We start from the raw sequence: 225411 nt of genomic DNA on the forward strand, positions 1-225411 counted from the left end.
ATGGCGTCGTCAGCATCAGGCCGTAGCCAGGCGTTGCCATTACAAGCGCAGAGGCGTGCTGCTGGCATGAATTACAACTGTAGTATTAGGGCTGGGCTTCGAGCAGTACCTGGAGGTAGTTGCGGTGCGGGTGGCGGTGCTGCACGCTGCGGCCGGGACGCTCGTTCCGCTGTTCATGGTGTGCATGCTGACCGGGTTCTTCGGGCGCAACCGCAGCTTCGGCGAGGGGCTCGGGGTTTGGAAGTTCGCGTTGTTCGCCGCCTTCGCGATGACCATCCCGTACGTTACGGTGGCCGCGCTTCTGGGGCCCGAGTTCCCCTCGCTCCTGGGCGGCCTGATCGGGCTGATCATAGTGGTGTTCGCCGCTCAGCGCGGCTTTCTCGTCCCGCGCGAACCGTGGGACTTCGGGCCGCGCTCTGAGTGGGAAGAGGACTGGATGGGCAACGTGGACCCCGAGGAGGAGCTGGCCATCGACCGGCCCAACATGGGGCTCCTGCGGGCCTGGACGCCCTACCTGCTGGTGGCGCTCATCCTGGTCCTGACCCGTGTGCCGCAGCTCCCGCTGCAGGAGTTCCTCTCCGGCATAGCCATCGAGTGGAACAACATCTTCGGGACCGAGATCTCCGAAGGACTTCAGCCCTTCTACCTGCCGGGCTTCGTGTTTCTGGTGGTCATAGTCTCCACATACTTTATCCACCGCATGACCCGCCAGCAGATAGCCGCCTCCTGGCGGATAGCCGGGGGCCAGATCCTGGGCGCCGGCATAGCGCTCTTGTTCGCGCTGCCGCTGGTGCGGGTCTTTATCAACTCGGGACCGGAGTTCAACACCACCGGCCTGGAGAGCATGCCGATCACGCTCGCCGAAGGAGCCGCAGCGCTCGCCGGCAACGAGTGGCCGTTCTTCGCGCCCTGGATCGGGGCTCTGGGAGCCTTCATCGCCGGGAGCAACACCGTAAGCAACCTCACCTTCGCCCTCTTCCAGTTCGCCACGGCCGAGCGCATAGGAGCCATACCCGAGATAGTAGTGGCCGTGCAGGCCGTCGGCGGGGCAGCGGGGAACATGATCACGGTACACAACGTCGTGGCCGCCTCCGCGACCGTGGGGCTTCTGGGACGCGAGGGCGCCCTGCTGCGCAAGACGATCATCCCCATGACCTATTACTGCCTGATCTCGGGCTCCCTGGCATACATCTGGGTCAACGGCATCGGCCTCAACCTCGGCACGATAGCCTTCCTGCTGCTGGCCGCCGTGCTCGTCGTCGCGGTGCTCGCCATCCGCCGCTCCGCAGCCCGCGCCCCGGCCCCGGAATCCGAGACCACCCGGTAAGTCGACCTCGACGGAGCCCCCGGCCGGGGGCTCCGTCAGCTCTCCCCGTTGAGATCCAGGGCCGCCAGCTCCCGCCAGTAGTCGTCCTCCCGGAGCGCCGCCGCCCGCGCCCAGCGGCCGCACTCCTCGTGACACGGCGGATGTACCGCCCGCCCCCTCACCGAAAGCTCCGCCAGCTCCCGGAAGACCTCCCCGTAATCCGCTCCGCACCGGCAGGGCTCCGCAGAACCGGTGAAGACCCGCCGCTCCCCGCAATCGCACTCGATCACAACGCTCCCCGGACGCCACCGGTAGACCGTCCCGTGAGGCACCCTGTACACCTCATAGCGCCCCTCGATGCGTTCCAGAATCCGCACCATCCCCCGACCTCCTTCCCCGCAACAAAAGTCGCAAACCCCCGGGGACTACAGGATAACTCTGACGGGCGCGGGAGTCCATGCCGCCGGCGCTCTGCCGGGTTTTCTTAAAGATTCTTAAACCGGGGAGAGGGGTGTGTTCGCTCCCGGCTACCGGGCGGCGCCGGGGGTGGGCGTGTGTTAGTTTTATGAGGCTATGGATAACGTCAGAGTTAGGTATGCTCCGAGTCCCACGGGGCGGTTGCACGTCGGAGGGGTGCGCACGGCGCTCTTCAACTGGTTGTTCGCCCGCAAGCACGGAGGGGTCTTCGTACTGCGCATAGAGGACACGGACCTGGAGCGCTCGACCGAGGAGTCGGTGGAGCAGCTCAAGAGCTCTCTGCGCTGGATCGGCCTGGAGTGGGACGAGGGGCCGGAGGTCGGCGGGCCGCACGCCCCCTACCGCCAGACCGAGCGGCTGGATTTGTACCGGGAGGCCGCGCGGAGGCTAGTGGACTCCGGCGCGGCCTACTACGACTTCGCAACTCCGGAGGAGCTTGCGGCCTTCCGCGAGCGGGAACGGGCCGCGAAGCGGCAGCCGGTCTACCGCGGTGGGGAGTACCGGGAGATGCCACCGGAGGAGGCGCGCGAGCGGGTGGAGGCCGGCGAGCCCTACACGGTCCGCTTCAGGACCCCGCGCGGGGGAGAGACGGTGTTCGAGGACATGATCCGGGGCCCGGTCAGGTTCGACAACGCCAGCATCGAGGACTTCGTGCTCATGAAGTCCTCCGGCACGCCGACCTACAACTTCGCGGCCGCGGTGGACGACGCGGAGATGGAGATCTCGCACGTCATCCGGGGCGACGACCACATCTCGAACACTCCGCGCCAGATCCTCATCTACGAGGCTCTGGGGTATGAGCTTCCGGCGTTCGCCCACGTACCGCAGGTGCTCGGGCCGGACAGGAAGAAGCTCTCCAAGCGCCACGGAGCCGCGAGCGTCGAGGAGTTCGCCGCGCAGGGCTATCTGCCGGAGGCGCTCTTCAACTACCTGGCGCTGCTCGGGGCCGGGTACGCGGCGGATGAGGAGATCTTCACCCCCGAGGAGCTTGCCGCTCGTTTCCGCATCGAGAAGGTCAGCGGCAACCCGGCGGTCTTCGACCTGCAGAAGCTCACGGCCATAAACCAGGTCTACATCCGCAAGAAGAGCCCGGAGGAGCTGGCCATGATCGCCGCTCCCATGCTGGTCGAGTCCGGGGTGGCGAGCCGGGACGAGATAGAGGGCGGCATGCCGCGCCTCACGAAGATCATGGCGCTGATGCGGGAGCGCATCAGCCGCCTCACCGAGATCCCAGCCGCCATCGGCTACTTCTACGGCGGCGCGCTGGAGTACGACCCGCAGGAGTTCGAGAAGCAGTTCGGCAAGGAGTTCGTGCGCGAGGCCTTCCCCGAGCTGGTCGAGCGGCTCAAGCAGCTGCCGGAGTGGACGGAGGAGTCCACCGAGCGGTGCATCCGGGGTCTGGCCGCCGAGAAGGAGAAGGGCGCGCGGCATCTGATCCACCCCACCCGCTTCGCGACCACCGGGCGCACGGTGAGCGCCGGGCTCTTCGAGACGCTGGAGCTCCTGGGCCGGGAGCGCTGCATCGAGCGCCTGGAGCGGGCCGTCGAGAGGATGCGGCGGCTCTGATCTGCGTGCCGTGGCACATCCGGACGGGTAAGAAGCGGGTATGCACACCGGGACGAGAGGGCGGATACATAAGCGGGAGGGTGTGGTGTGAACCGGATCCCCGGGCTGAGACTCTTGAGAAGGGCGGAACGCAGGGGCAACGAGATCGGGGTGCCGATGACCCGGGGCCTCGGGATCGTGGACCTGCTGAAGCAGTCTTTCCGGCAGGCGGGCCGGGACCACCTCGACGCGTTCGCCGGGAACCTCACGTACAAGGGGCTCTTCGCCATATTCCCGTTCCTGGTCTTCCTGCTCTCGCTGCTCGGGCTCTTCGGAGCCGCCGGCCTGGTGGAGACGCTGCTGGAGCAGGCCCGGACCGCGATGCCGCAGGAGGCCGTGGTCCTGATCGAGGACCAGATCCTGGGGCTGGTCGAGGCCCGGGCAACCGGGGCCTTCACGGTGGGTGCGATCGTCGCGATCCTCGCCGCCCTCTGGGGCGTCTCGGGTGCCTTCCGGGCCATAATGGAGGCGATGAACGTCATGTACGGAGTCGAGGAGGGACGCCCGCTCTGGAAGAGGTATCTGATCTCGATCCTCCTCTCGCTCGGCGTCACCGCCCTGCTGCTCGCCGCGCTCGTGCTGGTGGTCTTCGGGCCTTCGATCGGCGGCGCGGTAGCGGACCTCGCCGGGCTCGGAGCCGTCTTCCAGTGGGTGTGGAACATCCTGCAGTGGCCGGTGCTGGCCGCCTTCGTCCTCTTCTCCTTCGCGCTCATCTACTACTTCGCACCCGACGCGGAGCAGAGCTTCCGCTGGATCAGCCCCGGCTCGGTCTTCGCCTTCACGCTGTGGCTGGTGTTCTCGCTGCTCTTCTCGTTCTACGTCAACAACTTCGCCACCTACAACGCAACCTACGGAGCGCTGGCCGGCGTCGCGATCCTCATGCTCTACATCTACTACTCCGCCTACATCCTGCTGTTCGGGGCCGAGATGAACCAGGTCATAGAGGAGCACATCCCCGGGGGTAAGGACCCGGGCGAGAAGGCGCCCGATACGGGATAGCAGCCGCCGCGCACTTTGACGGAGCAGGAGTTATACGCTAAACTATGCTCCCGACTCGGCCCCATCGTCTAGCGGCCTAGGACATCGCCCTCTCACGGCGAAAACCGGGGTTCGAATCCCCGTGGGGTCACCGCAGGAGAGCCCGCCCCCGGCGGGCTCTCTCCGTCTATCATGCCGGGCATGCCGGACAACCTCGCAGACCTGAGGCGGGAGATCACGGCCTGCCGCCACTGCCCGCGGCTGGTGGAGTGGCGCGAGCGCACCGCCCGCGAGAAGCGGGCCGCCTACAGGAACGAGACCTACTGGGGACGCCCCGTCCCCGGCTTCGGAGATCCGGCAGCCCGGGTGCTGCTGCTCGGTCTGGCCCCCGGAGCTCACGGAGCGAACCGCACCGGCCGCCCGTTCACCGGCGACGGCACCGGGTTCCTCTTCGACGCCCTGTACCGGGCCGGCCTGGCCGACCGGCGGGAGTCCCGCCGTGCCGGCGACGGTTTGCAACTGTACGGGCTCTGGATCTCGAACGCCGTCCGCTGCGCGCCGCCGCAGAACCGCCCCACCCCCTCCGAGCGCGACGCCTGCCTGCCCTACCTCGGACGGGAGATCGCGCTGCTGCGCAACCTGCGGGTCGCGGTCTGCCTGGGAGCGTTCGCCTGGGGGGCAGCGCTGCGCACCTTCGGAGTGCGCCCGAAGCCGAAGTTCGAACACGGAGCGGAACACCCCGTACCCGGCCGGGGAATAACGCTCCTCGGCTGCTACCACACCTCCCGGCAGAACACCTTCACCGGAAGGCTCACGCCGGAGATGCTGGACGCCGTACTGATGCGAGCCCGCAACCTGGGAGGTAGCTGAGAAAGTTGAAGAGGCCGGGGTGAGAACACCCCGGCCTCTTCGAGATCCGGCCCTTCTCTACCGCGAGACCACCTTGCGGGCCAGGAGACCGCCGGCCATCAGCAGAACGCCTCCGGCCAGCGCGAGCCACGGAGCACCGCCCGTGTCCGGCAGCAGGGCGAACCCCTCGGTCCCGGCGATGCCGGTGTTCTCCACACCGCCGGCGGCGGCCGCGCCGTTTGCATGAGCGTCGCCGTGAACGATCCCGTCACCGGCACCCGCCGCACCGGCCACGGTGACGTTCTCGATCAGCTGCAGGCAGTACTGCACCTGCGCCTGGGTGAGCTCCTGCAAGGAACCCTCAACCCCGACCTGATACTGAGCGGCGCTCTGGTCGCCGAAGACGGCGATGCACTGCTGCAGGTTCAGGGTCGCAGCCCCGGCACCAGCCCCGTCACCCGGAATGCCGTCGTCCACGCCGTCACCGGGCGGCGCAACGCCGTCCGCCGGAGCACCCTCGTTTATGTTGTTGATGATCTGGTAGCAGTACTGGACGATCGTCGCGTCGTACTGTATCCCGGTGTTGTTGATTATCGCGAGGCACTGACCGGCGGTTATGTCACCGATGGAGATGTCGCCGGTGTCGCCGCCGATCTGACCATCGCCCGGCCCCGGAACGCCGTTGTCGTCGTCGGGAGGCGCAACACCGTCATCGGGGCACTCGGGGACCACGATCTGCTCGGTAGAAGTCAGCAGGCTGGCCTCGAGATCTATCCCCACCCCCGGCGGCAACACCGCTTCCAACGCACCGATGAGCGCCTCGGCATTGACCACAGAAGTGGTGACCGTGTAGGTCCCGGGCGGCAGACAATCGGTCTCACCCGGTGAATAAGTGCCAACGAGGTTGCCCTCGGCGTCGGTGACCTCGAACTGGATGACCGCCACCTCCGCAAGAACGTTCAGAATCTCCTGAGGAATCTCAACCCCGATGCCGAGACTGGCCCCAAGAACCGCATCGAAGCTGACGTTCCGGCAAGTCCCCTCAGCGTCACACTCCTCAGAGACGGTTATGTCCGTCGTCAGCGTGATGACCAGGTCCGTAAGCTCCTGAGCCTGAGCCTGCTTGGCCGTAGCCCCAACCGACAGCGAAAACGCCGTCACCAAAGCCAGAGCAACCAGAAATAACTGTCTCAACCGTTACCTCTCCCTTCCTTCCCCGCCGCATAACGGAGGGGAGAATGGCATCGCAACTCCTCAAATACATGAATGCCAAAGATCCCTAACCTCAGCTCATATATACCCCTCCCTTATTTAGCCTGAGTACTTTAATGTAAGTATTTCACGCCAGGTATTCAGACGCAAGTGTTTATCAGTAGATGAGCTAAAAATTTTTTGCGAGGGTGTAGAAAAGTTAAGGTATTTGCGGAGCGCCGGGTGCGGGTCAGAGGAGAAGCAGGAGGGCTGCCGCACCTCCGAGGGAGGCGCCTGCTACGGTTTGGGCGGGGGTATGGGCGCCGGCTGCCACCCGGGCCCACAGGACGGGCGGCAGCAGCAGCGTGAAGAGGAGGCCGTACGGGAGGAGCAGTCCTCCGGCCACGGCGGCGTGGCCTGCGACCGCGGAGTGAGCGCTGATCTTCCAGCGCAGGGTCAGCGCTGCGGCGAGGATGCTGGCGAGTCCCATAGAGAGGGTGGTCCTGAAGAGTTCGGAGGGAGCGTCCAGCAGGGCGAGGAAGGCGAGCAGGGTGGCGAAGCATCCGAGCAGCACCAGGGCGGGCAGTGGTCTCTCGGTTCGTTCGGAGAGCCAGAAGTCTCCGGCGTGCCTTCGGCGGCGCAGGAGGAGCACGCAGAGGGCTACGGTCCCTGCGGCCAGCAGCTCCGCGGCCGTGTAGAGGGCGGCATCCGGTGCGGGACTGCCGTGGAAAGCCACGCCTGCGTAGAGTGCCGTGAAGACGGTGAAGGGGTTCAGGGCATTGGTTACGGCGCGGGCGGGAGGCGAGCTCTTCATAGGGAGTTAAAATCTAGCACGTGCTCTCACCGGGAACCAGTGGAGCGGACGGGAGGCTGGAGCTCTGGCACGAGTTGGACCGGCTCTCGGTCCGGGCGCGGGGTGGCGGCTTCAGGGTGTACGCCGCCGGGCTCGCTGCGGCGTGTGTCTCAGGCTCGGGAGTGCTCACCTCCGGGTACTTCTTCGGGACCGCCTGGGCCGGTTCGTGGGCCGCTGCGATACCGGTGGGTGTGGGGCTCGTGGCGGGAGCGGCTGTATATGCGGCCGAGCGCCTCCGGACCACCCGGCGGGTCGGCTCCCTCAGGCGGGCGCTCGCGGCCGCGGGGGACGACCCCGACCGCCCCACCGCTTCGGGGCTGGGGATGTACTACGATCCGCAGCTCATCCTGCTCCGCTCGGAGTACGAGCTCGTCCGGGAGCGCGGCGCCCGGTCTGCGGCCCGCTTCTTCGAGGACACCTTCGGGTTCACACCGGAGGACGGTTTTGAGACCGGTCCGCTGAACGTGACGCCGGAGAGTGAGGCGCTGCGCGGCCTCCGCCGCCGCTGGGAGGGCCGGCTGGCGCTCCGGCGCGAGATAGCCGGGCAGCCCGCCGTGAGCTTCCGCCGGGCTGTGGACTACCAGCTCTATCCCAAGGAGATGACCGTTCCGGCCGAGCTGGCGGTACGTCAGGCGTATCTGGAGATCTCGCGCAGGATGCTCAGGGCGCGCTACGGGAACGACCGGGAGCGCTGGGAGGAGATCCTGTCCGGAGATCTCTACCGCCGGGCGGTGCGTGATCTACGCGAGCTGGAGGAGATCACCCGTGAGCCCAGCCGGCCAGCACCAGGTAGAAGAACATGAGTGCCGTGGCGACCGGCACGAAGCCCACCAGCGCCGTTATGAGGGCCGTCATCAGCGAGGTACGGTAGACGCCGCGCACGGCCAGCACCATGAGCGCCATCGCGCCGTAGCCGAAGGCCAGCGCGCCCACGCCCGGGATGCCGAAGAGGATCATCGGCCCGTAGGCGTGGGCCAGGATACGGTAGACCTGCCGGAAGTCCGTGACGGGTCCGACGAAGGTCCGAATCGAGAGCCAGTAGCAGGCAGCGGCAGCCGCCACCAGCAACGGCGAGAGCACAACGAACCCGGCCGCCTGGAGCAGCAGTATCCAGAACGTGCCCCGCTCCCCCAGCCCCAGTGCGGGCCCGAGGATGCTGAGGACGAGCCCGGTGACGGCGGCCACGGCGGTTACGAGCATCACGAAGAGGGCGGGGTCCCGCACCTCTCCTTCGGGCGAGAAGTTCAGGAAGAACCGGCGGGGCCTTAGGAAGAGCTCCCGCAGCACCGCTGCGGCGCTCTCCAGCGGGCGGCCGCCGTCGAACTCCGGGCTGTGTACCTTCTCCGGCATGGAGTACCTGATTATACAGGGAGGCGGCCGGAGCGGCGGAGAACCCGGTCGCAATCTTGCTTGCAAAACGGGGGGTGGAAATTTAGACTAAGAGGTGGCGGCGATCTACGTTTCCGATCTCTCTTCAGCGGGAACGTAGACCCCGAAACCCTTCAGAAGCGTACGGGGGCGAGCAGAGATAGCTCAGGGAGTCTACATAGCGATGCTGGCGACCGCTCTGGCGGTGGCCGCGGCCTTTCTCCTGAACCGCCTGCTCAGGCAGCCCCGCTACTCGGCCCGGCGGCTCTCGCCGGAGACGATCGTGAACTACGAGCCTCCGGAGGAGGACGAGGAGCCCTCGCCCGAGCAGCTCTCGCGCTTCATCGTGGAGCGGGCCGAGGAGATCCACAGGACCCTTCTGGAGTCCCCGGACGAGCTGCAAGTCGAGATGTGCGCCCTCGGCTACCGGGCCTGCGTGGAGGACATGATCACGCTCACCCACCGGGTGAACGAGGAGCTGAGAGAGGCCGGTCCGCTGCGCCGCGCCCGGCTGAACGCCTCCAAGCGCCGGGCGGCCGACGCCCTCTACCGCGTGCGGCAGGAGCTGCCCCCGAGTGCTCTGAGGGCCACCCGCCAGCAGCAGTAGGAGCGGGAGCCGCTAGGCCGTCCGGATCTCTCTGACGTCCGGGACCTCTTGCCGGATCAGGCGCTCCAACCCGTAGACGAAATCCAGCTGGGAGAGCGGGCAGCCCCGGCAGGCTCCGACCATCGCGATGCGCACCAGGCCGCGGCGTTCGTCGCACTCCACGACTCTGGCGTCCCCGCCGTCGGCCCTCAGGGCCGGGCGTACCTTATCCAGAGCCGCCTCTATGCGGCTGCGCATGGGCTCCCTCGCCTCCATGGTGCCCGGATTATATACCAACGCCCGACCCCGCCCCTTCCCTAGTAGAATGGAGCGTCAGAGAAGAAGGGAGCCGCATGAGCGCAGACGAGAATCTGCTGGTAATAGGAGACACCGAGACCGGGGCCGACGGCTACCGCCTCTGCGGGTTTCTGGCACCGGACCCCGTAATCTGCGCCCGTGTGGGCGGAAGGACGTACCTGGCGGTCTCCGCTCTGGAGTATGGCCGTGCGCGCAGACAGGCCCGGGTAGACGAGCTGCTCAGCTTCGAGGAGCTAGATGTCCTGAAGCTCTCCCGCGAGCTCGGGGACGGCAGCCGGGGTCTGGCTGCCGCTGCGGCCCGGCTGCTGCGGGAGCGTGGAGCGGATTCGGTCGCCGTGCCCCCTGCATTCGGGGTAGCCTACGCCGACGAGCTGCGCGCCCGGGGGGTGGAGGTCAGGCCCGACGGCGGGCTCTTCTCCCGGCTCCGGCGCACCAAGACGGAGGAGGAGATCTCGCACATCGAGCGCGCCCAGCGGGCGGTGGAGCGCAGCTGCGAGCGGGCCGTGGAGATCTTGCGCGAGGCGCGCACCGGTCCCGGAGGCGGGCTATTCTGGAACGGGGAGACACTCACGAGCGAGATTCTGCGCAGCGAGATAGAGATCTCGCTGCTGAGGCATGGGTGCTCCGCGAAGGGGACCATCGTGGCCGGGGGCGCGCAGGCGGCGGACCCGCACGAGACGGGCAGCGGTCCGTTGCGGGCCGGGGAGACCATCATCCTCGACATCTTCCCGCTGGATCGCGAGAGCCGCTACCACGCCGACATGACGCGCACCTTCGTCAAGGGCGAGCCGCAGAGCGCGGAGATCGGACGCGCCTACCGGGCGGTGCTGGAGGCTCAGGAGGCAGCGCTCGGCATGATCCGGGCCGGCGCCAACGGCCGGGACGTGCACCGGAGGGTCTCTGACATCCTGCACGAGGCCGGGTACGAGACCACCGTGCATGACCAGAAGGAGGGTAAGCCGCTCACACGGGGATTCTTCCACGGTACCGGACACGGGCTGGGCCTCGAGGTGCATGAGAGCCCGCGCATCTCGCTGGCAGACGAGGAGCTCCGGGAAGGGGATGTGGTCACGGTCGAGCCCGGCGTCTACGATCCGGCCTTCGGGGGCGTGCGCATCGAGGATCTCGTCGTGGTCACCGCGGAGGGGTGCCGCAACCTCACGCGCTTCCCCAAGGAGGAGTTCAGGATACCGTAGTACCGCCGCAGTTATAGTTTGTGGTGCGCAAGATATAATTGGTCGGCAGAGGCTCTTCGAGCGCAGCGGGAGGTGGTGGAGCCTGAGGGCCCCGATCGGGACGGTCCTCGGAGACCGGTACAGGATTCAGAGCACGCTCGGCGAGGGGGGGATGGCCTCCGTATACAAAGCCGAAGACACGGTGCTCGGCCGCACCGTCGCCATCAAGGTCCTGCACCCCAGATACGCCTCTGACGAGGCCTTCCGCAGGCGTTTCAAGCAGGAGGCCCGGGCGATGGCCTCCCTCGACCACGAGAACATCGTCAAGGTCTACGATATCTCCCAGGACGACGGCACGCCCTTTATAGTGGCGGAGTACGTCGAGGGCCGGGATGTGGGGGCCCTGCTCAAGACCAACGGAAGGTTCAACGAGCGGTTCACCCGGCGGATCGCCATCCAGCTTTTACGGGCGCTGGCCTACGCCCACCGGCGCGGCGTCATCCACCGCGACATCAAGCCCTCCAACATCCTCATAACGCAGGACGGGACGGTCAAGGTGGCAGACTTCGGCATCGCCCGGCTGGTCGAGGACGAGGACGTGGGCCGTCCCGGCGAGATTATCGGCAGCGCCCGTTACATGTCGCCCGAGCAGCTCACCGGTGAGGAGACCACGCCCCGCAGCGACATCTACTCTGTTGGGGTCTTCCTCTACCACTGCCTGACCGGTGCTACGCCCTTCAATGGCGACACCCGCAGCGTGGCCCGCCAGCAGATACACGACGAGCCGCGCTCGCCCCGCCTGATAAACCCCGAGATCTCGCCCCGGATGGAACACATCATCTTGCGGGCGCTCGCAAAGCAGCCCGCCGCCCGCTACCCGACGGCCACCGCCATGCTGGATGCCATCCGCCTCCCGGCCCCCTCCGAACCGGCACCGGAGGCCCGGAAGGCGGCCGCACCGACGACGCGCCGCAGCCCGCCGCGCCGGCGGCGCGGGAGGCTGGCGCCGATGCTCCTCGTGGTCTTGCTGCTCCTGGTGGGCGGCGGAGCGGCGGCCGGGCTCACATATCTGACCCGCGAGAACCCGCCCCCCGTCGGGCAGCTGGAGCGTCCCGACGGGGGGCGGGAGACACCCGCTCCTCCGGCGGGCGGGGTGCCGGAGGAGAACCCGGCAGCCCCCGAGGAGGCGCAGGTCGTAATCCCCGATACCGACCTGTACTTCGACTGCTGGGCGCAAGAGTTCCTGCAGCGGGAGGGATTCGAGGTGGTGATCCGCTACCAGCCCCGGGAAGGGTATGCCAACAACGGCGTCACCTGGGCCACGGACCCGCCGGCGGGCGAGACGGCGCCGGAGGGTTCGACGGTCACCGTCTACGCCACTCCTGTGGACAACCCTGCCGCGCGGCAGTGCCCGGCGGGCTAGCGCCTTTCGACCATGTCCGCTATCCAGGGATAGCGGAACTCCTCTCCCTGGTACACCCTGTACGCACCGTAGGCGGCGTGCACGAACGGCACGAGCGAGATGGGGATCATGATCAGCGCCAGCAAGAACCCGATGAGAACGAGCATCAGGATCACACTGACCATCCACCCCACGGTCAGGATGACGAGCCAGGCGATCTGGTACCAGAGTGACTGCAGCGCGTGGAAGGACACCTTCTGCGAGCGGTCCTTGTAGACCAGCCAGATCAGGAGCGCCACCACCGGTCCGAACACGCCGGTCAGCAGGTTCACAAAGATGCTCAGGTGCGCCAGCATGGACCACGTGCGCTCGTCCTGCGGGCTCAGGGCATCCGGTGCGGCGGTGCGGGGCGCCTCGCGCTGGGTGCCGTAGTTGTACGGGTCCTGCGTCATGGGGGCTCCTCTCTCTGCTTCTCTTTCTGAAAGGGTATCCGACGGGACCACCACTCACAACCGGCCGGTCAGGTACGCCCGGCGCTGCAGGGCGATGATCTGGTACACGGCGAAGATCACGACCGGCATCGCCCCCGGCGAGTTGAGAGAGATCTCGTAGCTCCTTCCGGCCGATCTGCCCGAGATCCGGGCGATCTCCTCGCCGGATGCAGAAGACACCGAAGCCTCCCGCTTCAGGAGGCCGGGGCGGATCCGGTACCCCCGTCCCAGATACTCCGCCCGCCAGATGCCGCTCAGAAACCGCTCCGTCCCGGCGCGCAGGATCTCCTCGCCGTCCGAGGTCATGCCGTAGCGCAGGCGCCATATCCCCCGCCGGGCTATCCCGGCCTCCAGATCCCCGGCCCGGAAGCGGGCCCCTTTCAGGCCGTGCAGCTCCAGCCGTCCGAATTCGCCCCCCCCCACCGCTGCGAGCTGGTAGCCGTGCAGCCCGGAGGGGCGGGCCTCGAAACGGCTCCCGGCCCGCTCTCCTAGCGCGCGCCAGCGCTCACTCTGTGCGGCGGACATCTTCTCTATTCTATATGCCGACACCCAGCAGGACTCGTGGACGAACCGGGAACCCCTTCTCCGCCGGCCGACCCACACGAACTCATATTACCCGTCCGGGAAGAACACACCTCGCCCGAAGACCGGCCGCACAGCCTCTCCCAGCCGGTAGCGGGCGTCTGCGGGGGCCTGCACCCGCAACTCGTGGCCCCGCCACCCGACGACGACTTCCTGGGTGTCACCCATAAAGAGCACCGCCCGGACCCGGCCCTCCCCGCCCGGCTCCAGCCGGATGTCCTGAGGCCGGACGGCGAGCGTCCCGGGACCGGAACCTCCGTGCTCCGGAATGTTCTCCACCTCGAACTCGTTGCCCCCCTCCAGAGCGAACCGCCCGGCCCCTCGCGCCCGGACCCGCAGCAGGGCCGCGTCGGAGACGAAGCGCGCCACGAACGGCGTAGCGGGCGCGGAGTAGAGCCGCCGGGGCTCGTCCACCTGCACCAGCCGCCCCTCATGCAGCACGGCGACGCGGTCGGCGAGCGCCAGGGCCTCGGTGCGGTCGTGGGTTACGTGTACGACGGTCACGCCGGTGCGCCGGACCAGCGCGCTCAGCTCGGCACGCAGGCGGGCTCTGAGGGCGGCGTCCAGGCTGGCGAACGGCTCGTCCAGCAGGAGGGCGGCCGGCTGCATCACCAGCGCCCGGGCCAGCGCTACCCGCTGGCGCTGGCCGCCGGAGAGCGTCTCCGGAGCGCGGTGCTCAAACCCTTCCAGGCCCACCAGAGAGAGCGCCTCCCGGACCCGCTCCTCGCGCTCGCTCCGGCCGACCTTCGCCAGCCGGAGCGGGTACTCCACGTTGCTCGCGACCGAGCGGTGCGGCCACACGGCGTGGTACTGGAAGACCATTCCGAGCCGCCGCTTCTCCGGCGGGACCCAGGCTTTGGGGCCGGCCACGGGCTCGCCGCCGATGAGCACGGCCCCCCGGTCCGGGCGCAGGAAGCCGCCGACGAGGCGCAGGAGGGTGGTCTTGCCCGAGCCGCTGGGACCGAGCAGGGCGACGAACTCGCCGTCCTCCACGGTCAGGTCCACGCCGGTTACGCCGCCTCCGCCGCCGTAGGCGAGGCTCACGTCCTGGAACTCAATCTGCGCCATACACCCCCCTTCCGCGGGTCGCGAGGGCCATCGCGCCGACACCCAGCAGCCCGCCGAGGGCCACGACCAGGGCCAGCGCCGTGGAGGCGTTGAAGGCCCCGGCCTGGTGGAGGTTGAAGATCACGACCCCCAGCGTCTCGGTGCCGGGGGCGACGAGCAGCGCCGAGACGGTCAGCTCCCGGATGGCGGTGAAGAAGACCAGCCCGGACCCCACGACGACGGCCGGGGCGGCGAGCGGCAGGGTCACGTCGCGCAGGGCCCGCAGGGGGGAGGCTCCGGAGAGCTGGGCCGCCTCCTCCAGCACCACCGGCACGCCGGCGACGGAGCCCCGCACCGCCTGCACCACCAGCGCGACGAAAGCCATGACGTAGGCGAAAAGGATTATGGAGCGGGTGTTATAGATACCCAGGGGTATGCCGGTCAGGATCCAGGCCACCGCCACCACGGTCCCCGGCAGGGCCTGCGGGATCAGGGCCAGCGTGTCTATGGAGCCGTTGAGGCGGTTGCGCGTGCGCACCACGAGGGTCGCCACCAGGGCCCCGATCACGCCGCACAGGAGCGCCGCTCCCGTGGCGAGCACGAAGCTGTTCACGAAGCCCCGCACCGTCGCCGGAGCGAGAACCGCCCGCTCGATGTTCGCCAGCGTCAGGTTCTCCGGCGTGAGCGGCACGCCCGGAGCCCGCAGCAGCGCCCCCACGAGCAGCGCCAGTACCGGGGCGACGGCGAACAGGAAGGCTACTGCGCCGAGCATCGCCGTGACCGGGTAGCGCGAGCGGCCGAGCGCTACCGGCTGCGCCCGGCCTTCGGCGTCCGAGGAGACCCGCCGGAAGAGGTGCCGCTGCAGCAGGAACGCCGCGGCCCCCACGGCCAGGAGCACCGTTCCCAGCGCCGAGGCCGCCCCCAGCGGGTTCTCCGTCGTGCCGCCCACGAGGTAGCTGTAGATCAGGGTGGGCAGCACCTGGTACTGCACCGGCAGCCCGAGCAGGGCCGGAATGCCGAAGTCCGAGAGGTTGGAGACGAAGAGCAGGATGAACCCGGCCAGGAGCGCCGGGTAGATGTAGGGCAGGGTGACGTCGCGCACCATTCGCAGCCGCCCGGCCCCGCTCGCCCGCGCCGCCTCCTCCAGCGAGCCCGGCACGCCGCGCAGCGCCGCGGCGGTCATCAGGTAGGTTATGGGGTAGGCGTGCAGGGCCAGCAACGCGATTATCCCGCCCGGCCCGTAGAGGTTTACGAGACCCTCCGAGGAGCCGGTCGCGTTGTTGTAGAGGACGTTGACGTATCCCACGGGGCCGAAGACCGCGAGCCACCCGATAGCCCCGATAAACGGCGGGATCAGGAACGGCAGGAAGAACGCCGCCCGGAAGAAGTTGCGCGCCGGGACGTCGGTGCGTTCGATCAGCAGCGCCAGCCCGGCCCCGAAGGCGGTCGCCACCAGCGCGCTGATACCGGAGGTGACGAGGCTGTTCACCGTCGCCTCGCGCACCTGCGGCGAGTTCAGTCCGGCCAGGAGCTCCGGCCGCGCTCCGCGCCAGAGCAGCGCCAGCACCGGGACCGCGACCAGTCCCAGCAGGACCGCGAGGACCAGGTAGCGGGCGGCACGGAACCCGCCGGGCTCCGGCTGGTAGCTCTCGCCCACCGGGGGTTAGTTCCTCAACAGCTCGTTGAAGCGCTCCCTGGCCGCGTCCTGCTCGGCGGTGAGCCGCTCCAGGTCGCCTTCGAGGATCTCGATCTCGTCCAGCTGCGGGGCACCCTCCGGGCTCTCGATGTCGGAGCGGATGGGGACGTAGTTCTGCTCCACGGAGAGCCGCTGGCCCTCCTCGGAGATCAGGAAGTCCACGAACCTTTCGGCCGCCTCCCGGTTATCGGTGTTCTCGAAGATCGCGGCGGGCTGGAAGATGGCCGGGACCCCCTCCTCCGGGAACACGCCGGAGACGGGCGAGCCCTGCTCTTCGAGGTCGCGCACCATGTAGTCTATGAGGATGCCGACGGCGAACTGGCCGCTGGCGAGCCCCTGTTGCACCTGGCCGTTGCCTTCGACGACGGTGGGCTCGTTGGCTACGAGGGCCTCGATCCACTCCCAGCCCAGCTCCGGCCGGGAGGCCCAGAGGGCGGTGTTGTACGCGGCGGCCCCGGAGTAGTCGGGGCTGGGCATCCCGATCCTGCCCCGGTACTCGAGGTCCGTGAGCTCCTGCCAGCTCTGCGGCGGGTCGTCCACCTGGTTGGTGTTGTAGCCGATGATCGTGGAGATCAGGCGCGTCCCCACGTAGTAGCCGTCCGGGTCCTTAAACTGCTCGTCTATCTGCTCCGCCCCCTCGGGCGTGTACTGGAGGAAGAGCCCCTCCTCCTTGAGGCTCTCGAAGGTCGGGGCGTCGGCGGCGACCAGCACGTCGGCCTGCACCCCGCTGGCCTCCCGCTCGGACTCTATCCGGGTGACCAGCTCCCCGGTCCCCGAGCGGAAGACCGTCACCTCGATGTTCGGGTACTGCTCGTTGAACGCGGCGACGAGCGCGTCGGCGTTCTCCTGCGGCTCGGAGGTGTATAGCGTGATCTCCCCCGCCGGGCCATCCCCCCGGCCGCCGCTCCGCCACAACCGGCGAGCAGCACGAGCAAAGCAAAAGGTGCGAAACGACAGATATTCATCCAACCCCTCTTTCTTCTACCAGGCTCCGAAAAAATTATGCCAGCGGGGTTCGCAGCCGACGTTAAACCGGCGTAAGAGATGCGTAAAATCCGGGTTAACCGCGTTCCTTGCGAGCGAGAACCCTCCCGCCATACCGGATAGAATTGGGCGGGTAAGCATCGAGAGGAGTTGTGTGGAGCTAAAGAACAAGGATCAGATAAGGAACGAGATCCTGCAGTCCTGGGTCAAAGACGCCTGGATGACTCCGGTGCGCGGGCCGAACAACCAGGTGTTCCTGCGTCTCACGCCCGGTGGGAGGCTGAAGGTGCGCCGCCGGATAAAGGAGCTGGAGGAGCGGCTCGGCGTGAGCGGGAGCGAGCTGGCGAAGCAGGACGAGGAGAACACCATCCCGGTCGAGCGCGAGAAGCTGGAGCTGGCGATGATGGTGCGTGCCTACACCTCGGAGCGCAAGCTCATGGAAGCTCAGGGCATAACGCTAGGCCCGGCCGCGGTCTCGCTAGAGGAAGAGCAGGAGTAAGAAGAGGCCGGGAGCGGCCTGTGGAAGCCGCTCCCGGTGTGCGCGTTAACCTTCCGGCTCAGGTGAGGCGGCGGCGCAGGAGCAGAATCCCCGCAGCAGCGGCGGAGAAAAAGAGGAGCGAACCGGCCAGCAGAACGCCTCCGGGAGAGAGTCCACCGGTATCGGGCATGGCCATGCTGTCCTCGGTCAGGATGACATCCAGCGAGCCGTCCTCGGCCAGTCCGACGGCGAAGGCGCTGTAGACGACGCCGGCGTTCAGCGCGACGTCCGGAACGGTGAGGGCCACCTGGTCCGTCCCGGCGGCCTTCACCTCGATGGTGTAGGTGCCGGCGGGGACCTCGGCGTAGTCCGAGGCGTTGGGGAACTCCAGGCCCTCGACCAGGTTGCCTCCTCCCTGCGCTCCTACGTCCACCGGTCCGGCGTCCGGCGAGGCGTGCACGACGCGCAGCCTGGCGTTATCTCCGGCCGGCGGGGTGTTGTCGTCTTGGTAGACCTGGGCGGTCAGGGAGCCGTCCTCTACCAGCCCCACGGCCCCGACCGTGTAGTCCGCCCCGGCGGCGAGATCCACATCGGCCTCGATCACGGGCTCCGAGGTGTCGCCCGCCGCGTAGACCTTAACGTTCTGGGTCCCGGCGGGGACCGGCAGGTAGGGTGAGATGGTACCGTAGGGCACGCCCTGGAGCTCGGCCACCGGTTCGTCGTTCAGGTAGACGTCTACATTAGGGGCGTCCGGCGAGAGGTGCGCGACCCGCAACATCGCGTTCTCTCCGCCGCTCTGGGCGAGCGCCGGAACGGCCAGCGCGAGCGCCACCAGCCCGGCCGCTCCGAGCGTCAGCAACCTTGCAAAGGTTCTCAAGAACTTCCTCCTTCGCTAAGCCTCCTTACACCGGACACAACGAAGCTCCCCGCGTCCCGGATTCATGGTTGAGGTAGAATCCACTTGCGCGCGCATGAGCGGATCTTTCGACACACCGTCCGGAGACCGGTGAACTACGAGCGCCTGAGCGACGAAGAACTTCTAGGGCGAATCGTCGAGGGAGAGGGCGACGCTCTGGAGGCTCTGTACGACCGCCACGCGGGCCTCGTCTTCTCCCTGGCCCGGCGCATAACCGGGGACCGGGAGGCTGCAGAAGAAGTGGTGCAGGATACCTTTCTGACCGTCTGGCGACAGGCCGCCAGCTACAGCCCGAGCAGGGGCCGTCCCTACTCCTGGCTGGTCAGGATCGCCCGCAACCGCTCCATAGACGAGCTCCGGCGCATGGACTCCAGAGAGCGGCGGCAACGCCGGAGCCGGGAGGTTCTCGACGCCTACACTCCGGACCCGGCGCTCAAAGCGGTCGAGGACGCCCGGGAGGCCGAGCTGCGGCGGCTGGTGAGTGAGGCTCTGCAGGATCTGCCCGAGCCCCAGCGGGAGGTTGTGGAGCTCTCGTACTTCCGGGGCTGGAGCCAGGTCGAGATCTCGCGCCGCACCGGGCTCCCTCTGGGGACGGTCAAGACGCGCATGCGGCTCGCCCTGAGCAAGCTGCGGAACGCCCTGAGGCGGGAAGCGAAAGGCACTCCGGAACGAGATGGCATCTAGAGGACACGTAGAAGAGCTGCTCCCCGACTACCACCTCGGGCACCTTCTGCCGGAGGAGGCCGGGGCAGTCGAGGAGCACCTGCGCGAGTGCGAGCGCTGCCGCCGCTCGCTGGAGGAGGTCTCCGAGACGCTGGACGCGCTGCCCTATGCCGCTCCCCAGGCTGCGCCACCGGAGCGCGTCAGGGAGCGCCTCATGGCCGAGGTCCGGAAGCCGGAAGAGGCCGGCAGGACGGGCCGGTGGGACCGGATACCTGCGATCGTCGCCGCGGCAGCGCTGCTGGCGGCCGCGGTCCTCGGTTGGGCCTATCTCGAGGTGCGCGACGAGAACCGGCAGCTGCGGGCCGAGATCCAGGAGCTGCGGGAGAGGAGCCCGCAGCCGGGCGATCTGCTGGTCGCGATCGCGACCGGGACGGACGAGGCGCCCGAAGCCCGGGGAACGGCGGTGATGGCCCCGCAGGCCGGCGAGCTGGCGCTCGGCGTCTACAACCTGCCGGCCCCACCGCAGGGCCACACCTACCAAGCCTGGCTCATCCGGGAGGACGGCGAGGCCGTCCCGCTCGGACAGATGCAGCTGGACGAGCATGGCGACGGCCACATGACGGGCGCCATGCCGGGACCTCCGGGCGCTTACGAGCGCCTGGAGATCACGGCGGAGCCCCGCGGAGCGGCGGAGAAGACCGGCCCCGTCTACCTGCGGGCGGCGCTGTAGCCGCTCAAGCCACGCGGCGGTTCAGACGGCGGTCCAGGGCGTTGGCGAGGTAGATCAGGGGCACGCAGACCGCCAGGTACAGCAGGGCTGCCGCGATCAGCGGGGTCCCGTTGAACGTCGCCGACTGCAGCACCCGTGCCGCCCGCAGCAGCTCGGCGAGCCCGATCACGGAGACCAGCGAGGTGTCCTTCACCAGCGCCACGAACTCGTTGGTCAGCGGCGGGATCACGCGCCGGAAAGCCTGCGGGATTATCACGTAGCGCATCGCCTGCACGTAGCTGAGCCCCGAGGCCCGGGCCGCCTCCATCTGCCCCTTGTCTATGCTCTGGATGCCGGCCCGGAAGATCTCGGCCACGTACGCCGCCCCGTTCAGGCTCAGGGCCGCTAGCCCCGCGAAGAAGAGGCTCGTGAACCGGATGCCGATCAGGGGCAGCGTGAAGTAGAGGATCGTGATCTGCACCAGAAGCGGCGAGCCCCGGAAGACGTCCACGTAGGCCTGCGAGAGGAGCTGCAGCGCCTTCGGCGCGGAGACCCGGATCAGGGCCAGGACCAGCCCGATGACTATCCCGATCACCTCCGCCAGCAGCGCCAGCGAGATGGTCACCAGAAACGCCGCGAAGATGACGTCCATGTTCTGGAAGACCAGCTGGAAGTTCAGGTAGTTCTCGACGATCCGCTGCGGGTTGAAGGCCCCGGGATCTATCTCCACCTGGAGCAGCGCCGGCGGTATGTACACCTAAAGGCTCCTTATGGGATCTCTTCCGGCTCCTGGCCGAACCACTTCTCGTAGATCTCGGCGTAGGTTCCGTCTTCCTTGATCTCCGCAAGCGCCTGGTTTACCGGTTCGCGCAGCTCGCTGTCCGGCGGGAAGGCGATTCCATACTGCTCGCCGGTCGGGAAGGTCTCCACGATCTCCAGGTCGGCGCCGCTGGTCTCGACCCGGTCCGCCGAGACGGGGAAGTCGTTGATCACGGCGTCCACCTGCCCGTTCTCCAGCGCCAGGAAGGCGTCCTCTATGGTGTCGAAGGTCGTGAGCTCCCCTATCCGGCCCTCGCTCTGGAACTCGGTCGCCAGCATCGCGCCGGTCGTGCCGAGCTGCACGCCCACGTTCGCATCGGCGAGATCGTCTACGCTCTCTATGTCGGAGCCGGCGCGCACCAGGAGCGACTGGTCGGCGTTGAAGTACGGATCGGAGAAGTCTACCTGCTGCTCGCGCTCCTCGGTGATCGTCATGGCCGAGATGGCCATGTCGTAGGTCCCGGACTGGAGCCCCGGTATGATGCCGTCGAACGTGACGTTCTGGATATCCGGCTCGAAACCGGCCCGCTCGGCGATCTCGTTGATGAGGTCTATGTCGAACCCGACGGGCTCGCCGCCCTCCATGAACTCGAACGGCCGGTAGGCGATGTCCGAAGCTATGGTCACGGTCCGGCCCTCAAGACCGGCCCCGTCCTCCGGCTGCTCCGCGCCGTTCTCTCCCCCGGCGTCCCCTCCCCCGCCGCAGGCCGCCAGCGCGAAGGCGCACACCGCCACCAGCAGCAATGCCCTGAATCTACCCACCAATACGGCTCCTTTCTAGAAACCCTTGCCCGGAATGGGAGGATAGTTGCTTAGCACCTGTATTATCTCCGAGCCGCCCGGCGGAACGCAACCTCTCACGAGCCGGCGGGCCAGACCTCCGGGGTGAAGGGTTCCTCCCCCTCGAACCATTCCCGGTAGATCTCCTCGTAGCGCCCCTCCTCCACCAGCTCCATGAGCGCGAAGTTGACGGCGTCCCGCAACGCCGAGTCGTTCTGCCGCACCCCGATGCCGTAGGGCTCGTCGCTGAAGGGCCCGCCCACGATCTTTACCGCGGCACCCTCCTCTTCCGCAATCTCCTTGAGCCCCATCAGGATGGCCCCGTCGGTCGTGACGGCCTCGGCTTCCCCCCGGAGCAGCGCGTCCAGCGCTTTGCGATGGGTCTCGTAGGTCAGCACCTCGGCCTCCGGGGCCTTCCGTCGGATGTTCACCTCGCTCGTCGAGCCGCCCGCGGTAGCCACGGTCCGCCCGGCGAGGTCCTCAACGCTCTCTATCTCCGAACCTGCCGGGACCAGGATCCGCTGCCCGTCCCGGAAGTAGGTAACGGAGAAGTCTATTATCTCGTCCCGGGCGCGCGTGTGCGTCATGGTCGCTATTACCAGGTCTACCTCACCGCTCTGCAGCATCTCCACGCGGTCGCCGGTCGTTACCCGAACGAACTGCGGCTCCACATCCAGCTTCTTCGCGATAGCGCGCCCCAGATCCACCTCGAAACCGACCGGCCCCTCCCCCTCTTCCGCCACGTAGCCGAACGGCGGCTGGTCGAACTTCACCCCAATCCTTATCTCACCCCGCTGCTGCGCCTCAAACAGCGTGCCGATCCCGGAACGGGATGGGGCGTCCTCACCCCGCGGCTCATCGCCGGAGCCGCATCCGGAGAGAACCGCCAGAAGCAGCAGAGCGACCAGAACCGGCACGATCGGAGCGCGTGCGTGCATGGTAGAGATGAGCGAAGTCCTCCCCTAGTGCAGTATCCGGCTCAGGAAGCGCCTGGTGCGCTCGTTCTCGGGGTTCCGGAAGAAGTGCTCCGGAGACCCCACCTCGATTATACGGCCCTCGTCCATGAAGACCACCCGGTCGGCCACCTTGCGGGCGAAGCCCATCTCGTGCGTGACGACGACCATCGTCATCCCACCCCGCGCCAGATCCACCATCACATCCAGGACCTCGTTGATCATCTCCGGGTCCAGAGCGCTGGTGGGCTCGTCGAAGAGCATGATCTTCGGCTCCATGGCCAGCCCGCGCGCGATCGCGACCCGCTGTTGCTGGCCGCCCGAGAGACTCTCGGGGTACTTGTTCGCCTGCTCCGGGATACCGACGCGCTCCAGCAGCCGGGTGGCCCGCCGCACGGCTTCCTCCCGGGGCACCTTCTTCACCTTCATCGGCGCCAGGATGATGTTCTCCAGCGCCGTCATGTGCGGGTAGAGGTTGAACTGCTGGAAGACGAACCCGATCTCGGTCCGCACCCTGTTCAGGTTGGTCTTGCTATCGTGGACCTTGATGCCGTCGACTATCAGCTCGCCGGAATCTATGGTCTCCAGAGCGTTTATGCACCGGAGCAGCGTGCTCTTTCCGGAGCCCGAAGGCCCGATGATAACGACGACCTCTCCCTCGCCTACGGCGAAGTCTATCTCCTTGAGGACGTGAAAGTCGCCAAACCACTTGTTCACGCCCCTGAACTCTATGATGCTCATCCTGCGCCTCTGCTAGCGGGCCCGTCCGCGAAATATTCGCCCGAACGTCTGCATCCTGTCAAGTCATGACGCAGCCGGCTCCTTGCCGACCCGGCCCCGGACGTACTGGAACACCCCGACGGCGACCATGAGCGCGAGCCCCGGCAGCGAGACGAAGATCTCCGGGTAGACGAGCATGAGCCCCGCGGCTACCAGCAGCAGCCGCTCCAGGAAGTTCGCCCGCCGTACGAAGTACCCGACGACCCCGGCGCTGATCGCGCCCATCCCGACGAGGGCCGTCACGATGGCGAGCGCCAGAGGGAAGGGCTCCGCATCCACCAGCAGGAGCATCGGGTTGGTCACGAAGATGTACGGGATTATGAAGGCGGCTATGGCCAGCTTGACCGCGTTCACCCCGGACTTGAGCGGGTTGGCCCCGGCGAGCCCGGCCCCGGCGTAGGCCGCCAGACAGACCGGCGGCGTGATGTCCGCCACGATGCCGAAATAGAAGACGAAGAAGTGGGCCGCGATCACGGGCACCCCGAACTCCAGCAGCGCCGGGGCCGCGATGGTCGCCGTGACCACGTAGTTGGCCGTGGTCGGCAGCCCCATCCCCAGGATGATGCAGGCGATCATGGTAAAGAACATCAGCAGGAAGAACTGCCCGAGCGCCAGCTCCAGCAGCCCCCCGGCGACTATGGCCCCCAGCCCCGTCGTGGTCACGATCCCCACCACGATGCCCGCGCTGGCACAGGCCGCGATCACCGGCAGCGCGGTCCGCGCCCCGTCCTCCAGCAACTTGAGCAGCTCCTTCGGGGAGAGCCGGGTGTCGCGCCTGAGGAAGCTGAGGGCGAGCGCCGTCCCGATGCCGTAGAGGGCGGCGGAAGAGGGCGTCCTCCCGGCGAGCAAGAGCCCGATTATCACGGCGAGCGGCAGCAGGAGGTCGATCCGCTTCAGGAGTCCGGCGAGCGCCGGGAGTTGCTCTCTGGGGAGCCCCAGGATGCCCTCCCGCTTGGCCGTAAAATGCACGCCCATGAATACCCCAGAGAAGTAGAGAACGGCCGGGATGAAGGCGATGATGATGATCTCGTTGTACGGCACCCCGGTGTATTCCGCCATGATGAAGGCCGCCGCGCCCATGAGGGGAGGCATGATCTGCCCCCCGGTGGAGGCCGAAGCCTCCGAGGCGGCGGCGAACTCCGGCCTGAAGCCCGCGCGCTTCATCATCGGGATGGTGAACGCGCCTGAGGTAACCGTGTTGGCCACCGAGCTGCCCGAGACCATGCCCTGAAGCCCGCTCGCGGTGACCGCGGCCTTCGCCGTGCCGCCCGTGAAGCGCCCCGTGGCCCCGAAGGCCAGGTCGGTGAAGAACTGCCCGATCCTGGTCTTCATCAGGACCACGCCGAAGAAGAGGAAGAGGTAGATGAAGGTGGAGGAGACCTGGATGGGCGTGCCGAAGATGGCGGCCGAGCTGTAGAAGATGTTGGTGGAGAGCCGGGGCCAGCTGAAGCCCGCGTGCGCGAAGATGGGGATGTACGGTCCGAAGAGCCCGTACAGAAGCGCCGCGACCGCGATGAGGACTATCGGGAGCCCGATGCAGCGGCGGGTGGCCTCCAGGACGAGTATGATCCCGGCCGAAGCTATCAGGACGTCGACGGTGGTGAAGCCGAAGACTATGGCCTCGGTGACCAGATACTCGTAGTTGAAGACAATGTAGTAGTTGCAGCCCATGGCCGCAACGGCCAGAACCGCGTCGTAGAACGGCACCCCTGCCCGATCGGCCCACGCCTTGCGCGCGGGATAGAGCAGGAAGATGAGGCCGAGCGCCGTCCCGAGGTGGAAGGCGCCCTGGATGAGCGAGGGGTAGGGGCCCCGGAACGCCGTGTAGAGCTGGAAGATGGTGAGCACCGCCCCTATGGCGAGCGTGATCCAGCCCCACTTCCCCAACCGGGTCCGGTAGGCGGTCTCGGCGCTGTACTTCCGGAGCAGCTCCCGCTGCCTCCCCTCCGGCGGCTGCCCTGCTACCCTGCCCGCGCTCTCGCTCATCGCTGCCCCTCTCTGCTTCTCCGGAAGGGCCTAACTCCTCCCGGTCCCGGTCAGTCCAGCATCCCCTCTTCCCGGTAGTAGCGCTCGGCACCGGGATGGAGCGGCAGATCCAGCCGGCCCAGCAGCGCGTTCTCCTTGGTCATGTTCTCGGCCTGCGGGTGAGAGATCTCCTCCGCGGCCCGCTCCGCGAGAACCTTGGTGATCTGGTAGCCGGTCTCCTCGTCGATCTGGTTGGTCGAGCCGACGAGGATGGCGTAGGCCGAAACGGTGCTGACCGGCTCCTCCAGCCACGCGTAGTGGTCCGCCGGTATCTCGTAGGGCTCGTAGAAGGTCTCGCCGGTGAACCGCTCCAGAGCATCGCCCTCGATCTCCAGGTACCGCACCTGACCGGTGGTGGCCTGCAGCTCGTCCACGCTGGAGGCAGGGGAACCCAGTATCGCGAACGAAGCATCCAGGTTGCCGTCCTGCAGCCGGCCCGCAGCATCGCCGAAGCCCTCCTCGAAGGCCTGGTAGTCGCCGTCCTCTATGCCGTAGGCGGCGAGAATCCCGCGGGTCGCGCTCTGCGTCGCACTCCCGGGAGGCCCGATCGCAACGCGCTTGCCCTCAAGGTCCGCGATGGACTCGATGCCGGTCCTCTCCAGGGTCACCACGTGCATGACCTCGGGGTAGATCTGGATCATGAACCCGAAGTTCTCGACCGGCCGCCCCTCGAATTCTCCCTCGCCGTTCATGGCATCCTGAGCAGTCCCGTTGACGGTCATGCCGAGCTGGAACTCACCGGTGCCGATCTTGGCCAGATTCTCCACCGAAGCCCCCGACTCGACCGAGCTGACGTTGAACCCCTCGATGTCCACCTCATCGGAGAGAAGGGTTGCCATCTCACCCCCGAGCGGGAAGTAGGTGCCCCCGACGCTCCCCGTGCCTAGCTGGATATCGGTCCTGAAGTCCTCCTCCTGCGGCTCCCCGGTCGGTCCCGTGCCGCAGGCGGCCAGAACGGCCGCGAGCAGAAATGCTACCGCTACCGTGAGAAAACTTTTCTTCAACTGCCCTCCTTCCTGTAAGGCCATAACATGACAAACGCTTGCAAAGACCGCCCGACGCATGTATGTCAGAGATCGCCCACCGACCCTCCTTCCCTCCACACCCCCCGCCATTCTACCCTACCCCGCACTCCCAGGGAGCCCCCTCCTCAGCATAGCGCGCAAGGCCCGCCAATCCCAGCTCCGCAAACCGGACCGGCCCGCCGTCCCGCTCGGCCCGCACGAGCGCGAGCGCCATGTCGGCGAAGCGGGCCGAGATCTCCTCTATCGATAACCCACCCTCCGGTGAGTACCACTGCGCCACACCCGTGCACATCTGCAACAGCGCAAACCCCGCAAGCCGGACGTCGTCCACCCGGAACACCCCCTCCACTACTCCCCGCCGGATAACCTCCCGCCAGTAAGCCTCGTACTCGTCGCGGCGGGCCCCGATCCGAGCGCGGTTCTCCCCGCCGAGCACCCGAAACTCCGTGTCGTTGACGAGGTGCAAGAGCCGCCGCCGACCATGAGAGAGCACGTGCAGATAAGCCAGAGCCGCCAACCGCTCCTCGGGAGATTCCAGATCTTCCAACGCCCTCCGCGCCGCAGAGATCAACCGCTCCAACCCCCGCTCCATCAACGCGAGCAGAATCTCCTCCTTGGACGCCGCATAGTGATAGAGCCCAGCCGGCGTAATGCCCACCCCGGCCGCTATGCTCCGGATCCCCGTCGCCTCATAACCCCGCTCGGCGAATAACCGTAACGCCACCCCTAATACCCTCTCCCGCGTCCCCTCCTCACCCCGGGAGCTCCCCGTGACACAGCGATGCTCCATGAGTTACTATGTTATCGATCGCTCGGTAAGGTGTCAAACGGGAGGGGCGATGAAGGGCGCGAGCGTGGTGGAGTACGAGGTTGTCGGCGGGGTGGCGCGCATCCATCTGAACCGGCCGCGCCGGTTGAACGCGGTGGTTCCGGAGCTGGTGGAGGGGTTGAATGCGGCGTTGGACCGGGCGCTGGAGGAAGAGGTTGGGGCGGCGGTTCTGGCGGGGCGGGGCCGTGCGTTCTGTTCTGGGGCGGATCTGAAGCGCCGGGAGCCGCCGGTTTCGGAGGCTGAGCTGCGGCGCCGGATGCAGCGTGTGCAAGATGTGACGCGCAGGGTCCGGCGGGTTCCTTTCCCCGTGATCTCGGCCGTTCACGGCTACGCGCTGGGAGCGGGTTGCGAGTTCGCTCTCGCCTGCGATCTGGTGGTGGCCGCGCGCGACGCGGTCTTCGGCTTTCCGGAGGTCAGTGTTGGACGCGGTGTCACCGGCGGCATCTCGCACCTACTCCCCCTTGCGGTCGGGCCGGCACGGGCCAAGGAGTTGGTGCTGCTCGGGGAGCGGTTCGGTGCGGAGCGGGCCGCCGAGCTGGGGCTGGTGAACCGGGTTGTGGAGTCCGGGAAGCACGAAGCGGCGGCGCTGGAGCTGGCCCGGAGGCTCAGCGGTCTGCCGCGCGGGGCCGTGGCGCGGGCCAAGTACGCGCTCGACCGCGGGGCGCAGTCGGGCATTGAGACCGCCTTCGAGGTAGAGGTGGACTATGCCGTGGCCGCCCGGCTCTCGGAGGAGTCGGAGCGGGCCGCCGAGGAATTCCGGAACCGGAAGAAGGAGGAGGACTGATGGAGAGCGTGGCCAGGCTAGGGCTGGACCGTATCCCGGATCTGGGGACCCTGACCGCCCGCGCTGCGGCCCGGTGGGCCGGACGCACCGCCCTGACGTTCGACGAGACCGGGGAGAGCCTGACTTACGGCGAGGTAGAGGGGCGGTCGAACCGGATCGCGCACGTCCTGGGCGAGCTCGGTGTGGGCTTCGGGGACCGGGTCGGCGTGATGCTGCGCAACCGGCCGGAGTTCCCGTTGACGTGGCTGGCGCTGGCCAAGCTCGGGGCGGTCATGGTCCCGATCAACGTCTACTACCGGGAGCTCGACGCCCGTTACGTGTTGGAGCACTCCGGGGCGAAGCTGGTTGTGACCTCTTCGGAGTTTGTCCCGCTGCTGGAGGAGATCCGGGCTCGGTCCGGTGCTCTGGAGCGTGTGGTGTCGGTGGACGGCGGGTTCAAGTCGCTGCTGGAAGCCGCGGCCGGAGAGCCGCCGGGGGTGAGAGTTTACCCGGAGAACCTGGCCAGCATCCAGTACACCTCCGGTACGACGGGACCTCCGAAGGGCTGCATGCTCTCGCACGGCTTCTGGGTTCACAAGTTCCGCAAGCACATCGAGCAGCCCGAACCGCCCGTAAACGAGAGCGACGTGCTGCTCACCGCCCAGCCCTACCACTACATAGACCCGCAGTGGAACACGCTCGTCTCGCTGGCCTCCGGCGCTCCACTCGTGGTACTCGACCGGTTCCATCCCTCCACCTTCTGGGAGAAGGTGCGCCGCTACGGCATCACCTTCTTCTTCTGCATCGGGGCCATGCCGACGCTGATGCTCAAGATGCCGTCCACGCCGGAGGACAGGGACCACCGGGTACGGCACATCATCTGTTCCGGCATTCCGAAGAACATCCACCGGGAGCTGGAGGAGCGCTGGGGAGCGCCCTGGCACGAGTGGTTCGGGATGACCGAGACCGGCGGTGATATCTCGGTCCGGCAGGACGAGCACGACGAGCTCGTCGGGACCGGCTGCATCGGGCGGCCCCACTACACCCGGGAGGCGCGCATCGTGGACGACTCGGACAGGCCCGTGCCGCGGGGCGAGACGGGCGAGCTGGCGTTGCGCGGCCCGGGCATGATGGACGGCTACTACAGGATGCCGGAGGAGACTGCGGAGGCATTCCGGAACGGCTGGTTCCACACCGGAGACCTGGCCCGGATGGACGAGGAGGGCCGCATCTACTACGTTGGCCGCAAGAAGGCCAGGATCCGGCGCAGCGGGGAGAACGTCTCCGCCGAGGAGGTCGAAGGAGCGCTGGAGAGCCACCCGGAGGTGCGGTCGGCCGCCTGCATCCCGGTTCCGGACGAGATCCGGGGCGAGGAGATCAAGGCCTACATCGTGCTCCGGCCCGGCGCCTCGCCGGAGAGCGTGCCGCCGCAGGAGCTTGCTGAGTTCTGCTCGGAGAAGCTGGCGTACTTCAAGGTACCCCGCTACTGGGAGTACCGAGAGGAGCTGCCCCGCACGCCCTCTGAAAGAGTAGCCCGGCACCTCTTGCAGCGCGAGAAGGAGGATCTGCGCGCCGGGTCCTACGACCGGGTGGACGGCGTGTGGCGCTAGCGGGGGGCGCGTGTAAAATGGGCGGGAGAGCGAGGCTCCGGAGGAGGGTTTGGACAGCCTCTTCGACGTTCTGGAAGAGGAGAACCGGGAAGAGCGCCTGGCGGAGGTGGCGCGGCAGGTCTCGGTCTGCACCAGGTGCGATCTGGCGCGCACCCGGACCAACACGGTCTTCGGCACCGGCGACCCCTACTCCCCGCTCATGCTCATCGGGGAGGGGCCGGGAGAGAACGAGGACGCCTCGGGGCTGCCGTTCGTGGGCCGGGCGGGCAAGCTGCTGGACGACATCCTGGCGGCGGTGAACCTGACGCGGGAGCAGATCTACCTCACCAACGTCGTCAAGTGCCGGGCCTCGGAGGAGCTGAACGGCCGCATCCGCAACCGCCAGCCGAACGCGAAGGAGATCCGGGCCTGCAACCCCTACCTGCAGGCGCAGCTGGAGACGATCAAGCCGAAGGTGATCCTGTGCCTGGGGGCCCCGGCGGCACGCACCGTGATAGATCCGAACTTCAAGATCACGCGCGACAGAGGCAAGTGGTACCGGGCGCACGGGGCGCAGGCGATGGCGACCTTCCATCCCGCCTACATCCTGCGCCAGCGCGGTGAGGAGCTGCGCCAGACGAAGCTCCAGGTCTGGCAGGACATCCAGAACGTCTACGCCGAATACGAGAAAGTGCTGGAGAGCTAGGCCAAAGGAGAGCATGCGACCGCTCTATCCCCTGATCCTCTTCGCCCTGTTCACCCTCGCCGCCTGTGGCGGCGAGGAGCGAGAACCCGCGGTGATCGACGATAGGATAGGCGGAGCGGAGGAACCGGCCCCCGAGGCGCAGCCGGAGGATGCCGTTCCCGTCGTAGAGGAGGTCATAACCGGCCTGAATACGCCGTGGGAGGTCGTCTTCGCGCCGGACGGGCGCGTCTTCATAACCGAGCGTCCGGGGCGAATCCTGGTCGTCGAGAGCGGAGCGGTGCGGGCCGAGCCCTACGCCGAGCTGGACGTGGACGAGGTCGGGGAAGGGGGTCAGCTCGGGCTCGCGCTCGACCCGGCCTTCGGGGAGAACGGCTACCTCTACACCTACTACACCGCCCCGGACGGGGAGGGCGGGCTCGTCAACCGGATCTCCCGGCTCGTGGATGAGGGCGGCTCGGCGACCGAGGACCGGGTGCTGCTGGAGGCCCCGGCGTACAGCATCCACAACGGGGGCCGGGTGGCCTTCGGTCCCGACGGCAAGCTCTATGCGACTTTGGGCGACGTGGGAGAGGAGGGTCTGGCGCAGGAGCGGGATACGCTGGCCGGCAAGATCGTGCGCCTCAACCCCGACGGCTCCGTGCCCGAAGACAACCCCTTCCCCGGCTCTCACGTCTACAACGAGGGGCACCGCAACCCGCAGGGGCTCGCCTGGCACCCGGAGACCGGCGAGCTCTACGCCCCCGAGCACGGTCCCACCGGGCACGACGAGCTGAACTGGATCCGGCCCGGCGAGAACTACGGCTGGCCCGAGGTGGCGGGAGCGGGCGGCGAGCCGGAGTACCGGGACCCCGTGATCGAGAGCGGAGCGGAGACCTGGGCCCCCTCCGGGGCCGCGTTCGCTACCGGAGGGCCCTTCGCGAACAACCTCTTCTTTACCGGCCTCAGGGGCAGCGCCCTCTACCGCGTCGCGCTCAGCGCAGACGACCCGTCGCGGGTGGAAGAGTTCGAGCCGCTCCTGGAGGGCGAGCACGGGCGCCTGCGCACCGTCGTGGAGGGGCCGGACGGCGCGCTGTACGTCCTCACCAGCAACACCGACGGCCGCGGCGACCCGCGGGAGGGCGACGACAGGCTTCTGCGCGTCACGTTCGAGGATGAGTAAACATTTTCCCTACCCGGCGGTCAGCGTCCTGCTATCATGTTCTTTCAGGGTAGGTCTGAAGTCTAGCTTATCAGGAAGAGTTGCAACGTGGTTCAGTCGGCTACGAAACCCGAGATAATGGACGCGCTGGACAAGGAGATCCTCAACCTAATCCAGCGCAACATACCGCTGGAACGCGAGCCGTTCGAGGAGATCGGCCGCGCGGTAGGCACGACCGGGGATGAGGTGATCCGCCGGATAGAGGCGCTCAAACGCGGGCGGGTCATACGCCAGATCAGCGCCATCTTCGACACCCGCGTGCTGGGCTACGAGTCCAGCCTGGTGGCGGCGAAATTCGCTCCGGAGAAGCTCCACTCCGGGGCCCGGGCCATAAACTCGCATCCCGGCGTCTCGCACAACTACGAGCGCAACAACGAGTTCAACCTCTGGTACACGGTCGCCGTCCCGCCGGACTCCCGGCTGGGTCTGGAGCGGACGGTGGAGGTGCTGCGGGAGATCTCCGGCGCGGAGAAGATGCGCATCCTGCCGACCCTGAAGCTCTTCAAGATCGGGGTCACCCTGGACATGAAAGAGGGTGCGACCGCCCGCAAGGAGGCCCCGCAGTACGGCGAGCGGGATCGCAGCCGGGCCGACCGCAACATCTCCGAGGCAGACAAGGCGGCGATCCGGGTCCTGCAGGAGGACATCCCCCTCACCCAGCGGCCCTTCGATCTCTGGGCCGAGCAGGCCGGGCTGGAGCCCGGAGAGCTGATCGGGAAGGCCCGGGAGCTGCAGGCCCGCAAGATCATGCGCCGCTTCTCCGCCGTACTCTACCACCGCAAGGCGGGCTTCCGCGCCAACGCCATGGGCGTCTGGAAGGTGCCGCCGGAACGGACGGACGAGGTCGGCCAGATGTTCGCCCAGTACCAGGCCGTCTCCCACTGTTACGAGCGCCCGACCTACGAGGACTGGCCGTACTCGATCTTCAGCATGGTCCACGGCCGCAGCGAGGAGGAGTGTGAGCGGGTACTCTCCGCCATGTCCGAGGAGAGCGGCATCACCGAGTACGACTCACTCTACTCCACCCGGGAGTACAAGAAGACCCGCGTCCGGTACTTCACGCCGGAGATGGAGGCCTGGGAGCGGCTCTACTCGGGCAGGGTGCGTTAGCGGGTCTCGCCCGGCGGCCACCGGAGCGCAGCCCGGTATTCGATGGCTGAGAGCTACGCGGTTGCGCTTCTCGCCATGCTCCTGGCGGGGGGCGTGGCGGGCCTGACCGGGTTCGGCTTCGCGCTGGTATCATCCCCCCTGCTCCTGCTCGTCTTCGACCCGCCGACGGTGGTAGCGGTGATGCTGGTCCTCTCTCTGCTCATCAACTCCGCCATCGCGCTGGACTCCTGGCGGCAGGTGCGGGTCCGCCCCGTGCTCTCGCTGCTGCCCTGGGCTCTCGCCGGTCTCCTGCTGGGCGCCGAGGTCCTGCAGGTGCTCGGGGCCGGGCAGATCCGTCTGCTGGCCGGGGTCACGGTGGTGGTGTTCGCGCTGCTCATGATCTGGGGCGTGGAGATACCGGGCCTGGGCAGCCGCTGGGGAACGGCGGCTGCCGGGGGTGCGAGCGGGGCGCTCTCCACCTCCACCGGGCTCGCCGGCCCGCCCGTGGTGATGCTCTTCGCGGCGCGCGGGTTTCCGAAGGAGAGTTTCCGGGCCAGTAACGCCGCCTACTTTCTGTGCATCAGCCTCGCCGGGCTCGCGCTCTTCTTCCTGCGGGATCTCCTGAGCGCCTCGCACCTCTATCTCGCCGCGGCTCTCCTCCCCGCGGTCCTGCTCGGCAAGACGGCCGGTACGCGCCTGCTGCTGCGCGTCTCCGACGAGCTCTTCCGCAGGATCACGCTGGCTCTGGTGCTCGTAGCCGGCCTCGCCGCCGTCGCGAGCGGGCTCTACGCTCTCGTGCCGTAAATCTCCGCCTTCCGTCACCCGCGGCCACCGGATAGAGTTACAGGGACCGTGGCCAGACCCTTCATCATAGTAGCGCTCTCCACGCTCGCGCTGGCCGGGCTGTTTCTGGCGCTGCGGCCGGAGATTCCCTCCGGCGGGGCTCCGGAGCAGCGCAGCTTCAAGCTCGAGATCCGCAACGGCTCCATGACACCGGATGAGCTCGTCGTGCGTGAGGGCGACCGGGTGACGCTCAGGATAGAGTCGGACCGGCCGGTCGAGCTCCACGTGCACGGCTACGATCTCCGGGCAGATGTGGCGCCGGGGGAGACGGCCGAGATCTCGTTCGACGCGGACTTCTCCGGACGGTTCGAGATAGAGAACCACCACGACCACTCGAACGGAGATGAACACTCGCACTCCGCTACCGGCACGCTGGTCGTGCAGCCCCGCTAGGATATGCGAGCCCTGCGCTTCCTGACCGTCGCGGCAGCCGCCTTTATTATCTCTCCGGCCCCGGCCTACGCTCACGGGTTCGGCCGCAGCCAGGCGCTGCCGCTCCCCTACTGGCTCTACATCTTCGGCATCAACGCCGTCATACTCGCCACCTTCGTCATGATCGCGCTCTCCATGGAGCACCGCCCCACCGGCGGGACGTACCCCAGGCTCGACCTGCTGAGCGTCCGGCCCCTGCGCGTGCTGCTGACCGGCCGCTGGCTGCCGGCAGCCCTGCGTCTGCTATCGGTGGCGCTGCTCGTGCTCATCGTGCTCTGCGGGCTCCTCGGGAACCAGGACCCGGCCTCCAACCTCGCCCCGGTCTTCGTCTGGATCTCCTGGTGGGTCGGGTTCAGCTTCTTCACCGCGCTGGTGGGGAACATCTGGCCGCTCGTGAACCCCTGGGAGATCCTCTTCGAGCGGGCATCCGGACCCGCCCGGCGGCTCGGGCTCCGGAGCCCGGAGCTTCGCGTCCCGTACCCCGCCGCACTCGGCGTCTGGCCCGCTCTGGTCCTGTTTGCGGCCTTCGCGTGGGTCGAGACCGTCTACGAAGGATCCTCCAACCCCTTCAATCTCGCTCTGCTCATACTGCTCTACTCCGCGATCACCTGGACCGGGATGGCCGTCTTCGGCAGGGAGGTCTGGCTCCGGCGCGGTGAGGCCTTCTCGGTCTTCTTCGGCATCCTCGCCCGCTTCGCTCCGACCGAGGTGCGCACCGCGGGCGCCTGCAAGGGCTGCGACGCCTGCCGGATATCCGGGGAGTGCGTCAACTGCTACGAGTGCTTCGCCCGGGCGGCTCCGGGGCACCGGGAGATCAACCTGCGCCCCCCGGCGGTCGGGCTCGGGCTGCCGGAGCGGGTGCCGCCGGGCCAGATGACCTTCGTCCTCTTCATGCTGGCCATCGTTACCTACGACAGCCTCCGGGAGACCCCGCTGTGGACGGCCTCCGGCATCCCGCCGACGGCCGGGCTCCTCGCGCTGCCGCTGGTCTTCCTCGGACTGTACCTGGGGTTCGTGCGGCTCAGCCGGCGCGTGAGCCGCAGCCGGGTTCCTCCCGGCCGGCTCGCCACCGCCTACGTCTACTCGCTGGTGCCCATCGCCGTCGCCTACCAGGTGGCGCACTACCTCTCGTACCTGCTCGTCCAGGGGCAGGCCGCGATCGCCCTGATCTCAGACCCGTTCGGGTGGGGCTGGAACCTCTTCGGCACGGCGGGCTACCGGGTGCACGCCGTCCTGGACGCCTCACTCGTGTGGTATCTGCAGGTGGCCCTGATCCTGGCCGGCCACATCCTGGCCGTCTACCTGGCGCACGCGGTGGCGCTGCGAACCTTCAAGGACCCCCTCCCGGCGGCCCGGAGCCAGTACCCGATGATGGCCCTGATGGTCTTCTACACCGTCTTCAGCCTCTGGATCCTCTCCCAGCCGGTAGCCGGGTAGTGCCGCGGAAAATCTATTGCCCCCGGGCAACCAACTGGATAGAGTCGAAGCAGAAGTTACAGATAACCGGACATGAAAGCGAGACGGCGATGCGAAGGCGACTACCCATTCTCCCGTTGCTGGTGCTTCTGTTTCTATTGCCGGGAGGATGCCTCTCGGGCGCACAGCCGGAGAACAACGCCCCGGGCGAGAACGGCGGGACCACGAACGAGGAGCAGAGCAGCAACGCCGTCACCTCGTTAGAAAACGTAGAAGACGCAACCCTCTACATCGAGGCCCGGGGCGGTGAGGCCGACATGGGCCGCCAGTTCGGCGAGATCTCCTTCGGCAGCGGCTCGGGCTTCATAATCAGCGAGGACGGGCTCGCGGTCACCAACAACCACGTGGTCGCCGGTTCGGGATTCCTGCAGGTATACATCGCGGGCGAGGACGAGCCGGTGGATGCCACGGTTCTGGGCACCTCGGAGTGCTCGGACCTGGCGGTCATCAAGCTCAACGCGGGCGGCCTGCCCTACCTGGAGTGGCGCGAGGGCGAGATAAGCTCGACCCTCGAAGTGTACACCGCCGGCTTCCCGGCCGACGACGTGGAAGGCGAGGAGATCCCGGACTATACCACCACCAGAGGCAGCGTAAACTCCACGGAAGCCAGCGGCGAGACAGCCTTCGCCTCGGTCGACTCGGTCATCGAGCACGACGCGGTGATCCGGCCCGGCAGTTCGGGCGGCCCGCTGGTGGACTCCGAAGGCCGGGTCGTGGGCATCAACTACGCCGCACGGATCGACAGCAATGGCAACCCCACTCCCCCGTACTTCGCCATCGGCCGCGACGAAGCGCAGGGCATCCTGTCGCAGCTCGAAAACGGCGATGTAGACTCCATCGGGATCAGCGGCGAAGCCTTCGTGAACGAAGAGGTAGGTTTCTCCGGCATCGTCGTCACCTCGGTCGAGACCGGCTCGCCGGCGAGCAACGCGGGCATCGAGGGCTTCGACCCCAACGGGGGAACCGTCGACATAATCACCGAACTGGAAGGCACCCGCCTCGCCGAGGACGGCACCAAGAGCGTATACTGCAGCGTCCTGCGCCAGCGCGGCGACGACGCCCCGATGAAGATCCGGGTCGAACGCTACCAGCTCGATGCGAACGGCAATCCCACTGGCGAGTTCCAGGTGCTTGAGGGCGAGCTGAACAGCGACAGAGAGCTGGAGGTGGTCGAGGAGTTCGGCGGAACCGGCGGCTCGGACACCTCCGGCGGCTCCACCGAGATCACCGACGACTCAGGGGCCATCATGGTGGAGGTCCCATCCAGCTGGAGCGACGTAAACGGGAGCCCGGCTGCGATCCTCGACGGCCTCCCGGAGGGCCCGGCGCTCGCCGCTTCGCCGGATCTAAACGGTCTCTTCGAGACGTTCGAAACGCCGGGAGTCGCGATCTACGCCTCCGCCGAGGCCGTCCAGACGTACACCCCGGACACCCTGCTGGACAACTTCGACTTCTCCAGCAGCTGCGAGCTGGACGGCTCGCGCGAGAGTTACGACGACGGTCTCTACGTAGGAGTCTCCGAGGTCTGGACCAACTGCGGCGGGGTTAGCTCTCAGGAGCTGATCTCCATCGCAGCAACGCCGGAAGACGGCTCCTTCATCATATACACCTTCATCCAGACCACCGGTCCGGAGGATGTGGAGGCGGCTCAGAGGGTGATCGAGACCTTCACGGTGGACGGCGGCGCCCTGTAGAGCCCGGAGCAGTGCCGGCGTCCGCCGTTTAGATGCGGAAGACCTCGCCCGGCCCGGCGTGTTCGGCCGGGCCGCCGAACTCCGCGCGGGCTGCAGCTACCGAGGGAGCTTCCGGCCCGGGGATGTGGGTCAGCAGCAGCCGCCGCGCGCCCGCCATCCGGGCCAGCAGGCCGGCCTCGGCGGCGGAGAGGTGCATGCCCTCGGCCGATCTCCCGTCCGTGCCCCACCCTGCTTCGCACAGGAAGAGATCGGCCCCGGTGGCGAATCCTGCCAGCGAGGGGTCCCAACCGGTGTCCGCCGAGTAGACGAGCGCCGCACCGCCAAGAGAGATCCGGAACGCGTACGTGTCGACCGGGTGGAGGGTCTTGTGAAAAGAGATTCGGACCTTGCCCAGCCGCAGCGTGCTGTCCGGATCGTACTCTGAGACCCGGAACGCATCCTTGAAGAAGCCGGGAGAGGGTTCTACGGGTTCGACGACGCGCCGCAGCCGCTCCGCTGCGCCGGGCGGCAGGAAGAGGGGAAGCGATGCCCGGCGTCCGGAACCAAAGAGCAGGTAGTAGCGAAAAGGCATCAGGTCCGCGAAGTGGTCGAAGTGGAGATGGGATATGATAACCGCCGAGAGGTCTTCCGGCGGCATCACGGCCCGCAGCCGCTCGAAGACTCCGGTGCCGCAGTCCAGCAGCACCCGGAGCTCGCCCGTCTCGATCAGGAAACCCGTACAGGCCCGGCCTGGGGAGGGCCAGGCCGGTCCGCTGCCGAGGACCCGGAGCCGGAGGCTCACGGCTTCCGGCTGACGGTCACGCTCACAGGCTGGTTCGGGAGGGACATGCTGCCCGCGGCGGGGATCTGGGAAACGATCTGCCCCGCTGGGGCGGCCGCGTCCGGATCTTCGCGCACGTTGCCAAGGTTGAGCCCGGAGCCGTTAAGCCTGCCGCGAGCCTCCTCCATCGTAAGCCCTGCGAGATCGGGGACGGTAACCAGCCGCTGGTTGCTGCTGCCCAGCGAGACGGAGATCTCGGAGCCCGGCTCCGCCGCCGCGCCGCTCGGCGGGTCCTGGCTGATAACGATATCCTCCGGGTCCGGGCTGGACTCGCTGGCCACGACTTCGAAGCCGCCTGCGGATGCCCGGGCCTCCTCCAGCGTCTGCCCCACCAGATCCGGGACGGTGGACTCTCCGGCCCCGCCGCCCGGAGAAGATCCGCCGGGTCCGAAGACCGTCCATATCAGGCCGCCCAGCACCACGGCCGCCGCAAACGCTCCGGCGACCAGCACTCCACCCCTCCGCCCGCCTCTCTCCGGCGGAGGGAGCGGTGTCTGGACCTGCTGTTCGATCTTCTGGTCTTCGCCTCCCCGCTCACGCTCTTCCAGTTCCTGCTCGATCAGGGTCAGGTCTCCGACTTCCCGCTCGCGCTCCAGCTCTTCCCTCGACTCCACTATCGTGTCCCCGCTCACACGCATATCGAGCATCCTTTCGAGGTCCGTTATCAGAGCCGCTGCCGACGGATAACGCTTTTCGGGGTCTTTAGACAGCAGGCGCAGGGTTATTCCGTTCAGCTCCTCAGGAATATCCGGCCTCACCTCCCGGGGCGGGCTGCAATCCCCCCTCAGGTGGCACATCATGATCGCCGCCGGGGTATCGGCCTTGTAGGGGACCTCACCGGTAAGCATCTCGTACAGGACTATGCCTAAAGAGTACAGGTCGCTCCGGGCTGTGGCTTCCTCACCCCTGACCTGCTCAGGCGAGATATACTGGGCCGTACCCATCACTGAGCCCTCCTGGGTGATCGAGGCCCCAGACGAGGCACGGGCGATGCCGAAGTCTGCCACCTTAGCCTCTCCACCCTCGGTTATGAGTATGTTCTGCGGTTTTATGTCCCGGTGGATGATGCCGTGCTGGTGAGCGTAGTCCAGAGCCCTGGCTATCTGCATCGTGTATCTCGCCGCTCTTTCGGGTTCGAGCGGCCCCTCGCGCTCGATAACACCCTTGAGGGTCCCGCCTGGGAGGTACTCCATTACTATGTAGTAGGCGCCCTCCCTGGTCTCGCCCCAGTCGTGCACGGGGACAATGTGCGAGTGTGATAGCGAAGCTGCGCTCTGCGCCTCTCGCCGGAAGCGCTCCAGAAACGGTTCGTCAGAAGCATACTGCGGCCGGAGCGCCTTGAGCGCCACCTTCCGCCCCAAAACCTGATCGTATGCCAGATACACCTCCGCCATCCCACCCCCGCCGATGGGGTACTCGATCTGGTAGCGGTCGCCGCCCGACCTCCCCCCGGCATCCTCTTTCCCGGGCAGCACGGGCCCGGCCGTCTTGATCGGGGGGAAGTCCGCCGGCAGGTCCGGGACGACGAGCTGGTAGATGTCCTCCGTGTAGCGCAGATCCCGCAGCCGGTGCTCGCCCAGCGGCCTCAGCTCGGCCTCCGGCTCCACATGCACCAGGTGATCGCGCATCAGGTAGTACGCCGCGCCGGAGACCAGGATCTGCCCCCCATGCCCGGCGCTCATCAGGCGCGCAACGCGGTTTACCGGCGGCCCGAAGTAGTCGCCGCCACGCTCGGTCGCCGCGCCGCTGTGCAGAGCCATGCGGACCCGGATCACGCATCTTGGATCCCACGGCTCGGCGAAGAGCGCCCGTTGGGCCGCCAGCGCCGCCATGAAAGCCTGCCGGGCCGAGTTGAACGCCACGCAGTAAGCGTCGCCGACGGTCTTGAATATATAACCCTCGTTCGCCTCCATGGCGGCAGCGAGTATCTCATTGTGCCGCACGACGGCCACGTCCATCTCCACCGGGCAGCTCTCGTAGAGAGCCGTCGAGCCCTCGATGTCCGTGAACAGGAACGTTACCGTGCCGCTGGGAAGACGATCCGATCCATCACGGGAAGCCATCTCTCCAGCTCAACTCCTCTTTGCCACCCCTTCTTCGTAAGTAAGGCGGGCCTCTAGACCATCTCAATCCTGACTCTATCAAGTGCGCCAGCCGCAGCGGACAATTCTTCGAGATTTTTCTCTCAAACCAGAAATTTCACATACCCCACAGCAATCCCGGTTGGATAGAGTTGGGTTGTAACGCGTGTTGTGAGTTCCGGAAAGAAAGGGGGACTCTTGCAAGATGGGGAATACCCGGTGGTGGAGAGAAGGATCGGCCGTATCTACCTGTCTGCGGTTATCGCGGTAGCGCTGGTTCTCCTGCTGGCGGCCGGAGGGCCTGCTCTGGCGCAGGAGACCCAGACCCCGCAGACGCTGGGCGGGGGCGAGATCGGCTACCTCGACTGGCTGTACCACCTTCCGCTGGCGCTGGGCTGCGCACTGCTGGTGGTAGCGGTAGACGCGTTCGTGATCCTCCGGTACATCCGCGGGAAGGAAGCCTGAGAATGGGCGCCACGCTGGAACGCTTCGTCTCGCTGCGGCGCGTCCCGATGAAGGCGGTTCTGGCGACCGCGCTGGTCTCCTGGGCTTTGCAGGCCTACGCCTTCGCGACGGGGCAGCCGTTCTACCTGATAGTCATCCTGGCCGTGATCCCCTGGATACCGCTGGCCCTCTTCGAGGGGCTCTGGAAGTACCAGCACTACAGCTGGATGGCGGTCTTCGCCGTGGTCACCGCCCTGCAGGTGCTGCACATGGGCGAGCACTTCCTGCAGGTGACGCAGCTCAGCGTGCTCAACGGGACGCTCGCCTGCCCGCCGCCCTCGGAGGGAGCCACCTTCGCAACCCGCATCGTCATGCCGGACGCGGCAGGCCAGCCCACAGACGTGGTCGGACCGGCTGCCTGCGGCGTGCTGGGGTTTCTGGACTTTGAGCTGGTGCACCTTGTGTGGGATACGGCGGTCTGGCTCGGGGCGCTGTGGCTGCTGACCAAGTTCCCGCGCAACGCCTGGCTGTGGGTGGCCATGATCTTCGCCAGCATCCACGAGGTCGAGCACCTCTTCCTCGGCTACATCTACTACGTCGAGACGGCGGCCATCTACACGTACCCCAAACAGATGTGGGACCTCGTCCGCGACGGCAACATCCTCACCGCGGTGCCGGCCGGTATAGAGGTCGTTCCGGCCACCTTCTACGAGGCTGGGGGCAAGACGGGCATCCTGGGCCGCGGCGGGCTGGTAGAGGTTCTGCTCTTCGGGGAAGGTTCGCAGAGCTTCCTGCTGCGTCCCTACCTGCACTTCGGGTACAACTCGCTGGTCGTCATCCCGACGGTTATAGCGTTCCTGGTTCAGGCCCGCAAAGTGCGCGACGAGTACCTGGCAAAGGCGCTGCCCACGCTGACCGAGGAGCAGATGATCCAGGCCACACCCCTGCTCGAGCGCGAGGCGTTCGATGCCGGCGAGGTCATCATCCGTCAGGGCGACATAGCCGACAAGTTCTACATCATCACCAGGGGCGACGTCGAGGTGCTGCGTGAGCAGCCCGGCGGCCGGGAGCTGGTCATCACCCGGCTGGGTCCCGGCCAGTACTTCGGCGAGATCGGGCTGCTCCACGGCGGCAAGCGCACGGCCACCGTACGCGCAGCCGGAGACGTGGAGGTCATGTCGCTGGACCGCAACACGTTCGCCAGCCTGATGGACAGTTCGGAGCTGAGCAAGGCCGAAGTAGAGCGCCTCGTGCGCCAGCGGGTGAGGCAGTTGCACGCGATGAAGACCGGTGGGTGATCCCCGTGGCCCCGCAGAAGACCCGCGTCCTGATCCTCGGCGGCGGGTTCGGCGGCATAGCCACGGCCCAGGGGCTCTCGAAGGCGTTCAAGCGCGACCCGGCGGTGGAGATCACGCTCATCAACCGGGACAACTACTTCGTCTTCGTGCCCCTGCTGGCCTCGGCCGCCGCGGGATCGGTAGAGACGATGCACGTGGTGGCCCCGATCCGGCGCCTGATCCCGGGCGTCCGGTTCCGGGCCGAAGAGATAACCGGGATAGATCCCAGCTCAGGGACGGTGACGACCTCCTCGCCGGTCACCGGGCGCGAGCACCGGCTCTCCTACGACCACCTGGTGCTCGCGCTGGGGAACCGCATCAACCTCTCCCGCCTGCCGGGCGTGGCGCAGCACGGCAAGACGATCAAGACCCTAGGCGACGCCATCTCCATCCGCAACCACGTGCTCCAGATGCTGGAGGCCGCGGACATCGAGACCGACCCGGCGATCCGGCGCGCGATGCTCACGTTCGTGGTGGCGGGCGGCGGGTTCTCCGGCGTCGAGATGGTCGGCGAGCTGAACGACCTGGTGCGCGAGGCGATCGAGTACTACCCCTCGATCTCCCGGGAGCAATTGCGGGTAGTCCTGCTGCACTCCGGGGACCGGATTCTGCCGGAGATGGGAGCGGAGATAGCGGGCTACGCCCTGAAGCAGCTCCGCAAGCGCGGCGTGGAGGTACGCCTCCGGGCGCGTCTGGCCGGAGCCACCCCCCGGGAGACGCTGCTGGAGGGCGGCGCGCGGATAGCCACCCGCACCCTGATCGTAGCGGTCGGCAACGCCCCGCCCACCGTCCTGGAGGATCTGGACGTGCCGAAGGAGCGCGGCCGGATCGCGGTGGACGACTTCATGCAGGTGCTGGGACACCCCGGCCTGTGGGCGCTCGGCGATAACGCCGTCGTTCCCAATCGGGCCACCAAGGACGGTTCCCCGAGCCCGCCCACGGCCCAGTACGCGCTGCGCCAGGGGAAGGCGCTGGCGCACAACATCGGGGCCGCGATCCGCGGCGGGCGCGCACGGCCGTTCGCGTTCGGCGGGCTGGGACTCCTGTGCACGGTGGGCCACGGGGCCGGGGTCGGCGAGCTGCCGCTCGGCATCAAGACCCGGGGGATGCTCGGCTGGCTTTTGTGGCGGAGCGTCTACTGGTCCAAAGCGCCCAGCCTCGGGCGCAAGCTCCAGATCGGGGCGGACTGGTTCCTGGACCTCTTCCTCAAGCGGGATATAGCGCAGATCAACCTCTCAAGAACCCAGACCGTCGGCCGCGCCCATTACGAAGCTGGAGAGTACATCTTCCGCCAGGGCGACCCCGGAGATCATTTCTACATGATCGCCTCCGGCGAGGTGGAGGTAATCCGGGAGCGCTCCTCCGGCGCAAAAGAGGTGCTGGCCCGCCTGAGCCAGGGTGAATACTTCGGCGAGACGGCGCTGCTCACCCGCGCCCGCCGCAACGCCTCGGTCCGCTGCGCCACGCCGGTGGACGTGATCACCATCGGCCGCGACGACTTCGCAACGCTCGCCGGAGCCTGGCAGCAGCTCGCCAGCAGCCTCAAGGAGACCTCCGAGCAGCGGGTCTCTGCCGCCCCCCTGACCGCCTTCCTGCCCGTGGTGAGCGTCCCGGACATCCCCGAGACCTCCCCCGCCCGATCCCTGGAGGAACCAGCCGTGCGCCGCATCGCTCAGCTGCGCCGGGACTCTGGCGCAGAGATAGATCTGGACCGGGACCTCATCACCATCGGCCGCACCCCGGACAACCACATAGTCGTCCCCGACCCCCAGGCCTCGCGCCGGCACGCGCTTATCCAGCGCGACGGAGACGCTTACCGGATAGACGACCTGGAGTCCACCAACGGCACCTGGGTCAACGGCGAGCGGATAACCGAACCCCGCCCACTGCGTAACGGCGACGAGATCCTGGTCGGGCAGACCCGGTTCACCTTCCAGGCAACGGCAGCCGGGAGCGCGCCTTCCGGCGGCCAGAGGCCGGGGTCTGTCACGGCCGAAATCCACCGCCTCGACGAGCTGCAGCGGGAGCAGGAGGCCGGCCCCGTCACCGGCGCCCTGAAGAGCCTGGGCGAAGCGGAAGAGCAGGAGGAGCCCCGGAATCCCGCCGCGCCGCCCGCGGCCCGGGCGGCGCTCCACACCGCCGGCGGGCGAACCTTCGAGCTGGGCCCGGGAGGAGCCACCATCGGCCGCATGCCCGATAACTCCATCCGGCTCGACGACGGCAAGCTCTCACGCCGGCACGCCCGGATAGAGTTCAGGGACGGCGGCTACTGGCTGAGCGACCTCGGCAGCAGCAACGGCACGTTCGTCAACGGAATTCGTCTGGGTGCCCCGTACCTGCTGAGGCCCGGCGACACAATAACCTGCGGCGACACGCAGCTCGTCTTCCGGCCTGCGGCGGAAGGCGAGTCCCCGGAGCGGGGCTCGATCACGGACATGCTCAAGGCTCTCGATGCTCCAGATCGGCAGGGAAGCGGCGAGCGGCCGTCATGAACCGGACGTTTACGGCCCCTCCGGACCGACGGCAGGAGAGAAGGCCGTATGGGAAGACCTGATGCTTGAAACATTTTCTAAACCCGCTCCCGCTCCTCGTCGTAGGGCCAGCCCCAGATGCCGCCCTCCAGCGCCCGCACGTCCCGGGCGCCGGCCTCCCGGAGCTTCAGCGCGGCCTCATAAGAGCACCGGCCGTTGCCGCAGTAGACGACGATGGGCGCGCCGAGATCCAGCTCCGGGATGCGGTCGTCCAGCTCCTCGAGCGGGATGCGGATCGCGCCCTTTATCCGGTGGGTCGCCGTGCCGGCAGGCTGCACGTCCACCAGCTGCACCTCCGGCAGCGCCGCGCGGACTTCGGGGGCTCTGATCTCCCGGATGCCGGCTTCGATCCGGTTCTCCAGCACCCCCGCCGCCGTGATAACCGGGCTCAGGGTAGGTCCGAACGGCGGCGCGTAGGCCAGGTCCAGGTTCATCAGGTCCCGGTACGTGAGCCCGCCCCAGATCGCGGTCGCGCAGACGTCTATGAGCTTGTCCGCGTTCCCGCCGACGGCCTCCGCCCCGAGCACACGCCCGCTCTCCCGGTCGGCGACCAGCTTGAGGAAGACCTCCCGCCCGCCGGGGTAGTACCCGGCCGTGCTGCGCGCCTCGATGGTGGCGCAGACGGCATCGAAGCCCGCTTCCTCGGCCTCTTCCAGCGCGAGCCCGGTCTTCGCCACCCCGAGCTCGAAGACCTTAAAGACCCCGGTCCCGAGCACGCCCGGGAACGTATCCGAGCCGCCGGCCAGGTTCGTCCCGGCGACCCGCCCCATCTGGTTCGCCGTATCCCCCAGCGGCATCCATACGGGGCGCCCGCTCACCAAGTGCCGGCTCTCCACGCAGTCTCCGGCGGCCCACACGTCCGGGGCGCTCGTGCGGAGCTGCCCGTCCACCCGGATGGCCCCGGTCTCCCCGAGCTCTATCCCGGCGGCCTCCGCCAGCCCCACCTCGGGCCTCACCCCGACGCCGGCTATGGCGAGGGAGGCCGGGATCTCCCCGCCGCCCACCCGGACGGCCCGCACCCGCCCGTCGCCCAGGATCTCCTCGACCCCCGCTCCGGTGATCGTGCGCACACCCTTCTCGCGCAGGTGGCGCTCCACGTTCCTGGAGATCTCTTCGTCGTAGCCGGGCAGAATGCGGTCGGCGAGCTCGACCATACAGATTTCAAGCCCCCGCTCCACCAGATTCTCCGCGAGCTCCAGCCCGATGTACCCGGCCCCGATCAGGACCGCCCGCTCCGGCCGGTGGCGCTCCATATACGCCAGTATTTCGTCCGCATCCGAGAGGAAGCGCAGCGTGAAGACCCCATCCAGCTCCGCGCCGGGGACGGGCGGCAGGTTAGCCTTCGCCCCCGTGGCGAGCAGGAGCCGGTCGTAGGAGTCCTCGAACTCCTCGCCGGTCTGCAGGTTGCGGACGGTGAGGCGCTTGCCGGAGACGTCCAGCTCCGTCACCCGGTGGCGCACGAGCGCGCGGATGCCTTGCCTGCCGAACTGCTCCGGGGTGCGGGCGATGAGCCGGTCCCGGCTCTTTACGGTGCCGGAGATGTAGTACGGCAGGCCGCACGCGCCGATCGAGGTCTCAGGTTCGGCCTGGTAGAGCGTGATCTCCATCTCCGGGTCCAGGCGGCGGGCACGGGCGGCGGCCTTCGTACCGGCGGCCACCCCGCCGACGACCACGAGCTTCATCGCAGCGACTCCTCTCTCCAGCGGGCACCGGCCTCTAGAATGTATACCCCGGAAGACACGAACGGAGGTGAAGTGTGCCGCAGACCGCGTTGAAGCTCTACCCCCCGCCGGGCGGGGAGCTGGCGCCGGAGGAGATCTACGCCACCCTGGAGCTGCCCGGAGGCAAGCCCTACACCGCTATAAACATGGTCAGCACCGCCGACGGGCGGGCCGCCATCGGCGGGAGGGCCGGCCGGATCGGCAGCGCCACCGACCGGGGGAACATGAACCGCATCCGCGCCGCCGCGGACGCGGTGATGAGCGGGGCCGGGACCCTGCGAAAAGAGGGCGTGAACTTCGAGCTGCCGGACGAACTGGTGCGTCTCCGCAGGCGGCGCGGCCTCCCCGGACAGCCGCTGGCCGTGATCCTCACCGGCAGCGGGGAGCTTCCCGCCGGCCGGAGCGTCTTCCGGCGGAGCAGGGAGAGCGTGGTCGTGATGGTACCGGAAACCCTGCCGGAGAAGAAGGAAGCAGAGATCTCCCGCTTCGCCACCGTAAGGCGGGCGGGCGGCGACCGATTTCCAGACCTGCGGCGCGCGCTGGAGATCCTGCACGGAGAGTTCGGCGTCCGGCGGCTGCTCTCCGAGGGCGGCCCGAGCGTCAACCACGCCCTGCTCCGGGCAGGACTTGCCGACGAGCTCTTCCTCACCCTCGCCCCCAAGCTCTCCGGAAACGCCGCCGGTCCGGGCATCGTCTCCGGAGAGGAGCTCAACCCCGAAGCGCGGCAGAATCTAAGGCTCGAAACCCTCTACGCCCACGGCTCGGAGCTCTATCTGCGCTACAGGATCCTGAAATAAAGGCTCTCCGTCCGTTTACCCGGCCCCGCTTCGGGGAAAGCAATACCTACTTGAGGGCGAACAGCGAGAGATTGGAGAGACCTATGGCTCAGAGGGTGGAAGGCTCGGTAGAGATAGAGGCCCCGGTTGAGAAGGTCTACGACTACTGGAAGAACCTAGAGAACCTGCCGCAGTTCATGTCCAACGTCGAAGAGGTGCGCGTGACCGGAGAGAACACGACGCACTGGCGGGTCAAGGGGCCGTTCGGCAAGACGGTGGAGTGGGAGGCCCGCACCACCTAGCGGGAGGAGAACCGGGCCATCGGCTGGAACAGTTTGGACGGCGAGGTCGGAACCTCCGGCCAGGTGCGCTTCACCCAGGTCACGCCCAACCGCACCCGGGTCGAGGTGCAGATGAACTACGCCGACCCGCCGGGCGGCAAGCTCGGCGAGGTAGCGGCCCGGGCCGTCGCCGACCCGAAGGTGATGCTGGAGCAGGACCTCCGGAACCTGAAGGACATCCTGGAGGGCCGGGCCACACCGGAGGAGATCCGGCAGCGCCCCGCAGCCGCGACCGCGCAGAGCGGTATCGTGGCCTTCCTGACCTCCGGCACGGGGCTGGCGACGGTGGCGGTGCTCGTGGTGCTGTTCCTGCTCCTGCGGCGGCGGAACCGGCCGAGCGGCGAGCGCCGGATAATCTTCGAATTTTAAAGCGGCGACACAGATCCGGGAAAGGGGGCCGGCACCGGCTCCCTTTCGCGTACCCGGTGAGAGAGGCCTCTCTCACCGCCGGGAAGGTCCGGTTAGAATAAGATTCACGCAGTAGATCGGCAGGAGGAGGCAGTCGTGACGGAGCAGCGCAGCAACTACAGGGTGGAGGACAGCGTGGTGACCAAGATCGCGGGCCTCGCGGTGCAGGAGACGGAGGGCCTGCGCCCGAACACCGACGCGCCGGATCTCGTAGAGGGAACTCTAGACCAGGTGAGCGGCTCCCAGAGCCGGCCGCAGGGCGTCTCGGCCGATATCGGGGACTCCGGGGCGACCATAGACCTCACGGTGGCCGTCGAGTACGGCCGGAAGATACCGCAGATCACAGAGGCCGCCCGCCAGAACGTCATCCGGCAGGTGGAGCAGCTCGCCGGGGTGAGCGTCCGGGAGGTCAACATCCGGGTCAACGACGTCTACGACCCGGCCGGGGAGCGCCGCCGCGAGGGGTGACCGCCATGAGCTGGGAAGAGCTGGAACCGTACGTCGAGGAGGCGTTCGCGGGCACGGCCGAGCTCGCCGTGACGGTCGCGCCCGAGGAGGCGGGGGTCTCCCGGGACGACCTCCTCTTCGCCGCGCGCGAGAACGACGCCCCGGACGAGGTGCTGGAGCTGCTGGAGCAGATCGGTCCGAAGGAGACCTTCGCCGACCCGGAAGACCTGCGCGAGTACCTCCTCGGTGAGGGCCTCATAGAGGAGTAGGCTTCCCCCCGGGACAACCCCTCAGAGAAAGGAGCTGCATGCCGGAAAGCCGGTTCGCGAACCTGAACCCGACCGACGGCTACCTCCCGCTGGAGGACTTCGGCCTGATCGGGGACGGCAGCACGTCCGCGCTGGTGGGGCGGGACGGGGCCGTCTCCTGGCTCTGCATCCCCCGCTTCGACTCCGAGCCGCCCTTCTGCAAGATCCTGGACGCCCGGAGCGGCGGCGCGTTTACCGTGGCCCCGGAAGACCTGGTGGAGTCCCGGCAGTTCTACGAGCCGGACAGCGGCGTGCTCATAACCGAGCTGCGGGGGCGCTCCAGCCTGGTGCGGGTGACGGACGCGCTCACGCTGCGCTCCGGAGCCGACCTGAACGAGGACGCTCCGGCCTGCCGCAGCGAGCTGCTGCGGATGGTCGAGGTGCTGCGGGGTCCCGTACGCCTGCGCGTGGAGGTAGAGCCCCGCGGCGGCGCGGAGGCCGAGCGCCGGGGCGACGGGCTGCACCTGCGCTGCAAGAGGTATGCCGGCCTGGACCTCCAGCTCTGGTCCTCTAAGCCCCTGCGGGGGACGAGAAACGTACTGGAGCTCGGCGAAGGCGAGCGGATGCATCTCACGCTGCGCTGGGGAGGAGGCCCCTACAGACACCACCCCGTCCCCCCGCAGAAGGTGCTAGAGTCCACGGTCTCGATCTGGCAGCGCTGGGCGCAGCAGATCACCTACGAGGGGCCGCAGAAGGACCTGGTACGGCGCTCGGCGATCACGCTCAAGCTCCTCGACTACTTCCAGACCGGGGCCATCGTGGCCGCTCCCACCTCCTCGCTGCCGGAGGCCCTGGGAGGACCGCGCAACTGGGACTACCGGTACGCCTGGATCCGGGACGCCGCCTTCTCCGTGTACGCGCTGCGGCGCATCGGGCTGCCGGGCGAGGCGGCGGGCTTCCTGGGCTGGGTGCTGGACGCGGTGGAGCGCCACGGCCGCCCGAAGGTCCTCTACGACATGGACGGCGAGATCCCGCCCCCCGAACGCACGGACGAGGAGCTGGAAGGTTACCGGAAGTCGCCCCCGGTGCGCTGGGGCAACGCGGCGGCCGACCAGCGCCAGCACGACGTGTTCGGCGAGATCCTGGACTGCGCCTACCAGTGGGCGCGGCACGACGGCGTGCTGGACGAGCCTCTCTGGAGGAGGCTCACCGAGCTCGTCGAGGCCGCAGGGAGGGAGTGGCACGACCCGGACCACGGTATCTGGGAGGTGCGCACCCCGGGCCGGCCGTTCACCTACTCCGCCGCGCTCTGCCAGGTCGCGCTGGACCGCGGGGCCCGGCTCGCGGAGCAGTTCGGGCTCCCGGGAGATGTCAAGGGCTGGCGCGCCGAGGCGGAGAGGATCCGGGCCGCCATCCTGGAGGAGGCCTGGGACGAGGGGGCAGGAGCCATCACCGAACACCTGGGCGGCGGCGGGCTGGACGCGGGCCTGCTGGCGCTGCCGCTGCGGCGCGTGGTCCCGGCCGATCATCCCAAAATGGTCGCGACTACAGAAGCCATCGTTGACCGCCTGGGCGCGGGCGAGGGCCTTCTCTACCGCTACCTGCCGGACGAGTCTCCCGACGGGCTGCCCGGTCACGAGGGAGCCTTCCTGCTGTGCAGCTTCTGGCTCGTGGACAACCTGGCGGGTCAGGGCCGGGTGGAGGAGGCGGCCGAGCTCTACGAGTCGCTCTGCGGCCGGGCCAATCCTCTGGGGCTGCTCCCGGAGCAGATAGACCCCGGCAGCGGAGCCTTCCTGGGCAACTACCCGCAGGCCTTCAGCCACGTGGGCGTGATCTCCAGCGGCGTGAACCTGGCCCGCCGGCTGGAGGGAGCGCGCGCGTGATCCGGCGCCTGGCCATCTTCGGGGCCGCGGGAGACCTCACGGCCCGGTACCTGCTCCCCGCGCTCGTCAAGCTGCACGAGACGGGCCGCCTCCCCGGAGGATTCCAGATCCTTGGGATCGGGCGCAATGAATGGGACACGGAGAGCTACCGGAGAGAGATAGAAGGGCGGGTGGCGGAGCTAGCACCGGAGCTGCCCGAAGCATCCCGCAAGGCCGTGGCAGGGATGCTGGAGTACCGCCGGGCCGACGCCACAAGAGGCGAAGAGGTGGCGCAGGCTCTGAGACCGCTGGACGAACCCGTGGCCGCCTACCTGGCGCTGCCCCCCGCCATCTTCGCCCCGGTCGTGGAAGCCCTGGCGGATGCCGGGCTCCCGGAGGGCAGCCGCGTCGTCATAGAGAAGCCGTTCGGGGAAGACCTGGAGTCCGCGCAGAGGCTGAACCGGCTCTTGCACGATACGTTCTCCGAGAGCGCAGTCTTCCGGGTGGATCACTTCCTGGCCATGCAGACGGTGCAGAACCTCCTGGGCCTGCGGTTCGCCAACCGCGTCTTCGAGCCGCTGTGGAACCGGGAGCACATAGACAAAGTCGAGATCGTCTGGGAAGAGACGCTGGCGCTGGAGGGCCGGGCCTCCTACTACGACTCCGCCGGAGCGCTGAAGGACATGATTCAGAACCACCTCCTCCAGCTCTTGTGCCTCGTCGGGATGGAACCTCCCCACACCCTGAACGAGCGGGACCTGCGCGACCGCAAGGTGGAGCTGCTGCGGGCCGTCCGCAGGCTCTCCCCGGAGGAGGTGGAGCGGAACACCGTTCGCGCCCGCTACTCCGCGGGCCGCATCGGAGACCGGGAGATTCCGGCCTACGCAGATGAGGAGGGCGTAGACCCGGAGAACGGGACGGAGACCTTCGCGCAGGTGACGCTCGGAGTGGAGAACTGGCGCTGGAAGGGCGTCCCGTTCGTGCTGCGCACCGGGAAGGCTCTAAGCGCGGACCGGCGGGAGATCCTGATCCGGTTCCGCCCCGTCCCGCACCTGGCCTTCGGTCAGGAGGGCGAACCGCTTCCCGACGCGCTGCGCATCCTGCTCACCCCCGAGCGCATCGAGCTGGAGATCAACGTCAACGGCCCCGGAGACCCCTTCGAGCTGGAGCGGACGACGCTGGAGGCCGGGCTCGCCCCGCACGAGCTGCCGGCCTACGGACACGTCCTGCTCGCCGCGCTGGAGGGCGACTCCACCCTCTCCATCCGCGCCGACGAGGCCGAGGAGTCCTGGCGCATCGTGGAGCCGATACTGCAGAGCTGGGCGAAAGGCCGTCCGCAGCTCCTGGAGTACCCCGCGGGCTCCGGCGGCCCCTAATCCCCGAGGAACCTCTCGAACCAGCCGGCCATCCTCCGCAGGAGGTCGAGCTGGTGTTTGCGCTCCTCTATGCGGTGCCCCTCGCGCGGGTAGGTCACCAGCTGCGTCTCGATCCCCAGGCTGCGCAGGGCGACGTAGAGCTGGATGCTCTCGGCTACCGAGACGCGCTCGTCCTCCTCGCCGTGCAGGATGAGGGTCGGGGTCTTCACGTTCCCGACGTACCGGATGGGCGACCGCTCGTAGTACGGGTCGGGGTCATCATAAGGCGTGCGCTCGAAGAACGAGAGGTTCGCGCTCGGAATGTCGCCGAGCGAGTTGTCGCTGATGAGGTTGGACGGTCCCGCACCCACCACCGCCGCCCGGAATCTCTCCGTCTGCGTGATGGCCCAGGCGGCCAGGTACCCGCCCCAGCTCCAGCCGCAGATGCCGAGCCTGTCCGGGTCGGCGAGGCCGCGCCCGACCATGGCGTCCACCCCGGACATGATGTCCCGGAGCTCGCCGCCGCCCACGTCCATGAAGTTGGCGTTCGTGAACTCCGGGCCGTACCCGGTGCTCCCGCGCGGGTTGGGCAGCAGCACGGCGTAGCCGCGGGAGGCCAGTACCTGCGCCCAGTCGTGCCAGCCGGCGCAGAACTGGTCCTGCCAGAGCCAGTTCGGCCCGCCGTGCGCCTGCACCACGAGCGGGTAGCGCCGCCCCTCCTCATACCCGGCGGGCTGCACCAGCAGCCCTTCGACCTCCACCCCCGCATCGCTCTCCCACCGCACGGGCTCCGCAGCCCCGAGCCCGGCGGCCTCCAGTTCCGGGTTCAGGCGGGTGCGCCGGAGTAGCCCGCTCCCCCCGATCCCACCCGCATATACATCCGGCGGGTGCGCGGCGTCCTGCCGGATGGCGGCGATGCGCTTCCCCTCCCGGTCGGCGGTAACGGGCGCAACGACCTTCCCGCGCACCCCCTTAAGCATCCGCTCCATCCGGCCGTCCCAGCCCAGGCGGTAGAAGGCCGCGTGCAGTCCTTCGTGAGCCAGCAGGAGCAGCGAGTCCCCGAGCCGGGAGAGGTGTGCCCCGGTCCCCCGGTAGTCGGGGGTCAGGCACTCCGGATCGCCGCCGCCGGCCGGGACCCGGTGCACGTAGTCCCCGTTCACGACCCGCCCGGCCCGGGCGCGGTAGGCCAGATACCTTCCGTCCGGCGACCAGACGAGGTCGCGGGCCGCTCCCACCAGCCGGAAGACGGGCTCCGGCCCGCCGCCGCTCCGCGGCACCACCGAGACCTCCGTCTCCTCGAACAAGCCGTTGGCGAGCGGCGCAGGCGAGGTGTTGATCGCCAGGCGCTCTGAGTCCGGAGCCCAGGCATACCCCCACACCTGCCGCCCCTCCGGCGAGACCGGGCTCGCCGCCCGGGACTCCGCATCCACCACCCAGAGGCGGGTGTACTTGTAGTCTGCGTCCCGGACGCGCGCGTCGTCGCGCTCTTCCTTACGCCGCTTCTCCTCTTCGGTCTCGGGGTCGGTGTAGAGGAAGGCGAGATACCTTCCGTCCGGCGACCAGGCGGGCTCGCTCACCTTCCCGCGCCGCTCGAAGAGGCGCAGGGCCTCGCCGCCGCCCGCGGGCATCGCGTACAGGGTCCTCTCGCCCCGCCTGCCCCGGTCGGAGATGAAGGCCAGCCGCGCGCCGTCCGGCGACCAGCGGGGCGCGGCGTCGTACCACTCTCCGCCGCCCGTGAATTGGCGCGCCTCGCCGCCACCTGCCTCCACGACCCAGATCGCGGCGGCGGGGTGCTCGCCCTCCCGGCTCACCGGGGCCAGCGTGAAGGCTATCCGGTCGCCCTCCGGCGAGATCTGCGGGTCGGAGGGCCTGCTGTGCGACGTAAGTAAATCAAGGGCGAGAAGCTTCCTCTGCAAGCGGCTCCTTTCTCGCGGGACCGGCCCGCATCTTACCGTAGCCCGAACCCCGATGATGTAGAATGATTCTGCTAACGTACGGGGAAAGGAGCGGCGAGATGGCAGACCGCGAAACCATCTTCACCATGGAGGCCACCCCGATAAAGTTCGGGCCCGGAGCCTCGGAGGAGACCGGCTGGGAGCTAAAACGCCTCGGGGTAGGCCGGGTGATGCTCGTCTCGGACCCTGGGGTCGTGGAGGCCGGGATCACGGACCGCATCCGGGAGCGGATCGAGGCCGAAAACATCGAGGTGGAGGTCTTCGCCCGCACCCGCGTCGAGCCCACGCTCGACTCGCTGCAGGAGGCGGCGGACTTCGCCGTGGAGGGGAACTTCGACGGCTTCGTGGCCGTCGGCGGCGGCTCCAGCATAGACACCGCCAAGGCGGCGAACCTGGCCGCGACCCACCCGGCCCCGCTCATGGAGTACGTGAACCCGCCGGTGGGCGGCGGGAAGAAGCCTCCTTCGCCCCTGAAGCCCCTGCTCGCCGTCCCGACGACCGCCGGCACCGGCTCCGAGGCGACCACCGTCGTCGTGCTGGACATCCCCGAGCAGCGGGTGAAGACCGGCATCTCGCACCAGTACCTGCGCCCGACGCGGGGCGTCGTGGACCCCGAGCTCACCCTGACGCTGGGCCCGGAGGTCAGCTCCTCCTGTGGGCTGGACGTGGTCTGCCACGCGGCGGAGTCCTACCTCTCCAGGCCGTACAACGAGCGCCCGAAGCCCGCCTCCCCCGACGACCGGCCGCCCTACCAGGGCTCGAACCCCATCGCGGACATCTGGTCGGCCAAGGCGCTGGAGTACGGCGGCAGGTACCTGCGCCGGGCGGTGGCCGACGGCCGGGACGTGGAGGCCCGCGGCTTCATGATGCTCGGCGCCACGCTCGCAGGGATCGGCTTCGGCTCCGCCGGGGTACACATCCCCCACGCCTGCGCCTACCCCATCGCGGGGCTCAAGCACGAGTACCAGCCGCCCGGCTACCCCAAGGACCATCCCTTCGTACCGCACGGGTGGTCCGTGATCGTCACGGCCCCGGCCGCGTTCCGCTTCACCTACGACGCCATGCCCGAGAAGCACCGGCAGGTCGCCGAGCTGCTGGCGGGCAGACCGGTCGGGAAGGCCGACGAGAACACCCTGCCCGAGATCATCATCCGGCTCATGCAGGACGTGGGCGCGCCGCGCGGCATCCGGGAGCTCGGCTACGGCGAGGAGGACATCCCGGATCTCGTAGCGGGTGCGATGAAACAGCAGCGCCTGCTCGTGGGCTCCCCCAAAAAGGTGACGGAGGAGGATCTCGCGAACATCTTGCGCGAGTCCATGCAGAACTGGTAGGCCGGAGGGCTCCGGGCAGGTCAGAGGCGATGCCCGAAGCCCCGTGAGGAAAGGAGTGGGATAATGTCCGATCTCCGGCTGTACTTCCTGGAGTGCGGCAGCCTGAAGACCCAGGTGCAGTTCATCAAGATGAACCAGGGCCTCGGAGAGCCGTACGAGATTCCGGTGCCCTTCTTCCTGATCACGCACCCCCGGGGCAACGTACTCTACGACGGCGGCAACGCGCTGGAGGTGGCGCAGGACGCGGTCGGTCACTGGGGTCAGGGAGTCGTGGACGCCTATACGCCGGTGATGAGCGAGGATCAGTTCGTCGTGAACCAGCTCCAGGGCCTGGACGTAGACCCGGCCTCGGTAAGGTACGTCATCCAGTCGCACCTGCACCTGGACCACACCGGGGCCATCGGGCACTTCCCCAACGCCCAATACATCGTGCAGCGGCGCGAGCTGCAGTACGCCTACACGCCGGACTGGTTCCAGAAGCCCGCCTACATCCGGCCCGACTTCGACAGGGACGTGGACTGGCTCCTGCTGGACGGCCGGCACGACGACGAATATGACGTGTTCGGCGACGGCACCATAAAGACGCTCTTCACCCCGGGTCACGCCCCGGGCCACATGTCCGTGGTGGTCAACCTGGAGAACACCGGTGCGATGGTGCTCACCGCAGACGCCTGCTATACGCTGGACCACTACGAGAACCAGGCCCTGCCCGGGCTCATCCACTCCGCGGCGGACGTGGCCGAGTCGGTGAGCAGGATCCGGCGCACCGTGGAGAGGCTCGAAGCGCAGGTGGTGACCGGCCACGACCCGGAGGCCTGGCCCGGCTTCAAGAAGGCCCCCGAGTACTACGATTAGCCTTCGGCCCCGGCCACTCCCGGCCGGTGGCGGCGGGCCGCCCGCGGGCGGCCCGCCGTGCCGCTCGAGATCCCGTATCATGGGGTGGTATGAGCACCGGCTGCATCATCGGGGTGGACCTCGGGACCACGAACGTCAAGGCCACGGCCTACGACCGGCGAGGCACCATCCTCTCCCGCGCCTCGCGCGAGTGCCCGCTGGAGTCTCCGGCCCCGGGCCGGGCCGAGCAGGATGCGGACGGGATCTTCTCCGCCACGCTGGACGTCATCTCCCGCGCCGCCCGGGAGTCCGGCACGGAGGCCGAGGGCGTCGCCTTCAGCTCCGCCATGCACAGCCTGCTGGCGCTGGACGGGCGCGGAGAGCCCCTCACACCCGTCATCACCTGGGCGGACAACCGGGCCTCAGATCAGGCCCGCAGGCTCCGGCGTGACGCCTTCGATATCTACCACCGCACCGGCACCCCGATACACCCCATGTCGCCCCTGGCGAAGCTCCTGTGGTTCCGGGAGGAGGACCCGGAGACGTTCCGGCGCGCGCGGCATTGGGTCTCGATCAAGGAGTACATTCTCCACCGGCTCTTCGGCGAGTTCGTCGTGGACCACTCCGTGGCCTCTGCCACCGGCCTCTTCAACCTGAAGGAGCTGCGCTGGGACCGGGGAGCCCTGGAACTGCTCGGGCTGCCGGAGGAGAAGCTCTCCCGCCCCGTCCCGGCGACGCACGCGCTGCGGGGCCTGAAGCGCGAGACGGCCGCCGGACTCGGGCTGGAGCCGGAGACCCCCTTCGTACTCGGGGCGAGCGACGGGACGCTGGCGAACCTGGGGGTGGGAGCCACGGAGCCGGGCGTGGCGGCGCTCACCATCGGGACGAGCGGCGCGGTGCGAATGATGGTCCCGGAACCGCGGACGCATCCTGAGGGACGCACCTTCTGCTACGCGCTCGCGCCGGGCCGGTGGGTGGCGGGAGGCCCGATTAACAACGGCGGGATAGCGCTGCAGTGGGCGCGGGACCGGATGTTCCCCGACCTGCGCGAGCCAGACCGGGAGACCTACGATCTCATGGAGGAGCTGGCCTCAGAGGTCCCGCCGGGCTCGGAGGGGCTCGTCTTCCTGCCCTACCTCACCGGGGAGCGCGCCCCGAATTGGAACCCGGACGTGCGGGCGGTCCTCTTCGGGCTGACGCTGGAGCACGGGCGGGAGCACGTGATCCGGGCCGTAATGGAGGGAGTGGCCTGCCAGCTCCACGCCGTCGCCCGCACGCTCCCGGAAGAGCCCCGCGAGTACCGCGCTACCGGCGGCTTCGCGCGGTCGCAGCTCTGGCGCCAGATCCTCTCCGACGTGTTCGGGTGCGAGATCCTCTACCCCGAGAGCCCGGAGAGCTCCTGCTTCGGAGCCGCCCTGATCGGGATGCAGGCCCTCGGCCACCTCGACTCCCTCGAAGAGGCCCGGGAGCTGGTAGAGGTGTCCCACCGCCAGCGCCCGCTCCCGGAGAACCTGCCGGTCTACAGAGAGCTCAGCACGAGGTTCGCCCGGCTCTACGAGCGCCTGGAGCCGGAGTTCTAGCCCCGGGCAGGATTGAACCATGTGATGCGCATGCGATACTATCTTTCACATGCCGAAGATGATCCAGATCCGCAACGTCCCGGATGAGCTGCACCGGACGCTCAAGGTTCGGGCTGCGAAGGCGGGCATGACCCTTTCGGACTACCTGCTCTCCGAGATCGAGCAGATCGCCGGGAAGCCGACGCTGCGCGAGTGGTTGGAGCAGGTAAGCCGCGACGAACCGGTCGAGCTGGATGAGCTGCCGGAAGTGACGATCCGCCGGATGCGGGATGCCGGCGGTCCTCGCGATCTCGAGTAACCGTCCGTGATAGTCCTCGACGCATCGGCGGCGATCACCGTGCTGCTGAACCTCGGGGCGAGCGCGGCGCGCCTCCAGGAGAGGATGGGCCGGGAGAATGAAAGCCTGGACGCCCGGCTCGCCCGGGCTTCCGGCATCCACACCGCAGCCGAGGTCTACGGAGGTAGCGGTGCCCCCTAAAGTTGGCAAGCGGGAGCCGGTGGCGAGGCGAAACGGTTAAAATGCCGGGCATGGAGCGTCCAAAACCAGAAATTCGCCGGCAGTATCCTCACTTCCTGAAGATAACCACCCGCTGGATGGACAACGACGTCTACGGCCACGTCAACAACGTCGTCTACTACTCCTACTTCGACACGGTGGTGAACGGGTACCTGATCGAGCGCGGCGCGCTGGACATCGAGCGGAGCCCGGTCATCGGGCTGGTAGTCGAGACCCAGTGCCGGTACTTCAAGCCCCTCGCCTTCCCGGATACCGTGCACGCCGGGCTCAGGGTCGCCCGGCTCGGCAACAGCAGCGTGCGGTACGAGATCGGGCTCTTCAAGAACGGCGAAGAGGAGGCCGCAGCCCAAGGTCACTTCGTGCACGTCTATGTGGATAGAGAGACCCGCCGCCCGGCCGGGCTGCCGCCGGAGCTGCGCCGGGCGCTGGAGCCGCTGGTGGCCCCCAGAGAATAGCCGCTACCCCTCCGGCCGGAACTCCCGGCGGCTCTGAATGATCTCCTGCAGATCCCTCCAGGATAACGTCTCCCGCTTGCCGGAGACCCGTCGCGGTATTTGAACAAGGAGTTCAAGCCTCACCTATCCTGATCTTCCACCCGGGCGTCTTTGAGCGGGGAGAATGCGACCCACAGCACGCCCATAAAGCTTCCTAAGGCCGCCACCAGGATCGTCGGCGCGAGACCCACAGCTTCGCCCAGAAATCCGCCCAAAAGCGCTCCCACGGGCATCGAGCCCTGGATGAAGAAGCGCCGGGTGGCGTGCACGCGCCCCAGCAGCCGGGAAGGCGTTATGGCCTGGATGAGGCTTATGCCGTTGACACCATAGGTTATGGCTCCCACGCCAAAGATGAACTTGGAGAACAAGAGTACTGCGGCTGCTACTATCTCGGGTCCGGGCAGGACTCCTGCGAGCGGGATCAGCAGGTAAGAGATACTGTCCAATATGTAGGCCCACAGGAGGGTTCTGCCCTCTCCGTAGCGCCGAGCTGCTTTAGCGGCCAGCGCGGCGCCCAAGAGGCCGCCAATGGCACCCGCTCCCAAGATGATCCCTAAAAGAGCCGGGGAGATACTGACCTCCCGAGTGACGTAGAGCACGAAGATGGCATCCTGGATGGCCCAGAAGAGGGTTATGACGATCCCACTGCCGGCGATGGTTCTTTGGATGGGAGCGCGAACCACAAAGTTCATCCCCTCCATTACGTCCTTCCATATCTTCCGTCGCTCCGGGGTCGACTCTGGCGGCGGTTCTTCGCGCCGGATCGCACCGAAGAGCGCGGCTGAGACCACCATCGAGACGGCTTGAAACGCCACGGCTATAGGAGCCGTCAGGAGCTGCACCAGCACCCCGCCGGCAGAGGGACCCGCGATCTGGGCCAGCGAGCGGCTCGCCTCCAGCCGGGAGTTGGCCGCAGGAAGCCACCCGCGCGGCACGAGCGAGGGCAGATACGACTGGTAGGCCACATAGAAGAAGACCAGAAGCGTCCCGGTAAGGAACCCGACGACATAAAGCTGCCAGAGACTCAGGAATCCCAGCAAGGCCGCAGCCGGTATCGAACTCAGGAGCAACGCCGAACCGAGAGCGGTGACTATCATTACGGGCCGGCGGCGCAGGCGGTCCACCCACGCCCCCGCAAACAGCCCTACCACAAGCCACGGAGCTTGCTGAACGGCTGCCAGAAGCCCCATCTGCGCCGCCGAAGCATCGAGGGTTATGACGGCCGTGAGCGGGATGGCCAGCAAAGAAACCTGCATCCCCAGCATCCAAATGCTCTGTCCGGCCCAGAGCTTGAGGAAGTCTCGCTTCTCCTCCGAATCGCCGGATTCGGGAGGGGACAAAGCCTGCAAGAATCGCAGGCGATTCATCGACACTAGGACGCTGATGTTCCCGCGCGTACCATCTACGCCTTCATACACCACGATGAGCAGAGAATGCAAGTTCTTGTTTAGCAGTCCCCGCTCCTGGGTATGCGATTTTTGGGTAACCGTGTAGGCCACAACGAAGGAAAGGAGGGCCTAGTATGGAGGCAAAGAACTCGGCACTCCTCACTGAAGCTGAAACGCGGTGGGAGAAGCTGTTGTGTCCGCAAAACTGCAGCTTTCGGATGCAAACCATCGAGCCAGAGACCTGGAGCGGCCTTTGGAAGTTCGACCTCAAGGGAATACCTGCCTTTATCTCCGCGTATAAGAATGTGCTTGAGATGGTGCGCTGGCTCGCCATCTATGAGCCGGAGAAGGCCATTCCGCTCGGTGAGGACGCACTTGCAGATCTCGAAGAACTCCTGCGGGTGGCCAGGGAGAAACTTTCCTACGAGATGAGCCGTGATGACGTACCCGACTCTTACGAGTGGGCCACGAGCGAGTGCATCCAGCGTCTCGAAGCCATCCACGCGGCACTGGCAGCCCTGATCGACAAGGTTGAGACAGGAACGGAGAAGATCGAGAAGGCCGAGGTCTACTCGTTACTTGAGAGGCTGCATCAGCATACAGTCAATCCACCTGGCTGGACGGATTACAAGCCGGCATAAGAGCCCGGCAAACCTGTCCTTCGTAGCGCGGGAGAAGGTGATTTATCTCTTCTCCCGCTTCTTTAGCCTTGGTGTTGCGAGAACATATCTCCCGTGCAGGCAGAGCAGAAAGGGTTCAGATACATGAGTGAACAAGGACTCGAAGCCCGGCATGTGATCGCGATAGGAAGCGGCAAGGGCGGCGTGGGGAAATCCACGGTGAGCCTGAACCTGGCCCTGGCTCTGGCGCAGGAGGGCGCATCGGTAGGCTTGCTGGACGCGGATTTCTACGGGCCGAACATCCCCGTGATGGTAGGGCTGACCAGGACGCAGGAGGCGCAGAAGTGGTCGTTCTGGCGGCATCCGGGAGCAGGCGGGCTTGGTATGGACCCCATCGAGCGCTTCGGGGTGAAGATCATGTCCGTCGGGTTCCTGCTCGGCGAGCGCCAGCAGGTCTTCTCCTGGGGGCCGCTGGTCGGACAGATCGGCTACCAGATGCTCCACCACGTGCGCTGGGGCAGGCTGGATTACCTGATCATCGACCTCCCGCCGGGTGCCGCAGAGGTCCAGCAGGAGCTGCTGCGCTCGCTCTCCCTCTCCGGCACGGTCGTGGTGGTCGGCCCTCAGGATGTGGCTCACCTGGACGCCAAGAAGATCATTGAGATGCTCAAGAAGCTTGAGATCCGGGTTCTTGGAGGCGTTGAGAACATGAGCAGAGTCCGCTGCCCCTGCTGCGGCGAGCAGTTCGAGGTGTTCCCGCACGTCCGCACCGACCGCTCGATCTGGTCGCTTGGTGTCCCGCTTTTGGGAAGCGTGCCGCTCGGCCCTGCAGTCGCGCACGAGGCCAACCGAGGCAAACCGATTGTCGTCTCCCAACCCGATAGTGCAGAGGCCCGCGCTTTCCGAAAGATAGCAACCTCCGTTGTGCGTAGGCTCCACTCAACGGAAGACGGAGAGAGCAGCCCCTCGTAGCAGACGCTGGTCCTGGTTTTCATGCAGTGGAGATCGAGCGCCTGTGTTGGGCTCCTACCTCAGCTCCTCCCCGCACCGATCGATCCACACCCGCTTGCACTTATAACCTTCCCCTTCGAGACCGAACTTGCGACATAGATCGGCACTTCCAAACTAACCGCCAGCGCAATCGCATCGCCACGCTCCGCACCTCAAGCCCCACCGCTTCCAGGAGCCGCTGCGTAAAGTCGTGGGCCAGCAGCCGGGACATACGCCTGCCGCTGACCGCCTGCCAGATATCCAGGGCGGCGTCCAGGGGCACCCGAACAGGCAGCACCCGTTCGCCGTACGCCTCGCGCAACACCAACACGGCGGGGAGTCTCTGGTGGGCGTAGAGTTCGAGCAGGCTGCGCAACTCGTCCATGGACCCGGCCGCTTTCAGCAGCTTGCGTACCTCACCAATCCCGAGCTTTACGACCTCGTCGACCACGACCTCGACCGTCTCCGCCGGTGCTCTCGCGCCCACGGGGATACTCCTCCACTCTCAGCCCATCTCCTGTATGAACGCCGCCATGAGGATCAGGCAGCGTGTATATCCATAAGTCTCTTTGAGAGGTAAAAAGGTTACCGGCAGCTTACCCCCTCAGCCACACTTGTCGAAGGCCAGTTCGTATGCTGCCGGAGGGGATCACCGTGCGCGGTGCAGCAGGTACGCCTGCAGGGTCTCGTCGGGATGCCGCACCCGAGGAAGTCTCCGTCGTTGGTCTAGATGGCGCAGCGCCCCTGGTCGTCTCCGAGGGCCAGGGCGAGCGCAACGGTGGGAATGTCGTCGGGATCCCGGGGGACGCGGCAGGCGGCGCGTTCCAGGTGTTCAGAGTAAACCGCCTCCGGGACAACGAGCGCTTCCTCTTCTCTAAGAACGAGGTGCGCGTTCAGGAGATTCCCGCCGGCGAGCCTCAGATGGGGGAGGCGGCTTTGAGAGATCGAAGTATTCGGCCAGCTCCTCCTCGCTCATGCCACTCTCCTTAAGGGCGCGAGAGACGGCAGCCCCCAGCTGCCTGAGAGCCTCCCTCAGCCTTGCCTCCCGATCCGGCTCCTTAGGCTCTACAGGTATGTAAAAGCCGATCAACCTGCCGTGCCGCTCCACCGCAATGGGCTCAGCCTCCTTGAGGTGGCCCGATCCCTAACACTCCCTGACGCCAACGCGCTTAACGATGCCTTCCCCTCCTCAGCAGTCTCTGTGGTCACTTATATGATGTAGGGGTATGATCCGCAAGCAGCTCTACATAAGCGAGGCGCACGAGCGGGCGATCAAGAAGCGGGCCAGAGAGCTGGGCATCTCCGAAGCGGAGCTGGCGCGGCGGCTTCTGGACAGGCTGCTCTTGGAGGGAGACGACGGCGACGTGCTGGCTTTGGGGCGGGCGGAGGCGGCTTTGGGCTTGTTTGAGGAAGCTTAAGCCGCCGCTGGCTCCGGCGCGCATAGCGTGGGAGGTGGAGCGGCTCTCTCTGGCATTTCCGGTGCTCTCGCTTACCGCCCCGGTTGGTGATGGAAGCGTTGCGGGGGGTCAGGGAGCACGCCTTCCCCTGCTACGACGCGCAGGTGTGGGCGGCGGCGCGGTTGGGGCAGGTACCGGTAATTCTGGGCGAGGACTTCAACCCTGGGGCGGTCATTGAGGGCGTGCGCTTCCTGGACCCCTTCGACCCGAGCTTGGATCTAGCCGCGCTGCAGGCCAGGGTCTGGCGGAATATCGGTGGCGGGCGAGCGGGGCTTTACATGCGTCAGGGCCGGATCAGGCACTCTTCTCCTACCTTTCGGGCCTGCTCAAGCGTGCGTTCGCCCACCTTCGCCGGGACGGCCCCGTACCGCTCCTGTGCCTCGGCCGCAAATGCTTCTATAACATCGGTCACCTCTACCCTCGCTCCGGCCCGGCGCAGGCTGCCGACGCTCTCCGGCCGGAAGGGCAGGCTCATAGCCGCATACACGCGCTCCAGCACGCGCGCCAGCTCCTTCTCGCCGGAGACGAGCACGATCCCGCCCACGCTCGTCGCCCGCCGGGTTATCCGCTGCGCGATCCCCACCAGCTTCATCCCGCTCTCGTAGCTCCCGAACCGGATGCTGTGGTCACCGGGACAGAACTCCTCCCTTACCTCGCCCACCTCCGCGCCGGAGAAGCCGAGCCGCTTGAAAGCGGCCAGCACGAAGTCCGACGCCTCGTCGTAGCGCTCGTCTATGCCCTGCTTCCCATCTTCTTCAGGCCGGATGATCGAGAAGCCGAAGGTGCCGGTGTCTGCCGCGATGGCTCCCCCGCCCGAGGCGCGCACCAGCACCGGGTACCCGAGCCCGTTCGCGGCCCGCACCGCACCCGCAAACCCCTCCCGGCGGGTGTCCCGGCGCGTCACCCCCACGTGCCGGGTCGAGGGAGTGATGGAGACCGCCGGCGGCCGCGCGCCGGAGGCTACCTGTTCGAACACGGTGCGGAAGTAGCCGTAGGCGGCGACCGGGCTCTCGAAGCGTCTGGCGACCAGCAACTCCATCACGTGCCGCTAGCTCCAGGAGCCCGGCCCCACGGTGTCCTCCACGATCTCGCGCGCCTCGGGCTCGGCCCAGGCAGGGACCAGGATCTCGCGCGGACCGGCGGCCAGAAACTCCGGCACGTCGAAGCCCTGGGAGCGCCGGATCAGGACCGGGATGTGCTGCCCCTTCAGCAGACCCTCGATCATGAGCGCCAGGCTCTCGTTCGGCGCGCTGCCGACCTTCACCCAACGGTTATCGTCCATCGGGATGAATATACCAGCTTCGGGAGAGAGTGGGTCCTAGCTCCACCGGCGCCCCGTCCTCCGGGCTGCCTGAGCCGCCTCCCCGCCGAAGCGCTCCGGATCCCGTTGGTCGGTCTCCTGCTGAGGTAGCGGAGGGCAGGGTACAGGCTACCCGCCCGGAGGAATAAGCAGCCGCAGCCCCTACCCTTCGACCGTAACGTTTACCGTATGGTAGCCGGTCGCTCCGGCGGGAGCGGGAGCGGAGCGTTCGGCGGTCTGGGTCTCTCCGGTGCCGTCCGTGGCGCGCACCTGGAGCGTGTGCTCGCCGGGTTCGGCCTCCCAGCGGTAGAGCCACTGGCGCCAGGTGTTCTCGCTCAGCTCGGCGGCGAGCTCGGCCTCGTCCCAGGTGTTGCCGCCGTCGGTGGAGACCTCGACCCGCTCGATCCCGCGGGTGGGGGCCCAGGCCACGCCGCCGACGTCTACCGGACCGGCGGGCAGGGTATCGCCGCTCGTCAGGGTGTCTATGCGGGACTGAGTCTTTATGGGCCCCTCCTTGGCCCAGCCGCGCACGGTCCAGTACGCATCAAACTCCCGCCAGCCGGTGAGCTCTATCTCCGAGAGCCACTTGGTCGCCGAGACGTAGCCGTAGAGCCCCGGGACCACGAGCCGGGCCGGGTAGCCGTGCTCGATGGGGAGCGTCTCGCCGTTCATCCCGTAGGCGACGAGCGCCTCTCGGCCGTCCAGGGCGAGCCCGGTCCGGAAGCCCGCCGTCCAGCCGTCCACAGCCCGGCCGACGAGCTGGTCCGAAGCGCCGTCCAGCTCCCCGCGCCGCAGGCCGGCCTCCTCCAGGATGTCCGAGAGCAGGACCCCGGTCCAGCGGCCGTTGGAGACCAGACCGCCCCCGACCTCGTTGGAGACGCAGGCTATAGTAATGTCCACCTCCCGCGCGGGCAGCGAGAGCAGGTCCCGGTAGGTCAGCGCGAACGGGTTGCGGACCGCCCCCGAGATCTTCAGCTGCCACTCCTCGGCGTTCACGCGGGGCGCGTAGATCGCGGTATCTATCAGGTAGAAGTCCTCCTTCGGCGTGATGAGCGGCGGCATACCCTCCACGGCGAACGAGGCTCCGGCGGGCGGCGGGGGCAGCTTCTTAACCCCGGCCGGGGAGACGGGCAGCTTCGCGCTCACCGCCGTGGCCGCCCGCCGGTCGGAGAGCATGCGCCCCGCGGCGGCCCCCGAGAGCCCGAGCAGCGCCGCCCCGCCAGCCAGCGCGAGGAAGCGCCGCCGGTTCATCGCCGCAGCCCGCCGGTACTCCGGGACGGCGTCTCCTTCGGCGGGTCCGCGCAGCATCAGGCGCACCACTCCGGCGCCCGCCGCAAGCGCGACGAGCCCGGTAGAGATAACGGCCGGGGGGCTTGCGCCCGGTTCGAAGAGCGCGGCAGCGATCCCGGCCGCCACCAGCGCCCCCGCTCCGGCGAGCGCGGCCCCGGGCCGCCGCCGGGAGAGCTCCCCAATCCGGGCGCAGATAAACAGAGCGGCGAGCACGACGATCGAGACCAGAAGCGGCGTCGCGGAAGACCCCAGAACCCCGATAATCGCGGTGGCTATGCCGCCCGGGGCGAGCTCGACCGCGCGCTGCGAGACGGCGAGCGCGAACGAGGGTACAGCCTCGCTCAGCCCGCGCGCCAGCTCCGTTATGCCGAGCGCCACCCCGGCGCCGGCGGCACCGGCGATAGTCTCCCGCCGTCTGAGGTCCATAGGACCGCCCTTCGGAGGATACTGCCACCTTACAAGTATACGGCTCCGGGAGCCCGGCGGTTTACCCCTCCAGCTGCCGGGCGAGCTCCTCCGGGTCGGTGGTGGGGTTCTGGCAGGCGTAGCGTACGCAGACGTAGGCGGTAGCCTTCCCCTCAAGCAGCGGGCGGTCTTTAAGGAGCGGCACCTCTCTTGCGGCCTCCTCGTCATCCGGGGCGCGGCCCGCGATCACGCGGTTGGGCAGGTAGCGGGCGTAGACGGTGTCCATCAGCGCTTTTGTGCCCCCGTCCCCCGGGTCGCCGATGATCGCGATCTCGCGCGCCTCCGAGAGCTCGAAGTCCAGAGCGCCCAGCAGGTGCCCGAACCCGCCGGGTACCTGGGCCATGCCGCCGCTCAGATCCTCCAGCACCTCCCGGGCCCGGTCCCCGTACTCCCGCCGGTCCAGCAGCAGCTCCAGCCGCAGCAGCACGTCCACCGCCACCGAGTTGCCGGAGGGTGTGGCGTTGTCGTAGATGTCGCGCGGGCGGGTGACGAGCTCCTCGTGGTCGGCGGGAGTGTCGAAGAACGCCCGGCGCTCTTCATCCCAGAAGAGCTTCAGGATGGAGTCGGCGAGCGAGCGGGCCTCCCGCAGCCACCGCAGCTCGAACGTCGCCTCATACAGGGCCAGGAGGCCGTCGGCGACCAGCGCGTAGTCCTCCAGGTAGCCGTTCAGGCGGGCCTCGCCGTCCTTGTACGAGCGGCGCAGCCGGCCGTTCACCCGCATCCTCTGCAGCAGGAACTCCGCGTTGCGCCGGGCGGCGTTCAGGTAGTCCTCGCGGTCGAGAACGCGGGCGGCGAATGCGAAGGAGCGCAGCATCATGCCGTTCCAGGCGGCGAGTATCTTATCGTCGCGGCCCGGCCGCACCCGCCGCTCGCGCGCCTCGAAGAGCTTCTCCCGGATCGCGGCGATGCGCCGCTGCAGCTCCCCGGCCGAGAGGCCGAATTCATCCGCGACCGTCTCCGGCGGGCGCGGGACGTGGAGGATGTTCTTGCCCTCGAAGTTGCCGCGCTCCGTTACGTCCCAGTAACGCAGGGCCAGCTCGGCCTCGTCCGGCTCCAGGGCCGAGCGGATCTCCTCCGGCGTCCAGACGTAGAACCTGCCCTCCTCGCCCTCGGAGTCTGCGTCCTCGGCCGAGTAGAAGCCGCCTTCGGGAGAGGTCATGTCGCGGACGACGTAGTCGAGCGTCTCCTGTGCGATCCGGCGGTAGAAGCCGTCGCCGGTGACCTGGTACGCCTCCAGGTACATCCGGGCGAGGAGCGCGTTGTCGTAGAGCATCTTCTCGAAGTGCGGCACGAGCCAGTACTCGTCCACCGAGTAGCGGGCGAAGCCGCCGCCGAGCTGGTCGTAGATGCCTCCGTTGGCCATCGCCCGCAGCGTCGTCTCCACGTGGGAGAGCGCGGAGCGCTCCCCGGTGCGGCGGTAGTGCCTGAGCAGCAGCTCCAGGTTCATCGGCTGCGGGAACTTGGGAGCCCCGCCGAAGCCCCCGAACCGGGCGTCGGCCTGCTCCAGCAGGGCGCGGGCGGCCGCGTCCAGCAGCACCCCCGAAGTCTGCGTACGCGGCAGCGCGGCGGTCGTGGCCTGCTGCAGGAACTCCCGCACGCTCCCGGCGCTCCGCTCCACCTCCTCCCGGCGATTCTTGTAGGCGTCGGCGATCGTCAGCAGAAGCTGCTTGAAGCCCGGCATCCCGCCCCGGGGCTCCGGCGGGAAGTACGTGCCGCCGTAGAACGGGGCTCCATCCGGGGTGAGGAAGACCGTCATCGGCCAGCCGCCGTGCCGGGTGAGAGCCTGCACGGCGGCCATGTAGATGGAGTCGAGGTCCGGCCGCTCCTCCCGGTCCACCTTGATGTTCACGAAGTGCTCGTTCATGATGCGCGCGATCTCCTCGTCCTCGAAGGACTCGCGCTCCATCACGTGGCACCAGTGACAGGCGGAGTACCCGATGGAGAGCAGGATGGGCTTGTCCTCCCTTCGGGCCTTCTCCAGAGCCTCCTCACCCCACGGGTACCAGTCCACCGGGTTGTCCTTGTGCTGCAGGAGGTACGGGCTCGTCTCCTGCGCCAGCCGGTTAGCCATGATTTCCTTTCGGGTAGCCGCCCTCCCCCGATTCTACCTCAGAGCGGCGGCTACTCCTCTGTGCGGTAGTCCCGCGACCACTGCCGCTTCATGCCGCCGCTCGCAGCCCCGCCGGCCTCTTTGTCTCCCGCAGCGGCGTCCGAACCCAGCCGGCCCACAAGCAGCTCCTTGGCCCGCTCCGAGCGCCGCCGGTTCTCCTCCTGCACCGCCCGGAAGAACTCCGCGGCCTCCCGGTCTTCCTCGCGCTCGGCGTCCCGGATGTACTGCTCGCAGGTCTCCGCCTCCTGCAGGGCGTGGTAGAGCACGCTCACCAGATTGTAGTGCCTGTCACGGGTACCCGTGATGCGCGCCTCGTCTGCCACGGCGACCCCCTGTTCGGTTGCCTGCGTAACGGAGTCTTGCCACCCTTTGATACCCGCATCCGGACCCGAGCTAAACGGCTTCCCCGGTATAAGATGAGGCTGCATCGCGAGCGTCGCGGAGGTATCCCGCCGTGCGTTTCTCCAGAAGAAGGCGCGTTACGAGACACCCGGTCTGGCTGACCGCGCCGCTGGCCCTGGTGGTCGGTGTCGCGTTCCTGAGCTTCGCGCTCGCCTTCCCCCGGACCGCCTTCCTGCTCTCCCTGGCCGCTCTGGCGGCGCTCCTCGCGTCGCGCGGCCGGCGGGGGCTGCGGGGACTCCTCCGGTGGCGGGGTTCGGAGCCCGTGTACGCGGCGCTGGTCTGCGCGCTGCTCTCCGGCGGCGCTCTGGCGGGGCAACAGTTCATATCCGGGGGGCACGAAGGGACGGTCACGGTGACCCGGGTCGTGGACGGTGACACGATAGAGGTGGCGCCTCCCGTAGACGGCATCCGGACCGTGCGCCTGATCGGGGTGGACGCGCCGGAGACGGACCACCCCCGGTGCGGCGAGCAGCCCTACGGGCGGGAGGCCGCAAACTTCGCCGCCGGGCGGCTCGAAGGCGAGCGGGTAGAGCTGGAGTTCGACGTGGAGCGCGTGGACCGCTACGGGCGGCTGCTGGCCTACGTCCGGACGGAGGACGGGGAGCTGTTCAACGAAACGCTGGTGCGCGAGGGCTACGCGCAGGTCGCCACCTTCCCGCCCAACGTCCGCTACGAGAGCCTCTTCCTCATGCACCAGCGGGAGGCCCGCGGCGCGGAGCGCGGCCTCTGGGGCCTCTCCGAGGAGGAGCTGGCGCTCCAGACCGACCGCGGCAACGGCATCGGCGGGGAGTGCTGAAGCGCCGCCGGGCGGCGCCCTACCCCCGGTAGGGTTTTAGCGCCCGCTCGTCGAACCTCATCCCCGTGCCCGGCGTCTCCGCCGGGCGCACGTGCCCGTTTACGACCCGCTGCGGCTCCTCAAGATACGCATCCAGCGCGAAGGCGTGTTTCTCCAGGTAGACGGGGTTCTCCGAGGCGCAGAGCAGGTGAGCGCTCAGCTCGTCGGTATAGTGGCTGCTGGTCGCAAGCCCGGCTTTATCGGCTAGCCGGAGCGCTTCGAGCGAAGCGGTTATCCCGCCGTTGGTAATGGGGTCTATCTGCACCACCCCAACGGCCCCCTCCTCCACGTAGCGCCTGAACTCATGCGGGGAGTGCAGGCTCTCTCCGGCGGCTATCGGGACGTCCAGCTCGCGGACCAGCCGGGCGTATCCGGACACGTCCTCGGGGATGGTCGGCTCCTCGTACCAGTAGAGGTTGTACTGCTCCAGCCGCCGACCGCGCTCCAGCGCCTCTTTGGCGCTCCAGGCCATGTTGGCGTCTACCATCAGGTCGGTATCGTCGCCGATGAGCTTGCGGACGGCTTTGATGCGCGCTTCGTCTTCTTTGGGATCTTCGCGCCCCACCTTCACCTTCACTCCAGGAAACCCCCGCTCCAAAAAGCCCTCCGTCTGCGCGAGCAGCTCGTCGAGGGATTTCGGCAGGTCCACGCCCGAACCGTAGGCCGGGATCTCGCGCGACTCCGCGCCAAACAGCGCGTACAGCGGCTTCTCCTCGCGCAGCCCGTAAAGATCCCACAGAGCGACATCCACAGCGGCGGCGGCGAAGGAGGCGAGCCCGCCACGCCCCACATACAGCAGGCGTTGCCACATCAGGTCCCAGAGTCCCCGGATATCCGTGGCGTCCCGTCCCAGAAGCAGCGGCACCAGGTCGTAGTCGACCAGAGCCTTAATCGCCCGCCCGCCGCGGCCTATGGTGTAGGCGTAACCGTGACCGGTCAGTCCCCCGGCGTGGAGCTTCAGCGTGATCAGCTCTTCTGAGTCTATGGCACCGTGGCCCGCATCTCCCATCGTCTCCAGCGGCAGGCGGTAGTAGGCGGTCTCTATGTGCTCGATCTCCATCCATCCCCCTTCCATCTTCCTCCGGGCAGACATCCTCCACCGGACAATCTCCGCATCCCCACAGCGCCTGAGCATCTCGATCAGCTCCGTGATGAGCCGCGCGCGCCCGCCGGCCACTGAAGGCGGCTGGAGATAAGGCTGCCCCTTGCGGTCCCGCGGTTACAGAACACCCATCCGTGCGTATTGGGGACTCCGTGAACGAGCAGGTCCCGGTGGGGAGGATGGGAGGGTACCGGAACCTGCCCAAGACATGGAACGTTGTAAGCATAGCCGGGCTGTCAGGGCGGCACATCCCCCATATGGCCTATCTTTCCGACTCTCACGGCGCTTCGCACCTTTCCAGACGGCAGAGCGCCAGACGGTTCTCAGCGCCTCCGGAACCTGCGCCAGAGGCGCACCAGCGCCCGGAAAAGGAGTAGTCTGAACAGCCATCTTATCAGCGCTCCCACCAGATTAACCTCCTCGCAAAAGCCCGGCGGGACTCATGATACCGGAAGCGTGAGAGGCTCGCCTCTGGCGAGCCGCGCACTCCCCTAGCCTCTGTCCTCAGAGAGTGCTACTTCAACTGTGCCGATCTCCGGAATGGTAGGTTTACCTACCAACGGGCGCACAGTTCTCGCTTACGCACCGCTGCCTCCTCCGGTATAGCCTGCTCATACTCATGCGGTCTCAGCCAACCAAGCGAGGAGTGCCGGCGCACCCGGTTGTAGAAGAGCTCTAAGAACTCGAAGACCGACGCCCTGGCCGGCTGGCGGGCAGGGTAGCGCCTTACCCCAATCTCACTCTTTAGAGTGGACGCGAAGCTCTCCGAGATGGCGTTGTCTAGGGACGATCCTACCCTGCTCATCGAAGGCATGATCCCGGCCCCTTCAAACTTCCCTGATCCGCTCGGCGAGGGTGTCGTTCTCCCTCTTGGAGGACGATTCCTCTCGTTCGTCGGTGGTGAGCCCTTGGCGTTCTCCGTGACTATATCTCCGCTTGTTTCACTCAGCTCCTGAGAGCGTTATCCGAGACGCCCGAGTTCTTTGGCGATCCGGGAGGTGGGTTTGTCCGGAGTGGAGCGCATGAGGCGAACGGCCTCCGCTTTGAACTCCGGTGTATAGCGCTGTAATCGGCCAGCCGCTGCAGAATCCACACCGAGAACGGCAAACCCAGGCTACGGGAACGGCGACGAACCGCGTGGATCAACTGCTCCAGGTATCTCTCCGTCGCCTTGTGCGGGGCGTCCGGTTGCGGTTGGTCGTGCAGACCCTCCACCCCCTCGGCCAGGTAGCGCTTGAGCCAGCGCCCCACCGTCTCCTCGTTGGCACGAACGATTTCCGCGATCTCCGCCGCGCTCAGGCGTCGCTCGGCGGCGAGCAAGATCATCTAGGCGCGCGTCCTCAGCCCCCTCACGTCGCGGGTCGTGCGGCACAGCTTCTCCAAAGCGTCGAGTTCCTCCGGCGTCAGAGGCGGGATACGAATGGGTCTCATGAAAACTCCCCCGGAATTAATCTGTTTGTACTTAGCTCTATATGAGACCAAACAACCACAAGATGAACACGGCCACCATAGAGAAAACACCGCCCACCAGGGTGCCTCCTCCGTAAGAGATAAGAGCGGATCGGAGAGGCATCCGCGAGAGCGAGGTGCAAACCCAGAAGTAGCTGGAATTCATGTACTTGATGATCACAGACCCCGCCGCCGCGGCCAGTACTACAGCCTCCGGGCTGAGTCCCGTCTGCGCCATCAACGGTGCGGAGAGTGAGGCTCCGGCTATTACGCCGACCGTAGTGGAGCCGGTGATCATGTTCCCAATGATCCCCAAGACGAAGGGCAGAAAGATGACCGGCACGCCTGAGGCGGCCACCGCCTGAGCGATCTGGTCAACGGTTGGAGTAGCTTGTAGTATCTCGCTCAGAGATCCCCCAAGTCCCGTCACCACTATGATCATGGCCGAAACTCTCAATGCCTCCTCCACCCAGTTCGAGGTTCGCTCCTCGCGATGCTCCTCTGCCCGAGCGTTCCTGTAAGCCAGCAGAACCCCGATACCCAACGCTACCACCGGCCAGCCTAAATAAGTCATCACGGAGTTCACGAAGTGTTCTTCTGGCAGGCTCAGAGAAGCAACACTCTGTCCCGCAATGAGCAGCAAGGGGATCAATATGGGAGCGTAAGCCCAGACCGTAGAAGGCATCTTGGCCCGACTTTCCTCATCAGCTTCGAGAAGAGACTGCCCAATGAACTCCTCCGACGGCGGAGATTCAACAAAAGGCCCAACAACCCTGGCGTAAACGTAACTTGCCAGCGCCCCGATGAAGGTCGCAATCGTGCCAAAAAGGATTACCCGACCGATGTCGGCGCCTACTACAGCTATAGCCGCGAGCGGTCCGGGTGTGGGAGGTACCATAGCGTGTGTGAGCTGCATGCTAACGACCAACCCCGTAGCCATCACGCTCATATTCGTCCCGGCAGCAACAGCGGCCGAATGTACCAATGGATTGAGCACTACGTAGCCAACATCCGAGAAAATGGCCAGACCTATCACAAATCCGGCCAGAGTAAGCGCAAGCGGCATCCTTCTCCGCCCCACGAAACTCACCATCGACATGGTTATGCGCTCGGCGCCGCCCGTGTGCTTGAGCGCCTCGGCTATCATGCATCCGAGCACGATGACGACAGCGATGCCGCCCACTGTATCGCCAAAACCAGTCTCAAAAGCATCTATAAAAACCTCGCGGTTGATACCCGGCAACACCGCAAAAAGCACGATCGGCACCAGCAGCGCTAGGAAGACGTGCCACTTGAACTTCGTGATGAACAGAAAGAGCAGCGCTATTATCGCGATGAATCCAGAAAGAGCAATCACAGGATTACTGGTTACCGCCTCGTCCATTACCCCTCCCCGAGCTTTATCGGATCAAGAAATAACCGAGCGCTGTAGCTGAACGCCCCGCCCCCGCCAACACCCAGCATCGCCCAAACCGCACTTAACGCCAAGCAAGCCTCCTCTCCCCAAACACAATCCGAGAGGATCCAGCACATTACCCCCAGTAACCCAACTCCCGGATTTGTTGTGTGCAGTATACAGAATACTTACACTGGTGCAACATCTCTGTTGTGTATTTCTTCTGACCTTCGCTGGCGGACGTTCGGTTTACTTGGCGATCTGTCAGTTCGGGAAGAGCTTAGCCGGGTTCATGATACCCTTCGGGTCCAGGGCTTCTTTGATCTGCCGCATCGCCTCCAGGGCGAGGCCGTGCTCGTGCCGCATATATGGAGAGCGAACTGCCCCCACGCCGTGCTCGCCGGTGATCGTACCGTTCATCCTGAGTGCGAGGGCGTGGATTTCGTCTGCCACCTGCAGAACACGCCGGATCTCATCCGGGTTGCTTGCGTCTATAAGGTGGCCGGGATGAAGATTACCGCCGGCGATGTGTCCATAGGTGGCGATAGGGATCCGATAACGCTTCCCTATCTCCTGTATTTCGCGTAGGGTCTCAGGGATGCGGGAGACCGGCACGCAGATATCTTCACCGCAATAAGCGCGGTTCGAGCCGGGCCGCAGAGCCCCTATCGCGGCGCCTACGAGCGAACGTGCTTCCCACAGCGCTGCGATCCTCTGCGGCTCATCCGACCACTCGACCTTGTGGGCCAGGGGCCGCACAACCCCGGCGACCTTCTCCGCATCCCAGCGCACGCCCGGTGGGTTGCCGTCCACCTCGAAGAGGAGCATGGCTTCAACTGGAGGCAGATCCATGCCGGGTCGGTAGCGGTTGATCGCCCGGATACAGCGTTCGTCGAGAATCTCGATCGCCGAGGGACTCACCCCTGCAGCGAACGTTTCCTGCACGGCTCGACCTGCGCTCTCCAGATCATCGAACAGCGCCGTCACGATAGCTCGGGCCGGCGGAATCGGCATTAGCTTGAGCCGCAGCCGGGTAATGATCCCCAGCGTCCCTTCTGCACCGACAAACAGCTTGGTAAGCTCCAGCCCGGCCGAAGACTGCTTGGCCCGCGAACCAGCCGAACCGGTCTCGATCAAACTGCCGTCGGGCAGCACGACGTCGAGTCCGAGAACCCAGGCCCCCGTCGGTCCGTACTTAACCGCACGCATCCCGGCCGCGTTAGTCGAGGCCATGCCACCGACGGTGGCCATCTTAGTGGAGCCCGGGTCAGGGGGAAATAGAATTCCCCGGGGCTTAAGGGCCGCGTTCAGCTGAGCGTGAACCACACCCGGCTCGCAGAAGACCTGCAGATTAGGCTCATCTACCTCCAGTATGCGGTTCATCGCATTGAGCGAGAGGATAATTCCTCCTTTAAACGCCACCGCACCCGCCGCCTGTCCGCTTGCTGCGCCCCGCGGTGTCACGGGAATGCCCCTTTCGTGAGCGTAACGCACGAGAGCCTGAATGTCTTCTTTCGAACCAGCTATTACGGCCACTTCGGGTGGCCTTGGATTGAGTTGGGTCTCGAAAGATGCGTCATAAGCAAAGGTTTGCAACTCACCCGGTTCATCGACCACCTGGCTCTCACTCAGCAGCCGGCGTAGATCTCGCGCCACAGCACCAGTACGTGTCGAAAACGGTCCGCCACTCTCTAATGGAGCAACTTCTTGAGTACCGGCGCTTCGTCGGTGCTCCCTCCTGAAGATTCGCATCCTAAGCTCGCACTTTCTCCTGGGCATCATCCGGTGCGGTTGCTTCATCGAGCAGCTCAACGATGTGCTTTACCCTCATCCCCCCATTCTTGGCTTGGAGTTGTATATAGCAACCAGGATTAGCGGTAACAAGAACATCGGCACCGGTCAAAGAAGCATTCTCCAGCTTACGCTGCCGGAGCTGGCGTGCCTGCTTCGGGTTGGTCAAGTTGTATACTCCTGCACTCCCGCAACAGAGATCTGACTCCCCCATCTCGCGCAGTTCCAGGCCGGGAATCGCTCGCAACAGCTCCCTAGGTTCACGCCGGATCTTCTGCGCATGCGCGAGATGACACGGATCCTGGTAAGTAACCACAAGTTCGAGAGGTCGGTAAAATCTCAGATCCTGCGGCCGCACAATTTCGACAAGATCTCTAACGCGCGCCGAGAAGGCCTGCGCACGCTCTGCCCATTCAGGATCATCACGAAAATGGTAGCCATAGTGCTTGAGCATGGCTCCACAGCCGGCTGAGTTAACCACTACCGGTACACCACCCTCTTTCTCGAAGGCCTCGATATTGCGCTTCGCCATCGCCTTCATCCCTTCCAGGTCTCCCCCGTGCGCGTTGAGGGCTCCGCAACATCCCTGTCCGCCAGTAGCCGAGACCGTCCACCCAGCCCGTCTGCAGACTCGAATGGTCGACCAGTCGATTCCCGCCAATGCAGTGGACGTTATGCAGCCGACGAAGAGACTAACCGCGCGTCCTCTGGAGCGTTCCCCGGCCGGATAGCGTTGCCCCTGCGGTATCACGAAGCCGTCCGGCAGATCTGGTGGCAGAAGCGCCTCAGCTTCTGCGAGTCCCAATAGCCGCAGCATGCCGGAACGCCGCGCCATCCACTGCAGGCCAGAGCTCTGGTAGAGTCTCAGGGCTCGCACTAGCAGCCGGAAGAAGCGCATATCGGCGAAGATCTTGCGAAAAGCAAGCCACCGCAGTGCCCGTTCACGTCTAGATCTCCGGTCTCTCAAGTGCGGCTCCACCGCCGACCTGAGCGCAACCTGAATCGGGTCCATGTCCACACCCGCCGGACACACCGCTGTGCAAGCGTCACAGACCAAGCAGTTCTGCTCGTGTTCGATCAGGTCGGGGGTGAGCCTTGCTTTATCTTCTACAAGCGCCCGAGCCATAGCCACACGCCCCCGGGGGCTCTCTGCCTCATGGCCGGAGAGTACATACGTGGGACACGAGGTTAGACAAAGTCCGCAGCGGACACAAGAGAGCATGTTTGCATGCTCTCTCCGCAGCAATCCTTTTCCCTGGGGGTTGATCTGACTTTCACTACTCCGGGAGTCATAATCTTCGGTCACGATCACACCGCCGCTCTGTCTTGATCTCCAGCGACTTCTGTCGGTTTGCGGGTGAAAAGCTGCTGGGCGGCCCTGACACCACTCCCCAACTCAACCGGGACCCCGCTCTCAATAAGCGCCATCTCTACGCCGCCCAGCGTGCCCAGTACCTCCAGTTCATTTAGAGCTCCCAGGTGACCGATCCTAAATACCCTGCCCTTGATGCGCGAGAGTCCTACTCCCAGAGCGAGGCCGAAGCGCTCGCGCGCTACACGTATAACTTCATCGCTGTCCGCACCTTCCGGCACCACTACGGCCGTTAAGGTATTGGAGTAGAACTCCGGCTTCTCACAGAGGTTGCGGAGCCCCCAAGCCTCCACTGCCGCCCGTACCCCTTCAGCCAGAGATCGATGCCGAGCGTAGACGTTGCTCAGCCCTTCCTCTTCGACTAACATTTTCAACGCCTCGCGCAGCCCGAAGAGCAACAGTGTTGCAGGAGTGTAAGGGAAAAATCCGGCTTCGTTGTCGCGGATGATAGGGCGCCAGTCAAAGAAGTTGCGCGGAGCCCCACCCTCCGTCCCGCGCTCCAGAGCCCGGGGACTCACGCACAGCAGCGCCAATCCCGGCGGCAGCATGAGCCCCTTCTGGCTACCGGTGAGAGTTACATCAGCTCTCCATTCGTCATGTTTGACCTCAATAGACGCGAGAGAGCTGACAGTATCTACTATCAGGAGAGCATCGTGACCGGCAGCGTCTATTGCATCCCTGATTGCGCCTACGTCGCTCGTTACACCAGTCGAAGTCTCATTGTGCACTACCAACACCGCCGCATACGGATTCTCCCCATCATCCGCCCGGAGATGTGCTTCTACCTCTTCCGCCGGCAGCTCCTGTCCCCAGCGTAACGGAACCTCTTCTACATCGTATCCCAAGTTTCTGGCTGTTCGCGCAAATAACTCGCTGAAATGCCCGTAGTTGAAAGCCAGGATACGCTCGCCGGGCGAGAGCACGTTCACCAGCGCCGCCTCCCATGCCCCCGTTCCCGAAGAAGGATAGATCACGACCGTACCCTCGTGCGTACCGAAAACTTCCTTCAGAAGCGGCAAGATCTCCTTCGTCAACTCCGCAAATTCCGGTCCCCGGTGATCTACCACCGGTCGATCCATAGCTCGCAGAATCCGGTCGGGTACGTTCGTCGGCCCCGGTATCTGTAGGAAATGCCGCCCGCTTATACTCATACACTCCTCCCTGATGCCATCACCACCCCCCACCAGGAAGATGGCTTCTCCACAACTCGTAGACACTCAACGAAGTTGTGTAGACAGTATACACAAATTCAAATAAGAAGTGATTTGGGATCTGAGCGGGCACGAAGTATAGCGGGGGATATAAAATAGCGGTTAGAGTCGTTCAGTATCGTGCCGGTGGGTGGATCGGGAAGACGGGGGTAGTGGTAGTAGTGGGGTGCTTTGATCCTGAAGGAGAGACACCTAAGTTATGGAGATTCAAAAAGCCCAGCCCCTTTATCAGCAAGTATACCGTCTGCTGCGCCGGAAGATTTTAAGCGGGGAGCTAGGACCTGGAGAAAGTCTGCTGGAGAACCGCATCGCTCAGGCGTTGAGCATAAGTCGTACGCCCGTGCGGGAGGCTCTACGACAGCTAGAACGAGAAGGACTGGTGGTAGGAAGGGCAGGAGATCGGGTAGTTGTAAGCCCTACCGAAGAGGAGTTCGTCAATCTATATACTTGTCGGGGAGCGCTTGAGCGCATCGTAGCCGAGCGGGCAGCCCGATTCGCCACCGAGGACGAGATTCAGACAATGGCTAAAGCTATTGAGGAAGCTCTGATCAAGATCGAAGCCGAGGACCACGAAGGAGTACTTGAGGCCAACACTCGCTTTCACGACCAGATGGTAGAGAGCGCCCGCATGCCGCAGCTGAAAATGCTAATGGAGACGATTCGGGCCCAGATCCTCGTCGCCCGGCGCCATGTACTCTCTGACTCCACTGCCGCAGAGCGAGCAATCTGTGAGGAACATGCTGCGCTGCTGAAGGCGATTCGGGATCGAGATGCTGAGAGAGCTAGGATCTTGATGGAGGCCCACATGGAGGCCGATGTGGTACGAGGCCTTAACCGCTCCGCCGACTGAGGATAGAGGACCTCCGGCCTATACCCGCCACCGAGCTTCGCCCTCAAGAGAGCGGCAACATGACAACCGCTCTATAAGCCGGCCGGGCGCACAGACGCTCGTACCAGGCCTCCAGGTGCGGCATGGCGGGCCTTTCGATGTCAAGGTTGAACCAGCGGTATGCTGTAACACCGAGTGGTATGTCGGCCATGGTAAACGAGGGGCCGCCGACGTAATCTCTGTCGGCCAGGTGCGCATCGAGTATGCTCCAGTTCTCGGCCGTCTTACGGATGGCAGCTGTGATCGAGGTTTCGTCCCTGCTTTCAGCAGGCGTACGCACCAGACCGATGAAAACCGGCCGGAAGCAGGTCCAAAGAGTGCCCATCTGCCAGTCCATCCACCGGTCTGCGTCGGCCCGCTCCTTGAGGGTCCGCGGGCACAGAGTGCCCATCCCATGCTTGGCAGCAAGGTACCGCACGATGGCGTTGGACTCCCAGAGCACGAAACCGTCATCAGCGATGGTCGGCACGAGCCCGTTAGGATTCAGTTGCAGATATTCGGGGTCTCTGTTGCGTCCGAACTTGCCCCCGGCGTCGATGCGCTCGTAGGCGAGCCCCAGCTCTCCGCAACACCACAGCACTTTCTGCACGTTTATGGAGTTCCTCCGGCCCCAGATCCGCAGCATTCTCAGCCTCTCTTAACGCTTATCGCCTGCCGCTCCTACGGTCCCAGCATCTGATTCGGCAACCACAGGACCAGATCCGGGAAAAGGATCAGGAGCACTATGCCGACCGCCAGCACTCCCACGTAGGGTATGGAGCCCACGAGGACGTCTCGTACGGGGATGTTAGGAGCGATGCCCTGCACCACGTACAAGTTGAGTCCAACCGGTGGCGTAATGAGGCCCATCTCCATGTTGAGGGTCATGACCACGCCGAACCATATCGGGTCGAAGCCGAGCTGCATGATGATCGGGAAGAGAACCGGCATGGTAACGAGGATGATGGCTACGGGCGGGATGAAGAACCCCAGGACCAGGAACACTATGTTCATTGCCAGGAAGATCAGCCAGCGGTTGACTTCAAGGCCGGCGACCCACTGCGCCAGTTCCTGGGGCACGCCGAGGAAGCTCATTACCTGGCCTAGCACCGCGGAGAAGGCGACTATCATCAGGATCATCGTGCTGGTGCGGGTCGTTTCCAGCCCCACTTCCATAACCATTTTGGGAGTCACCGAACGGTAGAAGAGAGCGACCAAGACGAAGGCGAACAGAGCACCCACGGCCGCAGCCTCGCTCGGAGTGGCGACGCCGGCGTAAAGAGCGTACAGGATACCGGCGATCAAGCCAACAAAGGGGATGACCTTGATCAGCATGACGAACCGATGCTTCCAGCTGTAAGCCTCGGCTCCGGCAACAGCGTGCAGGGCTTCGCCGGTTCCTCGCGTTGCGCCGCCGGCTTCCCGCCGGTCGAAGTCTCCTCTCCTCCTCTGCAACGACATCGCCACCGCAATCCACAGACAGAAGAGGATCGTCATCATTATCCCCGGCACGACACCACCCAAGAACAGCCGGCCGATCGACTGTTCGGTGGCTATGCCGTACAGGATCAGGGTGACACTCGGGGGTATCAGTATCCCGAGCGTTCCACCCGCGACTATGGCCCCCGTCGCGACCGTGTTCGGGTAGCCGCGCTTCGTCATCTCCGGTATGGCTATCTTCCCGATGGCCGCAGAGGTGGCGGGACTCGAACCGGTCAGAGCGGCGAACAACGAACACGCAACCACGGAGCTCATAGCCAGCCCGCCGCGCAGCCTGCCGACCCACACGTGCGCAGCCTCGAGCAGATCCCGGCTGGCCTGCGAACGTCCGAAGACGGCACCCATCAGGATGAAGAGCGGGATGGCGAGCAGAGAGAAGCTGTTGAGCGAGTCGAACACGAAGTTGGCGAAATAGCCAAATTGTGCCGGGGTAAGGAAGATCAAGATAGAGATGAGCGCCGTCAGGCCCAGCGCGAAGGCGACCGGTATGCCCAGGGCCAGCAGGAACAACAGCAGCAGGCCGATGATGGCGCCTATCAATAAACCGCTCACTGGTATTTACCTTCTCCTTTGAGGATATGCCGTTGTTTCATCCTCGCTCTCCACGAGTCCTTAAAGCCTCATTCGATGAGCGTCTCGTCCTCGGTTTCGTCCGGCGGCGGGCCGCCAGGCCGCCCGGAGACGAGTCTTTGGAAGAGTTCGGCCACTATCACCAGGTACTGAAGGGCTATCAGGGTCATGCCCAGCGGCAGGATGAAATACGGGTAAGCCAGCGGAGGGTTCCACGCGGTGCCGGAGCGCCGGCCCATCTGAACGGCCTCCCACCAAAGCTCGAATCCGATCACGGCTATGATCAAGATAAAGAAGAAGCCGAGGATAGCTGCCACGAACCGCACGAACAGCTGAACCCTTCCCGGTAGCCGGTTTACGACCACGTCGATCTTCACGTGGTCGCCGTGCTTGAGGCCATAGGCCCCTCCCACGAAGGCGGCGAAGATCAGGAAGTAGATGGCCAGCTCGGTCTGCCACACGGTAGATGCGCCGAGCACGTAGCGCAGCAGAACCGCGTAGCAGATCACCAGCATGGAAGCCAGAATCAATAAGCTGCTGGCGTAGCCCGCAAGCTCGGAGAGCCAGCCGATAAGCCTGGATAGAAAGGACTCCTGGGTCCCCGATCTATTCACACGAACGCCCTCCAACGATGTAAGGGAAGGGCGGGTGCCCTTCACCCGCCCCCCAACCCCGCTACTGAGCCGACACCTGGCTGGCGAGATCTATCAGCTCTCTGCCGCCCTCCACCTCCTCGGCGAAGCTCTCCCATACAGGCCGGGATTCTTCCTGCCACTGCCCGAAGGACTCTTCATCCATCTGAACGACGTTGACGCCGGCCTCCTCGAACTCCTTCTCGACGCGCAGATCATCATCCTCTGAGGCCGTGTAGGCGAACTCCTGCAACTCGGCCCCGACCTCCTCAAATATCTGCTGCTGTTCGGGCGTCAGCTGCTCGAACTGATCCATACCGATTATCAACGGCTCGAACATGAACCAGAACGTGTAACCCCCCGTCGGGGAAGTGTATGATCCCACCTGCTCGTAGAGCCTGTAGGAGCTGAACGAAGAAGTGGAGGTTATCGCGCAGTCCAGAACCCCGGTCTGCATGGCACTGTAGATCTCCGATGATGGCATGCTAGAGAGCCCGAACCCGACCCTCTCCAGCATCTGCTCTACCCGGGGACCCGCAGCCCGGGTAACCATGCCGGGCCTGACGTCATCCGGAGAGACTACAGGCTCCTCCCTCTTGCAACCGATAGCTCCGGCGTTCCAGACCCAGGTGAGGATCTTGACCCCGTTCTCCTGAGTTATCTCCTCGATGCGCTGGCCGATCTCCGCGTCCTGCCAGTTCCGCGCCTGAGCGTGGCTGCGCACCATGGCCGGCATCAGCGTGATGCTGAACTCGGGCACGTCACCCGAAGCGTAATCCAACGGGAAGACAGACATATCCTGCGCCCCCCGTCTTATGGCCTCATACTGCTGGGTGGGATCCTCTATAAGGGAATTCCCAGGATAGACCTCGATGGTAACCTGACCATCGGTCCTCTCATTTACCCGATCCGCAAACCTCTGGGCCAGCACCGCGCGGAAGTCGCCCTCACCCGCTTCATTCACACCGGGCCACTGATGACCCAATCGCAACGTTACCTGATCATCTGCTCCCCCACCCGTCGCGAGACCGCAAGCAGTTAAGAGAAGCGCCACCGTCGAAAAGCACACCACTAAAAGGAGTCGCCCCCGTACCACTACAATCACCCCTTGCACTCTGAGCGCCATACCTCCAAAACCCGACCTCCCTCGAATCGTAGCGTACCGCTTATCCGCCCAATCCTCGTCACCCCCATGAATATGCCGACTGTCGACGGTCGCACGTATCAAATCACACTTAAGAATCCGAGTCAACTCAGAAATTGCTGCTACTCTATGTCACTGACCCCAGAGATCGGTCTTTACTCATTCTTCGGATGTAGAAACGTCCTGCCAATCAGCCAACTTCAGTTCACGATGTACTCTGGACTTATTCAAGTAGTCATTTTTGGCAGCTTCGATCATGTTTGCGTCTGCTTCGTGAACCCGCCGGATAATCCTTGCCGGGATCCCCGCAGCGAGAGATCTTTCGGGAATTTCGGTGCCGGAAGTTACGAGCGCCCCGGCGGCGACGATTGCTCCAGAGTGTATGCGGGCACCGTTCAACAAGATAGCGCCCATCCCGATCAGGACGTCATCTTCCACGGTAGCTCCGTGTACTATGGCCCGGTGGCCGATCGTTACGCGATCCCCCACCAAGACCGGGAAGCCGGGATCGGCATGTATCAGAGAGAGATCTTGGACGTTGGAGTCCTCTCCGACTACTATTTCCTCATCATCTCCCCGGAGCACGGTGCCGTACCAGAGGCTTGAGCGGGCTCCGATACGTACCCTACCGACTACCACGGCGGTAGGTGCCACGAAGGCGTCGGGGGCGATCCGGGGCCGGTGACCTCCGAGGATACCGAAGATAGATTCTCGCATAGCGCCCCCCTATTAGCAGCCCTGCCAGTCGGGCCTGCGTTTCTCCACGAAAGCCGATACACCCTCGTGGAAATCCCTGCTTGCGTAGGTCTCAGAGATCAGGTCCTCCATGTCAGGCAGGTTGGCCAGCATAAGGCGCCGGGTAGCTTCTTTGGTAACGCGCAAGGTGATCGGGGCGTGCTCTTCGAGGGTCGCGCACAGCTCGCTCACCCGCTCATCGAGTTCGGAGCGCGGGACGATCTCGGTCGCCAGCCCGACGCTCAGGGCCTCTTCGGCAGAGAACATGCGCGCGGTAAAGAGAAGCTGCTTGGTGCGGGCGGGGCCGATCAGGGCGAGAAGCCGGGCATAGTTCTGCGCAGAGAGGCAGTTGCCTAAGGTTCGTGCTATAGGCATGCCGAATTTAGCATCCGGTGTGCAGATTCTCAGGTCGCTCACGGCGGCTATGCTCAGGCCGCCCCCGATAACGTAGCCATCGATCGCCGCGATCGTGGGCTTGCGCACAGCCTCCAGGCGGCTGATGATGCGCTCCATTCTCCTCTCGTAGGCTACGCCGTCCTCGCCCGACTCGAATTCAAGAAACTGCTTAATGTCGGTGCCTACGACGAAGGCTTTATCGCCCGCCCCCCTTAAAACGACAACACGCACACGCTCGTCGGCGTCGATCTCCTCGCAGCACTCATAGAGCGCGTCGTACATCTCCCAGGTCATCGCGTTGCGGGCCTCGGGGCGGTTGAACGTGATAAACGCCGCAGATCCCCGGCGCTCGAACAGCAGCTGGTCGGTCTCTGTCATATGATCTTCCTCCTTCTAAGATCGGCTATCTCGGACTCAGAGTAACCTAGACGCTGCAGCGTCTCTTCGGTGTGCTCCCCGAGCAGCGGCGCGGCGTGCCGGACCTTGCCCGGTGTCTCGCTGAGCTTCAGCGGGATACCCAGGCCGCGCACAACGCCTTCCACGGGGTGTTCCATCTCGACCATCATCTCCCGGGCATGGGTATGCGGATCCTCAAAGACCTGTTTGTAGTTGTAGATGGGACCGGCGGGAAAGCCGGCTTCGAGCAGGATCTCCACCCACTCGTCGGTATCCCTCTTCTTGAAGGTAGCTTCAAGCTCTTCGACCAGCTCGGTGCGGTTCTTCATCCTGTCCTCGTTCGTTGCGAAACGCCCGTCGTCGACCAGTTCCTCCCGGCCGATAGCCTGACACAGCCGCTTCCAGAGGCGCTGGTTGTTAGCTCCAACGTTGATGTACCCGTCACGGGTCTTGAGGGCCTGGTAGGGAGCGGTGAGGCGATGGGCGGAGCCAAACGGCTGGGGGATGCGGCCGGTAGCCCACAGTTCGGCAGTCTCCCACACGGAGAGTGCCAGAGCGCCTTCGAAGAGCGAGGTGTCGATAAACTGCCCGCGTCCGGTCTCCTGCCGGGCAACGTAGGCGGTCAGGATGCCGAAGGCGCAGAAGAGACCGGCGGAGAGATCCCCTATCGGAACGCCGCATTTGGCGGGCGGGCCACCCGGCTCGCCGGTCACGCTCATCACGCCAGACATGCCCTGCGCGATCAGATCATACCCTGCCCGTAGGGCGTAGGGGCCGGTCTGGCCGAAGCCCGAGATGCTTGCGTAGATCAGGCGCGGGTTCAGCTCCTTGAGGGTCTCGTAGTCCACACCAAGCTTCCCGGCGACTCCAGGCCGGTAGTTCTCCACGACCACGTCCGCCTCCCGGGCGAGCTTGTAGAAGATCTCCCGCCCCTCCTCCTCTTTGAGATTGAGTGTAACGCTCTTCTTGTTACGGTTGACGGCAAGGAAGGCCGCGGTGTCCTCTCCTTTCATCTTGAACCCCATTGCCCGGCGAGCTTGATCTCCGGTGTCTACAGGCTCGACCTTGGTTACCTCAGCCCCCATGTCGGCCAGAAGCTGGCAGCAGAACGGACCGGCCATAACCTGTGTCAGGTCGAGTACCCTGAGCTGTCGAAGTGGCAATGCCAAGAGCTATTCCTCCCTCCGTTGACGGGTCACACAAGCAACCAGGTTCATTGCTGAACTCTAGCGGTCGCCTTGCCGGCCAGCGCCTTCACCCCCCGAGCCACGAACGGCCCCAGGATGATAAGACCGGCGAGGGCGAAGAGCGCCAGAGCGATGGGTCTCTCCAGGAAGATGGCAAAACTCCCCCCTCCCATGGAGGAAGTCTGCTCCAGCGACTGCTCAAAGAGGCCGCCGAGTATGAGCCCCAGGATGACCGGCGCGGCCGGATATCCGTAGCGCTTCATGAAATATCCGATAACGCCGAATGCAAACGCCATCCACACACCCCACAGGCGGTTCTCTATCGCGTAGGCGCCGATGAAGGCCAAAAGCAGGATAAAGGGGTAAAGGAGCGTGTAGCGGAGCCGGAGTATGGACGCGAACGCCGGAGCCAGCGGCAGGTTCAACAGGAGCAAGATGAGGTTGCCGATATAGAAGGAAGCGATCAAACCCCAAACCAGCTCGGGCTGCTGTTCGAGCAGCAAGGGGCCGGGCTGCAATCCGAACAGCAAAAATGCCCCGAGCAGCACCGCGGTGGTCCCCGAGCCCGGAATGCCCAACGTGAGGGTGGGCACGAAAGCCCCGTTGACGGCCGCGTTGTTGGCCGCTTCGGGAGCGGCGACGCCCTCCATTGCCCCCTTGCCGAACCGCTCGGGGCGCTTGGAGAGCCTTCGCTCTATGTCGTAGCTGAGAAACGAAGCCAGCGTAGCGCCGGCCCCGGGCAAAACCCCGAGGAAGAACCCCACGATCCCTCCCCGCACGATGGGCATGCGAGACCGGCGCCAGTCTTCCCGGCTCAGCAGCATGTCTCTAAAGCGCGTTCGTATCGGCTCGCCTCCCCCGCGGCTCACTTGGGACATAACTTCCGCAACCGCAAACAACCCGATAATAACCGCCAAGAAGCCTATGCCGCCGAGCAGCTCCACCTGGCCGAAAGTGAACCTCGCGATACCGGTCTGTGCGTCGATGCCGACGGTGGCTATAGCGAGGCCGAGAGCGCCCATGGCCAGTCCCTTGGCCCGGGAAGTACCCGTGAATCCTATGACGCCGGCAAGCCCCAGGGTCACGAGAGCGACCGTCTCCGGCGGCCCGAAGTTGAGGGCGAAACCGGCGAACACAGGGGCAAGCGTCATCAGCAAGAGGATACTTATGGTCCCGGCCAGAAACGACGCTATGGCCGCTATTGCGAGTGCCGGCCCGGCCCGACCCTGGCGAGCGAGCTGGTAGCCGTCGATGGTGGTGACCACCGTGGCCGAGTCTCCCGGTGTGGAGACCAGCACGGAGCTTATCGTGGCCCCGTATTGCGTCCCGTAGTAGATCCCGGCCAGCATGATGAGAGCGGTCAAGGGATCGAGCATGAGCGTCAGCGGCAGCAGAATGGCAACCCCGGTGGCAGACCCCAGCCCGGGCAGGAGCCCGATAACCGTGCCGAGCAAGACGCCGATGAAGCAGTAGGCGAGGTTGGTGGGCGTGAGAGCGGCCTGGAAACCGTCGATTATCTGAGACCACAGCTCCACAGATCATATCCTCATCAACGTCTCGAAGATTCCCCGAGGCACGGGTATGTTCAAGAGCTGCGCGAAGACCAGCCACGCAAATACGGCCCCTCCAACGCCCATTGTGAGACCGAGCCGCCACCCCTCCCGCTCGACGAACGCTACGAGCACGGCTATTAGCAAACCGAAGGAGAGGAAGAAACCGAGAACGGGAATGAGCAGTATCGCGACCAACGTCAGCCCGAAGACCGTAGCTACAGGCCCACTCGGAACTTCTTGCCGCCCGCGCGATATCTCCGTCACCCCCGCCGGTCGCTCTCGCCTCCGCACCCGGCGCACCGCCGCCTCAACGGCTATCAGGGTGCCAAAGAACGCGAGCAAGACTCCGGAGAGGAATGGCATAAACCCCGGCCCTATGCGCCCACCTTCTATCACGCCGTACTGCAACGACCCAAGGGCGAACGCAGCGCCGAGGGCCACTAGCAAACCCGAGCCGATGAAGTCAGGAGTCTCCTCTTTCATCGTCTTGTAGAGCCCTTAACCGCCAGACTCACCGAGGACGCCTTCCAGCGTAGTCTCGTACTCTCTCAGGTACTCTTCGAACTCCTGTCCGGCCCGAATCTCCGATATCAGGTAGTTCCTCTCTATGTACTCATCGTAGCTCTGCGTCTCCGCCCACTCGAGAATGGCCTCCTCCCAGTAAGACCTCTCCTCAGGACTGATGTCTCCGGCCGCGAACAACCCCCGGTACTGGGTGAACGTGACGTCTACACCTTCCTCCTGCGCAGTCGGAATGTCCGCCAGCTGTTCGCCCTCGTAGCGCTCGTCCGCGAACACCACGAGTGCCCGCATGTCCCCTGCCTCTAGCTGGCCTATAACCTCCCCGGGGTTCAGCATGGCGATGTCGATATCGCCGCCAAGCAGCGCGGCTACTATCTCCCCGCCGGACTCGAAGACCACCCGCTCGAACTCAACCCCCTGGTCCTCCTCCATCAGCGAGGTGACTATGGTGTCTAACCCGGTAGCACCCGCCACCCCCACCAGGACTCGCTCAGCTCCCGCTGCCTCTATAACCTCGGGCAGCGACTGGTAAGGAGCATCCTGACGCACCACCAAAAGCGTCGCGTCCTCGGCAATCTGAGCTACCGGCGTGTAGTCCGTCCAGTGGAACGGGGTCTCGGTGGTAATGGGTAGGGCAACCCCGGCCGTCTCTGAGGCCAGCAGAAAGTGGGGATCGCCCCGCTGCTCCAGCAGGTAAGAGTACCCGACCGCGCCCGATCCTCCCGACCGGTTCTCCACGTTTATGTTCAACCCCGGCCTGACCTCTTCAAGCCCGGCCGCCATGGCTCGACCGAGAATGTCGCTGCCCCCGCCGGGATCGAAGGGCACAATCATGACAACGCTTCGAGAAGGCTCCCATTCAGCGCCATCCTCCCCCTCCGATGCCCGCCCCCCACAGCTCGCAAGCCCCAACGCATACATGCTCAGGAGTACCCCTCCACCCCTCTTCAGGAAATCCCTTCGCGAAAGCAATTCCTCCATGTCGGTCCTTCCCCTCGATTGCCCGGATTCAGTATACTGTATACGCAGGCGTCAAGCGATGCAAGTTTGGATGGGAGCAAATCCGGACTTTTTACTCCGAGTGTTATCTCACCAGGAGTTATAGTCTGCTGACAACCATTGGCCGAGGACTCGCCAAGTTCTCAGGAAGGAGGCGATAGTGGAACTTCAGAGGTCGGATCCTCTGTACCGGCAGGTGTACCGGCTGCTCCGGCAGCAGATACTGGACGGGAAGTACGCTCCGGGAGAGACTGTACAAGAGAGCCGCACGGCTGAGACGCTGAAGGTGAGTCGCACACCGGTGCGGGAAGCGTTACGGCAACTGGAGCGGGAGGGCCTGCTCGTCCCCCATGGAACGGAGCTGGTTGTAGCAGATCCCTCGCAGGAAGAGTTTGTAGATCTGTACACCTGCCGGGCGGCGCTGGAGCGTCTTGTGGCGGAGCGAGCGGCCCTGCTTGCTACTCCGTCAGAGATCGAGGCCATGGACGGGGCACTGGAGGCCGCCCGGGCGGCGAGCGTCGCCGGAGATGCTGCCGGGGTGTTCGACGCAAACACCCGCTTCCATGATGTGATGGTGAAGAGTACCCGGATGCCCTCTCTGCACCAGCTCATGGACACCATCCGCGGCCGGATCCTGGTCGCTCGGCGCCGCGTGCTCTCCTATTCGAAGGAGACTCAGGATGATATCTACAGAGAGCACTGTGTCTTGCTGGATGCGATCCGGCGGCGAGACGTGCAAGCGGCGCAGGAGTGTATGGAGGCCCACATGAGAAACGATATCGAGCGGGGGCGTGAGATCTTCGAGAAGCAAGCCAGAGGAGAGTAGGGTCCGGGAATCTCCGGCGCGAGCACCCGACTTCCCAAACCTACGTTGTTTTCTTGCTTTCTGTGCCGCCCGCCAAGCGTCCAAGCTCCTCTTCGGTGTGCTGTCCCAGGAGAGGGGGAGCGCTCGCGGCGCGCCTGCCGGAGCGGCCATACTGCAGCGGAGAGCCCGGCAGCCGTATCCGGCCCAGAGTGGGATGGTCGACCTCATCGATGAGCTTCAGGTGCTCCAGTTGGGGTGAGGCGTAGACCTGGTCGAGGGTCCGGACGCGCCCGGCCGGCACACCGGCCTCCCCAAGACGCTCCATCCACTCGTCTACGCCGGCGGACTTCAGAGCCGGAGCCATCGCCTCTTCAAGCTCCTTCACCCCTCTGACCCGGTCTCCATTGGTCGCAAAGCGCTCGTCGTTCGGATCGAGGCCGACGAGCGGAGCGAACCTCTGCCAGATCCCTTCGGACCCCACAGCTATGTTAATAACCCCGTCGGCGCATTCGTAGGCTCCGTATGGAGCAATGGTGGGATGCCGGTTGCCGGTCCGCTCGGGAACCTCTCCGGCCACCAGCCAGCGCGTGCCCTGGAAGGTGTGGATCGCCACAACGCTGGCGAGCAGCGAGGTCTGCACCCGCTGTCCCCGGCCGCTGCGCTCCCGTTCCATCAGCGCCGAGCTCACCCCGAAGGCTCCGAACATGCCGGCGAGTATGTCAGCTATTGGGACGCCCACCTTTATCGGCGGTCCGTCGGGTAGGCCCGTGATGCTCATCAGCCCGGCCTCACCCTGAACTATCTGGTCGAAACCGGGCTTGTGGCCCTCCGGTCCGCCTTCCCCAAAACCGGTGATCGAGAGCACAACCAGGCGAGGGTTGAGCGCCTCCAGTTCAGCTTCTCCCAGGCCAATCCTTTCCATGACCCCGGGCCTGAAGTTCTCGACCAGCACGTCGGCGCCGCAGATCAATTCCTTAAGCTCCTGCAGGTCTTTTGGATCCTTGAAGTCGAGCACTACAGACTTCTTGCTCCGGTTTACAGAGAGAAAATAGGTAGACTCCTCAGCCCCCGGGCCTCCGACGAACGGAGGCCCCCAGCCACGGCTGTCGTCGCCCTTGCCCGGACGCTCGACCTTTATGACTTCGGCGCCGGCATCGGCCAGCATCATTGTGGCGTACGGGCCGGCCAGAGCGCGACTGAGATCAATGACCTTCACTCCGCTCAGCGGACCTGAATTACGCTCCATCACAGTAACTTGCCTCTCCTTTATAGATTCCCAAAATTGTTCAAAGTGCAGTCCCTATCAGAGGGGCAACCGCGGTGTTCGTAGAGTGTTCGTAGAGACTAAGAAGGATCGTAAAACCGTGGAGATCTCCGCTCCAGGAAGGCGGCTACCCCCTCCGGAAAGTCCCTCGGATCCACGTGAGTGTAGGCCGCCGGCGCTCGCCGCGAGCCGGATCCCCCCCACCTCTTGGCGGCCCGTACGGAAGCCTCCGACTGCCGGCGAATCGTCCGGGCTATATTCAAGGTCTCATGGAGTACAGACTTATCCGGCGGTACCAGCCGGTCTACCAGACCCAGGCGGAAAGCTTCCTCCGCGTCGACCAGGCGCCCCGTATATACCAGATCCTTCATCTTTGACGGCCCCGTCAGGAGCACCAAACGCCGGACGAACGCCTCGCTGAGTGTTATGCCCAGGCGTGCAATAGGCATGCCCAGGGTAGCGTTATGCTCAGCTATGCGCATATCGCAGGCCAGGGCCATGAGCAGCCCCGTGCCAAGAGCGTAGCCTCGGATACACGCTATCGTGGGTAGCGGACTCTCTTCGATGGCAGCCGCACACTCCTCGGCTTGGTGAAAGATCTCCTCCACCCGTACCAAATCAGAGTCGCTAAGCTCTTTGAGGTCCGAACCGGCCGAGAAGTGCGGCCCCTCACCGCGAAGCACGAGAACGCGGACCCCCGGCCGCTTGGAAACCTCGTGCACCATCTTCACCAGAGTAACCCACATGTGGGAGTTGATGGCATTCAGTTTCTGCGGTCGCCGCAACGTGATCACCGCCACCCCACCTCCCACGTGCAAACTCACCGGACTCCGGTCCTCCGACCCTCCACCCTCGGTGCCGTCGCGCAGTCTATCCGCCCTCCTGTAAGCCCCCCTGGGAATGGAGCCGGCAATCGCGGAAAACACCCTGCGAGCCCGACCAGACGTCTGTCCCGGCTCTCTCGGACGGCGCCTCAACACTAGCGGAGTCGTCCCGCCGCCGACCAGCGCAGCTATTGCAGCTCCCGTACAGATTGCCCGAGGACCGACCTTCTCCCCAGAAGACCACAGAGGCCCACCCGAAGCAAGCCTCAAAAGGCTCAGTCTCGCCGGATACAAACTAGTAACCGACCTCCCCTCCCCCTGAAACCCCAAGAGACCCTCCCACGCTCTCCATAAACGACTCGCGATGCGCTTCGCCATCAGCTCCACCCCATTAGTCGATTGTCGACAGCATTTTGCATCGATCATTGCATCATTTTCGCGTTCATATGTCAAGTGCTGAGTTTAACTCGGCTACCGGTCTTTCACGGTTTGCCCGCATTTGCCTGAAGCGATGGCACGACGCATCCCGTCTTCATCGTGTTTTTCAAGTATACGACGGGCTTCCTCTACGTTCTCCTCTCTAATGGCAGCGAGCAGTTGCAGGTGTTCTCCGAAGGATTTAGGCACTGCGCCGGCTGTAGAGAACGAGAGTCGGAGGAATATCTTCAGCGGGCCTTCGATCTGGGCATAGAGGCGACGGATTAGCTGGCTGCGCGAGAGTAAGATGATCGTTTTGTGGAACGCGAAGTTTAACTCGTGATAGCGTTTGGGATCGCTCTCCGTCCGCTCCATATCACGAATGATGGGCTCGAGCGTAGCCACGCACACCTCGATCATCTCCGGCTCCTCGCAGATATGCTCTAGGGCGAAGCCTTCGAGCACACTACGGATCCGGTAGAGCTCCTCTATCTCCCTGCGGCTGTACTCTCGCACTACTGCCCCCCGGCGTGGGGCTCGTTCCACCAAACCCTCCTGGTCTAGAAGATAGAGAGCTTCCCGGATTGGGGCGCGACTGGTTCCAAACCTTTCGGCCAGAGTAGGTTCCGGTAGCTTGCTACCGGGTGGTAGCTTACCCTCAATAATCTCTGATGAGAGTACGTCCGCGATCTGTTCTGGAAGCGAGAGCCCGAACTCTACTCCACCCTCCGCTTGATAACTGCTTGCCTGTCCGGTGGGATTGTTGAAGAATTGCTCCACAGAGCTCCTTCCCTCTCGCTTCGCCAAATATCAATGAGCCTAGTTCTGCCCCTCATTTTATAATCCACCCGGCCCTAGGCGAGCAAGCACCGTGAAGCGGAAGATGAGATGAGCAATATCGGCGAGGCGCTTAGACGAATCCTGGTAGCCGTAGACGGACGTTCAGTTCGGGATAAGGCTCTGCAACAAGCCATTTATCTTGCCCGCTCCCTCGGATCGGAGTTATACGTCATAATCGTTCGCCAGAGACAGCCATGGTACGAGGTCTTAGCGATGGATGTATCCTTCCCGCGCCCCGATATTGAGGCGAACATAGAAGAGACCAAGCACCAAGCTCTCCGGTTAGCAGCAGAATCTGGTGTGGCGCTCTCTTCGATCGTGGTAGCCAAAGGCCGCCCGGCCGCTGAGATAGTACGTCACTCGAAGAAGCTCGGGTGCGATCTCACGGTAGTGGGGCAGCGCACAAGGAGCCTCAAACGTCTCCGAACCTCTCATACTGTTCGTGAGGTAGTGTCCCGCTCGCCATGCCCGGTTCTGGTGGTACCCGTGTAAGGGGAAGATCTAGCTCAAAATGTTCCGTCCAATCCCCCAGTCCTAAAAGCAGATAGATGGCGACGAAGACCATATAGATACCAAAGCCGATTCTCAGTGCCGCATCGGGCGCCCAGTTACGTACGCGTACACTAAGCCAGGCACCCAAGATAGAACCCGCGACCAAAAGCGGCAGGCTGGAAAACTCCCGGAAGCCCGTAGCCACGTAACCCGCTGCCCCCACTACGCCCGTGAAGAAGGCCACAGCCAGGCTGGTGGCTATAGCCACCTTCGGTCTCAAATTCAGGCCCAAGATCATGAGCGGCACCATCAGGATGCCGCCACCCACTCCTACGAGCCCGGAGAGCGCTCCTATGCATATTCCCGCTCCAATTACCAGCAGTGTGGGAATCTCTACCTTGGCATCCATCGCTCCCACACTTCCCCGGGCGGTCGGGTAAGCCAGAGCCAGTAGCAGAAGTGCGAAGACGGCCTCCACAATATAGTCTGGAGCAAGACGGCTTATAGCCACGCCGATCAATGCCGAAGGTGAGACGGTCAGGGAGAGTAGCATGGCAGCCCGTTTGTCGATGGGGTTGCCGCTGCGATAGCTGCGCAGGGTGCCCGAGAGGGAGCTAAAGATAATGATCACCAGGCTGGCAGCCACCGCCTCGGTAATACCCCAGCCCATAAACATCAACGCAGGCACGAAAAACACCCCACCGCCCACTCCGATCAGACCAGCCAGCACTCCGCCGACTAGGCCCAGGATGAAAAGGATCGTGAGTTGGGTGATGTCCATCGAAACAGAAGTTTAACCTAATTGCAGAAATTTAGGACAGGGGGAGCCGTATCTCAATCAATGTGTCGCTGAGTGATGTCGCCAACGAACCATTCATCTCGCTGAAGCCAGGCTACGATCTGAGGGAGATGCCAGATGCGGTAATGCGGCAGGCGGGATTAAACTTTCGCTTCGTTTTCGAGGGCGATAATCTGGCGGTCATTCCCAACTTGATACGTGCAGGGCTCGGAATCGGTTTTGTCCCAGCTATTACCTGGAGTACAGCTATGGAATCCTTCCGCCGGAGTTAAGCTCTAGCGCTCACTTGGTTTGTCTTGGCGAGAGGACCGCTATACCTCACAGGCGAAGCAACTCTTTATAGACACTTTGTGATCAGTTACTTCTTGAACCCGTCTCAAAAACACCGAACGCGATTACAACCTGCCCATGGGACGGTATACGGCATCTCAGCAGATCTCACGGCAGTATTCGGCCACGATGCTGCGCCGGCTTGCCGGAAGCAAGGACAGCTCCCTGATACCGGCGGCCCGGCGTTACTGCCGCTCGGGCTCCTGCTGGCGCCCATGCTCGACCCTGTTCACCGGCACCTTCCTGGGCAGGTGAGCCGCCTCGCCGGGCCTGCTCGTGGGTTCCCCGGTCTTCGCGGCCGGGCCGGTCTGGCTCGGGTACGCGCTCTGGAGAGAGGCGCCCTCGACAGACCGCCGCCACCGGGACAGGTAGGGCACGCCGCACAGAAGACGTCCCCTCCCTCGTCGGCACGTAGACGTCTCATGCGGGTTCCCGTAGATCCGGGGGAGCGCGCCGGGCGTCGGTTGACGGCGCTCGCCCGGAGGGGGTGCGCTTACCGCCTCTTGCCGAGGCGTATCGTGTTCCAGGAGAGCCTGGGCAGCGCGGCCCGCAGCCTGCCGTCCCGCACGGCGGCATCGCCTCGCGAGTGCGGGGTCACGGCGTCGGGATGCTTGGCGGTGTTCCTCGCCTTGACGTCGTCGCTCTCCAGCACGAGGTGCTCGAGCACCTCGTAGCCCTCCATGCCGCGCAGGTCGCCGTCCAGCAGCAGGGGCTCCTCCTGGTCCCTGTTCACCGCGAAGACGGTGAGTCGCTCGGCCTCCTCGTCCACGGTGGCCACCGCCTCCAGGAAAGGCACCGCCCCGAACTCCTTGGTCTCGTACCGGGGCGACTCGATCCGGAGAGCCAGCGCGCTTCCCCTGCCGTAAGAAGAGGCGTGCAAGAAGGGGTAGAAGATGGTCTGCCGCCAGGCGGGTCCGCCGTTCTCCGTCATTATGGGGGCGATGACGTTCACCAGTTGAGCCAGGCAGGCGATCTTCACCCGGTCGGCATGCTTGAGCAGGGAGATGAGCATGCAGCCGACGAGCAGAGCATCCTCGAATGTGTAGACGTCCTCGAGCTGCGGAGGCGCGACAGACCAGGGTTCGATCCGCTCGTCCGACTCCCTGGAGTGGAACCAGACGTTCCACTCGTCGAAAGACAGGTCTATGGTCTTCTTGGCCCGCTTCTTGGCCCGCACGTGATCGCAGGTTGCTATTACCGACTCGATAAAGGCGTCCATGTCGAGCGACTTGGCCAGGTAGGTGCCCAGGTCGTTGTCCGGGTTCCCGTAGTAGGTGTGCAGGGAGATGTATTCGACGTGCTCGTAGGTGTGCTCCAGCACCGTCTCCTCCCACGCGGCGAAGGTCGGCATGCCCCTGTTGGAGGAGCCGCAGACAACCAGCTCTATGGATGGGTCCACCCACTTCATGGCCTTGGCCGTCTCCTGCGCCAGACGCCCGTACTCCTCGGCGGTCTTGTGCCCGATCTGCCAGGGTCCGTCCATCTCGTTGCCGAGGCACCACGTCTTTATGGCGTGCGGCCTCTTCACGCCGTGGGAGGCTCTGAGATCGCTGTAATAGGTACCGCCGGGATGGTTGCAGTACTCGACCAGGTGGCGGGCAGCGTCTATACCCCTGGTCCCGAGGTTCACCGCCATCATCACTTCAGCGTCTGCTCGTCTCGCCCACTCGGCGAACTCGTTGGTGCCCACCTGGTTGGTCTCGATGGTGCGCCAGGCGAGGTCCAGGCGCCGGGGTCTGCCCTCCTTCGGCCCCACACCATCCTCCCAGTTATAGCCGCTGACGAAGTTGCCGCCCGGGTAGCGGACGATGGGGACCCGCAGCTCCCTCACAAGCTCTAGAACGTCCCGGCGGAATCCCATGTCGTCCGCGGCGGGGTGGTCCGGTTCGTAGATGCCGCCGTACACCGCCCGTCCGAGGTGCTCAATAAACGAGCCGTACAGGCGAGGGTCCACCCTCCCGATGCGAAACTCCGGATCTACCACTATCTTCGCGGTTTTCATGCATACTCCCTTCATCGAGGTTCGTTCACTTGCCCACGAAAGGCCGCCGCTATCAGGGTCCTACCCGGGGCTAGCCCTTCAGACCGGTGCTCGCGATGCCCTGCACGATCTGGCGCTGGAAGAACAGGAAGACCACCAGCAACGGGAGCCCGCCCAGCACGGCCGAGGCCATTATGTCGGCGTAGCGCAGGCCGTAGGAGCTCTGCACCGTCGCCAGGCCCACGGGGATGGTCATCATGTCCGTGTTGGTCACCACGACGAACGGCCAGATGAAGTTGTTCCACGAAAGAACGAACGTGAAGATGCCCACCGCCGCTATGACCGGTCTGGCGAGCGGCATCCAGATCTGCCAGTAGATCCGGAAACGGCTGGCGCCGTCCACAATAGCCGCCTCCTCGAGCTCGTGCGGGATGCCGTCGAAGAACTGCTTGAAGATAAACACGCCCAGCGGCGAGGCGATCTGCGGCAGGATGATCCCCTGGTAAGTGTCCACGAACCCCAGGGCATCCATCTCCATGAACAGAGGAATGATGAGTATCTGCGGGGGCACTATCAGGCCGGCGATTATCAGCCAGAACACGACGGTGCGCCCGCGGAACGGAACACGCGAGAGCCCGAAGCCCGCGAGGCTGGTCAGCAGCAGTACCGCGACGGTGATCACCGTGGAGGTCAGCGCGCTGTTGAAGTACCAGCGCAGCAGCCCTCCCGCGGACAACACCTGCCAGAAGGACTCGAAGGTGAACGCGGAGATCCCTCCCTCCGGGATCCAGGTGATCGGAACGGTCGTGGTCTGGCTCTCGGGCTTCAGCGCCGTAACCACGGCCCACAGGAGCGGTATCAGCCATAGTATCGCCGCCACGAGCAGTACACCGAAGGCCAGCCAGCTGAGGAGCGAGTCCCAGCGGTAGGTCCTAGACTTGTTTGTGGTCTCCGGAACCCCGGCTTCGGAGGTCATCAGGCCTCCCTCCTGCGGTTGCTGAACACGAACCCCGTGATACTGACCACGAGCACGAGCACGAAGAACACGTACGTCATGGCCGCAGCGTAGCCCACCCGGTACAGGGTGAAGCCCTGCTCGTAGACGTACATGATGAGCGAGCGTGTGGACTGGTAGTCAAGTCCCCCGGAGGTGCTCATGATGTATATCTGGTCGAAGACGTTGAGCGATGCGAACACCGCCAGGGTGACGACGAGAATGGTGGTGCGCTTGAGGAGGGGTATCGTGATGAAACGGGTAGTCTCCAGTGAACTCGCTCCGTCGACGGCCGCGGCGTCGTAGAGTTCCCTCGGGATCTCCTGCAGCCCCGCCAGGTAGAGGACGAAGCTAAAGCCCAGCTGCCACCAGACGGTCGCGATGACCACCGAGATCATGGCCACCTGCGGGTCCGTAAGCCACGAGACCTCCGACAGGCCGAGCTGTGTGAGGTAGCTGTTGATCAGCCCGAATCCCGGCTGGTACATCCAGATCCAGATAAGCGCCATGACCGACGAGGGCAAGACGTAGGGCGCGAAGAAGGAGAGCCGGAAGAACCACCGCGCCGGGATCGCCCTGTTCGCGAGCAGAGCAAACCCTAAAGAGAGCAGCGTCAACAGGGGAACGGTGAGCAGGGTGAACAGGATCGAATGCCACAGCGAGCTCCAGAAGTCCGGGTCGGTAAAGAGCTCTCCGTAGTTGGAGACACCGAGAAACTGTCCGGTGCCCGTACCCACCAGGCTCCAGTTGAAGAAGCTCATCCGTAGCCCCAGTATCACGGGCCAGACGAGGAAGGCGACGTAGAAGACGAGAAACGGCAGGACGAAGAGGAAGCCGGCTAGGTCTATGCGCCGTTGCGCCTCCGGCTTGGTGCTGTACTTGGTCTGTCTGGCTCCCCCTAGCGCTACCATCACTTCCCCCCTCCGAGGACTCCGCTTCCCGCTATATCGGCTTCGGTATGTTGACCAGCTCCTGCAGTATCGTTCGGAGCCGGACAACGGCCTGCCTCGGGCTGATCCCGCCCGCCATCGCCGACTGGAAGGCCGCCGACGCCCGCTGCTCCATCGTGGACCCCGAGCCGCTGAACCAGGCGATGGGATCTATCACGACGTTGTCCGCCACACCGGCGTAGTTGGACTGTGGTTTCAGCTCCCGGTACTCGTCGCTGTTCGCCACGGGCAGGTAGGCCGGGATGTGCCCGCCTTTGGCCCAGATGAGGCTGCTCTTGAGCATGGAGCTGATGAACTCGAGCGCAGCTTCCATGCTGCGGGGGTCCCGCGAGCTCTGCGTGGGGATAACGAAGGTGTGCCGGTCGGCTTGCGAGACGTGGTTCTCGCCGAACACGTTCGGGAACGGGAGCATGCTGAAAGGCAGGTCCGCCTCCAGGTAGGTGGTGACCTCCCACTCGCCGTTCCAGTGGAACCCGGCTCTACCGCTCAGGAACTGCGCCACCGAGCCCCCGTAGTCTATGTTGGCTCGAACGACCTCGGCATCCTGGGCGAGAGCGACCATGAACTCCACCGCCCGCAAGGCCTTCTCCTCGTCCAGGGTTACCTCGCGCGCATCGGGCGACAGGATCGCCTCGCCGTCGAGCTGGCCGTAGAGCGTGTACCACAGGCGCCACGGTCCGGCGTCGTCAGCCGGATAGAACGAGAGCCCCAGGTCTCCCGTAACCTCCTTGGCCCTTTTGAGCGCATCTATGACCGCGTCCGGTCCTTCGAGCGGCTTAAGTTCTCCATCCGGTCCTAGCAGCCCGGCCTCCTTGCAGATATCCGTGTTGTAGTACTGCACGAAGGGGTGCGTATCCAGGGGGATGGCGTAGATCTCGCCCTCGTACCTGGAAGCCTCCAAGACCTCGGGCAAGAAGCTATCCGGGCCCATGTCAAACTCCGAGAGCAACTGCGGATCCAGAGGCTCGAGCAGGCCTGCCGGCGCGTAGGCAGCCAGCCGCGACTGGTGCAGTATCGCCACATCGGGCGGTCGCCCCCCAACCGCCGACATCGCAAGCTTCGTGTAGTAGGGGGCTCCCCACGCGAGCGTGGTGGAGTTGAGCCTCACCTCGGGGCGGCTCTCGCGAAAGGCTCTCTCCATCTCGTCCAGACGCGCCCCATCTCCACCCCCGAACAGGTTCCAGAAGTCGACGACCAGCCTCTCAGCGGCTAGCGAAGTGACGCCACAACCACCGAGCATCAGCCCGCCCAGCGCCGCCGCCACTCCCCCCAGAAAGCTTCGTCTGCTGATGAGGCTCGCCCCCGATCCAGCGTATGCCCTCCTCCTAGGCATGACCCCCTTCCTCCTAAGCAGATTATCATCATCTTATCGTACCAATATGCCGGTTGCAAGGGCGAGAGGTGTGGTCGCAGGCCCGCGGCGTGAGCGCCTGGTGGCCGTGCTCGAGGGGAGGCCGTGGCGGGCGTCGTTCGCGGCGGCTGCCGCTCGACGGGCCGGCTAGCCCCTTGTGGCCGGCGCGTCGCCGGGGGCTGCTCCGAACTTGCCGCGCAGCTCCCAGCCCTCCGCGAAGAGGTTGAAGTGCACGTCCCGCTTGGGATGCGCCTCCACCACGTCCTCGTCGAGCTCTACGCCCAGACCCGGGCCCTGCGGCAAGGAGAAGTAACCGTCCACTACCTCGGGCAGGCCCCTGGCCGTCTCCTTCACCCAGTCGTCGGCAAAATCGTTGAAGTACGCCTGGATGCGGAAGTTGGTGGTGCAGGCCGCGAGGTGCAGCGCGGCGGCCGTGTTGATCTGGCCGCCGACGTTGTGCGGCGCGGCCGTCACGTAGTAGGCGTCGGCCACGCGGCGAGCTTCCTGGTCTCCAGCAGGCCTCAGATGTGGCCTATGTCCGGCTGTATCACGTCGGCGGCCTGGAGCTCGAAGAGCTCCCGGTACTCGCCCCTCTGGTGGATGCGCTCCCCGGTCGCCACCGGGACGCCCGCCGGGATGCCTTCGGCCGCCTTCTTGAGCACCTTGAGGTTCACCGGCGGCACCGGCTAATCGGTCCCCCCGAGGCCGTAGGGCTCCAGCATCCGCATCATCCCCAGCGCCGCGGCCGGGGAGAAGCGCCCGTGCATCTCCAGCAGGTCCGCTACTTCACCGGCCACTCCCTGCCGGGCACGACCGGATAACGGTAATAGCCCGGGTCCCGGATGCCCGAGATCATCTCGAGGTCCGAGCCACAGATACCCGCGGCCTCAACCCTTACGAGCACCTCACCGGGCCCCGGGGCGGGTCTCAGACGCTCCTCCAGCCGGAACCGCCCGGGCCCCTCGACGACGAAGGCCTTCAACCCCGCGCCACCCGCCGGTTGTGCGCCGCCGAGGGCACCTATCCCGCCGCTTCGGGCCGCTCGCCCGTCTCGCCCTTGCCCCCGAGCGTCGCCTTGATGTCGCGCTCCGTGGTCATCATGTGCTCGCGCATCTCTCTGCGCGCCCCTTCGGCATCTCCGGCCTCCACCCGCTCCAGGATCGCCTCGTGCGCCCGCAGGGCCCTCCTTGCGTTGTCCGCCTGGGCACCGGTCATCCGCCGGCTCGCCAACAGGAGGTGGGCGACGGGCTCAATCATCATCAGGAACACGCGATTGTGGGCGCTGCGCGCCAGGAGGTCGTGGAACTCCACGTCGGCGTCCACGTAGCCCTCAGGCGCGTGGATCTTCTCTCTCATCCTCTCCAGCGCGGCGCGCATCGCGGCGATGTCTTCCTCAGAGGCACGCTCGGCCGCAAGACCCGCCACCTCGACCTCGAGAGCCTTGCGCATCTCCATGAGCTCCCACAGCGTCCCGGGTTGCGTCCGGAGCAGGAAGCCCAGGTTCTCGTGCACGGCGCGGGCCCCGTTGGCCGAGACAACCGCCCCCCTGCCGTGCTCCACCTGCACCAGCCCTCGGTTCTCCAGCAGGTTCAACGCCTCCCGAACCACCGTGCGGCTCACCCCCATCTGCTCCACCAGAACACGCTCCGGCGGCAGACGGTCCCCCACCTCGTAATCGCCGGACGAGATCATCTCCAGCAGCCTCTCCGCTACCTGGTCCCTCAACTTCACTCGTCGGATCCGCGCCGGCATAAGATAATATTATCGTACCAATACACGGCGGGCAACGCCGCGGCGGGCGGCGAGGCGGGGGAGCGGTCGTCCGGTCCGATGGCGGACGGTTGTGGCTCGGGGAGCGCTTCCGGCGCTCTCGCCGCGGCTCGGGCCCATCGAGCACGGTTGTGGGGAACGAAGGAGGGAGAGAGAGCATGGCTGGCTCGGCACGGCATCTCGGGGTGGTAGTGGACACCTCGCGGAGCCCGTACGTTCGTCTTCGGCCCGTTTCTCTCGCCCGAGTGCGTCTCTCGGACGACTTCTGGAGGCCCAGGAGAAGGATCAACCGCGAAGCCACCCTGCCGGCGCAGTACGCTCGGCTCGAGCAGACGGGCCGCCTGGACAACTTCCGCCGGGCAGCCGGCAAGATAGACGCGCCCTTCAGCGGCGTCTACTTCAACGACTCCGACGTGTACAAGTGGCTCGAAGCGGCGTCCTGGACGCTCTGCACGGACCGCGATCCTGACCTCGAACGGATGGTGGAGGCCGCCATCGACGAGATCGAGGCCGCCCAACGGCCGGACGGGTATCTGAACACCTATTTCGCGCTCGAGAGGGCGTCCGAGCGCTGGACGGACCTCACGCACAAGCACGAGCTGTACTGCGCGGGGCACCTGATCCAGGCCGCCGTCTCCCACCACCGCGCGACCGGAGGAGATCACCTGCTGCGGGTGGCGCGAAGGTTTGCAGACCACATCTGCGACACCTTCGGCCCTGAGGAGGAGGGCAAGCGTCCCGGCACCGACGGCCACGAAGAGATCGAGATGGCCCTCGTCGAGCTCTACCGGGACACCGGGGACCGCAGGTACCTCGACCAGGCGCGGTACTTCCTCGATGTGCGCGGAAGAGGACTCCTCGGCGGCAGGGAGTACCACCAGGACCACAGACCGTTCAGGGAGATGGACAGGATGGTCGGCCACGCGGTGCGCGCCGTCTACCTGAATGCCGGAGCGGCGGACCTCTACGCGGAGACCGGGGACCCCACGCTGCTGGCGGCCCTGGAGCGCCTGTGGCACGACATGACCACGCGCAGGATGTACGTGAGCGGGGGGATCGGCTCCCGCTACGAGGATGAGGCTTTCGGCGAGGATTACGAGCTGCCGAACGACCGCGCTTACGCCGAGACCTGCGCCGCCATAGGCAGCGTGATGTGGAACTGGCGCATGCTGAGCATAAGCGGCGATGCCCGCTACGCGGACATCCTCGAGCACGTCCTCTTCAACGCCGTACTGCCGGGCCTCTCGCTCGACGGCCAGAGCTACTTCTACCAGAACCCCCTCTCCGATGGCGGGTCACACCGCCGCAGCCCGTGGTTCGGGGTCGCCTGCTGCCCGCCCAACGTCGCCCGCCTCCTGGCGTCGCTGCCGGGATACTTCTACGGCGTCTGCGAAGACGAGATCCGGGTGCACCTCTACGCCGAGGGAGACGCGGAGATCCCGCTCGAAGGCAGAACCGTTGGCCTGCGGCAACGAACGCGGTACCCGTGGGACGGGAGCATCGAGATCGAGGTCGCCGGGGAGGGAGAATTCGGCCTCGCGTTACGGGTGCCGGCCTGGTGCCAGGACGGATCCGCCAGGATCGAGGTAAACGGCGAGACGTTCCACGGAGAGGCAGTATCCGGGGATTATGCCAGGATCCGGCGCCCGTGGCGCCCCGGCGACAGGGTGCGCCTCACGCTGCCGATGACGGTCCGGCCCGTCGAGAGCCACCCCTACGTGGCGGAGAACGCGGGCCGCGTGGCGCTCATGCGCGGTCCGCTCCTGTACTGCCTGGAGCAAGCGGACAACCCCGGCCTCGACCTGCGAGACGTCGTCGTGCCCATCGACGGCCCGTTCTCGGCCGAGTACCGCCCCGATTCGCTCGGCGGGATAGTCGCGCTGAGAACCCCGGCGGAGGTCGCCCGGCCCGACGAAGGGTGGGAAGGGCGCCTCTATCGAGAGGCACGTCCCCGTACGGGTGAGCCACGACGCCCTACGGCAGGAGTGACCGCCGTGCCGTACTATGCCTGGGCCAACCGCGAGCCCGGCCGCATGCTGGTCTGGCTGCGCGCTCGATGACCTCCGCCGGTGGTCTCCGGGCACGCCTGAACTGGTTGGCGATGAACCGACAGCAGATCAAGTAGTCGGCTTTTGTGTGGAGCTTGAAGTCTTTTATCCGGTTCTCGCCCTCCCCGCAGCGGCATAGAACTCGTAAAGGTCTTTGGGGGCGTCGATTCTGGTAGTCACCACGAAGCGCCGGGTGGTCCTCCGCTTCATCGCCTCGGCTTTGTAGATGACGCTCCGTGACCTTTCCCGGCTTCCCGCCCGGTAGAGATCCTCCAAGAAGAGTCTCTGCTTGGTCTGATCGCCCTCGTAGCAGCGCATGGCTTCATCGAGCAGATCCGGAAGCCATCTTTCTTGAGGCGTGCGTTGGTTTCATGGGGGCGATGTGTAAGCTCCCTACTGGCGCCCCCTTGAAGAGTACAAACCGTACGCCGTACAAAACATCCCGACACAAATCACCGGCCCGGAAGATTGAACGTTCCCCGTTGCGGTCAAAGACGGGCGTCGCCGCTTCGAGCAAGAAGAAACCCCGCCGCGCTTTACCTGCAAACGGCGGGGTTTCTCTCTAGCTGCCGGGCCTGGATTCGAACCAGGACTAACTGATCCAGAGTCAGTCGTGCTGCCGTTACACCACCCGGCAATATGCCGCAGGGGCAGAGTATAACCTCTATCCGACCGGTCGTCCAGTGGCTCTAGCCGGTGCTCTGCGGGACGCCGCCGGCCTCCATGGCGCGCAGGATGCGGATCCTGTCTTCTATGGGAGGATGGGTGGAGAAGAGGGCGAGCGAGCGGCGCTTCTCCCGCTTCCTGAGGGGGTTGGCGATGTAGAGGTGGGCCGTGGCCCGGTTGGCGACCTTCAGCGGCTTGGGGTCGCGCGAGATCTTCTCCAGGGCGTCTGCCAGGCCCTTGGGGTTGCGGGTGAGCTTGACGGCCGTGGCGTCGGCCAGGTACTCGCGCTGGCGCGAGATCGAGAGCTGCAGGAGCCTGGCGAAGATGGGGGCCAGGATGGCGAGCGCTATCGCGATCAGGATCATGACGAGCTGCAGCTGGTTCCCGCCGCCCCGTCGGGTCCGGCCGCCTCCGAACCACAGGCTGCGGAGGAAGAAGTCGGAGATGAGCACGACCGTCCCCACGAGCACCCCGACCAGCATGGCGTACCGGATGTCCAGGTTGCCGACGTGGGCCATCTCGTGCGCGATCACGCCCTGCAGCTCGTCCCGGTTCAGCTTCCTGAGCAGCCCGGAGGTCACGGCTATCGAAGCGTGCTCCGGGTCGCGGCCCGTGGCGAACGCGTTGGGAGCCTCGTCCTCGATTATGTACACCTTGGGCATCGGGAGCCCGGCCGCGATGGACATCTCCTCCACGACGTTGAAGAGCTGCGGGTTGTCCTCGTGCGTGATCCGGCGGGCCCTTGAAGCGGCGAGCACCACCCTGTCCCCGGCGTAGTAGGTCGCGAGCCCGGAGACGGTCCCTGCGACGAGCGCCAGCACGAGCCCGAAGATCGCTCCCACAGGATCCCCCAGCCAAGCGTAGCCCACGATGTAGCCGAAGGCGACCACGAAGAGAATGAACCCGGCGAGCAGCAGCAGGCTCTTGCGCCGGTTCGACTCTATCCTGTCGTAGAAAGAGACGGGCTCCGTCACGGCTCTAGTCGTAGGAGACGGTCACGGACTCCCGCTCGGGACCGGCGGCCTCGAAGTACTCGCGCTCGGTGAAGCCCATCGGACGGGCGAAGATCACGGCCGGGAAGCTCTGGATGGCGGTGTTGTACGCCCGCACCTCCTGGTTGTAGTGCTGGCGGGCGAAGGCGATCTTGTTCTCCGTCGAGGAGAGCTCCTCCTGGAAGTCCAGAACCACGGTGTTCGCCTTCAGCTCGGGGTAGTTCTCCACCGTGGCGAAGAACCCGCTCAGAGCCCCCGACAGCCGGGCTTCGGCCTGCGCCTGCTCGCCCGGCGAGTGCGGCTTCATGGCCTCGGCCCGCGCCCGCGTGACCTCCTCCAGCACCTCCCGCTCGTGCGCGAGGTACTTCTTCACGCCCTCGAGCAGGTTGGGGATGAGATCGTAGCGACGCTTGAGCTGCACGTCTATCTGCCGCCAAGCCTCATCCACCCGGTTGCGGCGTTTGACGAGCCGGTTATAGGTCATGATCGCGAAGAGCACCAGCAGGACCAGCCCCCCGATAACGAGTACGGTCAAGAGAGTTCCCATCAACACCTCCGAATCTGGCAGAGCTACCGGAAATTATATACGCTGCCCCCGTGAGCGGGTCCCGAAACACCCCGCAGTCCGGTTATGACTCCCTGGCCGACCTCTACGACCTGGAGTACACCCACGTCTGCGACGTCCCGTTCTGGTTGGCGCTCGCCGGGCGCGAGGGCGGCCCCGTAATCGAGTGGGGAGCCGGGACGGGCCGTATCTCCGGGCCGCTCTCCCGCGCCGGGTTTGAGGTCACCGCGGTCGAGCTCTCGGAAGCGATGCTGGAGCGGGGGAAGCAGAGAGTTCCGGAAGCGGTGTGGATCCCCGGGGACATGCGCGTTGCGAAGCCGGGGCGCACCTTCCGGCTCGCCGTCTGCGCCTTCAACTCCTTCTTGTGCCTGCTCACCCCCGAGGACGCGCTCGCGTTCCTGGGCAACGCCCGCGAGCACCTGCAGCCGGGCGGGCTTCTGGGGATAGAGATCTCCGCCTTCTCCCCGGAAGAGCTCGCCGGGCTGCCGGAGCTGCGCCACGACCTCACCCGCGAGCTGCCGGACGGCGGCGTGCTGGAGCGCTTCAGCGTCTCCCGGTACGATGCTGCGACCCAACTCCTGACTATGCGCCTGTTCTACGAGCTCTACGGAGAGGGCGGCGTGCTCCGGGAAAAACGAGCGCACGAGCTGGAGATCCGGGTCTACACCCGCGGCGAGCTGGAGCTGCTGCTGCGCCTCTCCGGCTTCGAGGTCGAGTCGGTCTACGGCGGGTTCGACGGCGAGCCGTTCGACTCCGGCAGCGACCACCTCATCGCGCTGGCGAGAAGGGGTGAGATCACCCCGGCAGCAGGCTCCGGCCCATGAGGTAGGTGTCCACCTCGCGGGCGGCCTTGCGACCCTCGGCGATGGCGGTGACGATGAGGTCCGCCCCCCGCCGGGCGTCTCCGGCTACGAAGATGCCGGGGATGCCGGTGGCGAAACCGTTCCGGGTAGCGATGGCGCCCCGCGGACCGAACTCCACCCCCAGGTCCTTCAGCAGCCGGTCCCGCACGGGACCGGTGAACCCGATGGCGAGCAGGACGAGGTCGGCCTCGATCTCGAACTCCGTGCCGGGCAGATGCTCGGTGCGCCCCTCCGGGGTGCGCCTGGTCCGCACGCAGTGCAGGCGCTCGACCCTCCCGTCGCCCGAGAAGCCGGTCACGGCGATGCTCCACTTCCGCTCGCCCCCCTCCTCGTGCGCCGGGTAGGTGTGCAGGACGAACGGCCAGTCGGGCCACTCCAGCGGGTCCGGGCTCTCGGGGGGCCTCGGGCCGTGCGTGATGACCTGCACGGAGGCCGCCCCCTCCCGGTGGGCGTTGCCCAGGCAGTCGGCGCTCGTGTCGCCGCCGCCGAGAATGACGACGCGCTTGCCGCGGGCCGAGATCTCGGGCCCCTCTACCGGAAGCCCCGCGACGCGGCGGTTCTGCTGCACCAGGTACTCCATCGCCAGATGTATCCCGTCGAGCTCCCGGCCCGGGACCGGAAGGTCGCGGCCCGCGAGCGCCCCGACGGCCAGGACCACCGCGTCGAACTCACTCCGCAGCTCTTCGGCCGTGGGGTTCTCGCCGACGTAGGAGTTGGGGCGGAACTCTACGCCCTCCTCCTCCATCTGCGCCAGCCGCCGGTCGATGACCCACTTCTCCATCTTGAAGTCCGGGATACCGTAGCGCAGCAGGCCGCCGATGCGGTCGTCCTTCTCGAAGACGGTCACGCGGTGCCCGGCGCGGCCCAGCTGCTGGGCCGCGGCGAGTCCCGCCGGGCCGCTCCCGACCACGGCGACCCTCTTCCCGGTACGCCGCGCCGGGGGCCGGGGGCGTACCCAGCCCTCCTCGAACGCCCGGTTGATGATCGAGAGCTCGACCTCCTTTATGGTGACGGCGTCGTCGTTGATGGCCAGCACGCAGGCCGCCTCGCACGGTGCGGGGCAGAGCATTCCGGTGAACTCCGGGAAGTTGTTGGTGGCGTGCAGCCGGTCTATGGCCCGCCGCCAGTGGTCCCGGTAGACGAGGTCGTTCCAGTCCGGGATCAGGTTCCCCAAGGGACAGCCGACGTTGCAGAACGGCACCCCGCAGTCCATGCAGCGCGACGCCTGCTCCCGCAGCTCGCCCTCCGGCATCGGCCGGTAGACGTGGCGGTAGTCGTTCACGCGCTCGGATACCGGACGCTTGGGGACGGGTTTGCGGCCGATCTTGATGAATCCTTTCGGGTCGCCCATGCTAGACGGCCTCCGCCCGGGTAGCCTCCCGCTCGGCCAGCACGCGCTTGAGGTCGTGCGGCATCACCTTCACGAACCTCGGCAGGTAGCGGTGCCAGCCGTCCAGTATCCGGCGCGCCTTCTCGCTGCCGGTCCACCGGAGGTGGCGCTCGATCATGGAGCGCAGCAGCGCTATGTCCTCACGCGACTCCACGGCCTCGAGACCGACCATGTCCGGATTGCACCGGCGCTCGAACGCGCCCTCCTCGTCGAGCACGAACGCCACGCCGCCGCTCATTCCGGCGGCGAAGTTGCGGCCCGTGGGACCGAGCACCACCACCACGCCCCCGGTCATGTACTCGCAGCCGTGATCCCCGACCCCCTCGACGACGGCCTCCGCACCGGAGTTACGCACGGCGAACCGCTCCCCGGCAATGCCTCGGAAGTACGCCTCGCCGCTCGTCGCGCCGTAGAGTGCCACATTCCCGATAACGATGCTCTCCTCCGGATCGTAGCCGGCGCCGGGCGGCGGAGCCACCACCAGCCGGCCGCCGGAGAGGCCCTTGCCAACGTAGTCGTTGGTCTCGCCGGCGAGGGTGAGGGTGAGCCCCGGCGCAGCCCAGGCCCCAAAGGACTGGCCGGCCGTGCCCCTGAAGTCTATGCGGATAGTGCCGTCGGGGAGCCCTTCGAGCCCGTGGCGGCGCGCGATCTCGCCGGAGAGCATCCCGCCGACGGTGCGCTGCGTGTTCCGGATGGGCATCCGCAGGTGCACCGGCTTCCCGGCTTCAAGAGCGTCTCGCGTGAGCCGGATCAGCTCGTTGTCCAGCGAGTGTTTGAGGCCGTGGTCCTGCTCCTCGCAGTGCCGGATAGCCACGCCCTCCGGCACCTCGGGCCGGTGCAGCACGGCCGAGAGGTCCACCCCGCGCGCCTTCCAGTGCTCGATGGCGTCCTTGGTCTTGAGCCGGTCCACCCGGCCGACCATCTCCTCGAAGGTGCGGAAACCGAGCTCGGCCATCAGTTCCCGCACCTCCTCGGCGAGGAAGAAGAAGTAGTTGATGACGTGCTCCGGCGTGCCGGCGAACTTCTTGCGCAGCTCCGGGTCCTGGGTCGCGACCCCGACCGGGCAGGTGTTCAGGTGGCAGACGCGCATCATTATGCAGCCGGTGGCTATGAGGGGGGCGGTGGAGAATCCGAACTCCTCGGCCCCGAGCAGCGCCGCTACGACCACGTCGCGCCCGGTCTTGAGCTGCCCGTCGGCCTGCAGGACGACCCGGCCCCGCAGGTCGTTCTGCACGAGCACCTGCTGGGTCTCGGCGATCCCGAGCTCCCACGGCAGCCCGGCGTGCTTGATCGAGGAGAGCGGAGACGCCCCCGTCCCCCCGTCGTGGCCGGAGATGGTTATGTGGTCGGCCTTGGCCTTGGAGACGCCGGCGGCTATCGTGCCGACGCCGACGGCGGCGACCAGCTTCACGCTCACGGCCGCGCGCGGGTTGGCGTTCTTCAGGTCGTGGATGAGCTGCGCCAGATCCTCAATGGAGTAGATGTCGTGGTGCGGCGGCGGGGAGATGAGCGTGACGCCGGGCGTGGAGTAGCGCAGCTTCGCTATCTCCGCGCTCACCTTGTGTCCGGGGAGCTGGCCGCCCTCGCCGGGCTTGGAGCCCTGGGCCATCTTGATCTGGAGCTGATCGGCGTTGACCAGGTAGTGCGCCGTGACGCCGAAGCGCCCGGAGGCGACCTGCTTGATGGCGCTGCGCCGCTCGTCCAGGAAGCGTTCGGGATCCTCTCCCCCTTCGCCGGTGTTGGACTGGCCCCCGATCCGGTTCATCGCCACCGCCAGCGTCTCGTGCGCCTCCTTGGAGAGCGCCCCGAGCGACATAGCGCCCGTGACGAACCGCTTGACGATCTCTTTCGCGGGCTCCACCTCGTCCACCGGGATGGGGTCGCGCTCGAAGTCGAGGAGGCCCCGCAGCGTGGCCAGCCGCGCGTTCTGTGCATCATAATGTGCCGTGAACTGCTTGAAGGTCTCGTAGCTGCCCTGCCTCACGGAGCGCTGCAGGGAGACTATGCTCCCGGTGTTCCACTGGTGGTACTCGCCCTGCATCCTGAGCTGGTACTCGCCGCCGACGTCCAGCTCCGGCGGCCCCACCTCCAGCCCGGCGAACGCCCGGCGGTGCCGCTCCAGCGTCTCCCGCGCGATGCCGCGCACCCCGATGCCGCCGATGCGCGAGGCGGTGCCGGTGAAGTGCCTGTCTATGAGCTCCCTGCTCAGACCGACGGCCTCGAAGATCTGGGCCCCGCAGTACGAGAGCAGGGTGGAGATGCCCATCTTGGAGATGACCTTCAGGAGCCCCTTCCGGAGGGCCTTGATGTAGTTCTTTTCGGCCTCCTCCACGCTCACCTTCAGCAGCCCGTCGTCCACCAGCTTCGCGAGGGTCTCGAAGGCCAGGTAGGGGTTGATGGCCGCCGCGCCGAACCCGACCAGCACCGCGAAGTGGTGCACCTCCCGGGCCTCGGCGGTCTCGACCACGAGCGTCGTCCGGGTGCGAACGCCCCGCCGCACGAGATGCTGGTGCACGGCGGAGGTGGCGAGCAGGCTCGGGATCGGCGCGTGCGCCGCATCCACGCCCCGGTCGCTCAGGATCAGGACGGTCGTCCCGCCCCTGACGGCCTCCTCGGCGAGCTCGCAGAGCCTTTCTAACGCCCGCTCCATGCCCGCCTCGCCCTCGGCGGCCGGGAACAGCGTGGAGATTGTGCGGGAGCGCTTCAGGTTGCGCAGCTTCCGCAGGTCGCCGTCGGTGAGGATCGGGTGGTCGAGCAGGATCCTCCCGGCGTGCTCGGGCGTCTCGTCGAAGAAGTTGCCCTCCGGGCCGAGGCTCATCTTGAGCGACATCACCAGCTCCTCCCGCAGCGGATCTATCGGGGGGTTGGTGACCTGCGCGAAGAGCTGCTTGAAGTAGTTGAAGAGCAGCTGCGGCCGCTCCGAGAGGACCGCCAGCGGCGTGTCCGTCCCCATTGAACCGTCCGGCTCCTTGCCCTCCCGGGCCATCGGCACCAGCAGCAGCCTGAGATCCTCCATCGTGTAGCCGAAGGCGCGCTGGCGCTCCAGCAGCGAGGCCGGCTCGGAAGGCGGCTCCCCTCCGGCCTCCGGCAGCTCGTCGAAGTGCACCTCCTTCTCCTCCAGCCACTTCCGGTACGGCCGCCGGCGGATGATGGGCTCCTTGGCCTCGTCGTCCTCCAGCACCCGCCCCCTCTCGAGGTCCACCAGGATCATCTTCCCGGGCCGCAGCCGCCCGCGCTTCACGACGTCCTCCGGCGCAATGGGCAGCACGCCCTCCTCCGAGGCCATGATGACGAGCCCGTCGCGAGTTATGGAGTAGCGGGCGGGCCTGAGCCCGTTGCGGTCGAGGGTGGCCCCGATGACGCGCCCGTCCGTGAACGCAACCGCCGCAGGGCCGTCCCACGGCTCGGTGAGCGCGCTGTGGTAGCTGTAGAAGGCCCGGCGGTCGGGGTCCATGTCCTCGTCGTTCTCCCACGCCTCCGGGACCATCATCATCACGGCGTGCGGCAGCGAACGCCCGGCGAGCACCAAAAGCTCCAGAGCGTTGTCGAAGGCGGCCGAGTCGCTGCCGCCGGGCTTGACGATGGGGAATATCTTCTGCAGGTCGTCGCCGAACAGCAGCGACTCGAGCCGGCTCTCGCGCGAGCGCATCCAGTTGATGTTGCCCCTTAAAGTGTTGATCTCGCCGTTGTGCGCGACGTACCGGTAGGGATGCGCCAGCTCCCAGCTCCCTAAAGTGTTGGTCGAGAACCGCGAGTGCACGAGCGCCATCGCGCTGGCGAGATCACCGCTCTTCAGGTCCGGGTAGAACTCGGGAAGCTGCTCGCCCTTGAGAAGCCCTTTGTACACGACCGTCGAGGAAGAGAGGCTCGCGATGTAGCAGCCGCCGTTTGAGATGGCGTGCAGCCGGCGCCGGATCACGTACAGCTTCCGCTCGAACGCCGCCCGGTCCTCCGCGTTCCGCCGCTCTATGAACACCTGCCGGAAGTGCGGCATCACCTTGCGGGCCAGCTTCCCGATGCTCCCGGGCTCTACCGGGACCTCCCGGAAGCCCAGCACCTCTTGCCCCTCCTCAACGGCGATGCGCTTCAGCTCGCTCTCCCACCGCTCCTCCGAACCGTCGGAGATAAACAGCGTGCCGACGGCGTAGTCCCCCGGAGCGGGGAGCTCGAAGTCGCACGCCCCGCGGTAGAAGGCGTCGGGGATCTGGAGCAGGATCCCCGCCCCGTCACCGGTCTCGGGGTCGCTGCCCGTGGCCCCCCGGTGCGCCAGATTGCGCAGAATCTCCAGCCCCTGGTCTACGATCTGGCGGGTCTTCTTCCCGTCCACACGCGCTACGAAGCCGACCCCACAGGCATCATGACCGTACGAAGGATCGTAGAGGCCGAGATTCTGTGTTCTCAAACTCACCTCCCGGGAGGTTGGACGGCCACGGAAATGGCCTACTTTTTACACCAGCGCCCCGCAGGTCTCAAGGGCAGAAGGTAAACATTTTGTAAATTGCTTGGGATTTTTAATGGATCAAGCCTGTTACAGGTTCTTAAGCTCGTCCCGGATGCGCTCCTCCTCCTCGAGGAGGCCGGATAGTCGTACCCGGAGCTCGGCCGCCTCGGTCTCGATCTCGGCCAACCGCAGGTTGAGTTCCCGCTCGCGCGCCGCGGTCTCGGGAGTGCGCCCGCGGTAGCGTTTCTTGAGGTTCTGGAAGCGCCGGGCGGCCTCTTCCTTGAGCTTCTCCCGCTCCGACTTCAGCTTATCGTCCTGGACGTACCTGATGGCCCGCTTCACCCGGGGGTCCGAGAGCAGGTCCATCAGAATCTCCGCCGAGCTCTGTTTGAAGTCCTTGTCCTTAGCCACGTATCGAGATCCTTCCGCGCCCGCAATCCCATGTATTTTAATCTCATATCCGCCGGCTGTCGCGGAATATGCCTCAGACGAACTTCTTGTACACCCCAATATTCGTGGTATCGCGCACGCCCATCGCTTCCTTGAGCTCGTTGAGCGTGGCACCGCGCCGCAGCAGCCGGACGGCGAAGGTGTGACGGAGCACCATCGGTGAGATGCGGGGCAGCCCGACCTGATCGCAGCGCTTCCAGAGCGCGTTCTGCAGGGTCTTGGAGGTGGAGATGGGCCGGGCGGCGCGCCCCACGAAGAGCTCCGGCGTGTCGTCGGAGCGCAGGCTCAGGTAGCGGCGCAGGATCTCCGCCGCCGCGCGCGAGATGCGGCGGGTGCGGGCGTTCAGGTGCGAACCCGGCCCGCCGAGCCGGACCTGTCCGGCATCCAGGTCCACGTCGTCGCGCAGCAGCGCCCGCGCCTCGCTCACCGTCGCGCCCGTCTCCAGCATGAGGACGATGACCGCCGCGTCGCGGGCGGCGGTGAGGGTGTCCGCGGGGAAGGAGAGCAGGCGCTCGGCGTCCTCGTCGTCCAGGAAGGTTATCTGCTGGTCGAGCGGCTGGTGCATGGGCTCGATGGGGTCGAACTCCAGCCCGACGTCGGTGCCGGTGCGCACCCAGTCCAGGAAGCGCCGCACGGCCGCGTCTTTGCGGTAGACGGTGAAACGCTTGCGCCGGGCACCGAGCAGGTGGTTTCGGAACTCCATCACCCGGCCGACGCCCACGTCCCAGATCTCTACCACCCCCCGCTCCTCCAGGAACCGGGCGAACTCCCGCAGGTCGGAGCGGTAGAACTCCGCCGTGCGCGGGCTGGTCCCGGCGTCGTCGGCCAGATGATCGGCGAACTTCTCCACGAGCTCGCGCACGCTCACGCCGCTTTCGACCGTCATGGCACCCATTATATAGCCGCCGGACGGCTCCGGACGTATAGTGTAAGTGGGATGCGTGAGAGATCTGGGAAACTACTCCCGCTGCTCTTCCTGGGCCTGCTGGCCGCGATCTGGGCCGCCGGAGCCCTTCGCGGCGAGACGGCCTCGGCGCAGCTCCGCTTCACAGAGGTGCGGGCGGCCGAGGAGCCGTCCACCACCTTCGTTCCCGCCAACGACGGGCTGCTGCTCGGCGAAACGAGCCCGGCCGAGCGCACGAGCGGCCGAACGCCGCCGGCGGCCGAACCCGTCCAGATCCCCCGGGAGCGAACACCAGACCCGGAGAGCCGGCATCCTGCCGCGGATCTCCGGCTCACCATCCCCCGGCTGGGGATAGCGGATCTGGCCGTTCCCACCGGATCGGGACAGGGGATGCTGGACCGGGTGGGGATTCTGCATCTGGAGCAGAGCGGCTACCCCTGGGAGCCGGGCTCGAACACGTACATCGCCGGGCACGCCATCGGCTACCCCGAGACCCGCATCCCCTACGTGTTCTACGAACTCGGAGAGCTGCGGCGGGGGGACGAGATCCTGCTCCAGGACCCTGCGGGCCGCACCTATACCTACCGGGTCTACGAGACGCTGGTCGTAGACCCGGAAGACTACTGGGTCACAGCTCCGGTCGCAGGCCGCACGATCGTCTCGCTCCAGACCTGCACCCCCATACCCTCCTTCGAGAAGCGACTGGTGGTGCGGGGCGAACTGGTCGGCTAGAGCTCGCCCCGGCGCATCAGGTAGCGCTCTATGGTGTCGTGGGCGGCATTTATCTCGGCCGTGATCTTCTCCGCGCGCCGCCGCTGCTCCGGGTCGGAGAAGCGGTCCGGATGGTACTTCTTGACCAGCTCGCGGCGGGCCTGATCCACGCTCTCAAGGCGGCTGTCCACGCGCAACCCCAGCCGGGCGTACGCCCTCCGAACCTCCTTCGGAGCGGTAGACCTGCGGGCCTTTGCGGCCTCGGTCCGCTCCCGCCACTCCTCGGAAGCCCCGCGCCAGGCCGCCCGGAACGCCCGCTTTACGTGCTCGAACTCCCGGCGGGCGTCTGAGGCGGCCTCCCTGCCGGGTGAGGAGTCCTCGCCCCGCTGCATGCCGGAGACGAATCCCCGCGCCAGACGCCCGAGCCGCCGCGGGATGCTCAAGAGCGCTCGCCCTCCTCATCCTCGGAGATCACCTCGGTCCTGTTCGGGTCGGAGAGAACCCGGGTGCTGTCCTCCTCCTCGAGGCCGAAGAACTCCCGCACCCGGTTCAGGTCGAGCAGACTCGCGCGGATGCGCTCAATGCGCTCCTCCTCGGCCCTCACGTCCTCCTCGCACTTCTCCCGGGTGGCGTCTATCTCCTTGCGAAGGGAACGGATAATCTCATCCGCCGTGCGCTGCAGCTCCTCGATGCGCTCCTCGCCCTGCTCTATCTCGGACCGGAGCGCCTCCTCCCGGCCCCGGCTGGAGCGCAGAAACTCCCGGATGTCTACCCCGGCGGCCTCCAGCGTGCGCGTCACTATCTCGCGCGCGCTCCTGCGGGAGACGTCCCGGGGCAGGTTCTCGATAATCTCCACCGCCCGCTCGACGGAGAAGTCTCCCGACGCCCCGAGCCCTACCTCCTCTTCCGAGTAGTGCCTGGTCGAGCCCCGGCCCTCCTCACCCTCGGCAGAGCGGTAGAAGAGCCGGGAGAAGACACCCTCTCTGTGCCGGGTCTCGTCATCTCCTGCCACCGGCTTCACCCCCTCTAACTGCTGCCGCCCGCGGGCAGGTGCTCCGTGGCGCCGGATACCTCTCTCAGGCTCCGCCGGAAGAGCGCCACCCGGTCCCTCAGGTGCTCCAGGCTAGACTCCAGCACCACCGGCTCTTGAGCCTCCAGCGCCAGCACCTCGCCGCGCAGGCTGCTCACCAGCGCCTCGGCGCTCTCCAGCTGCGCGTTGATCACCCCTATGGCGTCCAGTGCCTCCCGGTAGCCGGCGAGCTCGCCCCGGCGGCTAGCCAGCGCGCTCTCGAAGGGCCGGCGCAGGGCGGGATCCCGCAGCTCGGAGAGATCCCGCTCCAGATCCCGGATCCGGCGCCGGAGCCCTTCGCGGTCTAGGCCTTCAAGGTAGCGCCTCAGCGCGCTGCGCCGGCGTGCCAGCTGCGCCATGCGATCGACCTCTTGCACGACGAGCAAGATCTCCTCCTCAAAGAGCGGCTCATACTCCTCCGGCAACAGCTCCAGGCTCTCCAGAAGCCCGGACTGCAGCTCGATGAGCCGCCGCATCTGCGGCGCGGCGAGCCGGTCCTCCCGCGCCACCGCCTCCAGAGCCCGCGCGTTGTGCCGCGCGCGGCGCTCCAGCTGGGTCTGCGCCCGCCTGCGAGCCCCGAGAACCCACCGCCCCGAGACCGCGATACCGGCCCCGGCCGCCAGAGCGAGCAGCGTCCACCCCTCGCCCACGGCCACGACTCCCACCGCGGAAGAGACGCCCAGAGCTCCCCACCGGGCGGCACGGCGTGCGGCGTCTACCGTTCGGCCGAACACCAGCTCTCCATCCTAGCGGCCGGTCTCCTCCGGCCGCTCGCTCTCCCCGGCGGGCCGCTCGACCGTCTCCTCCTGAGGACCTTCCAGCTCCCCGGCGGACTTGAGGCCCATCTGAATCTCCATGAGTTCCAGCTCCCGCTCGGCCTCGAGCCGCTTCACGTCCACCTCGGCGGCCTGGATCTGGCGCTCCACCTCGCTGGTGCCCAGTTCGCCCACGGCCTCGGCCTCGTACAGCGACTGCCGCACGGCCTGCCGGGCCTTCTCCAGATCGCGGGAGGAGTCGGAGAGCGAGATCTGCGCCCGCGCCTCGTTCGCCGTCTGCAGGGCCCGCGCCCGCTGGTGCTCCTCCAGCAGCGCGGCCCGCTCCCGCACCACCTCGTTGTAGCGCTTCTCTTGATCGCGGAAGGCCCGCTCCATCTCCTCGGAGTTCCTGCGGGCGCTCTCCAGCCGGCCCTCGATCTCTGCGAGCTGGTTCTGAATCTCCTGCTTCTGCTGGATCACCTGCAGCGCCGCCTCCCGCTGGCCGCGTGCGGCCAGCTCCCGCGCCTGCCGCTCCCGGGCGGCGACGAGCTTGCGCTTCTCGGCCGCGTCGTTGGTGAGCATCTTCTCGTAGGCCATGGTCTTGGCCGCCGCGACCTGAAGCTTCTTCAGGTTGCTCAGCTCGTCCTGTACCGCATTCTCGAGCAGGACTTCCGGGTTGCGCTGCTCGACTCCGGAGATGAAGCGTCCGAAGAAGCCCCGGATAACTCTAAGTAGTCTGCCCATCGGCCCTGCTACCCCCAAGGATGGTAGAGATCTCTACGGCCCGTCCGGCTGCGATTATACCATCAGGGGCCGGGCTGCCGAATGGGGCGAAACCCGTACTACTGGGCGGCCCGGCGGGCGGGCTCCGTCCCCCGGCCGGCGACTACTATGGCGCTCGGGGACTCCATCTCGAAGGCCGCCTCCAGCGCCCGACCGGCGGCGAGCAGCAGCTCCTGCGGGGTGCGCGCATCCCGCGGGTAGATGGCCGCCCCGGCCCGCGTCTCCCTGGATCCGAGCGAGCTGGCGGCCGCCAGCACCCTCCGCGCCGCGCTCTCGACCACCCGGTCGTCCGCGCCGCTGAGGACGAGCCCGAACACGTCGCCCTCCCCGAGCAGGATGGGGTCCTCCACGCGCTGGCTGACGCGCTCCAGCAGCATGTCCACATCCTCCAGCTCCCGGCCGGGATCTACCAGGATTACGGCCACCGGAACTCCCCGCCGCTCCGAGAGCTCGTAGGTTACGCGCTCCAGCAGCAGCGAGCCGTCGGGGTCGAAGGCGAACTCATCTTCGAGAGGAGCCTCTTCCTCCTTTTCCCGAGCGGTTAAAAAACCCAAGGTCCCGGCCGCAGCGAACGCCACTAGCCGGAAGAGGATCAGGCTCGGAGCCACCACACCGCCGGCGAGACCGGGCAGCATCGCCAGAGCGTAACCCACTAGCGTCGCGCCCAGAGCCGCAAGCGGAATGATGCGGCTCCGGTGCAACGCCGCGGCGAGCAGCAGCGGGAAGAAGAGCGCATACAGCTCGCTGGAGGCTCCGCCGGTGAAGAAGGTCAGTGAGGCGAGCAGCGCCGCGAAGTACGCATAGCCCACCGCACAGGCCACATCGGAGAACTGCTGCTGCGGCAGGAGCCCGGCGGCGACCGCCGAGGCTACCCACAGCGAGACCAGCGTGTAGAGCGGGATGTAGGCGACCGCCGGAGTGTACGCGGGCTGGTGCACGAGGAAGACCGCAACCCCGATCAGCGCGAGCGAGAGCAGGGCGAAACCCTTGAAAACCCTCGCGTTCTGCTGGCTTCCTGCCGCCATCATCGCCGGAACATGATACGCTCCTCCGTATCCCCGTTCCACCCGCCTACCCGGCGGCCGCCGGGACCCGCTCCTCCAGCCGCTCCCCATCCCGGGTGGTGGAGAGGATCCAGACCGGCTCCCCGCCGGAGAAGGAGTCCAGCCCGGCAGCGGCCTCCGCTCCCGGGTTCTCCCGCAGGTGCGGCCCCACATCCTCGCTCTGCTCCAGAGCCTCCGGGCTGTCTACCAGATCTTCCGGGGCGGGGAGCGCGTTGCTCCGGATGTGCTCCACATCGGGCTCCGGGAGCTGCTGGATACCGCTCTCGGGGTCCAGGTCCGGACGGCCCCCTATCACGGCGACGCTGGCCACGGCCCCGGCAGACTCCGAGACGTAGGAGTAGAGCCAGCCCTGCGCCGTTCCTCCCGCATCCACGGAGGCGAGCGAGGCCACCGAGTAGAGCTCGGCGTCTTGCCGCCAGTCGGCGGCGAGACCGTCCGCCGCCGGAAGCCACTCCAGCGCCGTCCCGCGCGGAGCGTCGGCCGGGATCTCCGGCCCCATCACCCCGTACTGCTCCTCCCCGCCGGGCTCCTCGGGAGCCTCCTCCCCGGCACATCCGGCGAGCGCGAAGACGAGCAGCGCGAGTACCGCTACAATCCTGAACATGGCCGGAGATTCTACCGCAGAACCGGACCCGGTGGAATGCGAGCCGGCCTGATCCTGCTGCTCTTCCTCGCCGCGGGCTGCGCGCCCGCCGGCGAGCCCGACCCGCCGGAGACGCCCGGAGAGGAGGCACGCACCCTGACCGTGGAGAACATCGCATCCGGTCCGTACGGCCCGCAAGAGCGCGGGATAATGCTCGCCCCCGACGCCGGGTCCCTCGCCCGCGCAGCCGGGGTGGAGGTTCCGGACGCCGGAGAGGGCGTCTACGCGGGGGCCTTCTGGGGCGAGCGGCGCACGGGCGGCCATACGGTCCGCTTCGAGTCCGCCATTCTGGAGGGTAACGAGGTGACGGTCCGGCTCTCCCTGAGAGCTCCCGGTCCCGGAGATATCGTGACCCAGGCGCTCACCCACCCCTACGCTGTGGCCGTGATCCGGGACGTGGAGCCGTCCGGCCTGCGGTTCAGGTTCGTGGATCAGGCCGGACGGGAGCTGGACTGGCCGGTGAGGACGGTACCCTGAGCTCAGCTCCACCCTCCCTTATAATTGCCGGAGTGGCTATCAAAGAGGACATCCGCAAGAGGGTAGAGGAGCTGCGCGAGCTCGTCCGGTACCACAACCGCAAGTACTATGTTGAGGACGCGCCCGAGATCTCCGACGCCGAGTACGACGCGCTCTACAGCGAGCTGGAGCGCCTGGAGCGCGAGCATCCCGAGCTCGTCACCCCCGACTCCCCCACCCAGCGCGTCGGGGCAGAACCGCTGGAGGAGTTCCGCCAGGTCGAACACGCCGTACCGATGCTCTCGCTCAACAACGCCCGCAAGCCCGAGGAGCTGCGGGAGTGGGATGCGCGCGTCAGGCGCCTGCTCGGGCCGGATGCCGGGGTGGAGTACGTCACCGAGCTCAAGGTGGACGGGCTTGCGGTCTCGCTGCGCTACGAGAACGGGCGCTTCGTGCTCGGCGCCACCCGGGGCAACGGCTTCGTGGGCGAGGACGTGACGCAGAACCTGCGCACCGTCCGCTCCATCCCGGAGAGGCTCTCGGACGACCCGCCGGAGGTGCTGGAGGCGCGCGGCGAGGTGTACATGCCCATCGACGCCTTCGAGGAGCTCAACCGGCGCCAGGAGGCCGAGGGCAAGCGCCCCTTCGCCAACCCCCGCAACGCCGCCGCAGGCTCCATCCGCCAGCTCGACCCCCGGGTGACGGCGCAGCGCCCGCTTACGATCTACGTCTACGGAGCCGGAGAGGGCGCGGAGAACTTCGCCAGCCACTCCGAGACCCTGGAGGCGCTCAAGCGCTTCGGCCTGCGCGTCAACCCCTACGCCGTCCACCGCGACATAGACTCCGTGCTCGAAGAGTGCCGGCGGTGGGCCGCCCGGCGCGAGTCGTTGAACTTCCAGGCGGACGGCGTGGTCATCAAGGTGAACGCGAACGAGCAGCAGCGGGCGCTAGGCTCGGTCGCCAAGGCCCCCCGCTGGGCCATCGCGTACAAGTTCGAGCCGCTGGCCGGCCGCACGAAGCTGCTGGACGTCTTCGTGCGGGTGGGACGCACCGGCGCGGTCACGCCGCAGGCGGTGCTGGAGCCGGTCAGCATCGGGGGCGTCACGATCTCCCGCGCCACCCTGCACAACGAGGACTACATAAAGGAGAAGGGCATCCTCATCGGCGACACCGTGGTGGTCGAGCGGGCCGGGGACGTGATCCCACAGGTCATGAGACCCGTTCCGGAGGAGCGTACCGGTTCCGAGCGCGAGTTCAGGATGCCGGAGAGATGCCCGAACTGCGGCGAGCCGCTCTCCCGCCCGGAGGGCGAGGCCATCGTGCGCTGCGTCAACGCCCGCTGCCCGGCACAGGCGCTGGAGCACATAATCCACTTCGCCTCCAGGGGAGCGATGGACATCGAGGGCCTCGGCGAGAAGCTGGCGACCCGCTTCTTCAACCTCGGGCTCATCCGGGACCCCGCCGACATCTATGAGCTCCGGCCGGAGCAGCTAGAACCCCTGGAGGGCTTCGGCGAGAAGAGCGCGCGGAACCTGATCCGCGCCATAGAGCGCAGCAAACAGCAGCCCTTCTCCCGCGTGCTCTACGCTCTGGGGATCCGGCACGTCGGGAGCGTTACGGCCGGCCTCATCGCCGGGAGGTTCAGCGGTGAAGACCTCCTGAGCGGGGTCGGCGTGGAGGAGCTCTCGGAGATAGAGGGCGTCGGGGAGGTCGTCGCCCGGGCCGTGGCGGAGTACTTCTCGCTCGAGGACAACCGCCGGCTGGTGGAGCGCCTCATGCAGCACGGTCTGAACTTCGGCCGCGAGGCGGCGGAGCCCGCCGGAGGCCCGCTGGAGGGCCGGAAGTTCGTCATAACGGGCACGCTCTCGGAGCCGCGCCGGGTGTTCGTGGAGCGGATAGAGGCGGCCGGCGGGACGGTCACCTCCTCGGTCAGCAGGAGCACGGACTACGTGCTCGCCGGGGAGGAGGCGGGCTCCAAGCTGGAGAGGGCGCGGGAGCTGGGCATCCCCGTTCTGGACGAGGCAGCCTTCGAGGAGCTGCTGGACCATGAAGGTCATCTACCTGCGAGATAGCCGAAGGCGAGCAGACACACCAGGACTCCCAGGACGCCCTTGATGCCGGTCTCCGGCAGCAGGCGTTGCGCGTAGGCTCCGGCGTAGGTGCCGGCCAGCCCCCCGAGGCCGAGCACCGCGCCGAGCAGCCAGTCCGGGGAGACGGGCTCCTCTCCTCCGGCCCCCAGCACCTCCAGCAGCTCGAAGAAAGCTATGCCGGCCACCGAGGTCACGAAGGTCCCGACCAGCGCCGCCCCGGCGACGGTCCGTACCGGCAGGCGGAAGATGGCGACCAGGAACGGTGCGATGATCGCCCCGCCGCCGATGCTGTAGATGCCCCCGACCACGCCTACGAAGAAGGCCAAGACCAGCACCGAGCCGCGCGATCCTCCGCGGCCCGGACGTGACCGGCCGGGGTAGCCGAACGTCTCCAGCAGGAGCCGGGCACCGAGATAGAGCAGCACCAGGCCCACGAAAGCCTTGAAGATGCCGGGGTCGGCGAAGACCGTGACGCGCAGCACCGCCCCGAGGAAGACCCCCGGCAACGAGCCGAGGACTATCGTGCGGGCCAGCGGCCAGGAGATGCTCCGGTCCGCGGCGTAGCGGTAGATCCCTCCGGGGGCGGCCAGGACGTTGTAGATCAGGTTCGTCGGGCTCACCGCCGGGCTGGTGAAGCCCAGCACGCTCACCTGGAACGGCAGCAGCAGGAACGCACCCGAGACCCCTGCCGGGGCGCACAGCCCAGAGACCGCGAACGCCACCAGCAACAGCACCAGCGGGTTCGCCTCGACCCCGGAGACCGGGAAGTACAAAACTCCGCTAGCGGCCGCTTACCGGGGGGAGGCTGATGACCGCCCCACCCTCCCGGGCCACGCCGACCGTGAACAACATCCCGACCACGCGCATCAGCTCCGTAGGGTAGTGCGGGACACCTACCCGCGCGGCACGAGCGCGAACGCCCGGATCGGGCTGCCCGTACCGCCCACCAGCTTCAGCGGCGCGACGACGAGCAGGGCCCCGGCCGGCGGCAGCTCGGCGAGGTTGGCGAGCTGCGTTATGCCGTACTTGCCCGCTCCGAGCAGGTAGTAGTGGACCGGGAAGGGCGGGTCGAACTCGCCCGCCATGCCGGCGTCTATGCCGACCGTCTCCACCCCGACGCCCACCAGCGGCGACTCCTCCGCGATCCAGCGCGCGCACTCCACGTCGAAGCCGGGCGATTGCGGCCGACCCGAGCCCGCGTTGAGAAACAGCTCCTCGTCGTGGGCGCGGGCGTCCCAGCCGGTGCGCAACAGCAGCCAGCCGCCCTCCGGGAGCGGGCCGTGCTCGCTCTCGAAGGCTCTCACGTCGTCCACGGTGAGCAGGTAGTCCGGATCTTCGGCGGCCTCGGCGGAGCGGTCTATGACGGCGGCGGGAGCCACGAGGTGCTGTGGGGAGACCTGCGAGACGTCCAGGCCGTCCCGGCCGGTGATCCAGTGGATGGGCGCGTCGAAGTGGGTCCCGACGTGCTCTCCGATCTCCAGCCAGTTCCAGGCCCAGGCGGGGCCGCGGTCGTCGTAGGCACTGATCTCGTGCACCCTCAGCCCCGGCGTGTTCACGAACGGCTCGGGGAGCCGGATGACCGGCGTCTTCTCGCTCAAAGGCTGCGTCAGGTCCACGACCTCCACCGAGCCGCCCGCCAGAGCCTCCACCAGTGACGCAACGGGATTCCCTGCCATCGTCCCTCCTTCTCGCAGGCTTCGGGTCTTTAGGCTTCAGCGAGGCCTAAAGACCCCATTTTCAATGCGCGCGGAACGCCTCCTCCAGCCACCCGGCCCGCACCGCGGGGTTGACCTTGGCATCTATCACGAGCGGCCGGTCTCTCCGGCCAAGCCACTCCTTGAGTGGTGCGAGGTCTTCCGGCCTCCTGACCGTGACGCCCTCCGCTCCGGCGGCGCGGGCCAGAGCCGCGAAGTCCGTATCGGGGAACCGCGTGTGCTCCACCGGGTGCCCCATCGGGCCGAAGTGGTGGACCTCCGCGCCGTAGGCGGCGTCGTTGTAGATGAGGATCACCATCCCCAAACGGTAGCGGGCGGCCGTCTCCAGCTCGCCGAGCGCCATGAGCGCCCCACCGTCCCCGAGAGCAGCGACCGCGACCCGGTCCGGCCGCGCGACCGCGGCCCCGATGGCGCAGCCGAGCCCCAGCCCCACCGACTGGAAGGCGTTCGGGAAGACGAACCCGTGGGGGTCGGGCACCCGCAGGTACATAGCCGGGTAGCCCAGGAAGTGGCCGGAGTCGGTCGCTACCGTGCGCTCCGGCGGCAGGAGGTCGTCGAGCGCGATGCTGAGCGTGCGGGGGTCTATATACCCGTCCGTGCCCTCGTCCCGGTACGGCTCGTCGCGCCAGCGGCGGCGCGGGATCTCCCGCCGCACCTCTGCGGTGCGGAAGCCCTCCTTCCGCACCCCGCGCCGCGCGAGCTCGTCCGCAATGGCCTTCGCGGCGGCCGCCGCATCCCCGACCACGCCCACGTCCACCCGGTGCAGCGCCCCAACGGCCTCCTCGTCCAGATCCACCTGCACCACCCGAGCCCCGGGCGGGAAGAGCCGCCCGTGGCGCGTGGTCCAGTGGTTGAGCGTCGCGCCGAACGCGAGCACGACGTCCGCCCGGCTCAGCAGCTCCACGGCCAGCGGCGAGGCGAAGCCGCCCGCGATCCCCACCGCGTACGGCAGCCCGGAGAAGAGGCCGTGGCCCATCGCGCTCGTCGCCAGCAGCGCCCCCACCCGCTCGCCGAGCCCCTCCAGCTCCGCGCGCGCTCCGGAGAGCGCGGCCCCGCGTCCGGCCACGATCACGGGCCGCTCGCAGATCTCCAGCAGGTCCGCCACCCGCTCGATAGCGCCCGCCGCCGGGCGCGGCGGCTCCAGGTCCGGCCAGCCGGGGATGTGCGGGCTGTTCGAGGACTCCTGTCCCACCAGGTCTATCGGGATGTTGAGCACCACCGGGCGGCGCTCGACTCTCGCCCGCCGCAGCGCCCGCGCGGTGTCCGCCGCGGCGCTCTCGGGGCCACGCACCCGCTCGGGTATAGCGCCGAGTGTCCCGGCCACGCCGCCCTGGTCTATCTTGAAGTTGGACCACAGCGTGCCCGGCGGCGTGTCGGCCGCCAGGAGCAGCAGGGGCGTCCGGTTCTTGGCCGCCTCGGTGAGCCCGGTGAGCGCGTTGGTGAAGCCCGGCCCCTGGTGCGTTGTGCACACCCCCACCTTCCCGCCGGCGCGCGCGTAGCCGTCGGCCATCGTGATCGCGCCGTTCTCGTGCCGGGCGGCGTAGAAGCTCGCCCCCGCCGCGTGCAGCGCGTTGACCACGGTGAAGTTCCCGCTGCCCACGAGCCCGAAGAACGTATCCACCCCCCGGTCGGCCAGCGTCCGCCCGATAGCCTCAGAGACCCGCATAGCGTCCAGTCCTTTCCCGCTCGCAATTCCCCTGAAGAACCTTAAAGTAATCCGCCGGGGGCGTCTACCCCACCAGGGAAGCGTGGTCCACCTTGATGCAGCGGTCCATCACTACGGTCAGGCCGCGCTCCGCGGCGTAGCGGGCCGCCGCCTCGTTGATGACGCCGAGCTGCATCCAGAGAACCTTCGCCCCGGCCGCCACCGCGTCTTCGGCGACCGGACCGACGAACTCGCTGCGGCGGAACACGTCCACTATGTCTATCTCCTCTTCTATCTCGCGCAGCGAAGCGTAGGGCTCCTCGCCGAGCACCGGCCCGCTCAGGTTCGGGTTGACCGGCAAGACGCGGTACCCGGCAGACTGCAGGAAACGCGCGATCCTGTGGCTCGTGCGGTGGGGTTTGTCCGAGAGCCCGACCACGGCGATGTTCTTGGCGGCCTGGAGTATCTCGCGGATCTCGGCGTCGGATGGGTTGCGGTGCATGAGACGGCTCCTTTTTCGCCCATGGTACCCCTCCGGGCAGCCGCTTGACATCCCCCGCCCCTGCACTACAGTGACCTCGCAAGGCCAGAACGACAACCTTCTCCGGCGGGAGAAGGGGAAGGAGGGTGCATGATCGGGGAGACGCAGCAGTGGGTGGAGAAGGACCGCAGATACGTGTGGCACGCGCTGGCCGGGTACGACCCGAACTCCTCGCCGCTGACCATCGCAGAGGCCAAAGGAGCGTGGGTCACGGACATAGAAGGCAACCGCTACCTGGACGCCATGAGCGGGCTGTGGTGCGTCAACGCCGGCTACGGCCGCGAGGAGCTGGCCCGCGCTGCCTACGAGCAGCTTAAGGTTATGCCCTACTACCCCCTCACCCAGAGCCACCTGCCGGCGATAGAGCTGGGGGAGAAGCTGAACGAGCTGCTCGGGGACGAGTACACCTTCTTCTTCTCTAACTCGGGATCTGAGGCCAACGAGGTGGCCTTCAAGGTGGCCCGCCAGTACCACCAGCAGCGCGGCGAGCCCTCCCGCTGGAAGTTCATCTCCCGCTACCGGGCCTACCACGGCAACTCCATGGGCGCGCTGGCGGCGACCGGACAGGCGCTGCGCAAGTACCGCTACGAGCCGCTCTCCCCGGGATTCGTGCACGTCGAGCCGCCGGACACCTACCGCGGGGAGTACGGCGGGCCGGACGCCGGGAAGAGGTACGCGGAGAAGATAGAGCGCGTCATTCGCTGGGAGCTGCCCGAGACGGTGGCGGGGGTGATCATGGAGCCGATCATAACCGGCGGCGGCGTCCTGGTGCCGCCGGAAGACTACATGGGCGAGGTGGAGCGCATCTGCCGGGAGAACGGGGTGCTCTTGATCTCAGACGAGGTGATCTGCGGCTTCGGGCGCACCGGCGAGGCGTTCGGGTTCATGAACTACGGCGTGGAACCGGATATCGTGACGATGGCCAAGGGGATAACCAGCGGCTACCTGCCGCTCTCGGCCACGGCCGTAAAGCGCGAGCTGTTCGAGGAGTTCAAAGGCGAAGACTACGCCCGCTTCCGGCATGTCAACACCTTCGGCGGCAACCCGGCGGCCTGCGCGCTGGCGCTAAAGAACCTCCGGATTATGGAGGAAGAGAACCTCTTTAAGCGTCCGGCGGCCCTGGGGGAGCAGCTGCTTGGAGAGCTCTCGGCGCTGGAAGACCACCCGCACGTCGGGGAGATAAGAGGCAAGGGGCTGCTCATCGGCATTGAGCTTGTAGAGGACAAGGCGAGCAAGCGCCCGGCGGGCGGGGCGCTGGTCGGCCAGATGATAAGCGCCTGCAGGGAGCGGGGTTTAATCGTGGGCAGGAACGGCGACACGGTGGCCGGGTACAGCAACGTCATCACGCTCGCCCCGCCCCTGAGCATCACGGAGGAAGACCTGCGGTTCATCGCCCGCACGCTCAGGGAGTGCATCGGCGAGCTATAACCCGCTCCACCTCGTGCGGCTCGCCCCGGATCTCCACCGGCGAGCTCTCAGGCCGCATGTGCTGCGGGCTCTTGAGCCCGGTGCCGGTCACCAGCACCACGATTCTCCCGCTGCGCCCGATCAGATCCGCCCCCAGCGCAGGCCAGCCCGGCGAACGCCGCCGCAGGCCGCCAGCGTCCGGATCGCCCGCAGCAGGAGTTCGACGCACCCCTCGCCCGAATCTACCCGTTCCGGGTCGTCGTAGCGGATCGCGCACCGTCTTCTAGCACCACGGCCGCCGACGCGACTTCCCCCGCCCTCCTCACTCGTAGCCGCACCAGTCCATGGCCAAGAGCGCGTAGGTTTTGGTTGCGGTAAGCAGCTCGTCGATCAGGACGTACTCATCATCCCCGTGGGCCACCCGGATGTCGCCGGGTCCGTAGCTGATCGCGGGAACACCCCCGGCGTTGAGGAACGCCGTGTCTTCGACCGCAGCGAACCCCTGAACGGGGGGCCGGCCGGCGAAGCGCGTGCCCTCTGCCGCCTGCTCGTGGGCGGTGGAGACCGCCTCGCAGATCGGATGGTCGGGAGGCACGACCGAAGCCGGCCAGTTGAGCTTCCACTCCACTTCCGGCGGGTGCTTCCGCAGCCACGGGTCGAGCTCGGCGGCGCGCCGGATATGCTGCTCGACCTCCTGCCGGACCGCTTCAGGATCCTCCTCGGGATGGTACCAGCAGGCGTACTCGATCGTCATGTACTCCGACACGACGAAGGGGACGAGAACCTCCTTCGGACCGCCGATTACCACACCGGGATGTATCGTGAAGTGCCCCGGCGGGAAGAGCTCGTGGCGCTTGCTCTGCCCCCACTCCTCTTCGAGTTGCCGGACGGCGTTCATGACGAACAGCCCCTTGTCTATAGCGTTGACGCCGACCCGCTCACCCTCTCCCCCGGCCCGGATCAACTGCGCCCGCATCGAGGCGTGAGTGGGTTTGCCGCGCACCGTAACGGAGAACCAGAAGAGACCGGGAGTTATCGGGACCACGGCGAGCGGGTGCGGAGGCGCGCTGGGCTCCGAGACCACCCCGGCATCCGCCGTGTATCCGCGCCGGATCGTCGCCGTGGTTCCGCACTCGTGGTCCATGACCTCCTCGCCGACCACGGCCTCAAGGATGAGGTCTCCCCGCAACCGGAAACCGGCGCGGCGGATCGCATGCGCCGCGAACGCCTGGGCGAGCACCCCGCCCTTCATATCGGTGGACCCCCGGCCCCAGATGCGGTCTTCGTCGATCTTCCCGCTCCAAGGCGAACCGCTCTGCCAGTTCGCCGGATCTCCGGGCGGCACCACGTCGATGTGCCCGTTGAAGATCAAAGACCTCCCGCCACCGCTCCCCTTCCAGACCCCCACGCAGTTATCCCGGCCGGCCTCGATCGCGAACAGGTCCACCTCGCAGCCCAGATCCTCGTACACCCGCGAGATGTAGCGCGCAACCTCGCCCTCGCCCCCGACCACCTCCTCATAGACCTGTCCCGGATACTTGGGGTTGACGCTCTCTATCTGCACGGCCTCGCTCACGGCCCGGACCAGCTCGCCGCGCAGGCCGTCAACCGCGCCGAGCACCTTCCCGGCGTCTGCCCGCTGAGGCATGTTCTCCTCCTCTCGTCTCTAATGCAGAGGAGGTCCCGGCGCGTCCACCGGGACCCCCCTTTCCCCGGCCGCTCTCAGCTTCCGTTGTGGCAGTGGCCGTCCTTGTGCGGGCGGGGCACGTCGAGCGCGGGGTTGCGGTCGAAGAACCCCTCCGGCTGGAGCATGAAGCCGGAGTACTGAACCGGCATCACGGGCCAGTCCTCCAGGCGGACGGGGTGGTGGGTCCCGAGCGTGTACCAGATCACCACGTCCTCGTCCTCCACGGAGCGGTTCTGCTTGATCCACCTCACCAGCCCGTCGTCGCCGGGGTTCTGGTTGGGATACGCTCCGGCGGCGTGCCGCTCGGCCGGCTCGTACGGCGTGACCCAGAAGTGCCCGGTGGTAAAGCCGGCCCGCTTGATGACCTGCGCGTCGGGCTGGGCGAAGGGCAGCACGTTGGTCTTGGGCACCAGTTTGTAGGCGACGGGCTCACCCACCCGGTTCTTCGAGGCCTCGTTGACGACCTTCCAGTAGCGGGCGGACTGCATGTTGACCTTCCGGCCGCTCTCGGACTCGTTGGAGATGCGGGTGGCCTTCGCGTAGTAGGCGTTGCCGTGCGGGTTCTCATCTCCCGGCGGGACGGGCTCGGTGTTCACCTCATAGACGGTGTTCTTCTGCCCGTCCACATCGAGGTCCAGCCGGAAGTTGAAGAAGTGCTGGTGGATTGGACCGTAGAGCCCGTCGGTATTCAGGAGTTGGCCGTGACGGGTCTTCTCGCCGGGCGGCAGGGCCCCGGTGGAGACGATGCCGGTGAGCTTGCCCTCGAACTCTATCTGTCCGTCCTGGTAGAAGTACCAATAGAAGCCGTACTCGTAGTTGGCTACCGTGGCGACGAAGGAGAGCACGAGCCGCCGCGAGCGCCGTACCTCGGTCTCTTCGGTGCGGAAGTCGAAGTGCTTCCAGAGCATCCCGTAATCTTCTTCGTGCAGACAGACGGCGTTCTTGATGGTCAGCGGCCGCCCCTTGCCGTCGGCGACCACGGCGTCGAAGTACCGGATCTCGCCCAGGCAGTCGCACCCCAGCTCCAGCGAGTTGGCGAGCGCCCCGATGTTGTACTCGCCCGCATCAAAAGCGTTCTTGCGCCAGTGACCGGGGCGCGGGTCGCCATAGGGGACGACCATCTCCGAGAGCGAGGCCCGGTAGAGGATGGGCCGCTCCCGGCCGTTGTCGTTGTAGCTGACGGTGTAGAGCACGAGCCCCTCGCGGGCGGTGAAGCCTATCCTCATGCGCCACTTCTGCCACCGGATCTCATGCCCCTCCACCTCGAAGCTCGGGCCTTCGGGCTGCGTGATCTCCAGCGGCTTGAGATCCTGCCGCTCCCCGGCGGCCTCCGGCGTGTAGTTGCCCCTTTCTTGGGGCACGGGCACCACGCCGTGATCCTCGATCCGCACGACCTCCATCTTGTTGAGGTCCACGACCGCGATCAGGTTATCTATCGGGTGGGCGTAGGCGTTGTCCTCGGGGTCCAGCCGCACCCAGGAGAGCGCCCGGCTCAGACGCCGCCCCTCCTCGTCGCCGTAGCTGCCCGCCGACCACGGGTCCACGATCACGAGATCCATGTCGGTGATGCCGCGCTTCTCCAGCGCCGCCCGGTACTCCGGGTTCTCCTTGCACGCCCGCTCGCACTCGTCGAACTCCTCCAGCACGATGGGGGGCTGCACCTCACCCTCGATCCGCTCCCAGGACTTGACCCTCCGCTCCGTGAGCGAGACGACGGCCTCGTAAGACCGCTCCTCGGCGGTGTTTACCACGACGCAGAAGGCCTCGCGCTCGAACTCGTCACCCGACCTGAAGGCCAGCACCTCCTCCTTCGGCGGCTCGTTGAGCACCACCCCCGCGAAGCGTACCTCCTCACCGAGCCTGCGCTCCCGCTTCAGGATCTCCACAGCAGCCGAGATCTCCTCCGCGCTCAACGGGGTCAACGGATGGTCGGCAACGGCGACCGGTCTCTCAGCCAGCGACATCCTCTCCTCCTTTCGCAGCCTTCCCTTATGTAATCAGTATATCAATGGAGGACGGGGCGGCTCAATCCGAGGACCGGCCCTAACCGGCGACCGGGGGCTGATTGCGAAACTCCTCGCGCAGCTCGTTCGGGCTCGCATCAAAATCGGGGGTTTGAGGAGATATGCCAGGGCTAGTCTGGTCGACATTGGTATTCCTTCAAGAGCGCTTCGGACTCTTCGAGTAGCCGGGGAACCTCATTCTGGACGATAGCCCAGACGATTTCGGAGTCTATCTCGGCGTACTCGTGGATGATCCGGTTTCGGAAGCCCACGATCTGGCGTACCGGACCGATCGAGTCCTCCAGATCGGGGAAGTGGCGGGTGGCCTGTCCCACAGATAGGCTTCGCGGCTACGCCGCACCATAGAGGATTTCCTGCTGCTCCTCGATCTCCCGGCGCCGGTAGGGGTTGCGGACGGCACCGATCTCCACGAGGTCTACCCGGCGACCAAACAGGCTCTCCAGGTCCTCCAGCAACCCGAAGTACGCACCGGCGTGCTCGCTGGGGCTCATGGGAGCGAACTCCACGACGAAGTCCAGGTCGCTCCTCCCGGGGTCGAAGTCCCCCCGCAGCGCGGAGCCGAAAAGAGCCAGGCGTACGACCCCGTGGCGCTTACACAACTCTACAATTCCGGGCTTTTTCGCTTCGATCAAGCCGGCCACTGCACCAACCTCCTGTCCGGTATTTTAATCTACGCCAGATGAGAGGCCAGGCCTCGACTTCTAACCCGCTACCGGGGGCTGGCCACAGAACTCCTCGCTCAGAACTTCTGGCAGCAGCTCCGCATCGGAGTCGAGGTCCAGCTTTGCCGGGCAGCTCCCCGTCCGCCTTCTCGGCCATTTCGGAACCGCTCCGGCTGCGGATGCGCTCGACGACCATAGCCTTGGGTATCTCCACTTAACCCCCTCTCTCCTGCCGGGTGCATCAAATGTTGCCAGAGTGTGCGGCAGTGCGGAGCCGTACCGTCAGGGAACGCACATTGCATGATGCTTCGGCCGCATCTAAAATGTGCCCGGAGCGGCAAAGTCAGGGGTGGCCGGATCTGCGGAGAATAGCCAGATAGCGGGTGGACCGGAGAGACTTCCGGCATATTTGTCCCCGGTGGCGCTGCTCCGGAGCGGGGAAACGGGAAAGGAGGAGTCCCTTGACGACCGTTGACACCGCGCGGCTCAGGGAGCCGAGCAAGGAGGAGCTGCTGGAGTCCTACCGGGTGATGCGCACGATCCGGGAGTTCGAGGACCGGCTGCACGTGGAGTTCGCGACGGGTGAGATCCCGGGCTTCGTGCACCTGTATGCGGGCGAGGAGGCCATCGCGGCCGGGGTTTGCGCGCACCTGAACGAGGACGACTACATCGCCAGCACTCACCGGGGCCACGGGCACTGCATCGCCAAGGGCTGCGACGTTAAGGCGATGATGAAGGAGATCTACGGCAAGAAGGACGGGCTCTGCCACGGCAAGGGCGGCTCGATGCACATCGCCGATCTGGACAAGGGCATGCTCGGGGCGAACGGGATCGTGGGCGGCGGCCCGCCGCTGGTCTGCGGGGTCGGCCTCTCAGCCAAGGTGCGCGGGACGAAGCAGGTCGGCGTTGCGTTCACCGGCGACGGCGGGTCCAACCAGGGGACGTTTCTGGAGAGCCTGAACCTGGCGGCGGTCTGGAACCTGCCGTGCGTCTTCGTCGTGGAGAACAACGGCTACGCCGAGTCCACCTCCACCAACTTCTCCACCAGGGGCATAGACATAGCCAAACGCGCCGACGGCTTCGGGATGCCGGGCGTGGTTGTCGACGGCCACGACTTCTTCGCCGTGTACGAGGCGGCCGGCGAGGCCATCCGGCGTGCCCGGGAGGGCGGCGGCCCCTCCCTGATAGAGTGCAAGGTCAACCGCTACTACGGCCACTTCGAGGGCGATGCCCAGACCTACCGGGCCCCGAACGAGGTCGAGAACATCCGCCGGGAGCGCGACTGCCTGGACATGTTCGCCCGCCGGGTCACCGATGCGGGGCTCATCGAGCGCAGCGAGCTGGAGCAGATAGACGAGGAGGTCCGGGCGCTCATAGACGAGGCCGTCGAAGAGGCCAAGGCCGCCCCGGAGCCGGGCCAGGCCGACCTGCTCAGCGACGTTTACGTGAGCTACTAGGCTTCAGGGTACGGGCCGGCGGGTATCAGTTCTCCTCCGGAACCCGCCGTCCGAAGGGAGGCACAGAATGCGCAGGATAACGTTCATGCAAGCGATAAACGAGGCGCTCGCCCAGGAGATGGAGCGCGACCCGACCGTGGTGGTCTTCGGTGAGGACAACGCCGGCGGCGCGGGAGCTCCGGGCGAGGACGACGCGTGGGGCGGCGTCATGGGCGTCACCAAGGGCCTCTACCACAGTTTCCCGGGCCGGGTGCTGGACACCCCCATCAGCGAGTCGGCGTTCATCGGAGCGGCCGCGGGTGCGGCCTGCTCGGGCTTGAGGCCGGTGGCGGAGCTGATGTTCGTGGACTTCATGGGGGTGTGCTTCGACCAGATCTTCAACCAGGCCGCCAAGTTCCGCTACATGTTCGGCGGCAAGGCCAGGACGCCTATGGTCATCCGCACCATGTACGGGGCCGGCATCCGGGCGGCGGGCCAGCATTCGCAGAGCCTCTACCCCATCTTCACGCACATCCCGGGGCTGAAGGTCGCCATCCCCTCCAGCCCGTACGACGCGAAGGGCCTCATGATCCAGGCCATCCGCGACGACGACCCCGTGATCTTCTTCGAGAACAAGGTCCTGTACGCGGTGGAGGGCGAGGTGCCGGAGGAGTCCTACACCGTGCCGTTCGGCGAGGCGAACTTCGTACGCGAGGGCGACGACGTAACGATAGTCGCCATCGGGCGGATGGTGAGCTTCGCGGAGCAGGCGGCCGAGGAGCTGGCCGGCGACGGGATAGAGTGCGAGATTCTGGACCCCCGCACCACCTCCCCGCTGGACGAGGAGTCCATCTACGAGAGCGTCGAGAACACCGGGCGGCTGGTGGTCGTGGACGAGTCGAACCCGCGGTGCAGCCTGGCTTCGGATATCGCGGCGCTGGTGGCGCAGAACTGCTTCGAGGATCTGAAGGCCGCGCCGAAGATGGTAACCGCTCCGCACACCCCGCCGCCGTTCAGCCCTACGCTGGAGGACGCCTACGTCCCGGACCCCGAGCGGATCGCCGCCGCCGCGCGCGAGGTGGTCGAGGGGGCCGGCGCCCGGGCATGAGCGGGATCGTCAAGCTGGGGATGCCCAAGTGGGGCCTCTCCATGACGGAGGGGCAGCTCGTCCGGTGGCTCGTCGAGGAGGGCGCGGAGCTGAAGCCCGGCGACGAGGTGGCCGAGGCCGAGAGCGAGAAGATCAACGGCACCGTCGAAGCCCCGGCCGCCGGGGTCCTGCGCCGGCGGGTGGCCCGGGAGGGCGAGGTCATCCCGGTCGGCGGCCTGCTGGGGGTGATCGCCGACCCGGCGGTCCCCGAGGGGGAGATAGACTCGTTTATCGAGGAGTTTCAGGCCACGTTTGTGCCCGGGGAGGCCGGGGAGGAGGCCGGTCCGGAGCCCCAGACGGTAGAGGTCGGCGGCAGGAGCATCCGCTACCTCAAGCACGGCGAGGGCGAAGAGACCGCCATCCTGCTGCACGGCTTCGGCGGCGACCTGAATAACTGGCTCTTCAACCAGGAGGTCCTGGCAGACGGGCGCGCCGTCTACGCCCTGGACTTCCCCGGGCACGGAGGCTCCACCAAGGAGGTCGAGGGGACGCTGGACGAGCTGGCCGGGGTGGTCTCCGGGTTCATGGACGCGCTGGGCATCGAGCGGGCGCACCTGGTGGGCCACTCCATGGGCGGGGCGGTGGCGGCGACGCTCGCCCTGGCCCGTCCGGAGCGGGTCGCCTCGCTGGTGCTTATCGCGAGCGCGGGGCTGGGGCCGGAGATCAACGAGGAGTACATACGGGGCTTCATCGCCGCCGGGCGCCGGAAGGAGATGAAGTCCGTCCTCCAGCTGCTCTTCGCCGATCCGGATCTCGTCACCCGCCAGTTGGTGAACGACGTGCTGAAGTACAAGCGCCTCGACGGCGTGGATGAGGCGCTGAAGAAGCTGGCGGGCGGGATCTTCCCCGGCGGCCGGCAGGCTAACGTGCTGACGTCCCGGCTGACGGAGAGCGAGGTCCCCATCCTGGTCATCTGGGGCGACAAGGACGCCATCCTCCCGCCCGAGCACGCCGCCGAGCTCTCCGGCCGGGCTCCCGCCGAGGTCCTGGAGGGCCGGGGCCACATGGTGCAGATGGAGGCGGCCGGCGAGGTCAACCGCTTGATCGAGGACTTCATCGGCGGCCTAGAGTAAGGGTGTCAGCCGGGATAACGGTCGGCGTCGTCGCCAACCCCGCCTCCGGGCGGGACATCCGGCGGCTGGTAGCCGGAGCCTCCGTCTTCGACAACGCCGAGAAGGGGAACATGGTCCGCCGTCTCATGACCGGGCTCGGGGCGGCCGGCGTGGACCGCGTGCTGATGATGCCCGCCGGGGACGGCATCGCCGAGAGCCTGACCCGCAACCTCCGGGGCCGCACCGGAGCGCTGCGCGAGCAGCCCCTCCCGGAGCTGGAGTTCGTGGCGATGCCGGTCAGAAACGACGCCGGGGACACCGTGCGGGCGGTCGCGGAGATGCGCGAGCGCGACGTTGCGGCGATAGCGGTGCTCGGCGGCGACGGGACGCACCGCCTCGTCGCCCGCCACTGCGCGGACGTGCCGCTATGCGCGCTCTCCACCGGCACCAACAACGCCTTCCCCGAGATGCGCGAGGCGACGGTCGCCGGGCTGGCGACCGGGCTCGTGGCCACCGGGCAGGTAGAGCGCCGCGAGGCCCTGCGCCGGGAGAAGGTGCTGCGCGTCGGCGTAAACGGCGCGGCCCGGTACGACTGCGCCCTGATAGACGTGGCCGTGACCCGGGAGCGGTGGACCGGAGCCCGCGCCCTCTGGCACGCGGGGGAGATCTCCGAGGTCTTCGTGAGCTTCGCCCGCCCAAACGCCGTGGGGCTCTCCTCCATAGCGGGCCTGCTGGACCCCATCTCCCGCTCGGAGAGCTGCGGCATGCACCTGCGCCTGACCGCGCCCGAAGAGGCAGACGCCGTGCTGCGCGTCCCGCTCGCCCCGGGCCTGATCGTGCCGGTCGGCGTGGAAGAGGCGCGCCGCATGTACCCCGGCGAAGCGTTCCCGGTGGAGGCGGACGGGTGCACCCTGGCGCTGGACGGCGAGCGGGAGATAGAGCTCGGCCCCGGCGACCGGGCCGAGGTGCGTCTCGAGGTGGACGGCCCGCTCACCATAGACGTGGACGCGGTAATGGAGCTCGCCGCCCGCCGGGGACTTTTGAACGGGATGTGAGCCCGGCTACCCCGACAGCTCGCGCTCGAAGACGGTCTCCAGCGAGGGGCGGGAGCCGTCGCCGGGGACGGTACGCTCCAGGCACAGGCGGGCGGAGGGTCCTGAGATCTCCAGCGTGGCAACCTGGTTGTTGAACCACGGCTCTTCGTGGGCGAGAGACCACGCTATCTGCGGCTCTCCCGCCCCGGCGGCGCGGGCAAGGGCGCGGAAGAGCGCCTCTCCGGCCTTCGACCAGGCGAACCGGACGGAGCGGCGCTCCTTCCCGTCGAGCGGGTTGCGGAAGGGGGAGCAGACCGCCTGGTAGACGGGACTCTTGACCGGAGTGCCGGGCGGGAAGCCGACCCGGGCGAGGTAGGCGTGGTGCACATCGCCGGAGAGGACGGTGACGGAGGCCGGCGGCGTGCCGCGCTCCCCCGCGGCGACGGAGCGCAGGAGGTCCGCGAACCGGTCGAAGGACTCGGGGAAGGCGCTCCAGTGGCCGAGATTCTGGGACTTGCGGAGCCGCTCGCCAAGCCGGGCCGCTACTCTGCCCCACGCGCCGTTACACAGGGCCTCGTTCCAGGCCTCGGCGTGATGCAGGCCGGGGCCGAGCAAGAGCGGTATGGAGGTGGCCAACAGCAGGTGCTCGAAGTCCCCTTCGGCGCGCTCTGAGATCCAGTCCCAGTCGGCGGCGTGGATCATGCGCCGCCGCCCGGGCTTCAGGACGCGGCCCGCGCGCGAGTCTGCGACGATGAGCCGGACGTTGCCGAGGTCGCGGCAGAAGCTCCAGCGGTACGCCTCCGGGTTCCCCGCGACGCTCAGCGCCATCTCCCTCAAAACCGCACCGGGATCGGAGGCCTCCCGGACCTTCCGGAAGAAGCCCTCCGCTTCCAGCTCCGCCGGGGAGAGGTTGCCGAGGTGCTGGTAGATCCAGTACGCGCTCAGAGCGCCGGCTATCTTCTCCCGCCACCACGGTCTCTGCCGGTGCTCCTCCAGCCAGAGATGGGAGACGTTCCAGTTGTCCTGAACCTCGTGGTCGTCGAAGATCATGGCCGAGGAGACGGTGGAGAGGAGCCACCGGATGGCGGGGTCCCGCCAGGACTCGCGGTAGAGGTGGGCGTACTCCGCAAAATCTGCGGCCTCCTCGCCGGGCGGCTCGCTCACGTCGCGGCGGGAGCGGATGAACTGCCGGGTGGCGGGCGCGGCCTCGTCGGCGTAGATCTGGTCGCCCAGCATCAGCAGGACGTGCGGCCACCGCTCCGGCGGCTCCCGGCGCATCCTGAGCGCCAGCGCGTAAAGCGCGTCCACCTCGCGCCCGCGGGGGTCCTCGTCCTTGCGGAGCGTGTAGGGCGGCTCGTGCGGCAGCGAGACCCGGCAGGAGCCGAACACGAGCCTCAGCGCCGCCCCGGGAGCCAGGGTGCGGATCACGCTCGGCGGGAAAGGCGACCCCGGCTCGGGCCACTTCTTCTCCCCGTCCAGCCGCACCTCGTACTCGTAGGCAGAGCCGGGCTCAAGCCCCTCGAGACGCACCAGCGCGTAGTGGTGCCCCCAGGCGGAGAAGGTGCGCGCCCGGCGCCCCAGCACCTCCACCTCGCCCGGAGCGCTCGTCTCGACCCAGACGGTCGCCCGGGAGGCGTCCACGTAGCGCACCAGCGGCCCGAGGACGAGCTCAGGCACGGGGTTCAACCCCCGTAGCCGGCGCGTTCCCTATGACGTATCCCCTTTCCACCCCTGAAGCGGAAATGTACCACAGTTCGCTCCCTCTCACCCTCCGGGGCAGATATATACTTTCAACCGTGGACGTGAGGGAGAAGCTGCGGGTGCTGCCGGGGGTGGACACGGTGCTGCGGGACCCGGCAGCGGCCGGGCTCGTGCAGAGCCTGGGGCGTCCGCGGGCGGTGGAGGCCGTGCGGGCCGCGGTGGAGGCGCTGCGGCGCGGGATCCTGAGCGGGGAGCGCCCGGACGTGAGCCCGGCGGCGGTAGTGGAGCTGGCCCGGGAGCTGGCGGCCGCCGAGAGGCCGGGGCTGCGCCGGGTCATCAACGCCACCGGGGTCGTACTGCACACCAATCTGGGCCGCGCCCCGCTGGCGGACGCGGCAGCGCGGGCGGCGGCTGAGGTCTCGCGCCGCTACTCGAACCTGGAGTACGACTTGAAGGCGGGCCGGCGCGGGTCGCGCTACGCGCACGCGGTGGGGCTGCTGCGAATCCTGACCGGAGCGGAGGACGCGCTGGTTCTGAACAACTGCGCGGCGGCGACGCTTTTGGCGCTGGCGGCCGTGGCGGCGGGCGGCGAGGTGCCGGTCTCGCGCGGGCAGCTGATCGAGATCGGGGGCGGCTTCCGCATACCCGAGATCCTGGAGCTTAGCGGCGCGAAGCTGCGCGAGGTCGGCACCACGAACCGCACCCGCCTCGCGGACTACGAGCGCGCGATCGGCGAGGAGACGCGGGCCGTCCTCTGGGTGCACAGCAGCAACTTCGCCACCGTGGGGTTCACCGAGTCGGCCGGGATAAGAGAGCTGGCGTCTCTCGGGGCGCCCGTGATCGCGGACCTCGGCAGCGGCGCGCTCGTGCCGGTGGCGGACGAGCCGCAGGTGCCGGAGGCGGTCGCCGCCGGAGCCGCGGTCGTAACCTTCTCGGGAGACAAGCTGCTCGGCGGGCCGCAGGCCGGGGTCGCCGTCGGGCAGACGGAGTATATAGACCGGATGCGCCGGCACCCCCTGGCCCGCGCCCTGCGGCCGGACAAGCTCTGCCTGGCGGCGCTGGAGGCGACGCTCAGGCTGTACGCCGACCCGGAGCGCGCGCGGCGCGAAGTCCCGGCCCTCAGGATGCTCCACACCGGTCCCGAGGAGCTGGAGGAGCGGGCGCGCAAGCTGGCGGCGAGGGTAGCGGCGGCGGCCCCGGAGCTGGAAGTGTCCGTCGTACCCTCCACCGGGCGGAGCGGCGGCGGTACGCTGCCGCTGCACGAGGTCCCGTCCCGCGCCGTGCGCCTCGCCGGACGCCCGCCGGAGGAGCTGGCGGCGGCGCTGCGCGCCGCGGAGCCGCCGGTTATCGGGAGGATCCGCGAGGACGCGCTGCTTCTGGACGTGCTCACCCTCCTGCCCGGCGAAGACGAGCTGGTAGCGGAGGCGCTGGATGCCGGGTAGCGCCTTCACCATCGGGACGGCCGGGCACATAGACCACGGCAAGACGACCCTCGTGCGGCGCATGACCGGGGTGGACACCGACCGGCTGGAGGAGGAGCGCCGGCGCGGTATCTCCATAGACCTCGGCTACGCGGAGCTGGAGCTGCCCTCAGGTCGGCGGGCCAGCATCGTGGACGTGCCGGGACACGAGCGCTTCGTGAAGAACATGGTCGCCGGGGCCGCCGGCATAGACGCCTTCCTGCTCGTCGTGGCCGCCGACGACGGCGTCATGCCCCAGACGCGGGAGCACCTGGACGTGATCCGGATGCTCGGCGTCCGGCAGGGGGTCGTCGCCCTGACCAAGACGGACGCCGTGGACGAAGAGACGGCGGACATAGCGGAGCTTGAGGTGCAGGAGCTGCTGGAGGAGACCGGCTACGAAGAGACGCCCGTCGTCCGCGTCAGCGGGGTGACGGGCGCGGGCGTGCAGGAGCTGCTGCGAAAGCTGGACCGGCTCGCGCCGGAGGGCCGCCGGCAGGAAGGCCTCGTCCGGCTGCCGGTGGATCGGGCCTTCGTACTGCGCGGCATCGGGCTGGTGGTCACGGGAACGCTGTGGTCCGGCGTGATCCGCCCCGGAGACCGGCTCTACGCCCTGCCGCAGAACAGGCCGGTGCAGGTGCGCGGCGTCCAGGTGCACGGCCGGCCCGTGGAAGCGGCTGCGGCGGGCTCCCGCACGGCGCTGGACCTGGTGGGGATGGAGGCGGGCGAGATCGAGCGCGGAGACATGCTCGCCTCCGAGCCGCTGCAATCCTCCCGGCGGCCGGACGTGCGCGTGAACCTGCTGCCGGGCGCGCCGCGGCTGAAGTCCGGCTCCCGCGTGCGGGTCTACCACGGCACGCGCGCCACGGCCGGCCGGCTGCGGCTGCACGGCGCACAGACCCTGGAGCCCGGCGGCTCCGCCCGCGCCCGGCTGACGCTGCAGGACCCGCTCGCGGCCCTCGGTGGCGACCGCTTCGTCCTGCGCTCCATGAGCCCCCAGGTCACGATCGGCGGCGGAACGATCATAGACCCCCACCCCGCCCGGCGGCGGCCCGAACCCGGCTGGCTGGAGGCGCTGGAGGCGCGGGATCTCGCGGCCGCCGTACCCATCCTCCTGCGCCGGGAGCCGGAACGGGGACTGCCGGCGGCCGGGCTCGCCCGGCGGCTCCCGGCTGACGAGCGCGCAGCGGAGCGGGCGGCGCGCGCGGCAGAGAACGTAACCGAACTCGGCGGGCTCTACTGCCTGCAGGAGACGGCCTCGGCGACGCGCGGGCGGCTGCTCGCCGCGCTGGAGCGGCGGGCGGAGGAGAACCCGGTCGACCCCGCCCTCTCGGCCGCCGAAGCCCGAAGAGCCTGCGGGGTGGAGCCGCGGCTGGCGGACGCCGTGGTCTCGGAACTTATCGCCTCCGGGCAGGCGGAACGGACAGAAGGCGGCGTCGCGCTGGCCGGCGCGGGCGGTCCGGGCGAAGAGGTCCGGGCCGCAGCCGAATCCCTGCTGGAGCGCCTGAGAAAGCGGAGCATCGAGTTCGAGAAGGTCGAACCCGGGCCGGCAGCGCAGCTCCTCCTGAAGGAGGGGAAGGCCGTGCGGCTGAACGGCTCGACGCTGGCCGCAAAGGAGGCCGCCGACCGGGTCTTCGAGGAGATCCGGCGCGCCTGCGAGGAGAAGGGCTCCGTCACGCTCGCCGAACTACGCGACCGCCTGAACACCAGCCGCAAGTACGCTCAGGGCTGGCTGGAGTTCGCGGACGCCGCCGGACTCACCCGCCGCATCGGGGACGAACGCGTCCTGACCCGCAGATACAGATAGTAAAATATCTCCCGGAATGCGTGGGCCTGGTGGCCCGGCCGGTCTTCAAAACCGGCAGGCGGCCGAGACCCGGCCGTTGGTGGTTCGATTCCCCCGCATTCCGCTCTACCCGCGATCGAGCATAGCCGAGATCCAGGCCCGCACCACCCCCTCCCGGTCCGCCGCCGAAAGCCGGTAGCGCTCCCCGGCCTCCCTCCGCGCCCGGCGCGTGACGTGAAAGAGCGTTATCGCGGCCGCAACCGAGATGTTCAGGCTCTGCGAGAACCCGCACATCGGCACCACGAAGGTGCCGTCCACCAGCTCCAGCGCCTCTTCGGAGAGCCCCGAGTGCTCGTTGCCGAAGACGAAGGCGGCCGGCCGCCCCAGATCCACCCCCTCCACCGGCACGGCCCCCCGGTCCAGCCGGCTGCCCCAGACCGTATACCCCCTCTCGCGCAGCGCACCGATAGCCTCCCCCGTCTCCGCGTAACGCCGGATCGTCAGCCACTTGTCCGCCCCCTGGGTTATCTCCCGGCTCGGCGCAAACTCCCTCTGTCCCTCCACCACCGAAACGTCCTGAACCCCGAATGCCTCCGCCGAACGCAGAACCGCCGCCTGGTTGTGCCCGTCGTCCACCGCCTCCAGCAGAACCGTCACATACCGCGTCCTGCTCTCCAGAACCTCCCGCATCCGCCGCGCCCGCCGCGGCCGTACCATCCCCCACAGCAGCTCCTCCGGCACCGATCCCACACCGAACGCATCACGCCGACCCGCCATAACGAAAGGTTAGCCGCCAGGAAAACAGCCTTCAACGCTTGTTACTGTACCGTCCGGACGGTATAGTAAGGATATGCAGGCGACGAAGCGCGAGATTCTGGATGCTGCGACCCGCGTGGTGTTCCGCGAGGGTGTTAGTGGTCTGACGCTGGAGGCGGTGGCTCGGGAGGCGGGGCTCAGCAAGGGGGGGTTGCTGTATCACTATCCGAGCAAGGAGGCTTTAATCGGGGGTGTTCTCGAGTGCTATTTGGAGGAGTTCGAGGACGAGCTGGAGCGCCGGGCCGGTGAGGGCCCCGGTAGCTGGACGCGGGCGTACGTAGAGGCGACCTTCGAGGAGACCTTCTCGGACGCCGAGCGGGAGATAAACGCCGGGATGCTGGCGGCGATGCTGCTCAATCCGGAGTTGCTGGAGCCCTTGCGGGAAAGGTACGCCGTCTGGCAGGAGCGGGCGGCAAACGACGGCATAGAGCCGGCGCTGGCGCTCCTCCTGCAGCTGGCGGCGGATGGGTTGTGGCTGGGTGCGTTGCTGGGGCTGGTGCGGCTGGACGGCGAGAAGCGGGAGCGGGTCCTGAAGAAGATGCTGGAGCTAGCCGGTGGGGCTGGCTGAGTACATCGGCAAGGCCGCTGCGGCGTGGTTCATGGGGTTCTTCCCGTTCTTCGAGATCTACGTCGCCGTTCCCGCGTCCATCGCGCTCGGGCTGGACTACTTCTCTGCCGTCTTCTGGCCGGTGCTGGGCAACTTCACGCCGGTTCCCCTCATCGTCTTCGCCCACAACCAGCTGATGCGCATCGAGCGCGTCAAGCGCTGGCTCACCGGGCGCACCTCGGAGCGGTTCGAGCGCTGGCTGAACCGCTACGGCAGCTGGGTGATCCTGATCGTCACCCCCTGGGTCGGCATCTGGGTCGTCGCTGCGACCGCCCGGGCGCTCGGCATGAGATCCGGCCCGCTGCTCCTCTACTCCTTCATCAGCATACTCGCCTACGCCGTCCTCATAGCCGCCGGCATCGCGCTCGGCATAGACTTCCTCACCGGCTGAGCGTTCCCGGGCTGCAAGCTTCGCCGCGCGGCGGCATAATGCTGGAGTGAGCAGGCCATTGAGCGAGCACGAGGTGAGGTTGAGAGACGGAACGGCCGTCTCCGTGCGGCCCATCCGGCGCGAGGACACGGAGGCGCTGCGGAGGTTCTACGGCCGGCTCAGCGAGGAGACCATCCACCAGCGGTTCTTCGGCCCCTACCCGGAGCTGGACGAGGAGCGCGCCCGGTACTTCACGCACCTCGACGGCGAAAGGAGGTTCGCGCTGGTTGCCCTGGACCCCGAGAACCCCGGGGAGATTATCGGCGTCACCCGCTACGACCGGGACGAGGACGACCAGAGCCGGGCCGAGTACGCCGTGGTCGTGGAGGACGCCTGGCAGGGGAGGGGGCTGGGGACGGCGCTCACCCGGGCCATCGTGGACGAGGCGCGGGAGCGCGGGGTGCTGTGCCTGCACGCGCTCGTGCTGCCGGAGAACCGGCGCATGGTCCGGGTCTTGCAGGGGCTCGGTCTCCCGGAGCTCGTGCGCTGGCAGGACGGCGTGGAGCTCTTCGAGATAGACCTGCGGCCGGACGGCTAGCTCATCAGCGGCAGGGCCTTCTCCAGCACCTCCTCCACCGCCCGGCGGTTCTTCTCCGAGATCTCCTTCGCCCGCTCTATCGGGGGGTGGTCTTCGGGATCGTCGCGCATGAAGGAGGGGAGCGCGACCGGGCTCTCGGGCTGGTGGTCCCTTATCCAATCCTCCGGCACCCGCTCGGGCACCTCCTGGTGAGAGACCGCCGCCCACACGAAGGTCCACGCCCGCGGCACCACGCGCCAGTGGTCGTAGCCCCCGCCGCCCAGAGCGACCCAGCGCCCGCCGCAGAGCTCGTGCGCCAGCTCGTGCATCCTGTGTGGGATGTGCTCGTAGAGGCGGGTGGTGGCGGAGAGGTGCGTGAGGGGGTCCAGCCTGTGCCCGTCGACCCCGTTCTGCGAGACGATGATGTCCGGCCGGAAGGCGCGCAGCGCCTCGGGAACGAGCGCCTCGAAGCACTCGATCCAGGACTCGTCGTCGGTGAACGGCTCCAGCGGAACGTTGAGCGAGTAGCCCCGCCCGGCGTTCCGGCCCAGCTCGCCGGTCTCTCCGGTGCCCGGGAATAGGTAGCGCCCGGTCTCGTGCATGGAGACGGTGAGCACCTCCGGGTCGCTGTAGAACATCCACTGCACCCCATCGCCGTGGTGGGCGTCGGTATCCACGTACGCCACGCGGAGTCCGGGATACTCCTGCCTGAGCCGGGCGATGGCCACACCCGCGTCATTGTAGACGCAGAAGCCGCTCGCCCGCGAGCGCAGGGCGTGATGCAGCCCGCCGGAGATGCACATGGCGTGGGTCGCCTCGCCGCTCATGACCATCTCGCAGGCGCGCAGCGTGCCGCCGACCACGTACGCGCAGGCTGCGTGCATGTCCGGGAAGACCGGGTTGTCCGGCGTGCCGAGACCGTAGTGCACCAGGGTCTCGAAGTCCGTCTGCATCTTCCCCGCTTCCTGCACGCGCCGGATGTAGTTCAGGCTGTGGACGGTCTGCAGGTCCTCGACGGTAGCGGGTTCGGGTTTTACGAAGGAGTAGCCCTCAAAGAGCCCCAGCTCCTCGCACAGGCGCAGGGTCAGCCTCAGCCGCCGGGGGTTGAACGGGTGCTCGTCGCCGAACCCGTAGGCTTCAAGCTCCGGCGAGTGCACGATGGCCGCCGCGCCGCTCATTCCTCTTCCTGCTGCGGGGGCCAGAGGATCCTGTACCCGGCGCTCTCCAGCTCCTGGACCACAGGAGTGGGGTTGATCATGGCCAGCCGCAGCACCATCGTCTTCTTGCCGGGGCTCTTCCCGGGTGCAGAGAGCACGCTCACGATGTTCACGTTCAGATCGCGGATGATCTCGGCCACCCCGGCGAGCGCGCCGGGCCGGTCTATGAGCTCCAGCTCCAGGCGGCTGCCGGGCTCGTGCGCCCCGACGAGCCGCATCAGCGCCCGCATCACGTCCGAGGACGTTATGATGCCCACCAGCTTCCCCCCGGAGACGACCGGCAAACAACCTATCCTGCGCTCGTTCATGTCCCGCGCGGCGTGCTCGATGGGGTCCAGCGGGTGCGCGGTAGTCACCTCCCGTCGCATCACATCCTTCACCTTCAGCTTCTCCAGCGCGGCCGCCCGCTCCGGGTCGCCTGCCGGAGGGGCCGCGTCCCGCAAGTCGCGGTCGGAGATTATCCCCACCAGCCGCCCGTTCTCCAGCACCGGGAAGTGCCGGATGCGCCGCTCGCGCGACATCCGCAGGGCCTCGCCCGCCGTGGTCTCCGGCGTGACGGTGAGAACCTCCCGGGTCATGCAGTCTTCGACCAGCATCAGCTCACCCCTGCCCTTCTCTTTCCCTGCTACGCGGGAAAGTATGCCAGATTTCGGGGGCCTGGCGCGCCGGCCCCCTCGCTCCGGTCGGAGCGGGCCGCAAGCCTACAGCTCCGAGCTCAGCACCACCTCTCCGGCCTCGTCGGTAATGGAGACGGAGCGGGCGTCCTCGCGCAACACGGCCCCATTGAGCTGGCAGTCCACCTTGACCTCCCCCACCCCGATAAAGGTGCCGGCCGGCACGAGTTCTCCGTCCGCGCGTTCGAGGGTGACGGTGTAGACCTCGCCGGGCTCCAGGCCTTTGATCTCCAGCAGCAGCTCCGTACCCCAGGTGTGAGCGACGACGACGGACTTCTCCACCGTTATCTCTTCCCGCGCCACCACGAACTCGATAGGCTCCTCGTCTCCGAGACCGAACTCCTGCGGCTCGTCGTCGGCGACGATCGCAAACACCCCTAGGACCGCCAGGAGGACGAGTGCGGCAGCGATGCCGGCAACCGCGACCGCCCGCCGGACTCCCGCACCCCCGGTATCTCGCTTCGCGACTCTGGAGACCACGCGGTCCTCGAGGTCCGGGGGCGGCGACTCGTCCGGCCTCACGCCGGACTCGCCCAGCGACTCGACGACGGCCCGAAGCTCGTCCACCTCGACCCGGCAGCGGTTGCAGCCCTCCAGGTGCCGGCGGAGCTCGGAGCGCTCCGGCTCTTCGAGCTGTCCGAGCAGGTACGCGCCGATCAACTCCCGGTAGCGCCGGCAATCGTTAGCGCTCATCCGACCACCCCATTTCCTCGAGCGTGAGGCGCAGAGATTTTAGCGCGTAGTACATGCGGCTGCGCAGCGTGCCGGACGGCACCCCGAGGTCTTCGGCGACCTCGGAGTACAGCCGGCCCTGGTAGTACACCTCGAAGATGACGCGCCGGTGATCCTCGCTGAGGCTCTCCAGGGCCTCTCCCACCAGCAACGCCCGCAGGGTCCGCTCGGCCGGGTCCTCGACGGGCCCGCTGCTCTCTTCCCCACTCTCACTTCCCCCTCTTGTCCCCGGTGGCCGCGCTGCTCGCTTCCGGGCTGCATCAACCACCAAGTTGCGTGCGATGGCGAAGAGCCACGTCCTCATCGAGCCGCGTTCGGCGTCGAACCTCTCGCGGGAGCGCCACGCCCGCACGAAGGTCTCCTGCACAACCTCCTCGGCCAGCCCCCGGTCCCCGAGCGACCGCAGCGCCAGCCGGTACAACTCCCCGGCGTGCTCCCTGTAAGCGGCGCGGATCTCCTCTTCCCCAGTCCGCGCTGCGCGCAGCCGGCGCAGCCGCCCTCCCAGGGCACGGAACCTCTGCGGCCGCTTCATGCACCACCGTCTCTCACGCGAACAGAAACACCTCCGGGTCCGCCACCACAGGTATGGTAAATGACGGGCCGGAGGTCCCGCTCCTCGGTGGCGGAGGGAGGGACTCCGGACCGGAGCCCCTCCCCGCGGGTGATCGGGTTCGTATCAGATCTCGCCGCGCCGCCGGACTCCGGCCGCAATGGCCGCCAGGACGACGAGGGCCACCCCACCGAAGACTACTACCGGAACCACGGGAACTCCGCCGGTATCCGGCATGGTCATCGTGGGTATGGCGAGGTCGGTGACGACCTCGCCGCCGCCGATGGCGCCGATCTCGGTCACCGCTCCGGAGGAGAGGTCCAGGGCGTAGAGCACGGACCCCATCTCCGACTCCAGGGCCACGAACGCCTCGTCCGCGCCGCTCAGGGTGGTGATATCGAAGCCGACGTTGCCGGTCGTGGGCGCCCCGATCTCACCGACGGTGTTGAGGACGCCGTCGTTGGGCGGGTCCTGGATGACCAGGATGCCGAGCGCGGAGTCTATGTCGTAGAGCGTGGTCTCCTCCACGTCCGGGAGGTTGTTGGTGTAGGCTCCGGCCACGACGGTGGGCTGCGCGCCCGCGTTGGGGTCGTCGGCGGCGTAGGCCAGCTCCTCGTCGACGTTGGTCTCTATCCCCGCGTCCAGCTCCGCCAGGCGCAGGTTCTGCCCGGCGTCGCTTACGACGCGGATGGCATCGGCGGACGGGTTGAAGTCCACCTCGAAAGCCGAACCCTCCAGCGGCTCGGTGACCTGCCCCTGCTCCGTTACCGCGCCGGAGGCCGGATCCACGGTGTAGACGGCTCCGCCGGCCCCCAAAGCCCACAGCTCGCCGGTCGCCGGCCGGAAGTCTATCCCGAGGATGTCCTCTCCGGCCTCGATGGTCACGCGGTCGGTGACCGTCCCGGGATTACCCCGGTCGAAAGCGATCAACTCGTTCGACGGCGTAAGCCCCCACACAACCCCGCCGCCGCTCTGGGCCGCAGCCCCCGCGGCTCCCCAGACCATTAGCGCCAGCACGACGCCCGCCGCAACCAGCGGTTTTGTCAGCCCTAGACGCCACCTGCCAACAGCCCAACTCACGATCTGACACCTCACTTTCTCTAGAGGACTTTGCACTGGGGTATACGGAGTTACACCTGCCCGTGTTCAAGAGCGGCGGGTTCTCAAAAGAAAAGAGAGCGCGTAGGCTGACGCGAGCGCCCGCTTCCTGAGTACGCCTGCTGCACCCGGTGGGCCGGGCGAGCAGGCTGGATGAGGTGGCCTCGGCTGTCGCCTACCTGCTCTCGGAGGAGGCGAGCTTTATCGACGGGGCCATCGTGCCCGTGGACGGGACGTTCGGCGCTCGAGCGCAACCCCGAAGAGAGATGACGCTAGTGCCCGACCCAGGCCTCGGGGTAGCGGGTCAGCTCCCTGACGGCCTCGGGCAGCTCGCCCCGGACCAGGTCTTCGAGCGTCACGGACTCCAACACCGCCCGCAGACTGGCGCGGACGGCGATCCAGACCTCCTGCAGATGCTCCAGAGGGGTCTGGGTCGCGGCCTCGCAAAGCCCCCGTGCGCTCAATCCTCTACCCCCTTTACCCCGCGCGTCTCGACCAGCACCCTTATGGCGTCGCCCCGGAAGTAGGAGATGCCCCACTCGGCGGGCGTCCCGTCCCCGAACACGTCGAGGGCTTCGACCCTGAGCAGCCCGACGCCGGCCGGCGTTCCCAGGCAGCGGGGGATCTCCGGGTCGGCGGGCTCCATCTCGAAGACCGAGCGCGCCCTGTAGAGTTCGAGCCCGTAGTGGGCCCGCACGAGCTCGCGTGCCGAGCGGAAATCCCGCCGTAACAGGTCGCAGATCCCGGGTAAAAGGTCCTCCCGGAAGTACTTGATGCCGTAGACTAGCGGTATCTCACCAGCATAGCTGACACGTTCGAGCACCACCAGGAGGGCGCCGGAAGACACCCCCAATCCATCCGCCGACCGCCCGTACATCCGGACCCTCCGGACGCCCAGGACCTTCTTGCAGGGCTCGAAGCCGACCCGGGCGACCGACTCCGAAAAGCCCATCTTCTCGGCGACCCGGTAATCTATGCAACCCGGCCGCACGAAGCTGTTCTTCCCCCCTAACCCTGTACACCAGGCCCTTGTCCTGAAGGTGTCCGAGGGCCCGGGCAGCCGTGTGCCGGTTGACGCCGTGGTGTCCGGCCAGTGCGTGTCCGGTTGGCAGCCGGTCTCATGACCTGTAGTCGCCGCGCAGGATGGCCCTCTCAAGCTCCTCCGCGAGCTGCATGTAGCGGGGCACCGCGGGCGTGCGGCCCTTCTTCGTATCTATCGTCACCGATTTGAAGCCTCCCGGCGGGACTTGGGAAGAGGTTGTCTAGACAACCTCGCTCTGGACCCGAGCGAGTCCGGGCCGGGCTTCACGACAGGCGCTCCAGCCCGGAGGTTCGCCCGTCCTCTATGCTGAGCAGCACCGCGCCGAGCGTAATCGGGCCCGGGGCCAGCCTGAGAGAGTCTGGAGTGGCAGGGTCTTCTCCTTTGAGGCGAGCAACGAATTGCCCGGGATCGATACCCGCGAGACCGCCCGAGGGACCGGTCATCCCCACGTCGGTGACGAGGGCCGTTCCCCGGGGTAGCAGGTGCAGCGGCAGGGTGGGTTCGTGAGTGTGGGTACCCAAAACGGCAGCGGCCTCCCCGTCCACCGCGAACGCAAAGGCCTGCTTCTCGAGAGGCGATTCGCTGTGGAAATCCACGATTGCTGTGCCCCGCGGCCGGGCGGCCAGCCAGGACTTGTAGGCTGGCAGGGCTTCGGGGACGGCGCTGGCGCCGGCGAGGTTGATCACGGACACCGGCTCTCCGGTGACCTCCAGAGAGAGGATGCCTTTCCCGGGGGTGCCGGCCGGGACGTTGTGGGGTCTGAGGACCCGGGGATGTTCCAGGACGGTCTCGCTATGGGGACCGTCCCAAGAGTGGTTGCCGCCTGTAATCACGTCCACCCCGGCTGCAAACAGGCGCTCGACCAGCTCGACGCTCATGCCGAAGCCGCTCCAGACCTCAGAGCCGCTGACGAGGCAGTTCTCGGCGTTGGCTACCACGAGGTCCGCGCCGTGCTCCTCGCGGAGAGGCGGCAGCCGCCGGGCCAGGTAGTCAACCGCCCCGGGTCCCACAATGTCCCCGATGAAGATGACGTTCATCCCTTCACGGCTCCTTCCAGGATCACGTTGAGTATCTGCCGGCGGATGAAGAGGTACGCCAGCAGGGTGGGCAGCGTTGCTAAGGCGGCCGCGGCCATTATAGTGGACCATTGGATGCCACCCTCGCCGCTGGCGAACTGGGCGACGCCCACGGTGAGGATGTGCATCTCGGGGTCGCGGGCGATCAGGAGCGGCCAGACGAACTCGTTCCAGGTGTTGATGAACACGAAGATGGCTAGGGCCGCTATCGCCGCTCTGTTCGCCGGCAGCACCACCCGCCAGATGATCGTCCACTCGGCTGCTCCGTCGATCCTTGCCGCCTCGATGATGCTCTGCGGGAAAGATTTGAAGTGCTGCCGCAGGAGAAAGATGCCGTAGGCGCTCGCTATCTGGGGCAAGATCATGCCGGGGTAGGTGTTCAAGAGGTCCAGCCGGCTCATCAGGATGTAGTTGGGCACGTAGAAGACCACGAACGGCACCGGCAGCGTGAGCAGGAAGGCCGCGAACAGCAGGTTCGCGGCCCGCGAGTCGTGGCGGCTGAAGAAGTAGGCGGCCGGCACGGCAATCGCCAGCTGCCCCAGCGTCACCCCGCCGGCGAACACTACGCTGTTGACGAACTGGCGCGCTACGTTCGCCGTCCGGAAGACGTTGGCGTAGTTCTCCAGAGTCGGCGCGAGCGGGAGGGGATTGAGGGGATCGGTAAAGACCAGCTGCGGGGGCTTGAGGCTCATGCCGAACATCCACACCAGCGGCACGAACGTGACCGCCACCGCCAGGATCAGAACCGCGTGAGCCGCCAGGCGGTCAGGGTAGCTCCTAGCGGTCATAGGTCAGGCTCCGGTCCAGGATCCTGAACTGCCAGACGGCCGCTCCCCCGAGGAGCAGCATGAGCATCACCGCCTCGGCGCCCGCCTTGCCGATCTGGAAGAACTGGAAGGCGCTCTGGTAGGTGGCGTAGAGCAGGTTGTTAGAGGCGTCATTCGGCCCGCCGCGGGTGAGGATCTCTATCGGGACGAAGGCGTTGGGCAGCGCCTGGAGGATGGCGGTGAGCATCACGAACAGGACGGTGGGCATCAGGAGCGGTATAAGCACCCAGCGCACGAAGGACCACCCCGCGGCTCCGTCCACCCTGGCAGCCTCCAGGTACTCTTTAGGGATGGCCATGAGCCCGGCCAGGGCGATCAGGTAGTTGAACCCCATAAACTTCCACGCCGTGATAACCCCGATAGATCCCAGGGCAGTGGCCGGATCGTTGAGCCAGTTGTTGCCCGGAACTCCGAAGAGACCCAGGAAGGCGTTCAAGAGCCCGCCGGTCGGCAGGTATATGTACTGCCACAGAAGCGCCCCCACCGAGACGGCGACCACCGTGGGGGTAAAGATGAGCGACTGGTAGACGTCGCCGCAGCGCCCGCCGAGCTGCAGGGTGAGCATCGCGAGCCCCACGGGCAGCAGGAAGTTGCCCAAAAGCGCGATCGCGATGTAGAGCAGGCTCTGGAAGAGGAGGCGGTAGAAGGCCGGATCGGCGAACCGGGAGGCGAAGTTCTCCAGGCCCACGAAGGTCATCTGGGGGCTGACCATGTTCCACTCGAAGAAAGAGAGGAAGGTAACCAGGACCACCGGCCAGTAGACGAACAGCCCCAGGAACACGGCGGCCGGAAGCACCAGCAGGTAAGGCCGGAGCAACTTCAGCCGGCGCGGCCGGGAGGAGGACTTGGAGGTGGCGCCGTAGCTCAAGAGCAGGGCTCCCCGGCGATCAGACCGTTGACCTGCCCGGCAGCGCGAGCCAGTGCCGCTTCGGCGCTGCTCTGGCCGCCGAGTATCTCCTGGGTGGCCGAGAAGAGGGCATTGGCAGCCTGCAGGCCGTTGGGGCCCGGGAAGGACTGCCAGGGGACCACCAGGGGTACCTGGCTCACCGCCACGGCCTGAATGGGGTTCTCCTGCATGAAGTCCCTCAGGTACCGCGGGTCGTCGGCCACACCTTCCCGCGGCGGCAGGTAGCCGGTCCCCTTCGTCCAGATGGTCAGGCCCTCGGGCGACTCCAGAAACTTGATAAACTCCCAGGCCGCCCTTCTTTTGACCTCGTCCTGGGAGAACACGAAGAGGCAGTTGCCGCCCGCCGGGAGCCGGGGCTGCTTACCCTCGAAGGCGGGGAAGGTCGTAGCCCTCAGGTCGAAGGAGGCCTGTTCCTCCAGGCTCTGCCGCTTGGCGATGGTGGTGATAAAGGTAGCCACCTCACCGCTGAGAAAGGCCTGATCCCCCTGGTCCCACAGGACGTTCAGCGCTAACTCCCCCTCGACCAGGTCCGCCCAGAACTGCATCGCCTCCGTGGCCTCCGGACCGTCGAACGCGGCCACCACCTCGCCGTCCCGGCATTCCGTCAGCCGGCCGCCGTTGGACTCTATCAGCGCCTGTGTGCTCCAGTTGTCGTCGAGTATCTGGAGGTAGATTCCCGGCTTACCGGTGCTCTCCCGGATGCTGCGCGCCGCCTCGCGCCACTCCTCCCAGGTCTGCGGCGGCTCGTCGGGGTCCAGCCCGGCCTCCTCGAGCATGGAGGCGTTGTAGTAGGTGACTATGTTCGACAGTGCGTAGGGCATACCGACCAACTCGCCGCCCACTCGTCCGAGTTCCAGTATGTTCTCCGGGAAGTCGTCGAGGTAGCCTCCGTCCTCGTAGCTCTCGACCAACTCGTCTACGGACGCGAACGGGAAGTTGTTGGTGACGTAGTCCAGGTACAGGTAGCCGATCTGCGCTATATCCGGGGGGCTGCCGGCCGCAAGATCGGTCTGCAGGTTCTCCAGCAGACCCGTGTACGCGTTGGGTTGGAAGCGCTCACGGACCGTTATGTTAGGATTCTGCTCCTGGAACCTCTCGACCAGCTCCCGGACCGTGGGTCCGCCGAAGTCCTCGGTGTTTATGTGCCAGTACTCGATTTCGACCGGGCCATCGGGGGCGCCGGCGGCACCTCCACCACATCCGGCCAGCCCCCACGTACCTAAACCGGCCAAAAGAGCAGCTCCGGCGCTGCGACGAAAGAACTCCCGGCGCGAGATCTGGGCGGTAGATGGCACTGCGACCTCCTGTCTAAACCACACAGTTAGCAACGCTTGTAGGACACGCTCAATCTATAGGAGCCGGTTCGGAGCTGTGTTAGAGGGTGGTAAATTCTGCGATAAATCCGGGTAAAGCCTCGAGCCGGAGGACCTGCACTTCGCCACATGAGAACTGAGTGCCCCGCCAACAAGGGATCCGTCCGCCACCCAGATCATCCTCTCCCGGATATACGAGGAGCTGCGCTCCACGACCATCACGATGATGAAGACGAAGATCAGGATGGTAAGCACCTCCGGGTACTGGAAGAGGCGCATGGAGGTCAGAAGCTCGAAGCCGATGCCGCCGGCCCCGACCAGCCCGAGCATGATTGAGTTGCGGATGTTTATGTCTCAGCGGTAGAGCGTGAGCCCCACGAAGGGGGGCATCACCTGCGGGACCACGCCGAGGGCGAGGGTCTGTGGGAGGTGCGCCCCGGTGGACCGGAGCGCCTCCACCTGCCCGGGGTCTATCTCTTCCATCGCCTCGGCATAGAGCTTGCTGAGCATGCCGATCGAGTGGATGGATATGGCCATGGTGACCAGGAAAGGCCCCAGGCCGACGGCCGCGACGAAGATGAGCGCCTAGATCAGGTCCGGCATCCCGCGCGCGAAGACCACGGGGCTGAACCGCACCGCCAGGACGCTCTGGACGAAGAAGACACCGAGGAGGGCGAGCCCCAAGAACTTCGGCATCCACCGGAAGCTCTCCGGCGCGTCCGCTGCCTTCGCGCTTACTGCGGCGCCTCCCGGACCTCGACCCCGTAGACCCGCTCCATCTCGGCCCGCTCCACCTCGACGGCTAGGCCGGCGAGCCCCAGCTCGCCTTCCCGGATGCCTAGGATGCGGTCCGCGTAGCAGCCGGCCAGGTTTACCTGGTTCAGGTTGCAGATCACGGCGATGCCTCCTCGCTAGCCAGGCGCAGGATGTCCATGACCGTCCGCACTGACTCGGGGTCCAGGCTCGCCACCGGCCCGTCGGCCAGGATTACGGAGGGGCGCTGAGCCAGCGCCCGGGCTATGGCGACGCGCTGCTGCGTCCGCCGGAGAGCGTATCGGCCTTGTCGCTCAGCCCACCCTCTCCAGGCACTCCAGAGCTATCCTGCGGTCCTTCTCCGAGAAGCGGCGCAGGCAGCTCAGTTGCCCGCAGAACACGCTCTGGAGCGCCGTCAGGCACCGGACCAGGCTGAACTGCTGGAAGATGAGCCTCAGATCTTTGTGCGCCGCCCGCAGCTCCCGGCCGGAGAGCCCTGTGATGCAGCAACCGGCTACACCCGGACCTCCCCGGAGGTCGGCTCGACCAGGTGGTTGATACAGCGCAAGAGGGTAGACCTCCTGGCCCCGCTCCTGCCGACGACCACCGCAAACTCGCCCCTCGACGGAGAACGAGACCCCGCCGAGCGCCCGCGTGCCGTTCGGGTATACCTTGTTCAATTCCCTGACCTCGACGAAAGCACTCACCGTCTTCCTCCCCACGCCTACTGGTTGGCGAGTTGCTCGAGATCCAGGTCCAGCGTGTCCACCAAGTCCCGGATCACGTCGTAATCCGAGTCCGTGGCCTCGACGTAGCCGACGGCGTCCTCGGTGCCGAGGGTGGCGGCATCCACGTCTTCCGGCGTCATCTCCAGGAAAGCCGCCCGGATCCTCTCCTTCACCTCCGGCGGGAGTCCTCCCCCACGGCGATTGGGCTCTCCGGGATCGGCTCGGACTCGCCATGGCGAGCGCGGAGGCGTCGTGCCCTCCGGCGTAGGTGGTCTCCGCAAGATCCCGCTCCGGGTCTATACCCGCCTCCGCAAAGGCCTTCCTCGGGAAGAGGTTGCCGGAGGTCGAAGCTGGATCCACGAAGGTGAAGCTCCGGCCTCTAAGGTCCTCGATGCTTTCAATGTCGCCGTCGGCCCGAGCGATCATGAGACTGTGATAGGTGGTGCTCTTCTCCCCCTCCTCCGTGACCCGCACGGTGATGGCCTCGGCCCCCGCCACCTCCGTGGCGAGCATGTAAGAGAGCGGTCCGAACCAGGCCACGTCCACGTTGCCGGAGCGCATCGCCTCGATGATGCCTGAGTAGTCCGTCGCCGTATAGATTTCCACCTCGACGCCGAGCTCCTCGCCCAGGTAGCCAACTACCGGCTCGAAGGCCCGGACTATCTTGGCGTTGTCCTCTGCCGGGATAACCACCAGCAGCGCCGCCATCACAACGGCCAGCGCCGGCACCACTCTATGCCCCGACATTCCTCCAGTGCCTCCGGGCTCTCTCGCGTACAACGCCGCCAAGTCTAGCGGCAGCTTCAGAGCGCTCTGTTAACCCCGGGTAAAAGAGCGGTAAAATGCGCGTTTCGTCTAGACAAATGGCGGAAGCATCAGTGCCCGACCCAGGCCTCGGGGTCGCGGGTCAGCTCCCTGACGGCCTCGGGCAGCTCGCCCCGGACCAGGTCTTCGAGTGTCACGGACTCCAACACCGCCCGCAGGCTGGCGCGGACGGCGATCCAGACCTCCTGCAGGTGCTCCGCGGCGCCGGTGTACTCCACGGTCTCCGGGCGCGCTCCGCGCACGTTGGCCAGCGGCCCGTCGACGGCGCGGATGATCTCGGCCAGCGTGATCTCCCGCGCCGGACGCGCGAGCCAGTAGCCGCCGCCGGCCCCCCGCTGGGTGCGGATAATCCCGGCGTGCTTGAGCTCGGTCAGGATGTTCTCCAGAAACTTGCGCGAGATGTTCTGGGCCCCGGCGATCTGACCGCCCCTCATCGGCCCTCCGTCGGCAGCGGCGAGCTCGGCCGCCGCCCGTAACGCATAATCTGCTCTCGCAGAGACCTGCAACCTCTCACCAACCCCTTCCGGCACTCACCCGACCGCAAGCCTTTCGCGAAGATTCTACCCGAAAACCGGAGAAAGCTGGCGCCTAACGCCGCTCCTCTTCTTCGCCTACCAGAGCGGCGACCTCCGCAGCAGTGATAGTCTCCCGGCGCGGAGTCCCGAGCACCATGCGCCGGTCGAAGCCTAACCCGTCGGGCCGGGGGCGGTAGAAGGGAAAGCTCACCAGCGAGTACTCCCGCGGGTCGCCCTCGAAGGTGAAGTGCTGCTCGATCCAGATCAGAGGTCGCGGCAGGTCCGGCAGCCCCCCGGGGAAGTGCTCGCAGATCACCTCCCCGGCTATGTACTCCGCCAGGAGGGATATGTTGGCCACCTCCTCCCCGGCAAGCTCGCTGCATATAACTACCGGAGCGTCCCCGAGTCGCTCTCCGCGGTAGATCCGGATCCGGCAGACGCCCCCGCCGCAGCGGAACCCTTCCATCCGGCAGATGTAGTCGCGGGCAAGCCCGGCTCCGCTCCCAACGTCTCTTCTGGATGTTCGATCTTCCGGCATGCTCCCACCCCCTCCTGGTGGCGCTAGCCCGGCGTAGCCGCAACAGCTCTCTTGACACGGCCGATAACCCCGTCAACGAGCCCGTACTTCACGGCCTCCTCAGAACCCATGATGTAGTCCCGGTCGGTGTCGCGTTCGATCCTCTCGACCGGCTGCCCGGTGTGCCCGGCCAGGATCTCGTTCATGCGCCGTTTGGTGCGGATTATCTCCCGAGCGTGTATCTCCACGTCCGACGCCTGTCCTCCGGGACCGCCCGGCGTCCACGGCTGGTGAATGACTATGCGAGAGTTCGGCAACGCCCGGCGCTTCCCCTTCGCCCCGGCGGCCAGCAGGACGGCGGAGATGGAACCCGCCATCCCCAGAGCCGTCGTCGCCACGTCCGGCTCCACGAACTGCATGGTGTCGTAGATCGCAAGCCCCGCCGAAGTCACCCCGCCCGGCGAGTTTATGTACAGGTGGATGTCCTGCTCCGGATCCTCGCTCGCCAGATGCAAGAGCTGCGCGATGACGGAGTTGGCTACCTGGTCGTCGACCTGCGCCCCCAGAAAGACGATCCTGTCCTGCAAGAGCCGCGAGTAGATGTCCATAGCCCGCTCACCCCGCGGGCCCTCCTCCACCACGTACGGAATCCCCGAACTACCCATCTCGTCTCCTCTGAGCTAGAATCTCTTCAGGTAGCTATACAGTAGCATTTATGTAGTGTTTTGGCAAGTTTTTGGGGAGGTGAGCGCTGTGGACCTTCCGCACCTGCGGGAGATGCGGCGGCGGGCGGTGTTGACGCAGCAGCAGCTGGCGGAGAAGAGCGGGGTTGCGCGGGACACGATCTCCAAGCTGGAGAGTGGCCACCGCCGGGCGTATCCCACGACGGTGCAGAAGCTGGCGGCGGCGCTTGCGGTGGCTCCGCAGGCGCTGGTCGGCGGCGTCGAGTATCTGGACGAGGAAGTCCGGGAGGAGCGGCAGGAGGAGCAGCCTGAGAAGAAGCGGCGCAGGGCCGGTTTCTAGTATCCTGGGGCCTGTGTCAGGGAGGCTGGGATAGTGCAGCGAGAGTTCTTGCCGCTGGATGGTTTCCGGGCGATTACACTGGCGGTCAACGTTCCAGGACCTGCAGCCGCATGCCGACTGCGCAAGCTGGGTGCGGAGATCACGAAGGTCGAGCCGCCGGACGGAGATCCCCTGGAGGCCTTCTGCCCGGCGTGGTATACGGCCCTGCACGAGGGGATAGAGACCATCCGGCTGAACCTGAAGGACCCCGAGGAGCGCTCCGGACTGGAGGGGCTGCTGGCGGAGAGCGATCTGCTCCTGACCTCCAGCCGGCCCGCGGCGCTGGAGCGGCTGGGGCTGGGCTGGCCGCAACTCCAGCAGCGCCACCCGCACCTCTCGCAGGTGTCCATCGTGGGGTACCCGCCGCCGGACGAGAACGTCCCCGGCCACGACCTGACCTACCAGGCAGACCTGGGCCTGATCCGGCCGCCGCAGATGCCCCGCACGCTGCTGGCGGATCTCGCCGGAGCGGAGCGGGCGGTGAGCGCGGCGCTCGGCCTGCTGCTGGCGCGCGAGCGGGGCGGGGAGGCCGGCTACGCGCAGGTCTCGCTGGCGGAGGCGGCGAGCTCGTTCGCCGATCCGCTGCGCCACGGGCTCACGGCCCCGGGCGGTCCGCTGGGCGGCGGGTTGCCGGGATACGCGCTCTACGAGACGAAGCGGGGCTGGATCGCGATCGCCGCGCTGGAGCCGCACTTTCTGAAGCGGCTGGAGCGCGGGCTGGGGCTGAAGGCAGCCACCCGCGGGGAGCTGGAGGAGGCATTCCGCACCCGGGACGCGCAGAGCTGGGAGAGCTGGGGCGCAGAGCGCGACCTCCCGATAGCGGCACTGCCGGAGAGCTAGCCCGCGGACCTGCCCGGCATCCACTCTACCCGCAGCATCTCCTCCCCCGCCCGCCGCTTTCCCGTGTACAGCACGCCCCGGTGGCCGCAGAAGCAGCGGTAGACGAGCTCGATGCCCCGGTCCGTGTTGTGAAGGCTCTCTATGTCCTGCGCGAAGAGCAGAACCCGGCCGCGGTGCCGGGGGCAGTAGACGGCGAACACGGCTAGCCCCTCACCATATTGTCCTCGTAGAGCGTGGAGAGCGCGAGCGTTGTCATCGTACCCCCCACCTCCGGGATGTCCCGGATCTCCTCCAAAACCTCCTGGAGCGCCAGCGGCGAAGCCGCCCGCACCTTGAGCAGCAGGCACCACTCGCCCGTCACCCGGTGGCACTCCTCGACCGTCACCCCCTCACACCTCAGCCCCATGATAGCCTCCGCCGAACTACCGCAAGCCCCCTCCGTCCGCACCCAGATGAAAGCCGTCAGCGGCTGCCCCAGAGCCCCCCAATCCACCAGCGCCCGGTAGCCCCGGATCACACCCCGCTCCTCCAGGCGCTTGATCCTCTCGTGCACCGCAGGCCGCGATAGCCGCACCTCCCGCGCAACCCGCTCCTGGCTCATCCTCCCGTCAGCGTGCAACAGCCGCACTATCTCCCGGTCAACGGCATCCACCGGCCAACCCCTTTCTCTACGCTTCATCAGTAAATATACGGTTATATATACGAAATATCTATAGTAAGAATTTATTTCCGACGAATCGTAACCATCAATCTCTAGCCGGCTGTGGGACGGCCAGTATCACGGGCACGGCCAGCAGGAGCAGCGCCGCTGCTCCGAGCCAGGGGATGGTGTACGTGCCGGTGGCGTCCCGCAGCAGCCCGGCCAGGAACGGTCCGCCTGCGGTAGCGAGGGCCAGGATGGTAGCCTGGAGCCCCATGAGGCGACCGTAGAGTGCGCCGGAGAAGTAGTGTGACATCACCGCGGCTCTGGTGGGCAGCACGGAGCCGAAGACCAGCCCGTAGAGGCCCACGTACAGGTAGACCCGCCACCACTCCTGCGCTCCTACGAGGATGAGTCCGGAGGCGGCGAGTATCGCGAAGATGGCGGCGACGAGCGGTCGGGGCCGGATATGATCCAGGAGTGCGGGGAAGAGGAAGCGTCCCGGGAGGCTGATGAGGCCGGTCAGGCCGATGGCGGCGGCCACCTGCCCGGCCGGGAAGCCGAGGTCCTGCAGGTAGGCCACCTGGTGGAAGAGCATGGCGAAGGTTCCCGTGAACCCCAAAGTGTAGGCGGCGCAGATCAGCCAGAACGCCCGGTTCGTGTGCCGCAGGCCGGCCAGCATCGCGCCGTAGGTTCTCTTGAGGTCTATCCTGGGCATCCGGGCTTCTTTGCGGGGCCGGTCGCGCACGACCAGCAGCGCGAGCGTCCAGATGACGGCGGCCATGACCAGGCCCAGGGTCAGGGTGGCGTTGCGCCAGCCGCCGCGTTCGACGAGCCATTGGGTCAGGGGCAGGAAGATGGCGACCGAGAGCCCGGCCACCAGCGTCAGCACGCCCAGGGCCTTGCCCTTCGGCCCCTCGAACCACTGGTCTACGGCGACGTAGGCGGGTTCGTAGAAGGTGCAGGCCATCGCCGGCCCTATGAGGAGCGCCCAGACTGCGATCACCTGCCAGTCGGCGGTGGCGCGGGAGAAGAGCGCGAGTCCGCAGCAGCCCAGGGCGGCTCCGGCCAGGAAGACCCGCCGCGGCCCGGCCACGTCGCAGACGGTGCCGACGAGCAGCGCCAGCAGGCCGGAGACGACGACGGCCATCCCCAGCGCGGCCGAGAGGGTGGTACGGCTGAACTCGGCCGCCGCCGCTCCCTCTCCGAGCAGGACGGAGAAGGAGTAGAAGATCGCGCCGTAGGCCACGTTCACCATCGCGGCCAGCGCGACGACCAGCGCCCAGCGGTAGATGCCGCTCCCAGAATCTTCCGGGTCCGAACGCCGGCCACCCACTCGAAGCTCCCTCCCGAATCCGCCACCTCATCCTACCCGGGCCGGACGGCCCCGGCCAGCGCTAGAAGGGGCACGAAGACCAGGACCAGCGCCCCTACCCGGTCGAAGGCGCGCCCTACCAGAAGAGCGACCAGGAAGTGAGCTTAACCCGCGACACTCACGGAGACGAAGAGCAAATAAAGCCAGAAGACCCCCGGCAGCACCCGGGGTCTGGTAGCGGTGCCGGGCGAGGAGAAGAACGGCCAGCGCAAGAGCGGCCGGGATGAGCAAGATGCCGAAGCCTCCCGAGTAACCGCCGCCGAAGTACAACACCGCGGCTACCAGCAGCGGTCCGATCACGGCTCCTACCTGATCCAGGGCCTCATGCAGCCCGAACCCCCAGCCACGGCCCATGCCTGCGGTGGCGTGCGAGAGCATGGCGTCGCGGGCCGGAGTACGGATCGCCTTTCCCAACCGCTCCGCGATGATCAGGAACGCGGCGATCTCCCAGCTCCCGGCCAGCGCCAGCAGCGGGACGGCGACGAAGGTGATGGCATATCCCCAGATCGTGACCGCCCAGAACCTTCCTGTGCGGTCGGTGAAGTACCCAGAGACAAGCCGCAGAGCGTACCCCACAAACTCCCCGGCCCCGGCCACGATGCCTGCGACTGCGGCGCTCGCCCCGAGGAAGGCCAGGTAGGGGCCGGTGATGCTCCTCGCCCCTTCGTAAGTCGCATCGGCCAGCAAGCTTATAACACCGAAGATCAAGACAAACCCGAGCGCCGAACGGCCATCGAATCCCGCCCTTCTCCTCACCGGCTCTGTCTGCCTCTCACTCACAACAGGACCCTTACTCAGCTACCCCCGTGCCGGAGATCCAACGCCACATTCTTTTCAGAGGGCCTTGCGTTCCGGTATCGGGGGGTGTTGCCGGACGGGGCCGGGTTACGCCCGGCGGGAAGGATGGTGTTATCTCCTCCGGGTTGCCGCCCCTCTCCCGGAGTGCGTCCTCCAGTTCCCCGATCTCCGCTCTCAGTTGCGGAGCGACTTCTCCCTCGAGGCGCTCCAGCTCGCCGGCCAGCCGATCATACTCCTCCCGGCCCTCACCGTACTCCTCACCTTCGGTAGCTTCCCAGCCTCTCAAGACCCCGTATGCGGCCTGCTGCTGAGCCAGCGCCAGAACGAGCTCGTCCGGCCGTTCCTCCAGGGTGCCGCCCATCCTCAGTTTGGTTATCCTGGGCTGCTCCAGGCTTCGAGCGCCTCCCGAAGCCGCTCCAGCAGTTCCGGAGGCACCTCTACACCGAGCTCGATCAGCCTAGCGTTCCTCACCGGCGACCCACCTCACCGCCCGCCAGGGAGCGTCGCGCTCCCGGCCCCAGGGCTCGTCCCGGAAGCGGTAGTCGTTGTGCCGGACGTACCGCTCCAGGTCGGTCTGCAGCCCTTCGAGTACCGTCCGGACCATCCCGACCAGCGTATCCGGGAGGCTCCCGCCCGCCAGAGCGGAGGCCCGGCTGAGGTGAAGCGCGCACACGGTGCCCGGTCCTCCGAGAAGCTCCTCCGGAGGAGTGTCTTCTGTGGTCTCCAGAAGTGCTCGCAGGTAGCTCTCCTCGGCCTCCTTTTCGGCGGCGCAGATCATACACCCCGTTCCCGGCTCGACGAAGAGAGGCTTTGCATCCTGATGGCCCAGCAGCGTCTTCAGTGCCGAAGATGGTTTGGAGCTGGAAGCGTCCTCAAGCACCTCCCGCAGCTCCCGCACCACCGCCCGGTAGAGGATCGCGGCTCCCAGTCCGGAGCGCATCTTCAGCATCCGGTGGGCGTGCCGGTTACAGAAGCCGAGCGAGTGCCGCATCTCCTGCTGCACGTCCGGGTCATTGACGAGTTCGTAGAGCAGGTTGTCCAATCGGGTGCGCCCGTCCCGCTCCACCAGCCGGCACACCGCGCAGCCGCTCTCCTCCAGCGCCTCCTCAAGCCGGAAGCGCAAGGCGCTCTTTCTGCCGGGCGATCCGTTCACCCGGCGTGCTCCCGTTTGGGGACTATCAGGACCGGGCAGGGGGAGTAGATCGCTATCCGGCGCGTCACGCTGCCGATCATGAAGCGTTCGAGCGCGCTGTGCCCCTTGCGGCCGACCACCATCAGGTCGAAGCCCTCGTCCCGGGCGTACTCTATGAGGGCCTTCGCGGGATGCCCGTGGATGACCTCCCGCTCGTAACTCACCCCGAAGCGCCGGGCGGCCTCGTCCAGGGCGCCGCGCTTGCGCTCGAAGAACCGGGCAGCATCCTCCAGCGACCCCTGATACTCGCCCACCGTCTCGACGTAGTCCGGGATCTGGGCCACGGAGACCACGCGCAGTTGAGCTCCGAACTTCGCCGCCATCTCGGCCGCCTTCTCGAAAGCCTGCGCGGCGGTCTCGGACCCATCCCAGGCCACCATTATCTTCTTCATTCTCTCTCCTCCTTGGCAGCGCGGAGCTTCTTTATCTCCTCGAAGGGCAGGAAGAACCGCTGGGCGATCAGGGTCGGGATCACGGCGGTCGCGATCACCACCGTCACCAGCACCGAGTACTGCTGCTGGGTGATGAGACCGTTGTCCAGGCCGTACAGCGCCGAGATGGTCCCGAAGGTGAGCCCGGTGGACATCAGGAGCGTGGTGTACATGCTGTTTCTGAAGGAGTAGCCGTAGAAGAGGGTCACCGGCATCACCCCGATGAACTTGGCGGCGACCTTCACGAAGAAGAAGACCAGGATCGCCCAGAAGCCCGCGACGAGCGCCCCGAACGACACGAACAGCCCGGCCCGGATGAAGTAGAAGGGGGTGAGGAAGGTGAAGGTGAGGGTGCGCATCCTCTTCGCCAGCTCCTCCCGGCTCTGGAAGGTGTCGGCGAGCACCAGCCCGGCGAGGTAGGCCGGCAGCACGGCCTCGCTGCCCGCGAGGCTGGCCAGCGCTCCCAGACCGAAGAGCATGAGAAGCAGGTACTTGAGCTCCGGCTCGCTCACCCGCTCGCCGTAGCGCCGGAAGAACCAGCGGGTGAACCGGGGCAGCACGACCAGCACGGCCGCCGTGGCGGCTATGAACACCAGCATCTCCACGCCGAACCCGGCGAAGATGAGCCCCAGAGCGGCCACCGTGCCCAGGTCGGTGACGAAGCAGGCGGCCAGGATCACCTTCCCGATCTCGCTGCGGTTCAGCCCCGTCTCCACCATCACGGCGTAGACCACGGCGACCGAGGTAGTGGAGAGGGCGATCCCGGCGATCAGGGCCGCGTTCGTATCCCAGCCTGAGATCCAGTACGCCCACGCCGCAGCGCCCAGAAACGGGATCAGGAACGACAGGGACCCGATCAGGAGGGTCTCCGCGAGCTTATTGCGCAAGACCTCGGTGTCTATGTCCACCCCGGCCAGGAAGGTCAGCGCGACGGCTCCCACGCCGGCCAGGAAGGCCACCCACTCGGGCTCCGGCACATCGAAGAGGTTGCCGGCCAGTATGCCGACCGTGATCTCGATCAGCGCCACCGAGATGCCGAGCCGGATGGAGATGAGGCTGGCCAGAAGCGCCAGACCGACCCAAATCGCCGCAACAAGGTAGATGTTCTCCACGCGTTCTCTCCTCGACCGTCCTCGCGCTCTTCGCTCTGCGGCAGCGAACCCCGGAGAACGCAAAAAGGCCTCTACCCGCGGCTCGCCGCAAGTAGAAGCCATCAGCATCCCGTGAGATGCGGTTATGGGTGAGCCTCATCACCCTCGGCGCTTTTCGCGCGCCTCCGATACTCTATAACAGGCGCCGGGGAAGGGCAAGGCCGGCGATTTTTTGAGAACATACCTCTCTGTCCGAACGGACCCGGCGCAGAACGGGAGGCCATGAGAGAGCTGCTCGAAGCTGTAATACTGGGAGTCGTGCAGGGGACGACGGAGTTTCTGCCCATCTCCAGCTCTGGGCACCTGCTACTCGGCCAGTACTTCTTCGGCATGGACCAGGAGAAGTACGGCCTTACCTTCGACGTGGCGCTGCACTTGGGCTCGCTGCTGGCCGTCATAGCCTACTTCCGGCGGGACCTGGCAGAGATAGCGCGGGCCTTTCTGCGCTCGATCCCGCACCCCAACTTCGGGGACAGCGACCAGCGGGTGGCTTACCTCCTGATCGTCGCGACGCTCCCGGCCGCGGCGGTCGGCTTCCTCTTCCGGGGATTCTTCGAGGGCCTGCGCTCGCCCTGGGCCGTTATCGCGGGCCTCACCGTCTTCGGCGTCCTCTTCATCCTGAGCGAGCGGGTGGGCGGCAAGCGGAAGCAGGCCGCCAAGATGAGCTTCCGGGACGCCTTGATCATCGGGGTCGGGCAGGCCATCGCCTTGCTGCCGGGGGTCTCGCGCTCCGGCTCCACCATCACCTTCGGGCTCTTCCTGGGGCTCGACCGGCAGGAGGCGGCGCGGTTCTCGTTCCTGATGAGCATCCCGATCACGGCCGGAGCTTGCCTCGTGCAGATCCCGCAGGCCTACAGCGAAAACCTCACCCCCTGGCTCGGATTCCTGTTCTTCGCGGGGTTCGCAGTCTCGGGGGCGGTGGCATACCTGACCATCGCCTTCCTGCTCGCCTTCTTCCGCCGCTACAGCATGCGCGCCTTCGCCTACTACTCCTTCGCCGTCTCCGCGCTCGTGGCGGTGCTGCTCCTGCTCGGTTTCTGAACTTGAACTCGAACTTCAAGCTGCTACACTGTGGGTCGTCGTTCTTCCGGCATTCTGCAGTCCGTACCGCAGAGGGAGGTGAGCGCGTGTCAGAACCGAGCAGTAGCAATGGCGGCTCGCGGCTGCGCGGCCTCCCGTACCCCCGATAGCTCCTTCCTTCCCCGCATGGAGCCGGAGAGCGGTCGGCCGCGCCCGTCCGAGTCCGCTCTCTGACGTTCCATTCGAGCGAGGAAGGAGGAGAGATGAACCGGAAGGATTTCGAAGCGCTAATCCGGCAAGAACAGTGGGAGACGCTGCGGGAGCTCTTCAAGGAGATGTCCGATGAGGAGGCCGCGCGGCTGCTGCTGGAGCTGGACCCGGAGAGCCGCAGTGAGCTCTTCAGGGAGATGCCCGAGCAGCTGTTCGGGGCCAGAGAGGAGATGAAGCGGCTGCAGAAGGAAGAGGTCGAGCGCATGATCGAGCGCGGGGAGTGGTCCGGGCTGCGCCGGATGCTGGCGGAGTGGCCGTTCCCGGAGGTGGCCGAGCTGCTTCTGGAGCAGGAGAAGCCCAAGCGCGTCCTGCTCTTCAGGGCCCTTCCCCGGCCGCTGGCCGCCGAGGTCTTCTCCTACCTGGAGACCGAGACCCAGAACGCTCTGTTGAAGGAGCTCACCGACGAGGAGACGCGCCGGCTGCTCGCGGACCTGGACCCCGATGACCGCACGGAACTGCTGGGCGAGCTGCCCGGCCAGGCGACCCAGAAGCTTTTGAACCTCCTCTCTGCAGAGGATCTCAGGGAGGCCCGCCAGCTGCTGGGCTATCCGGAGGGCAGCGTGGGCCGCCTCATGACGCCCGACTATGTCGCCGTGCGGCCGCACTGGACGGTCGGGGAAGCGCTGGAGCACATCCGGCGTTTCGGGGCGGACCGGGAGACGATCAACTGGATCTACGTGGTGGACGACTCCTGGAGGCTCCTGGACGCCCTGTCGCTGCGCGCCTTCATCGTCGCCGATCCGCGGCAGCGGGTGGAGGAGATCATGGACTACCGGTTCGTGAGCGTCTCCGCCCACGACGGCCGGGAGGAAGCCGTCCGCACCATCCAGCGCCACGACCTGGAGGCCGTGCCGGTGGTGGACTCCGAGGGCGTGCTCGTCGGGATCGTCACCGTGGACGACGTGCTGGACGTAGCCGAGGAGGAGGCGACCGAGGACTTCCACCTCTACGCCGCCGTGCGGCCCCTGGACATGAGCTACCGGGAGAGCGGCGTGTGGTCCCTGTTCCGCAAGCGGGTGCCCTGGCTGATAGCGCTGGTGGGCGTGGGGCTCGTCTCCAGCGGCGTGATAGCGGCCTTTGAGGAGACGCTGGAGGCGGCCATAGCGCTCGCCTTCTTTATCCCGCTCCTGATCGACTCCGGGGGGAACACCGGCTCGCAGTCGGCGACGCTGATGGTGCGGGCCATCGCCACCGGGGACCTGCGGCTCGGACAGTGGGGGCGGGCCATCAGCAAGGAGCTGGCCGTGGGCATCTCGCTCGGCGCGGCGCTGGGGCTCGCCACGGCCCTTCTCGGGATCTTCCGGGGCGGGGTGGAGATCGGGCTCATCGTCGGGCTCACAATGATCGCCATAGTGCTCGTGGCGAACCTGATCGGGGCCGCCCTGCCGTTCGCACTCTCCCGGCTGGGTCTGGACCCGGCGGTGGCGAGCGCGCCGCTTATCACCACGGTGGTGGACGCCACGGGCCTGATCATCTACTTCACGATCGCAACCCTGGTACTCGGAGCTATCTAACCTCCCCGCATCAGCTCCCGGTAGCGCTCGGCGCGACGCTCGATCTCGGGCAGCCTGCGGTCCGCCGAGCGCTGCGCTCCCCGGGGCATCCGGCCGCTGCGGGCGAGCTCTATGTAGGCCTCGCAGACCCGCAGAGCCCGGCCGTACTCCCGCCGCCGCTCGTAGATGGCCGCAAGCCGCTCGTAGGGCTGGATGCCCACGAAGCCCTCCGCCACGCTCTGCTCGTAGAGCCGGACGGCCCGCTCGGTGTCCGTCCTCTCCGCCTCCATCGCCTCCAGGTTGCGCTCCAGCGCGGCCTCGTAGTTGCGCAGCGGGTCCTCTTCGGTCCCGATCCGCTCGTACTCGCCCGGCTCCAGCACCGGACCGAGCCGCTCCTCCTCCCTCCTGCCGAAGATGCGCCTCAGAAACTCCATGCCCAGAGTATATATCGGGCTCGCTCAGCCCCGGAGGAAGCCTCCCTCGGAGTGGATGACCTGGCCCGTGATCCAGGCCGCCTCGTCGCTCGCCAGGAACGCCACGAGCCGGGCGGCGTCCTCCGGCCGGCCGATGCGCCCGAAGGGGAACCTGGGCAGGAGCTCCCGTTTCAGGTCTTCCGACATCCAGCCGGTGTCGGTGGGACCGGGGTTCACGGCGTTTACGGTTATGCCCTTCTCCGCCACCCCGGCGGCCAAAGCAGCGGTGAAGGCCTCGACGGCCCCCTTGGTGGCGGCGTAGGCCAGCTCCTCCGGCATCGGGCCGAGCGACTGCCCGGAGGTCAGGTTGATGATCCTCCCGGACTCGCCCGAGAACCGGCGGGCGAACTCCGCCGCGAGCAGCAGAGCACCCCGCACGTTGACCGCGTAGTGGGCGTCGAGCGTGGAGGCGTCCAGCGCGCGGTAGCCGTCGCGGGTAGAGTACGCGGCGTTGTTGACCAGGATGGCGGGCGGTCCGAGCTCGCGCTCCGCCTCCTCCAGGAGGCGCGCCGGGGTCTCAGGGAGCGAGAGGTCGGCCTCCAGGCTCGCTGCGCGGATACCGAACCCGCGCAGCTCCACAAGCAGAGCTGCCGGATCATCGCTTTCGGCGCCCCAGGGCGTCTCACCGTCGTAGGCACGCCAGCCGGTGAAGAAGATCTCCGCCCCCCGCGCCGCAAGCTCCCGGCAGACGGCGAATCCTATGCCCCGCCGCCGGCTCACGCCGGTGACGAGCGCGACGCGCCCGCACAGCCTGCTCACCTTACCTCCGGCCCCGTACCTCACTCTCTCCCCTCGTAGATGTTCGCCGCCACCACCCGGCCTTCCAGCTCGGCGGGGACGAGGATGCGCCGGTATCCCGGCCCCTCGAACGCGTCGAGGCGCGGCCACATCCCGGGGAGCCGCCCGGAGACGAAGAGCAGGCAGCGCACCTCCCCCGCCTCCGGGTCCCACCGGAAGTACCTCAGGCCGCGCCGGATCGAGACCCCGCCCCGCACCCGGCACTCCCGCCACTCTCCCTCCAGCCCGGCGAGCACCCACTCGTTCGGCTCGCCCGGGGCCAGGGTTCCGTAGACCACGAGCCGCCGGGAAGGACGATCAAGCACCGCATCCAGCACCTCTTCGGCCTCTCCTGCGGCCGATCGCGCGCCGGCGGCGCGGAGCGCCTCGCGCAGCGACCGCCCGCAGCCGGAAGCCCGGGCCCGGTTCGCTAGCTCCAGAACCCGCAGCAACCTCTCCGGCTCCAGGATCATGAGACAAGTCTAATGCACCTTTAATCTCATTTTAATGCGACCCGGGTAATATCTCGCGTGCAGGGGTGGAGCAGGCAAACCTCGAGAACCGAAAGGAGGTATGGTGAAGAGGCGGATTCTAACCCTGTTTATCACGGCGCTGCTCGCTCTGGCGCTCCTTGCGCCGGCGGCTCTCGCCCAGGACGACGACAACGACGACGCCGACGACAACGGAGGTGCGGCCCCGCTGCCGGACACCGGAGGAGCCGCTCTGGTGGTTCCGGCCGCAGGAGCGCTGCTGGTAGGCTCCGGGATCCTGACGGGCGCCGTCGCCCTCAAGCAGCGGCGGCGCGGCTCGTAGCCGCCCGGTCCCTTTGGCGGCCTGCGCCGCCCCGAAAGAGAGAACGGCCGCCGGTGCGGCCGTTCTCTCTTACAGCTCACCGATGACCCCCGGCCGGGCGGGCACGGAGGTCATGCCGGAGAGCCTCACCCGCCCGCCCGGCCGTAGACGTCTTCCAGACGGACGATATCGTCCTCGTCGAACTCCCCGAAGGAGATCTCCAGAACCCGCACCGGCTCGGACCCGATCGCAGAGAGCCGGTGCGTCGTCTGGCGGGGGATGAAGACCTTCTCGCCCGGGTCGGGCTCCAGGACCTGTTCTCCGAGCTCGACGCGCGCGCCGGGGTCCAGCACGACCCACAGCTCGTCGCGCCTGTGGTGGTACTGGCGGGAGAGAATCCCGCCCGGGTCCACCGTGATGATCTTGACCGTGCACGGCAGGTTGTGCGTGTACTGCTCGAACCTGCCCCAGGGTTTGTCTACCTTGAGCGAAGCGGGCTTCTCCACCAGAACACCTCCTGCAGAAGAATGGCTTACTCGCCTTCCGGCAGCTCGCCGGCGGCTATGGCGGCCAGAGCCTCGACGGCCGCCCGGGCGTCCGGCCCCTCCGCCCGGATCTTTACCCTATCATCCTTCTTCACCGCGAGGGTCATGAGCTTTAGAGGGCTCTTGGCATTCGCCGTCTTGCCGTCCTTCTCCACCTCGATCTCCGAAGCGAACTGCTTGGCCGTCTTCACGAAGACCGCCGCCGGCCGGGCGTGTATGCCCTCCTCATGCCCTACAACGACCTCCCGTTCCACCATACCTGCCTCTCCTTCCGGTACATACGAATCTCGGCAGAGGGATTCTAACCCGCCCGCAGCCTCCGAGACAGGGCCGGACCCCCGCCCTAGAGAAGTAGGGTAATATCTCTAAGGGCAGGGAAAACGATACCGGGAGGAAAGTTGCCGAAGCTGGAAGTGGAAGGGTACGGCACGTTCGACGTGCCGGAGGGCAAACGGCTGGTCAAAGCGATAGAGGAAGACGCCGGGGTAGATATCCTGCACCGCTGCGGCTCCTACGCCAAGTGCACCACCTGTCGCATCGAGTACCTGGACGGGGAACCGGAGAAGATGACCAGGGCCGAGCTGGAGGTGCTCGAAGCCCGCGGCCACCTGGGGGACTTCCGGCTCTCGTGCCAAGCGGTCTGCGACCGCGACATGCGGGTGCGGGTCCTGATGACGGTCAGCTCCACCGGACTGGACGGCCCCGGCCCCGAACCGGCGGACGAGATCACGCCCGAACCCGAGTGGGTGGACAGACCGTACTGACCGGCCGTTGAGCGGCCCGTAAAAAGAATTTAAGATACAAGGCGCCGGGCAGGGAGCGCAGAGAAGGAAGGCGGCATGACGGACTTCAGAGGAAGCGGCGGCGAATCCCGGACCTCTCCTCCGGCGGCGTTCGAGGCGTGGTCGCGGTGGTTGCGGCAGAACACGGGCGAGGCCGCGGCGCGGCCGGGTGCGCCTGCTCTGTGGCCGGTCCCTGCCGGGGAGGGCGGTGGGTTCCCCCCGGCTCAGGACCCGCTGCTGTGGGCCGTGCAGAAGCTGTGGGACGCTCACCCGTTGCGCAACATACTGCCGCTCAACTGGGCGGAGATCATTCGCGCGCTGCAGGTTCTGTGGATGCGGGAGATGAGCGACCCGGTGCGGGCCACCGAGCGGGCGCTAGAGTACAACCGCCGCCTCTTCGAATCCACGCTGGAGGTGTGGAACGAGGCGACGGCCCGTTTCTGGGGGCTGCCGCGGCAGAAGCGGGAGGGGAGATCGGACAGACGCTTCTCCGCGCCGGAGTGGGAGAGCAACCCGTTCTACCAGACGCTCAAGGAGAGCTACCTTTTGGCCTCGGAGTACCTGCTCCGGGAGGCCGAGGAGACGGCCGACGACCGGGAGACCGAGGAGCAGCGGCGTCTCAGGTTCCATCTCAAGCAGTTCGTGGACGCGATGGCCCCGGTCAACTTCCTCCTGACCAACCCCGCTGCGCTGCGGCGCATCGCGGAGACGGGCGGGGCCAGCCTCGCGGAGGGGGTCCGCAACTTGCTCGCGGACATCCGGGAGGGGCGTCTGAGCATGACCGACGCCACCGCCTTCGAGGTCGGGGAGAACCTGGCGGTCACGCCGGGCAAGGTCGTCTACCGCAACAGGCTCATCGAGCTCATCCAGTACGAGCCCCGGACCGGGCGGGTCTACGAGGTCCCGATCCTCTTCATCCCGCCCTGGATCAACAAGTACTACATCCTGGACCTCCGGCCCGAGAACAGCATGGTCCGCTACCTGCTGGAGCAGGGCTTCCAGGTGTTCATGATCTCCTGGAAGAACCCGGACGCCTCGATGGAGGACACCGCCTTCGAGGACTACATGACGCTGGGACCGCTGGCCGCGGCCGGGGTCGTAAGAGACATAACCGGCTCGGAGAAGATCAACCCGGTCGGCTACTGCGTCGGGGGGACGCTGCTCGCGGTGACCCTCGCCTACCTCGCCGCCGGAGAAGGCGAGAACCCCTTCCACGCGGCCACCTTCATGGTCGCCCTGCAGGACTTCTCCGAGGTCGGCGACACCGCGGTCTTCATAGACGAGCCCCAGATAGAGTTCATGGAGCAGCAGATGCTGGAGCGGGGCTACCTGGACAAGCAGGACCTGGCGAACATGTTCAACCTGCTGCGGGCGAACGACCTGATCTGGTCCAACATCATCAACAACTACCTGCTCGGGCAGAAGCCGCCGCCCTTCGACCTGCTGTACTGGAACTCCGACGGGACCCGCATGGCCCGCGAGGCGCACAGCTTCTACCTCCGGAACACCTACCTGGAGAACAACCTCGTCAAGCCGGGCAAGGTGGAGATCGGGGGGAGGCCCGTAGACCTGGGCCGGATCACGAACGAGATCTACGCCGTCGGGGCCGAGAGAGACCACATAGTCCCCTGGCGCTCGGCCTGGAAGATCAGCCGGCTCGCCGGCGGCCGGACCCGGTTCTGCCTCGCCTCCAGCGGCCACATCGCCGGGATGATCAACCCGCCCTCGAAGGGCAAGGGCCGCCACTGGGTCAACGAGAGCGGCGACGCCGGAGACTTCCGCACCGCCGAGGAGTGGCGCGAGAACGCCACCGAGAAGGAAGGCTCCTGGTGGACGGACTGGACGCTGTGGCTTGCGCCCCTCTCCGGCGATAAGATCCCCCCGCCGCCCATAGGCAGCGAGAACCACCCGCCGATAGAGGACGCTCCCGGCACCTACGTCCGGGAGAAGTAGCAGCCCCGGCCGCGCACCCGCCGGGGGCATGCGGTTAGAATACGGGGGCTTCGTCAGCAGGCCGGCGGAAGGAGAGAAGCTTTGCTCAAGAAGGTCCTGGTAGCCAACCGCGGGGAGATCGCCATCCGGGCTTTCCGGGCGGCGTACGAGCTGGGCATCCGCACCGTAGCCGTCTACACCCCCGACGACCGGGGCTCCCTGCACCGCCAGAAGGCCGACGAGGCGTATGAGATCGGGGAGGCGGGGCACCCGGTGCGCGCCTACCTGGACATAGAGGAGCTGGTGGCGACCGCAAAGCGGGTGGGGGCGGACTCCGTCTACCCCGGCTACGGCTTCCTCTCCGAGAGCGCGGCTTTCGCCGCGGCGTGCGCGGAGGCCGGGCTCACCTTCGTCGGTCCTCCGCCGGAGGTGCTCTCGCTCACCGGGGACAAGATGCGCGCCCGCCGGGCGGCAGAGGAGGCCGGGATCCCGGTGCTGCGGGCCTCTGACCCCGTCTCCTCCCCTGAGGAGGCGCTCGAAGCGGCCGAGCAGATAGGCTACCCGGTCTTCGTGAAGGCCGCCGGCGGCGGCGGCGGCCGGGGTCTGCGGCGGGTGGAGCGCCCGCGAGAGCTGCCCGGAGCGGTCGAGACCGCGATCCGGGAGGCCGCGGGGGCGTTCGGAGACCCCCGGGTCTTCCTGGAGCAGGCCCTCCTCAAGCCCCGGCACATCGAGGTGCAGATCCTGGCCGACGGCACGGGAGAGGTCATTCACCTCTACGAGCGGGACTGCTCGGTGCAGCGGCGGCACCAGAAGCTGATCGAGATAGCCCCCGCGCCCAACCTGGACCCCGCGCTGCGCGAGCGGTTGTGCGAGGACGCGGTGAGGTTCGGCCGGCAGGTCGGCTATCTGAACGCCGGCACCGTAGAGTTCCTGGTCGGCGAGAGCGGAGAGCACGTCTTCATCGAGATGAACCCCCGCATCCAGGTCGAGCACACCGTGACCGAAGAGACGACCGACGTGGACCTGGTGCACGCGCAGCTCCGGATCGCGGGCGGCGAGACGCTGCGGGACCTCGAGCTGCGCCAGGAGGAGATAAAGCAGCGCGGCGTGGCGCTGCAGTGCCGGGTTACGACCGAGGACCCGGCCCGGGGCTTCCGGCCGGACACGGGCAAGATCTCGGTCTACCGCTCCCCCGGCGGAGCCGGCATCCGGCTCGACGGCGGCAACGCCTTCGCCGGGGCCGAGATCTCACCCTACTTCGACTCGCTCTTGGCCAAGCTCACCGCCCGCGGTCCCACCCTCACCTCCGCCACCCGGCGCGCCCGGCGGGCGCTGGCCGAGTTCCGGGTGCGCGGCGTGGCGACCAACATCGCCTTCCTCAACGCCGTGCTGAACGAGCCGGACTTCCTGGAGGGGAGGACATATACCAGCTTCGTGGACGACCGGCCCCACCTCACCTCCGTCTCCACGGGCCGCGACCGCGCCAGCCGCCTGCTCTCGCTGCTCGCCGACGTGACCGTCAACCGGCCGCACGGCGAGCCGCCCCCGGTGCCCGACCCGAGAAAGAAGCTCCCGCCGCTGCCGGACGGAGACCCGCCCCCCGGCTCCCGGCAGCAGCTGCGGGAGCTGGGCCCCGAGGGCTTCGCCCGCTGGCTGCGCGAGAGGCAGCAACTGCAGGTCACCGACACCACCCTGCGCGACGCCCACCAGTCTCTCTTGGCCACCCGGCTGCGCACCTTCGACATGCTCGCCGCCGCGCCCCACATCGCCCGCATGCTCCCCGAGCTCTTCTCCGCCGAGGTCTGGGGCGGAGCCACTTTTGACGTGGCGCTGCGCTTTCTGCACGAGGACCCGTGGGAACGGCTGGAGCGCCTGCGGGAGGCGCTGCCGAACATCTGCCTGCAGATGCTCCTGCGGGGCCGCAACGCCGTCGGCTACACCGGGTACCCGGATGATGTGGTGCGCGCCTTCGTCGAAGAGGCGCACGCCGCCGGCATAGATATCTTCCGCATCTTCGACGCCAACAACGACATCGACCAGCTGCGCCCCGCCATAGAGGCGGTCCGGGAGGCCGGAGCCGTCGCCGAGGGCGCGCTCTGCTACACCGGCGACCTCTCGGACCCGCGGGAGGATCTCTACACCCTGGACTATTACATGCGGCTGGCCGGGCAACTGGTCGAGGCTGGCTCGCACATCCTGTGCATCAAGGACATGGCCGGGCTCCTGAAGGCCCCCGCGGCCCGGAGGCTCATCGGGGCGCTCCGGCAGGAGTTCGGGCTGCCGGTGCACCTGCACACCCACGACACCGCCGGCGGCCAGCTCGCCACCTACCTGGCCGCCGTGGAGGCGGGCGTGGACGCCATAGACGGAGCGGCGGCCCCGCTCTCGGGCATGACCAGCCAGCCCAATCTTTCCGCCATAGTCGCGGCCACCGACCACACCGAACGGGCTACCGGGCTCTCCCTGGAGGCTCTGGGAGACCTTGAACCCTACTGGGAGGCGGTCAGGAGCCTGTACGCGCCGTTCGAGGCGGGGCTCAGGTCCCCGACCGGGACGGTCTACCGGCACGAGATCCCGGGCGGCCAGCTCTCCAACCTCAGGCAGCAGGCGCTGGCGATGGGGCTCGCCGACCGCTTCGAGGAGGTGGAGCGCCTCTACGCCCGCTGCGACGAGCTGCTCGGGAGGATAGTGAAGGTCACCCCGACCAGCAAGGTCGTCGGGGATCTGGCCCTGTACCTGCTCTCGGCCGGCATAGAGCCCGAGGAGCTCGAAGAGAGGCCGGGCGACTACGACCTGCCGGATAGCGTCATAGGCTTCCTGCGCGGCGAGCTCGGCACGCCCCCGGGCGGCTGGCCGGAGCCGTTCCGCACCCGGGCGCTCGCAGGCCGGGTTGAGGCGGCCACGAACGGCGGGATCTCGGAGGCGGACCGGAAGGCTCTCGAGGGGGAAGACCGGCGGGCGGCCCTCAACCGCCTGATGCTCCCCGGTCCGGCGAAGGAGTACGAGTCCAACCGCGAACGGTACGGAGACGTCTCGGTGGTGCCGACGCGGGCGTTCCTCTACGGGCTCGAGACCGGAGAGGAGCTGGCCGTGGACCTGGAACCCGGCGTGAGACTCTATATACAGCTCGAAGCTATGACCGATCCGGACGAGCGCGGCATCCGGACGCTCATGCTCACGATGAACGGCCAGCCGAGGCCCGTAGACGCCCAGGACCGCTCGCTCAAGCCCGAAACCCCGGCCCGGGAGAAGGCCGACCCGAACGATCCGGCCCACGTCGCAGCCCCGATGACCGGCGTGGTGACGATCTCGGTCGAGGAGGGGGCGCACGTGGAGGCCGGACAGCAGATCGCAACCATAGAGGCGATGAAGATGGAGTCCTCCATCAGCGCTCCGGCGGCCGGCGTGGTGCAGCGGGTCGCTGTGCCTTCGGGCACGAACGTGGAGCCGGGAGACCTGCTGGTCGTGCTAAAGCCCGCTTGAACCGGCGAACCCTCAACCTGCTCGCGCTGGGTGTGGCGGTCGGCGGGGCGGCCGCCGCACTCATCACGGGCCTGTGGCGTTCCGGGCTGCTGGGACTCTCCCTGGGACTGGCAGTGCTGCTCTACGGTATCGGGGCGGCGCTCTACGGCCAAGACCGGGCCGCAGGATGGGTGCTGGCGGCCGTGGGAGCACTGGTCACCGCCGGGCACGTCATCCAGCTCCTACTCCCGCGATAACGAGTAGCGGCCGTCGGCGCGGCGGGCCGCCACGAAGAGCACGTCCGAGAGGCGGTTGAGGGCCTTGAGGGCCTCCGGATGAGCCTCCGGCAGGCCGGCGGCGACCGCCGCACGCTCGGCCCGGCGGACCACCGCCCGGGCCACGTCCAGGTGCGCCCCGAGCTTCGTCTCGCCCGGCACGACGAACTCGCGCGGCAGCGCGGTGCGCGCCTTGAGCTCCTCCAGCCTCCCGTCCAGGGCGCGCACGTCCGCCCCGGCCACCTGGTTTGGCTCCTCGGGCATCGCCACATCCCCCATGATGCGGTACATGAGCCGCTGGAGGCCCAGGAGCAACTCGTTCAGCTCGCCCTCTCCCGCCTCCGCCCGCGCCAGCCCGATGAACGCGCTCGCCTCGTCTATCTCGCCGAGCAGGGCTATGCGCGCATCCGCCTTGGAGAGCCGCCCGCTCCCGAGCAGCGTGGTGGTGCCATCGTCGCCGCGCCGGGTGGAGACCCGGGGATTCCTCTCGCTCATGGCCTCTCCTCTCGCTCAGACCACCTGATAAAATCTTCCGCGCAGCCATCATGAAGGTCGAGATCACATTCCCTCTCAGCCCGGCAGGCGTTCTCCGCAAGGCCGCCACGATAGCCTCGCGGCATTCATCTTACCGGATCTCGCGCACGGGCGGTGCCGGGCGCGCCGCCGTGGAGCTGGAGCTGCCGGAGGACTGGCAGGAGTTCGACCGCCTCAGGCGGCTGCTGCGCTCCGAACGCGCGGTGGAGTACGCGGCGGACGGGGAGCGCGTGCCGGGCGACGAGCTGGCCGCCGGGCTGCGGTGTTTTCTGCGCAAGCAGCGCGCCGGGACGCCGGAGAAGGACTGGTGCACGCCGCCCTTCCTGCACGACCGCCAGATCTTCCCCTGCAAGAAGATCCACATCTACGACAACGACCGGCCCACCAGCAACTCCTGGTACGCCTTCGGGGAGATGAAAGACGGGGTCTTCGAGGTGGACAAGGCGGCGATCTCCGAGCGGGTGCTGAGCGACCTCGGCCCCTGCGTCCGGTGCCCCATACTGGACCTGGACAACATAGCGGAGACGATCGCCCGCCTCCCGGAGCACATAGATCCGGCCCGGGATCCCGCCTGGACCTACCGGGGTTCGGACGGAGTCGCCAAAGCGCTTACGGGAGATGAAGACGAGCCGGACGGCGAGAGCCTGCTGGAGCGCCTGGCGCGCACCGTCCGCTCCGGCAGCCCGGGAGCAGTAGGAAACGCCGTGCGCGGGACCCCCGGCAGCCGCAACGTCCCGGCCACCCGTTACGCAGACGTCGGCGGCATGGAGGACACGATAGCCCTGGTGCGGGAGGCGGTCGAGCTGCCCATAACCCACCCCGAGATCTTCAAGCGGCTCAAGATCCGGCCGCACAAAGGCATCCTCTTCTACGGCCCGCCCGGCACCGGCAAGACGCTCCTGGCCCGCGCCGTGGCGCACGAGAGCGGAGCACACTTCATCGCCGTCTCCGGGCCGGAGATCCTGAACAAATTCTGGGGCCAGAGCGAAGCGAAGCTCAGGAGCATCTTCGCCGAGGCGAAGGCCAAGTCGCCCTCGATCATCCTCTTCGACGAGATAGACTCCTTCGCCTCATCCCGCGACATGATGAGCGAGAGCTTCGAAGCCACCCTGGTCTCCCAGCTCCTCTCCCTAATGGACGGGATGAGCGACCTGGGACGGGTGTGCGTGATCGCAACCACGAACCGCCCGGAGGCCCTGGACCCGGCGCTGCGCCGCCCGGGCCGCTTCGACCACGAGATAGAGATAGGGCTGCCGGACCGCAACGCCCGCCACCACATCCTCAAGATCCACACCCGCGGCATGCCGCTCGCCGACGACCTGGACCTGGAAGCCGTAGCCGCCCTGACCCGCGACTACTCCGGAGCCGACCTCGAAGCCCTGTGCCGGGAAGCGGCGCTGGTGTGCATGCGCCGCTCGCTGAACCTGCAGGACTACACCCGCCGGTTCTCCAGCCACCAGCTCGCCGCACTCTCCATCACCGCCTACGACTTCCGGGCCGCCATGAAGCGCGTCCGGCCCAGCGTCCGCCGGTAGGCTCTATACGGATGTCCGGGTAAACACCCGCCGCTGAGCAGCACATGCCGGCCGGTAACCGGAATGGAACAAATATTTAGCTTTATCTAAAAAAATTTTTTACCTACTCTTACAATTCGTCTGAGATTCCGGTAAGATAGTTTTGGAAGGCGGCCGTCCGGCTCAGCTTAGAGACAGAGATCCCACTCCTTTCCTCGCCGGGCCGGGCGGTTCCTTCTTTTTCGTCAGCTGTTGCCGCGCACCAGGCGGAAGAAGACCTCGTCGAAGGACGGTTTAAGGATATCCACGGAGCGCACGTCGGCGCCGTTGAGGGCGGAGAAGACCTGGGGCATGGCCACGTCGGCATCGTCCACGATCAGGCGGGCGTGGCTGACGGGTCCCTCTGCGGCCTCTTCGTCCTCCCTGACCTCTACCACGTGTCCGATGTCCTTGAGGAAGGAGAGCGACCAGCTCACCTGTCCCGGCTCTCCGCCCAGGGTGAGCTCCAGCACCTCGCCGCCGAACGCCTGGCGCCGGAGTTCGTCTGGGGTTCCCAGTGCGGCGAGCGTGCCGTTTGCGAGGAAGCCGACGCGATCGCAGCGGGCGGCTTCGTCCACGTACTGGGTGGTCACGAAGAGGGTGCGGCCCTGCTCGCGCAGCTGCACGAACTCGTCCCAGAAGCGGCGGCGCAGGATGGGGTCTAGACTGGCGGTGGGCTCGTCCACGAAGAGGAGCCGGGGCGAGTGCACGATGGCCGCAGCCAGCTGCAGCCGGCGCTGCATCCCGCCGGAGATATTCCCTGCGGCCTTACGCCGGTGCTCCCAGAGCTCCACGAACTCCAGGGCTTCTCTGACCTTGCGGCGGCGCTCGAAGAAGCTCAGGTCGTAGAGGCGGGCGACGAAGTTCAGGTTCTGTTTCACCGAGAGGTTCTCGTAGAGCACGAACTTCTGAGGCATCACGCCCAGGCGGCGGCGTTCCTCGGTGCCGAACTTCTCCGGTGGGCGGCCGAAGACCCTCACCTCTCCCTCGGTGGGCTTCAGGTAGCCGGTGAGCGTTCTGAGGAGGGTGCTCTTCCCTGCGCCCGAGGGTCCGATAAGGCCGAAGATCTCGCCCTCTTCCACCCGAAGGTCGATGCCTCTGAGCACGGTGGTCCCGCCGAAGCGCCGCACCAGGTTCTTCGTCTCGATGACCGGCATCAGATCTTCCTCCGGCGCATCAGGAGCCAGGCGAGGGCGAAGGAGACGAGTGCTATGGCGGCGAAGCCGCCCAGGTCCCAGGGCGAGATGGCGGTGCCGCGCAGCATGGTGTCCTGCAGCGCCCGGATACCGTAGGTGGCAGGCAGAAAGTGCGAGATGCCCTGGGCCGGCTGGGTCATCTCCTCCAGCGGGAAGAGGAACCCGGCGAAGAAGCCGCTCGCGATGAGGTGCAGCATGGCGAGCTGGATAGCCTGCAGCTGGCTGCGGGCCAGGGCCGAGAGCAGGAACCCGAACCCCAGGGAAGCGACGGTGAGCAGCACCATCACGGCGGCCACCATCAGGTAGCTGCTCTGCACCGGGATGTTCAGGGAGTAGATCAGGGCCGCCGCCACCGCCAGGTTCACCGCCAGCACCATCCCCGCGTAGGTCAGAAACTTGCCGGACAGGATCTCCCCCGGTCCCAGAGGGGAGACCTCGAAGAACTCGTACGCCCCGGAGGTGCGCTCGCGCACGATCGCCAGCGAGGCCAAGCTGATAGCGATGTGCTGGATCAGGATCCCCAGCACCCCCGGCACGTAGAACTCCACCACCTCAGGCTCGAAGGCGACCAGGTTCTCCAGCTCCAGCCGGAACGGGTTCACCAGCACGCTCGGCGGCACGTCCGGCACCTCTCCGATGCTCGCCCCGAGCTCCGAGAGAGCCCGCTCCAGTTCCAAGGCTCCGGTGCGGGCCTTGATCTCCTCCGCCCCCTCCTTCTGCGCTTCCCGGAACTCCTGCACCAGCTCCCGGGCCTCGCGCGTCCGGTCTATGGCCGTTCCCAGCTCTTCACTCGGCCCCTCCGCCTCGTTCTCCAGGACTATTAGGGTGCTCTCCAGGCTGGTCAGGGCGGTGTAGAGCTCGGCCGTCAGCCCCTGCGCCTCCTCGGAGGCCAGCGCCTCGGCCGCGGCGTTTATCTGCGCGGCGATCTCGTTGATCTCCTCGAACTGCCGCCGGGCCTGGCGCAGGTTCTCTATCTCCCGTGTGACCCCGGCGCGCACGATCTGCTGGTTCAGGTCCAGCACCAGCCCGTTGGCCCGGTTCGGCACCGTCGTCCCGAAGACCGGGTTTATGGTGGCGTAGTGGACCCGCAGCACGGCCTGTTCGCCCTGCAGCACGGTCTCCGAAGGCTCCGGAGGGATAATGATAACCGCGTCTGTCTCGCCCCGGCGCAGGAGGGCATCGGCCTCCTCCACGCTGCGCAGCACGCCCTGGAACTGCGTCCGGACGGTAAACCGGTCCCGGTACTCCCGGAAGAGCTCCTCGCCCTCGCTGCCCTCCTCGACCACCACCACCGCGCGCGGCAGGATGTTCTCCGTCTGGAAGCTGAGGGCGAAGGCGACCATGATCAGGACCGGCCCCAGCAGCAAGAGCAGCAGCAGCTGCGGCTGGCGGACAAGATCCCAGAATTCCTTGACGGCCACGGCCCTCGTCCGGGACCAGGAGCTGAGAATCCTCATACTACGCAAATGATATCTCCCGGACGGGGGTCTGAGCAGCCTCTCCTAGCCCCCCACCGAGCGCACTGCGGCGCGCCAGAACGCCCGGTTCTCGCCCGGCTCGAACGGCAGGTAGAACGCCACCCGCCCGATAAGCCCCTCGTACCGCTCCCGCACGGCGGCCCCCAGCTCGTCCGGAGCGGCCTCGACCGCGAACGCCGCGAGCATCTCGTCCGAGACGAGCTTCGGCATCTCCTCCCACTTCTTGGCGGCCGCGAGCTTCGACAGCTCCTCCCCCACTCTCTCCCAGCCGTGCACCTCCAGCACGACGCGGTACGTCGGGGTGGAGGCGTAGAAGGCGAGCTGCGCCCGCATCCTCTCCCGCTGCCGCTCCGCCTCCTCTGAGCTCTCCCCGGTGATCACGAAGACGCTGGTCGCCAGCTCCACCTCTCCGGTGCTGCGGCCCGCTTTAGCCGCTCCCTCCTCGACCGCCGGGAGCACAACCCGCCGCACGTACTCCGGGCTGTGGAACGGGTGGACGTGGAAACCCTCGCACGCCTCGCCCGCAAGCCGGCAGAGCCCGGGGTTCACGCCCGCGATGTAGACGGGGATCTCCGGGTGCTCTATCGGGCCGGGGTTGAAGAACGGCGTGATGAGCGTGTGCCGGTAGAACTCGCCCTCATACTGCAGCGGCTCGCCGGTCTGGAAGGAGTGCCAGATCGCGCGCAGCGCCCCCAGGTAGTCCCGCAGCCGGGCGACGGGCCGGCCCCACGGCATGGAGAAGCGCCGCTCGATGTGCGCCCGGACCTGCGTGCCGAGCCCCAGTAGGAGCCGCCCGCCGGAGAAGTCCTGCAAATCCCAGGCGAGCTGCGCGGTCACCATCGGGGAGCGGGAGAAGGCTATGGCGACCGAGTTGCCGAGCTGTATCCTGCGGGTGTGCTCGGCCGCAAGCGCGAGCGGCAGGAAGGAGTCGTGCTTCGTCTCGCTCGCGAAGAGCCCGGCGAAGCCCAGAGACTCGGCCTCCCGCGCCGCCTCCGCTATCCGGGGCAGGTGCTTGCCCTCGACCGCGAGCCCGGCGTCCAGCTTCACGGCACCAGCACCACCTTGCCGGAGGTCTCCCGGCCCTCCAGCGCCCGGTGTGCGTCCGCGGCCTCGGCTAGCGGCACGGTGCGGTCCACGCGCACCTCGAGCTCGCCGGCCTCTATCCAGCGGAAGAGGTCACCGGCCCGCCACAGCAGCTCGTCCCGGTCCAGCGTGTAGTGCGCAAGCGAGGGCCGGGTCAGGAAGAGCGAGCCCTTGCCGTTCAGAACCTGGGGGTCCAGCGGCGGCACGGGCCCGCTCGACTGCCCGAAGAGCACCATGTACCCTCGCGGGCGCAACACGTCGAGTCCGCCGCCGAAGGTGCTGCGGCCGACCGAGTCGTAGACGGCGTGCACGCCCTCGCCGCCGGTGAGACGCTTCGTAGCGGCGACGAAGTCCTGCTCGGTGTAGCGAATGATCTCGTCCGCCCCCGCCTCCTTCGCCAGCCGGGCCTTCGCCTCGGTGGAGACGGTCCCGATCACGTACGCTCCCCGCTTCTTTGCCAGCTGCACCAGCAGCAGCCCCACCCCTCCGGCGGCCGCGTGCACTAGCACGCTCTGCCCGCTCTCCACCGGGAAGGTGCTGTGCGTCAGGTAGTGGGCCGTCATGCCCTGCAGCATCACCGCAGCGGCCACCTTCAGGTCCACCCCGTCCGGCACCGGGACCAGCCTCCACGCCGGGACCACCGCTCTCTCGGCGTACGCCCCCGGGCTCATCGCCCAGGCTACGCGCTCCCCTTCTCCTACCTCTTCAACACCCTCGCCGACCGCCTCCACCACGCCCGCGCCTTCGAGCCCGAGCGTGTGCGGCAGCTCCACCGGGTACTGCCCGGTGCGCTGGTACACGTCTATGAAGTTCACGCCCGCAGCTTCCAGCCGCACGCGCGCCTCGCCGGGACCCGGCTCCGGGACGGGAATGTCCTCGTAACGCATCGCCTCCGGACCGCCGGGCTCGTGCACTCGAACAGCCTTCAAAGCCTCACCCCCTGCCTCTCTGTGACACCTCCCCTATCCTACCCCATACCGGAAGAGCGTTCGTGCAACGATGAACCCGTTCCGCCTGCATATGCCCCGGGCTCTCAGCTCGTCCCGGCGCAGACGGGCGGCCTGCGCCCGTCCCAGGGCCGCGCCTCTTCAAGCCGGGCTGCGAGCCGGATCAGGGTAGCCTCCTCGCCGAAACGAGCCACGAGCTGGATACCCACCGGGCCGCCGCTCCCGGTGGTCATCACCGGCAGACTCATCGCCGGCTGCCCCGTCATATTGAACAGCGCCGTAAAGGGAGCGTGCCGGAAGATCTTGTCGTACCAGTCCCTCGCGCCGAGATCCGGATCGTCGGCGTCGAGCAAGCCGAGCGGGAACGTCGCATGAGCGAGCGTGGGCGTAAGGAGCACGTCGTAGTCCAGGAACCAGCGTCCCATGGTCCGTGTGATCTGGTTCTGAATGGCCTCAGCCTCCAGCATGTCCAGCGCCGTGAGGCGGTTCCCGGCCTCAGAACAGGCGAGCGTGGTCGCTTCGAGGGTCTCCGGCGACGGCCGGTTGCCGGTCAGCCGGCCATAGGTGGCGACCGCACCCGCCAGGAAGGCGAACCAGATCCGCGAGTTGGCCCGGTCGAAGGCCTCAGCGTCGAGATCCGGGGAGGCCTCCGTTACGTCGTAGCCGAGCTCTTCGAGCAGCGCCGCCAGCCCTTCGACGGCCCGGACGCATTCGGCATCGACCGGCACACCGGACCACGCTTCGGTGGTGAAGGCGACCCTCAGTTTGCCCGGCGCCTCGCCAACTTCCCGGGCGAACGGGCGGCCCGGGGGCGCGGTGTAGTACTTGTCACCTATACCGGGTCCGTGAACAGCATCCAACAGCGCCGCACAGTCCCGAACCGTGCGGGTGAGTACGAACTCAACCGCGGCCCCGTTTAGCGCCTCACCGAAATCCGGGCCGAGCGGGACGCGTCCCCGGGTCGGTTTGAGTCCTACCAGACCGTTCACGGCCGCCGGTATACGGATAGAACCGCCGCCGTCGTTGGCGTGGGCAACCGGCACGGCGCGCGCCGCTACCAGTGCTCCGGAGCCGCCCGAGGAACCTCCCGCGCTGTGAGCCGGATTCCACGGGTTCCGGGTGGGGCCGGTGAGCACGGACTCCGTAGAGGCGTTGAAACCAAACTCCGGCGTCGCGGTGCGCCCGAGGGTCGCCAGTCCCGCGCTCCTGAAGCGGGTCATGAGATCCGAGTCGTAAGGGAACGTGACACCCTCTCCCGTCATGCGGCTGCCCGAGCGGCTCGGTACTCCCTCGGCGTGCAGGACGAGGTCTTTGATCAGGAAGGGAACGCCGGAGAACGGGCCGCTCTCCTTATGGGCCAGGGGTTCCTCGAACGGCTCACCGACGAGGGCATTGAGCTCCCTGTTCACCGCTTCGATCGCCTGCAGAGCCGCCCGCTGCACCTCCCCCGCCGATACCTGTCCGGAAGAGATCAAACACGCCAAGCCGGTGGCATCATGCTCCACGTACTCAGAGACTCGCATTCCGGGACCTCCTCAGATCCGAGGGCTCACGTCTTCCTTCCTGCACTCCGCCGGCCGGGTTCAGATGAGAACCTCAGCCATCTCGTCTACCAGGGTGCGCTGAAATTCCAGGACCCGCCGAGCCGGCTGCTGGGCCGAGAAGAGCTCCTCGAAGGGGTCCTCCACGGGAGTACGCACGCCGCTCAGCTCCTCGACCACCGCCAGCCCGCAGAAGGGTACGGTGGACTCGGCGTACCCCCCCTCATGTACGGCGACCAGCCGCCCGCCGCACAGCTCTTCAGCGGCCCCCATCAAGAGCCGGGTCATCTGCCGGTAAGACTCGCCGTAGAGCATCTGGCGCGCTAGAGGATCGGCGGCGTTGGCGTCCAGGCCACTGGCGATGATGATCAGGTCCGGCCCGAAGCGCTCCAAAACGGGCACCACGATGCGGCGCATCGCGTAGAGATAGGTCTCGTGCCCGCTCCCCGGCGGCAGCGGCACGTTCACGTTATACCCTTCTCCCGCCCCCGCACCGCGCTCCTCCACGCCCCCGCCACCGGGTGGGAAGCAGTTCTCCTGGTGTATGGAGACCGTGAGCACGTCCGGCCGCTCGTAGTAGATCTCCTGCGTCCCGTTGCCGTGGTGGACGTCCCAGTCCACCACGGCAACCCTCTCCACTCCGTGCTCGGCCCTCGCGGCCTCTATGGCCACGGGGATGTTGGCCAGAAGGCAGAAGCCCATCGCAGAGTCGGGCAGACAGTGGTGTCCCGGAGGCCGGGAGAGCGAGTAGGCGTTGCGCAACGCTCCGGAGAGTACGTCGGAGACAGCACGTTTGGCAAGCCCGGCAGAGAGCTTCGCTATCTCATAGCTGCCCGCTCCGAAGGGAGCAAAGAGCCCCTCCTCACCACCACCAGAATCGCTGGCAGCCCTGAAACGTTCCAGATAACTCCGGGTATGCACCCGCAACAGGTCTTCCTCCGCCACCTCAGGCGCAGAGAGCTGGATTACCTCGGCACCCAGGAGGCCCGAGACGTCCAAAAGGGCCTTAAAACGGCGTTTGGTCTCGGGCGACTCTGCGTGACCGCCTCCGGCAGGCGGCTGCAACCACCCTCCTACCGGCATCACGAGCACCGCCTCACCCGTGGTGTGCCATAGACACCGCTCATCATGATAGAAGGCCGTTCGTTCGCTCATCCCACTCCTTCCTTTCACCACACTCCCCACCCAGCAGGAGCACATCCCCCCGCCCACTCCCAGCTAACGGCCCCGCAGCTCTGCGCCAAACACCCCGCAATAGCCGACCGCTATAATGTATACATTATCCAATGATGGGGGATCAGTCAAGCAGCACTGTCGGGTTCACGCGCACCTGTCTACGATCGTGTGGCGGCCCTGTCTCATCTGAGGGGATTCGCTTCTTCGATCCGGCGGGATTTGGGCTCCCGCTGGCAGCACGAGGAGCCGATCGTTCAAACGTCTACGCGCGAGAAATCCTGATGCTGGACGACGGTGAGTTCGCATGGGGCGCCGGGCATGACGAATTTTCCGTCGGCGAGCCTTGAGAAGGGACTTGCAGGTTGTGACGGCGCAGTGGTCAATGATGGCGATTCACCCTCTCCTGGTTCCTGGCGATCGCCGTGCCCGTGGGAAGGTGAACGGCTGCAGGTGGGTGTGCAACTGCTATCTGCAGCGCCAAGGAGCATCTTTGGCGTTCACCCGAAAGAGTGGGCGATAAACTCATGGCACCAGGACCAACTTACCGAAGAAGGATTTACTTCTGAAATCCTCTTGAGCACGCTTGATCTCTGACAGCGGGTAAGTGCCGGCAAGGAGCGGCTGAACCTTGCCTTCCTCTATATATCCGATCATGTCGACGAACTCCTTGCGAGTACCAATGGTCGAGCCGATCAATTCCAGGTGCTTGAGGTAGAGGGTTCTGAGGTCGAGCTGCACCATAGGGCCTGCGATGGCACCTGCGGTAACGTAGCGGCCAAGAGGTTTGAGAACTCTTAACAGGTCGGAGAAGGTCTCGCCACCCACCACGTCTGCCACCACATCGACCGGATGGCCGCCGGTGATACCGGCGACAGTCGAGGACAGATCGGACACACCCCGGGAGATCACGCCTTCCGCACCCAATTCACGCGCCCCATCTTCCTTACCCTCCCCCACCAGAGCCAGCACCCTCGCGCCGCGCAGACGAGCCAGCTGCAGCAGGGCTGATCCCACTCCTCCGGAGGCGCCCGTTACGAACACCGTTTCTCCACCTACCACTCTCGCTCGGTTGAGCATGTGTTCGGCGGTAAGGTAGGCGGTGGGAAATGTAGCGAGCTCTTCATCGCTCAGAGGGGCATCGATAGCGATTGCGTTTTCGGCAGGCACGGCAACATATTCAGCAAATCCACCATCTCGCTCGCTACCGATAAGGGCTGCATTTATTAGCCCCTCTTCTCCTTCACCGCAGCGAAGAACAAAGTCAACGATTACGCGCTCACCTATCCGGGATTTGGGGACACCATCGCCGACCGCTATGATCCGCCCCACAATATCCATCCCCTGTATACGTGGGAACTCCATCTGTTCCCCACGACGCCATCCTCCAGTAGCTTGTGGATCATCCTCGGTCCCGTAAACCCCTTCTCGGGTCCAGAGATCCGTGTTGTTCACTCCGGCAGCGCCGACTCGGATTAGCACCTCGTCTCGACCGGGCCGGGGAACGGGTATGTCCTCCCGATATTCGAGCTTCTCAAGTCCACCGTAGCCGGTGAGCAGGACCGCTTTCATGGAAATTGATTTTCTCCTCTCCAGACTTGATACTAGGTATATCTTCTATTAGGGAGCATCTCTGAAGCCTGTATAGTTGCATTACAAGCAACAAGCTCTAACACTTATTTTTACTACTGTATTCTTAATCTGTGTGTAGTTTTCAAGCGCTACTAATCCTCTCTCGCGGCCATAACCACTCAGTTTGTAGCCTCCGAAAGGAGAACCTATACCACCCGAGAAGTACTCGTTGATCATCACGTAGCCAGCTTGAATCTCGCTCGCGAAGCGAAGTGCACGATCGATGTTGCGTGTAAAGATGCCTGCAGCCAGCCCGTAACTGGAGTCGTTCGCAATATCTATAGCTTCGTCTTCGCCATTAAAAGACAGCGTGACCAGCACAGGACCGAAAATTTCCTCCTGCGCGATGCGCATGCCTCTCTCTACCTTGTCGAAGATGGTGGGCGCAACAAAGTATCCTTTCTCGAACCCCTCGGCGCATCCTCCGATGAGCATATGTGCACCCTCCTTTTGTCCTGTGTCTATGTAGTTCAGGACGCGCTCGAAATGTTCGGCAGATACTAGAGGTCCCATATCTGGGTCATCGATTCCTGCACCAAGCTTTATTGCTCGCGCGTTCTCTATCACCTTTTTCAGGAAGGTCTCTCTTATCGAGTCTTCAACCAGCAACCGGGAGCCTGCATCACAGTACTGTCCCGCGTTCGAGAAGAGGCCTTTTGCAACCTCGTTTGCGGCCAGCTCTAAATCGCAGTCCGCAAAGACGATCTGCGGGGATTTTCCGCCAAGTTCCAGTACCACCGGTTTTACGTGCTCAGCTGCAGCCTTGAGTACCGCACGCCCAGTCTCTACGGAACCGGTGAAGGTGATGGAATCTATCCCCGGGTGTTCGCTGAGGGCTTTGCCGGCATCCTCGCCGAAGCCAGCCACGACGTTGTAGATGCCGGGAGGAAAATCCAGCTCGAGAAACACTTCGGCGAATTTGAGGGCAGTAAGGGGCGTCTGCTCGGCGGGTTTGACCACCGCGGTGTTGCCGGCCGCCAGCGCAGGGGCGAGACTCCGGCAGACCATGCTCAAGGGCGCGTTCCACGGCACGATGTGGGCGGTTACCCCGAGCGGTTCGCGAACCGTGTAGTTCAAGTAGTCCGGCCCCAGCGGAATGGTCTCACCGTGAATCTTGTCGGCGGCGCCTGCGTAATAGTCGAAATAGCGGACGCAACCGGATATCTCGCTTCGGGAGTGCTGGAGAGGCTTACCCGTGTCCAGCGTCTCCAGTTCGGCGAATTCATCCAACCTGGATTCAAGAACCCGCGCCACGCGGTAGAGGAGCCGAGACCGATCTTCAGGAGTGAGGCGCCGCCAGGGGCCGTTGAAGGCTTCCCTGGCGGCGCCCACAGCGTCGCCGACATCTCCCGCTGTCCCTCGGGCTACGGTTGCGATCACCTCTTCCGTTGAGGGATCCACAACTCCGAAGGTCTGACCGCTACGGCTGGATGTCCACTCGCCTCCGATAAAGAGGCGGTCACGAATCTCCGGCATTTCTGGGTTTCTCAAGCCAGGTCCGTCTCACCCGATCGAAACATCTGCACCATACCCTCCTCATCTCCCGGCGGAACTTGATCTATCCCGACCATTTTGTCGACAATCATGTTTTGGTAGCGATGGAGGGTTTCTTCGAACTTGTAGCACATCCGGCCTCCCCGGTATGCCGGATTGGAGATCCCCTCCTGCACCCGCTCGACGATCTCAATGTCTTGGAGGTTGACAAGGTCCCAGAAGCGCATAAGTTGATTGAGTTTCTCTTCTGCGTCGGGGTCTTCCAAGGACTCTGGATGAGAGAGGATAACAGTCTTTTCTAAAGTTTGATCCGGTCCCACAGGCTTTGCAACGATAACGAAAGCGTGATTCGGCAGCACGGAGATGGCGGTGTTAGGGAACAGCAGAGCAAAGCGCGCGCTCACGGCATCTTCCTCACTCAGAGAACTGAGCGGAGGAAGCCCCTGCCACCCACCAGCCTCACTATTCTGTGAGATCGGTGTTGTACAAAATCCAGAGTACATCCCCGGTCCTTGCCAGCGATAGTGGTCTTCCATACGAGAAACCTTCACAAGCTCAGGGTGTACCCATGGCAAGTGATAGTATTCCAAGAAGTTCTCCCCGACGAGCTTGTAGTTCGCGGCTACATGGTAGCCCTTCTCCCGCACAACCCGCCACTCATCCAGCCGGTGCCCGGAGAGACGCTCTGGCAAATCACCGAGTTGCTTGGCGAGGGGTTCAGCTTCGGTATCCAGGTTAACGAAGACCAGGAAGCCCCAGTTCTCCACCCTGACGGGCAAGAGTCCATAATCAGCTTTATCGAACGCTTTGACACCGCTCATGTCGAAAGCCACCTGAGCTTCCTTCGGAATATCCGAACCTTCGAAGAGGGGCGTGCCCAGACACCGACCTTCGAGATCATAAGTCCAGCTATGGTAAGGACATCTTATTCTGTTGTTGCGCACCATACGGACATCATCATCGAGCAGCTTGGCGGCTCGGTGGCGGCAGACGTTGTGGAAGGCCCTAAGTTTACCTTGCTTGTCTCTGGCAACGATGATCGAACGTCCGGCGACCTCAGCGACGATCACCTGCCCCGGCTTCTCTACCTGAGAGGCAAATCCGACCACGACCCAGCTCTTAGCGAACACCCTCTCCCGCTCAATCTCGAAGAACTCGTGAGAAGTGTAGGCGTCGGGGATGAGAGTCACCGCCAGGTCTACCGGAGCTCGGGTGTGCCTGTAGGTCTCCTCCTTGATGTAGGCTTCGGGCGGTATGGGCCGAGGATTGAGCCGTGCATAAGGATCGACGCGACTAATGGTCATATCTCCTCCCTTCCGAATCGCTTTGGACCTTTGCAATCGAGAACTCCAGTTCCATCAGAGCAACCTTTCTTCATAAGGGTAGAGGGAAAGCATTACCGAACCCTCTGTGGTGATCCAAACCTCATCTTCCAGCTTCACCCCATCCTGCTCGCCCACTTTTCCTGCGTAGAACTCCACGCTCACTACCATGTTCTCCTTGAACTCCCCATCTAGCTTTACGGCTCCGGGATCATCGGGATACGGGAAAAACGGCGACTCATCGTCCATGCCTACGCCGTGCAACACGAACGAGTAGCGTTGCCCCCTGTAGGCATCCGGGTATTTGGGAAGGGTCTCAGCAAGCTCGGCGTAGCTCAGTCCGGGCTGCAGCCGTCCGGCAAGCTCATGGATGAACTCATGAGCTACCCTATAGGCCTCCTTCTGCACCGACGTCGGATTCTCCCCGCACAGGAACGTGCGTGAGATGTCGCAGACGTAGCCTTCGGGCCCTGTCATATCGGTGTCAAAAGCCACAAGGTCTCCGGGACGTACCAGCTTGCTGCCTGCCTCGTGGAACCATGGGTTAGTCTTGTGCCCCGTGGAGAGAAGCCGCGAGAAGCAGTGCTCGCCACCCAAGGAGAGCATCTTGTGATAGAAGACACCCAGTAGTTCGTGCTCGCTCACTCCGGGACGGATAGACTGCTCTAGATCGTACAACGCAGCCTCGCAGACAGCGGCAGATTGCTTTAGAAGCTCGATTTCATCCGCGGTCTTGATGATGCGTGCTGCTTGTAACGGGTCATCAGCATCTGCAAGCCGAAGCCCTAACTCCCTGAGTGCTGAGAAGCCATGGTAATCGAGGCAGTCTACGCCGAGCTTGGCATCAACTACACCCCACTGCCGAAGAACGTCTTTGATCTCTGCTGCCCACTCACCCGAGCGCTCTGCAGCCATCTCCTCGGCGAAGCGTGCCTGCCAATAATGAGCACTTCTCACATCAGAAAAGAACTCCTCAGCGCGAAACTTCGCCCGAGCGTACTCGAAGACAACCGGACTTCCCTCGGCAGGTGCCAGTACGTAGTGGGCGAGGTTAGTAGCCGACCACAGCGGCATCACGCTAATGCCGGTTACGTAGCGGATGTTTATAGGATCTGTCAGGAGAAGGGCTCCTACATCTCGAGCTCGCATCTCCACCTGCACCTTGCGAAGCCGGTCACCGCGGAGCCGTTCGAGGTCCACCCCCCGCTCCAGTAAGGTGTTCGTCTGGCCCAGAGTTCGACGATCTTTCGGGATCGTAGTCCGTCTTGCCCCTGTTTCTATCCGCAGGGAATCTGTCAAGGATCTGTCCTCCTATCACGTTCGTCCAGTGTTAGCAGAGAAGCGCGCATCATCAGGCGTGAAACGTCTTCTCAAATGTGCGATCGGTGATGGCCCGGCGTGTGAGCTTGAAAGGCTCGATAGGACAAGTAGAGAAGCCGTCCAGCGCGAGTTCCGACAAGATCCGACCAATAAGGCTAGCAAATTTATAGGCGTGCCCGGCTCCGATGGCCACTGAAATCTGAGGATGTTCCGGTAGCGTATCTATGACGAAGTTCTGGTCCGGTGGAATCGTGTACGGGCACGTCTTGGTGTAGAGCTCTGGTCCCAAGAATCCGGGTATATGTCGGCTCAGGAAGTTGCGGTACCGTTCCTTGCGGACTGGGTCAGGCTCAAAAGTTCTGGTCTCCGGTGTTACCTCGTGTCCTCCCATGTGTTGCCCCAGCTTGGTTGCCACCTCACCGTAGACGGGGAACCCATAGAAGTTGTGAGCTCCATGCCACATGAAGACGGGAAAGCGATCCGGCGCAAACTCACGTAGATTTGGTGTGGAATAGTAGGTTATCTGCTCTTGGGTTATAGTCAGTGGTATCTGTATATCGATCTCCTTGAGTACCTGGTTTGTCCACATGTCGCATGTGACGATAACGTGGTCGGCGAGGAAGGTGTCATGGTCTGTGATGACCTCAACTCCCCCTCCACTCGGACGTATAGCTTTGACTGGTGTCTCCTCCAGAATATCCGCCCCCCGTGCCCGTGCTAGGGCCACATGGGTAGCGTTAGCGCGGCGGGCATCTACAATTCCGGTATCTTTTTGGTAAATGGCTCGTTCAGTACCCTTCAAGCGGAACTGTGGCCAACGCCTCATCAGCTCATCTGGCTCTAACACCTCATAGTCGAAGCCCTGCTCCTTGAAAGTCGCCACATACCCGTCAACGTTCCGAGTCCCGACTCTGGCCGGATCCCGCTCGTCCGCAGCTTCTATAACTAGGCCGCCGGTCTTGATCACAAGGCGCTGTCCCGATTCTTCCTCTACCTCGCGCCAGGTTTCGTAGGCCTGTGGGGCGAGGACGGCGTACTCAGACTGGTGCTGAGCCAGCCGGATGATGCGGGAGTGATCCTGGGAAGCACCGCGTTCGTGACCGAGCTTGAACTGCTCGATGCCAAGCACCGAGGATCGCATTCTACGAGAGAGCCAGTAGAGTGTGGCGGACCCAAGACCACCGCATCCAACAACGATTGCTCCATAGCAGTTCATCATGCTCCTTCTATTCTGTCCTGATGTGTTCCTGCGTTCCGCGTTGGCCGCGCCATCATAGGTCGCAGGCACAGATATAATGGATTCAGCGCCCCGGCATCGCTTTATCGGGATGCTCCATGCCCCTCCGTTACGCTACCCCCATCCTGGGTCGTAGCCGGAACGGCAGGTCGCTCCGGCAGGACTTCTGCCAAAACTGCCTTATACAGAGAGGCGGCTAAGCCAATCAGAAGGATCGTGAACGGCACCCCCGTTATTATGGCTACCTGCTGCACGGCCTCAAGTCCGCCAGCCAGAAGGAGAACCACTGCGAAAGAGGCTATAAAGCTTCCCCAGATGACCTTGACCATCGCCGGAGGATTCTGGTGTCCGTTACTCGACAACATCCCGAGAACGAAAGATGCCGAGTCTGCCGAGGTTATAAAGAACGTAGCGATCAGGATCATGGCCAAAACAGAGACAATAGTCCCCAGAGGAAACTCATTCAGAGTAACGAAAAGGGCCGTGGAGATGTTCTCCGACACGGCGGCTGTGATGTTTCCTCCACCGAAGAGATCCAGGTTCAACGCCGAGCCTCCCAAAACGGAGAACCATAGAAAGCTTAACAGGCTCGGCACGACCAGCACTCCTATGACGAACTCCCGGATCGTCCGCCCTTTGGAGACCCGAGCGACAAAAGTACCAACCCACATCGACCATGTCATCCACCACGCCCAGTAGAAGAGAGTCCAGCCCTGCAGCCAGGCATCCTCCTGCACGAAAGCCCCTGAAGTGAAGCTCATCGTCACGAAATTCTGTATGTAATTGCCCAACGTTGCCGTAAAGACATCCAGCATGAAGATCGTGGGGCCCACGATGAGCAGGAAGAGCATGATCCCCATGAAAAGAGTCATGTTGATATGGCTGAGATACCGAATACCGCGATGCAGCCCCGATACCGCCGAAGCTACGAACACCGCCGTCACCCCGGCAATGATCAGGATCTGCACGGAGGTGCCCTCCGGAACACCGAACAAATAATTTGTCCCGGTATTGATCTGCAGAGCCCCTATCCCGAACGATGTCGCAACGCCAAGGGTAGTGACGAAGATGGCTAGGACGTCTATGGCTTTTCCTATCGGCCCGTCGACCCTATCTCCCAGCAGCGGATAGAACGCCGTACTGATTAAACCCTTCTTGCCCCGGCGAAAGGTGAAGTAGGCGATAGCAAGGGCGACCACTCCGTATATCGCCCAGGGATGCAGCCCCCAATGGAAGAAAGTGTATTGCATGGCCATCCTACCAGCCTCCATCGAGCCCGGCTCGGCCATGCCGAGTGGCGGAGCGGAGAGATGAGACATGGGCTCGCCGACACCATAAAAAACAAGACCGATCCCCATCCCCGCGCTGAACAGCATGGCAAGCCATGCCGCAGTGCTAAACTCCGGTCGGTCGCCGTCCTTTCCCAGCCTTATCCTCCCGAAACGGCTGATGGCCAGAAAGAGCATGAAAACGATAAACAGCGTAGTAGCTATCAGGTATACCCACCCAAAGGTCTCAGTCACGAACGATAACGCTGCCGCGTTGAACGCGGCCAGACTATCCGTAAAAAACACACCCCACACGACAAATAAGGTGGCGAGCATTACCGAAGCATAGAATACTGCCCCGACCCGGACCCTAGCCTCTCGCTGCATCTTCATCAAACCCTTTCCCCTTCATTACGTGAAGGCCCTGAGTTTTCTCTCTCACCACAGACGACTCTAGCACCGGCAATTTTTCTGGTCCAATATATTTTTAAGCCTGTTATTGATATAATTTATAAATGAAATGGAACTGCGCCAACTACGATACTTTGTCGCTGTCGCCGAAGAGCAGAACTTTGGCCGCGCCGCTAAGAGGCTGCATATGAGCCAGCCTCCTTTGAGCATGCAGATCAGGAGCCTGGAAGAGGAGCTTGGAACTAAGCTCTTGGAACGCAGCACCCGGCGGGTTGTCCTGACCGACGCAGGGCGTGCTTTTCTGGAGCGGGCGAGAGCGATACTGGGTGCTGTGGAGGAAGCTCGGGAGGTGGCGAGGAGTGCAGAGCAAGGGTTGCGGGGACGACTCGAGGTGGGATTCATAAGCTCTGCTACATTGACCTTACTTCCTCCTTCTATACGGCTCTTCCGCAAGCGATTTGGTAGCGTCGAGTTAGATCTCAGGGAGTTAACCAGCGCTCAGCAAATAGATGCCCTTTATGCAGGTGAAATAAGGACAGGACTGGTACGGCTACCGCTGCGGGCACCTGGCATCCGCCTCGAACCCATCTTCGAAGAGCGATTGGTTGTTGCTCTGCCCTCAGGACACGAACTAGAAACGTTCGAGCGCGTGCCGCTGGAAGAGATCGCCGATCTGCCTTTGATCTTCTTTACGCGCCAGCTAATCCCTGGTTTTTATGCTCAGATCGTCGAGCTATTCCAACGGATCGGCACCTTTCCAAAGGTTGCCCAGCACGCAGTTCACCTTCAAACTATCGTGGGCTTGGTAGCGAGCGGAATTGGCATTGCAATCCTGCCCGCCTCTGTTAAACGACTCAGTCGAGAAGGCGTCATCTATCGACCCTTAGACGCACCCGATGCCACGAGCTGGATGGGGTTGGCTTGGGTGGAAGGAGATGAATCGAAGTTGCTGCAGAACTTCGTCCATACGGTACGTGAAGTGGCAGACAATGAGATGCCATCCGCTGCTACAACCTGGGAAACCGGAACGAGGGATCACGGATGAGAGTTTTTATATTCCCGAGATCCCTCAGCTCTCGATACCATAGGCGAGGCGCGAGATAGTAGAGTACTACCTACCACCATCGCTCGTCCGGCCCTTAAGCCGGCAGGTGGCAACCCCTATCCTGGAATCGGCCATCCCGTAGTAGAGGTAGAGTGCTTCGCAATACTCGACGAGTCCCTCGACGAACACCACGTCATCTACCTGACCTGAGATCTCATCCGGAGTCTCCGGCTCGAAGAATGGCTCCCGTGTGCGGCGCAGAACGCGTGTAGGATCTTCCCGGTCAAGGAGGACCTGGCCTGCAGAGTAGCGAAGACCTCCTCCCATTCTGCGGGCAGCGTTGTAGATGAGCAGGATACCATCCCCGGTCAGGAGTGGCCGTGGGCCGGGCTCGACGAGCACGCTGTCGAAGGCTGTGGGATCCGGTGAGGGCGAGAGTACCGGCTCGGCTACTGGAGTCCAGGAGATCAGGTCTCCAGAGTACGCAACCCAGATAGAGGTATCGCCAAAGTACATCACGTACCGGCCGCCTACGGGTTCCTCTAAGATCGCGCCGGATTTGGACCATATCTTGCCTGCTCCTCCCGTCCACTCGGGGAAGAGGACGCCATGTTTCTCCCACTCCAGAAGGTCGGTGGACGTCGCAAGACAGAGCCGGGCACTCTCACCGTCGAAGGCCGTGTAGGTCATGTAGTAAGTGTCTCCGATCCGCGAGACCCGAGGATCCTCGCATCCGCCGGGCAGCTCGTATGGTTCGGTGGGAGAGAGGATCGGTTCAGGATGGCGCTCGAAGTCGATGCCGTCGTGGCTGACTGCCAACCCGATGCGGGAGGTTCCGTGCCACTCGCCCTCTCCCGCACGGTCTTCTGCCCGGTAGATCAGGTGCACCCTCCCCTCCCGAACCACTGCCGTCGGGTTGAAGAGATCCTTCGCCTCCCATCCCTCCCCCTGCGAGGCGAGTATCGGGTTTTTGTCGTACTTCTCGAAAGGTCCCAGCGGATATTTCAGCTCCATCAATACCTACTCCCTTATGCCAGGCTTAACGTCTGCATGCTTGGAGCATACGTGTCGTGGAGCACCAGCGCGGCTGCCCCGACCGGTCCGGCGTCAGCTCCGGCCGCTGAGAGCTCCACCTTCGGCAGCGGCCGACTCGGCAGCGAGGAAGCGCGGAGGGCGGCCAGAATCGACTCCCTGAAGAGGTCTCCCAGCATCTCCACCGTCGGGCCGCCCAGCACGATCAGCTCAGGGTCCAGCACTCCTACCATGCCGGAGATAATCCGTCCGAGCCGCTCTCCTGCAGCTTCCACGACCGAGCGGAACAGCGGTTCTTCACTCGCAACGACATCTTCAAACCTGTCCGGGAAAGAAGCTCTTGCCACCCGGGGCAGGTGCGAAGTCTGGAGCGCGGCTACTCGCGCCTCACGCAGAACTCCTTGGGGAGAAACATACACCTCCAAACATCCCCGGTTACCACAGTAGCACGGTGGCCCGTGTGGCTCGACGGGGATGTGCCCGATCTCACCGCTGTTCCCGCTCGAACCCCGGTAGACTTGATGATTTGCAAAGATTCCCGCTCCGACACCGCTGCCCAGATACACGTACACGAAGTTCGCCGCATCCGCGGCAACGCCACTCCACCGCTCGCCCAGCGCTGCCGCAGTCGCATCGTTGTCTACGCAGACCGGCAACCCGAGCTCCCGCTCCAGTTCCTCTTGAAGTGGATACTCTCTCCAACCGAGAAAGTTGGGATCAAGCATCCGGCCGGTTCTGGGCGTAGGTGGTCCCGGAACACCTATCCCGGCCCCAAGTATCTTATCCCGGAGCACGCCGGCCGCCTCAATGACCCGCTCCGCGTGCTCCCGGATTACCGGCACGACAGCCGAAGGCCCCTCGGAAGCCGCAACCTCCGCCGACGACCGGGCCAGCACCCTGCCACAGAAATCTGTGATTGCCACCGCAAGCGCCGAGCGGTTGAGCTGGATCCCGACCGCGTAAGCCGCTTCCTCATTGAGCCGCAGCCGGAGCGATCGCCGTCCTCCCCGAAAGACCCGGGACTCCTCTACCACCACTCCCGCCTCTCTGAGCCGGTTTGTGATGTTCGAAACAGTCTGAAACTTCAACCCACTCGCCTCGGCTATCTCCCGGCGCGAGACCGGCCCGCGGATCCGGATTATGTCCAGCACCCGCGCCTCGTTGTACTCCTTGACCCGAAAGAGATTGGTGCCGGTCTGCGCCATCGAATCGCCGCTCCTTCCCGCTAGGCCGCCTCTACACCACCTAAATATATAGTGGTTTTCGTGCATTATGAATCATAGTAGTAAATTCAATTGAAAATCAAGCGCCACAAGGAAGGTTTGTGGGCAATATATAGCCACAATTTTGTTCTTAAAGCGGCTTGACATTCACTTCAATTGTATATACGATGTGCGCAACTTGGCGCACAAACTGATATTGCGAGGGGTCGAGGGAATGGTGAGGTGTCTCTGGGGACGCGAAGGAGACCGGAAGACCTGGCGGGGAGTGGCGCTCTTGTGGTTTGCTGTGGTTCCGATCTTCGTGCTGGGAAGCGGAGCATCCGGAGCGCAGAGCGGTGAACGGCTCACCAACCTGTCTCACCTGGATTTTCTGCGGGACAGTGTAGACCCTCCTGAGCAGGAGGGGCATACCACCTACCGCATCCAAGAGGAGCCGGAGATAGGTGTGCTGTGGACCTACGCCGAGCCGGATGAGTTGGGAGAGTATCGCCGGATCGGGGGTGGCAGCTACGACCCTGAGACGAACACCTACAGCCAGGGGGCGTACAACACCGACGATATGACGCGGGCCGCCATCGTGTACATCCGGCACTGGCAACAGACGGGTAGTGAGGAGAGCCGCGAGGCGGCCTACGAGCTGCTCAGGGGAGTGGCTTACATGCAGACCCTCTCGCCGGCGGAGCGGCGGGGCAACTTCGTGCTCTGGATGCAGCCGGATGGCACGCTCAACCCCAGCGCGGAGCCGAAGGAGCTACCGGACCCTTCGGACTCCGGCCCCTCTTACTGGCTGGCCCGCGGCATCTGGGCTTTCGGGGAGGGATACGAGGCTTTCGAGGAAGAGGATCCGGGCTTCGCTGCCTTCCTCAAGGATCGCATGCGGCTCGCGCTCGATGCTCTGGAGCGGCAGGTGCTCGTCAACTACGGGGAGACCAGAATGCTTGACGGCCGGGAGGTTCCGGCCTGGCTCATCTTCGACGGTGCGGATGCCTCCTCGGAGGCCGTCTACGGGCTGGCGGCGTACGTGCGCGCCACCGGAGACGCCCGAGCCCGGCGCGACCTCGAGATGCTCGCGGAGGGTATCGCGCTCATGCGGGAAGAGGGGTCTCCCGGCGAGTGGCCGTTCGGGGCGATCCTTCCGTGGGCGCAGTCCCGGTCTGTGTGGCACGGCTGGGGAGACCAGATGTCCGGGGCGCTGTTCAGAGCCGGAGCCATTTTGGGAGATGAGAAGCTCGTTGCAACCGCCGTGGGTGAGGTCGGAACGTTCACCCCGCACCTGCTAGTGCAGGGCGGCGCGGATCAGGGCTGGCTCCCTGCTCCGGTGGACCGCGCCCAGATCGCCTACGGGGCGGACGCGACGCTGCAGAACCTGCTGGCGGCGGCTGAGACGACCGGCAAAGACTCTTTCCGGCAGCTGGCCGGGATCGCCGCCGGGTGGTACTTCGGCAACAACCGGGCCGGGGTGCGGATGTACGATCCCAAGACTGGCCGCACCTTCGACGGTCTGGAGGCCGACGGCAGGATCAACCGCAACTCCGGAGCCGAGTCCACAATTCACGGCCTGCTTTCCATGCTCGCCCTTGATGCCAACCCGGACGTCCGGGAGCAGGCGCTGGGCGGCGAGCGCCGGGAGCAGGTGACCTGGCGCCTGGTGGAGGCCGAGGCCGGGAGGCTAAAGGGGCAGGCCCGGGTCGTGACGCCCGAAGAGCCCTGGACGGGAGAGAGCCTGTGGAGCGGCGGGGCGTATGTGGAGCTTGCTCCGGGAGGTAGCGTAACCGTTGAAGCGGAGCTTCCGGCCCGGGACCGCTACCGGGTGCTGCCGGTCTTCGACCGGCTCAAGGCCCCGCCGCGCGCGGCCGGCACCCGGCACAAGCTGGGGGCCGTACCGGCTGGCGTCGTCTGGCACGGCGGGGCCGGAGAACAGGGGATCAGCGCGCGGGAAGGATACCTGGACATCGGCAACACCGGCTCCGGGAAGACCGTGGGCCCTGGAACCGTGGAGGTACTCTCCGCTCACGTCGGGAGCCGACCGGCGCGGCTGGACGCTCTCCTGTTACAGCCCGAGGTGGAGCGTCTCGTTCTAGTCGGGGAGGAAAGAGTGCAGGCGCTCCTGCGCAGCTGGTCCGGTGAGCGGAGGATAGAGCGCCTAGATCTCGGGTCCTGCGGGCCCGTGACTGCTTACGCCTACGACGCGCAGGGCGGGCTCGTGGAGACCGCTGTCGGTACAGGTGGGACGGCAGATGCTCCGGTGGTGCCCGGAGGCTTCACATACGTCGTCTGCAAGGCTATAGAAAAGAAGAGGAGCAAGTGATGGTAAAGCGTGTCGGTGCAATACCCGTCTGGGCGGTAGTGGCGGTGGTTGCGTTATCCGCCTGTGGGGATGGAGGAGGGGCTTCGGATGCGACTTCGGCCACCGGACCCATAGACGTCTGGCTCTCCAACAACGAGCAGGAGATCGCGTGGGGCGAGAAGATCATCGAGCAGTGGAACCGGGAAAACCCGGACCAGGAGGTCTCCTACCAGGAGATACCGGCCGGTGAGAGCTCTGAGGCCGTGATCCAGGCGGCCATCACCGCGGGCAACGCGCCGTGTCTCATCTGGAACGTCGCGCCGGCAGCCGTGCCGCAGTTCCAGCGCGCCGGGGGGCTGGTTGCTCTGGACAGCTTCGAGGGCGGCGTGGACTACGCCCGGGAGCGGCTGGGCGGGCGGCTCGACCAGTACGTCTCGCCCGACGGCCAGCTCTACCAGATGCCCTGGAAGAGCAACCCGGTCATGATCATATACAACAAAGAGCTCTTCGAACAGGCTGGGATAGATCCCGAGAACCCGCCGCTCGCCACTTACGAGGAGTTTTTCCGGACCGCGCAGACACTCAATGAGGAGCTCGGTATAGCGGCCATCTGGCCCTCGGCTGACCAGACCTTCTTCCAGGCCTGGTTCGATTACTACCCGACCTTCATAGCGGCCAGCGGCGGCGAGCAGCTCGTGGAGAACGGCGAGGCGCAGTTCAACTCCGATGTCGGCGTGCAGGTGGGCGAGTTCTGGCGCTCGCTGTATGACGCCGGGCTCATCCCGCGGGAGAGCGCCCCGGGGGATGCCTTCGGCGAGGAACAGTCCGCGATGAGCATCGTCGGCCCCTGGGCCGTGGCGGTCTACGAGGACATAGACTGGGGCGTGGTGCCCGTTCCCACCCCGGAAGGCACGCCGTCAGAGGAGATCTACACCTTCTCCGACGCCAAGAGCACGGCCATCTTTACCGCCTGCGAGAACCAGAGAACGGCCTTCGAGTTCATGAAGTTCGCCACCTCCGAGGAGGCCGACCGGATGCTGCTAGAGGAGACGGGCCAGATGCCGCTGCGCGACGGACTGATGGAGATATACGGGGACTACTTCGATCAGAACCCGCTCTACGCGACATTCGCCGAGCAGGCTGAGCGCACGGTCGAGGTACCCAACGTCGAGAACTCCATCGAGATGTGGCAGCGCTTCCGCGACGCCTACACGACGGCCGTGATCTTCGGCCGCGAGCCGGTGTCCGAGGCGTTCTCGGCCGCGGCCAGAGACATCGAGGAGCTGGTGGGGAAGAGCGGGCAATGAGCGCCGGGACCGTCAGGTACGCAGGCTACCTCTTCATCCTGCCGTACCTGACATTCCTGGGTCTGTTCATCGCGTACCCTTTAGGGTTTGCGGTGTGGATGAGCTTCTACGACTACTTCTTCGCCGCGCCCGGAGCCGTAGTGGAGCGGCCGTTCGTCGGGCTGGAAAACTACCGGGCGCTGATTCTGGAGGATGGCATCTTCCACACCACGCTCGGCAACATCGCCGTGTTCATCGCGGTCAACGTGCCGCTCACGACGGTGCTGGCGATCGTGCTAGCAACGGCTCTCAACGCCCGGTTGCCGGGCCGGACGTTCTTCCGCACCTCGTATTATTTGCCGTACGTAACGGCCAGCGTGGCGATCATCGCGGTGTGGGGCTACCTCTTCTTCTCCGATGGTCTGGTCAACCGGGTCCTCGGGGACCTCGCCCCAGAGCCCTCGTGGCTGGTGAACCGGACCTGGGCGATGATAGTCGTCGCGCTCCTGGTCACCTGGAAGAATCTCGGCTACTACGTGCTGCTGTACCTGGCAGCGCTCCAGAACATCCCCCGGCAACTGTATGAAGCGGCGGAGGTCGACGGAGCCGGAGTCCTGGCCAAGTTCCGGCACATCACGATCCCCGGGCTGAGACCGGCGACGGTGCTGGTGGTTATCCTCTCGACCATCATCGGGGCCAACCTGTTTACCGAGCCGTACCTGCTGACCAACGGCGGCGGTCCTGAAAACCAGACGCTCTCGCCGGTGCTCTACATGTACCAGAAGGGCATCGAACAGGCCGACGCGGGATACGCAGCCGCCATCGGCGTCACGCTCTCCATAGGAGTGCTCACGATCGCGGCCGTCCAGCGGTTCGCTCTGGAGCGCGACTGATGGCAGTGAAGGCGAGAAAGCCCGGTTTCTCCCCGCGCCTGGTACGGGTTCTCGGGCAAGTGCTGGGGTTCGCCGCTCTGTGCCTGGGAGCGTTCCTCTTCCTGTTCCCCTTCTACTATATGGTGGTCGGCGCGCTGCAGGAGAGGCCGGACCCCAGCATTGCGGGGGCGTTTCCTGGCCCGGACGAGCTGTCTCTGGTCAACTTCCAGCAGATCAACGAGCGGGTGCCGCTCCTGCAGGCGCTCCTGAACTCGCTCATCTACACAGGCGGCGTGATCCTGGGCACGCTCACCATCGGCATCCTGGCCGGGTACGCCCTCTCGCGCCTGAGGTGGCGGGGGAGGGAGCTGGTCTTCAACATCGTGCTTCTGACGCTTATCGTCCCGTTCCAGCTGCTCATGATCCCGATGTACGTGATGGTGGTGCGCACCTGGGGGCTCGGGGACACCTATCTGGGCATGATCCTGCCTTTTCTGGTTAACTCCACGGCGGTCTTCGTCTTCCGCCAGTTCTTCCTGCAGATCCCCGAAGAGATGTTGGATGCGGCCCGCATAGACGGGGCAGGCGAGCTCAGGATCCTCACCCAGATCGTACTCCCTCTCTCCAGACCCGCGATCCTGACCGCCGGGCTTATCACGTTTATCGGGCCGTGGAACGAGTTCCTCTGGCCCTTCCTGGTGACCAAGCAACAGGAGCTGCAGCCGCTGGCCGTTGCGCTGGCCAACTACATCTCGACTGTCGCCGCCAGCACCGCCAACCCCTTCGGTGCCATCCTGGCCGGTGCCGTCGTCTTGGCCATACCGGCCGTGGCGCTCTTTGTGATCTTCCAGCGCTACTTCGTGCAGAGCGAGACCTCGGCGGGGCTGAAGGAATGAAGGAGCCTGCGATAGAGCGGCTCGGAGTGGTCATGGAGCCTCTGGAGGGCGTGAAACGGGAAGCCGGGGGTGTGCTCAACCCGGGCGGAGCCCGCGGCCCCGACGGGGAGCTCTACCTCTTCCCGAGGCTCGTTGAAGCCCCGAACTACTCCCGGATCGGGATCGCCCGGGTCGTCTTCGACGGTGACCGGCCGGTCGGCGTCGAACGGCTCGGCTGCGCCCTGGAGCCCGCCACAACCTTCGAGCGGAACGGTCGCACTGCCGGTTGCGAAGATCCACGCGTAAGCTTTATTGCGGAGCTGGGGCTCTACGTCATGGTCTACGCGGCCTACGGTCCCCGCGGCCCCCGGCTGGCGCTTGCCGTTTCGGAGGACTGTCTGAACTGGCGCCGTCTAGGGCCGGTCCTCTTCGCCTACGAGGAGCGGTGGGAGGCGGACTTCAACCTCTTCGACAACAAAGACGCCTTCTTCTTCCCGCAGCCGGTACCCGATCCGGACGGGGAGCCCGCGCTGGCCCTGGTGCACCGCCCGGACTTTGACGTTGGAGGCAGCGAGCCGTTCGTGACCCTGCCGCGGGGGATCACGGAGCAGCGTCCCGGGATGTGGATATCCTACGTCTCCCTGAGAAGCGCCCGTCGAGCCCCCTCCGCTCTGGTGCACGCTCGCAAACATCGTCCGCTGGCTTTTTCGAAGCACCCCTGGGAGAAGGTGAAGATCGGGGGCGGCACTCCACCCGTACTTACCCCTCACGGCTGGCTTGTTATCTACCACGGCGTGACCGGCCGTATGGTGCGCAACCTGGACCATCAACCCCGGGTTCGCTACTGCGCGGGCGTCATGGTGCTGGATGTCAGGGATCCGCTCCGGGTGCTCTACCGCTCCGAGAAGCCAATCCTGGAGCCTGAAGGCGAGGAGGAGAGTAAAGGCGTTGTGGACAATGTGGTCTTTCCCACGGCCCTTGACCCCCGCAGCGGTGGGATTATGGACGTCTACTACGGGATGGCTGATACCCGCATCGGTGCGGCCCGTTTGAGGGTTGCCGAAGAGTGAGACGTAATCGGAAGTTCAGCTTCCGGGTACGGAGCGCCCTCCTTCCCTGCAAATGAGGAAGGAGGGCACCCAAGCGGGCTGTCAAGCGGTGTCGTTGAAGGACCGGGAGGCGCGCCTCCCGGCAGATTTCCTGGCGCGCTCGTAGTTTCTGCGGAAGAGTTCGACTGCTCCAGGCACGTCCTCCGGCGCTTGGACGTGGTAGCTCACGTATCCGGGAAAACCGGCGCGGTGCGGGGCCGCTTCGCCGGCCCGGATCAGTTCGTCGTGAACGGTCTTCGGGAACGGAAGGTCGGCCACGCCATCGCGGTGGACGTGTCCGATCTCCCGCCGTCCGAATCTATACACTGTGCAGCCGGGCCGTCCAGTGTCCTTGCCGACTCCGGGCCATCCGAGCACTTCGCGCTCGACCAACGCCAGAAGGTCATCTCTCATTATCGCCTCCATCCCGAACCGCTTCTCACACCTCGAGTATGCGGCGGGAGGGGGTTTGAGCACACCGCTCGGGAGGACGGTTTTCGGGCCTGTACGGAGGTACACTCTCCAGAGAGAGCGGAGCCGGCAGCCCCCTACTTCAGGGAGAGGTTGTTCGGGTTGCAGAAGAACCCGGGGCTCGGCGGGCCAGACCTGACTTCGGCCGGCACGATATCTCCTTGCCGGACGTGCTGTCCGTAAGACTGCGTCCGGCCACCCTCGGGGGCGGGAGCGTTCGGATCGTCGTTCAGCCCGGAGTAGGAGCAGATCGAGCGCGCGTGTTCGGGGCCTCGTTCGACCTGCCCTTGAGCGTACGCCACGCTCCCGCCCGCGCTCGTGAGCGCGATCGTACAGACCGCGGCCGCGAGCAATCTCTTCTTCCTGCCCATCGCCTGCCTCCTCGTCGTGTCCACATCCGGCATCTAACGTGGAGCATGCCCCCCTCTGGAGGCAGGCACATCCCTCAAATGAGCTATTCTCGCCGCCGGCTTCAGTCCCACTCGGGTGCGAGTCCGGCGGGGCTGGTGAGCCGGCCGTCCGGGGATCTCAGACCGCCGATGGTCTCCATCTCCTCTTCGGAGAGCTCGAAGTCGAAGATGTCGAAGTTGGAGGCAGCGCGCTCCCTGCTCGAGGCCTTGGGGATGGCGTTGACCCCTTCTTGCTGGATGAGCCAGCGCAGCGCAACCTGCGCCGGCGTCTTGCCGTGGCGCTCCCCGATCTCCTGCAGAGTCCTATCCTGCGCGACTTTGCCGCGCGCCAGCGGGCTGTAGGCGGTGAGCGCCATCCCGTGCTGCCGCACGGCGGCGAGCAGGCGGCTCTGGTCCAGGAAGGGGTGGTACTCGACCTGGTTAGCGGCCAGCGGCGCTTCTGAGAGCTCCACCGCCTCGGCGAGCAGGCGGGTGGTGAAGTTGCTGACCCCTATGTGGCGGGTCTTGCCCTCCTCCCTCACCCGGTTGAGCGCCTCCAGCGTCTCGGCGAGCGGCACCTCCGGGTTGGGCCAGTGGAGCAGGAGCAGATCCACGTACTCTGTGCGCAGCTTACCGAGGCTCTCGTCCACCGAGTTCGGGAGACTCTTGCGGTCGAAGCTGTCTACCCAGACCTTGGTGGTAAGGAAGACCTCCTCCCGGCTCACGGACGACTCCTCTATGGCCTGCCCCACGCCGGCCTCGTTCTCGTACACCTGCGCGGTGTCTATGTGCCGGTATCCGATGCCGAGGGCCGCATCCACCATCCGCCGCGCCTCTCGCTCTTCCAGGCGGAAGGTGCCGAAGCCCAGCACCGGGATGGATGCTCCGTTGGCTTCCACAACCTGCATCTGCCTCCTTTCTCTCTCTGCACGGCAACCGAGTGTACTACAGACCGGGTTCCTCCTGGTGGCCGGAGAGGTCCTCTATGACCCTGAGCAGAGCTGAGTGGTCCTCAGAGGCCCACCCTTTGTTCTTCATGATGAGCAGCATCTGATCCACAAGAGCCGTCGCCGGCAACACAACCCCGTACTCCCGGCCGGCAGAGAGAGCTATCCCCAGGTCCTTGTGGTGCAGCTCCGCCCTGAAACCCGGCTCAAAGCTGCGGGTTAGAAACTTCTCCCGCTTTACCTCCATGACCTTATTGGCCGCAAGCCCGCCGGAGAGCACCTCCAGAACCTTCCCGGGCTCAACCCCGCCCCTCGAAGCCAACACCAGAGCCTCGCTCACCGCCTCTATGCTGAGCGCCACAACGATCTGGTTTGCCGCCTTGACCACCTGCCCGGAGCCCGTGGGCCCTACATGCGTTATGGTCTTGCCCATTACCTCAAAGAGCGGCCTTGCGCGCTCGAAGTCCTCTTCCTCGCCTCCGACCATGATCGAGAGCGTCCCCTCTCTCGCTCCCACGTCTCCTCCCGAGACCGGAGCATCGAGCATGGAGGCTCCCTTCTCTTCCACTCTTCCGGCAAGTCTCCGGGTCGCAGTGGGAGAGATGGTGCTCATGTCTATGTAGAGAGCGCCTTCTCTCATCTCTTCAAGCAGGCCGCCCTCCTCGCTCACCACCCGCTCCACGTCCGGGGTGTCCGGGAGCATGGTTATTATGATCCCGCTCCTCTTGGCCACCTCACCGGGGCTTCGGACCACCGTTGCAGCGGTGCCCCCCTCCCTCTTTGCTTCTTCGGCGAGCCTCTCCGCCTTCTCCAGGGTGCGGTTGTAGAGGACGAGCTCATACCCCGCTTCCATGAGGTTCTTCGCCATGGGCATGCCCATGATCCCAAGCCCTATGAACCCTATCCGCTCTGCCATAGGTCCTTCCCTCCTAGCTTCGCCTTATCTCTCTCTTTAGAGCTTCAGCTCCTCGACCCTCACCTCTCTGCCGCGCAGCTCTTCCGGCAGCCAGAGCAGACTCTCTTCCGTGGTGGAGGCCGTGGGCCTGTACTCGAGCCCCACATACCCCCCATAGCCCAGCTTCTGCAGCTGCTCAAACACATAGAGGTAGCGGATCTCCCCCGTGCCCGGCTCCCCTCTACCGGGAGAGTCGGCGATCTGAACGTGGCCTATCTCTGGCATGTACTCTCTGAGGTTAGCTACCAGATTGCCCTCCATCCTCTGCATGTGATAGACGTCGTACTGCAGCTTCACGTTGGGACGATTCACGCCCCTCACGAAAGCGGCGGCGTCCTTCGTCGTGCCGATCAGGTAGGGACCGTTCTCGAAGGTGTTCAGGGCCTCGATCATCACCTGAGCCCCCTGCTTCGCCGCCTCATCTGCGGCGAAGCGCACACTCTCCTTGGCCAGCTCAAGCTGTTCTTCGAGCTCCATCCCCTCGACCCTGTGACCTACGAGAGCGTTGAGCTTGGTGCACCCAAGCCTTTGAGCAAATTCCAGTGCTAGAGGCACGTTCTCTCTAAACTCCCCATACCTCTGCGGATCAGAGAGCAGCCCCCGCTCCCCAGATGGCATATCCCCCGCGTAGAAGTTCAGGAGATCCACCTCAAGAGTGGCATCTTTTGCAGCCTCTTCCACCTCAGAAAGCTCTTCCCCGAGAGGCCACCAGAACTCAACCGCCGAGAAGCCCGCCCTGCGGGCGCGTTCGAACCTCTGCAAAAAGGGAACCTCTCCGAACAGGATCGACACGTTAGCGCTGAACTTCATCGCCCTCCTTTCGCGCGGTGGTTAGTGGATTTCCGGATCTGGTATCGCCGCTCCTCTCTCGAGGAAATCGAAGTCGCAACCCCTATCCGCCTGGGTGACGTGTCTGCTGAACACTGCTCCGTAGCCCCGATGGTAGCGAGGCTCGGGGGGCTCCCACTCCGCTCGCCGGCGTTCCAGCTCCTCGTCGCCAACGTCCAGCCTGATGCTGCGGTTGGGCACGTCTAATTCGATGTAATCTCCGGTCTTCACGAGCGCCAGCGGTCCTCCGACGAACGACTCCGGCGCCACGTGCAGCACGCAGGTGCCGTAGCTCGTGCCGCTCATGCGTGCGTCGGAGATCCGCACCATGTCCCTCACTCCGCGCTTCAGCAGCCGATCCGGGATAGGAAGCATGCCCCACTCCGGCATGCCTGGAGCTCCCAGCGGCCCCGAGTTGCGCAGCACCAGTACCGAGCTCTCGTCCACGGGCAGCGACTCGTCGTTGATCCGGCGCTCCATGTCGTTGTAGCTCTCGAAGACGACCGCTCGGCCTCTGTGTTGGAGCAGGTTCGGGTCTGCGGCCCCGTGCTTGATCACACAGCCGTCGGGAGCCAGGTTCCCCCACAGCACCGCCAGACCGGCCTCTTCGGAGACCGGATCCTCGCGCCGGCGGATTACGGCGTCGTCATACACCTCAGCCCCCGCTATATTTTCACCCAGCGGGTGGCCGTTAACCGTGAGGCAGCCGGTATGCAACAGATCCCGCAGGCGCTCCAGCAGGGCCGGGAGACCGCCCGCGTAGTAGAAGTCCTCCATCAAGTGTCTGCCTCCCGGCCGGATGTCTGCCAGCACGGGGACGCGCCGGGAGAACTCGTCGAACTTCCGGAGATCCAGGTCCACACCGCTGCGCCGCGCGAGGGCGATGAGGTGGATTACGGCGTTGGTCGAGCCTCCGAGCGAGAGGACCGTGGTGACAGCGTTCTCATACGCCTGCTCGGTCAGTATCTCGGACGGCCGGAGGTCTTCCAGGACCATCTCCACGATCCTCCGCCCGCTGGCTGATGCCATCCTGGGGTGGTTGGAGTCGGCAGCCGGGATCGAGGCCGCGCCAGGGAGCGTCATCCCCATAGCCTCCGCCGCGGAGGTCATAGTGGAAGCGGTGCCCATCGTCATGCAGTGACCCGGAGAGCGGGCGATGCCGTTCTCGATCTCCTGCCACTCGCGCTCGCCTATCAGGCCGGCGCGCTTGTCCGCCCAGAACTTCCAGACGTCGCTGCCGCTGCCCAAGATTTGGCCCCTCCAGTAACCGCGCAGCATGGGTCCGGCCGGCACGAAGATAGCGGGCAGATCCATGCTGATCGCTCCCATTAACAGGGCCGGGGTAGTCTTGTCGCACCCACCCATCAGGACCGCGCCGTCTATCGGGTGGGAGCGCAGCAGCTCCTCGGTCTCCATCGCGAGCAGGTTCCGGTAGAGCATGGTGCTCGGTTTCTGGAACGGCTCGGAGAGCGAGATCGCCGGCAGCTCCACCGGGAAGCCACCTGCCTGCCACACGCCGCGCTTGATCTCCTCCGCCCGCTCCCGGAAATGGGTGTGGCAGGGGTTTATATCGCTCCACGTGTTGATAATCCCGATCACGGGCTTGCCCATGTAGTCCTCGGAGCTGTAGCCCATCTGCTTGGTCCGGGACCGGTGTCCGAACGAGCGGAGATCCCGGACTCCATACCACTTATAACTGCGCAACTCCTCAGGCGATTTCTTTCGCCGCATTGCACCTTCCCTTCTGCCTGTCGGGTTCGTTTCTCTGCCCTGTGGCCGCCGGCATCTCGCTCTGATGAGTCCCCAATCACCGCTCGTGCCCTCTGGAAGACAGGTCAAGAGTCTTCGCCGCTCCGCCTGCGCCACTCGGAATATTCGGCCAGAGTCTTCTCGTCGGGCGGATAAACGCCCTTGATGCTCGACCCGGCCCTTACCTTGGACAAGACGAACTCCTCCAGCAGCTCCTGCTCGAAGGCGTCTTGCGCAACAGACTCCGCAATCCGGGCCGGGATGACTACCACGCCCTCGGCATCCCCGACCACCACGTCTCCCGGCATCACCAGAACACCGCCACAACCCACGGGCACGTTCATGTCGACAGGGTAGTGGACCACCGAGGAAGTGGTTGCGTGCGGGGCCTTGATGTAGGTGGGGAACTCCATCTCCCTGAAGGCGGGCGTGTCTCTCAGGGCCCCGTCACTCACCAGGCCGGCGGCACCTCTGTTCTTGATGCGGGTGGCGAGTATGTGGCCGAAGGAGGCGGCTCGGGTCTCTCCGCGGGCGTCTATCACCAGCACCTCGTCTTCCCCGATAGCTTCCACCGCCAGCCGCTGGACGTTTGTCTCGTTATCGTATTCAACCTCGAACCCGACGTCCTCGCGCGTGGGGGCGTACCGGAGCGTGAAGGCGTACCCGACCATGCGCAGGTCCGGCCGGAGCGCCTGCAGGCCGCCGAGGAAAACGTTCCGAAAACCACGCTTCAACAACTGGGAGGTGAGGGTGGCCGTGGAGGTCTGCCGCAGCTTCTCGAATGTCGCGGGACTCAGGTCGTGAGTGCGGGGCGCTCCGTACGCCATACCGGCCTCCTTTCGAGTAACGACATTATGTGAGTTACAGCATTACAGCAGTCCCGGCTGCCTTCCCGGTCGTTGCTCCGCGGATCACGGGGCTATCCATCCTGGAACGCCTCCCTGCCTCCCAGAAGCTCCGACATCCGGGCCTCCGGTGTGATGATGTCCGGGTCTGTCACGACGTCCACCACGGCCACGCCGTCTGACGCGGCAGCGGCCTCCAGCGCCGGGACCAGCTCGCTCCGATCCTCGACGGTGAAGCCCTCCGCACCCAGGCTCCGGGCGTAGGCTGCGAGATCTACCTCCCCGATCTCGATTCCCGAGGTGCGCCCGAATCCTCGCGCCTGGTGGTAGGCGATGGTCCCGTAGAGACCGTTCCGGAAGACCACGACCGTTATGTCGGCCCCGGTGCGGACTGCCGTCTCTACCTCCATTCCGGTCATGAGGAACCCGCCGTCTCCAGCGAGGGCGACGACCTTCCTCTGCGGCGCGGCGAGCTTGGCCGCAACGGCGGCAGGAACCGCGTAACCCATTGCGCCGCTGGTAGGAGCGAGCTGCGTTGCAGGATGCCGGAAGCACCGGTGCCGGTGCAGGAAGGCGGCGAAGTTCCCCGCGTCGTTCGTGATGATCGCATCCTCAGGAAGGACTTCGTTCATGGCCGCGATGACCTGGGCCGGGTCCACGCCCTCCACGGAGCGGTCAGCCGGCACCCTGACAGACTCCTCGTACGCCGTGCGGGCTTCGCTCCAGGACCGGTTATGCTCCTCTTCGGGCAGGCTCTTGAGCAGCGCCGCAAGAGCCTCGCGGGAGTCCGCGACGATGCCCTGCACTACCGGCACCACGGAGCCTATGACGGCCGGGTCGGCGTCTATCTGGACCACCGCGCTCTCCGGCCCCGGCAGCCGGTAGCCCTGGGTGGTTATCTCGCTCAGGCGGCAGCCGAGCACGAGTACGAGGTCCGCCCCCCGCAGAGCGGTGAGCGTCTCCGGCGGCGTTCCCAGCCCCAGGTGTCCCAAGTACAGCGGATGGTCGTTCGGGAAGACATCCTGCCGCCGGAAAGCGGCGTACACCCCGAGACCCAATCTCTCGGCCGCGGCCACGAGCTCGGCGCGCGCGTGCCGCGCCCCGCCCCCGGCGATAACGACCGGGCGCCCGGCCCGCCGCAGGCGTGCGGCCAGCTCCCGGACCTCCTCCTCCGAAGGAGCGGGCTTCGGCTGAGGCGGGAAGGAGGTCAGGCGGGCGAGATCCAGGCTCTCCCGCTCTTCGGCCAGCAGGTCCGCCGGCAGGGCGATCATGACCGGCCCCGGACGGCCCGCGGCGGCCATCCGGAGCCCCCTGTAGACCAGCTCGGGGACTTCGTCCGCACCGGACGCCGTAACCGCCCACTTGGTGATGGGAGCGTAGAAAGCGGCGAGATCCACCTCCTGAAACGCCTCCCGGTGCAGGTTGTGCGTCTCCACCTGTCCGAGCAGCACCAGCATCGGGGTCGAATCCTGGCGGGCGGTGTGCACCCCGATGGCCAGGTTCGAGGCTCCCACTCCCCGGGTCGCCAGCGCCACGGCCGGGGCGCCGCACAGCTTGGCGTCCGCCTCGGCCATGAACGCGGCTCCAGACTCGTGCCGCGTGGAGATAAGCCTCAAGTCCGGGTGGCGCTCTATGCCGTCCAGGATCTCCAGGAAGCTCTCGCCCGGGACCGTGTAGCAGCGGCGCACGCCGGCGGCCGCCAGAACCTCGACTGCGGCGCTTCCGATATTCGACACCTGAGTATCCTTTCGCACGACTGTCTCTCTGCTGCTCTTATGGCAGCGGCATGGTGAATATGTAGGGAATAAAGTAGGCTACCAGCCCGGTCGCAACGGCCGCGTAGATAAGTATCTGCCAGGGCTTGCCCGCCCGGACGTAGAAGAAGGTTGCCGTGATGAAGAGGAATGTCACCAGCGCGAAGTTCAAGTACCCGATAGCCGCAACGTAGGCGGTAAGCAGCCCGGTTAGAACAAGCACCCTGCGCGACTCCTGGCTCTTCCGAATCGTCCGGAACCAGTTCCCGATCTCACGAATTGCGCCTGCCCGCAGAGCCTTCACCACCATCACGACGCTCAGGATCAGTATAGCTGTGCCGAGCAGCAGCGGGGTGAAGCCCGGGCTGGTGACGAAGCCCAGCTCTCCCCGGCGCGGCATCCCCACCGCCGCGCCGATCGCAAAGACTCCGAGTGCTGCGAACAGGAGCCCGCCGAACAGGTCTCCGACTTTTCCTCTGCCGTTCTCTTCGCGCTGTGTGACATCCGTCATCTCGCCTCTCCTGCTTGCAAAAGCGGGGCCCGGAGAGGCAGCCCCGGGCCCCTGTCGCTCACCCGCCGCTTGCGGCAGCCTGGACCCCTTCGGGCCACGGCTCGGCCTGCTCGGCCCGCTCGTGCGGCGGCCAGCTCCACTTGGTAATCTGCGGTATGCCCATCTCTGCGGGGTTGTTTGGGGCCATCCCGAGGTCGTAGAGCGCCCACCCGCGGGCCGACTCGATCTGGGACATGACCTCATCAGCTTCTTGGCCGACGGTCGGCTGATGCACCGAGAAGAACTCCTCCTCAAACCACTGTCGGAAACTTTCATCTTCGACCGCTGCCAGAAAAGCCTCGGTGAACCTCTCGACGATCTCCGGATCAGTCTCGCGGGAAAGGTACATGCCGAACCAGGGATTGATCGCCGTATACGGCTCCAGCTCAGGATAGGAATCTATGATGCTCGGGAATGTGAGTCCGGCCAACTCCATTTCCTCAGGGAAGAGGTTCCCCAGCGGCCGGATCTGCCCGTCCCGCGCCAGATCTATTACGTCGGCAAGCGTGACGGAGATGAAGTCCACCTCCCCAGCAGCAAGGAACTGTCCGGCCTCGCTGCCGCCGCCGTAAGGGACATGCTCGGCGGCGTTCTCGGGCAGCCCGGCGACGTCGAACAGAACCCGGACCAGGATCTCACCGTTGCTCCCCGGTCCCGGTGTGCCGAACCGCAGCGAGCCCGGATCCTCCTCCATGGCTGCGACGAGATCTTCGATCGTCTGGTAGGGCGAATCGTCCGCCACGTAGATGGTCGTCGGCGTAAAACCCGCCAGGAAAGCATAGAAGTCCTCCCACCCCACATCGGCCAGATCCATAACCGGCCACATGCCGTGCACCGACGCACCGGCGAAGACCCGGTAGCCATCGGCTGGGGCGCGGGCGACCTGTCCGGCCCCGATGCCGCCGGTAGCTCCCTCGACGTTGGTGATCTGCATCGTTACGCCGAGTTCCTCCTCCATCTCCCGGGCGATGGTCCGGGAGATCAGGTCGGAAGACCCGCCCGCCGACCAGCCTACCGTAACCTCGATGGGCCTCTGGGGCCAGTCCTCGGCCGTGTCCGCCGCGCAGGCGGACACCACCAGCGTCACCGCCATAAGCCCCGTGATGACTACGAACAACCTCTTCATGGCATCTCTACCTCCTTGGTTAAACTTTCCTGTCTGCTTCTTGCCGGACGCCCTGATAACCGTCTAGCTCTGCCCGGATGACTGCCGCCGCTGCAGCCGCTTGGTCCACGAGCATGTTCACGTCGCTGCTGAACGATAGGTAGCGCACGCCTTCTTTCACGAGTTCCTTGGCCTGCTCCATGCTGAACACCTGGATCCCCGTAGCTACATTGTGGCGCTTGCCGGACTCGATCACCCTGGAGAACACCGCGCGGATGTCCGGGTTCCAGACCTGGCCGGGGATCCCCATGTCTACCGAGAGGTCGAACGGCCCTATAAAGATGGCATCCACACCGTCCAGCTGCATCATCTCGTCCACCTGTTTCAGGGACTGGCGGGTCTCGATCTGCAGCAGCAGGGCCACCTCCTCGTTGACGCGGCGCAGGTACTCCCCGGCCGATACCTGCCGGTAGTCGCTGTGTCCGCGCCGCAGAGCGGTGCCGCGCACTCCGGCCGGAGGATACTTGGCCAGACGAATCACCTCCCTCGCTTTCTCGACGCTGTTGACCATCGGCACGAGCAGGCCGGCAGCACCTGCGTCCAGCGGCTTGAGTACAGCCTCTCGCCGGATCTCCGGGATCCTCACCACCGGTGCCAGACCGGCTCCCCTGGCTACGGCGATCATCGCCGACATGTCCGACCAGTCGAAGGTCCCGTGCTCCATGTCAATGATCATGGAGTCGAGGCCCGCCGTTGCGAACATGCGAGCCAGGTTCGGGTTCTTCACCTCGGAGACCATCGTAGAGATGCTCAGTTCGCCACCGGCCAGGCGCTGCTTTAACGACACTGCTTCACTCCTTTCCTCTGCCTGATCGAAGATGAGAGTTGGTTGTTTACGGGCTGCCAGATACCCGGCCGGTCCGGACCGAACGGGTCGACTCCAGAGAGAACATCCAGTATGCCGCGCGCGGCGGCCATCGCCATGCGCCGCATGGCCTGCCGAGTGTGCGCCCCGATGTGCGGGGTGAGCACCATACTGTTCATGCCGAAGAACGGATGGTCCTCAGGCGGCGGCTCCTGCTCGAAGACATCCACTCCGGCCCCGGCCAGGCGGCCCTCACGCATCGCGGCGGCCAGCGTCGCTTCGTCGATCACTCCCCCGCGGGAGGTTTGCACCAGCACGGACTCCGGCCGCATGAGGGAGAGCTCGCGCGCTCCGAGCAGGCCACGGGTCTTCGGGGTGAGGGGTACGTGCACGGTAACGATATCGCTTGTCGAGAGCAGCTTATCCAGATTCTCGGTCGGCTCCGCTCCCTGCTGCCGGATCTCCTCCGGCGTTAGGTGCGGATCGTAGCCCAGCGCCTGCATGGCAAACCCGCCCCGGGCGATGCGGACTACTTCCGCTCCGATCCTCCCTATACCGATCACTCCTATTCTCCCCCCGAAGAGTTCTCTCCCGGCCAGCCGGTCCCGCTCGGCGAACCTTCCGGTGCGCACGAAGCTGTCGGCACGCATGAGATTCCGGCTCGCTGCCAGCGCCAGGGCGAAGACATGCTCTGCCACCGACCGCAGGTTGGCCTCCGGAGTTATGAGCACGGGGATACACCGGCGGTTCGCCTCGTCCAGGGCTATGTTGTCCACTCCGACGCCGTGGCGGGCGATGACCCGCAGCGACCTGGCTCGCCGGATCAGCTCCGCCGGCAGAGGATCGGTCCGCACCAAGATGGCGTGCACGTCCGGCAGAATGGCCTCAATATCCCTCCCTCCGGGTCCGAAACCCAGCACGACTTTGGTGCTGCTGCGCAAAAGCTCTATCGCTTCCTCGTGGATTGGCCGCTGAACATAAACCAGATGGGTCATGTCCTCCGCGCTCCCTCCTGCAGATCGGCCAAGGGAATCGGCAGCTTTACCCCCAGTTCTCCGGCCAGCTCGAGAATAGGCTCGTAGATCTGCAACCTGTAGGGGATGCCGTGCTTCATGCGCCTGGCCTGGATGCGAGCCTCAAGCTCTCCCGGGAGCAATACTTTCTCTACCCCCTCCCGCGTGGGAGTGTTGTAGAACTCGCGGGCCAGCTCCGACATTCGCGCCGTGAAGGTTTCAGGTTCCATGAACCTGGAGATATTTATGGCGAGGAAGAAGTGGCTGGTGTTCAGGTAACCCGGCTGGTCCAAACGTCTGACTCCGGTTCCGAAACCGCCACCGGAGAGGATGCCGGAGAGGACATCCATCATCAGCGCCAGCCCCACACCCTTGTGGTCTCCCAGTGGACGCAGCAAGCCCCCGCCCTGGAATGCCGCGTAGGCATCAGTCGTCGGCTCACCGCGCTTGTCGAAGGCCCAATCCGGCGGGATCTTCTCCCCGCGCTCGGTCGCCATTCTTATGCGCCAGGCGGCTACCGCGCTCATCGCTATGTCCAGGACTACCGGGAATCCTTCGCCGGAGGGGGCAGCTATGGCGAGGGGATTGTTCCCCACCCGCCGTTCGAGTCCGCCAACGGGAGCTAAAAGCGGAGCGGAATTGGTAGTAGCGAGCCCCAGGCAACCGGAGTCCGCGGCCAGAATCGCGTAGCTAGCCGCAGCTCCGAAGTGGCTGCTGTTGCGTACGGCCACAGCCCCGACCCCAATCTCCCGGGCCTTCTCCACCGCGAGGCGCATGGCGAAGTCTCCGTTGACCTGCCCGAGTCCGTGGTGCCCGTCAACCACCGCCGTGGCCGGTCCATCTTCTACTATCTCTGGTTCTGCCTTCGCGTTGAGGTAGCCGGCCCGGATCCGGTTCACGTAGAGCGGCAGCCGGACCAGCCCGTGGGTCTCCACGCCTCTCAGGTCCGCTTCCACTAAATGCCTGGCAGCCGTCCTAGAGGCTGCTTCCGGTACCTCCACTACGTGAAACAGTCGCCGGGCAACCTCTTCTGCGGTTTCCCTGGCAAGCTGTATCTCAGCCACTGCCCTCCTCCCTCTCATTAGTCTCCCGGGCCTCCTGCCCCCGACCGCTCATCTGCTGCCGGAAAACCAGATAGAGCACTAGGATCAGCAGCGTGAGCATGACGAGCCCCACCGGTCGGGCGAGCATCTCCATCCAATCTCCTCCGTAGGTCAGAATCGCCCGCCGCAGGGCCCGATCGGCTATCGGGCCGACGAGTATGCCGAGAACCATCGGAGCGAGCGGATAGCCCCGCCGCCGCATCAGGTAGCCGATCACGCCGAACAGCAACGCAACCCAGATATCGAACTTGGTAAATCCGGTCCCCCACGCCCCGATAACCGCCAGGCAGACCGCAGCGGGCAGAATGATCTCGCGCGGTATAGAGAGAAACCGGATGAAGTGCTGGCTCATGAAGTAGGCGATGGCCCGCGTCCACAGAGCGGAGAACCAGAACATTAGAATCACCTTGCCGATAAATCCCGGAGACTCGACTATAAGCAGAGGCCCTGGACGCAGCCCGTAGGCGAAGAGAGCGGCTATCAGCACGGCAGTAGTACCGCTCCCCGGGATTCCCAGCACCATGGCCGGGATCAGCGACCCTCCGGAGGTAGCGTTGTTGGCAGTCTCAGCAGCGATGATGCCCTCGTGAGATCCCTTGCCGAACTTCTCGGGCTCTCTGGAGCGCCGCCGGGCTATGTCGTAGGCAGCCCAGGGCGCCGCTGACTCTCCTACACCTGGAACAACTCCCATACCGACCCCGACGAAGGCCGAACGGATGATGTTCCCGACGTTCCGCTTCAACTCGCGCCACCGGGTTATCGCGCGTCCGGGAGGCTCCGTGAGCGCGTACGGGGTCTGGTGGCGCAGCACGTAGATGACCTCCGCGATCCCAAACAACCCGATGAGCGCTGGCAGGAACTGAATCCCCCGCAGCATCTCCGGCGTGTAACCGAAGCGCTCGACACCGTAGATAGGATCCAGCCCGACCATAGCCACCAGAAACCCGAAGAGACCGGCTATCCAACCCTTGAGCGGGCTCTTGGCCGCCAGCGATCCAGCCAGCGCAAGCCCGATGAGAGCGACCAGGAAGATCTCCCAATCCCCAAGAAGCAACGCAAACACGGCTATGACCGGCAAAAGCACCAGCGTGATGAACTCCCCGATCACTTCCCCGAAGAAACTGGCCCAGGTCGCAGACCCGACTGCCTCCCGGGCCTTGCCCTGGCGTGCCAGCGGGAAACCATCCAAAACTGTGGCCGCCGCAGCCGGCGTGCCCGGCATGTTGATCATGATCGCCGTGATGCTGCCGGCGTAGATGGCCCCGGTGAAGATGCCTATCAGAAGACCGAGGCCGGCCTCCGGAGGCAATTCAAAGGTGAAACCCAGCAGCAGCGACATGGCCATTACCGCCGTGAGCCCCGGCATTATCCCGGCGAACACGCCGATGATCCCGCCCACGGCAATACATAGCAGAACGATGGGATCGGTTACGAGCTCCACAAACCCGGACGGTAAGAGAGACCACTCCTGAACCACCAGATCCCAGTTCATACCCTCTCCCGAGCACCTCCCGGAGTTGCTCCGAAGAAGCCTGGTTCCCGGCAGCTGCCCGGCCGGGTAGCCAGCCTCTGGATGACCGCTATACACCCCTCACGATCGAAGGTGCCCGATCCCCTTGGTTCCCCACCCCTATTTATCTCACCAACCTCCTCGATAACCGAAAGCAATATGCCTTGCTTTGGCATATTAGAAAATATATTATCTGAGATACCGAGTCAAGGAAATAGGGTTATAATTGGGATATGAATAGTGGTTTTTGGCCGGGGGAGGCGGTAGGTGCGTGAATCTCTGACGCAACGGTCTTACAATCGGATCAAGGACGACATTCTCAGCCACCGCCTCCTGCCCCGGCAGCCGCTCGTGGAGGCCGAGCTGGCCGCCAAGTACAACATCTCCAAGACGCCGGTGAGGGAGGCTTTGATCATCCTCGCGCGTGAGGGGATAGTCGAGATGAACGCGTTCCGCGGTATGCGGGTGCGAGACTTCACGCCGCGCGACGCCCGGGAAATATACGAGCTGCGCGAAATCCTGGAACCACTGGCCCTGGAGCGGGCGATACCAAATATGAGCAATGAGGACACAGCGGACCTCCGGAAGATCCTCGACGATGCCTGGCGGGCGGTGGAGAGGGGCGACCAGCGCGAGCTCTCAAGGCTTAACCGGGCCTTTCACAGCGCGCTGGTGGCCAAGTGCGACAACTCCCGGATCGTAGCTACGCTAAACCAGCTGCAGGACCAGATCCGGGTCATGACCCTTCGGTTCTGGAAGGTGCAGGCAACCTACGTGCACGAGGCAAAGCAGCATGAAGCCATCATGGCCGCCGTGGAGGCCCGTGACGCGAAGCGAGCCGCAGAGCTGCTGAGAGAGCATATAGTAGAGTTCCGGGAGCGGTACGTCAGGGAGTGGGAGGAGTAGGCCAGGAGGCGTAGACCGCCTCGCCGCCCGGGATCGCAGGGCCCACCCTCACCCCTGCAATGCCGTCCTACGCCCCTGGTGCGGGGCCGGCCGTCAGCACGCCGCCGTTCACGAGAATCACGTCCCCGGAGCTCGCCCGCCCCTCCTCCTATATAATAACGGTGTTGCGGATTATGCGGAGAGACACCTCGCTCAAGGCGGGCGGCAGGGGAGCGGCGAGGCTCGCCCTGGGGCTCCCCGCAGGTTTCGCGGCGCTCACCCTGCTCTCGGCCCGGGTAGCGGCCCGGCGCGTGGTGCGCCCGGGGCCTACCGAAGAGCGCTTCCTCACCCCCTGGGAGTTCGGCATCCCCTACGAGGAGGTCTCCTTCCGGACGCGGGACGGCCTCCGGCTGCGGGGCTGGTGGCTCGGGAGTCCGGATGCGCGGCGTACGGTCATAACGCTGGCCGGGTATAAAGGGGCGAAGCATCACACGCTGGGGATCGCGGCCGCCCTCTGGCGAGGCGGAGCCGACGTCCTGCTCTTCGACAACCGCGGGCGGGGGGACTCAGAGGGCGAGATAACCACCCTGGGCTATCTGGAGCAGCTGGATGCTCTGGCAGCCATTGAGTATGCGCGCACCCGCTCGGACGCTCCACTGGGCCTGGTAGGGTACTCGATGGGGGCGGCGGTAGCGATAATGGTCGCCGCCGGAGACGAGCGGGTCGGAGCCGTCGTGGCCGACTCGCCGTTCGCCTCTCAGCGCGAGCTGCTGCGCGCCCACCTGCGCCGCCGCATAGGGCTCTTCTCCCTCCCGTTCGCGCTCGCGGCCGAGAGGTTCCTCCCCTACGACGTGCGGGAGGTGGAGCCCATCCGGGAGGTGGAGAGGATCTCGCCCCGCGCCTGCCTCTTTATTCACGGCGGACGGGATACCGTGACGGATCCGGAGGACTCCCGCACACTCTACGCGCGGGCCGGAGACCCCAAAGAGCTCTGGATCGTGGAGGAGGCCGATCACTGCGGCTCCTACTTCGCCGACCGCGCCGCTTATGCCGAGCGCGTGGCCGGATTTCTGGAACGGCACCTCTAGCCCTGGAGCAGGCGCCTGAGGCTCTCTTCGAGATACTCGGCGGTCACGCTTCCCTCCGGCTCGTAGGCCACGGCCTCCCGGCAGAGATGGTAGAGGGCCAGCGAACGGGTCGGGGAGAGCCGGCGGTTGCCGGCCAGCTCCAGCACGAGCCGCATCAGCTCCAGGGCGACCTCCGCGTCGCTCTTGCGCCGCTCCACGGGTTAGTTCCCGCGCGACTTCGCGTACAGGTAGCCGCCCGCAAACCCGAGGGCCAAGATCCCGAGCACCGAAGCGGCGCTCAGGCCGGCGGCGCGGTAGATGGCGGACCGCCGGGCCGCCGAGAGGGAGGCCCCCCTCACCCCGGCGCGCACGACGCCCGGAGCCAGCCGGCCGGCAGCCCCGCCCGCCAGCCCGGCGGCTACATCCACTACGCGATCCCCGAAGCTCTTCCTCCTCCTCCTGTGAAACATGTTTCCGGCTCCTCTCATCCGTACCGGGTTCAGATTATACCTCCAGGCGGTGTGGTAAACTCGGAGCGTAGGGTAGAGTCCGTAAGCTGTGGACGGCAGAGCACGCAGGGAGCGGGTATGGGAGATGTCAGGCCGATCTACACCCGGTGTCCTCTGTGCGGGCAAGTCTTCCCCCACCTGCCGCCCGGCTCCTACGTGACCGTCGGGCGGGAGTCGGACCTCTGCCCGCGCTTCCCCGGCCGCCAATCCGACGCCGCGAAGATCCTGCAGCGCGAGGTGACCATGTGCCCGGCCTGCGGGTTCGCCGCCCCAGAGAACTTCGAGGAGGTGGACCTCAGCTTCGACGAGCGCTACGAGCTCGAAGAGCGGCTGGCCGGAGACGGGATGCTGCGGGTCTTCAAGAGCAACCCTACCCCCTGGCTGCCGTTCCACGCGGCCGAACTGTGCGGACGGGAGCGGGACTTCAGCCACTTCAGGCTGGGAGACATCTGCCTGCGCGCCTCGTGGGTCTGCCGCAAGGAACGCCAGCAGCCGTTCGAAAGCTCATTCCAGCACCGGGCCGTGCGGCACTTCATGCGTGCCCTGGACACCGAACCGTTGGACTGGCGCGAGCTGCCGCTCACCACCTACCTCATCGGCGAACTGAACCGGCGACTCGGACACCACCGCGACGCCCTGAACTGGTTCGTCAACGCGGAGAGGATGATCGGGAACCGCCCCGAACTGGCCTGGCTCAACCGCCTCATCTCCGAGCAGCGCAAGCTCGCCGAGAGCGCCGCGGCGTAGAGAGCCCCCGCTAGCGGGAGACGGTGCGGGTTACGAAGTCCGCGAGGGTGTGCTCCGCAAGGTACTCCAGAATTGCCTCCTGCCCCTCCTCCCAGGCCTCATGCATGGCACACGGCCGCCCCTCCCCGCAGGCGCGCTGCTCCATGATGCACCGGCTTACCTCGAAGGGCCCCTCCGAAGCCTCCACCGCGTCGCGGAGCGTGATCTCCTCCGCAGCACGGGCCAGACGGGATCCCCCACCCTTGCCCTCCCGGCTCTCCACCAGCCCGGCACGCGCGAGCCGGGCCAGAATACGAGCCAGCAGCCGGCGCGGGATCTCTGCCTCTTCCGAGATCCTGGCCGCCGTTACCCGCTCACCCCTCCTCTCCGCCAGATAGACGAGAGCCCGCAGAGCATAGCGCCCCTCGCTGCTGAGCTCCAACCTCACGCTACCCGCAAGAACATCCTCGTGCCGGCCATTGCATCATGATACCGCCTCAAAGCCCTCTTTAACTGCTACATGTTTTGTATTAGTCTATCCATACGCAACGCACTAAGGGAGAGGAGTTCAGAGAGATGAGTTCGCGTCGGCATCCGGGTTCCGAGAGGCCCATGAGCGCACCGGTACAGAGCTTCAGGCTGGATGAGGCGGTGTCCCGGCTGCGTGAGGAGAAGGCGTGGCGGGAGGGACGGCGGAACGCGATCACGCTGCGCAAGGGCCAGGGCATGAACGTCGTCCTGCTGGTGATGAGAGCCGGAGACAAGCTGGAGGAACACGCAGCTCCGGGGCCTATCTCAATTAGCGTCCGGGAGGGCCGGGTGCGGTTCATGACGTCGGAAGAAACCCTCGAGGCCGGACCCGAGATGCTCATCACCTGCGAGTCCGGCGTGCGGCACAGCGCGGAGGCCCTGGAGGATGCCGTCTGCGTGGTCACCATAGCGTCCGGAAAGACCTCCCCCATGGCAACACCAAAGTAAGCGTTGTTTGATCCGTAAGCGTTGTTTGATCCAGATCACTGTCCCCACACTAAACCCCCTTTAACATTTTAGCGTTAATGATAATCATTAGCATGTCCTCGGGAGTTACGTGTGGGAGGTGGTGAAATGACGAGAAGAGGGGGGCTGGCAGTGTTGTGTCTGGCCCTGGTCTTCTCTGTGGCCTGTGGATCGCGGGGAGATTCCGGGGAGAGTTCGCGGGGCTCTGTTGCTTCGGAGGGGGAACCGGTTCGGAGCGGGGAGAGGGCGAGTCCTGAAGGGGGTCTGGAGCCGCGGCTACCGGCTACGGTGGCGAGTGCCGATGGGGAGGAGGTGACGGTCGGGGATGTGAGCAGGATCGTCCCGCTCAACGGGGACATAGCGGAGATTGTGTGGGCTTTGGGGCTTGGGGAGAACGTCGTCGGCACCGACGTGAGCGCGACCTACCCGGAGGAGGCGCAGGAGCTGCCCAAGTTCGGCTACCAGCGGGAGCTAAACGCTGAGGGGATACTCTCGCTTAACCCCAGCGTGGTAATAGGCACTGAGGAGGCCGGACCTCCGGAGGTGATAGAGCAGATCCGGGCTTCCGGCGTGCCGGTCGTCATTTTGGAGGACCCGCCGACTCTGGAGGCTCCGGAGCAGAAGATCCGGGGCGTCGCCGAGGCCTTGGGGGTGCCGGAGAAGGGAGAAGAGCTTGCAACGCGGACCCGGGAGGAGATAGACGAAGCTCTGGAGCTCGCCGGAGAGACCGAGTCCGAACCCAGCGTGATGTTCCTCTACGTGCGGGGGCAGGGGACGCAGATGATCGGGGGCCGCGGCTCTACCGCCGACACCCTCATTCAGGCCGCCGGCGGCATCGACGCCGGGACCGAGGCCGGGATAGACGGCTACCGGCCGCTCACCCCGGAGGCGCTCTCCGCAGCCCAGCCGGACGTGTTGCTCCTGCTCTCGGCCGGCCTGGAGTCCGTCGGCGGCGAGGAGGGGCTGCTTCGGATACCCGGCATCGCCGAGACGCCTGCCGCGCAGGAGGGCCGCATCCTCGCCTACGACGACCTGTACCTGCTCGGCATGGGTCCCCGTACCGGCCAGGCGCTCAGGGAGCTCGTGCTCGATCTGCACCCCGAACTGGAGGAGTAGACGAAGAGGTGTTGGGGAGTACCGGAGCGAGAGCGCTGAAGGCGCTGCGGCGTAAGCGGGAGGTTGCGGGCTGGTTCTCCGGCGCGAGCGGGCGCTTGATCGCCCGGGCCGCGCTCTTCCCGTTGCTGACGGTGGCGCTGGTCGCGGCGGTGCTGCTGAACGTAGGGCTCGGGGCCGTCGGGATCGGGCCGCTGGAGGTCGTCGCGATCCTGGCCGGAGGAGCAGGGCTGGACCTCGGGGTCCCGTACACCGAACAGCAGGCGGCGGTGCTGTGGGGGATCCGGCTGCCCCGGGTCGCGTTGGGCGCGCTGGTGGGCGGAGGGCTCGCGGTGGCCGGAGCCGCGCTGCAGGGTATCTTCCGCAACCCGCTTGCCGAGCCCGGCATCATCGGGGTCTCCAGCGGCGCGGCGCTCGGTGCGGTGGCCGCCATCGTGTTCGGGATCGCCGCCTTCGGAGGACTCGCGCTGCCGTTCTTCGCCTTCGGCGGCGGTCTTCTCGCCACGCTCACCGTCTACGCCTTCGCCCGCCACGGCGGCCGGACGGAGGTCGTGACCCTCATCCTCACCGGCATCGCCGTGAACGCCGTGGCCGGCGCGGGAACGGGTCTCCTGACCACGATGGCCACCGATGCCCAGCTCCGCAACATCGTGTTCTGGACGCTCGGCAGCCTCGGGGGAGCCACGTGGCCGGCGGTGCTGACCGTTCTGCCGTTCGTCGGAGCCGGAGCGTTCCTCGCAGCACGCCGGGGCCGGGAGCTGAACCTGATGGTCCTCGGCGAGAGCGAGGCGCAGCACCTCGGCGTCTCCACCGAGCGGGTACGCCTGGCGCTCATAGCCCTCGCGGCCCTCATCACGGGCGCAGCCGTCTCGGTCTCCGGGATCATCGGTTTCGTGGGGCTGGTGGTGCCGCACCTGATCCGGCTGCTCTCAGGCCCCGACCACCGCACGCTCCTGCCGGCCAGCGTCCTGGGCGGCGCGGCCCTCCTGCTCCTGGCCGACCTCGCCGCCCGCACCCTGGTCATCCCCGCCGAGCTGCCCCTGGGAGTCGTCACAGCCTTCGTCGGCGGCCCGTTCTTCCTCTGGCTGTTGCACCGCACCCGCAAGCAGCATGGGGGCTGGGGATGAGATACGCCGCCCTTCAGGCCCGCGACCTCGGGTACTCCGCCGGAGCGAGCCGCCTGCTCGGCGGCGTCGAGCTGGAGCTCTACCCCGGAGAGCTCCTGGCGCTCGTCGGCCCCAACGGGGCAGGCAAGACGACCCTGCTGCGGCTGCTCGCAGGGGACGCTGAGCCGGCCGAAGGGGAGGTCCTGCTCTACGGCCGGCCACTATCCGATTATGCGGTCCGGGAACTCGCCTTGAAGCGCTCTGTGCTGCCGCAGCAGACGTACCTCCGGTTCGCCTTCACCGCGCTGGAGGTCGTGCTGATGGGCCGCGCGCCGCATCTGGGCTTCGGACGGGACGAGGGCCCGGAGGATCTGGCGGTGGCGAGACGCTGCATGGAGCAGACCGACACCCGGCACCTGGAGGCCCGCAGCTACCCCACCCTCTCGGGCGGCGAGCAGCGGCGCGTCACCCTCGCGCGCGTCCTGGCGCAGGAGGCGCCGGTGATGCTCCTCGACGAGCCGACGGCCGCCCTGGACATCCGCCACCAGGAGCTGGTGATGGAGACGGCGCGCGGGCTCGCAGCCGGCGGGGCCGCGGTCCTGGCCGTGCTGCACGACCTGAACCTCGCCGCCGCCCACGCCGACCGGGTGGCCGTCTTGAGCGGGGGAGAGCTGGTCGCGCTGGGCCGGCCGGCAGAGGTGATGACGGCGGATTTGCTCTCCGGAGTCTTCGACTACCCGATCTCCGTCACCGAGCACCCGGCCCGCGGGACGCCGCTGATACTCCCGCTGCCCCGAACCGGACCGGCAGAGGAGAGAACAGGAATGAGGAACGCAGACCGACATCCAGATTAACCCCCGGACTCCGGTATCCCGAGCTGGCGCCGCTCAGGGAGATCAAACCCCATCACCCCCCTCTTCCTCACCAACCGCCCCCATGCCTCAAACCCCCTCAAGGAAGCGCTTTATCTATGACATTTTATGTATTAGTATGTTTTCATGGAGGTGATAGATGCGCGAGGAGAGAGGTGATCCGGGTCACGCGGCCGACCTGCGAAAGCTGGCTGCCGGGAGCCGGGGCAGTTTCGGGACGGTCTGGACGCTGGCGGGGAGCGAGGATCTGAACGCGAACCTCGTGCTCTTTTCGGCCGGAAGCGGTGTCGGGGAGCACGTCAGCGACGAGGTGGACGTCGTACTGGTCGGGGTGGCCGGTTCTGGAAGCGTCACCGTGGAGGGTAAGGAGCACCCGCTGGCGGCCGGGAGGCTGGTGTTTATCCCGAAAGGGGTCCGGCGTTCGGTGCGCAGCGGTTCGGAGGATTTCGCTTACCTCAGCCTCCACCGAAGGAAGGGCGCGTTGAAGATCGGCGGGAAGGGGTAGCGGGCGTGAAGCGGCCCTCAGGGAGTTCTCCGACGACCACCACCAGGGATTGGTGCGGGCGCTGCGGCTGCGGCGGGCGGCCGCAGGCGAAGGAGCGTCCGGGGAGGTGGCGGTGCGAGAGGCTAGCGTTCGGAGCTAGTCTATCGTGTTCTCTACGGTCTGCCGGCCGGTGGCGGTGTCGGGGATCCAGTAGGAGATGCCGTCTATGTACTGAGGTGTGCCGGGATAGAGTTCGGCCGTCATCTCGCCGCGGGCGAGGCTCAGCCGCACGCCGAAGATGGCGAGCTCGACGGGGTTCATGTTCGTCTCGATGCTGTTCCAGGTGGCCCGGATCACGCCCGGCAAATCCGGGATGTTCGCCGGCGAGGTGACTTCGGAGAAGGCTGCCTGCAGGAAGCGCTGCTGGCGCTCTATGCGCCCGATATCTGCCGTGGGGCCGCCCCGGTAGCGGACGTAGGCCAGGGCCTGCTCGCCGTTCAGTGTCTGGAGACCGGGCTGGAGGCTCACGCCGTCTACGTTCAGCGGCTCCTGCACGTCCAACGTGATGCCGCCCATGGCGTCCACGATCTCCTCGACGCCCTCGAAGCGGATCACCACGTAGTTCCCGATCGAGCGTCCGGTGAAGCTCTCCAGCGTCTCCACGGTGAGTTCGGGCCCGCCATAGGCGAAGGCGGCGTTGATCTTATCCTGGCCGTGGCCCGGAATCTCGACCAGCGTGTCCCGTGGCACGGAGAGCATGCCGGCCCCGTTGTCGGTGCCCACGGCCGCGATCATGATCGTGTCCGAGCGGGAGGCCTCGTCCTCCGGGCGGGCGTCGCTCCCCAGCAGCACGACGCGCTGCGTTCCGAGGAGCGTGAAGAGGGCGTAGAGGACGAGCAGCGCGAAGAGGGCCAGCAGCGCCAGCGGCACCCAGCGCCGCCGCCTGCGGGGAGCGCTGGGGGGCCGGCGCTCCTCCGGGGACCGGAGCTCCGTGCGGGGGATGTGGCCGGCCCGGTAGACCCTCATGCCCTCTCTATTCCTGCGGCGATCGATGACAACCTCCGGGAAGTCGTTGTAGAGATCACGTATTTTATCGTCGGGGTGTTCCGGAGCACAGTCCGGAGGCGGGAAATCCGGGTAGAATGGTCTGCGTGAAGAGCCTCAAGAACAGCGCCCTCGGCCCCGAGGAAGAGCGGCTCGCGTGGGAGGGGCTGGCGAGTGCCTGCTCCGATCCGGTCCGGCGCCTCGGAGCCTTCCTGGTGATCGGGCTCGTCACCTTCTTCGCCGGCATCAGCGCCGTCGTCCTCTACTACAACTTCTTCGGGGTGCGGGCCGTCCCCCACGCCCTGTTCTACGCGACCATAGCTTTCGGGCTGCTGGTGGCGCTCGGCGGCTGGAGCATCTGGCTCGCAGGAAGCCTGCGCGACTACGCCTCTTTCCGCCGGGTGCTGGAGCGCAGCGGCCTCGACGCCCGGCGTCCGACGCTGGATGGCCTGGGCGTCTACTCCGACGAGCAGCTCCTGGCGCTGCGCTCCCGCTACGAGAACGCCCGCAGGCCGGCGGTCCGCCGGCTCTTTGAGCGGCTCTTCGGCTTCTCGCGCGACGATTCCTTCCGCTCCGGCCCGCTGAACGTCCGTCCCGGCACCTTCGAGATGGACAATCTGCGCGTCGAGTGGGAAGCGAACCTGATCCTCCTCAACGCCGGTTCGAAGCCACCGGAGGTGGGCTGGTGGCTGGAGAGCCGGATGGAGCTGCTCCCCCGCAACCCGGACGAGAC

The 225411-nt window shown here is 66.2% G+C and carries 232 protein-coding genes, 3 tRNA genes, 2 pseudogenes and 1 riboswitch (1 of these 238 only partly in view); of the genes and pseudogenes, 86 read left to right on the plus strand and 151 right to left on the minus strand.

Annotated features, from left to right (window positions below; translation table 11 throughout):
• Nucleotides 1–82: 82 nt before the first annotated feature.
• Nucleotides 83–1327, plus strand: a pseudogene (locus E0L93_RS02200) (L-lactate permease); the annotation flags it as partial.
• A gap of 35 nt (nt 1328–1362) precedes the next feature.
• Here the strand turns inward: E0L93_RS02200 and E0L93_RS02205 are convergent.
• The gene (locus tag E0L93_RS02205; protein WP_132687908.1) at nt 1363–1686 is read right to left on the minus strand and encodes a hypothetical protein; all 324 of its coding nucleotides are present in this window, start codon (nt 1684–1686) and stop codon (nt 1363–1365) included.
• Between the two features lie 193 nt (nt 1687–1879).
• On the opposite strand from E0L93_RS02205, the gene gltX reads away from it, so the two are divergent.
• The 4 genes from gltX to E0L93_RS02225 all read left to right on the plus strand — a co-directional run bounded on the left by gltX (nt 1880) and on the right by E0L93_RS02225 (nt 5236).
• Entirely contained in the window at nt 1880–3349 is a 1470-nt protein-coding gene (gltX, locus tag E0L93_RS02210; RefSeq protein ID WP_132687910.1) for a glutamate--tRNA ligase, read from the plus strand.
• An 87-nt stretch (nt 3350–3436) separates the two neighbouring features.
• Nucleotides 3437–4387: a YihY/virulence factor BrkB family protein gene (locus E0L93_RS02215; protein WP_243638072.1), complete on the plus strand. Its 951-nt coding sequence runs from the start codon at nt 3437–3439 to the stop codon at nt 4385–4387.
• Nucleotides 4388–4444: 57 nt separating this feature from the next.
• Nucleotides 4445–4517 (plus strand) — tRNA-Glu (locus E0L93_RS02220).
• 50 nt (nt 4518–4567) lie between these two features.
• Complete coding sequence (locus tag E0L93_RS02225; RefSeq protein ID WP_132688723.1) at nt 4568–5236, plus strand: uracil-DNA glycosylase; 669 nt, start codon at nt 4568–4570, stop codon at nt 5234–5236.
• A gap of 57 nt (nt 5237–5293) precedes the next feature.
• On the opposite strand, the gene E0L93_RS02230 is transcribed toward E0L93_RS02225, so the two are convergent.
• Both E0L93_RS02230 and E0L93_RS02235 read right to left on the minus strand, forming a co-directional pair.
• Complete coding sequence (locus tag E0L93_RS02230; RefSeq protein ID WP_132687912.1) at nt 5294–6409, minus strand: LPXTG cell wall anchor domain-containing protein; 1116 nt, start codon at nt 6407–6409, stop codon at nt 5294–5296.
• 247 nt (nt 6410–6656) lie between these two features.
• Complete coding sequence (locus tag E0L93_RS02235; protein ID WP_132687915.1) at nt 6657–7220, minus strand: hypothetical protein; 564 nt, start codon at nt 7218–7220, stop codon at nt 6657–6659.
• Between the two features lie 20 nt (nt 7221–7240).
• Here E0L93_RS02235 and E0L93_RS02240 point away from each other — a divergent pair, with 20 nt between their 5' ends.
• Nucleotides 7241–8062 (plus strand): hypothetical protein, encoded by an 822-nt coding sequence (locus E0L93_RS02240; protein ID WP_132687917.1) that lies wholly within the window; start codon nt 7241–7243, stop codon nt 8060–8062.
• Here the strand turns inward: E0L93_RS02240 and E0L93_RS02245 are convergent.
• Entirely contained in the window at nt 8019–8609 is a 591-nt protein-coding gene (locus tag E0L93_RS02245) for a YIP1 family protein (protein WP_132687919.1), read from the minus strand. The genes E0L93_RS02240 and E0L93_RS02245 overlap by 44 nt on opposite strands.
• Nucleotides 8610–8811: 202 nt before the next feature.
• Here E0L93_RS02245 and E0L93_RS02250 point away from each other — a divergent pair, with 202 nt between their 5' ends.
• Nucleotides 8812–9234 carry a hypothetical protein gene (locus E0L93_RS02250; RefSeq protein ID WP_132687921.1) on the plus strand — a complete coding sequence of 141 codons (423 nt, stop codon included), beginning with the start codon at nt 8812–8814 and terminating at the stop codon, nt 9232–9234.
• Nucleotides 9235–9246: 12 nt separating this feature from the next.
• Here the strand turns inward: E0L93_RS02250 and E0L93_RS02255 are convergent, their stop codons facing one another.
• Nucleotides 9247–9489 carry a NifU family protein gene (locus E0L93_RS02255; RefSeq protein WP_132687923.1) on the minus strand — a complete coding sequence of 81 codons (243 nt, stop codon included), beginning with the start codon at nt 9487–9489 and terminating at the stop codon, nt 9247–9249.
• Nucleotides 9490–9566: 77 nt separating this feature from the next.
• Here E0L93_RS02255 and E0L93_RS02260 point away from each other — a divergent pair, with 77 nt between their 5' ends.
• Together E0L93_RS02260 and E0L93_RS02265 are read left to right on the plus strand one after the other, a co-directional pair.
• Nucleotides 9567–10727, plus strand: coding sequence for a M24 family metallopeptidase (locus E0L93_RS02260; protein WP_132687926.1), 1161 nt, complete (start codon nt 9567–9569; stop codon nt 10725–10727).
• Between the two features lie 124 nt (nt 10728–10851).
• The gene (locus tag E0L93_RS02265; RefSeq protein WP_279387438.1) at nt 10852–12129 is read left to right on the plus strand and encodes a serine/threonine-protein kinase; all 1278 of its coding nucleotides are present in this window, start codon (nt 10852–10854) and stop codon (nt 12127–12129) included.
• Here E0L93_RS02265 and E0L93_RS02270 read toward each other — a convergent pair.
• From E0L93_RS02270 to E0L93_RS02290, 5 genes are all read right to left on the minus strand, one after another.
• Nucleotides 12126–12560, minus strand: a complete 435-nt coding sequence (locus E0L93_RS02270) for a DUF4870 domain-containing protein (RefSeq protein ID WP_132687930.1) — start codon at nt 12558–12560, stop codon at nt 12126–12128. The two genes, E0L93_RS02265 and E0L93_RS02270, sit on opposite strands and share 4 nt — an antisense overlap.
• A 54-nt stretch (nt 12561–12614) precedes the next feature.
• The gene (locus tag E0L93_RS02275) at nt 12615–13124 is read right to left on the minus strand and encodes a hypothetical protein (protein WP_132687933.1); all 510 of its coding nucleotides are present in this window, start codon (nt 13122–13124) and stop codon (nt 12615–12617) included.
• An 87-nt stretch (nt 13125–13211) separates the two neighbouring features.
• Nucleotides 13212–14249, minus strand: a complete 1038-nt coding sequence (locus E0L93_RS02280; protein WP_132687935.1) for an ABC transporter ATP-binding protein — start codon at nt 14247–14249, stop codon at nt 13212–13214.
• Nucleotides 14236–15885: an ABC transporter permease gene (locus E0L93_RS02285; protein ID WP_132687937.1), complete on the minus strand. Its 1650-nt coding sequence runs from the start codon at nt 15883–15885 to the stop codon at nt 14236–14238. The genes E0L93_RS02280 and E0L93_RS02285 overlap by 14 nt, the downstream gene beginning before the upstream one ends.
• 6 nt (nt 15886–15891) lie before the next feature.
• Nucleotides 15892–16839 (minus strand): ABC transporter substrate-binding protein, encoded by a 948-nt coding sequence (locus E0L93_RS02290; RefSeq protein ID WP_132687940.1) that lies wholly within the window; start codon nt 16837–16839, stop codon nt 15892–15894.
• Nucleotides 16840–17062: 223 nt separating this feature from the next.
• On the opposite strand from E0L93_RS02290, the gene E0L93_RS02295 reads away from it, so the two are divergent.
• Nucleotides 17063–17407, plus strand: coding sequence for a hypothetical protein (locus E0L93_RS02295; protein ID WP_132687942.1), 345 nt, complete (start codon nt 17063–17065; stop codon nt 17405–17407).
• A 58-nt stretch (nt 17408–17465) separates the two neighbouring features.
• On the opposite strand, the gene E0L93_RS02300 is transcribed toward E0L93_RS02295, so the two are convergent.
• Complete coding sequence (locus E0L93_RS02300; protein ID WP_207890279.1) at nt 17466–18263, minus strand: DUF4397 domain-containing protein; 798 nt, start codon at nt 18261–18263, stop codon at nt 17466–17468.
• Between the two features lie 129 nt (nt 18264–18392).
• Between E0L93_RS02300 and E0L93_RS02305 the strand changes: the two genes are divergently transcribed.
• The gene (locus E0L93_RS02305) at nt 18393–18986 is read left to right on the plus strand and encodes a sigma-70 family RNA polymerase sigma factor (RefSeq protein ID WP_132687944.1); all 594 of its coding nucleotides are present in this window, start codon (nt 18393–18395) and stop codon (nt 18984–18986) included.
• A complete protein-coding gene (locus E0L93_RS02310) occupies nt 18976–19695 on the plus strand; it encodes an anti-sigma factor (protein ID WP_132687946.1) in 720 nt (239 codons plus the stop codon). The genes E0L93_RS02305 and E0L93_RS02310 overlap by 11 nt, the downstream gene beginning before the upstream one ends.
• Nucleotides 19696–19699: 4 nt before the next feature.
• Here E0L93_RS02310 and E0L93_RS02315 read toward each other — a convergent pair whose 3' ends face one another.
• The 7 genes from E0L93_RS02315 to E0L93_RS02345 all read right to left on the minus strand — a co-directional run bounded on the left by E0L93_RS02315 (nt 19700) and on the right by E0L93_RS02345 (nt 26780).
• On the minus strand, nt 19700–20431 hold the full coding sequence (locus tag E0L93_RS02315) for an amino acid ABC transporter permease (protein ID WP_243638073.1): 732 nt from the start codon (nt 20429–20431) through the stop codon (nt 19700–19702).
• An 11-nt stretch (nt 20432–20442) separates the two neighbouring features.
• Nucleotides 20443–21255, minus strand: a complete 813-nt coding sequence (locus tag E0L93_RS02320) for a basic amino acid ABC transporter substrate-binding protein (RefSeq protein WP_132687949.1) — start codon at nt 21253–21255, stop codon at nt 20443–20445.
• Between the two features lie 95 nt (nt 21256–21350).
• A complete protein-coding gene (locus tag E0L93_RS02325; RefSeq protein WP_132687951.1) occupies nt 21351–22211 on the minus strand; it encodes a transporter substrate-binding domain-containing protein in 861 nt (286 codons plus the stop codon).
• 24 nt (nt 22212–22235) lie between these two features.
• Nucleotides 22236–22961, minus strand: coding sequence for an amino acid ABC transporter ATP-binding protein (locus E0L93_RS02330; RefSeq protein WP_132688730.1), 726 nt, complete (start codon nt 22959–22961; stop codon nt 22236–22238).
• A 69-nt stretch (nt 22962–23030) separates the two neighbouring features.
• Nucleotides 23031–24992, minus strand: coding sequence for a TRAP transporter permease (locus E0L93_RS02335; RefSeq protein ID WP_132687953.1), 1962 nt, complete (start codon nt 24990–24992; stop codon nt 23031–23033).
• Nucleotides 24993–25042: 50 nt separating this feature from the next.
• Entirely contained in the window at nt 25043–26035 is a 993-nt protein-coding gene (locus E0L93_RS02340) for a TAXI family TRAP transporter solute-binding subunit (protein WP_207890281.1), read from the minus strand.
• A 112-nt stretch (nt 26036–26147) separates the two neighbouring features.
• Nucleotides 26148–26780: a TetR/AcrR family transcriptional regulator gene (locus E0L93_RS02345; protein ID WP_165874113.1), complete on the minus strand. Its 633-nt coding sequence runs from the start codon at nt 26778–26780 to the stop codon at nt 26148–26150.
• A 115-nt stretch (nt 26781–26895) separates the two neighbouring features.
• Here E0L93_RS02345 and E0L93_RS02350 point away from each other — a divergent pair, with 115 nt between their 5' ends.
• The 9 genes from E0L93_RS02350 to E0L93_RS02390 all read left to right on the plus strand — a co-directional run bounded on the left by E0L93_RS02350 (nt 26896) and on the right by E0L93_RS02390 (nt 36675).
• Nucleotides 26896–27669, plus strand: coding sequence for an enoyl-CoA hydratase/isomerase family protein (locus E0L93_RS02350; protein WP_132687960.1), 774 nt, complete (start codon nt 26896–26898; stop codon nt 27667–27669).
• Nucleotides 27669–29258, plus strand: a complete 1590-nt coding sequence (locus E0L93_RS02355; RefSeq protein WP_207890282.1) for an ATP-dependent acyl-CoA ligase — start codon at nt 27669–27671, stop codon at nt 29256–29258. The genes E0L93_RS02350 and E0L93_RS02355 overlap by 1 nt, the downstream gene beginning before the upstream one ends.
• A gap of 49 nt (nt 29259–29307) precedes the next feature.
• Nucleotides 29308–29943, plus strand: a complete 636-nt coding sequence (locus E0L93_RS02360; RefSeq protein ID WP_132687963.1) for a uracil-DNA glycosylase — start codon at nt 29308–29310, stop codon at nt 29941–29943.
• A gap of 13 nt (nt 29944–29956) precedes the next feature.
• Nucleotides 29957–31102 carry a PQQ-dependent sugar dehydrogenase gene (locus tag E0L93_RS02365; protein WP_132687965.1) on the plus strand — a complete coding sequence of 382 codons (1146 nt, stop codon included), beginning with the start codon at nt 29957–29959 and terminating at the stop codon, nt 31100–31102.
• A gap of 87 nt (nt 31103–31189) precedes the next feature.
• Nucleotides 31190–32251: a siroheme decarboxylase subunit alpha gene (ahbA, locus tag E0L93_RS02370; protein WP_243638074.1), complete on the plus strand. Its 1062-nt coding sequence runs from the start codon at nt 31190–31192 to the stop codon at nt 32249–32251.
• A 42-nt stretch (nt 32252–32293) separates the two neighbouring features.
• Complete coding sequence (locus E0L93_RS02375; RefSeq protein ID WP_132687967.1) at nt 32294–33034, plus strand: sulfite exporter TauE/SafE family protein; 741 nt, start codon at nt 32294–32296, stop codon at nt 33032–33034.
• A 48-nt stretch (nt 33035–33082) separates the two neighbouring features.
• On the plus strand, nt 33083–33466 hold the full coding sequence (locus E0L93_RS02380) for a cupredoxin domain-containing protein (RefSeq protein ID WP_165874114.1): 384 nt from the start codon (nt 33083–33085) through the stop codon (nt 33464–33466).
• 3 nt (nt 33467–33469) lie between these two features.
• Nucleotides 33470–34942: a hypothetical protein gene (locus E0L93_RS02385; protein WP_132687972.1), complete on the plus strand. Its 1473-nt coding sequence runs from the start codon at nt 33470–33472 to the stop codon at nt 34940–34942.
• 122 nt (nt 34943–35064) lie between these two features.
• Nucleotides 35065–36675 carry a S1C family serine protease gene (locus E0L93_RS02390; protein ID WP_243638091.1) on the plus strand — a complete coding sequence of 537 codons (1611 nt, stop codon included), beginning with the start codon at nt 35065–35067 and terminating at the stop codon, nt 36673–36675.
• 28 nt (nt 36676–36703) lie between these two features.
• Here the strand turns inward: E0L93_RS02390 and E0L93_RS02395 are convergent, their stop codons facing one another.
• Complete coding sequence (locus tag E0L93_RS02395) at nt 36704–37456, minus strand: MBL fold metallo-hydrolase (RefSeq protein ID WP_132687977.1); 753 nt, start codon at nt 37454–37456, stop codon at nt 36704–36706.
• A complete protein-coding gene (gene pknB, locus E0L93_RS02400) occupies nt 37453–39558 on the minus strand; it encodes a Stk1 family PASTA domain-containing Ser/Thr kinase (protein WP_132687979.1) in 2106 nt (701 codons plus the stop codon). Before pknB ends, E0L93_RS02395 begins: the two co-directional genes overlap by 4 nt.
• A gap of 237 nt (nt 39559–39795) precedes the next feature.
• Here pknB and E0L93_RS02405 point away from each other — a divergent pair, with 237 nt between their 5' ends.
• From E0L93_RS02405 to E0L93_RS02415, 3 genes are read left to right on the plus strand one after another with little or no spacing between them, the layout of a single operon-like run.
• A complete protein-coding gene (locus E0L93_RS02405; RefSeq protein WP_132687981.1) occupies nt 39796–40041 on the plus strand; it encodes a hypothetical protein in 246 nt (81 codons plus the stop codon).
• Between the two features lie 2 nt (nt 40042–40043).
• Nucleotides 40044–41318, plus strand: coding sequence for a cyclic nucleotide-binding domain-containing protein (locus tag E0L93_RS02410; RefSeq protein WP_132687984.1), 1275 nt, complete (start codon nt 40044–40046; stop codon nt 41316–41318).
• The gene (locus tag E0L93_RS02415) at nt 41315–43849 is read left to right on the plus strand and encodes an FAD-dependent oxidoreductase (RefSeq protein WP_132687986.1); all 2535 of its coding nucleotides are present in this window, start codon (nt 41315–41317) and stop codon (nt 43847–43849) included. Before E0L93_RS02410 ends, E0L93_RS02415 begins: the two co-directional genes overlap by 4 nt.
• 77 nt (nt 43850–43926) lie before the next feature.
• On the opposite strand, the gene E0L93_RS02420 is transcribed toward E0L93_RS02415, so the two are convergent.
• Complete coding sequence (locus tag E0L93_RS02420; RefSeq protein WP_132687988.1) at nt 43927–45570, minus strand: FAD-dependent oxidoreductase; 1644 nt, start codon at nt 45568–45570, stop codon at nt 43927–43929.
• Nucleotides 45571–45644: 74 nt separating this feature from the next.
• On the opposite strand from E0L93_RS02420, the gene E0L93_RS02425 reads away from it, so the two are divergent.
• The 7 genes from E0L93_RS02425 to E0L93_RS02455 all read left to right on the plus strand — a co-directional run bounded on the left by E0L93_RS02425 (nt 45645) and on the right by E0L93_RS02455 (nt 51067).
• Nucleotides 45645–46406, plus strand: a complete 762-nt coding sequence (locus tag E0L93_RS02425; RefSeq protein WP_132687991.1) for a RibD family protein — start codon at nt 45645–45647, stop codon at nt 46404–46406.
• Nucleotides 46407–46489: 83 nt separating this feature from the next.
• Nucleotides 46490–46687 carry an SRPBCC family protein gene (locus E0L93_RS02430; RefSeq protein ID WP_132687993.1) on the plus strand — a complete coding sequence of 66 codons (198 nt, stop codon included), beginning with the start codon at nt 46490–46492 and terminating at the stop codon, nt 46685–46687.
• A gap of 33 nt (nt 46688–46720) precedes the next feature.
• On the plus strand, nt 46721–47095 hold the full coding sequence (locus E0L93_RS02435) for an SRPBCC family protein (protein ID WP_132687996.1): 375 nt from the start codon (nt 46721–46723) through the stop codon (nt 47093–47095).
• Between the two features lie 135 nt (nt 47096–47230).
• On the plus strand, nt 47231–47602 hold the full coding sequence (locus E0L93_RS02440) for an Asp23/Gls24 family envelope stress response protein (protein ID WP_165874116.1): 372 nt from the start codon (nt 47231–47233) through the stop codon (nt 47600–47602).
• Between the two features lie 5 nt (nt 47603–47607).
• Nucleotides 47608–47850, plus strand: coding sequence for a DUF2795 domain-containing protein (locus E0L93_RS02445; protein WP_243638092.1), 243 nt, complete (start codon nt 47608–47610; stop codon nt 47848–47850).
• A 38-nt stretch (nt 47851–47888) separates the two neighbouring features.
• Nucleotides 47889–49712 (plus strand): glycoside hydrolase family 15 protein, encoded by a 1824-nt coding sequence (locus E0L93_RS02450; protein WP_132688003.1) that lies wholly within the window; start codon nt 47889–47891, stop codon nt 49710–49712.
• Nucleotides 49709–51067 carry a glucose-6-phosphate dehydrogenase gene (locus E0L93_RS02455; RefSeq protein WP_132688006.1) on the plus strand — a complete coding sequence of 453 codons (1359 nt, stop codon included), beginning with the start codon at nt 49709–49711 and terminating at the stop codon, nt 51065–51067. Before E0L93_RS02450 ends, E0L93_RS02455 begins: the two co-directional genes overlap by 4 nt.
• On the opposite strand, the gene E0L93_RS02460 is transcribed toward E0L93_RS02455, so the two are convergent.
• Complete coding sequence (locus E0L93_RS02460; RefSeq protein ID WP_132688009.1) at nt 51064–52962, minus strand: S9 family peptidase; 1899 nt, start codon at nt 52960–52962, stop codon at nt 51064–51066. The genes E0L93_RS02455 and E0L93_RS02460 overlap by 4 nt on opposite strands.
• Before the next feature lie 98 nt (nt 52963–53060).
• Between E0L93_RS02460 and E0L93_RS02465 the strand changes: the two genes are divergently transcribed.
• The 6 genes from E0L93_RS02465 to E0L93_RS02485 all read left to right on the plus strand — a co-directional run bounded on the left by E0L93_RS02465 (nt 53061) and on the right by E0L93_RS02485 (nt 57718).
• A complete protein-coding gene (locus tag E0L93_RS02465; protein WP_207890283.1) occupies nt 53061–54332 on the plus strand; it encodes a hydroxyacid-oxoacid transhydrogenase in 1272 nt (423 codons plus the stop codon).
• A gap of 63 nt (nt 54333–54395) precedes the next feature.
• Nucleotides 54396–55187 carry an AttM family quorum-quenching N-acyl homoserine lactonase gene (gene attM, locus E0L93_RS02470; protein WP_132688015.1) on the plus strand — a complete coding sequence of 264 codons (792 nt, stop codon included), beginning with the start codon at nt 54396–54398 and terminating at the stop codon, nt 55185–55187.
• Between the two features lie 89 nt (nt 55188–55276).
• Nucleotides 55277–56746, plus strand: a complete 1470-nt coding sequence (locus E0L93_RS02475) for a gluconokinase (RefSeq protein WP_132688018.1) — start codon at nt 55277–55279, stop codon at nt 56744–56746.
• A gap of 49 nt (nt 56747–56795) precedes the next feature.
• On the plus strand, nt 56796–57044 hold the full coding sequence (locus tag E0L93_RS02480; RefSeq protein WP_132688021.1) for a FitA-like ribbon-helix-helix domain-containing protein: 249 nt from the start codon (nt 56796–56798) through the stop codon (nt 57042–57044).
• Nucleotides 57045–57050: 6 nt separating this feature from the next.
• Nucleotides 57051–57224: a hypothetical protein gene (locus E0L93_RS15665; protein WP_165874117.1), complete on the plus strand. Its 174-nt coding sequence runs from the start codon at nt 57051–57053 to the stop codon at nt 57222–57224.
• Between the two features lie 50 nt (nt 57225–57274).
• A complete protein-coding gene (locus tag E0L93_RS02485; protein WP_132688738.1) occupies nt 57275–57718 on the plus strand; it encodes an acyl-CoA thioesterase in 444 nt (147 codons plus the stop codon).
• Between the two features lie 119 nt (nt 57719–57837).
• Here the strand turns inward: E0L93_RS02485 and E0L93_RS02490 are convergent, their stop codons facing one another.
• Nucleotides 57838–59124 carry an MFS transporter gene (locus E0L93_RS02490; RefSeq protein WP_132688024.1) on the minus strand — a complete coding sequence of 429 codons (1287 nt, stop codon included), beginning with the start codon at nt 59122–59124 and terminating at the stop codon, nt 57838–57840.
• Nucleotides 59125–59279: 155 nt separating this feature from the next.
• On the opposite strand from E0L93_RS02490, the gene E0L93_RS02495 reads away from it, so the two are divergent.
• The gene (locus tag E0L93_RS02495) at nt 59280–59786 is read left to right on the plus strand and encodes a hypothetical protein (RefSeq protein WP_132688026.1); all 507 of its coding nucleotides are present in this window, start codon (nt 59280–59282) and stop codon (nt 59784–59786) included.
• A gap of 123 nt (nt 59787–59909) precedes the next feature.
• Nucleotides 59910–60737, plus strand: a complete 828-nt coding sequence (locus E0L93_RS02500) for a P-loop NTPase (RefSeq protein ID WP_132688029.1) — start codon at nt 59910–59912, stop codon at nt 60735–60737.
• A gap of 100 nt (nt 60738–60837) precedes the next feature.
• Here the strand turns inward: E0L93_RS02500 and E0L93_RS02505 are convergent, their stop codons facing one another.
• The 3 genes from E0L93_RS02505 to E0L93_RS02515 all read right to left on the minus strand — a co-directional run bounded on the left by E0L93_RS02505 (nt 60838) and on the right by E0L93_RS02515 (nt 61863).
• Nucleotides 60838–61242 carry a bifunctional nuclease family protein gene (locus E0L93_RS02505; RefSeq protein ID WP_132688032.1) on the minus strand — a complete coding sequence of 135 codons (405 nt, stop codon included), beginning with the start codon at nt 61240–61242 and terminating at the stop codon, nt 60838–60840.
• Nucleotides 61243–61481: 239 nt separating this feature from the next.
• On the minus strand, nt 61482–61700 hold the full coding sequence (locus E0L93_RS16530; RefSeq protein WP_132688741.1) for a PIN domain-containing protein: 219 nt from the start codon (nt 61698–61700) through the stop codon (nt 61482–61484).
• Nucleotides 61630–61863 carry a hypothetical protein gene (locus E0L93_RS02515; RefSeq protein ID WP_132688035.1) on the minus strand — a complete coding sequence of 78 codons (234 nt, stop codon included), beginning with the start codon at nt 61861–61863 and terminating at the stop codon, nt 61630–61632. Before E0L93_RS02515 ends, E0L93_RS16530 begins: the two co-directional genes overlap by 71 nt.
• Before the next feature lie 118 nt (nt 61864–61981).
• Between E0L93_RS02515 and E0L93_RS02520 the strand changes: the two genes are divergently transcribed.
• Entirely contained in the window at nt 61982–62173 is a 192-nt protein-coding gene (locus tag E0L93_RS02520; RefSeq protein WP_132688038.1) for a hypothetical protein, read from the plus strand.
• Between the two features lie 322 nt (nt 62174–62495).
• Here the strand turns inward: E0L93_RS02520 and E0L93_RS02525 are convergent, their stop codons facing one another.
• The 5 genes from E0L93_RS02525 to E0L93_RS02545 form a co-directional block, all read right to left on the minus strand.
• Entirely contained in the window at nt 62496–63251 is a 756-nt protein-coding gene (locus E0L93_RS02525; RefSeq protein ID WP_132688041.1) for a lipoate--protein ligase family protein, read from the minus strand.
• A 9-nt stretch (nt 63252–63260) separates the two neighbouring features.
• Nucleotides 63261–63494, minus strand: coding sequence for a putative signal transducing protein (locus E0L93_RS02530; protein ID WP_132688044.1), 234 nt, complete (start codon nt 63492–63494; stop codon nt 63261–63263).
• A gap of 180 nt (nt 63495–63674) precedes the next feature.
• The gene (locus E0L93_RS02535; RefSeq protein ID WP_132688047.1) at nt 63675–65228 is read right to left on the minus strand and encodes a sulfite oxidase; all 1554 of its coding nucleotides are present in this window, start codon (nt 65226–65228) and stop codon (nt 63675–63677) included.
• A gap of 61 nt (nt 65229–65289) precedes the next feature.
• Nucleotides 65290–67338: a thioredoxin domain-containing protein gene (locus E0L93_RS02540; protein WP_132688050.1), complete on the minus strand. Its 2049-nt coding sequence runs from the start codon at nt 67336–67338 to the stop codon at nt 65290–65292.
• Between the two features lie 50 nt (nt 67339–67388).
• Nucleotides 67389–67700, minus strand: a complete 312-nt coding sequence (locus E0L93_RS02545; protein WP_207890285.1) for a hypothetical protein — start codon at nt 67698–67700, stop codon at nt 67389–67391.
• Nucleotides 67701–67831: 131 nt separating this feature from the next.
• On the opposite strand from E0L93_RS02545, the gene E0L93_RS02550 reads away from it, so the two are divergent.
• A complete protein-coding gene (locus tag E0L93_RS02550) occupies nt 67832–68575 on the plus strand; it encodes a thermonuclease family protein (protein ID WP_132688053.1) in 744 nt (247 codons plus the stop codon).
• 19 nt (nt 68576–68594) lie between these two features.
• On the opposite strand, the gene E0L93_RS02555 is transcribed toward E0L93_RS02550, so the two are convergent.
• The 7 genes from E0L93_RS02555 to E0L93_RS02585 form a co-directional block, all read right to left on the minus strand.
• Nucleotides 68595–69791, minus strand: coding sequence for a mandelate racemase/muconate lactonizing enzyme family protein (locus E0L93_RS02555; RefSeq protein ID WP_132688056.1), 1197 nt, complete (start codon nt 69789–69791; stop codon nt 68595–68597).
• 478 nt (nt 69792–70269) lie between these two features.
• Complete coding sequence (locus E0L93_RS16535; protein WP_132688059.1) at nt 70270–70530, minus strand: integrase core domain-containing protein; 261 nt, start codon at nt 70528–70530, stop codon at nt 70270–70272.
• Nucleotides 70531–70661: 131 nt separating this feature from the next.
• The gene (locus E0L93_RS02565; RefSeq protein WP_132688062.1) at nt 70662–71042 is read right to left on the minus strand and encodes a helix-turn-helix domain-containing protein; all 381 of its coding nucleotides are present in this window, start codon (nt 71040–71042) and stop codon (nt 70662–70664) included.
• Between the two features lie 142 nt (nt 71043–71184).
• The gene (locus tag E0L93_RS02570) at nt 71185–72549 is read right to left on the minus strand and encodes a GntP family permease (RefSeq protein WP_132688064.1); all 1365 of its coding nucleotides are present in this window, start codon (nt 72547–72549) and stop codon (nt 71185–71187) included.
• A 276-nt stretch (nt 72550–72825) separates the two neighbouring features.
• Nucleotides 72826–74178: an FAD-binding oxidoreductase gene (locus E0L93_RS02575; RefSeq protein ID WP_207890286.1), complete on the minus strand. Its 1353-nt coding sequence runs from the start codon at nt 74176–74178 to the stop codon at nt 72826–72828.
• A gap of 136 nt (nt 74179–74314) precedes the next feature.
• Nucleotides 74315–75574, minus strand: a complete 1260-nt coding sequence (locus E0L93_RS16195; RefSeq protein WP_341539373.1) for a (Fe-S)-binding protein — start codon at nt 75572–75574, stop codon at nt 74315–74317.
• Nucleotides 75575–75660: 86 nt separating this feature from the next.
• Nucleotides 75661–76875, minus strand: coding sequence for a pyridoxal-phosphate-dependent aminotransferase family protein (locus tag E0L93_RS02585; RefSeq protein ID WP_132688073.1), 1215 nt, complete (start codon nt 76873–76875; stop codon nt 75661–75663).
• Nucleotides 76876–77134: 259 nt separating this feature from the next.
• Between E0L93_RS02585 and E0L93_RS02590 the strand changes: the two genes are divergently transcribed.
• Nucleotides 77135–77785 carry a GntR family transcriptional regulator gene (locus tag E0L93_RS02590; RefSeq protein ID WP_132688076.1) on the plus strand — a complete coding sequence of 217 codons (651 nt, stop codon included), beginning with the start codon at nt 77135–77137 and terminating at the stop codon, nt 77783–77785.
• 43 nt (nt 77786–77828) lie between these two features.
• Here the strand turns inward: E0L93_RS02590 and E0L93_RS02595 are convergent, their stop codons facing one another.
• From E0L93_RS02595 to E0L93_RS02640, 10 genes are all read right to left on the minus strand, one after another.
• The gene (locus E0L93_RS02595) at nt 77829–78449 is read right to left on the minus strand and encodes a glutathione S-transferase family protein (RefSeq protein WP_132688079.1); all 621 of its coding nucleotides are present in this window, start codon (nt 78447–78449) and stop codon (nt 77829–77831) included.
• A 35-nt stretch (nt 78450–78484) separates the two neighbouring features.
• Nucleotides 78485–79855 carry a TRAP transporter large permease gene (locus E0L93_RS02600; RefSeq protein WP_132688082.1) on the minus strand — a complete coding sequence of 457 codons (1371 nt, stop codon included), beginning with the start codon at nt 79853–79855 and terminating at the stop codon, nt 78485–78487.
• Between the two features lie 68 nt (nt 79856–79923).
• Nucleotides 79924–80487, minus strand: coding sequence for a TRAP transporter small permease subunit (locus E0L93_RS02605; protein ID WP_132688084.1), 564 nt, complete (start codon nt 80485–80487; stop codon nt 79924–79926).
• 61 nt (nt 80488–80548) lie between these two features.
• A complete protein-coding gene (gene dctP, locus E0L93_RS02610; RefSeq protein WP_207890287.1) occupies nt 80549–81469 on the minus strand; it encodes a TRAP transporter substrate-binding protein DctP in 921 nt (306 codons plus the stop codon).
• A gap of 339 nt (nt 81470–81808) precedes the next feature.
• Nucleotides 81809–82366 carry a gamma carbonic anhydrase family protein gene (locus tag E0L93_RS02615; RefSeq protein ID WP_132688090.1) on the minus strand — a complete coding sequence of 186 codons (558 nt, stop codon included), beginning with the start codon at nt 82364–82366 and terminating at the stop codon, nt 81809–81811.
• A gap of 12 nt (nt 82367–82378) precedes the next feature.
• Nucleotides 82379–83158: an enoyl-CoA hydratase/isomerase family protein gene (locus E0L93_RS02620; RefSeq protein WP_132688093.1), complete on the minus strand. Its 780-nt coding sequence runs from the start codon at nt 83156–83158 to the stop codon at nt 82379–82381.
• Nucleotides 83155–84339: a CaiB/BaiF CoA transferase family protein gene (locus E0L93_RS02625; protein ID WP_243638076.1), complete on the minus strand. Its 1185-nt coding sequence runs from the start codon at nt 84337–84339 to the stop codon at nt 83155–83157. Before E0L93_RS02625 ends, E0L93_RS02620 begins: the two co-directional genes overlap by 4 nt.
• Nucleotides 84340–84389: 50 nt before the next feature.
• Complete coding sequence (locus E0L93_RS02630) at nt 84390–85898, minus strand: tripartite tricarboxylate transporter permease (protein ID WP_132688099.1); 1509 nt, start codon at nt 85896–85898, stop codon at nt 84390–84392.
• Between the two features lie 3 nt (nt 85899–85901).
• Nucleotides 85902–86399 (minus strand): tripartite tricarboxylate transporter TctB family protein, encoded by a 498-nt coding sequence (locus E0L93_RS02635; protein WP_132688102.1) that lies wholly within the window; start codon nt 86397–86399, stop codon nt 85902–85904.
• 15 nt (nt 86400–86414) lie between these two features.
• Nucleotides 86415–87272, minus strand: coding sequence for a tripartite tricarboxylate transporter substrate binding protein (locus tag E0L93_RS02640; protein ID WP_165874122.1), 858 nt, complete (start codon nt 87270–87272; stop codon nt 86415–86417).
• A 325-nt stretch (nt 87273–87597) separates the two neighbouring features.
• Here E0L93_RS02640 and E0L93_RS02645 point away from each other — a divergent pair, with 325 nt between their 5' ends.
• On the plus strand, nt 87598–88263 hold the full coding sequence (locus E0L93_RS02645) for a GntR family transcriptional regulator (protein ID WP_132688108.1): 666 nt from the start codon (nt 87598–87600) through the stop codon (nt 88261–88263).
• A gap of 40 nt (nt 88264–88303) precedes the next feature.
• Here the strand turns inward: E0L93_RS02645 and E0L93_RS02650 are convergent, their stop codons facing one another.
• From E0L93_RS02650 to E0L93_RS02660, 3 genes are all read right to left on the minus strand, one after another.
• Nucleotides 88304–89488, minus strand: coding sequence for a CaiB/BaiF CoA transferase family protein (locus E0L93_RS02650; RefSeq protein WP_132688111.1), 1185 nt, complete (start codon nt 89486–89488; stop codon nt 88304–88306).
• A gap of 98 nt (nt 89489–89586) precedes the next feature.
• Nucleotides 89587–90306: an enoyl-CoA hydratase/isomerase family protein gene (locus E0L93_RS15670; protein WP_165874123.1), complete on the minus strand. Its 720-nt coding sequence runs from the start codon at nt 90304–90306 to the stop codon at nt 89587–89589.
• Nucleotides 90307–90801: 495 nt separating this feature from the next.
• The gene (locus E0L93_RS02660) at nt 90802–91527 is read right to left on the minus strand and encodes a GntR family transcriptional regulator (protein WP_165874124.1); all 726 of its coding nucleotides are present in this window, start codon (nt 91525–91527) and stop codon (nt 90802–90804) included.
• 108 nt (nt 91528–91635) lie between these two features.
• Here E0L93_RS02660 and E0L93_RS16540 point away from each other — a divergent pair, with 108 nt between their 5' ends.
• Nucleotides 91636–92079, plus strand: a complete 444-nt coding sequence (locus tag E0L93_RS16540) for a universal stress protein (protein WP_132688120.1) — start codon at nt 91636–91638, stop codon at nt 92077–92079.
• Here E0L93_RS16540 and E0L93_RS02670 read toward each other — a convergent pair.
• The gene (locus tag E0L93_RS02670; RefSeq protein WP_132688123.1) at nt 92000–92860 is read right to left on the minus strand and encodes a sulfite exporter TauE/SafE family protein; all 861 of its coding nucleotides are present in this window, start codon (nt 92858–92860) and stop codon (nt 92000–92002) included. The genes E0L93_RS16540 and E0L93_RS02670 overlap by 80 nt on opposite strands.
• Nucleotides 92861–92922: 62 nt before the next feature.
• Between E0L93_RS02670 and E0L93_RS16545 the strand changes: the two genes are divergently transcribed.
• Nucleotides 92923–93150 (plus strand): LysR family transcriptional regulator substrate-binding protein, encoded by a 228-nt coding sequence (locus E0L93_RS16545; protein ID WP_165874125.1) that lies wholly within the window; start codon nt 92923–92925, stop codon nt 93148–93150.
• 551 nt (nt 93151–93701) lie between these two features.
• On the opposite strand, the gene arfA is transcribed toward E0L93_RS16545, so the two are convergent.
• The 8 genes from arfA to E0L93_RS02710 form a co-directional block, all read right to left on the minus strand.
• Nucleotides 93702–95210: an arabinosylfuranosidase ArfA gene (arfA, locus tag E0L93_RS02680; protein WP_207890288.1), complete on the minus strand. Its 1509-nt coding sequence runs from the start codon at nt 95208–95210 to the stop codon at nt 93702–93704.
• A 70-nt stretch (nt 95211–95280) separates the two neighbouring features.
• Nucleotides 95281–96165, minus strand: a complete 885-nt coding sequence (locus E0L93_RS02685) for a carbohydrate ABC transporter permease (RefSeq protein ID WP_132688128.1) — start codon at nt 96163–96165, stop codon at nt 95281–95283.
• On the minus strand, nt 96165–97094 hold the full coding sequence (locus E0L93_RS02690) for a carbohydrate ABC transporter permease (protein ID WP_132688131.1): 930 nt from the start codon (nt 97092–97094) through the stop codon (nt 96165–96167). The genes E0L93_RS02685 and E0L93_RS02690 overlap by 1 nt, the downstream gene beginning before the upstream one ends.
• Before the next feature lie 31 nt (nt 97095–97125).
• Entirely contained in the window at nt 97126–98466 is a 1341-nt protein-coding gene (locus tag E0L93_RS02695) for an extracellular solute-binding protein (protein ID WP_132688134.1), read from the minus strand.
• Between the two features lie 165 nt (nt 98467–98631).
• Nucleotides 98632–98976, minus strand: coding sequence for an enolase C-terminal domain-like protein (locus E0L93_RS16005; protein ID WP_207890289.1), 345 nt, complete (start codon nt 98974–98976; stop codon nt 98632–98634).
• 29 nt (nt 98977–99005) lie between these two features.
• Entirely contained in the window at nt 99006–99167 is a 162-nt protein-coding gene (locus tag E0L93_RS16395; RefSeq protein WP_207890290.1) for an enolase C-terminal domain-like protein, read from the minus strand.
• A 98-nt stretch (nt 99168–99265) separates the two neighbouring features.
• Entirely contained in the window at nt 99266–99466 is a 201-nt protein-coding gene (locus tag E0L93_RS02705; RefSeq protein WP_132688136.1) for an alcohol dehydrogenase catalytic domain-containing protein, read from the minus strand.
• Between the two features lie 38 nt (nt 99467–99504).
• Nucleotides 99505–100215 carry a FadR/GntR family transcriptional regulator gene (locus E0L93_RS02710; RefSeq protein WP_165874126.1) on the minus strand — a complete coding sequence of 237 codons (711 nt, stop codon included), beginning with the start codon at nt 100213–100215 and terminating at the stop codon, nt 99505–99507.
• Between the two features lie 197 nt (nt 100216–100412).
• Here E0L93_RS02710 and E0L93_RS02715 point away from each other — a divergent pair, with 197 nt between their 5' ends.
• On the plus strand, nt 100413–102314 hold the full coding sequence (locus E0L93_RS02715; RefSeq protein WP_132688142.1) for a glycoside hydrolase family 127 protein: 1902 nt from the start codon (nt 100413–100415) through the stop codon (nt 102312–102314).
• Nucleotides 102315–102407: 93 nt separating this feature from the next.
• On the opposite strand, the gene E0L93_RS02720 is transcribed toward E0L93_RS02715, so the two are convergent.
• From E0L93_RS02720 to E0L93_RS02735, 4 genes are all read right to left on the minus strand, one after another.
• The gene (locus E0L93_RS02720) at nt 102408–102578 is read right to left on the minus strand and encodes a transposase (protein ID WP_243638077.1); all 171 of its coding nucleotides are present in this window, start codon (nt 102576–102578) and stop codon (nt 102408–102410) included.
• Between the two features lie 290 nt (nt 102579–102868).
• Nucleotides 102869–102939: transfer RNA gene (locus E0L93_RS02725), tRNA-Gln, on the minus strand.
• A gap of 52 nt (nt 102940–102991) precedes the next feature.
• On the minus strand, nt 102992–103942 hold the full coding sequence (locus E0L93_RS02730; protein WP_132688147.1) for a M48 family metallopeptidase: 951 nt from the start codon (nt 103940–103942) through the stop codon (nt 102992–102994).
• 4 nt (nt 103943–103946) lie between these two features.
• Nucleotides 103947–104507: a LemA family protein gene (locus tag E0L93_RS02735; RefSeq protein ID WP_132688150.1), complete on the minus strand. Its 561-nt coding sequence runs from the start codon at nt 104505–104507 to the stop codon at nt 103947–103949.
• A 50-nt stretch (nt 104508–104557) separates the two neighbouring features.
• On the opposite strand from E0L93_RS02735, the gene E0L93_RS02740 reads away from it, so the two are divergent.
• Nucleotides 104558–105349 (plus strand): class I SAM-dependent methyltransferase, encoded by a 792-nt coding sequence (locus E0L93_RS02740; protein ID WP_165874127.1) that lies wholly within the window; start codon nt 104558–104560, stop codon nt 105347–105349.
• Here the strand turns inward: E0L93_RS02740 and E0L93_RS02745 are convergent.
• From E0L93_RS02745 to E0L93_RS02760, 4 genes are all read right to left on the minus strand, one after another.
• Nucleotides 105321–106739 (minus strand): glutamate synthase subunit beta, encoded by a 1419-nt coding sequence (locus E0L93_RS02745; protein ID WP_132688155.1) that lies wholly within the window; start codon nt 106737–106739, stop codon nt 105321–105323. The two genes, E0L93_RS02740 and E0L93_RS02745, sit on opposite strands and share 29 nt — an antisense overlap.
• Nucleotide 106740: 1 nt before the next feature.
• Complete coding sequence (gene gltB, locus E0L93_RS02750) at nt 106741–111180, minus strand: glutamate synthase large subunit (protein ID WP_207890292.1); 4440 nt, start codon at nt 111178–111180, stop codon at nt 106741–106743.
• Nucleotides 111181–111306: 126 nt separating this feature from the next.
• The gene (locus E0L93_RS02755) at nt 111307–111630 is read right to left on the minus strand and encodes a hypothetical protein (RefSeq protein ID WP_132688161.1); all 324 of its coding nucleotides are present in this window, start codon (nt 111628–111630) and stop codon (nt 111307–111309) included.
• Nucleotides 111631–111703: 73 nt separating this feature from the next.
• Nucleotides 111704–112555, minus strand: a complete 852-nt coding sequence (locus tag E0L93_RS02760; RefSeq protein ID WP_165874128.1) for a tyrosine-type recombinase/integrase — start codon at nt 112553–112555, stop codon at nt 111704–111706.
• Between the two features lie 51 nt (nt 112556–112606).
• Here E0L93_RS02760 and E0L93_RS02765 point away from each other — a divergent pair, with 51 nt between their 5' ends.
• The gene (locus E0L93_RS02765) at nt 112607–113305 is read left to right on the plus strand and encodes a class E sortase (protein WP_165874129.1); all 699 of its coding nucleotides are present in this window, start codon (nt 112607–112609) and stop codon (nt 113303–113305) included.
• Here E0L93_RS02765 and E0L93_RS02770 read toward each other — a convergent pair.
• From E0L93_RS02770 to E0L93_RS02795, 6 genes are all read right to left on the minus strand, one after another.
• The gene (locus E0L93_RS02770) at nt 113302–113727 is read right to left on the minus strand and encodes a J domain-containing protein (protein WP_132688170.1); all 426 of its coding nucleotides are present in this window, start codon (nt 113725–113727) and stop codon (nt 113302–113304) included. The genes E0L93_RS02765 and E0L93_RS02770 overlap by 4 nt on opposite strands.
• On the minus strand, nt 113724–114305 hold the full coding sequence (locus E0L93_RS02775; RefSeq protein ID WP_132688173.1) for a hypothetical protein: 582 nt from the start codon (nt 114303–114305) through the stop codon (nt 113724–113726). Before E0L93_RS02775 ends, E0L93_RS02770 begins: the two co-directional genes overlap by 4 nt.
• A 5-nt stretch (nt 114306–114310) precedes the next feature.
• Nucleotides 114311–115087, minus strand: a complete 777-nt coding sequence (locus E0L93_RS02780; RefSeq protein WP_132688176.1) for a hypothetical protein — start codon at nt 115085–115087, stop codon at nt 114311–114313.
• A 12-nt stretch (nt 115088–115099) separates the two neighbouring features.
• Complete coding sequence (locus E0L93_RS02785; protein ID WP_132688179.1) at nt 115100–115852, minus strand: PspA/IM30 family protein; 753 nt, start codon at nt 115850–115852, stop codon at nt 115100–115102.
• Nucleotides 115853–115950: 98 nt separating this feature from the next.
• A complete protein-coding gene (locus tag E0L93_RS02790; RefSeq protein WP_132688182.1) occupies nt 115951–116958 on the minus strand; it encodes a nucleotidyl cyclase domain-containing protein in 1008 nt (335 codons plus the stop codon).
• A gap of 4 nt (nt 116959–116962) precedes the next feature.
• Nucleotides 116963–117559 (minus strand): hypothetical protein, encoded by a 597-nt coding sequence (locus E0L93_RS02795; RefSeq protein ID WP_132688185.1) that lies wholly within the window; start codon nt 117557–117559, stop codon nt 116963–116965.
• 36 nt (nt 117560–117595) lie between these two features.
• On the opposite strand from E0L93_RS02795, the gene E0L93_RS02800 reads away from it, so the two are divergent.
• A complete protein-coding gene (locus E0L93_RS02800; RefSeq protein ID WP_132688187.1) occupies nt 117596–118075 on the plus strand; it encodes a protease complex subunit PrcB family protein in 480 nt (159 codons plus the stop codon).
• A 32-nt stretch (nt 118076–118107) separates the two neighbouring features.
• On the plus strand, nt 118108–120126 hold the full coding sequence (gene ligA, locus E0L93_RS02805; protein ID WP_243638078.1) for an NAD-dependent DNA ligase LigA: 2019 nt from the start codon (nt 118108–118110) through the stop codon (nt 120124–120126).
• Here ligA and E0L93_RS02810 read toward each other — a convergent pair.
• From E0L93_RS02810 to E0L93_RS02825, 4 genes are all read right to left on the minus strand, one after another.
• A complete protein-coding gene (locus E0L93_RS02810; RefSeq protein ID WP_132688190.1) occupies nt 120108–120917 on the minus strand; it encodes a sulfite exporter TauE/SafE family protein in 810 nt (269 codons plus the stop codon). The two genes, ligA and E0L93_RS02810, sit on opposite strands and share 19 nt — an antisense overlap.
• Before the next feature lie 120 nt (nt 120918–121037).
• On the minus strand, nt 121038–121820 hold the full coding sequence (locus E0L93_RS02815) for a cyclase family protein (protein WP_132688193.1): 783 nt from the start codon (nt 121818–121820) through the stop codon (nt 121038–121040).
• Nucleotides 121821–121881: 61 nt separating this feature from the next.
• Nucleotides 121882–123525 (minus strand): thiamine pyrophosphate-binding protein, encoded by a 1644-nt coding sequence (locus E0L93_RS02820; RefSeq protein WP_132688196.1) that lies wholly within the window; start codon nt 123523–123525, stop codon nt 121882–121884.
• Between the two features lie 64 nt (nt 123526–123589).
• Nucleotides 123590–124006, minus strand: coding sequence for a CoA-binding protein (locus E0L93_RS02825; protein ID WP_132688199.1), 417 nt, complete (start codon nt 124004–124006; stop codon nt 123590–123592).
• A gap of 129 nt (nt 124007–124135) precedes the next feature.
• On the opposite strand from E0L93_RS02825, the gene E0L93_RS02830 reads away from it, so the two are divergent.
• Entirely contained in the window at nt 124136–125473 is a 1338-nt protein-coding gene (locus E0L93_RS02830) for an aspartate aminotransferase family protein (RefSeq protein WP_132688202.1), read from the plus strand.
• Here E0L93_RS02830 and E0L93_RS02835 read toward each other — a convergent pair.
• The 5 genes from E0L93_RS02835 to E0L93_RS02855 all read right to left on the minus strand — a co-directional run bounded on the left by E0L93_RS02835 (nt 125448) and on the right by E0L93_RS02855 (nt 129804).
• Nucleotides 125448–125681: a hypothetical protein gene (locus E0L93_RS02835; RefSeq protein WP_132688205.1), complete on the minus strand. Its 234-nt coding sequence runs from the start codon at nt 125679–125681 to the stop codon at nt 125448–125450. The genes E0L93_RS02830 and E0L93_RS02835 overlap by 26 nt on opposite strands.
• Nucleotides 125682–125774: 93 nt before the next feature.
• Entirely contained in the window at nt 125775–127100 is a 1326-nt protein-coding gene (locus tag E0L93_RS02840; RefSeq protein ID WP_132688208.1) for an ArgE/DapE family deacylase, read from the minus strand.
• 74 nt (nt 127101–127174) lie between these two features.
• Nucleotides 127175–129103 carry a primary-amine oxidase gene (locus E0L93_RS02845; protein ID WP_132688211.1) on the minus strand — a complete coding sequence of 643 codons (1929 nt, stop codon included), beginning with the start codon at nt 129101–129103 and terminating at the stop codon, nt 127175–127177.
• A 170-nt stretch (nt 129104–129273) separates the two neighbouring features.
• Entirely contained in the window at nt 129274–129477 is a 204-nt protein-coding gene (locus E0L93_RS02850; RefSeq protein WP_132688214.1) for a HepT-like ribonuclease domain-containing protein, read from the minus strand.
• Nucleotides 129478–129492: 15 nt separating this feature from the next.
• On the minus strand, nt 129493–129804 hold the full coding sequence (locus E0L93_RS02855) for a nucleotidyltransferase family protein (RefSeq protein ID WP_132688216.1): 312 nt from the start codon (nt 129802–129804) through the stop codon (nt 129493–129495).
• Nucleotides 129805–130355: 551 nt separating this feature from the next.
• On the opposite strand from E0L93_RS02855, the gene E0L93_RS02860 reads away from it, so the two are divergent.
• The 4 genes from E0L93_RS02860 to E0L93_RS02875 all read left to right on the plus strand — a co-directional run bounded on the left by E0L93_RS02860 (nt 130356) and on the right by E0L93_RS02875 (nt 134515).
• On the plus strand, nt 130356–131282 hold the full coding sequence (locus tag E0L93_RS02860) for a thiamine pyrophosphate-dependent dehydrogenase E1 component subunit alpha (RefSeq protein WP_132688747.1): 927 nt from the start codon (nt 130356–130358) through the stop codon (nt 131280–131282).
• A gap of 67 nt (nt 131283–131349) precedes the next feature.
• A complete protein-coding gene (locus tag E0L93_RS02865) occupies nt 131350–132369 on the plus strand; it encodes an alpha-ketoacid dehydrogenase subunit beta (protein WP_132688219.1) in 1020 nt (339 codons plus the stop codon).
• Complete coding sequence (locus E0L93_RS02870) at nt 132366–133481, plus strand: acetoin dehydrogenase dihydrolipoyllysine-residue acetyltransferase subunit (RefSeq protein WP_132688222.1); 1116 nt, start codon at nt 132366–132368, stop codon at nt 133479–133481. Before E0L93_RS02865 ends, E0L93_RS02870 begins: the two co-directional genes overlap by 4 nt.
• 2 nt (nt 133482–133483) lie before the next feature.
• A complete protein-coding gene (locus E0L93_RS02875) occupies nt 133484–134515 on the plus strand; it encodes an ATP-NAD kinase family protein (protein ID WP_132688225.1) in 1032 nt (343 codons plus the stop codon).
• A gap of 6 nt (nt 134516–134521) precedes the next feature.
• Here the strand turns inward: E0L93_RS02875 and E0L93_RS02880 are convergent, their stop codons facing one another.
• Entirely contained in the window at nt 134522–136171 is a 1650-nt protein-coding gene (locus E0L93_RS02880; protein ID WP_132688228.1) for a DUF7800 domain-containing protein, read from the minus strand.
• A 119-nt stretch (nt 136172–136290) separates the two neighbouring features.
• Between E0L93_RS02880 and selA the strand changes: the two genes are divergently transcribed.
• The 3 genes from selA to E0L93_RS02895 all read left to right on the plus strand — a co-directional run bounded on the left by selA (nt 136291) and on the right by E0L93_RS02895 (nt 139565).
• Entirely contained in the window at nt 136291–137637 is a 1347-nt protein-coding gene (selA, locus tag E0L93_RS02885) for an L-seryl-tRNA(Sec) selenium transferase (RefSeq protein WP_207890293.1), read from the plus strand.
• Nucleotides 137627–139462, plus strand: coding sequence for a selenocysteine-specific translation elongation factor (gene selB / locus E0L93_RS02890; RefSeq protein WP_132688234.1), 1836 nt, complete (start codon nt 137627–137629; stop codon nt 139460–139462). The genes selA and selB overlap by 11 nt, the downstream gene beginning before the upstream one ends.
• 13 nt (nt 139463–139475) lie before the next feature.
• A tRNA-Sec gene (locus E0L93_RS02895) sits at nt 139476–139565 on the plus strand.
• 2 nt (nt 139566–139567) lie between these two features.
• Here the strand turns inward: E0L93_RS02895 and E0L93_RS02900 are convergent.
• On the minus strand, nt 139568–140218 hold the full coding sequence (locus E0L93_RS02900; RefSeq protein ID WP_132688236.1) for a TrmH family RNA methyltransferase: 651 nt from the start codon (nt 140216–140218) through the stop codon (nt 139568–139570).
• 73 nt (nt 140219–140291) lie between these two features.
• Between E0L93_RS02900 and E0L93_RS02905 the strand changes: the two genes are divergently transcribed.
• The 3 genes from E0L93_RS02905 to E0L93_RS02915 all read left to right on the plus strand — a co-directional run bounded on the left by E0L93_RS02905 (nt 140292) and on the right by E0L93_RS02915 (nt 141832).
• Nucleotides 140292–140825 carry a TetR/AcrR family transcriptional regulator gene (locus tag E0L93_RS02905; RefSeq protein ID WP_132688239.1) on the plus strand — a complete coding sequence of 178 codons (534 nt, stop codon included), beginning with the start codon at nt 140292–140294 and terminating at the stop codon, nt 140823–140825.
• Entirely contained in the window at nt 140812–141255 is a 444-nt protein-coding gene (locus E0L93_RS02910) for a small multi-drug export protein (RefSeq protein WP_132688242.1), read from the plus strand. Before E0L93_RS02905 ends, E0L93_RS02910 begins: the two co-directional genes overlap by 14 nt.
• 79 nt (nt 141256–141334) lie before the next feature.
• Nucleotides 141335–141832 (plus strand): GNAT family N-acetyltransferase, encoded by a 498-nt coding sequence (locus tag E0L93_RS02915; RefSeq protein ID WP_207890294.1) that lies wholly within the window; start codon nt 141335–141337, stop codon nt 141830–141832.
• Here the strand turns inward: E0L93_RS02915 and E0L93_RS02920 are convergent.
• The 20 genes and pseudogenes from E0L93_RS02920 to E0L93_RS03010 all read right to left on the minus strand — a co-directional run bounded on the left by E0L93_RS02920 (nt 141829) and on the right by E0L93_RS03010 (nt 155250).
• A complete protein-coding gene (locus tag E0L93_RS02920) occupies nt 141829–142989 on the minus strand; it encodes an acetoin utilization protein AcuC (RefSeq protein WP_132688248.1) in 1161 nt (386 codons plus the stop codon). The two genes, E0L93_RS02915 and E0L93_RS02920, sit on opposite strands and share 4 nt — an antisense overlap.
• Nucleotides 142986–143624: a CBS and ACT domain-containing protein gene (locus E0L93_RS02925; protein WP_132688251.1), complete on the minus strand. Its 639-nt coding sequence runs from the start codon at nt 143622–143624 to the stop codon at nt 142986–142988. The genes E0L93_RS02920 and E0L93_RS02925 overlap by 4 nt, the downstream gene beginning before the upstream one ends.
• A gap of 105 nt (nt 143625–143729) precedes the next feature.
• A complete protein-coding gene (locus E0L93_RS02930) occupies nt 143730–144395 on the minus strand; it encodes an anti-sigma factor family protein (RefSeq protein WP_132688254.1) in 666 nt (221 codons plus the stop codon).
• On the minus strand, nt 144385–144966 hold the full coding sequence (locus E0L93_RS02935) for a sigma-70 family RNA polymerase sigma factor (protein ID WP_132688257.1): 582 nt from the start codon (nt 144964–144966) through the stop codon (nt 144385–144387). Before E0L93_RS02935 ends, E0L93_RS02930 begins: the two co-directional genes overlap by 11 nt.
• Before the next feature lie 144 nt (nt 144967–145110).
• Entirely contained in the window at nt 145111–146064 is a 954-nt protein-coding gene (locus E0L93_RS02940; protein ID WP_132688260.1) for a DUF4394 domain-containing protein, read from the minus strand.
• Nucleotides 146065–146354: 290 nt separating this feature from the next.
• Nucleotides 146355–146546 carry a hypothetical protein gene (locus E0L93_RS16200; protein ID WP_243638080.1) on the minus strand — a complete coding sequence of 64 codons (192 nt, stop codon included), beginning with the start codon at nt 146544–146546 and terminating at the stop codon, nt 146355–146357.
• On the minus strand, nt 146543–147073 hold the full coding sequence (locus E0L93_RS02955) for a GntR family transcriptional regulator (RefSeq protein WP_132688263.1): 531 nt from the start codon (nt 147071–147073) through the stop codon (nt 146543–146545). The genes E0L93_RS16200 and E0L93_RS02955 overlap by 4 nt, the downstream gene beginning before the upstream one ends.
• Before the next feature lie 314 nt (nt 147074–147387).
• Nucleotides 147388–148161 (minus strand): TIGR00282 family metallophosphoesterase, encoded by a 774-nt coding sequence (locus tag E0L93_RS02965; protein WP_132688265.1) that lies wholly within the window; start codon nt 148159–148161, stop codon nt 147388–147390.
• Entirely contained in the window at nt 148158–148988 is an 831-nt protein-coding gene (locus E0L93_RS02970; RefSeq protein WP_132688268.1) for a carbohydrate ABC transporter permease, read from the minus strand. Before E0L93_RS02970 ends, E0L93_RS02965 begins: the two co-directional genes overlap by 4 nt.
• Complete coding sequence (locus E0L93_RS02975) at nt 148978–149895, minus strand: carbohydrate ABC transporter permease (RefSeq protein ID WP_132688270.1); 918 nt, start codon at nt 149893–149895, stop codon at nt 148978–148980. Before E0L93_RS02975 ends, E0L93_RS02970 begins: the two co-directional genes overlap by 11 nt.
• Nucleotides 149892–151229, minus strand: coding sequence for an ABC transporter substrate-binding protein (locus E0L93_RS02980; RefSeq protein ID WP_207890296.1), 1338 nt, complete (start codon nt 151227–151229; stop codon nt 149892–149894). Before E0L93_RS02980 ends, E0L93_RS02975 begins: the two co-directional genes overlap by 4 nt.
• 54 nt (nt 151230–151283) lie before the next feature.
• Nucleotides 151284–151577: a PhnE/PtxC family ABC transporter permease gene (locus tag E0L93_RS02985; RefSeq protein ID WP_132688273.1), complete on the minus strand. Its 294-nt coding sequence runs from the start codon at nt 151575–151577 to the stop codon at nt 151284–151286.
• 24 nt (nt 151578–151601) lie between these two features.
• A complete protein-coding gene (locus E0L93_RS02990) occupies nt 151602–151826 on the minus strand; it encodes a PhnE/PtxC family ABC transporter permease (protein WP_341539374.1) in 225 nt (74 codons plus the stop codon).
• A 155-nt stretch (nt 151827–151981) separates the two neighbouring features.
• A complete protein-coding gene (locus E0L93_RS15675) occupies nt 151982–152143 on the minus strand; it encodes a hypothetical protein (RefSeq protein ID WP_165874131.1) in 162 nt (53 codons plus the stop codon).
• Nucleotides 152144–152314: 171 nt separating this feature from the next.
• Nucleotides 152315–152707 (minus strand): P-loop NTPase family protein, encoded by a 393-nt coding sequence (locus E0L93_RS16205; RefSeq protein ID WP_243638081.1) that lies wholly within the window; start codon nt 152705–152707, stop codon nt 152315–152317.
• Nucleotides 152708–152724: 17 nt separating this feature from the next.
• Nucleotides 152725–152901, minus strand: a complete 177-nt coding sequence (locus tag E0L93_RS15685; protein ID WP_165874111.1) for a hypothetical protein — start codon at nt 152899–152901, stop codon at nt 152725–152727.
• 67 nt (nt 152902–152968) lie between these two features.
• A pseudogene (locus E0L93_RS16550) lies at nt 152969–153475 on the minus strand (phosphate/phosphite/phosphonate ABC transporter substrate-binding protein); the annotation flags it as partial.
• A gap of 128 nt (nt 153476–153603) precedes the next feature.
• Nucleotides 153604–154059 carry an RrF2 family transcriptional regulator gene (locus tag E0L93_RS03000; protein ID WP_132688280.1) on the minus strand — a complete coding sequence of 152 codons (456 nt, stop codon included), beginning with the start codon at nt 154057–154059 and terminating at the stop codon, nt 153604–153606.
• Between the two features lie 82 nt (nt 154060–154141).
• Entirely contained in the window at nt 154142–154606 is a 465-nt protein-coding gene (locus tag E0L93_RS03005; RefSeq protein ID WP_132688282.1) for a hypothetical protein, read from the minus strand.
• 23 nt (nt 154607–154629) lie between these two features.
• Nucleotides 154630–155250, minus strand: coding sequence for an ATP-dependent Clp protease proteolytic subunit (locus tag E0L93_RS03010; RefSeq protein WP_132688285.1), 621 nt, complete (start codon nt 155248–155250; stop codon nt 154630–154632).
• A gap of 88 nt (nt 155251–155338) precedes the next feature.
• Here E0L93_RS03010 and E0L93_RS03015 point away from each other — a divergent pair, with 88 nt between their 5' ends.
• Together E0L93_RS03015 and E0L93_RS03020 are read left to right on the plus strand one after the other, a co-directional pair.
• A complete protein-coding gene (locus E0L93_RS03015) occupies nt 155339–155608 on the plus strand; it encodes a helix-turn-helix domain-containing protein (protein WP_132688287.1) in 270 nt (89 codons plus the stop codon).
• Between the two features lie 33 nt (nt 155609–155641).
• A complete protein-coding gene (locus tag E0L93_RS03020; RefSeq protein WP_243638083.1) occupies nt 155642–156487 on the plus strand; it encodes a CoA transferase in 846 nt (281 codons plus the stop codon).
• Here E0L93_RS03020 and E0L93_RS03025 read toward each other — a convergent pair.
• The 8 genes from E0L93_RS03025 to E0L93_RS03060 form a co-directional block, all read right to left on the minus strand.
• Complete coding sequence (locus E0L93_RS03025) at nt 156484–156687, minus strand: hypothetical protein (RefSeq protein WP_132688290.1); 204 nt, start codon at nt 156685–156687, stop codon at nt 156484–156486. The two genes, E0L93_RS03020 and E0L93_RS03025, sit on opposite strands and share 4 nt — an antisense overlap.
• Nucleotides 156688–156689: 2 nt before the next feature.
• The gene (locus E0L93_RS03030) at nt 156690–157139 is read right to left on the minus strand and encodes an Lrp/AsnC family transcriptional regulator (RefSeq protein WP_132688293.1); all 450 of its coding nucleotides are present in this window, start codon (nt 157137–157139) and stop codon (nt 156690–156692) included.
• 94 nt (nt 157140–157233) lie between these two features.
• Nucleotides 157234–158463, minus strand: coding sequence for an MFS transporter (locus tag E0L93_RS03035; protein ID WP_132688296.1), 1230 nt, complete (start codon nt 158461–158463; stop codon nt 157234–157236).
• 27 nt (nt 158464–158490) lie between these two features.
• Complete coding sequence (locus E0L93_RS03040; RefSeq protein ID WP_165874132.1) at nt 158491–159258, minus strand: MFS transporter; 768 nt, start codon at nt 159256–159258, stop codon at nt 158491–158493.
• 34 nt (nt 159259–159292) lie between these two features.
• Nucleotides 159293–159661, minus strand: a complete 369-nt coding sequence (locus tag E0L93_RS03045; protein WP_132688299.1) for a hypothetical protein — start codon at nt 159659–159661, stop codon at nt 159293–159295.
• Between the two features lie 96 nt (nt 159662–159757).
• Nucleotides 159758–160453 carry a DUF6062 family protein gene (locus tag E0L93_RS03050; RefSeq protein WP_132688301.1) on the minus strand — a complete coding sequence of 232 codons (696 nt, stop codon included), beginning with the start codon at nt 160451–160453 and terminating at the stop codon, nt 159758–159760.
• A complete protein-coding gene (locus tag E0L93_RS03055; RefSeq protein ID WP_132688305.1) occupies nt 160450–160884 on the minus strand; it encodes a universal stress protein in 435 nt (144 codons plus the stop codon). Before E0L93_RS03055 ends, E0L93_RS03050 begins: the two co-directional genes overlap by 4 nt.
• On the minus strand, nt 160881–162035 hold the full coding sequence (locus E0L93_RS03060; RefSeq protein WP_132688307.1) for a cation:proton antiporter: 1155 nt from the start codon (nt 162033–162035) through the stop codon (nt 160881–160883). The genes E0L93_RS03055 and E0L93_RS03060 overlap by 4 nt, the downstream gene beginning before the upstream one ends.
• An 85-nt stretch (nt 162036–162120) precedes the next feature.
• Nucleotides 162121–162187: riboswitch (Fluoride riboswitch) on the minus strand.
• 109 nt (nt 162188–162296) lie between these two features.
• Here E0L93_RS03060 and uppP point away from each other — a divergent pair.
• Entirely contained in the window at nt 162297–163115 is an 819-nt protein-coding gene (gene uppP / locus E0L93_RS03065) for an undecaprenyl-diphosphatase UppP (RefSeq protein ID WP_132688310.1), read from the plus strand.
• A gap of 242 nt (nt 163116–163357) precedes the next feature.
• Nucleotides 163358–164878 carry a magnesium transporter gene (mgtE, locus tag E0L93_RS03070; RefSeq protein ID WP_207890297.1) on the plus strand — a complete coding sequence of 507 codons (1521 nt, stop codon included), beginning with the start codon at nt 163358–163360 and terminating at the stop codon, nt 164876–164878.
• Here mgtE and E0L93_RS03075 read toward each other — a convergent pair.
• From E0L93_RS03075 to E0L93_RS03085, 3 genes are read right to left on the minus strand one after another with little or no spacing between them, the layout of a single operon-like run.
• Nucleotides 164875–165291: a hypothetical protein gene (locus E0L93_RS03075; RefSeq protein WP_132688312.1), complete on the minus strand. Its 417-nt coding sequence runs from the start codon at nt 165289–165291 to the stop codon at nt 164875–164877. The two genes, mgtE and E0L93_RS03075, sit on opposite strands and share 4 nt — an antisense overlap.
• Before the next feature lie 24 nt (nt 165292–165315).
• Complete coding sequence (locus E0L93_RS03080; protein ID WP_132688314.1) at nt 165316–166089, minus strand: SDR family oxidoreductase; 774 nt, start codon at nt 166087–166089, stop codon at nt 165316–165318.
• 20 nt (nt 166090–166109) lie between these two features.
• The gene (locus E0L93_RS03085) at nt 166110–166580 is read right to left on the minus strand and encodes a gamma-glutamylcyclotransferase (RefSeq protein ID WP_132688317.1); all 471 of its coding nucleotides are present in this window, start codon (nt 166578–166580) and stop codon (nt 166110–166112) included.
• A 100-nt stretch (nt 166581–166680) separates the two neighbouring features.
• Here E0L93_RS03085 and E0L93_RS03090 point away from each other — a divergent pair, with 100 nt between their 5' ends.
• Nucleotides 166681–166920, plus strand: a complete 240-nt coding sequence (locus E0L93_RS03090; protein ID WP_132688319.1) for a hypothetical protein — start codon at nt 166681–166683, stop codon at nt 166918–166920.
• Between the two features lie 125 nt (nt 166921–167045).
• On the opposite strand, the gene E0L93_RS03095 is transcribed toward E0L93_RS03090, so the two are convergent.
• On the minus strand, nt 167046–167405 hold the full coding sequence (locus E0L93_RS03095; protein ID WP_132688321.1) for a phosphomannose isomerase type II C-terminal cupin domain: 360 nt from the start codon (nt 167403–167405) through the stop codon (nt 167046–167048).
• A 26-nt stretch (nt 167406–167431) separates the two neighbouring features.
• Entirely contained in the window at nt 167432–167701 is a 270-nt protein-coding gene (locus tag E0L93_RS03100) for an HPr family phosphocarrier protein (protein ID WP_132688323.1), read from the minus strand.
• A gap of 141 nt (nt 167702–167842) precedes the next feature.
• Here E0L93_RS03100 and E0L93_RS03105 point away from each other — a divergent pair, with 141 nt between their 5' ends.
• The 4 genes from E0L93_RS03105 to E0L93_RS03120 all read left to right on the plus strand — a co-directional run bounded on the left by E0L93_RS03105 (nt 167843) and on the right by E0L93_RS03120 (nt 173877).
• On the plus strand, nt 167843–168208 hold the full coding sequence (locus E0L93_RS03105; protein WP_132688325.1) for a 2Fe-2S iron-sulfur cluster-binding protein: 366 nt from the start codon (nt 167843–167845) through the stop codon (nt 168206–168208).
• Between the two features lie 75 nt (nt 168209–168283).
• Nucleotides 168284–170179, plus strand: a complete 1896-nt coding sequence (locus E0L93_RS03110; protein WP_132688328.1) for a PHA/PHB synthase family protein — start codon at nt 168284–168286, stop codon at nt 170177–170179.
• 81 nt (nt 170180–170260) lie between these two features.
• Nucleotides 170261–173641: a pyruvate carboxylase gene (locus E0L93_RS03115; RefSeq protein WP_132688330.1), complete on the plus strand. Its 3381-nt coding sequence runs from the start codon at nt 170261–170263 to the stop codon at nt 173639–173641.
• The gene (locus E0L93_RS03120) at nt 173638–173877 is read left to right on the plus strand and encodes a hypothetical protein (protein ID WP_132688332.1); all 240 of its coding nucleotides are present in this window, start codon (nt 173638–173640) and stop codon (nt 173875–173877) included. Before E0L93_RS03115 ends, E0L93_RS03120 begins: the two co-directional genes overlap by 4 nt.
• Here the strand turns inward: E0L93_RS03120 and E0L93_RS03125 are convergent.
• Nucleotides 173863–174390 (minus strand): cob(I)yrinic acid a,c-diamide adenosyltransferase, encoded by a 528-nt coding sequence (locus E0L93_RS03125; protein ID WP_132688335.1) that lies wholly within the window; start codon nt 174388–174390, stop codon nt 173863–173865. The genes E0L93_RS03120 and E0L93_RS03125 overlap by 15 nt on opposite strands.
• 50 nt (nt 174391–174440) lie before the next feature.
• Here E0L93_RS03125 and E0L93_RS03130 point away from each other — a divergent pair, with 50 nt between their 5' ends.
• The gene (locus E0L93_RS03130; RefSeq protein ID WP_207890298.1) at nt 174441–175964 is read left to right on the plus strand and encodes an ATP-binding protein; all 1524 of its coding nucleotides are present in this window, start codon (nt 174441–174443) and stop codon (nt 175962–175964) included.
• Nucleotides 175965–176188: 224 nt separating this feature from the next.
• Here E0L93_RS03130 and E0L93_RS03135 read toward each other — a convergent pair whose 3' ends face one another.
• From E0L93_RS03135 to E0L93_RS03190, 12 genes are all read right to left on the minus strand, one after another.
• Entirely contained in the window at nt 176189–177139 is a 951-nt protein-coding gene (locus E0L93_RS03135; RefSeq protein ID WP_132688337.1) for an ABC transporter ATP-binding protein, read from the minus strand.
• The gene (locus E0L93_RS03140; RefSeq protein ID WP_132688340.1) at nt 177139–178635 is read right to left on the minus strand and encodes an ABC transporter permease; all 1497 of its coding nucleotides are present in this window, start codon (nt 178633–178635) and stop codon (nt 177139–177141) included. The genes E0L93_RS03135 and E0L93_RS03140 overlap by 1 nt, the downstream gene beginning before the upstream one ends.
• A gap of 45 nt (nt 178636–178680) precedes the next feature.
• Nucleotides 178681–179703 carry a TIGR03617 family F420-dependent LLM class oxidoreductase gene (locus tag E0L93_RS03145; RefSeq protein WP_132688342.1) on the minus strand — a complete coding sequence of 341 codons (1023 nt, stop codon included), beginning with the start codon at nt 179701–179703 and terminating at the stop codon, nt 178681–178683.
• The gene (locus E0L93_RS03150; RefSeq protein WP_132688344.1) at nt 179700–180668 is read right to left on the minus strand and encodes a quinone oxidoreductase family protein; all 969 of its coding nucleotides are present in this window, start codon (nt 180666–180668) and stop codon (nt 179700–179702) included. The genes E0L93_RS03145 and E0L93_RS03150 overlap by 4 nt, the downstream gene beginning before the upstream one ends.
• A 104-nt stretch (nt 180669–180772) precedes the next feature.
• Nucleotides 180773–182209: an amidase gene (locus tag E0L93_RS03155; RefSeq protein WP_132688347.1), complete on the minus strand. Its 1437-nt coding sequence runs from the start codon at nt 182207–182209 to the stop codon at nt 180773–180775.
• A gap of 60 nt (nt 182210–182269) precedes the next feature.
• Nucleotides 182270–183382, minus strand: a complete 1113-nt coding sequence (locus E0L93_RS03160) for a class II histone deacetylase (RefSeq protein WP_132688349.1) — start codon at nt 183380–183382, stop codon at nt 182270–182272.
• Between the two features lie 543 nt (nt 183383–183925).
• On the minus strand, nt 183926–184972 hold the full coding sequence (locus E0L93_RS03165) for an alcohol dehydrogenase family protein (RefSeq protein ID WP_132688351.1): 1047 nt from the start codon (nt 184970–184972) through the stop codon (nt 183926–183928).
• Between the two features lie 81 nt (nt 184973–185053).
• Nucleotides 185054–186508: an aldehyde dehydrogenase family protein gene (locus E0L93_RS03170; protein ID WP_132688354.1), complete on the minus strand. Its 1455-nt coding sequence runs from the start codon at nt 186506–186508 to the stop codon at nt 185054–185056.
• A gap of 11 nt (nt 186509–186519) precedes the next feature.
• Nucleotides 186520–187830: an aromatic ring-hydroxylating oxygenase subunit alpha gene (locus tag E0L93_RS03175; protein WP_132688356.1), complete on the minus strand. Its 1311-nt coding sequence runs from the start codon at nt 187828–187830 to the stop codon at nt 186520–186522.
• 54 nt (nt 187831–187884) lie between these two features.
• Nucleotides 187885–189048 (minus strand): M24 family metallopeptidase, encoded by a 1164-nt coding sequence (locus E0L93_RS03180; protein ID WP_132688358.1) that lies wholly within the window; start codon nt 189046–189048, stop codon nt 187885–187887.
• A gap of 151 nt (nt 189049–189199) precedes the next feature.
• Nucleotides 189200–190387: an N-methyl-L-tryptophan oxidase gene (gene solA, locus E0L93_RS03185; protein WP_341539372.1), complete on the minus strand. Its 1188-nt coding sequence runs from the start codon at nt 190385–190387 to the stop codon at nt 189200–189202.
• Between the two features lie 101 nt (nt 190388–190488).
• Complete coding sequence (locus E0L93_RS03190) at nt 190489–192066, minus strand: glycine betaine uptake BCCT transporter (protein WP_243638095.1); 1578 nt, start codon at nt 192064–192066, stop codon at nt 190489–190491.
• Nucleotides 192067–192193: 127 nt separating this feature from the next.
• Between E0L93_RS03190 and E0L93_RS03195 the strand changes: the two genes are divergently transcribed.
• A complete protein-coding gene (locus tag E0L93_RS03195) occupies nt 192194–193129 on the plus strand; it encodes a LysR family transcriptional regulator (RefSeq protein ID WP_132688364.1) in 936 nt (311 codons plus the stop codon).
• 66 nt (nt 193130–193195) lie between these two features.
• Here the strand turns inward: E0L93_RS03195 and E0L93_RS03200 are convergent, their stop codons facing one another.
• Together E0L93_RS03200 and E0L93_RS03205 are read right to left on the minus strand one after the other, a co-directional pair.
• Nucleotides 193196–194143 carry a glycoside hydrolase family 130 protein gene (locus E0L93_RS03200; protein ID WP_132688759.1) on the minus strand — a complete coding sequence of 316 codons (948 nt, stop codon included), beginning with the start codon at nt 194141–194143 and terminating at the stop codon, nt 193196–193198.
• 14 nt (nt 194144–194157) lie between these two features.
• Nucleotides 194158–195366: an ROK family transcriptional regulator gene (locus E0L93_RS03205; RefSeq protein WP_165874133.1), complete on the minus strand. Its 1209-nt coding sequence runs from the start codon at nt 195364–195366 to the stop codon at nt 194158–194160.
• Between the two features lie 232 nt (nt 195367–195598).
• Here E0L93_RS03205 and E0L93_RS03210 point away from each other — a divergent pair, with 232 nt between their 5' ends.
• Genes E0L93_RS03210 through E0L93_RS03230 form a run of 5 tightly spaced genes read left to right on the plus strand, consistent with a single transcriptional unit; the run spans nt 195599 to nt 201774 of the window.
• Nucleotides 195599–197692, plus strand: coding sequence for a hypothetical protein (locus E0L93_RS03210; protein WP_132688369.1), 2094 nt, complete (start codon nt 195599–195601; stop codon nt 197690–197692).
• Nucleotides 197692–198978, plus strand: a complete 1287-nt coding sequence (locus E0L93_RS03215; RefSeq protein WP_132688761.1) for an extracellular solute-binding protein — start codon at nt 197692–197694, stop codon at nt 198976–198978. The genes E0L93_RS03210 and E0L93_RS03215 overlap by 1 nt, the downstream gene beginning before the upstream one ends.
• Nucleotides 198975–199850, plus strand: a complete 876-nt coding sequence (locus E0L93_RS03220; RefSeq protein ID WP_132688371.1) for a carbohydrate ABC transporter permease — start codon at nt 198975–198977, stop codon at nt 199848–199850. Before E0L93_RS03215 ends, E0L93_RS03220 begins: the two co-directional genes overlap by 4 nt.
• The gene (locus E0L93_RS03225; protein WP_207890301.1) at nt 199850–200725 is read left to right on the plus strand and encodes a carbohydrate ABC transporter permease; all 876 of its coding nucleotides are present in this window, start codon (nt 199850–199852) and stop codon (nt 200723–200725) included. Before E0L93_RS03220 ends, E0L93_RS03225 begins: the two co-directional genes overlap by 1 nt.
• Nucleotides 200722–201774, plus strand: a complete 1053-nt coding sequence (locus tag E0L93_RS03230; protein WP_132688374.1) for a glycoside hydrolase family 130 protein — start codon at nt 200722–200724, stop codon at nt 201772–201774. The genes E0L93_RS03225 and E0L93_RS03230 overlap by 4 nt, the downstream gene beginning before the upstream one ends.
• Nucleotides 201775–201855: 81 nt before the next feature.
• Here the strand turns inward: E0L93_RS03230 and E0L93_RS03235 are convergent, their stop codons facing one another.
• The 14 genes from E0L93_RS03235 to E0L93_RS03300 form a co-directional block, all read right to left on the minus strand.
• The gene (locus tag E0L93_RS03235; protein ID WP_132688376.1) at nt 201856–202218 is read right to left on the minus strand and encodes a luciferase domain-containing protein; all 363 of its coding nucleotides are present in this window, start codon (nt 202216–202218) and stop codon (nt 201856–201858) included.
• A gap of 122 nt (nt 202219–202340) precedes the next feature.
• Nucleotides 202341–202634, minus strand: a complete 294-nt coding sequence (locus tag E0L93_RS03240) for a hypothetical protein (protein WP_132688379.1) — start codon at nt 202632–202634, stop codon at nt 202341–202343.
• A 101-nt stretch (nt 202635–202735) separates the two neighbouring features.
• The gene (locus tag E0L93_RS03245; protein WP_132688382.1) at nt 202736–203560 is read right to left on the minus strand and encodes an aldo/keto reductase; all 825 of its coding nucleotides are present in this window, start codon (nt 203558–203560) and stop codon (nt 202736–202738) included.
• A 37-nt stretch (nt 203561–203597) separates the two neighbouring features.
• Nucleotides 203598–204515, minus strand: coding sequence for a 2-hydroxy-3-oxopropionate reductase (locus E0L93_RS03250; RefSeq protein ID WP_132688385.1), 918 nt, complete (start codon nt 204513–204515; stop codon nt 203598–203600).
• Nucleotides 204516–204551: 36 nt separating this feature from the next.
• Nucleotides 204552–205364, minus strand: coding sequence for a hydroxypyruvate isomerase family protein (locus E0L93_RS03255; RefSeq protein WP_132688388.1), 813 nt, complete (start codon nt 205362–205364; stop codon nt 204552–204554).
• A gap of 21 nt (nt 205365–205385) precedes the next feature.
• Nucleotides 205386–207113 (minus strand): L-arabinonate dehydratase, encoded by a 1728-nt coding sequence (gene araD / locus E0L93_RS03260; RefSeq protein WP_132688391.1) that lies wholly within the window; start codon nt 207111–207113, stop codon nt 205386–205388.
• A 104-nt stretch (nt 207114–207217) separates the two neighbouring features.
• A complete protein-coding gene (locus E0L93_RS03265) occupies nt 207218–207958 on the minus strand; it encodes a ribonuclease activity regulator RraA (protein WP_132688394.1) in 741 nt (246 codons plus the stop codon).
• Between the two features lie 92 nt (nt 207959–208050).
• Nucleotides 208051–209712, minus strand: coding sequence for a thiamine pyrophosphate-dependent enzyme (locus E0L93_RS03270; protein WP_132688397.1), 1662 nt, complete (start codon nt 209710–209712; stop codon nt 208051–208053).
• Between the two features lie 37 nt (nt 209713–209749).
• On the minus strand, nt 209750–210241 hold the full coding sequence (locus E0L93_RS15690) for a tripartite tricarboxylate transporter TctB family protein (protein WP_165874134.1): 492 nt from the start codon (nt 210239–210241) through the stop codon (nt 209750–209752).
• 58 nt (nt 210242–210299) lie between these two features.
• Entirely contained in the window at nt 210300–211406 is a 1107-nt protein-coding gene (locus E0L93_RS03280) for a Bug family tripartite tricarboxylate transporter substrate binding protein (RefSeq protein ID WP_132688403.1), read from the minus strand.
• Nucleotides 211407–211425: 19 nt separating this feature from the next.
• Nucleotides 211426–212232, minus strand: a complete 807-nt coding sequence (locus E0L93_RS03285; protein ID WP_132688406.1) for an HpcH/HpaI aldolase family protein — start codon at nt 212230–212232, stop codon at nt 211426–211428.
• The gene (locus E0L93_RS03290; protein WP_132688409.1) at nt 212223–213245 is read right to left on the minus strand and encodes an NAD(P)-dependent oxidoreductase; all 1023 of its coding nucleotides are present in this window, start codon (nt 213243–213245) and stop codon (nt 212223–212225) included. The genes E0L93_RS03285 and E0L93_RS03290 overlap by 10 nt, the downstream gene beginning before the upstream one ends.
• Nucleotides 213242–214345 (minus strand): Ldh family oxidoreductase, encoded by a 1104-nt coding sequence (locus E0L93_RS03295; protein WP_132688412.1) that lies wholly within the window; start codon nt 214343–214345, stop codon nt 213242–213244. Before E0L93_RS03295 ends, E0L93_RS03290 begins: the two co-directional genes overlap by 4 nt.
• On the minus strand, nt 214320–215858 hold the full coding sequence (locus E0L93_RS03300) for a tripartite tricarboxylate transporter permease (RefSeq protein ID WP_132688414.1): 1539 nt from the start codon (nt 215856–215858) through the stop codon (nt 214320–214322). Before E0L93_RS03300 ends, E0L93_RS03295 begins: the two co-directional genes overlap by 26 nt.
• 285 nt (nt 215859–216143) lie before the next feature.
• Between E0L93_RS03300 and E0L93_RS03305 the strand changes: the two genes are divergently transcribed.
• Both E0L93_RS03305 and E0L93_RS03310 read left to right on the plus strand, forming a co-directional pair.
• Nucleotides 216144–216782, plus strand: a complete 639-nt coding sequence (locus E0L93_RS03305; RefSeq protein ID WP_132688417.1) for a GntR family transcriptional regulator — start codon at nt 216144–216146, stop codon at nt 216780–216782.
• 161 nt (nt 216783–216943) lie between these two features.
• The gene (locus tag E0L93_RS03310; protein ID WP_243638084.1) at nt 216944–217849 is read left to right on the plus strand and encodes an alpha/beta hydrolase; all 906 of its coding nucleotides are present in this window, start codon (nt 216944–216946) and stop codon (nt 217847–217849) included.
• On the opposite strand, the gene E0L93_RS15695 is transcribed toward E0L93_RS03310, so the two are convergent.
• Together E0L93_RS15695 and E0L93_RS15700 are read right to left on the minus strand one after the other, a co-directional pair.
• Nucleotides 217846–218046, minus strand: a complete 201-nt coding sequence (locus E0L93_RS15695; RefSeq protein ID WP_165874136.1) for a hypothetical protein — start codon at nt 218044–218046, stop codon at nt 217846–217848. The genes E0L93_RS03310 and E0L93_RS15695 overlap by 4 nt on opposite strands.
• Nucleotides 218047–218049: 3 nt before the next feature.
• Nucleotides 218050–218298 carry a hypothetical protein gene (locus E0L93_RS15700; protein ID WP_165874137.1) on the minus strand — a complete coding sequence of 83 codons (249 nt, stop codon included), beginning with the start codon at nt 218296–218298 and terminating at the stop codon, nt 218050–218052.
• Between the two features lie 117 nt (nt 218299–218415).
• Here E0L93_RS15700 and E0L93_RS15705 point away from each other — a divergent pair, with 117 nt between their 5' ends.
• Nucleotides 218416–219084 carry a DUF2225 domain-containing protein gene (locus E0L93_RS15705; protein WP_165874138.1) on the plus strand — a complete coding sequence of 223 codons (669 nt, stop codon included), beginning with the start codon at nt 218416–218418 and terminating at the stop codon, nt 219082–219084.
• Between the two features lie 10 nt (nt 219085–219094).
• On the opposite strand, the gene E0L93_RS03320 is transcribed toward E0L93_RS15705, so the two are convergent.
• Nucleotides 219095–219511: an RrF2 family transcriptional regulator gene (locus tag E0L93_RS03320; RefSeq protein WP_132688423.1), complete on the minus strand. Its 417-nt coding sequence runs from the start codon at nt 219509–219511 to the stop codon at nt 219095–219097.
• 164 nt (nt 219512–219675) lie between these two features.
• On the opposite strand from E0L93_RS03320, the gene E0L93_RS03325 reads away from it, so the two are divergent.
• The 5 genes from E0L93_RS03325 to E0L93_RS03345 all read left to right on the plus strand — a co-directional run bounded on the left by E0L93_RS03325 (nt 219676) and on the right by E0L93_RS03345 (nt 223655).
• The gene (locus E0L93_RS03325; RefSeq protein WP_132688426.1) at nt 219676–220041 is read left to right on the plus strand and encodes a cupin domain-containing protein; all 366 of its coding nucleotides are present in this window, start codon (nt 219676–219678) and stop codon (nt 220039–220041) included.
• Nucleotides 220042–220167: 126 nt separating this feature from the next.
• Complete coding sequence (locus E0L93_RS03330) at nt 220168–221175, plus strand: heme/hemin ABC transporter substrate-binding protein (protein WP_132688429.1); 1008 nt, start codon at nt 220168–220170, stop codon at nt 221173–221175.
• Between the two features lie 8 nt (nt 221176–221183).
• Nucleotides 221184–222299, plus strand: a complete 1116-nt coding sequence (locus E0L93_RS03335; protein WP_207890302.1) for a FecCD family ABC transporter permease — start codon at nt 221184–221186, stop codon at nt 222297–222299.
• Nucleotides 222296–223132 (plus strand): heme ABC transporter ATP-binding protein, encoded by an 837-nt coding sequence (locus tag E0L93_RS03340; protein WP_132688432.1) that lies wholly within the window; start codon nt 222296–222298, stop codon nt 223130–223132. Before E0L93_RS03335 ends, E0L93_RS03340 begins: the two co-directional genes overlap by 4 nt.
• Nucleotides 223133–223289: 157 nt before the next feature.
• The gene (locus tag E0L93_RS03345) at nt 223290–223655 is read left to right on the plus strand and encodes a cupin domain-containing protein (RefSeq protein WP_132688435.1); all 366 of its coding nucleotides are present in this window, start codon (nt 223290–223292) and stop codon (nt 223653–223655) included.
• 135 nt (nt 223656–223790) lie between these two features.
• On the opposite strand, the gene E0L93_RS03350 is transcribed toward E0L93_RS03345, so the two are convergent.
• On the minus strand, nt 223791–224660 hold the full coding sequence (locus E0L93_RS03350) for an LCP family protein (protein WP_132688438.1): 870 nt from the start codon (nt 224658–224660) through the stop codon (nt 223791–223793).
• 125 nt (nt 224661–224785) lie between these two features.
• Here E0L93_RS03350 and E0L93_RS03355 point away from each other — a divergent pair, with 125 nt between their 5' ends.
• Nucleotides 224786–225411, plus strand: the 5' portion of a protein-coding gene (locus E0L93_RS03355) for a hypothetical protein (RefSeq protein ID WP_132688441.1). The gene runs 184 nt beyond the window's last position; only the first 626 of its 810 coding nucleotides appear in the window; its start codon is at nt 224786–224788; the stop codon falls past the right edge of the window.

The organism is Rubrobacter taiwanensis (assembly GCF_004337705.1).
Taxonomy (GTDB): domain Bacteria; phylum Actinomycetota; class Rubrobacteria; order Rubrobacterales; family Rubrobacteraceae; genus Rubrobacter_C; species Rubrobacter_C taiwanensis.

Excerpts from the sequence above, each read along its gene's own strand:
- E0L93_RS02205 (WP_132687908.1), bottom strand. The coding sequence starts at position 1,686 with ATGGTGCGGATTCTGGAACGCATCGAGGGGCGCTATGAGGTGTACAGG.
- gltX (WP_132687910.1), top strand. The coding sequence starts at position 1,880 with ATGGATAACGTCAGAGTTAGGTATGCTCCGAGTCCCACGGGGCGGTTG.
- E0L93_RS02225 (WP_132688723.1), top strand. The coding sequence starts at position 4,568 with ATGCCGGACAACCTCGCAGACCTGAGGCGGGAGATCACGGCCTGCCGC.
- E0L93_RS02235 (WP_132687915.1), bottom strand. The coding sequence starts at position 7,220 with ATGAAGAGCTCGCCTCCCGCCCGCGCCGTAACCAATGCCCTGAACCCC.
- E0L93_RS02245 (WP_132687919.1), bottom strand. The coding sequence starts at position 8,609 with ATGCCGGAGAAGGTACACAGCCCGGAGTTCGACGGCGGCCGCCCGCTG.
- E0L93_RS02250 (WP_132687921.1), top strand. The coding sequence starts at position 8,812 with ATGCTGGCGACCGCTCTGGCGGTGGCCGCGGCCTTTCTCCTGAACCGC.
- E0L93_RS02255 (WP_132687923.1), bottom strand. The coding sequence starts at position 9,489 with ATGGAGGCGAGGGAGCCCATGCGCAGCCGCATAGAGGCGGCTCTGGAT.
- E0L93_RS02260 (WP_132687926.1), top strand. The coding sequence starts at position 9,567 with ATGAGCGCAGACGAGAATCTGCTGGTAATAGGAGACACCGAGACCGGG.
- E0L93_RS02270 (WP_132687930.1), bottom strand. The coding sequence starts at position 12,560 with ATGACGCAGGACCCGTACAACTACGGCACCCAGCGCGAGGCGCCCCGC.
- E0L93_RS02275 (WP_132687933.1), bottom strand. The coding sequence starts at position 13,124 with ATGTCCGCCGCACAGAGTGAGCGCTGGCGCGCGCTAGGAGAGCGGGCC.
- E0L93_RS02280 (WP_132687935.1), bottom strand. The coding sequence starts at position 14,249 with ATGGCGCAGATTGAGTTCCAGGACGTGAGCCTCGCCTACGGCGGCGGA.
- E0L93_RS02310 (WP_132687946.1), top strand. The coding sequence starts at position 18,976 with ATGGCATCTAGAGGACACGTAGAAGAGCTGCTCCCCGACTACCACCTC.
- E0L93_RS02325 (WP_132687951.1), bottom strand. The coding sequence starts at position 22,211 with ATGCACGCACGCGCTCCGATCGTGCCGGTTCTGGTCGCTCTGCTGCTT.
- E0L93_RS02335 (WP_132687953.1), bottom strand. The coding sequence starts at position 24,992 with ATGAGCGAGAGCGCGGGCAGGGTAGCAGGGCAGCCGCCGGAGGGGAGG.
- E0L93_RS02350 (WP_132687960.1), top strand. The coding sequence starts at position 26,896 with ATGAAGGGCGCGAGCGTGGTGGAGTACGAGGTTGTCGGCGGGGTGGCG.
- E0L93_RS02355 (WP_207890282.1), top strand. The coding sequence starts at position 27,669 with ATGGAGAGCGTGGCCAGGCTAGGGCTGGACCGTATCCCGGATCTGGGG.
- E0L93_RS02365 (WP_132687965.1), top strand. The coding sequence starts at position 29,957 with ATGCGACCGCTCTATCCCCTGATCCTCTTCGCCCTGTTCACCCTCGCC.
- E0L93_RS02375 (WP_132687967.1), top strand. The coding sequence starts at position 32,294 with ATGGCTGAGAGCTACGCGGTTGCGCTTCTCGCCATGCTCCTGGCGGGG.
- E0L93_RS02385 (WP_132687972.1), top strand. The coding sequence starts at position 33,470 with ATGCGAGCCCTGCGCTTCCTGACCGTCGCGGCAGCCGCCTTTATTATC.
- pknB (WP_132687979.1), bottom strand. The coding sequence starts at position 39,558 with ATGGCTTCCCGTGATGGATCGGATCGTCTTCCCAGCGGCACGGTAACG.
- E0L93_RS02410 (WP_132687984.1), top strand. The coding sequence starts at position 40,044 with ATGGGCGCCACGCTGGAACGCTTCGTCTCGCTGCGGCGCGTCCCGATG.
- E0L93_RS02420 (WP_132687988.1), bottom strand. The coding sequence starts at position 45,570 with ATGAAGCTCGTGGTCGTCGGCGGGGTGGCCGCCGGTACGAAGGCCGCC.
- E0L93_RS02430 (WP_132687993.1), top strand. The coding sequence starts at position 46,490 with ATGGCTCAGAGGGTGGAAGGCTCGGTAGAGATAGAGGCCCCGGTTGAG.
- E0L93_RS02445 (WP_243638092.1), top strand. The coding sequence starts at position 47,608 with ATGAGCTGGGAAGAGCTGGAACCGTACGTCGAGGAGGCGTTCGCGGGC.
- E0L93_RS02450 (WP_132688003.1), top strand. The coding sequence starts at position 47,889 with ATGCCGGAAAGCCGGTTCGCGAACCTGAACCCGACCGACGGCTACCTC.
- E0L93_RS02465 (WP_207890283.1), top strand. The coding sequence starts at position 53,061 with ATGGCAGACCGCGAAACCATCTTCACCATGGAGGCCACCCCGATAAAG.
- attM (WP_132688015.1), top strand. The coding sequence starts at position 54,396 with ATGTCCGATCTCCGGCTGTACTTCCTGGAGTGCGGCAGCCTGAAGACC.
- E0L93_RS02475 (WP_132688018.1), top strand. The coding sequence starts at position 55,277 with ATGAGCACCGGCTGCATCATCGGGGTGGACCTCGGGACCACGAACGTC.
- E0L93_RS02480 (WP_132688021.1), top strand. The coding sequence starts at position 56,796 with ATGCCGAAGATGATCCAGATCCGCAACGTCCCGGATGAGCTGCACCGG.
- E0L93_RS02485 (WP_132688738.1), top strand. The coding sequence starts at position 57,275 with ATGGAGCGTCCAAAACCAGAAATTCGCCGGCAGTATCCTCACTTCCTG.
- E0L93_RS02490 (WP_132688024.1), bottom strand. The coding sequence starts at position 59,124 with ATGAATCGCCTGCGATTCTTGCAGGCTTTGTCCCCTCCCGAATCCGGC.
- E0L93_RS02495 (WP_132688026.1), top strand. The coding sequence starts at position 59,280 with ATGGAGGCAAAGAACTCGGCACTCCTCACTGAAGCTGAAACGCGGTGG.
- E0L93_RS02500 (WP_132688029.1), top strand. The coding sequence starts at position 59,910 with ATGAGTGAACAAGGACTCGAAGCCCGGCATGTGATCGCGATAGGAAGC.
- E0L93_RS02520 (WP_132688038.1), top strand. The coding sequence starts at position 61,982 with ATGATCCGCAAGCAGCTCTACATAAGCGAGGCGCACGAGCGGGCGATC.
- E0L93_RS02525 (WP_132688041.1), bottom strand. The coding sequence starts at position 63,251 with ATGGAGTTGCTGGTCGCCAGACGCTTCGAGAGCCCGGTCGCCGCCTAC.
- E0L93_RS02530 (WP_132688044.1), bottom strand. The coding sequence starts at position 63,494 with ATGGACGATAACCGTTGGGTGAAGGTCGGCAGCGCGCCGAACGAGAGC.
- E0L93_RS02535 (WP_132688047.1), bottom strand. The coding sequence starts at position 65,228 with ATGGACCTCAGACGGCGGGAGACTATCGCCGGTGCCGCCGGCGCCGGG.
- E0L93_RS02540 (WP_132688050.1), bottom strand. The coding sequence starts at position 67,338 with ATGGCTAACCGGCTGGCGCAGGAGACGAGCCCGTACCTCCTGCAGCAC.
- E0L93_RS16535 (WP_132688059.1), bottom strand. The coding sequence starts at position 70,530 with ATGCCTTCGATGAGCAGGGTAGGATCGTCCCTAGACAACGCCATCTCG.
- E0L93_RS02565 (WP_132688062.1), bottom strand. The coding sequence starts at position 71,042 with ATGATCTTGCTCGCCGCCGAGCGACGCCTGAGCGCGGCGGAGATCGCG.
- E0L93_RS02570 (WP_132688064.1), bottom strand. The coding sequence starts at position 72,549 with ATGGACGAGGCGGTAACCAGTAATCCTGTGATTGCTCTTTCTGGATTC.
- E0L93_RS16195 (WP_341539373.1), bottom strand. The coding sequence starts at position 75,574 with ATGCTCTCTTGTGTCCGCTGCGGACTTTGTCTAACCTCGTGTCCCACG.
- E0L93_RS02585 (WP_132688073.1), bottom strand. The coding sequence starts at position 76,875 with ATGAGTATAAGCGGGCGGCATTTCCTACAGATACCGGGGCCGACGAAC.
- E0L93_RS02590 (WP_132688076.1), top strand. The coding sequence starts at position 77,135 with ATGGAGATTCAAAAAGCCCAGCCCCTTTATCAGCAAGTATACCGTCTG.
- E0L93_RS02595 (WP_132688079.1), bottom strand. The coding sequence starts at position 78,449 with ATGCTGCGGATCTGGGGCCGGAGGAACTCCATAAACGTGCAGAAAGTG.
- E0L93_RS02615 (WP_132688090.1), bottom strand. The coding sequence starts at position 82,366 with ATGCGAGAATCTATCTTCGGTATCCTCGGAGGTCACCGGCCCCGGATC.
- E0L93_RS02620 (WP_132688093.1), bottom strand. The coding sequence starts at position 83,158 with ATGACAGAGACCGACCAGCTGCTGTTCGAGCGCCGGGGATCTGCGGCG.
- E0L93_RS02635 (WP_132688102.1), bottom strand. The coding sequence starts at position 86,399 with ATGAAAGAGGAGACTCCTGACTTCATCGGCTCGGGTTTGCTAGTGGCC.
- E0L93_RS02640 (WP_165874122.1), bottom strand. The coding sequence starts at position 87,272 with ATGATTGTGCCCTTCGATCCCGGCGGGGGCAGCGACATTCTCGGTCGA.
- E0L93_RS02650 (WP_132688111.1), bottom strand. The coding sequence starts at position 89,488 with ATGGAGCGTAATTCAGGTCCGCTGAGCGGAGTGAAGGTCATTGATCTC.
- E0L93_RS16540 (WP_132688120.1), top strand. The coding sequence starts at position 91,636 with ATGAGCAATATCGGCGAGGCGCTTAGACGAATCCTGGTAGCCGTAGAC.
- E0L93_RS02670 (WP_132688123.1), bottom strand. The coding sequence starts at position 92,860 with ATGGACATCACCCAACTCACGATCCTTTTCATCCTGGGCCTAGTCGGC.
- arfA (WP_207890288.1), bottom strand. The coding sequence starts at position 95,210 with ATGAAAACCGCGAAGATAGTGGTAGATCCGGAGTTTCGCATCGGGAGG.
- E0L93_RS02685 (WP_132688128.1), bottom strand. The coding sequence starts at position 96,165 with ATGACCTCCGAAGCCGGGGTTCCGGAGACCACAAACAAGTCTAGGACC.
- E0L93_RS02690 (WP_132688131.1), bottom strand. The coding sequence starts at position 97,094 with ATGGTAGCGCTAGGGGGAGCCAGACAGACCAAGTACAGCACCAAGCCG.
- E0L93_RS02695 (WP_132688134.1), bottom strand. The coding sequence starts at position 98,466 with ATGCCTAGGAGGAGGGCATACGCTGGATCGGGGGCGAGCCTCATCAGC.
- E0L93_RS02715 (WP_132688142.1), top strand. The coding sequence starts at position 100,413 with ATGGCTGGCTCGGCACGGCATCTCGGGGTGGTAGTGGACACCTCGCGG.
- E0L93_RS02735 (WP_132688150.1), bottom strand. The coding sequence starts at position 104,507 with ATGGGAACTCTCTTGACCGTACTCGTTATCGGGGGGCTGGTCCTGCTG.
- E0L93_RS02745 (WP_132688155.1), bottom strand. The coding sequence starts at position 106,739 with ATGGGCGACCCGAAAGGATTCATCAAGATCGGCCGCAAACCCGTCCCC.
- E0L93_RS02760 (WP_165874128.1), bottom strand. The coding sequence starts at position 112,555 with ATGACGGTCGAAAGCGGCGTGAGCGTGCGCGAGCTCGTGGAGAAGTTC.
- E0L93_RS02765 (WP_165874129.1), top strand. The coding sequence starts at position 112,607 with ATGCGTGAGAGATCTGGGAAACTACTCCCGCTGCTCTTCCTGGGCCTG.
- E0L93_RS02785 (WP_132688179.1), bottom strand. The coding sequence starts at position 115,852 with ATGGGCAGACTACTTAGAGTTATCCGGGGCTTCTTCGGACGCTTCATC.
- E0L93_RS02795 (WP_132688185.1), bottom strand. The coding sequence starts at position 117,559 with ATGTTCAGGATTGTAGCGGTACTCGCGCTGCTCGTCTTCGCGCTCGCC.
- E0L93_RS02800 (WP_132688187.1), top strand. The coding sequence starts at position 117,596 with ATGCGAGCCGGCCTGATCCTGCTGCTCTTCCTCGCCGCGGGCTGCGCG.
- E0L93_RS02815 (WP_132688193.1), bottom strand. The coding sequence starts at position 121,820 with ATGGCAGGGAATCCCGTTGCGTCACTGGTGGAGGCTCTGGCGGGCGGC.
- E0L93_RS02820 (WP_132688196.1), bottom strand. The coding sequence starts at position 123,525 with ATGCGGGTCTCTGAGGCTATCGGGCGGACGCTGGCCGACCGGGGGGTG.
- E0L93_RS02825 (WP_132688199.1), bottom strand. The coding sequence starts at position 124,006 with ATGCACCGCAACCCATCCGACGCCGAGATCCGCGAGATACTCCAGGCC.
- E0L93_RS02830 (WP_132688202.1), top strand. The coding sequence starts at position 124,136 with ATGATCGGGGAGACGCAGCAGTGGGTGGAGAAGGACCGCAGATACGTG.
- E0L93_RS02840 (WP_132688208.1), bottom strand. The coding sequence starts at position 127,100 with ATGCCTCAGCGGGCAGACGCCGGGAAGGTGCTCGGCGCGGTTGACGGC.
- E0L93_RS02845 (WP_132688211.1), bottom strand. The coding sequence starts at position 129,103 with ATGTCGCTGGCTGAGAGACCGGTCGCCGTTGCCGACCATCCGTTGACC.
- E0L93_RS02860 (WP_132688747.1), top strand. The coding sequence starts at position 130,356 with ATGCGCACGATCCGGGAGTTCGAGGACCGGCTGCACGTGGAGTTCGCG.
- E0L93_RS02865 (WP_132688219.1), top strand. The coding sequence starts at position 131,350 with ATGCGCAGGATAACGTTCATGCAAGCGATAAACGAGGCGCTCGCCCAG.
- E0L93_RS02870 (WP_132688222.1), top strand. The coding sequence starts at position 132,366 with ATGAGCGGGATCGTCAAGCTGGGGATGCCCAAGTGGGGCCTCTCCATG.
- selB (WP_132688234.1), top strand. The coding sequence starts at position 137,627 with ATGCCGGGTAGCGCCTTCACCATCGGGACGGCCGGGCACATAGACCAC.
- E0L93_RS02900 (WP_132688236.1), bottom strand. The coding sequence starts at position 140,218 with ATGGCGGGTCGGCGTGATGCGTTCGGTGTGGGATCGGTGCCGGAGGAG.
- E0L93_RS02905 (WP_132688239.1), top strand. The coding sequence starts at position 140,292 with ATGCAGGCGACGAAGCGCGAGATTCTGGATGCTGCGACCCGCGTGGTG.
- E0L93_RS02920 (WP_132688248.1), bottom strand. The coding sequence starts at position 142,989 with ATGAGCGGCGCGGCGGCCATCGTGCACTCGCCGGAGCTTGAAGCCTAC.
- E0L93_RS02925 (WP_132688251.1), bottom strand. The coding sequence starts at position 143,624 with ATGCTGGTCGAAGACTGCATGACCCGGGAGGTTCTCACCGTCACGCCG.
- E0L93_RS02930 (WP_132688254.1), bottom strand. The coding sequence starts at position 144,395 with ATGAGCGCTAACGATTGCCGGCGCTACCGGGAGTTGATCGGCGCGTAC.
- E0L93_RS02935 (WP_132688257.1), bottom strand. The coding sequence starts at position 144,966 with ATGAAGCGGCCGCAGAGGTTCCGTGCCCTGGGAGGGCGGCTGCGCCGG.
- E0L93_RS02965 (WP_132688265.1), bottom strand. The coding sequence starts at position 148,161 with ATGAACGTCATCTTCATCGGGGACATTGTGGGACCCGGGGCGGTTGAC.
- E0L93_RS02970 (WP_132688268.1), bottom strand. The coding sequence starts at position 148,988 with ATGACCGCTAGGAGCTACCCTGACCGCCTGGCGGCTCACGCGGTTCTG.
- E0L93_RS02985 (WP_132688273.1), bottom strand. The coding sequence starts at position 151,577 with ATGCTCGGGCTGGTCGGGGCCGGCGGCATCGGCTTCGAGCTTCTGACC.
- E0L93_RS03005 (WP_132688282.1), bottom strand. The coding sequence starts at position 154,606 with ATGCCGGAAGATCGAACATCCAGAAGAGACGTTGGGAGCGGAGCCGGG.
- E0L93_RS03010 (WP_132688285.1), bottom strand. The coding sequence starts at position 155,250 with ATGGGTAGTTCGGGGATTCCGTACGTGGTGGAGGAGGGCCCGCGGGGT.
- E0L93_RS03045 (WP_132688299.1), bottom strand. The coding sequence starts at position 159,661 with ATGGGCGGCACCCTGGAGGAACGGCCGGACGAGCTCGTTCTGGCGCTG.
- E0L93_RS03055 (WP_132688305.1), bottom strand. The coding sequence starts at position 160,884 with ATGAAGAAGATAATGGTGGCCTGGGATGGGTCCGAGACCGCCGCGCAG.
- uppP (WP_132688310.1), top strand. The coding sequence starts at position 162,297 with ATGAGAGAGCTGCTCGAAGCTGTAATACTGGGAGTCGTGCAGGGGACG.
- mgtE (WP_207890297.1), top strand. The coding sequence starts at position 163,358 with ATGAACCGGAAGGATTTCGAAGCGCTAATCCGGCAAGAACAGTGGGAG.
- E0L93_RS03075 (WP_132688312.1), bottom strand. The coding sequence starts at position 165,291 with ATGGAGTTTCTGAGGCGCATCTTCGGCAGGAGGGAGGAGGAGCGGCTC.
- E0L93_RS03085 (WP_132688317.1), bottom strand. The coding sequence starts at position 166,580 with ATGATCCTGGAGCCGGAGAGGTTGCTGCGGGTTCTGGAGCTAGCGAAC.
- E0L93_RS03090 (WP_132688319.1), top strand. The coding sequence starts at position 166,681 with ATGGTGAAGAGGCGGATTCTAACCCTGTTTATCACGGCGCTGCTCGCT.
- E0L93_RS03100 (WP_132688323.1), bottom strand. The coding sequence starts at position 167,701 with ATGGTGGAACGGGAGGTCGTTGTAGGGCATGAGGAGGGCATACACGCC.
- E0L93_RS03110 (WP_132688328.1), top strand. The coding sequence starts at position 168,284 with ATGACGGACTTCAGAGGAAGCGGCGGCGAATCCCGGACCTCTCCTCCG.
- E0L93_RS03125 (WP_132688335.1), bottom strand. The coding sequence starts at position 174,390 with ATGAGCGAGAGGAATCCCCGGGTCTCCACCCGGCGCGGCGACGATGGC.
- E0L93_RS03130 (WP_207890298.1), top strand. The coding sequence starts at position 174,441 with ATGAAGGTCGAGATCACATTCCCTCTCAGCCCGGCAGGCGTTCTCCGC.
- E0L93_RS03135 (WP_132688337.1), bottom strand. The coding sequence starts at position 177,139 with ATGCCGGTCATCGAGACGAAGAACCTGGTGCGGCGCTTCGGCGGGACC.
- E0L93_RS03140 (WP_132688340.1), bottom strand. The coding sequence starts at position 178,635 with ATGAGGATTCTCAGCTCCTGGTCCCGGACGAGGGCCGTGGCCGTCAAG.
- E0L93_RS03155 (WP_132688347.1), bottom strand. The coding sequence starts at position 182,209 with ATGCGAGTCTCTGAGTACGTGGAGCATGATGCCACCGGCTTGGCGTGT.
- E0L93_RS03160 (WP_132688349.1), bottom strand. The coding sequence starts at position 183,382 with ATGAGCGAACGAACGGCCTTCTATCATGATGAGCGGTGTCTATGGCAC.
- E0L93_RS03165 (WP_132688351.1), bottom strand. The coding sequence starts at position 184,972 with ATGAAAGCGGTCCTGCTCACCGGCTACGGTGGACTTGAGAAGCTCGAA.
- E0L93_RS03170 (WP_132688354.1), bottom strand. The coding sequence starts at position 186,508 with ATGCCGGAGATTCGTGACCGCCTCTTTATCGGAGGCGAGTGGACATCC.
- E0L93_RS03175 (WP_132688356.1), bottom strand. The coding sequence starts at position 187,830 with ATGACCATTAGTCGCGTCGATCCTTATGCACGGCTCAATCCTCGGCCC.
- solA (WP_341539372.1), bottom strand. The coding sequence starts at position 190,387 with ATGATGAACTGCTATGGAGCAATCGTTGTTGGATGCGGTGGTCTTGGG.
- E0L93_RS03190 (WP_243638095.1), bottom strand. The coding sequence starts at position 192,066 with ATGAAGATGCAGCGAGAGGCTAGGGTCCGGGTCGGGGCAGTATTCTAT.
- E0L93_RS03195 (WP_132688364.1), top strand. The coding sequence starts at position 192,194 with ATGGAACTGCGCCAACTACGATACTTTGTCGCTGTCGCCGAAGAGCAG.
- E0L93_RS03200 (WP_132688759.1), bottom strand. The coding sequence starts at position 194,143 with ATGGAGCTGAAATATCCGCTGGGACCTTTCGAGAAGTACGACAAAAAC.
- E0L93_RS03205 (WP_165874133.1), bottom strand. The coding sequence starts at position 195,366 with ATGGCGCAGACCGGCACCAATCTCTTTCGGGTCAAGGAGTACAACGAG.
- E0L93_RS03210 (WP_132688369.1), top strand. The coding sequence starts at position 195,599 with ATGGTGAGGTGTCTCTGGGGACGCGAAGGAGACCGGAAGACCTGGCGG.
- E0L93_RS03215 (WP_132688761.1), top strand. The coding sequence starts at position 197,692 with ATGGTAAAGCGTGTCGGTGCAATACCCGTCTGGGCGGTAGTGGCGGTG.
- E0L93_RS03220 (WP_132688371.1), top strand. The coding sequence starts at position 198,975 with ATGAGCGCCGGGACCGTCAGGTACGCAGGCTACCTCTTCATCCTGCCG.
- E0L93_RS03225 (WP_207890301.1), top strand. The coding sequence starts at position 199,850 with ATGGCAGTGAAGGCGAGAAAGCCCGGTTTCTCCCCGCGCCTGGTACGG.
- E0L93_RS03230 (WP_132688374.1), top strand. The coding sequence starts at position 200,722 with ATGAAGGAGCCTGCGATAGAGCGGCTCGGAGTGGTCATGGAGCCTCTG.
- E0L93_RS03235 (WP_132688376.1), bottom strand. The coding sequence starts at position 202,218 with ATGGAGGCGATAATGAGAGATGACCTTCTGGCGTTGGTCGAGCGCGAA.
- E0L93_RS03240 (WP_132688379.1), bottom strand. The coding sequence starts at position 202,634 with ATGGGCAGGAAGAAGAGATTGCTCGCGGCCGCGGTCTGTACGATCGCG.
- E0L93_RS03245 (WP_132688382.1), bottom strand. The coding sequence starts at position 203,560 with ATGCAGGTTGTGGAAGCCAACGGAGCATCCATCCCGGTGCTGGGCTTC.
- E0L93_RS03250 (WP_132688385.1), bottom strand. The coding sequence starts at position 204,515 with ATGGCAGAGCGGATAGGGTTCATAGGGCTTGGGATCATGGGCATGCCC.
- E0L93_RS03255 (WP_132688388.1), bottom strand. The coding sequence starts at position 205,364 with ATGAAGTTCAGCGCTAACGTGTCGATCCTGTTCGGAGAGGTTCCCTTT.
- araD (WP_132688391.1), bottom strand. The coding sequence starts at position 207,113 with ATGCGGCGAAAGAAATCGCCTGAGGAGTTGCGCAGTTATAAGTGGTAT.
- E0L93_RS03265 (WP_132688394.1), bottom strand. The coding sequence starts at position 207,958 with ATGGCGTACGGAGCGCCCCGCACTCACGACCTGAGTCCCGCGACATTC.
- E0L93_RS15690 (WP_165874134.1), bottom strand. The coding sequence starts at position 210,241 with ATGACGGATGTCACACAGCGCGAAGAGAACGGCAGAGGAAAAGTCGGA.
- E0L93_RS03280 (WP_132688403.1), bottom strand. The coding sequence starts at position 211,406 with ATGAAGAGGTTGTTCGTAGTCATCACGGGGCTTATGGCGGTGACGCTG.
- E0L93_RS03290 (WP_132688409.1), bottom strand. The coding sequence starts at position 213,245 with ATGACCCATCTGGTTTATGTTCAGCGGCCAATCCACGAGGAAGCGATA.
- E0L93_RS03295 (WP_132688412.1), bottom strand. The coding sequence starts at position 214,345 with ATGAGAGGGAGGAGGGCAGTGGCTGAGATACAGCTTGCCAGGGAAACC.
- E0L93_RS03300 (WP_132688414.1), bottom strand. The coding sequence starts at position 215,858 with ATGAACTGGGATCTGGTGGTTCAGGAGTGGTCTCTCTTACCGTCCGGG.
- E0L93_RS15700 (WP_165874137.1), bottom strand. The coding sequence starts at position 218,298 with ATGTTTCACAGGAGGAGGAGGAAGAGCTTCGGGGATCGCGTAGTGGAT.
- E0L93_RS15705 (WP_165874138.1), top strand. The coding sequence starts at position 218,416 with ATGGGAGATGTCAGGCCGATCTACACCCGGTGTCCTCTGTGCGGGCAA.
- E0L93_RS03325 (WP_132688426.1), top strand. The coding sequence starts at position 219,676 with ATGAGCGCACCGGTACAGAGCTTCAGGCTGGATGAGGCGGTGTCCCGG.
- E0L93_RS03330 (WP_132688429.1), top strand. The coding sequence starts at position 220,168 with ATGACGAGAAGAGGGGGGCTGGCAGTGTTGTGTCTGGCCCTGGTCTTC.
- E0L93_RS03340 (WP_132688432.1), top strand. The coding sequence starts at position 222,296 with ATGAGATACGCCGCCCTTCAGGCCCGCGACCTCGGGTACTCCGCCGGA.
- E0L93_RS03345 (WP_132688435.1), top strand. The coding sequence starts at position 223,290 with ATGCGCGAGGAGAGAGGTGATCCGGGTCACGCGGCCGACCTGCGAAAG.
- E0L93_RS03350 (WP_132688438.1), bottom strand. The coding sequence starts at position 224,660 with ATGAGGGTCTACCGGGCCGGCCACATCCCCCGCACGGAGCTCCGGTCC.